General features: G+C 66.7%; 182 protein-coding genes, 1 tRNA gene, 1 other RNA gene, 2 pseudogenes and 6 riboswitches (2 of these 192 cut by a window edge). Of the genes and pseudogenes, 76 read left to right on the top strand and 110 right to left on the bottom strand.

Features of this window, described 5'->3' with window-relative positions; all coding sequences use genetic code 11:
• The 3 genes from BLJ79_RS10855 to xsc all read right to left on the bottom strand — a co-directional run.
• Positions 1 to 1,371, bottom strand: partial view of a sialidase family protein gene (locus tag BLJ79_RS10855; protein WP_071214746.1) — the 5' portion only. Its footprint begins 228 nt before the window's first position; only the first 1,371 of its 1,599 coding nucleotides appear in the window; the start codon lies at positions 1,369 to 1,371; the stop codon falls past the left edge of the window.
• Between the two features lie 139 nt (positions 1,372 to 1,510).
• Complete coding sequence (locus BLJ79_RS10850; RefSeq protein ID WP_071214745.1) at positions 1,511 to 2,851, bottom strand: NAD(P)/FAD-dependent oxidoreductase; 1,341 nt, start codon at positions 2,849 to 2,851, stop codon at positions 1,511 to 1,513.
• Between the two features lie 170 nt (positions 2,852 to 3,021).
• Positions 3,022 to 4,827 carry a sulfoacetaldehyde acetyltransferase gene (xsc, locus tag BLJ79_RS10845; protein ID WP_071214744.1) on the bottom strand — a complete coding sequence of 602 codons (1,806 nt, stop codon included), beginning with the start codon at positions 4,825 to 4,827 and terminating at the stop codon, positions 3,022 to 3,024.
• A gap of 191 nt (positions 4,828 to 5,018) precedes the next feature.
• Here xsc and BLJ79_RS10840 point away from each other — a divergent pair, with 191 nt between their 5' ends.
• The 4 genes from BLJ79_RS10840 to BLJ79_RS10825 all read left to right on the top strand — a co-directional run bounded on the left by BLJ79_RS10840 (position 5,019) and on the right by BLJ79_RS10825 (position 9,117).
• Entirely contained in the window at positions 5,019 to 5,858 is an 840-nt protein-coding gene (locus tag BLJ79_RS10840; protein WP_071214903.1) for an IclR family transcriptional regulator, read from the top strand.
• A gap of 5 nt (positions 5,859 to 5,863) precedes the next feature.
• The gene (locus BLJ79_RS10835) at positions 5,864 to 6,850 is read left to right on the top strand and encodes an AAA family ATPase (protein ID WP_071214743.1); all 987 of its coding nucleotides are present in this window, start codon (positions 5,864 to 5,866) and stop codon (positions 6,848 to 6,850) included.
• Positions 6,851 to 6,870: 20 nt separating this feature from the next.
• Complete coding sequence (locus BLJ79_RS10830; protein WP_071214742.1) at positions 6,871 to 8,583, top strand: cobaltochelatase CobT-related protein; 1,713 nt, start codon at positions 6,871 to 6,873, stop codon at positions 8,581 to 8,583.
• Between the two features lie 111 nt (positions 8,584 to 8,694).
• Positions 8,695 to 9,117 (top strand): DUF1801 domain-containing protein, encoded by a 423-nt coding sequence (locus BLJ79_RS10825; RefSeq protein ID WP_071214741.1) that lies wholly within the window; start codon positions 8,695 to 8,697, stop codon positions 9,115 to 9,117.
• A 208-nt stretch (positions 9,118 to 9,325) separates the two neighbouring features.
• Here BLJ79_RS10825 and BLJ79_RS10820 read toward each other — a convergent pair whose 3' ends face one another.
• The 10 genes from BLJ79_RS10820 to BLJ79_RS10775 form a co-directional block, all read right to left on the bottom strand.
• The gene (locus BLJ79_RS10820; RefSeq protein WP_071214740.1) at positions 9,326 to 9,607 is read right to left on the bottom strand and encodes a hypothetical protein; all 282 of its coding nucleotides are present in this window, start codon (positions 9,605 to 9,607) and stop codon (positions 9,326 to 9,328) included.
• 15 nt (positions 9,608 to 9,622) lie between these two features.
• Complete coding sequence (locus BLJ79_RS10815) at positions 9,623 to 11,086, bottom strand: protein adenylyltransferase SelO (protein ID WP_071214739.1); 1,464 nt, start codon at positions 11,084 to 11,086, stop codon at positions 9,623 to 9,625.
• Positions 11,087 to 11,263: 177 nt separating this feature from the next.
• Positions 11,264 to 12,340: a YeiH family protein gene (locus BLJ79_RS10810; RefSeq protein ID WP_071214738.1), complete on the bottom strand. Its 1,077-nt coding sequence runs from the start codon at positions 12,338 to 12,340 to the stop codon at positions 11,264 to 11,266.
• Between the two features lie 108 nt (positions 12,341 to 12,448).
• Positions 12,449 to 14,008 (bottom strand): APC family permease, encoded by a 1,560-nt coding sequence (locus BLJ79_RS10805; protein WP_083411204.1) that lies wholly within the window; start codon positions 14,006 to 14,008, stop codon positions 12,449 to 12,451.
• An 84-nt stretch (positions 14,009 to 14,092) separates the two neighbouring features.
• Positions 14,093 to 15,106: a phosphotransacetylase gene (locus BLJ79_RS10800; RefSeq protein WP_083411203.1), complete on the bottom strand. Its 1,014-nt coding sequence runs from the start codon at positions 15,104 to 15,106 to the stop codon at positions 14,093 to 14,095.
• A 26-nt stretch (positions 15,107 to 15,132) separates the two neighbouring features.
• Positions 15,133 to 16,524 (bottom strand): aspartate aminotransferase family protein, encoded by a 1,392-nt coding sequence (locus BLJ79_RS10795; RefSeq protein ID WP_071214736.1) that lies wholly within the window; start codon positions 16,522 to 16,524, stop codon positions 15,133 to 15,135.
• Between the two features lie 157 nt (positions 16,525 to 16,681).
• Positions 16,682 to 17,863, bottom strand: coding sequence for an alanine racemase (gene alr, locus BLJ79_RS10790; RefSeq protein ID WP_083411202.1), 1,182 nt, complete (start codon positions 17,861 to 17,863; stop codon positions 16,682 to 16,684).
• 155 nt (positions 17,864 to 18,018) lie between these two features.
• Positions 18,019 to 19,530 (bottom strand): MocR-like pyridoxine biosynthesis transcription factor PdxR, encoded by a 1,512-nt coding sequence (gene pdxR / locus BLJ79_RS10785; protein WP_083411201.1) that lies wholly within the window; start codon positions 19,528 to 19,530, stop codon positions 18,019 to 18,021.
• Positions 19,531 to 19,549: 19 nt separating this feature from the next.
• On the bottom strand, positions 19,550 to 20,446 hold the full coding sequence (locus tag BLJ79_RS10780) for a universal stress protein (protein WP_071214735.1): 897 nt from the start codon (positions 20,444 to 20,446) through the stop codon (positions 19,550 to 19,552).
• 107 nt (positions 20,447 to 20,553) lie between these two features.
• Positions 20,554 to 22,053, bottom strand: a complete 1,500-nt coding sequence (locus BLJ79_RS10775; protein WP_175475458.1) for a helix-turn-helix transcriptional regulator — start codon at positions 22,051 to 22,053, stop codon at positions 20,554 to 20,556.
• Positions 22,054 to 22,349: 296 nt separating this feature from the next.
• On the opposite strand from BLJ79_RS10775, the gene BLJ79_RS10770 reads away from it, so the two are divergent.
• Entirely contained in the window at positions 22,350 to 23,147 is a 798-nt protein-coding gene (locus BLJ79_RS10770; protein WP_071214733.1) for a GNAT family N-acetyltransferase, read from the top strand.
• Between the two features lie 21 nt (positions 23,148 to 23,168).
• Here BLJ79_RS10770 and BLJ79_RS10765 read toward each other — a convergent pair whose 3' ends face one another.
• The gene (locus BLJ79_RS10765) at positions 23,169 to 24,407 is read right to left on the bottom strand and encodes an acyl-CoA dehydrogenase family protein (RefSeq protein ID WP_071214732.1); all 1,239 of its coding nucleotides are present in this window, start codon (positions 24,405 to 24,407) and stop codon (positions 23,169 to 23,171) included.
• A gap of 155 nt (positions 24,408 to 24,562) precedes the next feature.
• Positions 24,563 to 24,658: riboswitch (SAM riboswitch) on the bottom strand.
• 740 nt (positions 24,659 to 25,398) lie between these two features.
• On the opposite strand from BLJ79_RS10765, the gene BLJ79_RS10760 reads away from it, so the two are divergent.
• Complete coding sequence (locus BLJ79_RS10760) at positions 25,399 to 26,601, top strand: MFS transporter (RefSeq protein ID WP_286135348.1); 1,203 nt, start codon at positions 25,399 to 25,401, stop codon at positions 26,599 to 26,601.
• A 69-nt stretch (positions 26,602 to 26,670) separates the two neighbouring features.
• On the opposite strand, the gene BLJ79_RS10755 is transcribed toward BLJ79_RS10760, so the two are convergent.
• The gene (locus BLJ79_RS10755; RefSeq protein WP_175475457.1) at positions 26,671 to 27,498 is read right to left on the bottom strand and encodes a shikimate 5-dehydrogenase; all 828 of its coding nucleotides are present in this window, start codon (positions 27,496 to 27,498) and stop codon (positions 26,671 to 26,673) included.
• A gap of 414 nt (positions 27,499 to 27,912) precedes the next feature.
• Between BLJ79_RS10755 and BLJ79_RS10750 the strand changes: the two genes are divergently transcribed.
• Positions 27,913 to 29,733, top strand: coding sequence for a calcineurin-like phosphoesterase C-terminal domain-containing protein (locus tag BLJ79_RS10750; RefSeq protein ID WP_071214731.1), 1,821 nt, complete (start codon positions 27,913 to 27,915; stop codon positions 29,731 to 29,733).
• Positions 29,734 to 29,812: 79 nt separating this feature from the next.
• On the opposite strand, the gene BLJ79_RS10745 is transcribed toward BLJ79_RS10750, so the two are convergent.
• Positions 29,813 to 30,493, bottom strand: coding sequence for a FadR/GntR family transcriptional regulator (locus tag BLJ79_RS10745; protein WP_071214730.1), 681 nt, complete (start codon positions 30,491 to 30,493; stop codon positions 29,813 to 29,815).
• Complete coding sequence (locus BLJ79_RS10740; RefSeq protein WP_286135347.1) at positions 30,490 to 31,803, bottom strand: MFS transporter; 1,314 nt, start codon at positions 31,801 to 31,803, stop codon at positions 30,490 to 30,492. Before BLJ79_RS10740 ends, BLJ79_RS10745 begins: the two co-directional genes overlap by 4 nt.
• Positions 31,804 to 32,012: 209 nt before the next feature.
• Here BLJ79_RS10740 and BLJ79_RS10735 point away from each other — a divergent pair, with 209 nt between their 5' ends.
• Positions 32,013 to 33,197, top strand: a complete 1,185-nt coding sequence (locus BLJ79_RS10735) for an MFS transporter (RefSeq protein ID WP_353615475.1) — start codon at positions 32,013 to 32,015, stop codon at positions 33,195 to 33,197.
• Positions 33,198 to 33,518: 321 nt separating this feature from the next.
• Here BLJ79_RS10735 and BLJ79_RS10730 read toward each other — a convergent pair whose 3' ends face one another.
• On the bottom strand, positions 33,519 to 34,595 hold the full coding sequence (locus BLJ79_RS10730) for a M14 family zinc carboxypeptidase (protein WP_071214729.1): 1,077 nt from the start codon (positions 34,593 to 34,595) through the stop codon (positions 33,519 to 33,521).
• 642 nt (positions 34,596 to 35,237) lie between these two features.
• Between BLJ79_RS10730 and BLJ79_RS10725 the strand changes: the two genes are divergently transcribed.
• Both BLJ79_RS10725 and BLJ79_RS10720 read left to right on the top strand, forming a co-directional pair.
• Positions 35,238 to 36,260 carry an LLM class flavin-dependent oxidoreductase gene (locus BLJ79_RS10725; RefSeq protein WP_071214895.1) on the top strand — a complete coding sequence of 341 codons (1,023 nt, stop codon included), beginning with the start codon at positions 35,238 to 35,240 and terminating at the stop codon, positions 36,258 to 36,260.
• Between the two features lie 94 nt (positions 36,261 to 36,354).
• Positions 36,355 to 37,218 (top strand): hypothetical protein, encoded by an 864-nt coding sequence (locus BLJ79_RS10720; RefSeq protein WP_071214728.1) that lies wholly within the window; start codon positions 36,355 to 36,357, stop codon positions 37,216 to 37,218.
• A gap of 54 nt (positions 37,219 to 37,272) precedes the next feature.
• Here the strand turns inward: BLJ79_RS10720 and cycA are convergent, their stop codons facing one another.
• From cycA to BLJ79_RS22895, 5 genes are all read right to left on the bottom strand, one after another.
• Entirely contained in the window at positions 37,273 to 38,757 is a 1,485-nt protein-coding gene (gene cycA / locus BLJ79_RS10715) for a D-serine/D-alanine/glycine transporter (protein WP_083411232.1), read from the bottom strand.
• A gap of 55 nt (positions 38,758 to 38,812) precedes the next feature.
• Positions 38,813 to 39,019: a hypothetical protein gene (locus BLJ79_RS10710; RefSeq protein WP_071214726.1), complete on the bottom strand. Its 207-nt coding sequence runs from the start codon at positions 39,017 to 39,019 to the stop codon at positions 38,813 to 38,815.
• A 157-nt stretch (positions 39,020 to 39,176) separates the two neighbouring features.
• Positions 39,177 to 39,274, bottom strand: a riboswitch (glycine riboswitch).
• Between the two features lie 198 nt (positions 39,275 to 39,472).
• Entirely contained in the window at positions 39,473 to 39,874 is a 402-nt protein-coding gene (locus BLJ79_RS10705; protein WP_071214725.1) for a hypothetical protein, read from the bottom strand.
• Between the two features lie 127 nt (positions 39,875 to 40,001).
• The gene (locus BLJ79_RS10700) at positions 40,002 to 41,126 is read right to left on the bottom strand and encodes a YkvI family membrane protein (protein ID WP_071214724.1); all 1,125 of its coding nucleotides are present in this window, start codon (positions 41,124 to 41,126) and stop codon (positions 40,002 to 40,004) included.
• Positions 41,127 to 41,338: 212 nt separating this feature from the next.
• Positions 41,339 to 41,575 (bottom strand): hypothetical protein, encoded by a 237-nt coding sequence (locus BLJ79_RS22895; protein ID WP_139194826.1) that lies wholly within the window; start codon positions 41,573 to 41,575, stop codon positions 41,339 to 41,341.
• A gap of 93 nt (positions 41,576 to 41,668) precedes the next feature.
• On the opposite strand from BLJ79_RS22895, the gene BLJ79_RS10695 reads away from it, so the two are divergent.
• The 6 genes from BLJ79_RS10695 (at position 41,669) to BLJ79_RS10670 (ending at position 48,838) form a co-directional block, all read left to right on the top strand.
• Positions 41,669 to 42,658 (top strand): ArsR/SmtB family transcription factor, encoded by a 990-nt coding sequence (locus tag BLJ79_RS10695; protein ID WP_071214723.1) that lies wholly within the window; start codon positions 41,669 to 41,671, stop codon positions 42,656 to 42,658.
• Positions 42,651 to 43,079, top strand: a complete 429-nt coding sequence (locus tag BLJ79_RS10690; RefSeq protein WP_353615473.1) for a PH domain-containing protein — start codon at positions 42,651 to 42,653, stop codon at positions 43,077 to 43,079. The genes BLJ79_RS10695 and BLJ79_RS10690 overlap by 8 nt, the downstream gene beginning before the upstream one ends.
• A gap of 234 nt (positions 43,080 to 43,313) precedes the next feature.
• Positions 43,314 to 43,874, top strand: a complete 561-nt coding sequence (locus tag BLJ79_RS10685; protein WP_083411231.1) for a dTMP kinase — start codon at positions 43,314 to 43,316, stop codon at positions 43,872 to 43,874.
• A 385-nt stretch (positions 43,875 to 44,259) separates the two neighbouring features.
• Positions 44,260 to 45,561, top strand: coding sequence for an isocitrate lyase (aceA, locus tag BLJ79_RS10680; RefSeq protein WP_071214722.1), 1,302 nt, complete (start codon positions 44,260 to 44,262; stop codon positions 45,559 to 45,561).
• A 133-nt stretch (positions 45,562 to 45,694) separates the two neighbouring features.
• Positions 45,695 to 47,329 carry a malate synthase A gene (gene aceB, locus BLJ79_RS10675; RefSeq protein WP_071214721.1) on the top strand — a complete coding sequence of 545 codons (1,635 nt, stop codon included), beginning with the start codon at positions 45,695 to 45,697 and terminating at the stop codon, positions 47,327 to 47,329.
• A gap of 297 nt (positions 47,330 to 47,626) precedes the next feature.
• The gene (locus BLJ79_RS10670) at positions 47,627 to 48,838 is read left to right on the top strand and encodes an MFS transporter (protein WP_071214720.1); all 1,212 of its coding nucleotides are present in this window, start codon (positions 47,627 to 47,629) and stop codon (positions 48,836 to 48,838) included.
• Here BLJ79_RS10670 and BLJ79_RS10665 read toward each other — a convergent pair whose 3' ends face one another.
• Positions 48,839 to 49,507: a YoaK family protein gene (locus BLJ79_RS10665; RefSeq protein ID WP_083411199.1), complete on the bottom strand. Its 669-nt coding sequence runs from the start codon at positions 49,505 to 49,507 to the stop codon at positions 48,839 to 48,841.
• Positions 49,508 to 49,847: 340 nt separating this feature from the next.
• Here BLJ79_RS10665 and BLJ79_RS10660 point away from each other — a divergent pair, with 340 nt between their 5' ends.
• Positions 49,848 to 51,212, top strand: coding sequence for an amino acid permease (locus BLJ79_RS10660; protein WP_083411230.1), 1,365 nt, complete (start codon positions 49,848 to 49,850; stop codon positions 51,210 to 51,212).
• Between the two features lie 306 nt (positions 51,213 to 51,518).
• Positions 51,519 to 52,226 carry a DsbA family oxidoreductase gene (locus BLJ79_RS10655; RefSeq protein ID WP_071214892.1) on the top strand — a complete coding sequence of 236 codons (708 nt, stop codon included), beginning with the start codon at positions 51,519 to 51,521 and terminating at the stop codon, positions 52,224 to 52,226.
• Between the two features lie 4 nt (positions 52,227 to 52,230).
• Here the strand turns inward: BLJ79_RS10655 and BLJ79_RS10650 are convergent, their stop codons facing one another.
• Both BLJ79_RS10650 and BLJ79_RS10645 read right to left on the bottom strand, forming a co-directional pair.
• Positions 52,231 to 52,926 carry a LytR C-terminal domain-containing protein gene (locus tag BLJ79_RS10650; protein ID WP_071214718.1) on the bottom strand — a complete coding sequence of 232 codons (696 nt, stop codon included), beginning with the start codon at positions 52,924 to 52,926 and terminating at the stop codon, positions 52,231 to 52,233.
• A gap of 8 nt (positions 52,927 to 52,934) precedes the next feature.
• Positions 52,935 to 53,234 carry a type II toxin-antitoxin system VapB family antitoxin gene (locus tag BLJ79_RS10645; protein ID WP_071214717.1) on the bottom strand — a complete coding sequence of 100 codons (300 nt, stop codon included), beginning with the start codon at positions 53,232 to 53,234 and terminating at the stop codon, positions 52,935 to 52,937.
• 180 nt (positions 53,235 to 53,414) lie between these two features.
• On the opposite strand from BLJ79_RS10645, the gene BLJ79_RS10640 reads away from it, so the two are divergent.
• The 3 genes from BLJ79_RS10640 (at position 53,415) to BLJ79_RS10630 (ending at position 57,039) form a co-directional block, all read left to right on the top strand.
• A complete protein-coding gene (locus tag BLJ79_RS10640) occupies positions 53,415 to 54,440 on the top strand; it encodes an isopenicillin N synthase family dioxygenase (protein ID WP_071214716.1) in 1,026 nt (341 codons plus the stop codon).
• 103 nt (positions 54,441 to 54,543) lie between these two features.
• Complete coding sequence (locus BLJ79_RS10635) at positions 54,544 to 56,310, top strand: sensor histidine kinase (RefSeq protein WP_083411197.1); 1,767 nt, start codon at positions 54,544 to 54,546, stop codon at positions 56,308 to 56,310.
• Between the two features lie 324 nt (positions 56,311 to 56,634).
• Complete coding sequence (locus BLJ79_RS10630; protein WP_071214714.1) at positions 56,635 to 57,039, top strand: Hpt domain-containing protein; 405 nt, start codon at positions 56,635 to 56,637, stop codon at positions 57,037 to 57,039.
• On the opposite strand, the gene BLJ79_RS10625 is transcribed toward BLJ79_RS10630, so the two are convergent.
• Together BLJ79_RS10625 and BLJ79_RS10620 are read right to left on the bottom strand one after the other, a co-directional pair.
• Positions 57,029 to 57,811, bottom strand: coding sequence for a response regulator transcription factor (locus BLJ79_RS10625; protein ID WP_175475456.1), 783 nt, complete (start codon positions 57,809 to 57,811; stop codon positions 57,029 to 57,031). The two genes, BLJ79_RS10630 and BLJ79_RS10625, sit on opposite strands and share 11 nt — an antisense overlap.
• A gap of 150 nt (positions 57,812 to 57,961) precedes the next feature.
• Positions 57,962 to 58,046, bottom strand: a tRNA-Ser gene (locus BLJ79_RS10620).
• A 332-nt stretch (positions 58,047 to 58,378) separates the two neighbouring features.
• On the opposite strand from BLJ79_RS10620, the gene BLJ79_RS10615 reads away from it, so the two are divergent.
• The 5 genes from BLJ79_RS10615 (at position 58,379) to recR (ending at position 65,204) form a co-directional block, all read left to right on the top strand.
• A complete protein-coding gene (locus tag BLJ79_RS10615; RefSeq protein ID WP_175475455.1) occupies positions 58,379 to 59,791 on the top strand; it encodes an HNH endonuclease signature motif containing protein in 1,413 nt (470 codons plus the stop codon).
• Between the two features lie 70 nt (positions 59,792 to 59,861).
• An RNA gene (gene ffs / locus BLJ79_RS10610) (signal recognition particle sRNA small type) lies at positions 59,862 to 59,958 on the top strand.
• A gap of 63 nt (positions 59,959 to 60,021) precedes the next feature.
• A complete protein-coding gene (gene gluQRS / locus BLJ79_RS10605) occupies positions 60,022 to 60,942 on the top strand; it encodes a tRNA glutamyl-Q(34) synthetase GluQRS (RefSeq protein ID WP_071214712.1) in 921 nt (306 codons plus the stop codon).
• Positions 60,939 to 64,442, top strand: a complete 3,504-nt coding sequence (locus BLJ79_RS10600) for a DNA polymerase III subunit gamma and tau (RefSeq protein ID WP_083411229.1) — start codon at positions 60,939 to 60,941, stop codon at positions 64,440 to 64,442. The genes gluQRS and BLJ79_RS10600 overlap by 4 nt, the downstream gene beginning before the upstream one ends.
• 99 nt (positions 64,443 to 64,541) lie before the next feature.
• Positions 64,542 to 65,204: a recombination mediator RecR gene (gene recR / locus BLJ79_RS10595; RefSeq protein ID WP_071214710.1), complete on the top strand. Its 663-nt coding sequence runs from the start codon at positions 64,542 to 64,544 to the stop codon at positions 65,202 to 65,204.
• Positions 65,205 to 65,232: 28 nt separating this feature from the next.
• On the opposite strand, the gene BLJ79_RS10590 is transcribed toward recR, so the two are convergent.
• From BLJ79_RS10590 to BLJ79_RS10570, 5 genes are all read right to left on the bottom strand, one after another.
• Entirely contained in the window at positions 65,233 to 67,725 is a 2,493-nt protein-coding gene (locus BLJ79_RS10590) for a GcvT family protein (protein ID WP_071214709.1), read from the bottom strand.
• A gap of 11 nt (positions 67,726 to 67,736) precedes the next feature.
• A complete protein-coding gene (locus BLJ79_RS10585; protein ID WP_071214708.1) occupies positions 67,737 to 68,081 on the bottom strand; it encodes a Rieske 2Fe-2S domain-containing protein in 345 nt (114 codons plus the stop codon).
• 176 nt (positions 68,082 to 68,257) lie between these two features.
• Complete coding sequence (locus BLJ79_RS10580; RefSeq protein ID WP_286135344.1) at positions 68,258 to 69,067, bottom strand: IclR family transcriptional regulator; 810 nt, start codon at positions 69,065 to 69,067, stop codon at positions 68,258 to 68,260.
• Between the two features lie 96 nt (positions 69,068 to 69,163).
• Entirely contained in the window at positions 69,164 to 70,261 is a 1,098-nt protein-coding gene (locus BLJ79_RS10575; RefSeq protein WP_071214706.1) for an ABC transporter permease, read from the bottom strand.
• Positions 70,258 to 71,238 carry an ABC transporter ATP-binding protein gene (locus tag BLJ79_RS10570; RefSeq protein WP_071214705.1) on the bottom strand — a complete coding sequence of 327 codons (981 nt, stop codon included), beginning with the start codon at positions 71,236 to 71,238 and terminating at the stop codon, positions 70,258 to 70,260. Before BLJ79_RS10570 ends, BLJ79_RS10575 begins: the two co-directional genes overlap by 4 nt.
• 323 nt (positions 71,239 to 71,561) lie before the next feature.
• Here BLJ79_RS10570 and BLJ79_RS10565 point away from each other — a divergent pair, with 323 nt between their 5' ends.
• Entirely contained in the window at positions 71,562 to 72,848 is a 1,287-nt protein-coding gene (locus BLJ79_RS10565) for an aspartate kinase (RefSeq protein ID WP_071214704.1), read from the top strand.
• Positions 72,849 to 72,985: 137 nt separating this feature from the next.
• Here BLJ79_RS10565 and BLJ79_RS10560 read toward each other — a convergent pair whose 3' ends face one another.
• Positions 72,986 to 74,245, bottom strand: coding sequence for an HNH endonuclease (locus tag BLJ79_RS10560; protein WP_175475454.1), 1,260 nt, complete (start codon positions 74,243 to 74,245; stop codon positions 72,986 to 72,988).
• Between the two features lie 317 nt (positions 74,246 to 74,562).
• On the opposite strand from BLJ79_RS10560, the gene BLJ79_RS10555 reads away from it, so the two are divergent.
• Positions 74,563 to 75,468 (top strand): 3-methyladenine DNA glycosylase, encoded by a 906-nt coding sequence (locus BLJ79_RS10555; protein ID WP_071214703.1) that lies wholly within the window; start codon positions 74,563 to 74,565, stop codon positions 75,466 to 75,468.
• Between the two features lie 48 nt (positions 75,469 to 75,516).
• The gene (locus BLJ79_RS10550) at positions 75,517 to 76,008 is read left to right on the top strand and encodes a hypothetical protein (protein ID WP_139194823.1); all 492 of its coding nucleotides are present in this window, start codon (positions 75,517 to 75,519) and stop codon (positions 76,006 to 76,008) included.
• A gap of 28 nt (positions 76,009 to 76,036) precedes the next feature.
• On the opposite strand, the gene BLJ79_RS10545 is transcribed toward BLJ79_RS10550, so the two are convergent.
• The 3 genes and pseudogenes from BLJ79_RS10545 to BLJ79_RS23725 all read right to left on the bottom strand — a co-directional run.
• Positions 76,037 to 76,702 carry a response regulator gene (locus BLJ79_RS10545; protein WP_071214701.1) on the bottom strand — a complete coding sequence of 222 codons (666 nt, stop codon included), beginning with the start codon at positions 76,700 to 76,702 and terminating at the stop codon, positions 76,037 to 76,039.
• Complete coding sequence (locus BLJ79_RS10540) at positions 76,699 to 77,742, bottom strand: sensor histidine kinase (RefSeq protein ID WP_353615474.1); 1,044 nt, start codon at positions 77,740 to 77,742, stop codon at positions 76,699 to 76,701. Before BLJ79_RS10540 ends, BLJ79_RS10545 begins: the two co-directional genes overlap by 4 nt.
• Before the next feature lie 126 nt (positions 77,743 to 77,868).
• A pseudogene (locus BLJ79_RS23725) lies at positions 77,869 to 78,099 on the bottom strand (sensor histidine kinase); the annotation flags it as partial.
• Between the two features lie 200 nt (positions 78,100 to 78,299).
• On the opposite strand from BLJ79_RS23725, the gene BLJ79_RS10535 reads away from it, so the two are divergent.
• From BLJ79_RS10535 to BLJ79_RS10525, 3 genes are all read left to right on the top strand, one after another.
• Positions 78,300 to 79,715 (top strand): CitMHS family transporter, encoded by a 1,416-nt coding sequence (locus BLJ79_RS10535; RefSeq protein WP_071214700.1) that lies wholly within the window; start codon positions 78,300 to 78,302, stop codon positions 79,713 to 79,715.
• Positions 79,716 to 79,866: 151 nt separating this feature from the next.
• Entirely contained in the window at positions 79,867 to 81,438 is a 1,572-nt protein-coding gene (locus BLJ79_RS10530) for a Na+/H+ antiporter (RefSeq protein WP_071214699.1), read from the top strand.
• Positions 81,439 to 81,485: 47 nt separating this feature from the next.
• Positions 81,486 to 82,538 carry a S66 family peptidase gene (locus BLJ79_RS10525; RefSeq protein ID WP_071214698.1) on the top strand — a complete coding sequence of 351 codons (1,053 nt, stop codon included), beginning with the start codon at positions 81,486 to 81,488 and terminating at the stop codon, positions 82,536 to 82,538.
• 12 nt (positions 82,539 to 82,550) lie between these two features.
• Here the strand turns inward: BLJ79_RS10525 and BLJ79_RS10520 are convergent, their stop codons facing one another.
• Complete coding sequence (locus BLJ79_RS10520; protein WP_071214697.1) at positions 82,551 to 83,492, bottom strand: NADP-dependent oxidoreductase; 942 nt, start codon at positions 83,490 to 83,492, stop codon at positions 82,551 to 82,553.
• 219 nt (positions 83,493 to 83,711) lie between these two features.
• On the opposite strand from BLJ79_RS10520, the gene ald reads away from it, so the two are divergent.
• On the top strand, positions 83,712 to 84,830 hold the full coding sequence (gene ald, locus BLJ79_RS10515) for an alanine dehydrogenase (RefSeq protein WP_071214696.1): 1,119 nt from the start codon (positions 83,712 to 83,714) through the stop codon (positions 84,828 to 84,830).
• Between the two features lie 116 nt (positions 84,831 to 84,946).
• Here ald and BLJ79_RS10510 read toward each other — a convergent pair whose 3' ends face one another.
• Positions 84,947 to 85,348 carry a YchJ family protein gene (locus BLJ79_RS10510; RefSeq protein ID WP_071214695.1) on the bottom strand — a complete coding sequence of 134 codons (402 nt, stop codon included), beginning with the start codon at positions 85,346 to 85,348 and terminating at the stop codon, positions 84,947 to 84,949.
• Between the two features lie 201 nt (positions 85,349 to 85,549).
• Here BLJ79_RS10510 and purS point away from each other — a divergent pair, with 201 nt between their 5' ends.
• The 5 genes from purS to BLJ79_RS10485 all read left to right on the top strand — a co-directional run bounded on the left by purS (position 85,550) and on the right by BLJ79_RS10485 (position 92,216).
• Positions 85,550 to 85,801 carry a phosphoribosylformylglycinamidine synthase subunit PurS gene (gene purS / locus BLJ79_RS10505; RefSeq protein ID WP_071214694.1) on the top strand — a complete coding sequence of 84 codons (252 nt, stop codon included), beginning with the start codon at positions 85,550 to 85,552 and terminating at the stop codon, positions 85,799 to 85,801.
• Positions 85,801 to 86,556, top strand: a complete 756-nt coding sequence (gene purQ / locus BLJ79_RS10500; protein WP_071214693.1) for a phosphoribosylformylglycinamidine synthase subunit PurQ — start codon at positions 85,801 to 85,803, stop codon at positions 86,554 to 86,556. Before purS ends, purQ begins: the two co-directional genes overlap by 1 nt.
• Before the next feature lie 38 nt (positions 86,557 to 86,594).
• Positions 86,595 to 88,880 (top strand): phosphoribosylformylglycinamidine synthase subunit PurL, encoded by a 2,286-nt coding sequence (gene purL / locus BLJ79_RS10495; protein WP_071214889.1) that lies wholly within the window; start codon positions 86,595 to 86,597, stop codon positions 88,878 to 88,880.
• A gap of 435 nt (positions 88,881 to 89,315) precedes the next feature.
• Positions 89,316 to 91,220: an FAD-binding monooxygenase gene (locus tag BLJ79_RS10490; protein WP_071214692.1), complete on the top strand. Its 1,905-nt coding sequence runs from the start codon at positions 89,316 to 89,318 to the stop codon at positions 91,218 to 91,220.
• Between the two features lie 213 nt (positions 91,221 to 91,433).
• Positions 91,434 to 92,216, top strand: a complete 783-nt coding sequence (locus BLJ79_RS10485; RefSeq protein ID WP_071214691.1) for an SDR family oxidoreductase — start codon at positions 91,434 to 91,436, stop codon at positions 92,214 to 92,216.
• 92 nt (positions 92,217 to 92,308) lie between these two features.
• Here the strand turns inward: BLJ79_RS10485 and BLJ79_RS10480 are convergent, their stop codons facing one another.
• The 4 genes from BLJ79_RS10480 to BLJ79_RS10465 form a co-directional block, all read right to left on the bottom strand.
• Positions 92,309 to 92,599 (bottom strand): antibiotic biosynthesis monooxygenase family protein, encoded by a 291-nt coding sequence (locus BLJ79_RS10480; protein WP_071214690.1) that lies wholly within the window; start codon positions 92,597 to 92,599, stop codon positions 92,309 to 92,311.
• 101 nt (positions 92,600 to 92,700) lie between these two features.
• Positions 92,701 to 94,326 (bottom strand): HD domain-containing phosphohydrolase, encoded by a 1,626-nt coding sequence (locus BLJ79_RS10475; protein WP_286135343.1) that lies wholly within the window; start codon positions 94,324 to 94,326, stop codon positions 92,701 to 92,703.
• Positions 94,327 to 94,365: 39 nt separating this feature from the next.
• Positions 94,366 to 95,109 carry a hypothetical protein gene (locus tag BLJ79_RS10470; protein WP_071214689.1) on the bottom strand — a complete coding sequence of 248 codons (744 nt, stop codon included), beginning with the start codon at positions 95,107 to 95,109 and terminating at the stop codon, positions 94,366 to 94,368.
• 85 nt (positions 95,110 to 95,194) lie between these two features.
• Positions 95,195 to 95,863, bottom strand: coding sequence for a DNA alkylation repair protein (locus BLJ79_RS10465; RefSeq protein ID WP_071214688.1), 669 nt, complete (start codon positions 95,861 to 95,863; stop codon positions 95,195 to 95,197).
• A gap of 163 nt (positions 95,864 to 96,026) precedes the next feature.
• On the opposite strand from BLJ79_RS10465, the gene BLJ79_RS10460 reads away from it, so the two are divergent.
• Positions 96,027 to 97,787, top strand: a complete 1,761-nt coding sequence (locus tag BLJ79_RS10460; protein WP_071214687.1) for a lipase family protein — start codon at positions 96,027 to 96,029, stop codon at positions 97,785 to 97,787.
• A 10-nt stretch (positions 97,788 to 97,797) separates the two neighbouring features.
• Here BLJ79_RS10460 and BLJ79_RS23920 read toward each other — a convergent pair whose 3' ends face one another.
• The 4 genes from BLJ79_RS23920 to BLJ79_RS10440 all read right to left on the bottom strand — a co-directional run bounded on the left by BLJ79_RS23920 (position 97,798) and on the right by BLJ79_RS10440 (position 110,244).
• Positions 97,798 to 99,201: a DUF1990 family protein gene (locus BLJ79_RS23920; RefSeq protein WP_071214686.1), complete on the bottom strand. Its 1,404-nt coding sequence runs from the start codon at positions 99,199 to 99,201 to the stop codon at positions 97,798 to 97,800.
• Between the two features lie 9 nt (positions 99,202 to 99,210).
• Positions 99,211 to 99,534: a putative quinol monooxygenase gene (locus tag BLJ79_RS10450; protein WP_071214685.1), complete on the bottom strand. Its 324-nt coding sequence runs from the start codon at positions 99,532 to 99,534 to the stop codon at positions 99,211 to 99,213.
• 23 nt (positions 99,535 to 99,557) lie between these two features.
• Positions 99,558 to 99,953 (bottom strand): MmcQ/YjbR family DNA-binding protein, encoded by a 396-nt coding sequence (locus BLJ79_RS10445; protein ID WP_083411227.1) that lies wholly within the window; start codon positions 99,951 to 99,953, stop codon positions 99,558 to 99,560.
• Between the two features lie 139 nt (positions 99,954 to 100,092).
• Positions 100,093 to 110,244, bottom strand: a complete 10,152-nt coding sequence (locus tag BLJ79_RS10440) for a DUF7927 domain-containing protein (protein ID WP_139194821.1) — start codon at positions 110,242 to 110,244, stop codon at positions 100,093 to 100,095.
• Positions 110,245 to 111,049: 805 nt separating this feature from the next.
• Here BLJ79_RS10440 and BLJ79_RS10435 point away from each other — a divergent pair.
• Positions 111,050 to 111,520, top strand: coding sequence for a hypothetical protein (locus BLJ79_RS10435; RefSeq protein ID WP_071214683.1), 471 nt, complete (start codon positions 111,050 to 111,052; stop codon positions 111,518 to 111,520).
• A gap of 273 nt (positions 111,521 to 111,793) precedes the next feature.
• On the opposite strand, the gene BLJ79_RS10430 is transcribed toward BLJ79_RS10435, so the two are convergent.
• The 7 genes from BLJ79_RS10430 to BLJ79_RS10400 form a co-directional block, all read right to left on the bottom strand.
• Positions 111,794 to 112,222: a CoA-binding protein gene (locus tag BLJ79_RS10430; protein WP_071214682.1), complete on the bottom strand. Its 429-nt coding sequence runs from the start codon at positions 112,220 to 112,222 to the stop codon at positions 111,794 to 111,796.
• Positions 112,223 to 112,349: 127 nt separating this feature from the next.
• Positions 112,350 to 113,768: an NtaA/DmoA family FMN-dependent monooxygenase gene (locus BLJ79_RS10425; protein ID WP_071214681.1), complete on the bottom strand. Its 1,419-nt coding sequence runs from the start codon at positions 113,766 to 113,768 to the stop codon at positions 112,350 to 112,352.
• Complete coding sequence (locus tag BLJ79_RS10420; protein ID WP_071214680.1) at positions 113,769 to 115,004, bottom strand: acyl-CoA dehydrogenase family protein; 1,236 nt, start codon at positions 115,002 to 115,004, stop codon at positions 113,769 to 113,771.
• 47 nt (positions 115,005 to 115,051) lie between these two features.
• Positions 115,052 to 116,689: a dipeptide ABC transporter ATP-binding protein gene (locus tag BLJ79_RS10415; RefSeq protein ID WP_071214679.1), complete on the bottom strand. Its 1,638-nt coding sequence runs from the start codon at positions 116,687 to 116,689 to the stop codon at positions 115,052 to 115,054.
• Between the two features lie 13 nt (positions 116,690 to 116,702).
• Complete coding sequence (locus BLJ79_RS10410; RefSeq protein WP_139194820.1) at positions 116,703 to 117,611, bottom strand: ABC transporter permease; 909 nt, start codon at positions 117,609 to 117,611, stop codon at positions 116,703 to 116,705.
• 18 nt (positions 117,612 to 117,629) lie between these two features.
• Positions 117,630 to 118,589, bottom strand: a complete 960-nt coding sequence (locus tag BLJ79_RS10405) for an ABC transporter permease (RefSeq protein WP_071214678.1) — start codon at positions 118,587 to 118,589, stop codon at positions 117,630 to 117,632.
• Positions 118,590 to 118,595: 6 nt separating this feature from the next.
• Entirely contained in the window at positions 118,596 to 120,254 is a 1,659-nt protein-coding gene (locus tag BLJ79_RS10400; protein ID WP_071214677.1) for an ABC transporter substrate-binding protein, read from the bottom strand.
• Positions 120,255 to 120,359: 105 nt separating this feature from the next.
• A riboswitch (SAM riboswitch) is annotated at positions 120,360 to 120,454 on the bottom strand.
• Positions 120,455 to 120,963: 509 nt separating this feature from the next.
• Between BLJ79_RS10400 and BLJ79_RS10395 the strand changes: the two genes are divergently transcribed.
• Positions 120,964 to 121,614 (top strand): DUF1345 domain-containing protein, encoded by a 651-nt coding sequence (locus tag BLJ79_RS10395; RefSeq protein WP_071214676.1) that lies wholly within the window; start codon positions 120,964 to 120,966, stop codon positions 121,612 to 121,614.
• Between the two features lie 71 nt (positions 121,615 to 121,685).
• Here BLJ79_RS10395 and BLJ79_RS10390 read toward each other — a convergent pair whose 3' ends face one another.
• A complete protein-coding gene (locus BLJ79_RS10390; protein WP_071214675.1) occupies positions 121,686 to 123,089 on the bottom strand; it encodes an LLM class flavin-dependent oxidoreductase in 1,404 nt (467 codons plus the stop codon).
• 80 nt (positions 123,090 to 123,169) lie between these two features.
• A complete protein-coding gene (locus BLJ79_RS10385) occupies positions 123,170 to 124,507 on the bottom strand; it encodes an acyl-CoA dehydrogenase family protein (RefSeq protein ID WP_071214674.1) in 1,338 nt (445 codons plus the stop codon).
• A gap of 6 nt (positions 124,508 to 124,513) precedes the next feature.
• Positions 124,514 to 124,610, bottom strand: a riboswitch (SAM riboswitch).
• Between the two features lie 423 nt (positions 124,611 to 125,033).
• Positions 125,034 to 125,123, top strand: a riboswitch (SAM riboswitch).
• A 4-nt stretch (positions 125,124 to 125,127) separates the two neighbouring features.
• Here BLJ79_RS10385 and BLJ79_RS10380 point away from each other — a divergent pair.
• The 5 genes from BLJ79_RS10380 to katG all read left to right on the top strand — a co-directional run bounded on the left by BLJ79_RS10380 (position 125,128) and on the right by katG (position 132,692).
• Positions 125,128 to 125,940 carry an ABC transporter ATP-binding protein gene (locus BLJ79_RS10380; RefSeq protein ID WP_071214673.1) on the top strand — a complete coding sequence of 271 codons (813 nt, stop codon included), beginning with the start codon at positions 125,128 to 125,130 and terminating at the stop codon, positions 125,938 to 125,940.
• A 97-nt stretch (positions 125,941 to 126,037) separates the two neighbouring features.
• Positions 126,038 to 127,066 carry an aliphatic sulfonate ABC transporter substrate-binding protein gene (locus tag BLJ79_RS10375; RefSeq protein WP_071214672.1) on the top strand — a complete coding sequence of 343 codons (1,029 nt, stop codon included), beginning with the start codon at positions 126,038 to 126,040 and terminating at the stop codon, positions 127,064 to 127,066.
• Complete coding sequence (locus BLJ79_RS10370; RefSeq protein WP_139194819.1) at positions 127,066 to 127,887, top strand: ABC transporter permease; 822 nt, start codon at positions 127,066 to 127,068, stop codon at positions 127,885 to 127,887. The genes BLJ79_RS10375 and BLJ79_RS10370 overlap by 1 nt, the downstream gene beginning before the upstream one ends.
• A gap of 108 nt (positions 127,888 to 127,995) precedes the next feature.
• Positions 127,996 to 129,966, top strand: a complete 1,971-nt coding sequence (acs, locus tag BLJ79_RS10365) for an acetate--CoA ligase (protein ID WP_071214671.1) — start codon at positions 127,996 to 127,998, stop codon at positions 129,964 to 129,966.
• A gap of 548 nt (positions 129,967 to 130,514) precedes the next feature.
• Positions 130,515 to 132,692, top strand: coding sequence for a catalase/peroxidase HPI (katG, locus tag BLJ79_RS10360; protein ID WP_071214670.1), 2,178 nt, complete (start codon positions 130,515 to 130,517; stop codon positions 132,690 to 132,692).
• Positions 132,693 to 132,749: 57 nt separating this feature from the next.
• Here the strand turns inward: katG and BLJ79_RS10355 are convergent, their stop codons facing one another.
• Positions 132,750 to 133,397 (bottom strand): class I SAM-dependent methyltransferase, encoded by a 648-nt coding sequence (locus BLJ79_RS10355; RefSeq protein ID WP_071214669.1) that lies wholly within the window; start codon positions 133,395 to 133,397, stop codon positions 132,750 to 132,752.
• A 33-nt stretch (positions 133,398 to 133,430) separates the two neighbouring features.
• Positions 133,431 to 133,982, bottom strand: coding sequence for a histidine phosphatase family protein (locus tag BLJ79_RS10350; RefSeq protein WP_071214668.1), 552 nt, complete (start codon positions 133,980 to 133,982; stop codon positions 133,431 to 133,433).
• A gap of 131 nt (positions 133,983 to 134,113) precedes the next feature.
• Positions 134,114 to 134,209: riboswitch (SAM riboswitch) on the top strand.
• Between the two features lie 154 nt (positions 134,210 to 134,363).
• Here BLJ79_RS10350 and BLJ79_RS10345 point away from each other — a divergent pair.
• Together BLJ79_RS10345 and BLJ79_RS10340 are read left to right on the top strand one after the other, a co-directional pair.
• The gene (locus BLJ79_RS10345) at positions 134,364 to 135,737 is read left to right on the top strand and encodes an O-acetylhomoserine aminocarboxypropyltransferase/cysteine synthase family protein (protein WP_071214667.1); all 1,374 of its coding nucleotides are present in this window, start codon (positions 134,364 to 134,366) and stop codon (positions 135,735 to 135,737) included.
• Complete coding sequence (locus tag BLJ79_RS10340) at positions 135,737 to 136,234, top strand: CoA-binding protein (protein WP_071214666.1); 498 nt, start codon at positions 135,737 to 135,739, stop codon at positions 136,232 to 136,234. The genes BLJ79_RS10345 and BLJ79_RS10340 overlap by 1 nt, the downstream gene beginning before the upstream one ends.
• A gap of 240 nt (positions 136,235 to 136,474) precedes the next feature.
• Here BLJ79_RS10340 and BLJ79_RS10335 read toward each other — a convergent pair whose 3' ends face one another.
• The 3 genes from BLJ79_RS10335 to BLJ79_RS10325 all read right to left on the bottom strand — a co-directional run bounded on the left by BLJ79_RS10335 (position 136,475) and on the right by BLJ79_RS10325 (position 138,346).
• On the bottom strand, positions 136,475 to 136,885 hold the full coding sequence (locus BLJ79_RS10335) for a type II toxin-antitoxin system VapC family toxin (RefSeq protein ID WP_071214665.1): 411 nt from the start codon (positions 136,883 to 136,885) through the stop codon (positions 136,475 to 136,477).
• Complete coding sequence (locus BLJ79_RS10330) at positions 136,882 to 137,106, bottom strand: type II toxin-antitoxin system prevent-host-death family antitoxin (RefSeq protein WP_286135341.1); 225 nt, start codon at positions 137,104 to 137,106, stop codon at positions 136,882 to 136,884. Before BLJ79_RS10330 ends, BLJ79_RS10335 begins: the two co-directional genes overlap by 4 nt.
• A 622-nt stretch (positions 137,107 to 137,728) precedes the next feature.
• Entirely contained in the window at positions 137,729 to 138,346 is a 618-nt protein-coding gene (locus BLJ79_RS10325; protein ID WP_071214663.1) for an ArsR/SmtB family transcription factor, read from the bottom strand.
• A gap of 81 nt (positions 138,347 to 138,427) precedes the next feature.
• Between BLJ79_RS10325 and BLJ79_RS10320 the strand changes: the two genes are divergently transcribed.
• Positions 138,428 to 139,768 (top strand): MFS transporter, encoded by a 1,341-nt coding sequence (locus tag BLJ79_RS10320; RefSeq protein WP_071214662.1) that lies wholly within the window; start codon positions 138,428 to 138,430, stop codon positions 139,766 to 139,768.
• Between the two features lie 10 nt (positions 139,769 to 139,778).
• On the opposite strand, the gene BLJ79_RS10315 is transcribed toward BLJ79_RS10320, so the two are convergent.
• The 4 genes from BLJ79_RS10315 to BLJ79_RS10300 all read right to left on the bottom strand — a co-directional run bounded on the left by BLJ79_RS10315 (position 139,779) and on the right by BLJ79_RS10300 (position 143,215).
• Positions 139,779 to 140,165 (bottom strand): hypothetical protein, encoded by a 387-nt coding sequence (locus BLJ79_RS10315; protein WP_071214661.1) that lies wholly within the window; start codon positions 140,163 to 140,165, stop codon positions 139,779 to 139,781.
• 204 nt (positions 140,166 to 140,369) lie between these two features.
• Positions 140,370 to 141,149 (bottom strand): carbon-nitrogen hydrolase family protein, encoded by a 780-nt coding sequence (locus BLJ79_RS10310; RefSeq protein ID WP_071214660.1) that lies wholly within the window; start codon positions 141,147 to 141,149, stop codon positions 140,370 to 140,372.
• A 277-nt stretch (positions 141,150 to 141,426) separates the two neighbouring features.
• Positions 141,427 to 142,716: an adenylosuccinate synthase gene (locus BLJ79_RS10305; RefSeq protein WP_071214659.1), complete on the bottom strand. Its 1,290-nt coding sequence runs from the start codon at positions 142,714 to 142,716 to the stop codon at positions 141,427 to 141,429.
• A 169-nt stretch (positions 142,717 to 142,885) separates the two neighbouring features.
• Entirely contained in the window at positions 142,886 to 143,215 is a 330-nt protein-coding gene (locus BLJ79_RS10300) for a hypothetical protein (protein ID WP_071214658.1), read from the bottom strand.
• Between the two features lie 185 nt (positions 143,216 to 143,400).
• On the opposite strand from BLJ79_RS10300, the gene BLJ79_RS10295 reads away from it, so the two are divergent.
• A complete protein-coding gene (locus BLJ79_RS10295) occupies positions 143,401 to 143,973 on the top strand; it encodes a TetR family transcriptional regulator (RefSeq protein WP_071214657.1) in 573 nt (190 codons plus the stop codon).
• Here the strand turns inward: BLJ79_RS10295 and BLJ79_RS10290 are convergent.
• Both BLJ79_RS10290 and kynU read right to left on the bottom strand, forming a co-directional pair.
• The gene (locus BLJ79_RS10290; RefSeq protein ID WP_071214656.1) at positions 143,970 to 144,596 is read right to left on the bottom strand and encodes a thymidine kinase; all 627 of its coding nucleotides are present in this window, start codon (positions 144,594 to 144,596) and stop codon (positions 143,970 to 143,972) included. The two genes, BLJ79_RS10295 and BLJ79_RS10290, sit on opposite strands and share 4 nt — an antisense overlap.
• A gap of 176 nt (positions 144,597 to 144,772) precedes the next feature.
• The gene (gene kynU, locus BLJ79_RS10285; RefSeq protein WP_071214655.1) at positions 144,773 to 146,059 is read right to left on the bottom strand and encodes a kynureninase; all 1,287 of its coding nucleotides are present in this window, start codon (positions 146,057 to 146,059) and stop codon (positions 144,773 to 144,775) included.
• Positions 146,060 to 146,204: 145 nt separating this feature from the next.
• On the opposite strand from kynU, the gene BLJ79_RS10280 reads away from it, so the two are divergent.
• Complete coding sequence (locus tag BLJ79_RS10280) at positions 146,205 to 146,705, top strand: Lrp/AsnC family transcriptional regulator (RefSeq protein WP_071214654.1); 501 nt, start codon at positions 146,205 to 146,207, stop codon at positions 146,703 to 146,705.
• Between the two features lie 28 nt (positions 146,706 to 146,733).
• Here BLJ79_RS10280 and BLJ79_RS10275 read toward each other — a convergent pair whose 3' ends face one another.
• The 5 genes from BLJ79_RS10275 to BLJ79_RS10255 all read right to left on the bottom strand — a co-directional run bounded on the left by BLJ79_RS10275 (position 146,734) and on the right by BLJ79_RS10255 (position 156,053).
• On the bottom strand, positions 146,734 to 147,162 hold the full coding sequence (locus BLJ79_RS10275; protein WP_083411192.1) for an SRPBCC family protein: 429 nt from the start codon (positions 147,160 to 147,162) through the stop codon (positions 146,734 to 146,736).
• 38 nt (positions 147,163 to 147,200) lie between these two features.
• Complete coding sequence (locus BLJ79_RS10270) at positions 147,201 to 148,334, bottom strand: LPXTG cell wall anchor domain-containing protein (protein ID WP_071214652.1); 1,134 nt, start codon at positions 148,332 to 148,334, stop codon at positions 147,201 to 147,203.
• A 917-nt stretch (positions 148,335 to 149,251) separates the two neighbouring features.
• Entirely contained in the window at positions 149,252 to 150,181 is a 930-nt protein-coding gene (locus BLJ79_RS10265; protein ID WP_139194818.1) for a hypothetical protein, read from the bottom strand.
• Complete coding sequence (locus tag BLJ79_RS10260) at positions 150,178 to 155,616, bottom strand: DUF6531 domain-containing protein (RefSeq protein WP_071214650.1); 5,439 nt, start codon at positions 155,614 to 155,616, stop codon at positions 150,178 to 150,180. The genes BLJ79_RS10265 and BLJ79_RS10260 overlap by 4 nt, the downstream gene beginning before the upstream one ends.
• A gap of 155 nt (positions 155,617 to 155,771) precedes the next feature.
• Complete coding sequence (locus tag BLJ79_RS10255) at positions 155,772 to 156,053, bottom strand: pyrophosphorylase (protein ID WP_071214649.1); 282 nt, start codon at positions 156,051 to 156,053, stop codon at positions 155,772 to 155,774.
• 260 nt (positions 156,054 to 156,313) lie between these two features.
• On the opposite strand from BLJ79_RS10255, the gene BLJ79_RS10250 reads away from it, so the two are divergent.
• From BLJ79_RS10250 to BLJ79_RS10240, 3 genes are read left to right on the top strand one after another with little or no spacing between them, the layout of a single operon-like run.
• A complete protein-coding gene (locus BLJ79_RS10250) occupies positions 156,314 to 159,379 on the top strand; it encodes a hypothetical protein (RefSeq protein WP_071214648.1) in 3,066 nt (1,021 codons plus the stop codon).
• Entirely contained in the window at positions 159,376 to 160,710 is a 1,335-nt protein-coding gene (locus BLJ79_RS10245; protein WP_071214647.1) for a type 1 periplasmic-binding domain-containing protein, read from the top strand. Before BLJ79_RS10250 ends, BLJ79_RS10245 begins: the two co-directional genes overlap by 4 nt.
• A gap of 34 nt (positions 160,711 to 160,744) precedes the next feature.
• On the top strand, positions 160,745 to 165,052 hold the full coding sequence (locus tag BLJ79_RS10240) for a type VII secretion EssC family protein (protein ID WP_071214646.1): 4,308 nt from the start codon (positions 160,745 to 160,747) through the stop codon (positions 165,050 to 165,052).
• Between the two features lie 18 nt (positions 165,053 to 165,070).
• Here the strand turns inward: BLJ79_RS10240 and BLJ79_RS10235 are convergent, their stop codons facing one another.
• From BLJ79_RS10235 to BLJ79_RS10205, 7 genes are all read right to left on the bottom strand, one after another.
• A complete protein-coding gene (locus BLJ79_RS10235; RefSeq protein WP_071214645.1) occupies positions 165,071 to 167,041 on the bottom strand; it encodes a serine/threonine-protein kinase in 1,971 nt (656 codons plus the stop codon).
• A 103-nt stretch (positions 167,042 to 167,144) separates the two neighbouring features.
• The gene (locus BLJ79_RS10230; RefSeq protein WP_071214644.1) at positions 167,145 to 167,564 is read right to left on the bottom strand and encodes a DUF3151 domain-containing protein; all 420 of its coding nucleotides are present in this window, start codon (positions 167,562 to 167,564) and stop codon (positions 167,145 to 167,147) included.
• A gap of 2 nt (positions 167,565 to 167,566) precedes the next feature.
• Entirely contained in the window at positions 167,567 to 168,589 is a 1,023-nt protein-coding gene (gene fbaA, locus BLJ79_RS10225) for a class II fructose-bisphosphate aldolase (protein WP_071214643.1), read from the bottom strand.
• 156 nt (positions 168,590 to 168,745) lie between these two features.
• Positions 168,746 to 170,539, bottom strand: a complete 1,794-nt coding sequence (locus tag BLJ79_RS10220; RefSeq protein WP_175475452.1) for a peptidoglycan DD-metalloendopeptidase family protein — start codon at positions 170,537 to 170,539, stop codon at positions 168,746 to 168,748.
• Positions 170,540 to 171,058: 519 nt separating this feature from the next.
• Complete coding sequence (locus BLJ79_RS10215; RefSeq protein WP_071214641.1) at positions 171,059 to 171,613, bottom strand: hypothetical protein; 555 nt, start codon at positions 171,611 to 171,613, stop codon at positions 171,059 to 171,061.
• Positions 171,614 to 172,159: 546 nt separating this feature from the next.
• Positions 172,160 to 173,557, bottom strand: coding sequence for a M23 family metallopeptidase (locus BLJ79_RS10210; protein ID WP_071214640.1), 1,398 nt, complete (start codon positions 173,555 to 173,557; stop codon positions 172,160 to 172,162).
• 204 nt (positions 173,558 to 173,761) lie between these two features.
• A complete protein-coding gene (locus BLJ79_RS10205; protein WP_071214639.1) occupies positions 173,762 to 174,436 on the bottom strand; it encodes a TrmH family RNA methyltransferase in 675 nt (224 codons plus the stop codon).
• Positions 174,437 to 174,591: 155 nt separating this feature from the next.
• Here BLJ79_RS10205 and corA point away from each other — a divergent pair, with 155 nt between their 5' ends.
• Both corA and BLJ79_RS10195 read left to right on the top strand, forming a co-directional pair.
• Positions 174,592 to 175,599: a magnesium/cobalt transporter CorA gene (gene corA, locus BLJ79_RS10200; RefSeq protein ID WP_071214638.1), complete on the top strand. Its 1,008-nt coding sequence runs from the start codon at positions 174,592 to 174,594 to the stop codon at positions 175,597 to 175,599.
• Positions 175,600 to 175,733: 134 nt separating this feature from the next.
• Positions 175,734 to 176,528, top strand: coding sequence for an HAD-IIA family hydrolase (locus BLJ79_RS10195; RefSeq protein WP_071214884.1), 795 nt, complete (start codon positions 175,734 to 175,736; stop codon positions 176,526 to 176,528).
• A 71-nt stretch (positions 176,529 to 176,599) separates the two neighbouring features.
• Here BLJ79_RS10195 and BLJ79_RS10190 read toward each other — a convergent pair whose 3' ends face one another.
• From BLJ79_RS10190 to BLJ79_RS10160, 7 genes are all read right to left on the bottom strand, one after another.
• On the bottom strand, positions 176,600 to 177,805 hold the full coding sequence (locus BLJ79_RS10190) for an amidohydrolase family protein (RefSeq protein WP_071214637.1): 1,206 nt from the start codon (positions 177,803 to 177,805) through the stop codon (positions 176,600 to 176,602).
• 80 nt (positions 177,806 to 177,885) lie between these two features.
• Positions 177,886 to 179,148, bottom strand: coding sequence for an MFS transporter (locus tag BLJ79_RS10185; RefSeq protein WP_175475451.1), 1,263 nt, complete (start codon positions 179,146 to 179,148; stop codon positions 177,886 to 177,888).
• A 128-nt stretch (positions 179,149 to 179,276) separates the two neighbouring features.
• On the bottom strand, positions 179,277 to 179,849 hold the full coding sequence (locus BLJ79_RS10180) for a gluconokinase (protein ID WP_286135340.1): 573 nt from the start codon (positions 179,847 to 179,849) through the stop codon (positions 179,277 to 179,279).
• The gene (gene manD, locus BLJ79_RS10175) at positions 179,846 to 181,075 is read right to left on the bottom strand and encodes a D-mannonate dehydratase ManD (RefSeq protein WP_071214636.1); all 1,230 of its coding nucleotides are present in this window, start codon (positions 181,073 to 181,075) and stop codon (positions 179,846 to 179,848) included. Before manD ends, BLJ79_RS10180 begins: the two co-directional genes overlap by 4 nt.
• Positions 181,076 to 181,131: 56 nt before the next feature.
• The gene (locus BLJ79_RS10170) at positions 181,132 to 182,586 is read right to left on the bottom strand and encodes a mannitol dehydrogenase family protein (protein ID WP_286135339.1); all 1,455 of its coding nucleotides are present in this window, start codon (positions 182,584 to 182,586) and stop codon (positions 181,132 to 181,134) included.
• The gene (gene uxaC / locus BLJ79_RS10165; RefSeq protein WP_071214634.1) at positions 182,583 to 183,992 is read right to left on the bottom strand and encodes a glucuronate isomerase; all 1,410 of its coding nucleotides are present in this window, start codon (positions 183,990 to 183,992) and stop codon (positions 182,583 to 182,585) included. The genes BLJ79_RS10170 and uxaC overlap by 4 nt, the downstream gene beginning before the upstream one ends.
• 81 nt (positions 183,993 to 184,073) lie before the next feature.
• Positions 184,074 to 185,090 (bottom strand): LacI family DNA-binding transcriptional regulator, encoded by a 1,017-nt coding sequence (locus BLJ79_RS10160; protein WP_071214633.1) that lies wholly within the window; start codon positions 185,088 to 185,090, stop codon positions 184,074 to 184,076.
• A 192-nt stretch (positions 185,091 to 185,282) separates the two neighbouring features.
• Between BLJ79_RS10160 and BLJ79_RS10155 the strand changes: the two genes are divergently transcribed.
• From BLJ79_RS10155 to BLJ79_RS10140, 4 genes are all read left to right on the top strand, one after another.
• On the top strand, positions 185,283 to 186,293 hold the full coding sequence (locus BLJ79_RS10155; RefSeq protein WP_071214632.1) for a TRAP transporter substrate-binding protein: 1,011 nt from the start codon (positions 185,283 to 185,285) through the stop codon (positions 186,291 to 186,293).
• Positions 186,290 to 186,802, top strand: coding sequence for a TRAP transporter small permease (locus BLJ79_RS10150; protein WP_071214631.1), 513 nt, complete (start codon positions 186,290 to 186,292; stop codon positions 186,800 to 186,802). The genes BLJ79_RS10155 and BLJ79_RS10150 overlap by 4 nt, the downstream gene beginning before the upstream one ends.
• A 2-nt stretch (positions 186,803 to 186,804) precedes the next feature.
• Complete coding sequence (locus BLJ79_RS10145) at positions 186,805 to 188,115, top strand: TRAP transporter large permease (RefSeq protein ID WP_071214630.1); 1,311 nt, start codon at positions 186,805 to 186,807, stop codon at positions 188,113 to 188,115.
• Between the two features lie 238 nt (positions 188,116 to 188,353).
• Positions 188,354 to 190,732: a glycoside hydrolase family 3 protein gene (locus BLJ79_RS10140; protein WP_071214629.1), complete on the top strand. Its 2,379-nt coding sequence runs from the start codon at positions 188,354 to 188,356 to the stop codon at positions 190,730 to 190,732.
• 114 nt (positions 190,733 to 190,846) lie between these two features.
• Here BLJ79_RS10140 and BLJ79_RS10135 read toward each other — a convergent pair whose 3' ends face one another.
• The 6 genes from BLJ79_RS10135 to BLJ79_RS10110 are packed head-to-tail and all read right to left on the bottom strand — an operon-like array spanning position 190,847 to position 195,671.
• Positions 190,847 to 191,917, bottom strand: coding sequence for an LLM class flavin-dependent oxidoreductase (locus tag BLJ79_RS10135; protein ID WP_071214628.1), 1,071 nt, complete (start codon positions 191,915 to 191,917; stop codon positions 190,847 to 190,849).
• An 18-nt stretch (positions 191,918 to 191,935) separates the two neighbouring features.
• Entirely contained in the window at positions 191,936 to 192,142 is a 207-nt protein-coding gene (locus tag BLJ79_RS10130) for a tautomerase family protein (RefSeq protein ID WP_071214627.1), read from the bottom strand.
• A gap of 13 nt (positions 192,143 to 192,155) precedes the next feature.
• Positions 192,156 to 193,640 (bottom strand): aldehyde dehydrogenase, encoded by a 1,485-nt coding sequence (locus BLJ79_RS10125; protein WP_071214626.1) that lies wholly within the window; start codon positions 193,638 to 193,640, stop codon positions 192,156 to 192,158.
• Positions 193,633 to 194,382: an alpha/beta fold hydrolase gene (locus BLJ79_RS10120; protein ID WP_071214625.1), complete on the bottom strand. Its 750-nt coding sequence runs from the start codon at positions 194,380 to 194,382 to the stop codon at positions 193,633 to 193,635. Before BLJ79_RS10120 ends, BLJ79_RS10125 begins: the two co-directional genes overlap by 8 nt.
• A gap of 15 nt (positions 194,383 to 194,397) precedes the next feature.
• Positions 194,398 to 194,949: an amino acid synthesis family protein gene (locus tag BLJ79_RS10115; protein WP_071214624.1), complete on the bottom strand. Its 552-nt coding sequence runs from the start codon at positions 194,947 to 194,949 to the stop codon at positions 194,398 to 194,400.
• Positions 194,946 to 195,671, bottom strand: coding sequence for an amino acid synthesis family protein (locus BLJ79_RS10110; protein WP_286135338.1), 726 nt, complete (start codon positions 195,669 to 195,671; stop codon positions 194,946 to 194,948). Before BLJ79_RS10110 ends, BLJ79_RS10115 begins: the two co-directional genes overlap by 4 nt.
• A 702-nt stretch (positions 195,672 to 196,373) precedes the next feature.
• On the opposite strand from BLJ79_RS10110, the gene BLJ79_RS10105 reads away from it, so the two are divergent.
• Both BLJ79_RS10105 and BLJ79_RS10100 read left to right on the top strand, forming a co-directional pair.
• Positions 196,374 to 197,807, top strand: a complete 1,434-nt coding sequence (locus BLJ79_RS10105; RefSeq protein ID WP_071214623.1) for a purine-cytosine permease family protein — start codon at positions 196,374 to 196,376, stop codon at positions 197,805 to 197,807.
• A gap of 1 nt (position 197,808) precedes the next feature.
• Complete coding sequence (locus BLJ79_RS10100; RefSeq protein WP_071214622.1) at positions 197,809 to 198,405, top strand: cysteine hydrolase family protein; 597 nt, start codon at positions 197,809 to 197,811, stop codon at positions 198,403 to 198,405.
• A gap of 151 nt (positions 198,406 to 198,556) precedes the next feature.
• Here BLJ79_RS10100 and BLJ79_RS10095 read toward each other — a convergent pair whose 3' ends face one another.
• Positions 198,557 to 199,237, bottom strand: a complete 681-nt coding sequence (locus tag BLJ79_RS10095) for a GntR family transcriptional regulator (RefSeq protein ID WP_071214621.1) — start codon at positions 199,235 to 199,237, stop codon at positions 198,557 to 198,559.
• A gap of 165 nt (positions 199,238 to 199,402) precedes the next feature.
• On the opposite strand from BLJ79_RS10095, the gene BLJ79_RS10090 reads away from it, so the two are divergent.
• Both BLJ79_RS10090 and BLJ79_RS10085 read left to right on the top strand, forming a co-directional pair.
• Entirely contained in the window at positions 199,403 to 200,332 is a 930-nt protein-coding gene (locus BLJ79_RS10090) for a flavin reductase (protein ID WP_286135337.1), read from the top strand.
• Positions 200,333 to 200,404: 72 nt separating this feature from the next.
• Positions 200,405 to 202,033, top strand: a complete 1,629-nt coding sequence (locus tag BLJ79_RS10085) for a BCCT family transporter (protein WP_071214619.1) — start codon at positions 200,405 to 200,407, stop codon at positions 202,031 to 202,033.
• 228 nt (positions 202,034 to 202,261) lie between these two features.
• Here BLJ79_RS10085 and BLJ79_RS10080 read toward each other — a convergent pair whose 3' ends face one another.
• Positions 202,262 to 202,615, bottom strand: a complete 354-nt coding sequence (locus tag BLJ79_RS10080; RefSeq protein ID WP_071214618.1) for an ArsR/SmtB family transcription factor — start codon at positions 202,613 to 202,615, stop codon at positions 202,262 to 202,264.
• A 157-nt stretch (positions 202,616 to 202,772) separates the two neighbouring features.
• Between BLJ79_RS10080 and BLJ79_RS10075 the strand changes: the two genes are divergently transcribed.
• Genes BLJ79_RS10075 through BLJ79_RS10060 form a run of 4 tightly spaced genes read left to right on the top strand, consistent with a single transcriptional unit; the run spans position 202,773 to position 207,748 of the window.
• Complete coding sequence (locus BLJ79_RS10075; RefSeq protein WP_139194817.1) at positions 202,773 to 204,401, top strand: ABC transporter substrate-binding protein; 1,629 nt, start codon at positions 202,773 to 202,775, stop codon at positions 204,399 to 204,401.
• The gene (locus BLJ79_RS10070; protein WP_083411186.1) at positions 204,398 to 205,411 is read left to right on the top strand and encodes an ABC transporter permease; all 1,014 of its coding nucleotides are present in this window, start codon (positions 204,398 to 204,400) and stop codon (positions 205,409 to 205,411) included. Before BLJ79_RS10075 ends, BLJ79_RS10070 begins: the two co-directional genes overlap by 4 nt.
• A complete protein-coding gene (locus BLJ79_RS10065) occupies positions 205,404 to 207,047 on the top strand; it encodes an ABC transporter permease subunit (protein ID WP_139194816.1) in 1,644 nt (547 codons plus the stop codon). The genes BLJ79_RS10070 and BLJ79_RS10065 overlap by 8 nt, the downstream gene beginning before the upstream one ends.
• A complete protein-coding gene (locus BLJ79_RS10060) occupies positions 207,044 to 207,748 on the top strand; it encodes an ABC transporter ATP-binding protein (protein ID WP_175475450.1) in 705 nt (234 codons plus the stop codon). The genes BLJ79_RS10065 and BLJ79_RS10060 overlap by 4 nt, the downstream gene beginning before the upstream one ends.
• 45 nt (positions 207,749 to 207,793) lie before the next feature.
• Here the strand turns inward: BLJ79_RS10060 and BLJ79_RS10055 are convergent, their stop codons facing one another.
• The 9 genes and pseudogenes from BLJ79_RS10055 to pyrE all read right to left on the bottom strand — a co-directional run bounded on the left by BLJ79_RS10055 (position 207,794) and on the right by pyrE (position 215,646).
• Positions 207,794 to 208,912 (bottom strand): ECF transporter S component, encoded by a 1,119-nt coding sequence (locus BLJ79_RS10055; RefSeq protein WP_139194815.1) that lies wholly within the window; start codon positions 208,910 to 208,912, stop codon positions 207,794 to 207,796.
• 521 nt (positions 208,913 to 209,433) lie between these two features.
• Positions 209,434 to 210,318: an urease accessory protein UreD gene (locus BLJ79_RS10050; RefSeq protein WP_071214877.1), complete on the bottom strand. Its 885-nt coding sequence runs from the start codon at positions 210,316 to 210,318 to the stop codon at positions 209,434 to 209,436.
• A gap of 17 nt (positions 210,319 to 210,335) precedes the next feature.
• Positions 210,336 to 210,950, bottom strand: coding sequence for an urease accessory protein UreG (gene ureG, locus BLJ79_RS10045; protein WP_071214615.1), 615 nt, complete (start codon positions 210,948 to 210,950; stop codon positions 210,336 to 210,338).
• 46 nt (positions 210,951 to 210,996) lie between these two features.
• Positions 210,997 to 211,698 (bottom strand): urease accessory protein UreF, encoded by a 702-nt coding sequence (locus BLJ79_RS10040; RefSeq protein WP_071214614.1) that lies wholly within the window; start codon positions 211,696 to 211,698, stop codon positions 210,997 to 210,999.
• Positions 211,679 to 212,152: an urease accessory protein UreE gene (gene ureE, locus BLJ79_RS10035; RefSeq protein WP_071214613.1), complete on the bottom strand. Its 474-nt coding sequence runs from the start codon at positions 212,150 to 212,152 to the stop codon at positions 211,679 to 211,681. Before ureE ends, BLJ79_RS10040 begins: the two co-directional genes overlap by 20 nt.
• Before the next feature lie 29 nt (positions 212,153 to 212,181).
• The gene (ureC, locus tag BLJ79_RS10030) at positions 212,182 to 213,894 is read right to left on the bottom strand and encodes an urease subunit alpha (protein WP_071214612.1); all 1,713 of its coding nucleotides are present in this window, start codon (positions 213,892 to 213,894) and stop codon (positions 212,182 to 212,184) included.
• 269 nt (positions 213,895 to 214,163) lie between these two features.
• Positions 214,164 to 214,466: pseudogene (locus tag BLJ79_RS23710) on the bottom strand (urease subunit beta); the annotation flags it as partial.
• 19 nt (positions 214,467 to 214,485) lie between these two features.
• Entirely contained in the window at positions 214,486 to 214,788 is a 303-nt protein-coding gene (locus BLJ79_RS10020; protein WP_071214610.1) for an urease subunit gamma, read from the bottom strand.
• 300 nt (positions 214,789 to 215,088) lie between these two features.
• Positions 215,089 to 215,646, bottom strand: a complete 558-nt coding sequence (gene pyrE, locus BLJ79_RS10015; RefSeq protein ID WP_071214609.1) for an orotate phosphoribosyltransferase — start codon at positions 215,644 to 215,646, stop codon at positions 215,089 to 215,091.
• 151 nt (positions 215,647 to 215,797) lie between these two features.
• On the opposite strand from pyrE, the gene BLJ79_RS10010 reads away from it, so the two are divergent.
• The 3 genes from BLJ79_RS10010 to BLJ79_RS10000 are packed head-to-tail and all read left to right on the top strand — an operon-like array spanning position 215,798 to position 217,858.
• Complete coding sequence (locus tag BLJ79_RS10010) at positions 215,798 to 216,250, top strand: MarR family winged helix-turn-helix transcriptional regulator (protein WP_071214608.1); 453 nt, start codon at positions 215,798 to 215,800, stop codon at positions 216,248 to 216,250.
• A 46-nt stretch (positions 216,251 to 216,296) separates the two neighbouring features.
• Entirely contained in the window at positions 216,297 to 217,121 is an 825-nt protein-coding gene (gene nadE / locus BLJ79_RS10005) for an NAD(+) synthase (protein WP_071214607.1), read from the top strand.
• Between the two features lie 32 nt (positions 217,122 to 217,153).
• Positions 217,154 to 217,858, top strand: coding sequence for a peptidyl-tRNA hydrolase (locus BLJ79_RS10000; protein WP_071214606.1), 705 nt, complete (start codon positions 217,154 to 217,156; stop codon positions 217,856 to 217,858).
• Here BLJ79_RS10000 and BLJ79_RS09995 read toward each other — a convergent pair.
• A complete protein-coding gene (locus BLJ79_RS09995; protein ID WP_286135365.1) occupies positions 217,845 to 218,987 on the bottom strand; it encodes an acyl-CoA dehydrogenase family protein in 1,143 nt (380 codons plus the stop codon). The genes BLJ79_RS10000 and BLJ79_RS09995 overlap by 14 nt on opposite strands.
• 228 nt (positions 218,988 to 219,215) lie before the next feature.
• On the opposite strand from BLJ79_RS09995, the gene BLJ79_RS09990 reads away from it, so the two are divergent.
• Entirely contained in the window at positions 219,216 to 220,931 is a 1,716-nt protein-coding gene (locus BLJ79_RS09990) for an AMP-binding protein (protein ID WP_071214605.1), read from the top strand.
• 52 nt (positions 220,932 to 220,983) lie between these two features.
• A complete protein-coding gene (locus BLJ79_RS09985; RefSeq protein WP_139194814.1) occupies positions 220,984 to 221,508 on the top strand; it encodes a MarR family winged helix-turn-helix transcriptional regulator in 525 nt (174 codons plus the stop codon).
• Positions 221,509 to 221,574: 66 nt separating this feature from the next.
• Here the strand turns inward: BLJ79_RS09985 and BLJ79_RS09980 are convergent, their stop codons facing one another.
• The 6 genes from BLJ79_RS09980 to BLJ79_RS09955 form a co-directional block, all read right to left on the bottom strand.
• Entirely contained in the window at positions 221,575 to 222,303 is a 729-nt protein-coding gene (locus tag BLJ79_RS09980) for an ABC transporter ATP-binding protein (protein ID WP_071214603.1), read from the bottom strand.
• Positions 222,304 to 222,366: 63 nt separating this feature from the next.
• Entirely contained in the window at positions 222,367 to 223,482 is a 1,116-nt protein-coding gene (locus BLJ79_RS09975) for an ABC transporter permease (RefSeq protein WP_071214602.1), read from the bottom strand.
• Between the two features lie 138 nt (positions 223,483 to 223,620).
• On the bottom strand, positions 223,621 to 224,436 hold the full coding sequence (locus BLJ79_RS09970; protein ID WP_071214601.1) for an MBL fold metallo-hydrolase: 816 nt from the start codon (positions 224,434 to 224,436) through the stop codon (positions 223,621 to 223,623).
• Between the two features lie 58 nt (positions 224,437 to 224,494).
• Positions 224,495 to 225,421, bottom strand: coding sequence for a 3-hydroxyisobutyrate dehydrogenase (gene mmsB / locus BLJ79_RS09965; RefSeq protein WP_071214600.1), 927 nt, complete (start codon positions 225,419 to 225,421; stop codon positions 224,495 to 224,497).
• The gene (locus BLJ79_RS09960) at positions 225,418 to 226,506 is read right to left on the bottom strand and encodes an enoyl-CoA hydratase/isomerase family protein (RefSeq protein WP_071214599.1); all 1,089 of its coding nucleotides are present in this window, start codon (positions 226,504 to 226,506) and stop codon (positions 225,418 to 225,420) included. Before BLJ79_RS09960 ends, mmsB begins: the two co-directional genes overlap by 4 nt.
• A gap of 4 nt (positions 226,507 to 226,510) precedes the next feature.
• On the bottom strand, positions 226,511 to 228,010 hold the full coding sequence (locus BLJ79_RS09955; protein WP_071214598.1) for a CoA-acylating methylmalonate-semialdehyde dehydrogenase: 1,500 nt from the start codon (positions 228,008 to 228,010) through the stop codon (positions 226,511 to 226,513).
• A 179-nt stretch (positions 228,011 to 228,189) separates the two neighbouring features.
• On the opposite strand from BLJ79_RS09955, the gene BLJ79_RS09950 reads away from it, so the two are divergent.
• From BLJ79_RS09950 to BLJ79_RS09940, 3 genes are all read left to right on the top strand, one after another.
• On the top strand, positions 228,190 to 228,993 hold the full coding sequence (locus BLJ79_RS09950; RefSeq protein ID WP_071214597.1) for an exodeoxyribonuclease III: 804 nt from the start codon (positions 228,190 to 228,192) through the stop codon (positions 228,991 to 228,993).
• 3 nt (positions 228,994 to 228,996) lie between these two features.
• Positions 228,997 to 229,848 (top strand): DUF8083 family protein, encoded by an 852-nt coding sequence (locus tag BLJ79_RS09945; protein WP_071214596.1) that lies wholly within the window; start codon positions 228,997 to 228,999, stop codon positions 229,846 to 229,848.
• Between the two features lie 152 nt (positions 229,849 to 230,000).
• Positions 230,001 to 230,686, top strand: the 5' portion of a protein-coding gene (locus tag BLJ79_RS09940; protein ID WP_139194813.1) for a YdcF family protein. It continues 316 nt past the right edge of the window; 686 of the gene's 1,002 nt are visible here — the first part of the coding sequence; the start codon lies at positions 230,001 to 230,003; its stop codon lies off the right edge, out of view.

Here is a 230,686-nt window from a genome sequence, read left to right as displayed (position 1 = left end):
CACCGCTTCGACGGTGTGGCCGGACGGGTTACGGAAGCGCCCGGTGAAAGCCAGGATGTCCCCGGCCCGCAACCCAGGTGCGCCGGGCCCGTAGTTCACGTCCTGGGCCTCGCGGGTGCCCAGGACCTGGTCCCCGTCCCCGTAGCCCTGCCCGATCTCCTTCCAGGTGTGCACGCCCCACTGCGCGGGCGCCGCGGAGATGGTGTGGGATTCCCCGACGCTGCGCCAGGAGGCGGGGCGTCCCGGGGTGATCGAGCGCAGCACCAGGCAGAAGTCCCCGCCGTCGTCATCGAGGTACGCCTCGGCTGCCGCGTCCAGGGCGGCAGGAGCCAGGTGCTCCGCGGCCAGCCGGGCAAAGACGATCTCGCTGTACCCGTTGTCCTCGTAGAGAACCCCGAGCGACCCGTCGGGCAGCAGCGCCGCGGTGGAGTAGGCACTGGATCCGCGGCGGATCGCAGCGACCGGGCGCCAGCTGGCGCCCTCGTCCCGGGACATGCTCAGCACGGTGTTGCGGCGCAGGTCTGCGTCCCGGTTGTTGGTGGCCAGCAGCAGCCCCGGGCCCGCTCCCGGTTCCGGAAGCCGCAGGATGCTGCCGTTGTCGCTGGGATCCGGCAGGCTTGGCACTTCCTCCAGCGGCCCGTAGCTGTGCCCGCCGTCGGTGGAGATGGCCTGCATCCGGGCGCCGCGGGCCCGGGAATTCAGCAGCACCCGCTCGCCGGGCAGCTCGACGACCTTGTTCTCGTTGGCCTCGGTGGCGGTGGCCTGCCCGAGAGTCCAGGTCTCGCCGTGGTCATCCGAGTAGGCGGAGGCGGCGCGGATGTTCCCGTGCAGCAGGATGACCATTTGCTGGACCAGGCGCCCGGCCCACGGCCCGTGTTCGAGCTGGATCCCGGCCCCGGCCGCGGCGAAGATCCCGGTGATGCCCTCGCGCTTGAGCGCCCCGGTCAGCCGCCGGTGGCTCCAGGATTCCCCGTCGTCATCCGAGAAGGACACATCCACGTGCTGCACCGCGTCCTCGGGCTCCAGGCCCTCAACGGCCTCAAAGAACCCGGCATGGGTGCCGGCGGCGTGGAAGCAGAAGATCCTCCCGGTGGCCTTGTCCACCAGCAGGCTGGGATCCCCGAAGCCCTGCAGCCCGCTGCCGGTGCGGATTTCGCGCTGGGCCTCCCAGCTCGTCCCGTTGTCGAAGCTGCGGCGCAGCAGCAGGTCGATGGTGTTGGGCAGGTCATCGAGGTTGGGGCGCCCGTCGTAGGCGGCCAGCACCGTTCCGCGCGTGGACACCGCCAGCGCGGGGATCCGGTATTGGCGGTGGCCGCCGGCGCCGCGGGCTGCCAGGACCTGGTGGGAGAACGGGGAATCGTCATGGGGCATCCCCCATCTCTACCGCCGTCCCGCCGTCCGCACCAAGTCGGCGCATGCTGCGTTACGGGGCAGAACATGAGCCGGGGCGTGGCGCGGACCTTTCCGGGTTCCGCACCACGCCCCCGGTGTCGTTGCGCCGGGCGGCGACTCAGCGCAACGGGTTGAAGTGCCGCATGATCGCCGGGGTCGACTCCCCGGTGATCGAGGCGGCGAGCATCTTGCCGGTCAGCGGGCCCAGCGCCACGCCCCACATGCCGTGGCCGCCGGCCACATGCACGCGGTTCGAGCAGGTGGCCCCGATCAGCGGCAGCCCGTCGGTGGTGCAGGGCCGGGAGCCGACCCATTCCTCCTGGCGGTCCTCCCAATTGATGCCGGTGAACAGCGGGGAGGCCGCGGCGACGATGGCCTCGATGCGCTTGGGCTCCAGCGGGTGGTCGGCATCGCGGAACTCCATGGTGCCTGCCACCCGGAACCTGTCGCCCAGCGGGGTGCAGGCCACGCGCTGGGCGGGGAAATAGATCGGGTGGGTCGGCATGACCTCGGGAACCACGGTGAAGGAGTAGCCGCGTCCGGCCTGGACCACGCGCTTGACGCCGAATTTCCGCGCGAGCTTGCCCAGCCAGGCGCCGGTGGCGATGACCACCGCATCGGCTCCCTGGGTGCGTCCGTGGACGTCGACGACCTCCACGCCGTGGGCGTGTTCGCGGATGTCGGCGACCTCGAAGTCGGTGGTGATCCGTCCGCCGCGGGCGATGACCGAGTCGGCAAGGGAGTCCATGAACTTGGGCGGGTTGATGAAACGCTGGTGGTGGATCGCGACACCGGCCTTGACGCCGTCGCCGAGGGTGGGTTCCATGGCACGGATGTCCGCGGCGTCCAGCAGGTCGAATTCGACCTGGCCGCCGGAGGCGCGGATGCCCTCGAACTCGTGCAGCAGCCCGTCGCGGTCCTTGAGGCTCTTGAAGCCGGTCAGGAAGGGTTCGGCCGGCTTGGTGGGTTCGGAAACGCCGGTGCCCAGGGTCGTGGTTCCGCCGCCGCTTCCGGAGGCTCCGCCGCCGACGGCGGCCTGGTCCCGGCCGATCCGGGTGACGGCGTTGGCCTCGGAGATCTCGTCGAAGGCGTCCAGGCCGGTGGCGCCGATCTCGCTGAACACGGCCATGGCCTCGCGCCATTTCCCCGGGGTGCAGTGCCGGGCGAAGCCGAGCAGGAAGCGGATCAGCGAGGGCTTGGCCGAGAGCGGGATGTACAGCGGGGAGGCGGGATCGAACATGGTCTTGAGCCCGTAGGTGAGCACCGAGGGTTCGCTCAGCGGCAGCGTGAGGGCGGGGGTCAGCCAGCCGGCGTTGCCCCATGAGGACCCGGCGGCGACGCCGTCGCGGTCCACCACGGTGACGTTGACACCGCGTTCCTGGAGGTACCAGGCGGTGGCGAGTCCCACCATGCCCGCACCGATGACGACCACGTTTTCCGGCGTCTGCGTATTGCTCATTGTTCGCTCCAATCCTTGTGCACTCTCGCGTCGCTGCGGCACCTCGTGGTGCGGCGGCGGAAGTAGATGTTTGTGGGATGCAATGGGGGGAAGGCCGGGCCAGCGGGCACCGCGGTGCCGCCTGCCTTGCCCTCCCCCCACTCATTGCTGCCCGGGGTTGCGTTCCGGGTTTAGACGTAGTCCTTGTACTTCTCCAGGTGGCGGACCGGGGTGGACAGGGCGTCGCGGCGGAACGGGTCGCCCAGCTCGCGGGTGCACATGACCTCGATGACGGTGGTCTTGCCGTCGACCATCTGGGCGTTCAGTGCTTCCTTGAGGGCGGCACCGACGTTCTCCAGCTTGTCCACAACGATGCCCTCGGCACCCATGGAACGGGCCATCTCGGCGAAGGACTCGCCATTGTCCAGCTCGCCGGCGATGAAGCGGCGGTTGTAGAACTCGACCTGGTTCTTCTTCTCGGCGCCCCATTGGCGGTTGCGGAAGACGACCGCGGTGACCGGCAGGTCGTGGCGGACCGCGGTGAGCACCTCGCCCATGCTCATGGCCCAGGCGCCGTCGCCGGCGTAGGCAATGGCCGGGCGGTGCGGGGCCGCGGCCTTGGCACCGATGATGGTCGGTAGCGCGTAGCCGCAGTTGCCGAAGGACATCGGTGCGAAGAAGCTGCGCGGCTTTTCGAAGCGCAGGTAGCTGTGGGCCACGGAGTTGATGTTGCCGATGTCGGTGGAGATCATGACGTCTTCCGGCATGGCGTTTTCCAGTTCGCGCAGCACCTGGCGCGGGTGCAGCCAGTTGCCCTCCTCACCCTTGGCCTCCTCGATGACGTCGAGGGAGTACTCGTCCTTCTCGTGGGTCCACCCGGAGAGCTCCTGCTCCCAGGCGTCCTTCTCGGCCTTGATGTTCGCGGCGCGCTCGGCCTTGGTGGCGTCCGAGGCGAGCTCGGTGCCCTCGAGTCGCTTGACCAGTTCGATGGCCACGGCCTTGGCGTCGCCGGTGATGCCCACGGAGATCTTCTTGACCAGTCCGAGCTTGGTGTGGTCCGCATCGATCTGGATGATCTTGGCCTCGGTGGGCCAGTAGGCCTGGCCGTACTGCGGCAGGGTCCCGAACGGGCCAAGCCGGGTGCCCAGGGCGATGACGACGTCGGCCTCGGAGATCAGCTTCATGCCGGCCTTGGAGCCCTGGTAGCCCAGCGGGCCGGCCCAGAGCGGGTGGCTGGCGGGGAAGGAGTCGTTGTGCTGGTAGCTGTTGACCACCGGTGCGCCCAGGCGCTCGGCCAGGGCCTTGGCTTCCTCGACGCCGTCTGCCATGACCACGCCGCCACCGGAAACGATGACCGGGTTCTTAGCGGTCTTGAGCAGCTCGATGGCCTCATCGAGGGACTTGGTGCCGCCGGCACCGCGGTCCACGCGGCGCGGGGCCGGGATCTCGGTGATGGATTCGCCGTAGAAGTAGTCGCGCGGGATGTTCAGCTGGGTCGGGCCATTTTCGCTCATCGCGCGGTCGAAGCAGCGGGCGGTGAATTCGGCCATGCGGTTCGGGTGAGTCACGTGTCCCTGGTACTTGGTGAACTCCTGGAACATCGGCAGCTGGTTGGCTTCCTGGAATCCGCCCAGGCCGATGGTGTTGGTTCCGGCTTCCGGGGTGATGATCACGACCGGGCTGTGGGCCCAGTAGGCGGCGGCGATGCCGGTGACGCAGTTGGAGATGCCCGGGCCGTTCTGGCCAATGACCACGCCGTGGCGGCCGGAGGCACGTGCATAGCCGTCGGCCATGTGGGCGGCGCCCTGTTCGTGGACGACCGGAACCAGGCGGATGCCGGCGGGGGCGAAGATGTCCATGGCGTCCATGAAGGCAGAGCCCATGATGCCGAAGATATCGGTGACGTCGTTGGACACCAGCGTCTCAACGAAGGCTTCCGACGACGTCATCTTCTGCGCGCCCTTGACGACCTCGCGGGATGTGGCCTTTTCAGTCATTACAAGTCTCCTTCGTGGATCAAGACGTCGCAATCACGCAAAGTCTCAAAAAATGATTCGAACTGCTCCCATAAACGGGATTACTCACAAAGCTATGCGACCCAGCTCACATCCGTCAAGCCCCTATTCCATTTATTCTTCGTGCTGATACGATTTAATGAAACTTCGCACAACGGATGATTGGATCGATCATGGAAAATCTCACGGAACCGGATCTCGGGCCCGCGGGTGCCGTCCAGGGCGAAACACCGGCCCTGCGCCTCTTCGCACTGCTGGAGCTGATCACCACCCGCGACCAGCTCTTCACCCTGCAATCCCTGGTGGACCAGACGGGGCTCCCCAAGCCGACCCTGCACCGCATGCTGCAACAGCTCGAGGGCGCCAACCTGCTGACCCGCCAGTCCGACGGCCGGCATTACGGCACCGGTTCGCGCATGCGCCGCATGGCCGAGGACGTGCTGCTCAACGACACCCGGCACGGCACCCGGCACGCCATCCTGCGCGGACTGGTCGACGAGATCGGCGAAAGCTGCAACATCACGGCACTGTCCGGCAACGAGGTCATCTACCTGGACCGCGTCGAGACCAACGAACCACTGCGCGTCCACCTCGGCCCCGGTTCCCGGGTGCCGGTGCACTGCTCCGCCAGCGGAAAGCTGATCCTCTCCCAGTTCGGTCCCACGCAGCGCGAACGCGTGCTGGCCACCGGGAAGCTGCAGCGCTTCACCGCGCACACGCTCACCGACAAGGCCCAGATCGAGGCCGAACTGACCCAGATCCGGCGCAACGGCTACGCCGAGGACCGCCAGGAATTCCTGGACGGGCTGGTCTGCCTGGCCGTGCTGGTTCCCAACCCCGCCGGCCGTTCCAACCTCTGCGTCGCGGTGCAGGCACCGATGATGCGCAAGAGCTCCGCGGACCTGCTCACCTTGCTGCCGGCCCTGCGCCAGGCCGCCGAGAGCATCGCCCGCATCGAGGACCACGCGGATCTGGGCTCCCCCGAGTCCGAGCCGATCGCGGCAGGGTGGTGATCCGGATGAACCACCAAACACCCGAGCTCGCGGCCCAGGAGCTGGTTTCGGTCCGTGAGATATTCGGCATCGACAGCGAGCTGCGCGTGCCGCGGTTCCTCGAGGCCACCGAGCACGTCCCGCCCATCGACCCGGCTTACAGGTTCAACGCCGACGTCACCCTGGCGATCCTGGCCGGGTTCACCCACAACAGCCGGGTGATGGTCCAGGGGTTGCACGGCACCGGAAAATCCACCCACATCGAGCAGGTCGCCGCCCGGCTGAACTGGCCGCTGATGCGCGTGAACCTGGATGGCCACATCAGCCGCCTGGATTTGGTCGGCAAGGACACCGTCGTGATCCGGGACGGGGCACCGGCCACGCGGTTCCAGGAGGGAGTGGTGCCCTGGGCGATGGTCCAGCCGATGGCCCTGGTCTTCGACGAATACGATGCCGGGCGCCCCGATGTCATGTTCGTCATCCAGCGGCTGCTGGAGCGCGACGGCGGCTTCACGCTGCCGGACCAAAACCGCGTCATCCGCCCGCACCCGCATTTCCGGCTCTTCGCCACCGCCAACACCGTCGGGCTGGGCAACCTCAACGGGCTGTACCACGGGGTGCAGCGGTTGAACCACGCCCAACTGGACCGCTGGAACATCGTTGCGGCCCTGGACTACCTGCCGGTGGCCGACGAGGTGGACATCGTTGCCGCCCGCGTCCCGGACCTGGCACAGCAGCCCTCCGGAACGGACCTGATCCGCTCCATGGTGCAGGTCGCCAACCTCACCCGCGACGGCTTTGCCGCCGGGGACATCTCCACCCTGATGTCCCCGCGCACCGTGATCACCTGGGCGGAGAACATCTCCATCTTCCGCGATCCCGCGCTGGCCTTCCGGCTCTCCTTCATCAACAAGTGCGACGAGGCCGAGCGCTTCATCATCTCCGAGTACTACCAGCGCGTCATGGCCACCGAGCTCGACGAGTCCTACGCGCTCGTTCCGGCCGGGGCCTAGCGGAGGCCGGCCGCAACGCCATGGACAGCACGGGAATCGCCGAACGCCGCGCCCAGGAAATCCGCCAGCTGTGCGCCGCGTCCCTGCGCGCGCTGGGCGCCGACCGGCATCTGGAGCTGCTTGGCTCCCGGCCCTACCGCGGCACCGCGGTGCTGCCGTTCAACGCGCCGCACCTCTACCCGCCCTCCCCCGGCGCGGCGTTCGAGTCCTTCCGCGGCGCCAGCGACGGGATGGCGCTGCGCACCCTGCATTCGGACACCGCCGCGCATCTGGCCCTGCTGCCCGAGAATCCCAGCGCCCGACTGGTCTTCGAGGTGCTCGAGCAATTCCGCTGCGAATCCCTGGCCACCCTGCCCGGGGTGGTTTCCAACCTGCGGGCCCGGCACGAGGCATGGTCCAAGGAATACCTGGCCTCGGGCCTGGCCGAAACCTCGCTGGGCATGCTGCTGTACACGATCCTACAGGTCACCCGCTCGCGGATCACCGCCGAGCCGGTCGTCGAGGAATCCGAGGACATGATCGAGGCGACCCGCGCGAACCTGTCCCCGGTGCTGGGCCCGTTGCTTCCCGCCCTGCGCCGGAACAAGCTCAGCCAGGCCGATTTCGCCCCGCCGGCGCTGGAGATTGCACGTCTTGTCGCCGACGCCGTCCAGGCCCTGGAATCCCGTGCACCTACCCGCAAGGCGCCGAAGGAGTCCAAGGCGGCGGCGTTTTCGCTGCTCGTGGACGTCGAGCGGGAGGCCGCGCTGATCGGGAGAACCGGCACGGGAACCAGCGGCACGCTGGAGGCCGCGGCAGGCGGCTACACGGCCTTCACCCGTGCCTATGACAAGGAATCGGCGGCCCGGGATCTGGTCCGGGAGGACCTGTTGCGCGGCTACCGCGAACGCATTGCCGCCCGGGTGCACACGGAGGCGGTGAACACGGCACTGCTGGCCAAGAAGCTCCAGGGGCTGCTCTGCGTCCCGGAGCGCTCCGGGCACGATTCCGGCGCGGAGGAAGGCCTGCTCGATGCTTCCCGGCTGGGCCAGTTGATTGCATCCCCCACCGAGTCCAGGCTGTTCAAGACCGAACGCTTCGAGCCGGTGGCCGCCGCAACCATCACCTTCCTGGTTGACTGCTCCGGGTCGATGAAGCAGCACGCCGAGGGGCTTGCCGCGTTCCTGGACGTGCTGGTTCGGGCGCTGGAACGCATCGAGGTGCCCTGCGAGGTCCTGGGCTACACCACCGGCGCGTGGAACGGCGGGCGGGCGTTGAAGGACTGGCGCCGCGCCGGCACCCCGGAAAATCCCGGGCGGCTCAACGAGCTCAGCCACCTGGTCTTCAAGGACGCCGCGACCCCGTGGCGCACCGGGCGCCCGGGCCTGGCGGCGATGCTCAAGTCCACGCTGTATCGCGAGGGCATCGACGGGGAAGCTGTGCGCTGGGCACTGAGCCGGCTCGAAACCCAAGGCCAGGAACGCCGGATCCTGGTGGTCATTTCCGACGGCAGCCCGGCGGACGGCGCCACGGCAAACGCCAACGACGAAAACTACCTGCAGCACGATTTGGCCGCAGTGCTTCGCGGGGCCGAGGCCGCCGGCTCCACGACCATCCTGGGCCTGGGCCTGGGGCTGGACATGAGCGAGTACTTCCGCCGCAGCACCATCCTGGATGCCGGGCGGCTCGGCGGCTCCGAGTCCGTGCGCGACCTGCTGGGCCTGCTCGAGCGCTCGCTGCGTCCCGGGCGCTGATCCGGGCTGCGCTGCAACGTGTGATTGCCTGTCCCTGCCGCACGGTGCCCCGCGGGGGCTTCACCTGACCGGGGGTACGCTGGGTTCCCCAGCACCATCGCAAGGAGAACCATGGCCGCGAAACCGCCCGCAATGTCGCCGTCCGACCTGCCGGTCGCCCAGGTGCTGGACCGGGCCACGGGGCCGCGGCGCGCCGAAGCCGAGGAACTGCTCGCGATGCTCGGCGGGATCAGCGGCGAGACGCCGGTCGTGTGGGCCGGTCGCATCATCGGCTTCGGAGAGTACGAGTACCGCTACGCGAGCGGGCACTCGGGACGCTCCCCCCTGCTCGCCTTCGCGCCGGGACCGACGAAGCACACGATCTACCTCGTCAACGACTTCTCCCAACGCTGGCCGGAGCTGCTGGACAGGCTCGGGCCGCACCGCTCGTCCAAGGCCTGCCTGTACCTCACCCGCTTGAGCGGGGTGGACCGCAGCGCGCTGCGCGAATTGCTGGAGCACTCGCTCGCCGAGACGATGTCGCCGGGGTCCTGAACACCGCGCGTTCTCGAACGGCCGCGATGGTGGCACGATCGAAACAACACGGCGACGGCAGCTTGGCCCGCGACATACGGACGTCGTAAAGGTGAACGCCATGTTGGCCGCGTCGTTCGGTACCGGAACTGTTCACGGGCCGCTGGTGCGTGATCCTGCCATGAGCGTGGACCCATCCTCAACCGCGGGTGCATGCGTCCTCGTTGCCTTAGTTGTTCCCGTCCAAGCCGGTGTGGCCTACCCCGTCCGGCTGGCCGCTGCACATTGCCTTGGTCCGCTTCGACACCCGGGAAACCGCCAGGTTTGCAAGCGCCCGGCTCGACGGTGTGCCGCCGGCGCGATTGGGCTTTGGCGTGCACACAGGCGCGGACGCGCGGTGCGGCCACGGCGCGTCCGCGCCGGTCTCGCTGGTGGAACCGGCGTAGAACAGGATCCGCCGCGGAATGCCTGACGCCACGGCATTGAGTCGTAGCGGGGGCAGGATCTGCATGGCCCGCCTTCGGACTCAGGTTCCGCAGAAGGTCCGGTAGGGGCCGAAGCCTTCCGGGGCCGCGACGGCGAATCGCTCGAGGCCGGGGCGCTCCTGGAAGGGTGCGGTCAGCGCAACCAAGAGCTGCGAGAGCGGCTCCTGGTCGCCGTCGACGGCGGCGGCGAGCGCCTCCTCGACGAGGTGGTTCCGCGGGATGTAGACGGGGTTGGTCCGGTCCATCAGGTCAGCGTCCGGTTCCAGGGCCCGCCAGCGCTCCGTCCAGGCCTCGAACGCGGCCGGATCGAGGAACATGGAGCGCGCGGACTCGGCGTCACCCCGCGCGGCCGTGCCCAAGTTCCGGAAGAAGGACGTGTAGTCCACGCGGGCCTCCTGCAGGAGGGCGAACAATTCCCCGGTGAGTGACGTGGCCGAGTCGTCGTCCAGGCCCTCGGCCAGGCCGAGCTTGGTTTTCATTCCGGCCAGCCACGCGGCGCTGTACCGGGTGTGGAAGGCACCCAGGGATTCCTGGGCCAGGGCAACGGCCCGGTCCTGGTCCTCGTGGAAGAGCGGCAGGAGGGCCTCCGCGAGCCGGGCGAGGTTCCACTGGGCCACGAGGGGCTGGTTGCCGTAGGCATAGCGCCCGGCTTCGTCGATCGAACTGTAGACCGTGGCCGGATCGAAAACGTCCATGAAGGCGCACGGGCCGTAGTCGATGCCCTCCCCCGAAATGGTCATGTTGTCGGTGTTCATGACCCCGTGGATGAAACCCGCCAGCATCCATTGGGCCACCAGCGACGCCTGGGCCGCGACCACCGCTTCGAACAGGGCGAGATAGGGGTTCTTGGCCTCCGCCGCCCCGGGATGGTGGCGTGTCATCGCATGGTCCGCCAGGCGGCGCAGCAGGTCCTCGTCGTCCATGGCCCGGGCATATTGGAAGCTTCCCACCCGCAAGTGGCTGCTTGCCACCCGGGCCAGCACCGCTCCGGGCAGCATGGTCTCGCGGCTCACCGGCCGTCCCGTCGCCACCACGGCCAGGGAGCGCGTGGTGGGAATGCCCAGGGCGTGCATCGCCTCGCTGATGACGTATTCACGGAGCATCGGGCCGAGCGTGGCCAGGCCGTCACCACGGCGGGCAAACGGCGTGCGCCCCGAGCCCTTGAGGTGGAGGTCCCTAAGGCGGCCCTCGGCATCGGCAATCTCGCCGAGCAGGAGCGCCCGGCCATCGCCCAGACGCGACGAGTAGGAGCCGAACTGGTGGCCGGCATAGCCCTGCGCCACGGGAGTGGCACCACTGGGCAGCGCGGTGCCGATCAGCAGCCCGAGGCCCTCGGCATTGCCCAGGGACTCGGGGTCAAGACCCAGCTCGGCGGCCAGCGGCTCGTTGAGCACGACCAGTCGCGGATCCGGAGCCTGTTCCGCCTGCCAAGGAACGGCCAGTTCGGGAAGCTCACGGGCAAATTGGCCGTCCAGGAAGACGGTGGATTGTGCGTCGACACTCATCTTTCAAGCGTACCTTCGATATGGTGCGGTCCGCGGGGAAAGACGGAAGCAGGCAACTGCCACGGCACCGAAGACGCCCCTGGCCTCCGTCGCATCACCACACCGAAAAACAGGGAGGGGCTCGTCCGCCGGTGACCGTGCCGGCAGAGGAGCCCTTCTGTTCTTGCGGCCCCTGCCCTACAGCTGCAGCAGCAGGACCCCCGCGTAGCCCAGGCCGGCGATCAGCGCCCAGGCGCACAGCGCCATGAGGATCGAGGCACCCTTGGAGGCGAAGAGCTGGCGGACCCGCACCGCGGAACCCAGACCGAAGAGCGCCGCGGCCAGCACGATGTCCTGCACGACCGTGGCGGCGTCCAGCAGCTCGGCCGGAACGTCGAAGATCGAGCGCACTGCAACCAGGGCCACGAACCCGATGATGAACCCGGGAATGATCGGGGGCAGCTTCAACCCCTCGTGCGCGGAGCCGGTCCCCTGGGAGCGGCGGCTGATGATGCCCGCGGCGGCAACCATCGGGGCCAGGGTCAGCACGCGGGTGAGCTTGATGACGATGGCGATGGCCAGCGCGGAGGCGCCGGCGGTCTGCGCGGTGGCCACGACCTGGCCGACGTCATGCACCGAGGCACCGACCCACTGCCCGAAGGCCTCCGGGCCCAGCCCCAGCGGAACCATCAGCAGCGGCAGCACGGCAATGGCCAGGGTGCCGCACAGGGTCACCAGCGCCACCGGGATCACGGTGTCCTCGTCCTTGGAGCGGCGCACCGCGCTCATCGCGCCGATGGCCGAGGCACCGCAGATGGAAAAGCCCGTGGCGACCAGCAACGGCTGGTCCCCGGGCAGCTTGAACGCCTTGCCCAGCAGGTAGGTCCCGGCAAACGCCAGCAGCACGATCGCCACGACCACCACGAAGGTCAACCACCCCAGGTCCAGCACATCCACGATGCTCAGTTTCAGGCCCAGCAGCACGATGCCGACGCGCATGAGCTTCTTCCCGGCGAATCCCAGGCCCTTCTGCAGCGGGCCGGCCACCAGGGTGGACAGGCCCGGGATGTTGGCCGACAGCACGCCGAGCACCACCGCGGTGGTCATCACAGGGATGGAGGGGAACAGCAGGTGCACCGCGAAGGACAGCGGAACGGCCACGGCACAGGCGGCCAGTCCGGCCCAGTGCGCCACGACCCAGGAGCGGGTCTTGCCCGAGGGAGGGGACCCCGGGCCCTTGGACTGCACCACCGGTTCGTGTGTTTGGTTGGCCATGAGGGGGAAGCTCCTTGGAAAAGAGTCGCGCTCGTGGTGCGGCCTGCGGCCGCACCACGAACCACGCGCTGGATATGTTTACTATTGTGCCCCGTCTCGCTCCGGGCGTCAGTTTGCCGCCGAGGCACCGCTGGCGGACTGGGCCTTGAGTTTGGTACCCTCCGGCCGCGGGGCGCCGAGGACCAGGATGTCGACCTGTTCGTCGGACAGGGTCTTGTTGTGCTTGCGGCGCATCATGAAGAACGCCACGCCCAGCAGGGTCCAGACGGCCAGTGCGGACATGGACTCCTTGCCCAGCACGCCCGGCGAGCCCGGGACCAGCAGCAGGGCCATGAACACCAGCGCCGTGACCGCGCCCAGCGCGCTGAGCACCTTCTTGGAGGTCGAGCGGGTGCCTTCCAGCTCGCCCGCCCGCTCGACGGAGTTGGTCGGACGGAAGATCTTGAACGCGCACAGGCAGGTGTAGAGGTAGGCGACGGTGACTCCGACCGCGGACATGTCCACCACCCAGGTCAGTGCTGCGCGGCCGAACCAGGGGCTGACCAGGCATACGGCGCCAACAAAGATGACTCCGACGTACGGGGTCTTGTACTTGGGGTGCAGCCGGGCGAACACCTTCGGGACCATCTGGGCCCGGCCCATGCCCAACAGGATGCGGCTGGCCGAGACGTAGAAGCCGTTCAGGCCGGTGCTCACGCCCATGGTGATTCCGATGGTCAGCAGCAGCAGGCCCGAGCCGCCCAGCACCCCGGTCAACGCATCCGCGGTGCCCCACGCCGAATCCCCGGCAACCAGGGCCTCCCAGGGTGCGGCCATCGCCACCGCGGCAATCATGGCCGCGTAGAGCAAGGCGGCTGCCAGCAGGGCCAGCACAATCAACTTCATGGCCTTGGCCGGAGGAAAGTCGAACTCCTCCGCGGCCTGCGGGACGTTGTCGAATCCGATGAAGGCCCAGGGCGCAATCGCAACGATCGCAGCTATCGCGGCGATAGGATTAACATTCTCCGGGAACGCCGGAAGCGCGTTGGAAAAGACGACCTGCGGGCTGGCGATGACGGCCACCAGGATGCAGGCGACCGCGACGAGCATGATCACGCAGGCAATGAACTGGATGCGGCCCGACAGGGCGGTGCCGCGGATGTTCAGGTAGGCGAAGACCGCCAGGGCCACCATCGAGATGATGACTTCCACCAGGTAGACGTCCCAGCCGGCCACGGTGTAGAGGTAGCCCTGCTGCACCACGTCTGGCATGAGCTTGCGGAAGAGCAGGGCCAGCGCCGAGGCGTTCAACGCCACGATGCAGGTGTACCCCAGGGTCAGGAACCAGCCGCAGAAGAAGGCATGGGTGCGGCCGAAGCCGACCAGCGCGAAGGCCAGTTCGCCGCCGGAGACGGGGAACGACTTGATCAGGAACCCGTAGCTGACGGCGATGAGCACCATCAATGCGCCACCGATCAGGAAGCCGGAGACCGCCCCGAGCGGTCCACCCATGGCCAACCAGTCGGTGGGCAGGATGAAGGCTCCCCATCCCACCGCGGAGCCCAGGGCAATGGCCCAGACCCAGTGGGCCTTGAGCGTCTTTTCCATGCGCTCGGGCTGGCCGCCGTCGAAACCTGGCGAAGCCGATGCCATGGGACTAGTCACCGTCTTATCTGTTGTGGCTTTCATTTGAACCTCGTTCTTGCACGGCGACGCTTGCGTCACCATGGATGGGGGTTTGTCGGTTCGCCCTGGCGGGCGGACCTGTCGGGGTCAAGATTTCTGGGATTGCATCATGCTGATCAGTGAAACGTTCACGATGTCCGCCACGGTTGCGCCGCGGGACAAATCGTTGATCGGTGCGGCCAATCCCTGCAGGATCGGCCCGTAGGCCTGGGCGCCGGCGAGGCGTTGGGTGATCTTGTACCCGATGTTTCCGGCGGCCAGGTTGGGGAAGATGAAGACGTTGGCGTGCCCGGCCACCGTGGATCCCGGGGCCTTGGAGACGGCCACCGATTCGAGCAGCGCCGCATCGAATTGCAGTTCCCCGTCGATCTGCAGCGCCGGCTCGGCTTCCCGCGCCAGCGCCGTGGCAGTGCGGACCGTGGAGATGGTCTCGTGCTCGGCGGATCCGGCGGTGGAGAAGGAGAGCATCGCGACCGCCGGTTCCTGCCCGGTGAGCGTGGCGAAGGTGCGCGCGGTGGCGGTGGCGATGTGCGCCAATTGGGTGGAATCCGGGGTGGGGATCACCGCGCAGTCTCCGTAGCCCACGTAGCGTCCGTCGTTCAGCCGCATCAGGAACGAGGAGGAGACGGTGCCGCCGGCCTCGCGGGTTCCCACGACCCGAAGGGCCGCACGCAAGACCTCGGAGGTGGGCCGGGTGGCACCGGCGACGGCTGCCGCCGCCAGACCCGCCGGGACCGCCGCGACGGCCAGGAACAGCGGGTCATCCATCCACCCGGCGGTCTTCTCCGGCCCGAGCCTGGCGACGATGCCGGCGAGGTGGGCCCCGGCGGCGCTGTCCCTCAGCTCGGCGATGTCCATGACGGTGGTGGCATCGGTGAGTGTGACGCCCTCGGCGAGCGCGCGGGCGTTGATGCCCTCGCGCCCGCCGACCAGGATGACCTCCAGGCCGATCTCGTTGAGCACGCCGGCGGCGGTGACGGCCCGCGCGTCGTGCCCGTCGGCCAGGATGATGCGGCCCGCAGGGCCGGCCCAGTGGCCCGCGGTGAAGCGGGCCAGCATGTTTTCGTCGACCCCCTGGGGCCGCACCGGTGCAATGGTCATCTGCCGTGTTTCCTGTTTCCGGGTTCCTAGACCGAGGCCAGGGCGGCGGGGGCCTTGAGGTAGCTGTCCACCGCGCCCATGACGTGGTCGACCTTGTTCAGCAGGTCGTCGAGCACGTCCTGGTCGGCGACCAGCGGCGGGGAGAGCACCAGCATCGTCGCGCCGCGGTTGTCCGGGCGGGTGATGAGGTTGACCTCGCGCATGGCCTGCGGCATGACCCGGGTCAGCAGCGCCTTGGACTGGTCCGCGGTCAGCTCGCGGCCCTCGCTGCGGCTGCCCATCAGCTCGATGGAGTAGAAGAATCCGGTGCCGCGATATTCCTTGATGCCGTCGTGCGCCGAAAGGATCCGGTCCAGCCCGTTCTGGAAGTACGGTTCGAGGCTGCGCACGTTGCCCACGACGTTTTCTTCCTTCAGCGCGGTCAGGTTGGCGACGGCGGTGGCCGTGGCCACCGGGTGCCCGCCCCAGGTGGCGCCGTGGGTAAAGACCCCGGCCAGCGGCGAGGCGAGCATGGAATCGGCCAGCGGCTTGCGGATGATCACCCCGCCCAGCGGTGCGTAGCCGGAGGTCGAGCCCTTGGCGAAGGTGATCATGTCCGGGACGACACCGTACTTGATGCTGCCGAACCACTCGCCGAGGCGGCCGAAGCCGGTGATGACCTCGTCGGCGACCAGCAGGATGCCGTGCTCGTCGCAGATGGAGCGCAGTTCCTGCCAGTAGCCCGCCGGCGGGACCAGGGCGCCGCGGGAGTTCTGCACCGGCTCGGCGAAGAGCGCGGCGATGGTGTGTGCGCCCTCGCGGGCAATGACCTCGCGGATGGCCTGCACGGAGGGCAGGTCAGCGGCGGAGCCGCCTTCCGGGACGACCTCGCCCAGGGTGTTCGGGACGTGGAAGACCCCGGGCATCAGCGTGCCGAAGGCTTCCTTGTAGGCCGGGATGCCGGTGACGGCCAGGGCGCCGAGGGTGGTGCCGTGGTAGGCCATGTCGCGGGCGATGATCTTGGTGCGCTCGGGCTGCCCCTGGCTGCGGTGGTACTGGCGGGCGAACTTGATGGCCGACTCGACGGCCTCGGAGCCGGAGTTCACGAAGAACACGACGTCCAGGTCGCCCGGGGCCAGGTCGGCGATGGCGGTGGCGGCGTCGACGGCGGCCGGGTGGGCCGAGCCCCAGTTGGTCCAGTAGGCCAGCTTGGACATCTGCTCGTACGCGGCCTTCGGGATGTCCTGGCGTCCGTGGCCGATGTTGGCGCAGAAGAGTCCGGCCAATCCGTCCAGGAACTTGTTGCCGTCTTCGTCGAAGAGGTAGCTTCCCTCGCCCCGGGTGATGATCGGCAGGTTCGGGTCGTTCCACACCTGGCCGGTGGTGAAGTGCGGGTAGAGATGCCGCTGTGCACGATTGCGGATATCTGAGTTGGTCACGAGACCCCTCCATTCAAAGTTTTCCTGACAGGACCCGAAGCAACCTCGCTGCGGTCCTCGCCACCCATGACTTGCTGTGGTGTGTATCACTCTGCCCGCATGCTGGGCCCTTTCCCAGACCCAAATTGGCGTCCCTTTTTAGGTACCAGTTACCTACCTACAGGTAGATCCGCGGCACCCTGGACCCGATGCGGGTCAGCACCTCGTAGGGAATGGTCCCGGCGGCCGCTGCCCACGCCTCCACGTGCGGTTCCCCGGAGTCCCCGTGGCCAAAAAGCAGCGCCGCATCCCCGGCCGCAACATCGTCGTCGCCCACGTCGACCACGAACTGGTCCATGCAGACCCGGCCCAGCACCCGGTAGGTCCGGTTCCCGATCAGCACCGGGCCCGCGGAGCTGGCGGCGCGGAAGACCCCGTCGGCATAGCCCAGCGGCACCACCGCCAGCGTGGTCTGCCGTGCGGTGGACTCGGTGTGCCCGTAGGAAACCCCGGCGCCGGCCGGTGCGCGCTTGGTTTGCACGACCGCCGCGCCCAGGCTCATGGCCGGGCGCAACTCCGGACCGTTCACGCGGTCCGCCTCGGCCAGCGGGTTCACCCCGTAGACGGCCAGGCCGGGGCGGACCATGTCGAAGTGCGCCTCGGGGCTTGCGAGGGTCGCGGCGGAGTTGGCGATGTGGCAGAGCTCCGGTTCCAGCCCCAGGGCGCGGGCCGTGGCGATCGCCTGCCTGAAGACCTCCAGCTGCACGGGGAGCGATGGGTGCCCCGGCTCGTCCGCGCAGGCCAGGTGGGACCAGATGCCCAGCACCCGGATCCTGCCTTCGGCCTCGAGCTCCCGGGCCGCGGCACAGAGCCCGGGCCAGTCCTTGGGCGTGGCCCCGCCGCGCCACATCCCGGTGTCGATCTTCAGGTGGATCCGCGGCACGGCGCCGACCCGGTCCCCGGCGTCCGCGATTTCGCGCAGCTGCCCGAGCGAGTAGGCTGCCAGTTCGATGTCCTCGGTGATGGCCCGGCCGTAGGGTGCACCGGGTGCCGACAGCCAGGAGAAGAGCGGGGCGGTGATCCCGGCGGCGCGCACCGCAAAGGCCTCCTCAAGCACCGCGGTGCCCAGGTAGTCGGCGCCGCCTTCCAACGCGGCCCGGGCCGCGGGCACGATGCCGTGCCCGTAGCCGTCGGCCTTGAGCACGGCCAGGACCTTGGCGCCGTTGGCGACCTCGCGCAGGGCCCGCACGTTGGCGGTGATTGCGGCGGTCTCGATGTAGGCCGCGCGTTGCGGGACGAACCCGTCGGCGTTCCGGTAGGTGGATGCGGCGGCGTTTTCGAGCGTGCTGAGGTGTTCCATCGGAGGCTCCCTTGTCTCTGAGGCGAATTGCCATGGCTGCTGGTTCCGGGCGTTGGAAAGCTCGCCCGGCGCTACTGACTACTGTTGACCACCTGCGGCGCCCGGCCCAGATCCAGATCGGGGGCGCTTCCTTGGGTCCACCGCGGTGCGGCGTGCTACCGCCCGTCCTGGGCGGCGATGACCCGGCCCAGTTCCTTGATGCCGGGGCGGATGGCCTCGAGGGAAATCGCGGCGAAGCCCAGGCGGAAGTGGTTGCGGTTGGCTTCCGGGTCGTCGAAGAACACGTCCCCGCGCTCGATCACGATCCCGGCCTCCAGGGCCGCGGCCGCCAGCGCGACGCAGTCCAGGCCTTCGGGTCCGCGGATCCAGATGCTCACCCCGCCCGGGGGCGCGGTGATCTTCCACGGCACGAACTCCTCCAGTGCCTCGACGAGCACCTGCCACTTGCGCGCCAGCTGAGTTCGGCGCCGGGAAATCGTGCGGTGGTACTGCCCGGATTCGATCAGCAGGGCCATGGCCCGCTGCGGGTGGCCCGGAATGTGGCGGATCTTGTAGCGGCGCTGGTTGCGCAGCTCGGTGACCAGCTCGGCCTCGGCCACCAGGTAGCCCATACGCAGCCCCGGGGCCAGGAACTTGGTGAAGGAGCCCAGGTAGATGACGTGTTCGGAGTCCGGCAGCGCCTTGAGTGCCGGGGTGGGCTTGCCGCGGTAGCGGAACTCGGAGTCGTAGTCGTCCTCGATGACCAGCGCCCCGGTTTCCCGGGTGCCGTCGAGGATCTGCCGGCGCCGGGATCCCGAGAGCGTGACGTTGGTGGGGCTGTGGTGGCTGGGGGTCAGGTAGAGCAAATCCAGCTCGCCCAGGGATGCGGGCGGGAGAAGCCCGTGCTCGTCCACCTCCAGCGGGCGCAGCGTCGCCCCGGTGCGGGCAAAGGTGTGCCGCGCATCGACGTACCCGGGGTTTTCGACGCCCACCAGGGTGTTGGTGCCCATCATGGTTTGGGCCAGCAGGTCCAGGCCCTGCTGGGAGCCGGCGGTGATGAGGATGTTCTCGGGCCGGGCCAGGATGCCGCGGGCCGGAAGCACGTGCTTGCACAAAACCTCGACCAGGAACGGGTCGTCCTCGTCGACCGAGTCGCGCAGCGAGTAGAACAGGTGCGGCGGGTCCAAGGCGTCACGCAGTGCCCGGGACCAGCCCAGCCGCGGGAAGTCCCGCTCGTCGACCTGGCCGGCCACGAACGGGTAGGGGTAGCTGGACCAGTCGCGGACCTTGGTGATCTCCGGCATCCCGGCGTCCTGGCGGGGACGGATGTGCCGGGACCAGTCCACCGTCGAGCCCGCGGCGGGGGCCAGGGCGGACTCCGGGGCCACCTTGCGCAGCATCTGGGTGTTGATGAAGTAGCCGCGCCGCGAGTGGGACTCGATGATGCCCGAGGCGAGCATTTCCTGGTAGGCGGCATTCACGGTGTTGCGCGAGAGTCCCAGTTCCCGGGCCAGTTCCCGGGAGGAGGGCAGCGGCAGATTGGGCACCAGCGAGCCGGAGAGGATCTGGTGCTCCAGGGCCTGGCGCAGCTGCCGATAGAGCGGCTCCCCGGAATCCGAGCTGACCGCGATCGGGGCGCGAACCAGCCCGTGGCGCGGCGGGGGCAGGTGCGGGTTCGGTGGCGTCATGGGTGGTGCGGGCGCGGCCCTAGATGCGTCCCGGCCGGCCGGCCGCCGGGACCGGGACGTGGAAGCGCGGAACCACGACCATGGGCACCGGCAGCGCGCGCAGCATCTTGTTGGCGGTGGATCCCAGGAAGATCCGGCTGCGTTCGGCCAGGCGGGAGGAACCGATCATCACGATTTCCGACTCGTCCCAGTCCAGGGAGTCGATGGCCGCCTCCGTGGACTTCCCCTGCGCTACGTCGGCGGTGACGATGGTGCGGGCCTGCACCCCTTCGATGGCGCGTTCCAGCGTCGCGGCGGCATGCGCGCGGGCCCACTGCCCGGCGTCGGCGTGGCTTGAATCCCCGTCCAGTGCCACCAGGGAGATCAGCCGCAGCGGCACGTGGCGGATCGCGGCGGAATCCACGGCGACCTCCAGCACCGAGTCGGCGCCCGTGCGGGTGCCCAGGGCGCAGGTGATCCGGGTGATTTCCCGCGGCGGCAGGTACCCGGAGGGTGCCAGGGCCACGGGCACCGGGGAGGAATGCAGCAGGGCGTTGGCCACGGATCCGACGGTGAAGCGCCGGAACGGCCCGTGGCTGGCGGCGCCCACCACCACCAGGTCCGCTTTGAACGCGGCCACGGCCTCGAGCAGGCCCTCGGCCATCGAGTCGGCAAAACGGATGTGGGTGCGCGCGGCCATGCTCGAGGGGACCAGGGCCAGCGCGCGGTCCATCCACTTCTGCGCGGACTGCTGCAGGAACTGCTGGTAGACGCGTTCGCTGTGCGATCCCGCGTCCTCGGGCGCGGCCCCGCGGATGATGTGGACCAGCTCGAGTTCGGCATGCGTCGGCGCGGCCAGCGATTTGGACAGGGCCAGGGCCAGCGAGATCGCCTCGCGGCCGCGCTTGTCCGCAAGGCATCCGACGACATACTTCATTTCAGTGGCCCCTTCGGTGGGAGTTCGGCAGGCGGTGCTGCGTGCCCCCTATACCTACCAGCAATGCCCGGCGGGCGGAAAGCATGACGATTGTGTGACGCGGGGCACTACTTGTCGCCGGAGTGCTGGGCCAGGAAGGAATACACCTCGGTCTCGTCCACGCCGGGGAAGGCCCCCTGCGGCATGGCCGCCAGCAGGTGGGTCTGGGCGCGGGCGCTGGGCCAGGCCTGGCCGGCCCATTGCTTCTGGAGTTCCAGCGGCGGGCGCCGGCAGCACGATTCGTCCGGGCAGGTGGAGATGGAGCGCTCGGTGGTGTCGCGCCCGCGGAACCACTTCACGTGCACGTACGGCACCCCGATGCTCAGCGAGAACTTCCCGGTGGTTGAGCGCTCGGTCCGCGCGGTGCACCAGAACGTGCCGGCGACCGTGTCGGTGTATTGGTTGTAGGCGCTGAACTGGTCGGCCACGTCGAAGACCTCGCGGCTGGTCCAGTGACGGCAGACCGACTGGCCTTCGATCGCGCCGATGTGGTCCATCGGGAAGTTCACCCCGTCGTTCTCGTAGGCCTTGTGGATGATGCCGGACTCGTGCACCTTCTGGAAGTGCACCGTGATGCCCAGGTGCTCGGTGGCCAAGTTGGTGAAGCGGTGGGCCGCGGTCTCGTAGGACACCGCGAAGGCGTCCCGGATGTCCTCGACCGCGAGCTCGCGGGCGCTCTTGGCGCGCTGCAGGAATTCCACGGTGGCCTTTTCCGGCATCATCAAGGAGGCGGCGAAGTAGTTGGTGGCCACGCGCTGGCGCAGGAACTCGGCGTAGTCCCCCGGAGTGGCGTGGCCCAGCACGTGGTGGCCGAAGGCCTGCAGCAGCACCGAGCGGGTCGAATGCTCGGAACGCTGGGACTGGGTGAGGTAGACCCGCATGTTCTTCAGGTCGGTGACCGAGCGGGTGGAGTGCGGCAGGTCCGAGACGTTGTGCAGCGAGAAGCCCAGGTGCGAGGCGATGTCCGCGACCTCGTGGTGCGAGAGCGGTCCGGTGGCGTGGCCGATGGCCTTGAGCACCTTGGCCGCTTCCTTCTCGATCTCCGGGTAGTAGTTGTTGCGCTCGCGCATTTCCCCGCGCAGCTCGGCATTGGCGCGCCGGGCTTCCTCGGGCGTTGCGGATTGCTCGTTGAGCCGGCGTTCCAGCTCGCCCTGCAACCCGACCAGGGATTCGAGCACGTCCATGGGCAGCCGCGAGGAAATGCGCACCTTGGGCAACCCCAGTGCCTGGTAGAGCGGGCCGCGCTGGGCACGCTCGAGTTCGATCTCCAGGGCCGCCCGCTTGGTGGGCGGCTCGGCCCCGAGCAGTTCCTCGAGCCCCACGCCGAAGACCGAAGCCAGCGACTTGAGCATGCTCAGCTTGGGTTCGCGCTTCCCGTTTTCCATCAGCGAGAGCTGGCTGGGCGCCGTCCCCACGGCCGCCGAGAGATCGTCGAGGGTCATCGCCTTGGCCTTGCGCAGGTGGCGAATTCGCCGTCCCAGGGAAATGAGGTCCAGCTCTTCGGCGTCTTCCGGGGACAGGATGCTCTTTTCCGGCGCTGCGGGCCGGTTCCATGTGGGGGTGCTCACATTTTCAGGGTACGCGAAGAAACGGGGATCTTCCCAGCATTTTTCCCGATCGGGAGGTGAAGTAAACGCCAAAAGGCAGGTTTCGGGCAATTCTTGTCGCGGGCCACCTGCCGGAACGGCGTTCCGCGAGCCACCCCCAATGCGTCCGGGTCCCGCGCGGTGGACGGGCGGTTCCGCGCTGCCGGCGGCCGCGGATTTTTGCCTCGCGGTTCCTCCGGCCGATGCCACTCCGCTGGGATGTCGGGCCACCGTACGGACCCCGGAGGGGGTTGCGGCGGCCCTTCCGCACTGACAGCATGAAACCGGTGAGCGCACTTGCGAAATACCTCGAAGCCTACGACGACCAGCTCCGTACGGACGCCGAGACACCCAGCGCGATCCGGGTCGACCTGCTGGGCCCCCTGCGACTGGTGACTTTCGCCGGCGGGCGTGGTTTCATCACCTACCGCGACCTGGGGGACCTGGACGGGCGCCGCATCGCGGCACTCGTTGGCCAGGCGCTGGACCACTTCCGCGCCGATCCCGATATCACCCGCGTCGAGTGGAAGAGCCGCGGCCACGACCGCGCCCCGGGGTTGCACGAGGCGTTGCTGGTGCACGGCTTCCTGCCCGACGAGCCCGAGTCGATCATGATCGGGGCCCTCGCGGGCCTGTGCACCGACGTCCCCATGCCCGCAGGGGTGGCGTTGCGGCGGATCAGCAGCGATGCCGATGTCCGCGCCATGAGCGCGATGGCCCAGGAAGCCTTCGGCGACCCCGCCAAGACCCGGCTTGCCGAAGCACTCATCTCGCGCCTGGCGCGCAACGACGGCATGGAGCTGTGGGTCGCCGAAACCGACGGGCGCATGGTTGGCGCCGGCCGGCTCGAGCCCGTGCCGAACACCGACTTCGCGGGCTTCTGGGGCGGTGCCACCCTCGCGGCTTACCGCGGGCGCGGCATCTACCGTGCGCTGACGGCAGCCCGGGCCCGCTCGGCACTGGCGGCGGGCAAGACGCTGGCCCACAGCGATTCGACGGAGTATTCCAGGCCCATCCTGGAACGCTCCGGCATGCTCAAGGTCTCGACAACCACGCCCTACAACTGGTCGCGCTAAGCCCGAAGACCCGCCGCCCGACTACGCCTTTTTCGACGCCCCGATGGCCCAGACCCGCGGCAGCACCGAACCGTTGACCGCGTGGTCCCCGACCAGCCTGGCCTTGTAGACCCAGGGGTTGTGGTTGCCGGCCGTGCGGGCGTTGCGCCAGTGCCGGTCCAGGTTCTTGGCGGTGCTGGTGGCCGATGCCGCCAGCGCGTCAAAGGCGTGGGTCACCGCGTTGAGCACCAGCGGGGTGAGTGCCACTTGGGCCTGCGCCGAGGCAAGTTCCGCGGCATCGTTGGCTGCCTCATCCTCCTGCTCGGTGACATCCCCGGAGTGGAGCGCGACGGCGGTTTCGTAGGCACGCTGCAGGGAAGCGGCCACGCGTTCCACCGCTCCGGAAGCGACGAAGGCCGCGGCAGACACCTCTCCGACGATTTGCAGCAACTGCGGATCCTGCCCCGCCACCTCGGCGGCCGCGTGGCTGAAGGTGCGCTTGCGCGCGGCAAGCTCCGCGGCGAACTCGCGTTCCACGGCGCGCGCCGTTCCGGCCAGCACCGCGAGCAGCACCTGCTGGTAGAACGCCGTCTGGTACTTGAACCGGGTGTCGAATTCGATGAGGTTCTCGGCGGAAACGACGGCATCGGTGAACGTGGAGGTTCCGGTGCCGGTGGTGCGCTGGCCGAATCCGTCCCAGTCGTCCGCGAGCTGCACGCCGGGCTGGTGGGCGTTGATCGCCGCGATGACCCTGGTTCCGGTGTCCGTGCGCTGGGCGTAGGTGTCGATCCAGTCGGCGTAGATCGACCCGGTCGAGTAGTACTTGGTCCCGTTGACCACGAACCCGCCGTTGCCATCCGGGGTGACCTTGGTGTTCACCTCGCCCACGGTGACGGTCCCGATCTCGGTCCAGGAGTTGCCGACCAGCTCGCCGGCGGCGAAGCGCGCCAGCCAGATGTCGCGTTCCGCGCCGGGTGCGGCAACGAGCCGGTCCTCCACGAAGGCGAAGTGCGCGCGCAGCGCCTGGGTGATGTTGGGGTCCGCCGCCGCAAGTTCGGTCAGCAGCTCGAAGAGCTCGGGCAGTGTGGCCCCTGCCCCGCCGTGGGATTCGGGCACGCGCACCGCGCCGAACCCGGCAGCGGCCAACCCCGCTACCTGTTCGCGGGGAAGAGAGTGGCTGCTGTCGCGCTCCGAGGCACCGGCGGCAATCTGTTCGAAGAGCGGTGCGAAGCGTGCCGAGAGCTCTTCTAGCCGGCTGCGGTTCAGATACGTTGTGGTCATGGCTTGGCTCCTGGTCGTGTCGGCAAATCGATCGAAGTGGTTGGGATTCCGGTGTGAGGCGCGAACCTACAGGCACCTTCGGCGTTGGGGATGGAATTCGACATGAACGCCTCCCAGCGGGCACTGCACTGCCGGCCGAAGGGGAAGTTGCGCGATCTCCATCGATCCTGGCGGAAGCACTATCCACTCATTGCTGAGTGGATTTGCTGCGGCGTCGACAAGCCAGGTCTCTCGGCCGCTCTGGATGGGTACCCCTTGATTCAAGCAGCCGACATGATCCGGCGGAACCCGTCCGTCACATGCGGACCAAACACGGACATCTGGGGTCACATGGGGCATTTCCCGCGTCCCGGGTCCTGCCCCGGCGGACATTCGCCAGGGGCAACGCGTCATCAACCGCAAGAAACCTTGATCTTTCGACACCAGCGTGGAACGGCGCCAGTCATGTGCATCGGATGCGGGTCCCCAGGGAACGTGCACTTCGACAGCCAAAAGATGTTGTCGGATTTCCTGCCCCGGGCCGGGGAAGAAAACTAGAATTGAGGTACCGACAAAGGACCCGGTGATGACGATGAAAAAGATATTCTCCCGCCCGGAAAGCGTCCAGGGCAGGACTCCACGGATGGGACCGGCATCCCTGCATGGTTCGGCGTCAAGCCCCGGCCTTCCGAATCTCGCCGGTGCCCAGATCCCCGGCCCTGGCACCAAGCATCTGCTTTACGGCGAGGACGGACGGCTGTCCGACGAGGCCGCGGGCCCTTGGGAGCTCGAGGGACATTTGGGCTCCCGCGGCGGGGTTCGCCGTTTTCTGGGCCGGTTGTTCGGACGCTGAGAGCGCGGCCAGGAATCCGGTCTACAGAATCCCTGTCGTATTCGATCAACCCAAGCGCAGGAATCCACCTTCATGGTTTCCTGCGCTTGGTGTTTTCCTCGACTCGTCACGAAGTCATCCCCTGCTTCACCCGTCTGGTTACATATAGCAAGGGAACGAGTGGGGAAGGTGGCGAGCGCCTACGTGGCCAAGGAATCCGCTGTCGAGGCCGGGACGATACCCGACCCGGTGCTCAGGTCCATCGGCTTCCTGGCATTTTTTGACCGCTTCGCCACCCCGCCGATGCTCGTCGCCCTGGCCACGGTCACCGAACTCACCCTGGCCCAGGCAGTCCAGCTGGTTGCCGCCTATTCGCTGTTCTACGCGCTTGGACAACCGCTCTGGGGCTTGCTCAGCGACCGATTCGGCCGGTTGGCGGTGCTGCGGCTGGCGCTGGCCGGGGCCGCGGTCGGAGCCGTCACGAGCACCTTGTTCATGGCATACCTGCCGTTGCTCGTGGTCCGTTCAATCACCGGTTTCATGTTCGGCGCGCTCTATCCGACCCTGCTGACGCTGCTGGGCGACACCCGGAAGGGGACGGACCGCGCACGGGGACTCTCGGACCTGCAGATCTATTCCTCACTCGGGGCAACCTTGGCCACCTTGGGTGCCGGAGCCGTTGCAACCTTTGTGGATTGGCGGTTGGTCTTCGGGCTTCCCGCCCTCGGGGCCGCGGCAATACTGGTGGCGCTGGCAAGGGTGGAAGCTCCTCCGGCGGTGCGAGGCCGGTTCCGGCTGCGGCGAGCCTTCACTCCCGCCGCGGTTGGCCTCTATGCCATTGCCCTGCTGGAAGGCACAGTGTTGCTCGGCGCCCTGACCTACATCGTGCCGGCGCTGCAGCACGCCGGCGTGGGCATCGGGTTGGCCGGGCTGTTGGCCACCGGCTATGCAGTCGGCGTCATTCTCGGGGCACGCGCGATGAAGGTCCTGGTGCATCGCTTCTCCCGGACCCGGCTGATCCTTGCCGGCGGCGCGGTGTTGGCGCTGGCCTGCGGGATCTCCATGCTCTGGCCGGTCCCGGCGGTGGTCACCGTGACGGCGACCCTGATAGGCGTGGCCAACGCGGTCATGCACTCGTCCATGCAGGGCTGGGCCACGGACGTGGCACCGCAGGCCCGCGCGACGACGGTATCGCTGTTCGCCGCATCGCTGTTCCTGGGCGGCTCGCTAGGAAACTTTGCCACGGCAACACTGGCCGAGGCAGGTTCCTATGCCGCTATCTTCGGATTCGGCCTGCTGGCCAGCGTGGTGCTGACAATCGCCGCGACGATCGGCCATGCCGCATGGACCCGCCGACACGCGAATCGCACAACCCCGGGATAACCACCGCGGGGATTTCCGGGGTTTCGCCCAGTGCCCGTTACCGAGGTTCCCTGCCCGCAAGCTCCGGCGTCAGGCGCGAGGTGTCGGCGCCAGCATGAATTCGCGTGCCGCTCGGATCTGTTCCGCGGTGGGCCGGATGCCCGTGTAGAGCACGAATTGCTCCACGGCCTGCAATGTTGAAACATCGACGCCTGTCACGACCGGCTTTCCCGCAGTGCGTGCCGCGCAAATCAACTGCGTTTCCGTCGGGACGGCAACCACGTCAAACACCGCCTGCGCGGTGGCCACTTGCTCCGGCGAGAACGGCATCTGGTCCGCCTCCGCGCCGCCCGCCATCCCGATAGGGGTGACATTGACCAACAATTCCGCGCTTTCGGCGGCTTCGGGCGCCCACGTGAAGCCGTAGGTCTCGGCCAGGTCCCGTCCTGCCGCCTCGTTGCGGGCCACCACCACGACGTCGCCAAACCCGGAGTGCGCCAGCGCCGCCACCACTGCCTTGGCCATCCCGCCGGAGCCCCGCACCACGGTCCGCAGTGCAGGGGAAACGTTGTGGATACTCAGCAGTTCAACGACCGCCGAGTAGTCGGTGTTGTGGGCGGTGAGGATCCCGTTGTCGTTGACGATGGTGTTCACCGACTTGATGGCCGCCGCCGACGGGGCCAAGTGGTCTACGAGCGGGATCACCGCTTCCTTGTAGGGCATGGATACTGCGGCACCGCGGAGGCCCAGCCCACGGACGCCGGAGATGGCCTGGGCCAGGTCGGTCGGGGCGAAAGCCTTGTAGATCCAGTTAAGTCCCAACTGGTCATAGAGGTGGTTGTGGAACAGCGTCCCGTTGTTGCTGGGCCGCGCCGCCAGCGAGATGCAAAGCGTCATGTCCTTGTTCAGTATCGGCATGCCCCGAGTCTATTCCGGCAGCCACGGCCCCAATTTTCTGGACGTCCAGAAAAACGGTCCGAGGCAACAGTCGGCCCTGAACGGGAACCTGGAGCAGCAAACTGCGAGCGCTGACAACGAACAAGACCAACTCATGTTAAGCACGAATAGCTGTCGGCCGCGCTCGATGCCGTCGTCAGGGACTTCCGGTCCGCCGCGCACCCCCTTGCCCGCCACTGGTCATTTCCCGAAGGAAAAGACCACACCTACCGCACCTGAACTTTGCGTTTTGCCTTGTTGGTCAGCCGTTGGGCAAGTCTTCACGGGCTTGACCTCATGCCGAACCCCAATGGCGGCTTTCCATTCATCGGCGTTTGGAAAGTTGGTGACGGTCGGCAATATAGCCGGCTGGTTTCCCCAAACCGGAGGTACGTCATGCCCACGTCCACCCAACCGCCCAAAAAACTCCCCACCCGGCCGCTCGGCATCATTGTAGGAACCGCTGCCGTTCTCGTTGCAGGCACACTGCTACCCTCGTCCGCCGGAGCCGCGCCAGCCCAGAGCGACTGGGACGCAAATGCCTACCGCGGCTCCGTGGACGTTGTTGAATCCAACGGCACCAGCAACCAGGAATCACTCAAAGGCGTCGTTTTCGACGATTCGAACAAGAACTCCGTTCTTGACGGCAACGAACGGGGTCTCAATGGCGTGGCCGTATCCAACGGTCGCGATATCGCCACGACGGACTCGAACGGCCGCTACGAGCTGCCCGCCTTTGAGAACATGACGGTTTTCGTCACCCAGCCGCGCGGCTACCAGGTCCCGGTCGATGAGCACAATGTCGCCCAGTTCTTCTACAACCACCTGCCCGCGGGCTCCCCGAAGCTGAAGTTCGGCGGGATCGCACCCACCGGTGCCCTGCCGGAGGCGGTGAACTTCCCGCTGGCCCAAAGCAAGCTCACCCAGTCTCCCGAGCAGCACTGTGCCATCGGCGCCGATATCCAGACGTACAACCAGAAGGAGGTCGAATTCGCCCGCAACGGCGTGTTCGCGGACCTCGCCGAACGCCAGGACTACGCGGGCTGCGGTGCGCTCTTCATCGGGGACGTGGTCGGCGACGACCTCTCGGTCTTCACCCAGACCCGCGAACTGACCTCCATGCTCAATGGCCCGGCGCGGTTCCTGCCCGGCAACCATGACCTGGACTTCGATGCGCTCGACGGCGAGCACGAATTCGACTCCTACCGCGCCCAGTTCGGGCCGGAGTACTACTCCTACGACGCCGGCAAGGCCCATGTGGTGGCCCTGAGCAACATCGAATACCCGACGAAGGTGCCCGCGAAGAAGGGCGACTACACCTACGGGCTCGGCGAGCGCCAGCTCGAATGGTTGCGCGCCGACATCGCGAAGGTCCCGAAGAACAAGGTGATCCTGCTGGCCGGCCACAGCCCGCTGCTCGAGTTCTACTACAGCAACTCCCACACCACGAAGCAGCTGCAGGAGATCTACGAGATCCTTGAGGGCCGCGAGGTCGTCTCGCTGGGCGGGCACACGCACATGGCGGAAAACCTGCGCAAGGGCGACCTGATGGCCGGATGGCGCGACGAAGTGGGCGAGGCGGGCCTGCCGTTCACGCACCTGACCGTGCCCGCGGTGTCGGGCCATTGGTACGGCGGCCGGGTCCTCGATGGGGGTTACCCGACATCCGTCCAGCGCGACGGCACCCCGCCCGGCGTGCTGACCCTCGACATCAAGAACACGGAGGTCACCGAACGGTTCACTGTCCGCGGCGGCGACGGATCCGAGCAGATGTCAGTGGGCCTGAACACCCCGAAGTACCGGGCCTGGTACGCGGACAACCTCTCCGTGCCGCGCGGGTCGGCTCCGGAACTGGAAAGCCCGATGGCGGTATCCCGGGCCGATCTGGCGGGCCAGGCCTGGCTGACGACCGACTTCTGGATGGGTTCGACCGGTTCCACGGTCGAGGTCGAAATCGACGGCGGCGAGCCGCTGGTTGCATCGCGGACCCAGCAACTACGTGGCGAAACCCCGCTGGTCGGCTCCGAGTACTCCGATCCCGTTGCCATTGCGGAGCAGTTCGTCCACGGCGGCGGCTTGGCAGACAGGTCGATGCACCTGTGGCGCCTGGCGCTGCCCCCGGGCCTCGCCGTCGGAGAACACACCGCCGAAGTCACAGCGACCGACGTGCACGGCCGCGAATTCAGCGAGACGCTGACCTTCGAGGTCACCGAGTAACTCCTCGGTTCACGCGTCCAAACACGATGGCGGTGCGTCACGGCTTTGCGGCCGCGGCGCACCGCCGTCGCTTGTGCAACTATCGTCCGGGCATCCAGCCCATGCAATAGTCGAGGTTCGCGATGACTGTGCGCACGGCGGCATCTCCGTCCCCTGCCTCGATCGCCTCGAGCAACTCCTCGTGCCCGGCGGCCAGGCAACCGTCAAAGCCGGCTTCGAGCCGCTGCACCATCTTCGTCCCGTGGAAGACGTCCCCGAAGCTTTCGTAGAGTTCGTGCAACAGCGTGTTTCCGGAGGCTTCGGCGATGCGCAGGTGGAATTCCCAGTCCGCGGACGACCATGCCTCGTAGTCCCCGGCATCCCAGCTTTCGCGCCGTTGCAACAGCAGCGCACGCAGGACCTCGACCACCGCGGCGTCGGCCGCGCCTGCGGCAAGCCGGGCGGCCTGCGTGTCCAGGGCGAAACGCACCTGCAGCACGTCCTCGTCCGCGTGCTCGCGATAGACCCGCTGGGCGGTGCCGCTGATTTCGCTGGTGGCCCGCACGTAGGTCCCGTCCCCGCGCAGCACCTCGAACAAGCCGGCGTGGGCCAGCGCCTTGACCGCCTCGCGCAGGGTTCCGCGGGAGACACCGAATTCGGCGATGAGTTCGGGTTCGGAAGGGATTTTCGCTCCCACGGCCCAGCGGCCCGACGCGACGGCCTCGCGCAGCCGGGCAACCACCTCGTCGGCCAGTGGAAGCCTCACGCCGGGGGTGCTCATGCCCGCACCTCCACCGGGGTGCCTTGCTTCCGTCCGATTCCGCCGAGCCGGTATCCCAGGAAGAACTGCACCAGGGTGACCCCGACGAGGATGACCAGCGGAACCGTCCAGGAACCCAGGACCCCCTGCAACAAGCCGAGCCCGAACGGGCCGGCGGCGGCGACCAGGTACCCGACGGACTGGGCCAAGGTCGACAGCGCGGTGGTTTCGGCCGCACTCTCGCCGCTGCGGCTGATCATCAGCATCAACAGCGGGAAGATGCCCAGCCCCAGCCCGGTGAGCACCGCGGGCACCACCGAGAATTCGACCGGGAGCAGCAGCAGGGCGGTGAACCCGGCAGTGGCGGACCCGCAGGTCAGGACGAAGGCGGGGCGCAAGAGCCGTGGTTTCGAGGCCATCCACAGCAAGAGCAGGACCGTCGGAATGCTGACGGCCTGGACCAGGCCCAGCATGAAGCCGGCGGTGGCGGGGTCGGAGCCGCGCGAGATGAGGATGTGCGGCAACCAGCTCAGCAGGGTGTAGACCAGCAATGCCTGCACGGCGAAGACCGAGGTGAACAGCATGCCCTTGCGCGTGGCAAGCATGGGCCACGGGGAAACGTGCGGCCCCGCCGGTCCGTCTGCGCGGCTCCCCCGGATGGCCAGCGGCAGGAACACCAGCAGCGCCAGGGCGGCGGGGACCGCCCAGGCGGCCAGCCCGAGGGTCGGGGATTCCAGCCGCGCGGCAATCGGCACGCTGAAGGCCGCGGCGCTGGTCGCGCCCACCGACATGGTGACGGTGTAGGTCGCGGTCATCGAAGCGGTCCGGTGCGCGTGGTGCTCGCGGATGAAGGAGGGCATGGCCACGTTGCAGATGGCCAGCCCTGACATGCCGAGCACGGTTCCTGCCAGCAGCAGCCAGGTGGATTCGAAGGCGCGCACGGCCAGGCCCAGGGTGAGCAGCAGCAGGGCCACGCCGATGGCCCGTTCGAGTCCGGTGCGCTTGACCAGCCAGGCGGTCCCCGCGCCGGCGAAGGCGAAACACAACACCGGGATGGTCGGCAGCAGCGAGGCCACCAGCGTGCCGTAACCCAGCAGTTCCTCAAGGTCGTGGAAGAGCGGCGCCGCGGAGGCGATCCCGGCGCGCAGATTCAGACCCACCAGCACCACGGCCGCCACGGCCAAGGCCCCGGAAAACCAGCGATTCCGCCTTGCGGGGGCCATTGGCGGCACCGGGGCACCCACCGCGGCCTCCGCCGCCACCATTTCGGCGGCGACATCCTCCATGGCCTGCGGCGGGGCGGAGGGTTGGCGGGTGCTCTCTGAATTCATGTTTAAACATTAGACGTCTGATGTTTGTTACGACGAATTTCGTGCCCTTTCCAACAATCCGGCATGACCGGCACCGGGCTCCGATAGGCTGGCGGCAGCACCCCGCGCACCACTTTGCGCTCCACCTCCGCGATTCAGAGGAGCCCGCCACGCATCCCCGTCCTTCACCGCGCACGACCCTGCCATGGGTCATCGCCGGCATCGTGGTCGTGGCCTTGAGCCTGCGGGCTCCGATCATCGCCCCCACCGCGGTGATCCCCGGCATCACCGCCGACACCGGGCTCAGTGCGGTCGGGGCCGGGCTGCTGACCGGGTTGCCGGTGCTGCTGTTTGCGCTCGCCACACCGCTGGCCACCCGAAGCATCCGCCGCTTCGGGCCCGAGGCCACCATCATCCTGTGCCTGGCCGGGGTGCTGGCCGGAACCGTCATCCGCTCGATCGGACCGGCACCGGTGGTGCTGGCCGGAACCGTGTTGATCGGTGCGGCCATGACCCTGGGGAACATCGCCGTCCCCGTGCTGATCCGCCGGGATGTCCCGTTCAACCGGATCTCCGCCGCCACCGGCGCCTATTCGGCCACCATGAACATCGGCTCCATGGCCACGTTGCTGGGCACCGCGCCGCTGGCGGCCCTTGTTGGCTGGCGCTGGGCGATCGCGGCGTGGGGCGTGGTGACCGCCGCAGGACTGGCCTATTGGCTGCTGCGGCAACGGCGCGGGCGTTTTGCACCCACGCCCCGCGAGGCCGCGGCATCGCCGGCGCCCGCGGCCCCCGCGTTGTCCGACGGGCCCGGCGCACTGGCCGCCACCGCACGCGGATCGGCCGACCGGACCCGCTTCCGGCGCGTCGTCGGGCTGCTGGTCCTGGCCTTCTGCGGCCAGTCCGCCGCCTACTACGCCACGACCGCCTGGCTGCCCCTGCTGCTGGCCGACACCCGCGGACTGGCTCCGGCCTCCTCCGGCGCAACGGCTTCCCTCTTCCAGATTGCGGCCGTCGTCGGGGCGTTCGGCGTTCCGTTGCTGGCCTCCCGCACAAAACTCTGGATCGCCACGGCCGTCATCGCCCTGTGCTGGGCCGCGCTGCCGATCGGACTCCTTGCCGCCCCCGAGCACTTCGTGCTCTGGGCCCTCATCGGCGGGGTGGCCCAGGGCGGCGGGTTCACGGCGATCTTCTCGATCATCCCCCGGGTCGCCCACAACAATGCCGACGTGGCAACCGCGTCGGCCCGCATCCAGGGCAGTGGATACCTCGCGGCGACCTGCGCCCCGCCGCTGGCCGGGTGGCTGAACGGCGCCACCGGATCCTGGACCATGCCGCTGTTCCTGGTGCTCGCCGCAACCCTCGCCTTCAGCATCGGTTCGCTGTTGGCCGTGCGGCTCTCCGAACGGCAATAGCAAGAAGCCACGACAGGGCAGCATGTTCTCTCCTGGAACCGGCTTTCGGTGCAGCCGACGGGCAACCAAGACCAAGGCAGCAATTATTCAACAACAGGCGCTTGACGAGCCCCCAGCTCTTTGCCGCAGGACTATGCTGATAGGCCAGTGACCCTCAATTTGGCGGACATTCTTGAAATAAGTGCATTTGGCATCCGCCCACCCCGTATCGTTTCCAGACTTCAGGGTGCAAGCGCATAACTGCGGCCCACCATCCGATTTCCTAGAACAAGGCAAAGGGCGGTGAACCGGACAACCGTTCACCGCCCTTGCCGGATGTGCTTATTCGTCCGATTCTTCGCCCGGCAAGTACTGCTGTTCGGGCAGGACATCCCAGAAAGACGTGTCAGCTGTTTCAACCGACCCGTCCGCGACGGCCTTGATAACGCTTTCCAGGGTCACGATGGTCTGCTGACGCAGGTATCCATTGGATTTCTGTCCCAGAACGGAGCCCGGATTGTAGTGGTCGCTCATGCCGCGCATCTCGAAGAGCAACGTGGAGATGCCATACTCCGCAGCGATTCCATTGCGGGCAATCGTATTTGCCGTCCCACCCACGTACTTGCCCAGATGTCCCCATCCGGTCGGGTCGACGTTCTGGTAAACGATGGAGCCCAAGCGCTTCGAGCCCTCGCGCACCTGCTCGTCCACATCTGGCGTGGTCGGGTACAGGATGGATCCAGATACCAGGTTGCCGTCCACTGCCGATCGGGTGCCCTGGTGATGCAGGTCGATCATGTAGTCAACGTCGTAGGCTGCAAGCACGTTGTTGTGCAGTGCCTGGATCTCCGGCTGCGTCTTGGCCACGTGGTCGCGGTTGATGTCGACGTTGTTGGCGTTGTAGCGGGTCAAGTGCCGTTCGCCGGAAGCGATGTAGTCACTCAGGTCAAAGTCCACGTCTCCCATGGCACCATCTGGGTTCAGCATCGGTACGAACAAAACGTTGATGTCCTTCAGCGTGCCCTTCATGCGTCCGGTGCCCAGGTGCTTGATGACCTCAAGGGCCCCTTCGGTGGTCAGCTGCTCATTACCGTGCTGCTGCGTCAGGAACAAGATGGTTGGATTGGCCGGATCCGACTCATATTTGGCAAGGAAGAGGTCGCGCCCCTTCACGGATTGGCCGATGACTTCAAGTTCCAATGCCGATTGCTTTGCATCCTGCTTTTGCAGTTCCTCGACCATTGAGTCGTAGGTGTGCAGGATCGAGGTATTGATGGTCTCATTACCCTGGTAATTGGGTCCGTTTCCCACAGCTTGCGCGGGAGCGAGGCCCAACCCGAGACACAGGGCGGAAGCTGCGGCTGTGCAGGCAAGCTTCTTGAAGGCTGAAGGTGACAGGTAGCTATTACGGCTGGACATCGGGATGCTGTTCTCCTTGTGGCTGGTTCGGATCCCCAAATCCTGCTGTGACATACACCACCAAACCATATGGGGATCGGCAAAACAAGGACCGACTTGGCCATACCTATTCGGCGACCGAGCTCTAGCGGGAGTTCGCTAACTATTTCGTATTCGTTCGGTCGTGCGTTAAGAGAACCGTGTGAATCGAGGCCAAACGAAGCATCGGCGTTGCAGGAAGTTGTAGGACCTAAATGTGTCGCAGAGGCAAAAATTCACCTAGCTCATGGGGGCGATGCCTGAAAAGGTCATCAGGGTTCCATTTCGGACGGTACAACAGTGCCGAACACCCCCAGTCTCCACGACCGTGGTTCCGCCGATCGGAAATTCGCCTCGGGGACGCCAGAAAACGACTTAGGCCATACAAAAGCCAACACGAAAACCGATATCTGACCTGTGGCAATACAACTCTCATCGCCGTTTACCAGGACACTCCCGTAGGGCCGCAGGAAATCCTGCGCATCCAGCGCCGTGGCCTGGCCTCCCCTGGAGATGCCCGGCATGCCGCCCGTCGCCGGACCGGGGACTTCTTGCTGCTATCGTCAAGCACCACGGTCAAATACCACGGGAATACGAACCTGTGCCGGCGCGTTGGCCACCGTTGTGAAGAACATCGGATTTTTGTCATTCGGCCACTGGACCGACCACCCGTCCTCGGCCACGCGCAACGCGTCCGACGCGCTGCTGCAGGCCATCGACCTCGCGGTGGCGGCCGAGGAGCTCGGCGCGGACGGCGCCTACTTCCGCGTCCACCACTTCGCCGCGCAGCACGCTTCCCCGTTTCCCCTGCTCGCCGCGATCGGGGCGCGGACCAGCCGCATCGAAATCGGCACCGGGGTGATCGACATGCGCTACGAGAACCCGCTTTACATGGCGGAGGATGCCGGCGCCGCCGACCTGATCTCGGGCGGACGGCTGCAGCTGGGCATCAGCCGCGGTTCGCCCGAGCAGGTCATCGACGGGTGGCGCCACTTCGGTTTCTCCCCCGCGGCGGGCGAGTCCGACGCGGACATGGGCCGGCGGCACACCGAACGCCTGCTCGAGGTGCTCACGGGCGAGGGCTTCGCGGAACCGAGCCCGAACCCGATGTTCCCCAACCCGCCGGGACTCTTGCGCGTGGAACCGCATTCGGAGGGCCTGCGCGAACGCATCTGGTGGGGTTCGGGCTCCAATGCGACGGCCGTATGGGCCGCGAAGCTGGGCATGAACCTGCAAAGCTCCACGCTCAAGGACGACGAATCCGGCAAGCCCTTCCACGTCCAGCAGGCCGAGCAGATCGAGCTCTACCGCCAAGCGTGGAAGGAAGCCGGCCACCAGCGCGAGCCGCGGGTCTCGGTCAGCCGCAGCATCTTCGCGCTGACGGAAGAGCGGGACTGGCAGTACTTCGGCCGCGACCGCCACAGTTCCGACCAGATCGGCAACATCGATGCGAAGACGCGCGCGGTCTTCGGCAAGTCCTACGCCGGGGAACCCGACGAGCTGGCCAAGAAACTGGCCCAGGACGAGGCGATTGCCGCAGCGGACACCCTGCTGCTCACGGTCCCGAACCAGCTCGGCGTCGAGTACAACGCCCACGTGATCGAAGCGATCCTCACCCAGGTGGCGCCCCAGCTCGGCTGGCGCTGATCCCGCCGCCGGCGCGCGGGACCGAGGCGGAACTGCCCCGCGCCGGCGCGTCCCCGCCCTAGCCAACAGGGTATTTGCTGTTGCACAATCAGGCATGCACACTCCTGTCGACGAGAACCAGGGCCGGGACACGCTGCGCTACCTGCGCCTGATGCTCCTGGTCATTCCGCTGCTGCTCCTGGTGGCCATCGCCCTGTACGCCTGGTGGACCGGGAGCATCGGGGACTCCATCAGCTCCTACTACATCGGCCCGGCCAGGAACCTGTTCGTGGCGATGATGGTGACCACCGGCGTGCTGCTGGTGGTCTACAAGGGACCGCCGCTGGAGGACCAGGCGCTGAACCTCGCCGGCTTCTACGCGATGTTCGTCGCCTTCGTCCCCGCCGGGCTGGGCCAGACCCTTGGCACCCTGGACCCCGCCGCGGCACGGGAGCTCATCCGCTCGATCCAGGTCTCCGTGGTTGCGGTGCTGGTCGTGGCGGTGGCATTCGGGTGGCTGGAGTGGAAGACCCGCAGCTGGTCGTCGCGCTCATTGCTGCAACGCACGGAAACACGGTGGCTGGCCGTGGCAGGCACGCTGCTGCTGGCGGGGTTCCTGGTGCTGTTGCTGTGGCGGACGCTCGAAGGCAAGGACTTCGTCGGCGTCCACCTTGCCGCAGCCCTGCTTCTGCTCGCCAGCATGGGCATCGCGATCGCCAGCCACCTGGGCAGCAGCAGGCTTGGTGACACCGACACCAGCGGCGGGCGGGCTGGCCACTATGCGGGGCTGCTGGTCCTGATGGCGCTGGGCGTGGTGGCATGGGCCGTGTTGGCCGCGCTCGGGGTCAGGCAGGCGGTCTTCTTCGTCGAGTGGTACGAAATCGCACTCTTCCTGTACTTCTGGTACCTCGAGACCCGAAGGACCTGGAACCCCGTCCCCGCCCCGGAAACCGGGACGGGCCGGCACGCGGCCGCATGACGCCGGGGCCGCCCCCCACGGGAAACGGCCCCGGCGCGGACCGGAATGCTACCGCTACTTCGCGGCGGGCTCCTTCACATCCGCCTCCAGCACCGCGCCACCGGCATTGAACGATGCCGCAAGCATGCGTTCCTGGGCGACCTTGGCCTGGTGCAACGCCCGCAATTCGGCGTGCTTGGGCTTGGAGCGCAGGATCGCGTAGCCGATGCCCAGTGCCACGAACCAGATCGGGGTGAAGAGCAGCGCGGCCAGGGTGTCAGCCTGCGTGGTCAGTGCCCAGAGGATGAAGCCGAAGAAGGCCAGCACCACGTAGGGCATGAACGTTCCGCCGGGCATCTTGAACTTGCTGGCCACGTGCAGCTGCGGGCGGCGCTTGCGGTAGACCAGGTAGCTGATGAGGATGATCGACCAGACGAACATGAAGCACAGCGCTGAGATCGTGGTGACCAGGGTGAACGCCTCCGCCACGCCACCCTCGGCGTAAAGCAGCGCCACGCCGGCGAGCAGGAACATGCAGGAGAACAGCAGCGCGTTGCGCGGGACCTTGGTGCGGGAGAGCTTCGCGAAGCCCCTGGGGGCGTCGCCCTCCTCGGCCAGGCCGTGGATCATGCGGGAGGTCGAGTAGATGCCGGAGTTCGCACTGGAGGTCGCGGAGGTGAGCACCACGAAGTTCACGATGCCTGCGGCGCCGGCCAGGCCGGCCAGGGCGAACATGCCCACGAACGGGGACTCCGCGGCACTGAACAGCTTCCACGGCTGGACGGCCATGAGGATGACCAGGGCACCGACGTAGAAGAAGAGGATGCGGATCGGAATGGAGTTGATCGCCTTGGGCAGGGTCTTCTCCGGGTCCTTGGTCTCGGCCGCGGTCGTACCGACAAGCTCGATGCCGACGAACGCGAACACGGCGATCTGGAAGCCAGCAACGAAGCCCATGAAGCCGGTCGGGAACATCCCGCCGTCGTTCCAGAGGTTCGCGAAGGAGGCAGTGGCCCCGTTGTTCTCGAAGCCGGTAATGACCATGACCAGGCCGACGACGATCAGCGCGCCGATGGCGACGATCTTGACCAGGGCGAACCAGAACTCGGTCTCGCCGAAGTTCTTCACGCTGGGCAGGTTGAGGGCCACGAGCAGAAGGATGCAGGCCACGGCGGGGATCCATAGCGGCAGGTCCTTCCACCAGAACGCGACGTAGTGGGAGATGGCCACCACGTCCGCGATGCCGGTGACCACCCAGCAGAACCAGTAGGTCCACCCCGTGAAGAAGGCGGCCCACGGGCCCAGAATGTCCCCGGCGAAGTCGGAGAAGTTCTTGTAGTTGGTGTTGCTCAACAGCAATTCGCCCATCGCGCGCATCACGAAGAAGAGCATGAAGCCGATGATCATGTACACGAAGATGACCGAGGGCCCGGCCACCGCAATGGTCTTGCCGGATCCCATGAACAAGCCGGTGCCGATGGCACCGCCGAGCGCGATCAGTTGGATGTGGCGGTTGGAGAGCCCACGTTCGAGGTGGGGCGCGGAACTGTTCTTGCTCATGCTGTTGCCTTCCAGATTGGTGCCGGTGCTTCGGTGGCGTGCCATGGACGATTCCCTAACGGTTCTCGCCGACGGGCGCGATGCCCTGGAACAAGGACTTCGCGTTGTTCTCCGAGGCAACCATTCCCAGGCCGGTGCGCTTGCAGGAGTGCCCTGCGGTGCGGTGCTCGGCATTCCCGGGGGACCGCAGCGCGGATTCACGGTGCAGGCCGGCGGGCGCACCAAAGGGCGACCGGGCAGTGGCGTGGGTGGTTGGCGTCATTGGAGGAACTCCCGAATCGCGCGCGGACGGGTCCGCGCTGTTCTTGGATCCTCCCCAATCTGTTGACGTACCTGAGAGTTTCCATCCCGTCCGCAAGGGGATCGGGACTTGCTCCTTCGGTGAGCACGGACCAGACCGTGCTTCTTTCCAGATTCGCCTCTTCGTGGCGGTACGGGGGCCTGAGAGTTTCCTGGGGAGGAATTGCTCCTACGGCGCCCGTCCAAGGCGCGGACGGATCTCTCCCGCCACGTGTCAACGGCGATATTTTGTGATTGCAGTCATAACTTACTGCGCAGTGGCCTGTGGTGCAACTCACAAGCCTTTTGTGTCATCGCCCGCGAAACATGTCGCGGCGCCCCCGAAAAAGAGCCCACCCCGCGGCTGCGGCCGTCACATGAGCCAAAAAGCCAAGTCAGCGATGGGTGCAACAGCCACGGTCCGTTGGCCGGTCGTTTAGCTGCTGGAGTTCAGGACCTGCAACGCCGCATGCAGGCCGCTGCGGCACCCCCGCCGGGTCTGGTTCCGCCCGCGCAATGGTTCGGCTTCCCCCAGCGCATCCCAGAAGCCCTCCGTGGGCATGGATGACGGACGAAGAATGAACCAGCAGTCGGCCAGCGGATCCGCCGGACCCGGGATGCCGGCATCGGCCAGCGTGGTCGCGATCTCCCGGGAGTCCCCGACGCGTTCGGCGCCTGCCCCGTCCCCGGCCTCGCGCGGCAACCGGTACACCGCACCCGGCACGCCCAACTCGAGGATTCCGGCAACGGCCAGGAACCCGAAATCGCTGCGCGGCACCTCGACCGCTCCCGGCGGTGGAGCGGCCACGGGAACCGATTTCCAGTCAACGCCGTTCATGTTTCCTCCTCGATCGCCGGACCGGCACTCGCACCGCCCCGCGCGGCCAGCCCAACCGACTCGAGACGAACACGATAGGCCAAGGACGCAGGCCGGCATTGATGCCGGAGCGGACGGCCGCGCCGGGTCACAGCGGCTGGCGCCGCACCAGGCGCGTGCCGGTCTTGACCAGCATCAGGACCAGCAACAGGATCCCGACGTAGCCGTTGACGACATAGACGATGTTGACCATCTGGGAGAACGGCAGGACCAGGCCGATCACTGTGCCAACCACTGCCAGCGCGATGGTCAGGTACTTGAAGCGCGGCGTCTTGTCGGCGAAGAAGCGCGAGGAGACTGTCCACAGCAACGGCACCGCGGTCGTGTAGATGCCCGCGAGGATCATCACGGAAATCCCGGCGGCAAGGACCGGGCTCACGTCCTTGGCCAGCACGAGCATCGGGATCTCGGTCCCGCCGACTCGCACAATGTTCGCCAGCAGGCCCAGGCCAACAATGATGCAGGCCACCGAAAACGCGATCGACCCTGCCAGGGCCCCGGAGGACGCCTCCTTGCGGTTGCGTGCAGTCTTGCCAAGCGCGGTCAGGAAGGCCGCGAGCCAGAGCATACAGAAACCCACGTAGGACAGGCCGGCCATGAACCAGTTCGTGGAAGCCTGGGTCAAATCAAGACCCGAAAGCAGGGCGTTGCCCTCCGCGATCCCGCCCGGGTTGCGGAAGATTCCCAACAGTCCGAGGGCAATGGCGACCACAACGATCACCGGACCGATCTTCCCGATGACATCGACCAGGGACTTCAGGCCAAACCACACGCTGATGCCCACGACCACCGCCAGTCCGATGCCGCCAACGTATCGCGACATCCCGTAGTGCTCCTCGAAGACGGCGCCGGCGCCGGCGACCATCACGGTGAAGCTCAGGAAAACGAACAGGATCGAGAAGTAGTCGAAGAAGGTCCCCAGATGCTTGCCGCAGTAGTAGTGGAAGATCCGCGACGGCCGGTCGAATTTCTTCGCCTGCCCGACCACGAAGAATTCGACGGCCACATAGGTCATCAGCACCAGGACCAGCAGACCGGTGCCGAAGACGCCCCAGTATCCGTAGGAAGTGAAATACTGCAGGATCTCCTGCCCGGTGGCGAACCCGGAGCCTATGAGGAACGCGATGATCGCTCCGGCATAGGTGAGGACGCGAAGGAAGCTCGCCTTTTCGACGGTGTCAAGATGCGCCCTGGTGGGGGATTTTTGTGGCATGTGGCTGTTGTCTCCCGTGGTTCTCGCCGACGCCACCAAAGATGCGCCGCTCCCTGATATATCAATTTCCATAGAACGATATGTCTCAGATGTGACCTAGTCAACAAACGAAAGTAATATGACGGGCCTCACACCGGTTGAGCTTGGCTTTGGGCTGGGAGGCATTGGGTCACTGAGGACACGGTGCAGTTCTTCGGCACCGATGCCGCTGGTCAGAACCGCCCAGCCACCACCGAGTGAAGCTCGAGCCAGGCACGTTCTCGGTTTTCCCGCAGCATTTCCTCCTGGCGTGGCGAGAACACCAATAGCGGGCCGAAGACCAGTCGACGGCGCGGAGCCGCATGGGCTGCCGCGGTCGTCCGAGAGGTACGTTTTCTGGCCCGATGGCGGGCACCTGCACGGTTGTCGAAGGCTGATTGGACATTGAAGGCATCGGTTGAAGTAGCCATGCATCAAGCCTGAAACGACCGGCACCGCCTGACCACCATTCGGCCATTTCCGAATCCTTACCTCGACACCGCCGCAAGCCTAGACTCGGTGTCATGCAGATCAGACTGTCGGCCGAGGACCTGACCCGGGTGCGTTTCACCGTCTCGCCCCTGTGGGAAACCGTCACCAGCATGCGCGCCCTGCAGCTCGGAACCCGGTTGCACCGACCCTGGATCACGGAGGCGACCTCGCGCATCCTGGCGTCGAGGGACCCCGCGAAACAAGACCACCTGAAACTACTCACCACATTGATCCGCTCCACCGGGTTCATTGCCGATTCCCTGACGCCCACCCCGCTGCGGCAGGACACCTTCGAGGCAGGGCTCGCGGCGGTCGCCGCCGTGCCGCCGGAGCTCTGGGTCCGCGACCTCAGCTACCTGATGGCGGTCGAGCGGGACGAATCCAGGCTGGAGACGATCAGCGATTTCTGCGACGATCCGACGGCCGGAGCCACTCGTCTGGTCGACGCCCTGCGCTGGTACTGGGAGACGGCACTTGAGCCGTTCTGGCCCCGGTTGCGCTCCATGCTGCTGGCCGATCTGGACTACCGCCTGGCATTGCTGGCAGAACACGGTATCCACCAGGTCTTCGATACCCTGCACCCCAGCGTACGGGGCACCCGCTACGGGCTGGAGGTCACCGCGAACTGCGACGGTTCGCACCACGCTGCGCCCGGCAACGGGCTGATCCTGGTGCCCAGCGCATTCGTCTGGCCGCGCACCCTGGTCCTGGATGTCGAACCATTTGTCCCCACACTCACCTACGCCCCGCGCGGGGTTGGCCGGCTGTGGGAGAACAGCCGCCAGGTGAAGGACTCACCCGTGGCCAAGCTGCTGGGCCACACGCGTGCGACGATCCTGGCCCAGCTCGACCTCCCGATGACCACCACCCAGTTGGCCTGCGCCCTGGAACTTGCAGCAGGAACTGTGAATGGACATCTGAAGGTGCTGGAGGCTTCGGGGCTCACCGACACCATACGCGCCGGCCGCGAGGTCTTCTATCGGCGCGCAGGCCTGGGCGAGGACCTGCTGGCCCGTGCGTAGCAACGGGTCGCTCCCGGCTTGTCACTCCGGCTGGGTAGGGTCGGGGCATGATCGATTTCAACAACGCCTCCGTATTCAAGCTCAGTCCGTGCGGCCCCGGGGACGTGGCGGGCGAAGTCACCCCCTCTTTGTCCAGGGCGAGGAACAGCTCGCCGCTTTCAAGGGAGCGCGCGACTACGTGGTCTTCACCAACAAGAGGCTCATTGCGGTGAACATCCAGGGGCTCACGGGCAAGAAGCGCGACTACACCTCGTTGCCGTATTCCAAGGTCCAGGCGTTTTCAGTGGAGACCGCCGGGACCTTTGACCTCGATGCCGAGCTGGATTTGTGGTTCAGTTCCCTGGGCAAGGTCCGTCTCGAATTCAAGGGCAAGGTCGACGTGCGTGCGCTCTCACAGCTCGTCGCCTCCCACGTTCTGTAGCGCAACGCGCCCTTGGTGTGGTCCGGTCTTTGCCATTAATCGGAAACTCACAGGCCGAGGCCGGCATCGAATCGGTTGCGTTGTTCGTTGGAATTGAAAGAAAGAACCCACCGAACCAACCAACGGAGCCCCTTGCCCTCTTCCCGCACGGCCACAAGCCTTGTGCTTGCCGACCGACCGGAACCTCGGGACGCAGATACCCTTTCCGGTGATTCGTCGCGCCACCGAACCATCGTGCTGCTGGGGATCGACGGGGCAGGCAAGACCACCACGGCAACAACCCTGGTGGCTTCCCTCCGGAATTCCGGGGCCCGGGCCCAGCTGTTGCGAAACCCGGCCGGGCGCCGTTGGATGACCAGGGTGGCAGCCCGGTTCGGGACGGCGTTGACACCCGCTTGGGCGAATCGACTTGAATCGGTCGTCCGGTGCATCAATGTCCTGCTTGCCCACAGCCGTGCCGCCGGATTCCACGGAACCACCGTCATGGATCGCCACGTGGCGTGCCAACTGGTCCTGCGCTCCGTCCGCGGCCTGCCCCAAGGGGTGGTCTTGCCGTGGATACTGGCCCGGCTTCCGCGCCCGGATGCGATCGTCCTGATCGACGTCCCGGGCGATGTCGCATACTCCCGGATCCTGCGGCGCGGGGAGGACAGCGAGACCATGGCCTATTTGCGCTCGTCGCGCGAGGCCTATCTGGAGATTGCGCTGGCCAGGGGCTGGCACATCGTCGACGGGTCAGGCACGCCCCAGCAGGTGGCGGCCGATGCCATGCGGGCCGTGACTCGCACCGCTTGAGACAGCCGGCACCACGCCGCCTCTTCCGCGAACACCGGCAGGCCATCCGCCTACACCGGTGATTCACCGCTCCAACCACCGCTTGCGCGTGTTGACATGGGTCGCGATGAAACTCCATTTCTCGGGCGTCTAAAAGACCCGGGCTTCTTCCGTGGATTCCCGCAGCTTCCGACCCATTTCCGGCCTTCTGGCCCGGTTCAGTGCCCGGACAGCTGCAATTTTAGATTTCGCGAAGAAACGCAAATCTTTCCATCAAAACCCTCTAGCTAGGTCTGGCAAAGTGCGGAAATGTAGTTCTTACGCAGAAGGAACGCCGGAACAACCTACCGGGATCACCAGCGAAGACGATCCCGAACCGGCACCGGCAACCAGCAAGGAGAAGGCAATGACCGAGCAGAACTCGACCGAAGACCGTATCGCAGCAATCGAACAGGACTGGGCAACCAACCCCCGCTGGAACGGCGTTACTCGTGATTACTCGGCAGCAGACGTTGTGAAGCTGCAGGGCTCGGTGCAGGAAGAGCACACCCTGGCCCGCCGCGGCTCCGAAAAGCTCTGGAAGCAGCTCACCGAGGAAGCCCCGACCGGCGGCTACACCAACGCACTGGGCGCCCTGACCGGCAACCAGGCAGTACAGCAGGTCAAAGCCGGCCTGCGAGCCATCTACCTGTCCGGATGGCAGGTGGCCGCAGACGCGAACCTTTCCGGCCACACCTACCCGGACCAGTCCCTCTACCCGGCCAACTCGGTTCCGCAGGTTGTCCGCCGCATCAACAACGCACTGCTTCGCGCCGACCAGATCGAGCATGCAGAAGGCATCAAGAGCGTTGAGGATTGGCTCGTGCCGATCGTGGCAGACGCCGAGGCCGGCTTCGGCGGCCCGCTGAACGCCTACGAACTGATGAAGTCGATGATCTCCTCCGGCGCCTCGGGCGTTCACTGGGAAGACCAGCTCGCTTCGGAAAAGAAGTGCGGCCACCTCGGCGGCAAGGTCCTCATCCCGACCCAGCAGCACGTTCGCACCCTGAACGCGGCCCGCCTGGCAGCCGACGTCGCCAACACCCCGTCGGTCGTCATCGCCCGCACCGACGCCGAGGCAGCCACCCTGATCACCTCGGACGTCGATGACCGCGACAAGGAATTCGTCACCGGCGAGCGCACCGCGGAGGGCTTCTACAAGGTGACCAACGGCATCGAGCCCTGCATCGCCCGTGCCAAGGCCTACGCACCGTACTCCGACCTCATCTGGATGGAGACCGGCACCCCGGACCTGGAACTTGCCCGCAAGTTCGCCGAGGCGGTCAAGGCAGACTTCCCGGACCAGATGCTCTCCTACAACTGCTCCCCTTCCTTCAACTGGAAGAAGCACCTGGACGATGCAACCATCGCCAAGTTCCAGCGCGAACTCGGCGCCATGGGCTTCACCTTCCAGTTCATCACCCTCGCCGGCTTCCACGCCCTGAACCACTCGATGTTCGACCTTGCCCACGGCTACGCCCGTGAAGGCATGACCGCCTACGTCGACCTGCAGGAGCGCGAGTTCGCTTCCGAGTCACGCGGCTACACCGCAACCAAGCACCAGCGCGAAGTGGGCACCGGCTACTTCGACGACATTGCAACCGTTCTGAACCCGAACGCCTCCACCCTGGCTCTGGTGGGATCCACCGAAGCCGGACAGTTCCACTAAACGAACCTCGGCGGTTGCCGCCGCGGTTCCGGTGGGCCGGCTGGAGACAGCCGGCCCACCGGGCCACACGTTTTTCCCCGATTTCCCCGGCACACCGCCACCCAAAATCTTGATTCAAGAAGGAGTCACAGCCATGAACGATCCAATCACCCTGAACGGTATTACTTTGGTCGCTGCCCCCGTCCGCCGGCAGGAACAGATCCTCACCCCCCAGGCGCTGGACTTCTTGGCCCAGCTCCACAAGGCATTCGACGGACGCCGCGCAGAACTGATGCAGACACGCCAGCTGAACCGTGCGCGGATCGCCAACGGCTCGGACCCGAGGTTCCGTCCCGAGACCAAGCACATCCGTGACGACGCCACCTGGCAGGTTGCCCCCATCGCTCCCGGCCTGGAGGACCGCCGCGTGGAAATCACCGGCCCCACCGACCGCAAGATGACCATCAACGCACTGAACTCCGGAGCCAAGGTCTGGCTGGCCGACCTTGAGGACTCCTCGACCCCCAGCTGGTCCAACGTCATCAACGGACAGCTGAACCTGCGCTCCGTGCTGGACCGCAACATCGATTTCACCTCGCCCGAGGGCAAGGAATACAAGCTGGACGGGGAGAAGCTCACCGACATGCCCACCATCGTGGTTCGCCCGCGTGGCTGGCACCTGCCGGAGAAGAACCTGCTGGTTGGCGGCAAGCCGGTCTCCGGTGCGTTGGTCGACTTCGGCCTGTACTTCTTCCACAACGCCCAGCGCCTGATCTCCCAGGGCCGCGGCCCCTACTTCTACCTGCCGAAGATCGAGAACCACCTCGAGGCACGCCTCTGGAACGACGTCTTCATCCTGGCCCAGGACCTGGTGGGCATCCCGCAGGGCACCATCCGCGCCACGGTCCTCATCGAGACCATCACCGCGGCCTTCGAGATGGAGGAAATCCTCTACGAGCTGCGCGACCACGCAGCAGGCCTGAACGCCGGCCGTTGGGACTACATCTTCTCCATCATCAAGAACTTCCGTTCCCGTGGCCCGCGCTTCGTGCTCCCGGACCGCGGCATGGTCACCATGACCGCCCCGTTCATGCGCTCCTACACCGAGCAGCTGGTCCGTGCCTGCCACCGTCGCGGTGCCATGGCCATCGGCGGCATGGCTGCCTTCATCCCCAACCGCAAGGACGAGGCCATCAACACCGTGGCCTTCGAGAAGGTCCGTGCCGACAAGACCCGCGAAGCCAACGACGGCTTCGACGGTTCCTGGGTGGCACACCCCGACCTGGTCCCGGTGGCCCGCGAGGTCTTCGACTCGGTGCTCGGCGACCAGCCGAACCAGCGCGGGAACACCCGTGAGGACGTCACTCCCGACGACAAGGAACTGCTGAACATCGCCGGCACCGAGGGCAAGATCACCGAGGGCGGCATCCGCAACAACATCGAGGTCGGCATCCGCTACATGGAAGCCTGGCTGCGCGGCAACGGCGCCGTGGCCATCCACAACCTCATGGAGGACGCCGCCACCGCCGAGATCTCGCGTTCGCAGATCTGGCAGTGGATCCAGCAGGCAGCCATCACCGACGAGGGGGAACTGATTTCCCGCCACTGGGTCGAGGCGCTGACCGAAGAGGAATTCGAGAAGCTCTCCCGCTTCGAGGGCGACCGTTTCGACGACGCCCGCGAGATCTTCGAGGCTTGCGCCCTGCGTGAGGATTTCCCGACCTTTCTCACGGTCCAGGCGTACAACCGCTACCTGCGCGAGGCCAAGGCACTCGAACCGGCAGCCTAGATCCGCTGTGGCGGCGGGGGCAGGGGGCAAGCGCAACGACGCGAACACCCCCTGGTCCCCGCCACCAAGCAACAACTGAATACACTTCGATCGTCCCCACCGGCAGAGCTGCCCATGGCGGGGACGATCGTCGCTTAACCCGGTTTTCCGCCAAAAGCGTTGGATCCGTCACGGCCTGTCGGCAATGACACCACCCTCCGCATCCTCAAATGCCCGAACCCGCCGGGCACGGGGCCGATAATGGCAGGAGGCCCCGTTGCGGGACCGAAAGCAGGAAAAACCCAAAGAAGGAGCCCGGTGAGCCAGCCACACGATCCCCCAGCGAAACTCTTCACCCGGGATTTCTTGCTCGCAGGCCTCGCGAACCTCTTCATTTCCATGGTCTTCTACCTTCTGATGACCTCCATGGCGCTCTACGCCGTGGACAGGTTCCAGGCCTCCGACAGCGCAGCCGGCCTGGCCGCCAGCATCTTCGTCATCGGCTCGGTCACCGCCCGGCTCTTCGCGGGAAAGCTGCTTCAGGTCCTGGGACGAAAGCGGCTGACGGTCATCTCCCTGTGCCTCTTCGTCCTGGCCTCGGTGATGTACCTCTTCAGCGGTACGTTGTGGCTCCTACTGGTGGTGCGCTTTGTCCACGGAATGGCGTTCGGCGCGGGAAACACCGCCATTGCCACCGCGGTCCAATCCATCATCCCGTCGGCACGGCGCAGCGAGGGAACCGGGTACTTCGGCCTCTCCACCACACTGTCCACGGCCGTCGGCCCGTTCCTGGCCGTGCTCCTGGCCGCAAACGGCAACTACACCTCGGTCTTCGTGTTCTGCTCGATTTCCTCTGCGGCGGCACTGCTCATCTGCCTGTTGATCCGCATGCCGGAGCCTCGGCCGACCACCGAGAGGCACGTGTCGCATGTGCGTCGCGGAAGCTTCATCCGTTCCATCGTCAGCCCGGCGGCCCTGCCGATCTCCCTGGTGATCCTGGTCTGCGGCGTTGCCTACTCGGGCATCATTTCTTTCCTGGCCCCGTTCCTGATTTCGAGCTCGATGGCCGAGGCCGCGAGTTGGTTCTTCGTCGTTTACGCGATCACCGTGTTGGTTTCCCGGCTCTTTGCCGGGCGCATCCAGGACAGGCGGGGCGACAACGCCATCATGTATCCGCTGCTGGTCATCTTCGCCCTGGGCATGGCGGCGCTGGCCTTCGACCCCAGCAACCTGAGCGTCGTCTCGGCAGCCGCTCTGACCGGCCTCGGCTTCGGCGCGCTGATGCCCTGTGCGCAGGCCATTGCCGTGAACGCGGTGCCTCCGGCCGAGCTGGGCATTGCCACCTCCACGTTCTTCCTCATGCTGGATGTCGGGATCGGCTTCGGTCCGGTGGCACTGGGCCTGGTCATCCCCCACCTGGGATACACCGGCATGTTCGGTGCCTTGACGGTGCTTTCCGTCCTGGGCATCGGCATGTACTTCCAGGTCCACGGCCGCCACGCGCGCGGGTCCCGGGGGAATGCCGTCTAGTCACCGGCGGATGCGGAAAATCCGCCCCGGGCTGTCGCGCACGAACGCGACGACCGTCCACAACACCAGTGCCAGCGCGGCCACCCACAGGATCAGCAGCCCCACCTGCAGGTAGAGGAATGCCCCGACGAAGGAGCCCAGCGTGATCATGGCCCAGAGCGCGCCGTATGGCAGCCACGCCCACTTGGGTCCGCCGACCAGTGCCGCAGCCAGATGCTGCCCCATCTTCACCAGGGCCCCGGTCATGTATGTCAATCCCACGCTGACTTCGCCGCGGCGCGTKTAGGTCGCGTTGATCGCCCCCATGGACATGGCCATCAAGACCGCTGTCCATACGGCATGGAGAGAGCCGAGCGTGGTCAGGGCGGCGGCCACCAGGAAGACCGACGACACCGAGAGCACCGCTCCGCGCCGGTGCACGGAAGGCACCTGACTGGCCAGGGTTGCCGCGGCCACGCCCAGAACGAAGCTGGCCACCAGACCGATGGCCAACGCCCATTCGAAGTAGTTTCCTTCTGCGAGTCCAGCGCTGGAACGCGTCGAGTTCCCGCTCATGAACGAGACAAAGTATCCCCCGAAGTGGATGAATGCCACGCCATCCACGAATCCGGCAATTGCGGTTAGTCCACTGGCATAGGCGATTCCCCGCCATCCCAAAGACCGCGCCACGTGTATTCTCCTCATCCGTGCCCCGGCGCAAAGCAACGCTCCAGGCTGGGACACCCTCAAAATCATGGGTCCGGCGTGCGCGCAAGATCGCTTCCGGCTCCCACCCAGTCTATTGACGAGCCCAAACCGCGCCGCATCGACGCACTCGGGCCGCGTTTCCAGGTTTTTCACCGGTCCACGGGCACGCCGGACTGTCGGGTGATCCACGCCACCGAACCACTACCGATTCGGGTTGCCCACTTATCATTGGATAAGCCCCCTTTCCAACCGAAGGTTTATTTCCGTGCCCCAATTTGCCCAGGCGCTTGCCCGCGGCCTGAATGTCCGCCACGTCCGATTCATGGCCCTTGGCTCGGCCATCGGCACCGGATTGTTCTACGGTTCCGCATCCGCCATCCAGTCCGCCGGACCGGCGGTCCTGCTGGCCTACATGATCGGCGGTGCCGCCGTCTTCATGGTGATGCGGGCATTGGGCGAGATGGCGGTGCGGCACCCGGTCTCCGGGTCCTTCGGCCAATACGCCTCCAAGTACCTGGGCCCGTTCGCGGGGTTCATCACCGGCTGGACCTTTGCCTTCGAGATGGCGATCGTGGCCATCGCGGACGTCACCGCGTTCGGCATCTACATGGGCTTCTGGTTCCCGGATGTGCCGCGCTGGATCTGGATCCTGGCCGTGGTCTTCTTCATAGCCGCGCTGAACATGATGAAGGTCAAGGTCTTTGGCGAGACGGAGTTCTGGCTCTCGCTGATCAAGGTCTCCGCCATCATCGCGATGATCGCCGGAGGCGTGCTGATCGTGCTCTTCGGCTTCGGGTTGCCCGCCGAGGCAAACCCCGGGCTCGGCACCCTGTTGGCCGCCGGAGGGTTCTTCCCCAACGGATTCTGGGGCCTGTTGGCCTCATTCTCGATCGTGATGTTTGCCTTTGGCGGCATCGAGACCATCGGCATCACGGCAGGCGAGGCCGAGAACCCCAAGTCGGTGGTCCCCAAGGCGATCAACACCGTGCCGGTGCGTATCCTGCTGTTCTACGTTTGCACCCTGGGCATCTTGATGATGATCTACCCGTGGAACCAGATCGGTTCCGAGGGCAGCCCGTTCGTGAAGATCTTCGACAACCTAGGCATCCCCGCGGCCGCGCACATCCTCAACGCCGTGGTCATCACCGCCGCGATCTCCGCGATCAACTCCGACATCTTCGGCGCCGGACGGATGATGTTCGGGCTGGCCCAACAGGGCCACGCCCCGGCTTCCTTCGCCAAGATCTCCCGCAACGGGGTGCCGTGGATGACGGTCCTGACCATGGGCATCGTGCTGCTAGCCGGAGTGGTGCTCAACGCGGTGCTGCCCGAGTCGCTGTTCCTGATCATCGCCTCGATCGCCACGTTCGCCACGGTCTTCGTGTGGGTCATGATCCTGCTCTCGCACATCTCCATGAAGCGAACCATTGCGCGGGAGAATCTCCCGGCGTCCGAGTTCCCTTCGCCCTGGTGGCCTGCGGCATCCTATGCGGCTCTTGCCTTCATGGGCTTTGTGATCGTGCTGCTGGGCGTGATCCCTGCAACCCGGGTTGCCATGGTGGTCGGCCTGGTGTGGATCGTGCTCTTGTTTGTTGCCTACAAGGTCTGGGTCCGCGGCAAGGGCCACGAACGCGCCGAGCTGGTCGACGAGACCGGTCGCGAATACGTGTCGGCCGACTCGCACTAACGGACAGGACTTCCCTGTTGCGCTGGCGGGACCCCGGACGCTCAATGAGTGGTCCCGGGGTCCTCTTGCATTTTGGCGATCCATTCCGCCAGGGGAATTCAATTCACGCACCTGCATTTCCAGCCGGGCGGCAGCCCAGCCGCCAATCTCCCGGGCCCGGGATTCCGAAGCCGGCGTCGCTTCAGGTAGGGGCAGCGGCATCCAGCGCCGATCGGTGGTTGGTGACGAATACCCCTCTGTGGCCCGAAGGTTGCAGGGAATACGCGCCCCGGCTCGTCTGTTGCCCCTGATATGACTGAGACCCGCTTGAGCGTTGACATTTATTCCGACATTGCCTGCCCCTGGTGCTTCATTGGCAAGCGCCGATTCGAGAAGGCCGTTGCGGCCCTTCCCTTTGGGAACAAGGTCGACGTGAAATGGCATGCGTTCCAATTGGATCCCTCATTGCCCGACCACTACGAAGGCAGCGAAGTGGACTACCTGGTCAAGGCCAAGGGCATGCCCGCCGAGCAGGTCGCCGGGATGCTTGAGCATGTCACCGCCCAGGCAGCCGGGGAAGGCCTGGACTACGACTTCGAGGCATTGCGTCCGGCCAACTCCTTCACCGCCTTGCGCATGCTGGCCCTGGCCAAGGAACGCAACCTCGGCAACGAGATGAAGGAAGCCCTGCTGTCGGCCCATTTCGAGAAGGGCGTGGACACAGGCAGCAGCGCGGCGCTCCAGGGCATTGCCGATTCCGTGGGCCTCGACCCGGCGGAATCAGCCGAGGTGCTCGCCGGCGACAAGTACGCCGATTCGGTGCGGGCAGATGGTGTGCGTGCCCGCGAGCTGGGTGTCAGCGGAGTGCCGTTCTTCGTCCTGGAGGACAAGTACGGGATTTCCGGTGCCCAGCCGTCGGAGGTCTTCGAACAGGCCCTGAACCAGGTCTGGAAGGAAATCGGAGGCGAGTCCCTGCAGATGCTCGGCACACCCTCACCCGACGGTGAGGCGTGCGGTCCCGAGGGTTGCAACTAATCCCCTATTTGTCCTTCTGCTCCGTCGACGGTTCCGGTTTTTCCGGGGCCGTCGACGTCTTTGCATCGTCCTTCGGCTTCGGCGGGGTGCACCCAAGCTTCCCGGGCTTCTTGTTGACCGACTTTTCCTTGACCAGGTCCTTGTACTTGGTGCCAACAACCACGTCAACGGTCGCCCCCGGGCGCTTGGGATCGTAGACGTAGGTCAGGTCCTTGATGTTTCGCTGCACCGTCATGGCCTGGGCGTAGCCGTCGGGCCCGGAGGTCACGGCGCCCACCACCTCGACGTTGGACAGGCGCGCGTTGCCCACGTCACCGACCTTGAATCCGCGTTTCTTCAGCTTCGTTGCCGTGGCACCGGCCAGGCCGGAAACCTGCGTGGCGTTCATGACGTTGACCTTCATCTTGGCCGGGTCGACATAGTTGAACTTCGTGGTGGGGCAGGCCTCGTTCACCGCAACCGGGGCCTCGGCAACCGGCTTGGGCTCAAGCGCATCGATGATCAGCGACCGGGTGTTGACCATGTAGGCCAGTACCAGGGATGCGATCAGGACCAGCAGGATGAACGTGAGGATGATTCCGTGGCGGATGGTGCGCCGCTTCTTGATCCTGGCATCCGTGGTGAACTCGGGACTCGCCAACTGGTCTTCGGAGATGATTCGGTGGCCGTGCCAATCATTTGGATCGGTGTTGCGCGCCAAGGTCGCCCCTAGTCTTCCAGCACCAGCACGCGGGCGTGCAGGATCGAACGTTGGTGCAGGGCCGTGCGGACGGCGCGGTGCAGTCCGTCTTCCAGGTAGCGGGTGCCTTTCCACTGCACGACATGCGGGAACAGGTCCCCGAAGAACGTGGAGTCCTCGGCCAGCAACGCGGCCAGGTCCAAGGTGCTCTTGGTGGTCACCAACTCGTCAAGGCGCACCTGCATGGGCGCAACGGAAGACCAGTCCTTCGGGGTGACGTAGCCGTGTTCCGGGTATGGGCGCGAATCGCCGACAGATTTGAAGATCACTTGACCAGCTTAGGAAACTTCTAGCGACAATTGGGCCGATCCACGGTTTTTTGTGCGAGTCGCGGATTTTGTAGGCGTTTTCACAGCCGGCGTCAAGGGTCCCGACGCATGGATTCACACTACGGAACGGGACGTAACCTGCGCTGTCACAAACCAGCCGACCGGGTGCATTCTTGATTCATGAGTACAGTTCTCACCACCGTTCCGGTCCTAGACATGTCTACCGCACGTCGCGCCGATGGCAGTTTTGATGAAGGTTTCATTACGGCCCTGCGCGACGCCGCCCACCGCGTGGGCTTTTTCCAGATCACCGGCTTCGGCGCCGGCGAAGGCACGACGCAGAACTTGCTCAAGACCCTGGCTGAGTTCTTCGCCCTGCCCGTCGAGCAGAAGCTGGAACTGGACAACCGCACCTCGGCACAGTTCCGCGGCTACACCCGGCTGGGTGCCGAAATCACCCGCGGCCGTGCCGATTCGCGTGAACAAATCGATTACGGGCCCGAGCGCGAGGTCCTCGCCGAAGTGCCGGCCGATGCGCCCTACCTGAACCTGCAGGGCCCGAACCAGTGGCCTGCCGGGTTCCCGAAGCTTGAAGCCGTCGCCATGGAATGGGCAACGCTGATGAACCGCGTCGGTGCCGAGCTGCTCTCCGCACTGGCCGTCGGATTGGGCCTGCCCCAGGAATACTTCGACGAGCCCTTCGCCGAGACCCCGGCCTGGATGGGCAAGCTGGTGCATTACGTCGGTGGCGGGATCGTCCCCGGTGCCGGAACCCAGGGCGTCGGAGCGCACGCCGACTACGGTTTCATCACCCTGTTGCTGCAGGACGCGGTTGGCGGGCTCCAGGTCCAGCCCTACGGCCAGGACGAGTGGATCGAGGTCGAGCCGATCGAGGGCGCGCTGGTGGTCAACATCGGCGAAATGCTCGAGGTCGCCACCAACGGCTACCTGATGGCCACCATCCACCGGGTCACCGCCCCACCGGCGGGGGTGGACCGCTATTCGGTCCCCTTCTTCTACTCCCCGCGCCTGGACTCGGTCATCAACACCGTGCCGCTGCCTGCAGAGCTTGCCTCCGATGCGCGCGGCGTTTCCGACGACCCGCAGAACCCGATGCTGGCTTCCTACGGCGCCAACGTCCTCAAGGGCTGGCTCCGCGCCCACCCGCAGACCGCCAAGGCGCACTACCCGGACCTGGTGAAGTAGACCTTCCGAATGCGGGCATGCAACGGGTGACTTGGCCGTCCTCATCCTGCGTGGCCTGGCCGCAAGTCCGCGGACAGGCCGGGGCGGAACCTATGCTGTACCTATGAGTGCCACGAATACGGGCCGGCAGCGCCACACGGGAGCCCGGTTGCCGTCGCTGATCTCCCGGCTTGTCACCAAGGGCGTCCCGTTTGCCGACCTTCCCTTGCAACGGAAGGCCGGCTGGTCGCAAACACCCATGCTGCTGGCGGTGGCCATTGCCTGCATCCTGGCGGCAATCACGGCCCCCAGGGAAATCTATGGGGACGGGCATTTCGTGGCCGGGGTGCTGCTGACGTTGCTCAACAGCGTGCTGGCCTGGACCGTCCCCTGGACGCGGCTCGGCCCGCAATCGTATCTCTCGATCCCCGCGCTCGGGTTGGTGGCGGCAACCCTGATGGCGATCGGCGCCTATCCCTGGCTCACCGGGGTCAGCCTGTTCATTGCCTTCCCGGTCTTCTGGTTTGCCTGGTCCGGGGTCATCCCGCGCACGACGCTGCTGCTTTCGTTCGTCGTGCCGCTGGCCGCGACCTGGCTGCAGTTGTGGCACCATCACGTTTCTTTCTCGCTGGAGACCATGGCCAAGCCGATGCTCGTCCCCCTGGCCATCCTGGCCCTGGCCACCACCACTGTCATCGCCGCACACAACGCCACACTGGCCGAACGGCAGCTGCGCGAAACCCTGGCCACCAGCAGACGGCAGACCCACCTGCTGAACGCCGTGCTCAATGCGGCAAACGTCGGCGTCGTAGTGGTGGATCGCGACGGCCACGACGTGTTCATGAACGACGTCCAGCGCTTCCAGCACCGGCATGCCACCCCGGAGGATAATCCCAACCCCAACGAGTCCCAGCTGCTGATACGCGCAGTCTCCCCCGACTACGAGCCGGCCGGAAAGCTGCTGGATCCCCATGACCGGCCGGTCATCCGTGCGATCCGCCAAGAGGAATTCACCGACGAACTATTTGCGATGGGTCCGCTCTCCAACCCCATGTACCTGTCCACCTCGGCCCGCTCGTTCTTTGGGGAAGACGGTGCCTACGACGGGGCGGTGACCATGTTCAAGAACATCACCCCGCTGATCGAGGCTTCAAAGACCCGCGACCGCTTCCTGGCCAACGTGAGCCACGAACTTCGCACCCCGCTGACCTCGATCCTGGGCTATCTCGAACTGCTCCAGGACGATGCCGGCCTGAACCACTCCCAAAAGCACTCCGTGGATGTGATCTCACGGAATTCCGAGCGGATGCTGCAGATGGTCAACGACCTGCTCGCCGCGGCAGCCGGGCACCACCAGGTCAACATTGTCGCCATGGACCTCGGAGCGGTCATCCACGCCCAGATCGAGTCCCTGTACCCGCGTGCCGAAACGGCGGGGATCGCGTTGCTCGAGGGAAACCTTTGCCACGAGGCCGTGCTGGGAGATCCGTTGCGACTGGGACAGGTGGTGGACAACCTCGTGTCCAATGCCATCAAGTACACCGACGCGGGGGGCTCCGTCACGGTTGAGATGAACTGCAACAACAAGGAGATCTCGCTCCGGGTCATCGACACCGGGCACGGGATGTCCGATATGGACCTCCAGGGCCTCTTTACCCGCTTCTTCCGCACCGACAGGGCCAGGCGCTCCGGGCTGCCTGGTGTCGGTCTTGGACTGGCAATAAGCCAGGAGCTGGTTGATGCCCATGGCGGGAAGATCACGGCCGAGAGCAAGCTGGGCGCGGGAACGACCATGACCGTCACCTTGCCGCGCAAGTCCCCGGACTCCGGCACGGGATCCTCGGTCCGCCCGCTGGGCTTTCCGTCCGTGCACCCGGATTCTCGCCGCTGAAACTGTGGCTTAAAAACAAAGTGTGAGTTCGAGGTGCACCTCTAACTCACACTTTGCCAGGTTCGTCGAGTTCCACTCACGCCCCCATGATGCGAGTGAAGAACCTTGAATTGGTATTCGGGAACTCATCACTTTCCCCGTTGCCGGCGGCGCGGGTTCCCCCGATCCTCCAGCAATCAACACTATTCCTTGACAACATCAATTTCTCGTCCAATCGCAGGCAATATTGCCGCACAGTATCCTCAAAAATCTTGGAGACTTCCTTGAGGTGGTCTTGAGCGATTTTGGGGCCCGTTCGTGAGCTTCGCGGAGCATGATGGGACCATGAGGTTCCTGCCCATTTCCCCAGACGACGCGGTGTGTACGCGAACCCTGGGAAAATTGTGCTCGGAACTGGGGCCGCAATCCGTCGACGAGTTCATTGCCCAGTTCAAGACGCTTCTGCCCCTGCGAATCACACGGTTGAACCAGGCTCATTCCTTGCACGACCGAGCAGCGGGACAGGATGCCGCGCTCTCCTTGAAGTCCGCGGCAACCATGGCCGGCGCCCATGGCCTGGCCTGGCTGGCCTTTCTCCTCCATGACGCTTTCAGGGACGACCAGCGGGACACCCAGGGCGAACTCATTGGCCGCATCGAGCGGGCAGGGAGCACGATCCTTGCGGTGTTGGGCGAACCCGGATTTGCCGAGTGCGCGCTCAAGGCATATCTAGGGTCGGCTAACGCCTAGCCACCGCGCGGTAACCAACCCCGCGCACGGTTTCAATCCAGCGCGGTTCCTGGGCGGAGTCTCCCAGCTTGCGCCGCAGATTCCCCACATGCACCTCCACGGACCGCTCATCGGAGGCCGAGACGTAGGTACCGGCATCGGAATCCTCGTTGCGCAACCGCCTCACTAAGTCGGTTTTGGTACGGATGTGGCCCTTCGCACCCAGGAGTGATTCGAGCAGCGTGAACTCCGTCGGCGTGACGACTTTTGCTTCCCCGTCAACATGGACCGAGTAGGTGGCCACGTTCATCACCAATCCGTTGAGGCTTCGTAGGTGGGCCTCGTCGGTGGCCGCCTGGTCCTGGGCCTGGGCCGCAGGTCGGTTTTCACCGGGCGTGGCGTCGTGTGCTGTGCTGTTGAGGCTGGTGCGCCGGCGCATGATTGCGTCGACCCTGGCACGCAGCTCACGAGGGCGGAACGGCTTGGTGACATACTCGTCGGCACCTGATTCCAGCCCCAGGACCGTGTCGATCTCGTCGGACCGTGCGGTGAGCATCAGGATGTGCGCGTCGGAGACGCTGCGGATCCGGCGGGCGGTTTCGAATCCGTCGATATCCGGCAAACCGATATCCAAGGTGACCAGATCGGGATGGTGGGACTCCACCATTTCCATGCCGGTAACCCCCGAGTCCGTGGAATGGACCTCAAACCCGGATTGTTGCAGGACAACCTCGAGCAGTCCACGGATGTCGGCGTCGTCTTCCACGACCACTGCGATTCGGCGTTCGGCCAACTCATTCACCTTTTCAGCTACGTTTGATTGGCGCCATCAACTTTCGCCAATGCACTGGTCGTTAGTCTAACGATTTCCCGATCAAGTGGTGCAGCTTAAACGAAATCGGCCTTGACGAGATTTCTCAAGTCAAGACCGATACCGTATCCGCGGAGGATGGGGGATTTGAACCCCCGAGGGCGTGAACCCAACACGCGTTCCAGGCGTGCGCCATAGGCCGCTAGGCGAATCCTCCAGCTTGCTCCAAAGAGCAGGTTCCAGCATAGCGGACAATTTCGGTGACAACTAATCGACGCTCGAAGCCCGTCCCCAAAAGGTTCTTGTCGCAACCGCAAGCCCTTTCCCGCACACCCCTGGATGGCCCCTGCCGCACTCCACAGCCCGGCCGGGTCCGGGAGCGGGAAAGTCCGTACCGGGTTGAACTTGAACATGGGAAAATTTGCGGCGCACCAGAGCAATCCAGGGCCCGAGGGAGGTGGCGTGCCGCCTGCCGGGTCTCGTTACTATGCCGGAATGGATGGCATCTGGAGCACCCTTGTGGAGACCTTCCTGGCGCGGAACCCCCTCATGCGGGCAGTAGCGAAGCTCACATCAACCCATTCCCCGCGCACGCCGGCACAGGGCCTGAACCAGCTGGGCGAGCTAAGCCGGATCCGCGCCATGGTCGACGGGCTGGAGTCCACGTTGCTGGCAGACACCTCCGAGATGGTGCAGCGCGGCATGCCCACCCCGTTGTCGGAGGAGAACCCCACGCTCTTTGACTACAAGCGGGAGATCGAGGAACACGGCTACCCGCTCTCCCGGCTGGACCAGGACCTGAACCGGTCCTCCTTCGTGGCCGAGGCCGCCCTGGTCACCAGGACCTCGGAGCATTCCACCTTCAACAGGTTGGCCACCGCCGAAGGCCTGCGGACCGTGCACGAGGCCTCCCTCTTCGCCTTGTACAGCGGCTCCATCACCTCACGCACAGCCGCCGCGCTTGTGAAACAGACCCGCGGAATCCCACGCGCAACGGCCCAACAGATCGAGGCGAGCCTGCTTCCCACCGCCACCACAGCCTCCGACGCGGCCATGGCATTGCGCATCAAGCGCACCCGTGAGCGCATGCATCCGGAACCGGCCGCGGACCGCAGGTCGCGGGCGGAGACGGGGCGTTCGCTGGCGTGGTGGCCCGAAGAAGACGGGATGGCGGTGCTGCAGGCCTACCTGCCCGCCGAGGACGTGCTGGCCATTTACAACACCGTCTCCGTTCACGCCAACCTGCTGCTCCCGGGCGAAGCGGACCGGGCGCTGGGCCAGCTGCGTGCCGACGTGTTCAGGGATTCGCTGCTCGAGGGCTGGCCCGGGCAGCCCACGAAGAAGCCTCCGCCCTTTGTGGGGCTGACAATCCCGGCGCTGGAGCTGCTGGCCAACCCGGAACGCGGGACCGCCAACCTTGAGGGGTATGGACCCATACCGATCGGTGTCGCGGTGCGGCTGGCCGCCGCGGCGCCGTCGCTGCGGCCCATTCTCACCGACCCGTGGACCGGTTCCGTCCTGGACCTGGGCCGCAAGCGCTACAAACCCTCCAAGGCGTTGCGTGATTTCCTGCGGGTGCGCGACGAGCATTGCCGGTTTCCCGGGTGCCGGCGGGCCCCGGAGCTCTCCGAGTTCGACCACATCGACGATTGGGCAACCGGTGGCGGAACCTCGGCGCGCAATGCCCAGTTGCTGTGCAAGCGGCACCAGATCTACAAGCATGTGCTGGGCTGGCAGGCGGTATACCTGGGCAACGGGTCACTGCAATGGCGCACCCCGCACGGCCTGACGCAGCTGGAGCTGCCCGACGGGCTGCTGTACCCCCGCCCCCTGGGCCCCGAATCACCGCCGATCCAGCTGATGCTTCCCGGAACCACGATCAATGCGCAGGCCAAGCGGTTGTTGGGCTGGAACGAGTCAGAGAAGATCCCGGGGATCGGCGACGACTCCCCCGAGCCGTGAAAGCAGGAATACGTGAGCCGACCGACGCATGCGGATTTCGGGCCTGGGCCCTGTCTCGGGTAGACTATTTGACGGCCCCTCATGTGGTGTCATCCTGTTGAACTCCCCCAGGACCGGAAGGTAGCAAGGGTAGATGGGCTCTGGCAGGTGCATGAGGGGCCTTTACTATTTTCCCGCATTGAGTGTTGACCCAAGCACCTCGAATCCGGGAGTCGAAAGGGAGTAGGTCCATGGGTTCCGGACGGTTCGCTCCCAGCCCCTCGGGAGAACTGCACCTGGGCAACCTGCGCACCGCGATCCTGGCCTGGCTCTTCGCCCGCTCCACCTCACGCGGATTCCTCATGCGCGTCGAGGACCTCGACCGTGCACGTGCCGGCGCCGAGGAACTCCAGCTTGCCGACCTCGCCGCCATTGGGCTCACCTGGGACGGAGAGATCGTGAGGCAGTCCGAGCGCTCCGACCTCTATGCCGAGGCCCTTGGCTCGTTGCGGGCCCGCGGCCTGCTCTATGAGTGCTTCTGCACCCGGCGCGACATTGCCGAGGCCTCCAGCGCCCCGCACGCCGCACCCGGCACCTATCCCGGGACCTGCCGGGATCTCACCGAGGCCGAACGCGCCGCCAAGCGCGGGCTGCGGCCGGCAGCCTGGCGGCTTAGCACCGAGGCGGAAACCTTCACCGTCACCGACGTGCTGCACGGCCAATACACCGGGGTCGTGGACGACTTCGTGGTGCTGCGCAATGACGGGGTCCCGGCCTACAACTTGGCAGTGGTCGTCGACGACGTGGCCCAAGGCATCGACCAGGTGGTCCGCGGCGACGACTTGCTCTCCTCCGCCCCGCGGCAGGCCTACCTGGCCCGGCTGCTCGGCGCCGAACCTCCGGCCTACGCCCATGTTCCGCTGGCCCTGAATGCGGCCGGCAAGCGCCTGGCCAAGCGCGACGGGTCGGTGACCCTGGGCCGGCTTGCCAGCGTGGGCATCGACGCCGCGGCGGCCCGCGCCATGATCCTCGCCTCGTTGGGGCTGCCCGGCGACTCGCTGTCCGCTGCGTTGGCGGCCTTCGATCCAGCACTGCTGCCCACGCAACCGTGGGTCTTCACAACCGATCCGGGTGCGCATGCATCAGGAAAACCGATAGGGTGGCCCTCGTGAGTACAGCTCTTTACCGTCGCTACCGTCCAGACAATTTTGCGGACGTGATCGGGCAGGAACATGTCACCACGCCGCTGATGACTGCCCTGGAAAAGAACCGGGTCAATCATGCCTATCTCTTCTCGGGTCCGCGCGGCTGTGGCAAGACCACGTCCGCCCGCATCCTGGCCCGCTGCCTAAACTGCGCCCAGGGCCCAACGCCAACCCCGTGCGGCATCTGCCCCAGCTGCATCGAGCTGGCCAGCGGCGGCCCGGGTTCCCTCGACGTGATCGAAATCGACGCGGCCTCCCACGGCGGCGTCGATGACGCCCGCGACCTGCGCGAGCGCGCGACATTCGCCCCGGTGCGCGACAGGTACAAGATCTTCATCATCGACGAGGCCCACATGGTCACCTCGGCGGGCTTCAACGCCCTGCTGAAGATCGTCGAAGAGCCGCCGGAGCACATCAAGTTCATCTTTGCGACGACCGAGCCGGACAAGGTCATCGGCACCATCCGCTCGCGCACCCACCACTACCCGTTCCGGTTGGTCCCGCCAGAGCCGCTGATCAAGTACCTCGAGTACTTGTGCACCGCCGAGGGCGTCTCCGTGGCCCCCGGCGTGCTCTCGCTGGTCATCCGCGCCGGCGGCGGGTCGGTGCGCGACTCGCTGTCCGTGCTTGACCAGCTGATCGCCGGTGCCGGGCCCAACGGCCTGGACTACGAGCTGGCGGTGTCGCTGCTTGGCTACACCCACGCCACTTTGCTCGACGACGTCGTCGACGCACTGGGCGCCGGCGACGCCGCGACCGTTTTTGCCGCCGTGGACCGCGTGGTGCAGACCGGGCACGATCCGCGGCGATTCGTCGAAGACCTGCTCGAACGCTTCCGCGACCTGATCATCGTGCGCGCGGTTCCCGAGAACGCCGCCCAGATCATTCGCGGCCTGCCCGAGGACCAGCTCCACCGCATGCAGGCCCAGGCCGCGGGACTCGGCCAGGCCGAGCTCAGCCGCTGGGCCGACGTCACCAACGCGGGCCTGACCGAGATGACCGGTGCAACGTCGCCGCGCCTGCACCTCGAGCTGCTCTGCGCCCGACTGCTGCTGCCGGCCTCGGACGCCACCGAACGTGGTTTCAATGCGCGCATGGACCGGATTGAACGCCGCCTAGCCTACGCCGGCGACGATCTTCCACCGATGCCGGCCGGCGACTCCGGCCAGCCGGGCCATCCCGGTTCCACCGCCGGCTTCGAGGGCGAATCCTCGGGCCAGGGTGCGGCCGCGGTCCGCGAGGCCCTGCGTGCGGCACGGGCCCAGAAGGAAGGCGGCGCCGCCGAAGCGCCGGCAGTCCCCGCCGCCCCGGCTGCAAGCGAAGCAGCGCCAGCGGAGGTTGTGGTCCAGCCGGTCGACGAGCCCTCCCAAGCGCCGGTTTCGACCGCTCCCGCCGCCGCTGCACCCGCACCGGAAACATCGGCGGCGCCGGCCCCGTCTGCGCCCGTGGAGGAAACCCCCGTTGCGGAAGCTCCGGCCGCCGAGGAACCGGCCGGGCACTCCCCCGATTGGGGCGGAACCTGGGGGCCGGTGCCCGAGGGGCCCGCCAACCCCGTCACCGAGCCGGTTTCACCCTCCCAAGGCACTCCGGTGCACCCACCTGCCAATGTGCCGCCGTTCAGCATCCTGCCCGATCGCGCGCCGGAAACCGAGGGCGAGCCCGCGGCACCGGCACCCGAACCCGCACCGCTGCAGCAAAACCAAGCCATGGCGGATTTCACCAAGAAGGTCAAGGAAGAGCAGGCCGCCAAGGAGCGCGCCGCGGCCGAGCAGGCCATGGCAGAGCGTGCCGCCCAGGAACGGGCTGCCGCCGAACAGCGCGCCGCCGCCGAGCGAGCCGCGCAGGAACGCGAGGCCCAGGAACGTGCCGCGCAGGAACGTGCCGTGGCCGAGCAGCGCGCCGCGCAAAAGCAACAGGCTGCCCCGCGGCCGCAGAATGCGCAGCAATTCGCCGCGCAGCAGCAGAGCCAGCCTCAGCAGCAGGCCCCCGGGCGGCAACCCCAACAGCAGCCGGCCCCAACCCAGCAACAGCAGGGGCAGCCGCAGGGCCAGATTCCTCCGCAGCAGCAACAGCAAAACCAGGCACCACGGCAGCAGCAGCCACCGGCCGCACAGCCGCAGCAGGGCCAAGGCCCGGCAGCGCACTCCGGCGGCGCCGGATCGGTGGAAATGTTCCGCCGTGCCTGGCCGGACATCCTGGAAGAGCTCAAGAGCAACAAGCGGTTTGTCTGGATGATGGTGGCGCCGAATGCCTCGGTCACCGGCTTTGACGGCCGCACGCTGACCGTGAGCTTCGCGCACACCGGCGCCATGACCGCATTCACCGCGCGGGCGGACAACGTTGCGATCCTGGGCCAGAGCATCCAGAAGGTGCTCGGCGTGAACATAGAGTTGGTCATCGCAGAGGGAGGCTCCGCACCCGCGGGTGGTTCTGGCCCAAAAGTTGATCGCCGGCCCGAGCCGGCGGTGACCACTGGTCCAGCTGAATCCGCACCACAGCAGCACACCGCCCCTTCCCCTTCCAGTGCGCCCGCTCCCAGCCAACCCGGCTGGGGCGCCGCACCGGCCCCTGCCGTCCAGGCCGCGCCCGCCGCACCCTCCGTGGTGTCGGCCGCACCGGCGGCACCGCGGCCGGTCGTTCAGCAACCGGCGGCACCGCAACCTGTCGTCCAGGAGCCTGTTGCCGCGCAGCCCGCAGCCGCGCCTGCGGCACCCACCCAGCCCCCGGCGGCCGAGCCCCCGATCCCGGACGCCTCCTCCGAGGACCCGGGCTTCGGACCGGAACCCGCCTGGGATTCCGAACCGTGGGATGACGGCGGCGGCGATTGGGATGCTTCCTCCGTGCCGGTGCCCGACTGGGAAGGGGACCTGGGAACCCCGGTTGCCTCACCCGCCGTCGAGGACGATCCTTCAACAGCGTCCGGGACCTCATTGCCCGCGGCCCCGCCCCCGGCCACGCCCAAGGGCTACGTGGCCCCGGCACCGTCCCTGGGTGCTGCCGACCGCCCGGTCGCCCCTCCCCCCGGCGCATCGGCCGCCACCTGGGGCATGCCGGTTCCGGCTCCCGTCCCGGCGGCGGAGGAACCCGGGGCCCCGGTGCCCGCCAACGGCGGCAAGCTCAGCCGCTACCAGCGCCTGATGAACCGCGCCGCGGGGATCACCGATTCGCACCCGGCTCCCGTGCATGCCCCGATCACCACCGATCCGTCGGCCGGTGCCTGGGGCAACCCGGACGACGCCCCGGATTTCGCCCGCCCGCGGCCAACGCCGGTTGCGGAGCAGCGCCCGGCCCCGGTTGCACCGGTAGAATTGGAAGAGACGGAGTTCGTCCCCAGCGACGACGACATCGAGATCGAGGATTCCTCGTTGATCGGTGTTCCCGCCATCGAGCGCATCCTCAAGGGCATGGTCATCGAGGAACGCGATGCACAGGGCAACGTGCTCGAGCGCCCCAACCGGCCTCGATGACGGCCCGCCGGCCGGGGCCAAGCGTCGGGGCCGGTGTGTAGTGTCTGGTGCACGCAACAAAGTCGCAGCGAACAGCAAGATTAGGCAGTGTGATTCCAAGTGTACGAAGGCGCAGTCCAGGAACTGATCGACGAATTGGGAAGGCTTCCGGGCATCGGCCCCAAGTCTGCCCAGCGCATTGCCTTCCACATCCTCGAGGCGGATGCGGAGGACATGAAGCGCCTGGCGCAGGTCATCTCCGTGGTCAAGGAACGGGTGAAGTTCTGCACCGTGTGCTTCAACGTCTCGGAGTCGGAGACCTGCTCGATCTGCCGCGACGAACGACGCGGGGACGACATCATCTGCGTGGTCGAGGAGTCCAAGGACGTCATCGCCATCGAGCGCTCCCGCGCCTTCACCGGCAGGTACCACGTGCTGGGCGGGGCCATCAACCCGATCAACGGGATCGGCCCGGAGCAGTTGCACATCCGCGAGCTGATCGCGCGGCTGGGGGACGAGCGCATCACCGAGATCATCCTGGCCACCGACCCGAACCTGGAGGGCGAGGCGACGGCCACCTACCTGGTGCGCACGCTGCGCCCGCTGGGCATCAAGATCAGCCGGCTGGCCTCCGGGCTGCCGGTGGGCGGGGACCTGGAGTATGCCGACGAGGTCACCCTGGCCCGCGCCATCGAGGGGCGGCGCAACACCGCGCAGCCGGCCCCCGCCGCCCCGCTGGTGCGCACCGCCCCGCCCTCCCAGGAACCGGTCTCCGCGTCCTGACCTTCCGCACCCGTTTTTCGGGTGCCTCCTACCCGCGCAGTCGCTCCATCTTCGGATCGAAGAGCGGGTCCGCGGCAACCGTCGCGGGAATCCTGCGGCCGAAGTACTCGATCTCCACCTGGTCCCCCTCCATCATGGAGGCCGGCAGCCAGGCGTAGGCCAGCGGCGTGCGCACCGTGTAGCCGTAGGCGGCACTGGTCACGTAGCCGGCCGGGGCACCGTCCACGTACACCGGCTCCTTGCCCAGCACCATCGAGGTCCCGTCGTTGATGGTCAGGCAGCGCAGCGCCCGCGCCGAGGGCTTGTTGCGCAGCACTTCCACGGCCTGCGCCCCCACGAACCCGGTCTTGTCCTTGGCGATGGAGAAGCCCAGGCCCGATTCGAACGGGTGGTGTTCGGGGGTCATATCGGTGCCCCAGAGGCGGTAGCCCTTTTCCAGGCGCAGGGAGTTGAATGCCCCGCGCCCGGCGGCGATGATCCCGTGTTTGGCACCGGCCGCAAAGAGCACGTCCCAGAGCCGCTGCCCGGTCTCGGCGCTGGCATAGAGTTCCCAGCCGAGCTCGCCCACGTAGGACAGCCGCATCGCGGTGACCGGGATGCCCCCGATGACCACCTCCTTGCTGCGGAAGTACCTCAGCGACTCGTTGGAGAAGTCGTCCCCGCTGGCCTTGGCCATGACCTCGCGGGCCAGCGGCCCCCACAGCCCGATGCAGCAGGTGGCACCGGTGATGTCACTGACGTGCGCCCAGGCACCCGGGTCCGCGGCCGCCTGGCGGCGCGCCTGGACGGTGAAGTAGTCCAGGTCGATGTTTGAGTTCACGCCCAGCTGGAAGCGTTCCTCCCCCAGCCGCGCGATGGTTACGTCGCTTCGGATCCCGCCGTCCGTGTTCAGCAGCAGGCAGTAGGTGACCGCTCCCGGCTTCTTGGCGATGTTGCCGGTGCTCAGGCGCTGCAGCAGCGCCAGGGCGCCGGGCCCGGTGACCTCGAGGCGCTTGAGCGGGGTCATGTCGTACATGGCCGCCGCGGTGCGGGTCCGCCAGGCCTCGGCCGCGGAGATCTCCGAGTGGAACCGGCCGGACCAGGAGTCGCGCGCCGGGGAGCGCCACTGATCGGGCAGCACCTGCAGCAGCTGCCGGTTGGCCTCGAACCAATGCGGCCGTTCCCAGCCGGCGGATTCCAGGAAAAACGCGCCAAGCTCTTCCAGGCGGGCCCGGAACGGGGCAGAGCGCAGGTCGCGGGGCGAGGTGCGGGGCTCGAGCGGGTGGCGGATGTCGTAGATCTCCACGAAGTTCTGCTGGGACGTCTCCGAGATGTAGTCCTTGGTGGTTTGCACCGGCTCGAAGCGGGTCACCTCTCCCTCGTGCAGGGAAACCGATGACTGCCCGTCGATGAGCAACTCGGCCACGGCCCGGGCGATGCCGGCCGAATGGGTCACCCAGACGGCCTCGGCCACATAGAAGCCCTCCAGCTGCGGGGCCGCACCCACCAGCGGCCCGCCATCGGGGGTGAAGGAGAAGATGCCGTTGAAGCCGTCCTCGATCGAGACGCCGCCCAGGGCCGGCAGCAGCACCTTCGAGTCCTCCCAGGAGGGCAGGAAGTCCTCTTCGGTGAAATCCAGCCGCGAGGGCATCTCGTGCTCGCTCATGTTCTCGGACGGCACCTTCGCCAGGGAGTCCAGGTCCACCGGCATCGGGTGGTGGGCGTAGGAGCCGATGCCGATCCGGTCCCCGTGCTCGCGGTAGTACAGGTCCTTGTCCTGGTGGCGCAGGATCGGCAGGGAGGCCCCGTTGGACCCCTGGTTGTGCCCGGCGAGCTCGGGCAGCGCGTCGGTGGTGACGTATTGGTGGGCCAGTGGCAGCAGCGGGACACGCATCCCGATCATGTCCCCGATGGCAGGTCCCCAGAACCCGGCGCAGGAGACCACGATGTCGGCCTCGATCACGGTGTCGTCCCCGATCCTCACCCCCGTGACCTTGCCGCCGGCCTGCTCGATCCCGGTGACGGTCGTGTCCCCCAGGAACCGCACCCCGGCCGCGGTGGACTTCTCGATGAGCAGCTGCACCGCCCGCGCCGCGGACGCCAACCCGTCGGAGGGAACCAGGAAGCCGCCGAGCACCACATCCTCGTCCAGCAGGGGGTGGAGCCGCTTGCATTCGGCCGCGTCAACCAGCCGCGATTCGAGTCCCCAGGAGGTGGCGAATCCGTGCCGGCGCGCCAGCTCCTCGAGGCGTGCGGGGGTCGTGGCGATTTCCAGCCCGCCGACCTGGTTGAAGCAGGAAACGCCGTCCTTCGTGAGGGACAGCAGCTTTTCGACGGTGTAGCCGGCGAATTCGGTCATCGACTTGGACGGGTTGGTCTGGAAGACCAGGCCGGGGGCGTGGAAGGTGGATCCGCCGGCCAGGTGCAGGGGACCCTGTTCGACCACGGTGGTGTTCGCCCAGCCGCGGACGGCCAGCTCATCGGCCAGGTTCGCGCCGACGATGCCGGCCCCGATGATCACGACGTTCGGTGCTTGGTTCATGGTGGTGCTCCTTATCCGACGAGGCTGATGCCCGGCGGGAGGTTCGGGGCCGCATCCGATTCGGCGACCGTGATATGGCCGTCGACGACGGTGACCTCGTGGACCCGCACCGGGCGCTTGGCCTGGGGCTGGTCAACCTCCCCGGCGCGGAGGCTGGACTTCGAGGCGTGCAGCTGGCATTCGGCTTCGCGGTTCTCGACCCAGCCTTCGGCCATCGAGGAGTTCCGGTGAGTGCAAGTGTCGTCGATGGCGAAAAGCTCGCCCTCCTCGGTGTGGAACACGGTGATCGGGGGCGAAGTGTCACGCCGCGGTGCGTATCCACGGGCCGGTTGGGTCAGCGTGCAGGCGCCGTGCATCCTGTTTCACTCCTTGCTGGCTCTTCGGCCGGGGCATTTTCGGCGGCTGTCGGTATTTCGCACTGAACAGCAGCATTCGCCCCGTGCGACAACAGTGGCGCAGGCCACGAGCGGAAGTCAAGGGTCGTCCCGGAGCACTGAGCCGAAGCGCCAAACCGAAGAACCCGGCCGGGCTGTCAGCGGTCCGGGTAGCCCAGCGAAGCACTGATCTCCAGCCCGGCCCGCTTGAGACCCTCGAGCAGGCCGGGCTGCTTTTCCGGGTCGAAGCGGAAGGCCGGGCCGGAGATGCTGATGGCCCCCACGACCGCCCCGAGGTGGTTGCGCACCGGCACCGCAACCGAGTTGATGCCCATCTCGAATTCCTCGCGGGCCTGCGCAAAGCCGTTCTTCACGACCTGCAGCAACTCCTTTTCCAAGGCGGTGCGCGTGCGGATGGTTTTGGCCGTGCGCTGGGGAAGCTTGGCGGCCTTCAGGATCCGTCCGCGCTCGTCGGCCCCCAGGGCCGCCAGCAGCACCTTCCCGCTGGAGGTTGCATGCAGCGGGGTGAGGCTGCCGAGCCAGTCGTATGTCGCCAGGGTCGAGGGGCCCATGGCCTGGTCGACATTGACCGCGTATTCCTCGCGCAGGACCGCGAGGTTGACGGTTTCCTTGTACTCCTCGGCCAGCCCCTCGAGGACCGGGCGGGCTTCGCCCACCAGCGAGAGCCGTCCGGGAATGGAGCTGGCAAGCTTCAGGATGCCGAACCCCAGCTCGTATTTCCCGCGGTTGGTGTTCTGCTGCACCATGCCGCGGGCCAGCAGCGAGCTCAGCAGGCGGGAAGCGGTGGACTTGTGGATGTCGAGTTCCTCGGCGACCTCGCCCACTCCGGAGCTTCCGTCCCGGCCCAGGATCTCCAGGATCGCCAGCGCCCGGTCCACCGATTGGACGCCGCCGGGAACGGCATCGTCGCCGTCCGTTTCGGTGCCTTGCGGTTCGTCGACTGCCAATGCTTTTCCGTCCTTCGTGCCGGTTCGTCTCATTGGTCGCTTCGCCCCAGCCTAGCGCTGGCCGGGCCGTCCGGCCCCGAGTCCGGGGCCGGGCGGCTAGGCGATCCGCGTTCCCGCGGCGAGCTTGCCCGCCGGGGTCCTGAGGCGGTTACGCCCGGCGGCCACGATGCCTCCCGCCAACAGGACCTGGATGCCAAGGCCCAGCGGCCACAACGGCGCGGGAGTCGGGGGCAACGCGGTGTTCTTGACCCCGTTCAGGCACGGGATCTGGAATTCCGGGCCCGCCTGTGAGTAGCGCACACCCTCGCTGATGGCCCCCATCGGGCCGGCCTCGGCGAACATCGACGAATCCTCCGGGGCCGGGGACCGCGGTGCTGCATCGGCGACCACCACAAACGGGTTGGCCGCCAGCAGCCAGGTGATGCGTTCGGTGGCAAAGGTTTCCTGCACGTACGTCCATGATTCGCAGGTGTAGTTGTTCTCGTCCCAATCCCCCGAGAAATCGCCGTTCATGTACGTCCCGGGCCAGACCTGGTTGGAGACATTGACGTCGGTCTTCACCAACTGCATGCTCAGCCCGTAGGCAATCAAGGTCCCGAGCCCGAGCAACGCCACCAGCAGGTAGGTGACCATGACGGCGAAGAGCGTGCGGTTGGCCAGCGCAGAAACCCCGACCCCGATCGCGCAAACGATGCCCAGTTCGACCGCCAGCATGCCCAGCAGCACCGGCGCTGCCGGCAGGTACACATCTCCGTAGGTCATCGCCCAGCCGATCAACGGGATCGTGACCACCAGGAACCCCAGCGACGCCACCCACGAGGCCAGCCACTTGCCCCAGAGCAATTGTCCCGGGGTGAGCAGCGTGTTTTGCAGGATCGCCAGGGTTCCGTTGGCCCGGTCCCCGGTGATCGAGTTGGCGCTCAGTGCCGGGGCGATGAGCATGCCGAAGAAGAGGACGAACGCGATGACCAACTCGAACATCACCTGCCCGGCACCGAAACCGTCTTCCCCGACGCTCAGGGCTGCAAGGCCCACGACGGCGGCGACCACCACGAACCAAATGCCCAGCATGATGTACCAGCCGCGGTTGCGGATCCGCTGCCGGATCTCCAGGCCGAAGACGGTGCGGATGCCCGCAAGGTAGCCCAGGGCCGGGGCGGCGCTTCGTGCGCGCGGGGACGTGGAGATACTCATGGCATTTCATCCTCAAGGCTCAGGTAGGTCTCTTCGAGCAGGCCGGAAGTCGGGGCGAATGCCGTGACGGGAACCCCTGCACCGGCCAGCCTGCCCAGAAGCTCCGCGGCCTGGACTTCCCCGGTGAGCTTCAGCTTGGCGCTGCCTCCGCCGTTTTCCAGGTTGCTGCGATACGCCGCCTCGAAGTTGGCTTCCGCCAAGGCGACGCGCAGCATCTCCAGGTCCAGGCTGGCGATGGTGTAGCCGCGGCTCTGCGCCCCGGCTTCGGCAAGACTCTGGCTGCGCACGGTTTTGCCCCGGGACAGGAACACCGCCGCGTCGGCGATTTCATCGAGTTCCACCAACACGTGCGAGCTGATCACCACGGTCTTCCCGCTGTCCGCGAGCTGGCGCACGAGCGAGCGCAGTTGCACGCGTGCTCCTGGGTCCAGCCCGCTGGCGGGCTCGTCAAGGAGCAGCACTGACGGGTCGTTGACCAATGCCCTCGCCAGCGAGAGCCGTTGGGCCTGCCCGCGAGAGAGGACCCGGGCCGGGGTGTCGGCCAGCTCCCCGAGGTTCACGACCTCCAGTAACTCCGCGGCGCGCACCCTGGCCTGCGCCTTGCCGATCCCGTACAGGGCGGCGACGGTGGTGAGGATTTCCCTGCTGGTCAGGGACTCCCAGAAGCCCAGCGTGTCGGGCATCCAGCCCAGGACGGCGCGCACCGCGCGGGGATCTGCCGTCGGGTCGATGCCCTGGATGCGGATGCTTCCGGCATCCGGGCGCAGCAGGGATGCCAGCATCAGCAGCAATGTCGTCTTGCCCGACCCGTTGGGTCCGATCAACGCCGTGACTTTTCCCGGCGCCGCATGGAAATCAATGTTTTCCACCGCCCGCACCGCGCCGAAGGAGCGGGCCAGGCCGGTGGCCGTGATTCCCAAACCTAGATCCTGCCGTTGCCCCGGCGCTTGGCCCGGGCCCGTGACAGCTGTTTCCATGAGATCCCACCCTGCACTTGTTCCGATGGCTCCCCCGGGCCCGATCCTCCCAAGGTACGCAGTCTGACTAGGCAAGTCACGTGTTTATCCATTCCGTTACCAAATAGCGTTCTTCGGGCCCCCAATTCGCCGCACTCCTTCACGCGGGGTGACCTGCGCGATATCCAATCGAGCAAATAGACCAGCCAAACCCCGCTTTATGACCAAGAACGGTCATGCATTGGAGCTCCGGTGCATCACAATGGCTAATATGGAAGCGGTGCCGGCCACGGCTGCGCCGATTGAAGTCCACCTATTTCCCGTCCCATGGAGTGTGCTGACGCATGAGCCTGATTGTCCAAAAATTCGGCGGATCATCCGTGTCGGATGCCGAAGGCATCAAACGCGTTGCCCGTCGGATTATTGACACCAAGTCCGCCGGCCACGAAGTCGTCGTGGTGGTTTCCGCCATGGGCGACACCACCGATGAGCTGCTCGATCTTGCCGGCCAACTGACCGAAGAGGCTCCCGCCCGCGAGATGGACATGCTGCTGTCCGCCGGCGAACGCATCTCCATGGCATTGCTGGCCATGGCCATCGACGGACTGGGTGCCAAGGCCGCGTCCTTCACCGGCTCGCAGGCCGGCATGATGACCGATTCCATCCACGGCAAGGCCCGCGTGATCGAGGTTTCCCCGCAGCGCGTGCGTCGCGCCATCGACCGCGGCTACGTCGCGATCGTTGCCGGGTTCCAGGGCATGAGCAAGGAATCCAACGACATCACCACGATGGGCCGCGGCGGTTCGGACACCACTGCGGTGGCCCTGGCTGCCGCGCTCGGCGCCGACGTGTGCGAGATCTACACCGATGTCGACGGCATCTACACCGCCGACCCGCGCGTGGTTCCGGCGGCCCGCAAGATCGACACCATTTCCAGCGAGGAAATGCTCGAGATGGCCGCCTCGGGCGCCAAGATCCTGCACCTGCGCTGCGTTGAATACGCGCGCCGATTCGGGGTCCCGCTGCATGTGCGCTCCTCTTTCAGCACCAATGAGGGAACCTGGGTCCTGCCCAGCCCCGATGACCAGATCAAGATTCAAGAGGGAGAACCCTTGGAACAGCCCATCATTTCCGGTGTAGCCCACGACCGTTCCGAAGCCAAGGTCACCATTGTCGGCGTTCCCGACATCCCGGGCAAGGCCGCGCAGATCTTCCGCGTCATTGCCGGCGCCCACGCCAACATCGACATGATCGTCCAGAACATCTCCACCTCCGGCTCGGGTCGCACGGACATTTCCTTCACCCTGCCAATGGTCGATGGAAAGCATGTCCAGGAAGCCTTGCGTTCCGCGCAGGAGGAGATCGGCTTCGAAGCCATCTCCTACAACGAGAACGTCGGCAAGCTCTCGCTTATCGGTGCGGGCATGCGCTCGAACCCGGGCGTCTCCTTCACCTTCTTCGAGGCGCTGCACCAGGCCGGCGTGAACGTGGACATGATTTCCACCTCGGAAATCCGCATTTCGATTGTCACCGACGCCAACAAGCTCGACGACGCGGTACGTGCGATCCACGCCGCTTTCGATCTTGATGCCGAGGACGAAGCAACCGTCTACGGCGGTACCGGCCGCTAATTCCCGGTCGCTTTCAAACGCCACGCGGTCCGTGGCGCCGAGGCACGCGTCATCGCGTGCTCCGGCGCCACGGACCGTTTTCGTTGGCGGGCGTGCGGGGGCCCGGCATGGCGCGTGTGTGGTGCGGATCCCCGGCGTCAGCAGGGGGTGCCGGGCAGCGGCGGTGCGGTGGAGGTGTAGGTCGCCCCGACCGGGGTGGTGATCTCGATGGTGTGCCGCCCACCGCTGTCCACGACGCGCTCTTCCCAGCCGGATTGTTCCTTGGTCTGGTTGCAACTTGCACACCTGCCGGCCGAATTGGCCTCGCTGGTCGGGCCGCCGCGGCTGTGTTGGACCACGTGGTCGAAATGCTTGATGGGTGCGTTGCACCAGGGGGTGCGGCAGTACCTGTCGCGGATGCTGATCAGGTCCTTGAGGGCTGTGGGGAACTGGCGGGACCTGGAGTCCATGGCCACCAGCGCCCCAGTGTCCGGGTGGGTGTAGATCCTCTTGAGGGACACCAGCCCCCGGTAGCGTTCCCTGTCCTGGGGGTCCCGCCCGGCGACCACCATCCTGGCCCAGGTGGAAGGGACGGTGCCATAGCCGATCAGGTGGGCGGGTTCGCTGGAGCCCTGAAAGAGGGTACGGTCGTTCATGACCAGGTGGAGGACGACCTTCACGCCCTCGGCCGGCTTCCTCCCGGTGACCCGGTCCACCAGCACGTCCGCCCGGATCTGGGCCAGGGTGCGGGGGTCCCCGGCCGCCTTGATCTCCCGGGCCGCCTCGTCCAGGGCCTGGTGCACGGCCAGTCCGTCGTCGACGGGCAGCAGCCCGGCCAGCTGCATCATGCCGTCGCGGGTCGGGAACGCGGCCGCGTAGCGCCCGGCCCTAGCCTCTTCCAGTCTTCCCAGCGAATCGGAGCTGTCGTATTCGAAGGCGAACTTGCGGACCCTGTCCACCAGCGCGCGCGGGCATAGCCCCTTCAGCCCTTCCGGATTGCGCAGCAAGGCGGCATCGATTTCCTCGCGCTGCGCCGAGGGGAGGTGCTGGGTTTCCCGGTCAATAGCCCGCGCCTGGGATTCGCTGATCTTTCCGCGCAGCAGGGCGATGAGGGTGAAGGGCAGGTCGGCGATCAGGCGGTCCGCGAAACCGAGGAAGGCCCGGCCCTGGTCCGGGGATTCCCGGCGGGCCAACGCGATTTGCGACCCGACCCCGTAGGCCGGGTTGTTTCCCCGCACCCCGGCCTCGGTCCTGAGGGCCACCACGTCGGCCTCCATGAGGGTCGCCGACATGGCCTGTGCGCCGGCCGCGGCGCCCTTGATCTCCTCGACCATGCCGATCTTCTCGTGGTGTTCCCTTGCGGTGCCTCCCGAGTCCAGGGCCGCCAGGCCGTCTCGCACAAACCTCAGGAACGCCATGTCGTCCTCGTGGCTCCGTCCCGGTGCCGGCAGGGCGGAAGGTGCCGGGGGCGTTGGACCCGCCGGCGCACTGATTTCGCCTGGAGGTTCGTCTTCCGAATCCCCTTTGTGGTATTCATCGAACATATCTCCATTCTACGCCGCAAGACCGGCAAAATGAAGACCCGGAATGCGACCATTCGGATACAAGAGTGCATGTCAGCATCGGTTTTTGGTTATCCCCAGAACCGCGCGGAGGGCTTGACAATCGGACCGGGAATGGGCATCCAAGCCGCAGAAATTGCTGCTTCCCGGCCCCGGCGCGAGACAATGGTTGAATGCTTCCCTCCACCCCGACCTGGCTGCCTCAAGAGCAGTGGCTGCCCGCGGCCGCCGCCCACCAGGCGCGCGCCAAACGCTTTGGCGAGCCGTTCACCGAGCGCCGGATGAAGCGGCAGAAGCATCCGGTCGAGGATTTCCTCTTCACCTACTACACGCAGAAGCCCGGGCAGCTCTACCGCTGGCATCCGGGACCCGGTGTGGTCCTGGCCGGGGATAAAGCCCGAGAACGAGCGGATTGGAAGTTCTACCAAGAGGCGATCCACCCGGAATCCGGCGAGCGCGGCTACACGGTGGACCTGGCGGCATTCGCCGACGCCCGTGCCGAGGCGATCCGCTTCGCCGCCATCATCCTGGCCGGCACGGCATCGCGCCCGGGGAACTTCGCCTGCTTCGGGCTGCACGAATGGGCCATGGCCTACAAGTCGGCGGACAACGGCATCCGCCACGAATACCTGCCGCTGCGGCTGGGCTCCGCGGGGACCGACGCGGTGGTGGAGGAACACAAGATCCGCTGCACACACTTCGATGCCTTCAGGTTCTACACCCCCGAGGCCGTGCCGCTCAACGAGCTGCAGCCGACCCGCGAGACCCAGCGGGACCTGGAACAGCCCGGCTGCCTACACGCCAACATGGACCTGTACAAGTGGGCCTACAAGCTCACCCCGGCCGTTCCCACCGACCTGGTCATGGACTGCTTCGAGCTCGCCTGGGACATCCGCACCATGGACATGCAGGCCTCGCCGTACGACCTGGCGGACTGGGGGCAGGAGCCGATCCGCATCGAAACGCCCGCGGGCAAGGCCGAGTACGTGCGCCTGCAAAAGGAGTTCGCCGACCGTGCCCAGGTCCTGCGCGGGCGGCTGCTGGCCGTTGCCCAATCGCTTCCGGTGCCACAGACTTGAGATAGGCCGGGAGCCACCGGTTCCGGCACCAGACGGGAGGGTACGGCCATGCGGTCCAGGTCTTCCCTCTTGGCGACGGTCCTGCTCGCCGGCGCCGCGCTGCTGCTTTCCGGGTGTGCCGGATCCACCGGCGGCGGGACCATGCCGTTCGAATCCGCCACCGGGCCGGCATCTTCCGCTTCGCCCGGCACGGGCCCTCCGACCACCGACCTGCAGGTCTCTATCCGGGCCGACGGCTCCGTGGAGAGCGCGCACTACCGCCTGCTGTGCCGGGGGTCCGGCCCGCTGCCTGAAAGCCAACATCCGGACGCGGCACGGGCCTGCGCCCTGGTGGCCAAGGAACCGAAGCTGCTCACCGGCCCCCGTCGCGGCGCCAACGTTGCGTGCACCATGCAATACGGCGGACCGGCGGTGGCCGTGGTGAACGGGACGATGGACGGGCGCGCGGTGAACCGCCGCTTCGACCTGCGCGACGGCTGCGGGATCGCCGACTGGCACGCGGCCCTGGCTCTGCTGGTCGACCAGCCCGCCCTGCAATGACCCCGGCACCGAACAGGGCTTCGCGGGCTCAGTCCTGCACGAGGTAGCGGTGCTCGGGCCGGCCCCGGCTGCCGTAGGCAAGTTCCAGGCGCAGCGATCCGGCCTGCACCAGGTTGGCCAGGTAGCGCTGCGCGGTGGCCCGGGAAATCCCCACGGCGGTGACCACGTGCATGACGGTGGCCGGCTCCCCCGCCGCGGCAACGGCCGCCAGCACCGCCTGCTCGGTGGGGGTGGCCGCGGCACCGGCCGACTCCTCGCCCGAAAGCAGCGCGCGTTGCGCCCGGTCGATGCCCTGCTGGTCCAGCGCCGCGGCGCCATCCAAGAGCCTGCGGTAGCGGGCGTAGCCGCGCAGCCGGGAGGCGAGCACCTTGGGATCGAAGGGCTTGACCAGGTAGCCCAGCGCTCCGCGCCTGATGGCGGTGCGCACCGCGTCGACCTCGGTGGCCGCCGAGAGCACGAAAGCGTCCACGTCCAGGGTCGCCAGCAGGTCCAGCCCGGAACCCTGCGGCAGGTACACATCCAGCAAGAGCAGGTCCGGCTGCCCCTCGGCCACGGCGCGCGGCACCATCCGGGCGTCGTGCACCGGGGCCAGGGCGCGGAAGCCCGGGACCTCGTCAACGTAGCCGGCGTGCAGGGCGGCGACCCGGAAGTCGTCGTCGACGACCAGGACCTTGTAGTCGGTGTTCTCGCTCATCGGGCGTTCTTCCCTTCGGTTGTTCCGTTCTCGGTGGACAGCACCCCGGGCAGGCGTGCGGCAAAGACGGCCCCGGAGTGCGCATTCTCGGCGTTTCCGGGCCCGCCGGGGTCCGCGATCCAGACCTCGCCGCCGCGGGTGCGGGCCAGCCGGCGGACCAGCGGCAGCCCGACGCCCTGGCCGTGCTCGGGGGCATCGGGCAGCGCGCCGGTGCTGACCCCCTCGGCGAAGACATCGAGCCCTGGCTCGACCCCGTCCCCGGAGTCGGCGACGGCCAGGTGCAGCGTGGTCCCCTCGGAAAGCAGGTCGACCTCGACCCAGCGCGGCGCCGGGCCCTCGACCGCGGCGCGCAGTGCATTGTCGATCAGGTTCCCCAGCACCGCGGTGGCATCCTGCGCGTCGCCCAGCCGGCCGTAGAGCGCGCTGGCATCCCCCACGCGCAGCACCACACCGCGTTCGTACGCCTGGACGCCCTTGGCCCCGAGGAAGGCGCGCAGGTAGGTGTCTTCGATGGCCGCGAGGTTCTGCACCGGCTCGCGCACCGGCCCCGATTCGATGACCTCGCCGAGATACGCCCGGGCTTCGGCCACGTCCCCGTGGTGCAGCAGCCCGGAGATCGTGTGCAGCCGGTTGGCGAATTCGTGCCGCTGGGCGCGCAGGGCCGAGGCCATGGTCTCCACCGCGTCCAGCCGCGAGCCCAGGGTCTCGATGGTGGTCACGTCGCGCAGCAGCACCACCTGGCCCAGGTCCTGTCCGTCGCGGGTCACCGGGTGCACGGTGGCGACCAGTGCGGCGTGCTCGGTTTCCAGGCGCAGCGTGGCCCCGTCGCAGGAGGCGATGGCGGCAACCAGCGGCGCGGGCAGCCGCGCGTCGGTGTAGGGCAGTCCGATGATGTCGGCGGATTCGTGGCGGTGCGGCAGCCCCAGCATGATCCGTGCGGCCTTGTTGCGCACCGAGACCCGGCCGTCGGGGCCGATGCCGATGACCCCGTCGGCCACGCCGTAGAGCACCGCGTCGCGGTCCCGCAGCAGCTGCGCCATTTCGGCAGGTTCCAGCCCGAGGGTCTGGGCCTTGAGCCGGCGCACCAGCCAGCGGGTCGAGGCCGCGGAAAGCGCCAGGGCCCCCAAGCCCAGCCCGAGCACCCAGGCGCCGGCGGTGCGCAGCCGGGCGGCCAGTTCCTGGACCCCGACCCCGACACTGACCTCCCCGACGACGGTGTCGCCCTGCGGGGCGAAAACCGGCACCTTGGCGCGCACCGACTCGCCCAGGGTCCCGTGCTCGCGGGAGACCGACTCGTGCCCGGACAGCGCGGCGGGATCGGTGGAGACCTTCTGGCCCAGCAGCGAGGGGGTCGGGTGCGCCAGCCGGATCCCGCGGTCTTCGGTGACCACGACGAAGAACGCGCCGGTGCGCGGTGGGCTTTATGAGCAAAAAAGGATTTAGGGGAAGAAGCGGGGTTTGTGGGCACAACCACACCGCCGTGATGCGCACCACGTAGCGTTATGTGTCACGGCGCACGGACCGGTGCCAGATTCCCTTCCGCGACGCCGACTCCCATCATTTGCGTTTACACGCACCACCCTCGAAGGAGACCCCCATGCTGGTAGCACTCGGGTTCCTGATGGTCGCCACGTTCATGGCGCTCATCATGACCAAGCGCATGACCCCGTTGCTGGCGCTGATCATCGTCCCGACCGTCTTCGGCCTGTTCGCCGGCGCCGGCCTGGGCCTCGGCGACATGGTCATGGACGCCGTGAAGGCCATGTCCGGAACCGCCGCCCTGCTGATGTTCGCCATCATGTACTTCGGCATCATGATTGACGTGGGGCTCTTCGACAAGCTCGTCGACGGCATCCTGAAGCTGGTCGGCAACGACCCGGCCAAGGTCGTCATGGGCACCGCGCTGCTCACCGGCCTGATTTCCCTGGACGGCGACGGGTCGACCACCTTCATCGTGGTCACCGCGGCGCTGCTGCCGATCTACCAGCGCCTGGGCATGAGCCCGGTCGTGCTGACCTGTGTCGCCGGTTTGACCAACGGCACGCTGAACATCGTCCCCTGGGGCGGGCCGACCGCCCGCGCCGCCGCCGCACTGCACGTCGATGCCTCCGCGGTGTTCGTCCCGATGATCCCGGCGCTGGCCGTCGGCCTGGTCGTCGTCTTCGCTTTCGCCTGGGCCATGGGCGTCACCGAGCGCAACCGGCTGCGGCGCGAAGACCCGCTGCGCTGGGGCCCGGGTTCGGTCATGACCGGCGGAACCGGCGGAACCGGCAACACCAAGACCCCGACCGGCGGCCGCGGCATCGCCCTGCTGGAAAAGGTTGCTGCACGCGGTGACGGCACCGAGGCGCCCACCATGAACGGCACGGTCCTGGACCCGACCCGCGAAACCCTGCGCCCGAAGCTGTTCATCTTCAACCTCTCGATGACCGTGGCCATCTTCGTGCTGTTGATCGCCGACGTGCTGCCGCTGTCCTACCTGTTCATGATCGGCACCGCCGTGGCGCTGCTGGTGAACTTCCCGCGCATCTCCGACCAGGCCAAGATGATCGCCTCGCACTCCTCCGAGGTCATCGCGGTGGTCTCCATGGTGCTTGCCGCCGCGGTGCTCACCGGCGTGCTCTCGGGCACCGGCATGGTCGATGCCATGAGCGCCTGGCTGGTCGATGTCATCCCGACCTCGATGGGCCCGTACCTGGCGATCCTCACCGGCATCATCTCGATCCCCGCCACGTTCTTCATGAGCAACGACGCGTTCTACTTCGGCATCCTGCCGGTGCTCACCGAGGCCGGCGCCCACTACGGCATCCCCGCCGTGGACATGGCCCGCGCCTCGATCACCGGCCAGCCGGTGCACATGCAGTCCCCGCTGGTACCCGCGATCCTGCTGTTGGTCTCGATGTCCCGCGTGGACCTAGGCGACCACCACAAGAAGGTCCTCTGGCGCGCACTGGTCGTGTCGTTGGTCATGCTCGCCACGGGCGTGCTCATCGGCGCCATCGGCATCGGCTAGGAAGCACCGCACCCACGCAACACTCCCTGCAGGGGCGGGGAACCGGAAACGGTTCCCCGCCCCTTTGCGTGCCGCCGGGCCCGCGCTTAACGTCCCCGAAACGGGCGTGTGGAAAACTGGAAGAACGGATCAAGAGGAAGAGGCACACCCCATGGAATTCCTGCTGCTGTTGGTCGGGCTGCTCTTCGGGACGGTGCTGGTGGCGGGCCTGGGCGAGCGCATCCGCCTGCCCTACCCGATCCTGATGCTGGTCTTCTCGGCCGGGGTGGCATTCCTGCCGTTCATTCCCGAGGTCCACATCAACCCGGAGCTGATCCTGCCGCTCTTCTTGCCGCCGCTGCTCTACGCCGCGGCACAACGCAGTTCCTGGTCGATCTTCCGGCTGCGCTGGCGCTCGCTGGTGCTGCTGGCGGTTCTGCTGGTTCTCGCGACCACCGCGGCCGTGGCGTCAGTCGCCTGGCTCATGGTCCCGGCCATGGCGCTGCCGGTGGCCATCGCCATGGGTGCCATCGTGGCCCCGCCGGACCCGGTGGCCGTCGAGGCCGTTGCCGGCAAGGTGAAGATGCGCCGCCGGCTTCTCACGGTGTTGCAGACCGAGGGCCTGTTCAACGACGCGATGGCCATCGTGATCTTCCAGGCGGCGGTTGCCGCGGCCATGAGCGGGGGCGAGGTCGGCTGGGACGTCGTGCCGAAGTTCCTCGTCGGGGCGGCCGGGGCCATTGTGCTGGGCCTGGGCACTGCCTGGCTGGTCGGGGCGCTGAACCGCTTCGTCCCGGACCTGGTGGCCCGCTCGGCCACCACGCTGGTGGCGCCCTACGCCGTCTACCTGCTGGCCGAGCAGGTCCACTTCTCCGGCGTCGTCGCCGTGGTGGTCACCGCGCTGGAGCTGGGCCGCCGCGCCCGCCCGCAGGACTCCGAGGAACGCCTGACCCGCACCGCGTTCTGGGACGTGGTGGAGCTGCTGACCACCGGCGTCGCCTTCGGGCTGGTCGGCATCGAGATGCGCTACATCATCCAGGACGAGGGGGCGAACCTGCTGACGTTCATCCCCGGCATCGCGGCCATCTGCGCCACGGTGGTGCTGGTGCGCTTCGGCTGGATGATGGCGATGTTCAAGATCGGCGGAACCGAGCGCAAGTCCAAGACCCCGGGCTCGCTGAAGGAAGTGCTGGTGCTCTCTTGGTGCGGCATGCGCGGGCTGGCGACCCTTGCGCTGGCATTGGCGCTGCCGGCCACAATGGCCAACGGGCAGCCTCTGGAAGGCCGGAACTTCGTGATCGCCACCGCTTGCGCCGTGCTGATCACCACCCTGGTGCTGCCGGGCCTGACGCTGCCGGCGCTGATGCGTGCGTTGAAGCTGCCCAACGACCACGCGGTGGAGGAAAGGACCGAGCGCAAGCTGGCCCGCCGGGCCGAGAAGGTCGCGCTCGAGACCATGAAGCGTTCGCCCAGTGCCGCCGCCCTGCCGCAGAAGCGCCGCGAGGCACTGGCCCGGCGCATGTCATCGCTGCACACCATCCTGGCCGCAGACCTGGAAGAGGACCCGGAGAAGATGCTGCGGATCAAGCAGATCCTCACGGTCATGGACGACGTGCAGCGCGAGGCGCTGGATGCCGCGCGCTCCGAGATGCTCAAGGCCCGCAACGAGCCGGGCAACGACCCCGAGCTCGTGGACCGGGTGCTGCGCCGCCTGGATCTGCGCACCGTCACCCTGGACCAGTAGGCGTTTCGGGTCGCCGGGTCCGGCCCGGTCCGTGGTTGGATGGGCCCATGTCCATTCGTCCCGGATTCGCCGCCCTGCCCAAGCTCGTCCCGGGCGACCGGGTGGCGGTGCTCTCGCCGTCCTTCGCCGCCCCGGGCTTCGCACCAGCTGTGCATGAGCAGGCCATGGCCCGGATCCGCACGGAGCTCGGGCTGGTTCCGGTGGAATTCCCGACCACCCGGAAGCTGGGCGCAACTCCGACGGAGCGCGCCGCCGACATCAACGCGGCATTCGCCGATCCCGGCATCCGCGCGATCTTCGCCACCCTCGGGGGAGATGACCAAATCACCGTCACCCCGCATCTTGATACGGATGTGGTGGCCGCGAACCCCAAGCCGTTCTTCGGCTACAGCGACAACACCAACCTGCTGAATCGGCTCTGGAGTCTCGGGGTGCCGGGCTACTACGGAGGATCGACGCAGGTACACCTGGGCGCCGGTCCCGGAATCGACCCGATCCACCTCGCCTCGCTGAAGGCGGCGTTGTTCGACGGCGGGCGGCTACGGATCACCGATCCCGGTTCCGCCGAGGATTTCGGGCCGGACTGGCTCTCCCCCGAGGCGCTGGGCAGTTTTGGGGACCGCGAACCCACCGAGCCGTGGCAGTGGGCCGGGCCCGGACGGACCGTGGAGGGCCGGACCTGGGGCGGCTGCTTCGAAGTCGTCGACCAGCTGGCCGTCGCGGACCGGCTGCCGCCGCTGGAGGCCCTGCGCGGCACCATCCTGCTGCTTGAATCAAGCGAGGAGGTGCCGCCGGCACGGCTCGTCGGTAGGTGGTTGAGGGCACTGGGCGAACGCGGGCTGCTCGCGGCCGTTGCCGGTGCCGTCATCGCCCGTCCGCCGGTGGGCACACATGAATCGGTGCCGCCGCCGAAGGTGCGCGCGGAACTCCGCGCCGCCCAGCGCGAGGCGGTGTTCGAGGAATTCGCCCGCTACAACCACGATGCCGTCGTGTGCGTCGGGGTTCCCTTCGGGCACACCCGCCCGCAGTGGATCCTGCCCTATGGCGGAACGATGCGACTCGATGGCCAGCGGCAAACAATCACCGCCGACTACTCCTGATTCGCCGCAGGTTCAGTCGGTGAACCCGGTCAGCACGATCTTGCCTCCGGCATGCCCGCCCATGCTCTGCGTGAAGGCTGCCGCGGCTTCTTCCATCGGATAGCTGGCGACCACGTGCACGGAGAGCTTGCCTGCCTCGACCAGCGCGTCGWGCCGTGCAAGTTCCCGCCCGTCGGGGCGCACCCAGATGTAGCGCCCGCCGTGTTCGCCCACGGTGCCGTCGGCGATCGAGGCATGCTTCCCCGAATCCGTGAGTACCGCCAGGGTGTCTTCGAGCGCCCCGCCGTGGAAGTCCGCCACGGCGTCGACACCCTCGGGAGCCAGCGCGCGCACCGCTTCGACAAGCCGGGCACCATAGGTCAGCGGCTCGGCGCCTAGGGAGGCGAGCAGTCCGTGGTTCTTCTCCGAGGCGGTGGCCAGCACGCGGGCGCCGGCCGCCTTGGCGATCTGGATGGCTGCCTGGCCCACTCCCCCGGCGCCGTTGTGGATCAGCAAGCTCTGCCCGGGGGCCAGGTCCAGTGCGTCGAGGGCACGCAGCGCGGTCCCGCCGGTCAGCGGCAGCGCCGCCGCCTCCTCGAAGGAGAGCTGCTTCGGCTTGTGCGCCACGGCCCCGGCGGGCAGGGTGATGTACTCGGCGAAGGAGCCGATGCCCACGGTGTCGCGCCGCCCGTAGGCGTGGACCTCGTCGCCGATGGTGAACTCGGGGGTGTCGAAGCCGACGGCGTCCACCACCCCGGACACGTCCCAGCCGGGAACCGCCGGGAAATCCACCTCCATGATGGGGTCGAGGTATCCGGCCATAACCTTCCAGTCCACCGGGTTCACCCCGGCCGCCTTGACCTTGATCCGCACCGTTCCGGGGCCGACCTTCGGCAGCGGAAGCTCGAGCCGCTCCAGCTTCTCCACGCCACCGTAGCTCGCATACGCCATGGCCTTCATCGTGCGATCACCCATTGTGTTTCCTGCTTTCGCTTCTCGGCTGTCCTGCTTCCCCAGGGACAACCCCTGCCGGAACCGAATTATTCGCGGTTGCCGCGACGAGGGGCACTCGTGTGTGCGCAATACCAGCGCCCTGACATATACCAGTTATTCCGGGCCTTTCCGCCACCCGCCGCCTAGACTCAATTCAATCGCCCCGGATGGGGCCGCCACCGACCTCAGGAGCAATTCCCCATGATCATTGCCGTGCCCAAGGAAACCAAGAACAACGAATTGCGTGTGGCCATCACCCCGGCCGGAGTTTCGGAGTTCGTGGCGCACGGTCACCAGGTCGTTGTCCAGGCCGGTGCCGGGATCGGCTCGGGCATCGAGGACGCCCACTACCTCGAGGCCGGGGCGCGGATCGCCGCCGATGCCGAGGCCACGTGGGCGGCAGGGGACATGGTGCTCAAGGTCAAGGAACCCACGGATCCCGAGTACTCCTTGCTGCGTGCCGACCAGGTCCTGTTCACCTACCTGCATCTGGCGGCCTCCCCGGAATGCACCGATGCAATCCTGGCGGCGGGCACCACCGCAATCGCCTACGAGACCGTGCGCCGCGGCGGCGGCCTGCCGCTGCTGGCCCCGATGAGCGAGGTCGCCGGACGCCTGGCCGCACAAATCGGCGCCTTTACCCTGCAGGAGCCCTCGGGCGGATCCGGGATCCTGATGGGCGGCGTCCCCGGGACCCGTCCGGCAAAGGTTGTGGTGATCGGCGGCGGCGTCGCCGGCGAAAACGCGGCGGCTGCCTCCGCGGGGCTCGGCGCGGATGTCACGATCGTCGACGTGAACCTGGCGCGTCTGAAGGAGATAGACACCGATTACCGCGGCCGGATCAAGACGCTGGCGTCCTCGAAGCTTGCGATCGCCCGTGAGGTCGCCGCGGCGGACCTGGTCATCGGCTCGGTGCTGATCCCGGGCGCCGCGGCCCCGAAGCTTGTCACCCTGGAGATGGTCGAGAAGATGCGTCCGGGCTCGGTGCTGGTGGACATCGCCATCGACCAGGGCGGCTGCTTCGAGGGCTCGCACCCCACCACCCACGCGGCCCCGACCTACAAGGTGCACGACGCCCTCTACTACTGCGTGACCAACATGCCCGGCGCCGTCCCGCAAACTTCTACCGCCGCGCTGACTAACGCCACCCTGCCCTACGCCCTGCGCATCGCGAACAAGGGCTGGAAGCAGGCCATGGCCGAGGATGCCGGCCTGGCCAACGGCCTGATGGCGCACGCCGGATCGGTGGTCTTTGGGCCGGTGGCCGAGGCCCTGGGCCGGGAGCACGTGTCAATCGAAACCGTGCTGGCCGGGGCCTGACGAACACCACCAGCTTCAACTTCAACAACTACAACTGCCGCTACTCGCATCATGGTTGGAGTAGATGGTGCGAGTAGCGGTTCGCGTGGGTGATGTATCCGGGCCCCTCGCTCGCCCTAGTCGTCGCCGTCGAGGTAGTACCAGCGGCCGCCCTCGCGCACAAAGTCGCTGACCTCGTGCTGGGAATTGGACTGGTTGAGCAGGCGGTAGTGGGCTTCGAACTCGACGATTCCGTTGCTGTCGAAGGGGCCACCGGCCTCGGTGCGGATGATGTCCAGGTCCTGCCAGACAATGGCTTCATCGAGTTCCAGCTCGGCTGGGCGGGTGTCGGGGTGCCAGGTGGCCAACAGGAATTCCGGCAGGCCCAGTGCGAAGGCGCTGAAGCGCGAGCGCATCAATGCGACAGCGGTTCCGGGCCAGGCAGGGGTGTCGGGATCGTTGAATCCCTGGTGATATCGGCCACAGCAGGATTCGTAGGATTCCCCGGAATTGCAGGGGCATCGCGAGTCTTTTTCCATTGAACCAGCTTAAGGGCAGCAGGAAGCTCGAAATACCGCCTTATCGCCCCGCCAACAAAACGTCGAAAGGCAGACACGAAATCCGTCAAGCTACCCCGTGCCGGTAGACTTAGCAGGCAAGCTCGCGGAGCGCCCCCACCCTTGGCGTGAGACGGCACGTCCGCGGGCGATTAACCAYCCCTCGCGCACAGGAGAACCCGGATGCCCCGGATCGTTGTTGATGTTATGCCCAAGCCCGAAATCCTTGACCCGCAGGGCAAGGCCATCGTTGGCGCACTTCCCCGCCTCGGCTTCACCGCTTTCAGCCAGGTCCGCCAGGGCAAGCGCTTTGAACTGACCGTTGAGGGCGAGGTCACCGAGGAAATCCTGGCCCAGGCCCGCACCGCGGCCGAGACCCTGCTCTCGAACCCGGTCATCGAAGACGTTGTCAACGTCGAGGTTGTCGCAGACTAATGAGCGCAACCGAACTTCCCTTGATCGGCGACTACTCGACGCCTGTCCCCGAGCTGAACGGCGCCCGCATCGGCGTCATCACCTTCCCCGGAACCCTCGATGACCGCGACGCCGCTCGTGCCATCCGGTTGACCGGGGCCGAGGCTGTGTCCCTGTGGCACGCCGACCACGACCTGCAGAACGTCGACGCCGTCGTCATCCCGGGTGGCTTCTCCTACGGGGACTACCTGCGCGCCGGTGCCATCGCCCGCTTCGCACCGATGATGAGCAACATCATCGACGCCGCGAACTCCGATGCCAAGCTGCCCGTTCTGGGCATTTGCAACGGCTTCCAGATCCTGACCGAATCGCACCTGTTGCCGGGCTCCATGGTGAAGAACGACCACCTGAAGTTCCTCTGCCGCGACCAGGTCCTGCGCGTGGAAAACAACTCGACCGCCTGGACCAACCAGTACGGCTTGGGTGAGGAAATCACCATCGTGCTGAAGAACCAGGACGGCCAGTACGTCGCGGACGAGAAGACCCTCGACGCCCTCGAGGCCGAGGGCCGCGTGGCCTTCAGCTATGTCGGATGGAACCCCAACGGGTCCCGCCGCAACATCGCGGGCATCACCAATGCCGCGGGCAACGTGGTCGGCCTCATGCCGCACCCGGAGCACGCAGTGGAGGCCGGATTCGGCCCCGACCACACCGGAACCGACGGACTTGGATTCTTCACCTCCGTCCTGACCCACCTTGTTGGAGGCCAGAAGTGAGCGCCGCAGAGCAGACCGCAGAAGCGAAGAAGTTCAACATGGACACCGTGGCCAACGCCGCGGCCACCCCTGACACCGAACTTCCGTGGGCCGAGCTTGGCCTGAAGCAGAACGAATTCGAAGAGGTCGTCAAGGTCCTGGGCCGCCGCCCGACCGCCGCCGAGCTCGCCATGTACTCGGTCATGTGGTCCGAGCACTGCTCCTACAAGTCCTCCAAGAACCACCTGCGCCAGTTCGGCGACAAGGTCACCGAGGAAATGAAGAAGGACATGCTCGTTGGCATCGGTGAAAACGCCGGCGTGACCAACCTGGGCGACGGCTGGGCCGTGACCTTCAAGATCGAGTCGCACAACTCCCCCACGATGATCGAGCCGTACCAGGGTGCCGCAACCGGCATCGGCGGCATCGTGCGCGACATCATCTCCATGGGCGCCCGCCCGGTCGCCGTGATGGACCCGTTGCGCTTCGGCGCGATCGACCACCCGGACACCGCACGCGTGATCCACGGTGCCGTCGCCGGCATCGGCGGCTACGGCAACTCGCTGGGCCTGCCGAACATCGGCGGCGAGGTCGTCTTCGACTCCGTCTACCAGGGCAACCCACTGGTCAACGCCCTCGCGGTCGGCATCATGCGCCACGAGGACATCCGCCTGGCCAACGCCTCGGGCCTGGGCAACAAGGTCGTGCTCTTCGGTGCACGCACCGGCGGCGACGGCATCGGCGGCGCCTCGATCCTCTCCTCCGAGTCCTTCGACGACACCAAGCCGTCCAAGCGCCCGGCCGTCCAGGTGGGCGACCCGTTCGCCGAGAAGGTGCTCATCGAGTGCTGCCTCGAGCTGTTCAAGGGATCCCTCGTGGAGGGCATCCAGGACCTCGGCGCCGCGGGCATCTCCTGCGCCACCTCGGAACTGGCCTCCAACGGCGACGGCGGCATGGACATCGAGCTAACCAGTGTGCTGCTGCGCGATCCCTCGCTGACCCCGGGAGAAATCCTGATGTCCGAGTCGCAGGAACGCATGATGGCCGTGGTCTCCCCGGAGAACGTGGAAGCCTTCGAGGCAGTCATGGACAAGTGGGCCGTGGAATACTCCTGGCTGGGCGAGGTGACCGACACCAACCGCCTGGTCATCAAGTGGGACGGCGAGGTCATCGTCGATGTCGACCCGCGCACCGTGGCGCACGACGGACCGCTCTACGACCGCCCGTACGCCCGCCCCCAATGGCAGGACAAGCTGCAGGCCGACACCTTCAAGGCCTCCGAGGCCGGGAAGAACCTGCCGGCCACCGGCGAGGAACTCAAGGCCGCGTTGGTTGAGCTGATGTCCAGCCCGAACATGTGCTCCAAGTCCTGGGTCACCAACCAGTACGACCGCTATGTTGGCGGCAACACCGCGCTGGCCTCCCCGGACGACGCCGGCGTGATCCGCGTTGACGAGGAAACCGGCATGGGCGTGGCCCTGGCCACCGACGCCAACGGCCGCTACACCTTCCTGGATCCGTACCACGGCGCGCAGCTGGCCCTGGCGGAGTCCTACCGCAACGTCGCCACCTCCGGCGCCGTGCCGCTGGCGGTCTCCGACTGCCTGAACTTCGGCTCCCCCGAAGACCCGGATGTCATGTGGCAGCTGGCCGAGGCCATCCGCGGCCTCTCGGATGCCTGCATGGAGCTCGGCGTCCCGGTCACCGGCGGCAACGTGTCCCTGTACAACCAGACCGGCGCAACGCCGATCCACCCGACCCCGGTCGTGGCGATGCTGGGCAAGTTCGACGACGTCGCACGCCGCACCCCTTCGGGCTGGCGCGCGGATGCCGACGGACAGGCCATCTACCTGCTGGGCACCACCTTCGACGAGCTGGACGGCTCGGAATTCGCGAACATCCGCGGGCACCTCGGCGGCCTGCCGCCGAAGGTCGACCTGGCAGCGGAGAAGACCCTGGGTGCGATCCTGATCAACGCCTCGCGCGATGGCATGATCGACTCGGCACACGACCTCTCCGAGGGCGGCCTCGGTGCCGCACTGGGCGAGATGGCCCTGCGCTACGGCGTCGGAGCCCGCGTGGCGCTGGATGACCTGTGCGAGCGTGACGGCGTGGACGCCTTCACCGCACTGTTCTCCGAGTCGCAGGCCCGCGCCGTCGTCGCGGTTCCGCGTTCCGAAGAGGTCCGCTTCAACGACATGGCCACGGCACGCCGGTTCCCGGTGGTTCGCCTCGGCGTGGTTGACGCCGCGAGCACCTCGCTGGAGGTCCAGGGCCAGTTCGACCTGGACCTGAACGAGCTGAGCGAGGCCCACGAGGCCACGCTGCCGAAGTACTTCGGCTAGGCACGAGCGCTCTGCGGCAGCGGGGGCGTCGGGGATTTTTCCCCGACGCCCCCGCTGCCCGTTTAAGTCCTGCCCTGCGCACGGGACCCGCTCAATCGGTGGCAAGCCGCCGGAGCCCACCATGACGGATCTTCCGTCGCCTGCCGCCCCTCCATTTTCGGAAGCATGCGGATCGGGCAGGCGACATTTGGTCCCAGTCTCAAATTTGCCCCAAACCCAAATTTTGGTTTGGAGCAAATTTGGAGTTCCCGGCGACCCGCGCACCCAATGGTGCGCGGGTTCGTTGCTTCGATCGCCACCTGCACACTTGTGAGCCACGTCGCCTTGCCGTAGAGTTCTACATCACGAGCATGTGTTCGACTATAGAACCCATCGTTCTAATATAGAACAAATGCCAAGACCAACAGACATAGACCTGCAAAGTGAGGAAAGCCCGTGCAGTTCCACCACCACGGTTACGTATCCGGTGACCCGCGTATCAAGCCCGCAGCCGGAGTCGGCATCAACCGCCCGGAGGAACTCCCCGAGGAAGTCGACGTGCTCATCGTCGGCTCCGGCCCCGCGGGCATGCTCACCGCGGCCCAGCTCGCCCAGTTCCCGGACATCACCACCCGTCTCGTCGAACGCCGCGGCGGACGCCTTGAGATCGGCCAGGCCGACGGCATCCAGGCCCGCAGCGTCGAGACCTTCCAGGCCTTCGGCTTCGCCGAGGCCATCACCGCCGAGGCCTACCGGATCACAGAGATGGCGTTCTGGCGCCCGGACACCGAAAACCCCAAGAACATCGTGCGCGGCGGCCGCGCCCTGGACGACACCGTGGGCATCAGCGAGTTCCCGCACCTGATCGTCAACCAGGCCCGAGTGCTCGACTACTTCGCCGAGGTCGCCCAGAACTCCCCCACCCGCCTGGTGCCCGACTACGGCTGGGACTTCCAGACGCTCGAGGTCGCCGAGACCGGCGAGTACCCGGTCAAGGTCACGCTCGTGCGCAGCGCCGGACCCGACGAAGGCACCACGCGCATCGTGCACGCCAAGTACGTCGTCGGCGCCGATGGCGCCCGCTCCAAGGTCCGCTCCTCGATCGGCTGCACCCTGGCCGGCGACCAGGCCAACCACGCCTGGGGAGTCATGGACGTCGTGGCCTCCACCGACTTCCCCGACATCCGTCTCAAGTGCGCCATCCAGTCCCACGACGGCGGCTCGATCCTGCACATCCCGCGCGAGGGCGGGCACCTCTTCCGCATGTACGTCGACTTGGGCGTTGTCCCCGAGGACGACAAGGGCGCGGTGCGCAAGACCACCATCGAGCAGATCATCGCCAAGGCCAACCAGATCCTGCACCCCTACACGGTCGACGTGCGCAACGTCGCCTGGAGCAGCGTCTACGAGGTCGGCCACCGCCTCACCGACCGCTTCGACGACGTGCTGCCCGAGCAGCTTGGCACCCGCAACCCGCGCGTGTTCATCACCGGGGACGCCTGCCACACGCACAGCGCCAAGGCCGGCCAGGGCATGAATGTCTCGATGCAGGACGGCTTCAACATCGGCTGGAAGCTCGCCCACGTGCTCGAGGGCCGCAGCCCCGAGTCCCTGCTGTCCACGTATTCGGCCGAACGCCAGGTCGTCGCGAAGAACCTCATTGACKTCGACAAGGAATGGTCGACGATGATGGCCAAGAAGCCCGAGGACTTCGAGAACCCCTCGGACCTCGAGGACTTCTACGTGCGCACCGCCGAGTTCCCGGCCGGGTTCATGACCGAATACGCTCCCTCCATGCTCACCGGTGCACCGACGCACCAGGAGCTGGCGGCCGGGTTCCCGCTGGGCAAGCGCTTCAAGTCGGCCATGGCCTCGCGCGTCTGCGACACCAACCCGATGCAGCTGGGCCACCACGCCACGGCCGACGGACGCTGGCGCATCTACGTCTTCGCCGATCCCGCCGCCCCCGGGGCCGATTCCCCGGTGGCATCGCTGGCCCGGTGGCTCTCCACCGCGCCGGACTCGCCGCTGGCCGCAACGCCCGCCGGACTCGACGAAGACGCCTGGTTCGATGTGAAGGTCATCTACCAGCAGAAGCACGAGGACATCGACATCAACGCAGTCCCCGCGGTCTTCAAGCCCGAGGTTGGCCCTTTCAAGCTCACCGACTACGAGAAGGTCTACGGCACGGTCCCCGGCGCGGACATCTTCGATGAGCGCGGGCTCTCGCGCGACGGCGTCATGGTGGTGGTCCGCCCGGACCAGTACGTCGCCAACGTGCTCCCGCTGGATGCCACCGACGAGCTTGCCGCATTCTTCTCGCAGATCCACGCCGGGGCGTCCAAGGTCGCGAAGGCCTGACCCGCCCCGGAACCTCCGATCCGACCGGGCCGATGGCCGGGTGCAGCTCCCGTGGCGAACACGCGGGAACTGCACCCGGCACCCGGCTGCCTCGCACCTTGAATTCCCGAATCACTCATTGCAGCAGGCCGCAAGGGAATAATCCCCCAAATGCATGTGTTTGCATGTATACAGGCGGTTATCCCCGCTTCATCCAGGGAAAGGAATTCCACAGTGCAGAGGTTCGAAGGAAAGTCAGTCATCATCACCGGCGCCGGCTCCGGCCTGGGCCGGGCGGCCGCCATCCAGGTCGCCAAGGAAAAGGGCAAGTTGGCCTTGGTCGACCTGAACGCCGCAGGGCTGCAGGAAACCGAAAAAGAGATCCGCGCCGTTGCCCCGGACACGGAGATCCTCTCCCTGACGGCAAACGTCGCCAACGAGTCCGAGGTCCAGAACTATGTCTCCGAAACGCTCAAGCGTTTCGGCTCGATCGACGGTTTCTTCAACAATGCCGGCATCGAAGGCAAGCAGAATCCCACCGAGGACTTCGGCTCGGAGGAGTTCGGCAAGGTCGTCGGCATCAACCTCACCGGCGTCTTCTACGGGCTCAAGCACGTCCTGAAGGCCATGCGCGAGCAGGGCTCCGGTGCAGTGGTGAACACCGCATCGGTGGGCGGCATCCGCGGCGTGGGCAACCAGTCCGGCTATGCCGCGGCGAAGCACGGCGTGGTGGGCCTGACCCGCAACTCCGCCATCGAATACGGCCAGTACGGCATCCAGATCAACGCCATCGCCCCGGGGGCCATCATGACCCCCATGGTCGAGGGGTCGCTCAAGCAGATCGACCCCGAAAACTGGGAGCAGGTCGGCAAGGCGTTCGTCGAGCCCAACCCGATGAAGCGCTTCGGCAAGCCCGAGGAGGTCGGCCAGCTGGTCGCCTTCCTGCTTTCCGGCGATGCCGGCTTCATCAACGCCGCGGTCATCCCGATCGACGGCGGCCAGTCCTACAAGTACTGAGTCACCGATAGCCCGGACGGGCGCCGGCATGATTCGGCCCCCCCAGCGAAACCGCTGCGGGGGCCGGCTTGCGTCCGGGTTCGACGACGGCACTAGCCGAGGTCGACGACCTCGAACTCGAGCAGCTCCGCACCGCTTGACACCGGCGCCTGGGCGGAGTGGTCGTGGCCGGCACGGTTGTCTCGCCAATTCTCGAAGTCCCCGCGGGTGGCCCACTGAGTGTAAACGAAGTAGCGGTCCTCCCCGGCGACCGGGCGCAGCAGCTTGAATCCCTCGAATCCCGGGGAGCCGTCCACTGCGTGCTTGCGGGCCGCGAAGCGCGCCTCGAGCTCGGGCCCGGCCTCGCCGGGAACCTTCAGGGCGTTGATGACAACGATGGACATTTTGCTCCTTCCGGGCCCGGCATCCGCGCCGGGCCGCTTGTCCTTCCAAGCTACCGCACGCCGCCGCGTCCGGCCGGGCCAGGTGGCGCCCGGCGTCCCGGTCACCTGGCCTCGCGGTCCCACAACCCGTTCTCCAGGGCGAAGAGCGTGGCGGAGACGCGGTTGGCCGCACCGGTCTTGAGGTAGATGTGCTCGATGTGGTTCCGGACGGTTTTCGGGGAGATGACCAGGGCCGCGGCAATCCTCTGGTGGTCCATCCCCCGGCACAGCAGCCGCAGCACCTCGATCTCGCGGGCCGTCAGGCCGCCGGGTCCTGCCCCGGGCAACCGTCCCCCGGCGCCCGCGGCCGCGACGAGCACCGCCTCGACCGAGCGGGCCTCAAGCCTGCCGGAGTCGGCCTCGACGCGCAGGCGCATGGCCGCCGCCCGTGCATCCAGCGCCGCCCGGTGCGGGCGCGGCTCCAGATACGTTTGGTAGGCATCGACGGCCGCAATCAGGCGTTGGCTCGGATCCAGCCCGGAGGCGGTGCGCCCCAGCGGGTAGCCCGAGCCGTCCAGCCGCTCGCGGTGCGCCCCCGCCACCTGCCCCACGCGCCGCATGCCCGGCACCCGGGCGAGGATCCGTTCGCTGAGCAGCGGGTACATGTCCAGGTGCTCGCGCTGGATCCCCGAGAGCTCCCCCGGGGCATCCCACAGGGCGTTGGACACCCCCATCCGGCCCAGGTCGTGCACCCAGCCGGCTTGGAGCAGCACCCGGGTTTCGGCGGCACCCAGCCCGTAGCTGGCCGCCGCGCCGGCGGCCAGGGCCGCCACGGCCCGGGAGTGCCCGATGGTCCACGGGGATTTCAGGTCGGCAAAATCTCCCATGGCCTCCAGCACCGCATCCAGCTCCGCCCCGGTGAGCGCGGCGTCGCGGGGCGCTGATTCCAGCACGGCGGGCCAGGGGTCCTCCTCCAGCAGCCCGTGGGCCAGTTCCGGGGCCCGGGCGCAGAACAGGTCGGCGAGGGCCGGGTCGAATTGGGTGCCGCGGCGCGCCGTGGCCATGGCCACGGCCGCGTCCAGGCCCGCGGTGCGCAGGTGGACCTCGACGGTGTCGGCCAGCTGCGCGATCCGCATTTCCAGCGGAATCTGCACCCCGGATTTCCCGGCCGGCAGTCCCCGGCCGTCCCAGCGCTCAAAGGTGTGCTCCAGGATGCCCGGAAGCTGCTCGTCCAGGCCCACGCGTGCGGCCAGCCGACCGGCCGAGGTGCAGTGCGAGGAAATCAAATCCCGCACGGACGAGCGTGCGGTGGCGATGAAACGCGCCCGGGCCCGGGCCCGTTGCCCGCCCGGCAGATCCGCGGCCGTGTGGCGCACCATCATGGAGAGCATGGGCAGCCCGGTGGCATCGATGAGGTAGTAGTCGAAGCGGAACCCGATGTCGTCACCGAAGAGCGCGGACAGTTCGTAGGAATCGGCATGGCATCCGATCCAGGCCAGGAGGTTCGCGTAGTAGATCCGCTCGCGCACCTGGTGGTCGACGTCCAGGGCCTCGGCGATGCGCAGCCCCAGCAGGGTCGCGCGCATCATGTGTTCCATGGGCTGGCCGAGCCCCAGGTCGATGGCCAGCGAGAGCGCGGCCAGCAGTTCGCTGCGGCGCGGCGCGGGTCCGGGAACCGGCGACTGCGCAACGGATTCCGCCCCGGGCCCCGCGGGCCCTGAAAACGCGTCCGATCCCTGCCTGGCCACGACTCCAGTTTACGTCGCGGGCCCCATCCTGCACCCGGTTCAGGGCATTCGGCCGCCGCCCACGGCAGCGGCCGGAACCGCGGGGGCCGTGGAGGGGAACTCGAGGTCCAGGTCGGCCACGAACAGCCCGCGCTGCGGCAGCCAGAAATCCGCCAGGTGTTCCTGCGCCGCCAACGGCCGCGGCGCCCCGGCGTCCTGGCCGTCGATGACCGCCTCGGCGGCGGCCGCCGTCCACACCCGCAGCGGGCGGGCCCGGAACCGCTGGCCGTTGGGCACCAGTCCGGCCATGCCCAGCCGTCCGGCACGCAGCGCCGGTCCCATCGCCCGGCCCATGGCGCCGAGCAGCCGGTCGTTGCGCCACACGGCGGCCGGCATCATCCCGGCCATCGCACTCAGTGCGCCCGCGGCGCGGGTGCGCTCCAGCCGGATCCGCCATTCCAGCACGCCGGGCACCGCAACCTCGAGCGTGAACGGGTCGGTGAAGCGACCGCTGACGGGGCACTGGATCGCGTGGCTGAAGGCGGCACCGAAGTACCTGTTGCAGCTGAGTTCGGGCGGGGCGTCGGCATAGACGCTCCAGCGTCCATCTCCCCGGCGCAGCCACACCGCATGGTAGGCCGGACCGATGGAACTGGCGGTGAAGCGCCGGTAGGCCAGGTACCGGCCGTCGCCGAAGGGCATGCCCATCAGCGCGTACCCGGAAAAGCGTTCGGCGCTCCCCTGCGGCAGCCGCGGCCCGGCCTCCGCTTCATCGGCGCATTGGCGCGGTGTTGGTGCTTTCATGGCGAACTCCTTGTGCTCGATACCCCGAGCCTAGGAGTCCCCCGCAAACGGCGCATGGGGCGCCTGCCCCATCTGTTGCCCCGCGTCAGGCTTCCTTCCGGCGCACCATCTCGTTGATCCAGTCCGGGGCGAACGGCGAGGTGCAATTCGGCGGCGTCGGGTAGTCCTTGAGCACCTCCAGGCGTTCCCCGATCCCCAGAGCCCTGGCGCGCAGCGCGGGATGCTCGATCCCGATCGTGGCCAGCGTCTGGTTCATGGCCCACTGCAGGCGTGCGGGGGCCTCCTTCATCTGCGCCTCGATGACATCCAGCAATCCGGGCAAATCCAGGCCCTCGGGCTTCTTGGCAACCCGTTCACTGGTCAGCGCCCAGCCGGCGCTGGCGACCACCGGATCCGCGTCCGCCATCCAGGCCACGCGCAGTTCCTCGGCGTGCCTGGATTTCTTCACCACGTAGTTCACCAGCCAGTCGTGCACCTTCGGGGCTCGGGCCTCGCGCAGCATCGCATCCAGCTGCCCGGACCCGAATTCCCTGGGCTTGCAGACCAGCAGCGCCAGCAGCCGGGCCGCGGTGTCGTTTGTGGCCCACAGTTCGAGGGCCAGGTCCTGCTGGGTCTTCAGCCGCTTGGCCACCGCCCGCAATTGGGTCAGGTTCACCCCGTGGTCGTCCCCGCGCCTCTCGTTGGCCTCGCGCACCTTCGGGTTTTCGAGCCCTGCCAGCTCCGCCATGACCCCTGCAACAGTCGTTTCCGACATCCGAACCTCCCGGTGTTTGTTCCCGGCCCCAGTCTACTGACCGGCTGCCACGGGTGGTACGGGCTTGCGCCGCGGGCCCCGGATGCCCGGTGCGGCAAAGCCGTACGGCAGAATGTTTGCATGGACAGGCGCTTGGCCTGGCGTTTTCAGGGGGGAACCACCGATGGCAGGACTGTTGCGCAGGACCCGTGGCTGGGTGCGCCCGCTGCTGGGCTTGGCCCTGCTGGGGCTCGGGACCGTCCTGGCCCTGCATTCCTCCGCGTCCATCAAGGTCTTCGTCGTCCTGGTGGCCGCGGGATTGGTTGCCGTCGGGGTGCTGCGCATCCTCGAGGCCATCGACACCGACGCGGACCAGGCCAACTCCTGCCCCTGGATCACCGGTGGCAGCGGCGTCCTGCTGGCCGGCGCGGGGATCGCGGCGCTGCTTTGGCGCGGAGCCACGCTGCCGATGCTCGCGCTGTCCGTCTCCATCCTCCTGCTGGTTTCCGGGGCCGGGTCCCTGGCCTCGGCCCTGCGCAGGGGCTCCCCGGACCGCGCGTCGGCGCTGCTGGGCGGGCTGGCCGCGGTGCTTGCCGGGCTGCTGGTGCTGCTGTGGCCACGGCTCACGGTGTGGGCCTTTGGCGTGTTCTTCGGCGGCTGGCTTGTCTTCATCGGCCTGCGGCTCATCCTGGGGTACCTGGCCCGCGGCCGGTACTCCCCCGCGCCCGGGAAGCCAGGGCGGCTGCGCGGCTTCGGGCGGGTCGCGGGCTCCGCGCTTGCATTGCTGCTGGCCGTTGGCATGGTGCTGGTGACCTCCTTTGTCCATGCGGGGGATCCGAAGCTGGTCCCGGATGCGTTTTACACCCCGCCCACTCTTGTTCCCGCAGAACCGGGCAAGCTGCTGCGCGCCGAGCCCCTGCTCCGGGGCATCCCGGAAGACGCGGACGCCTGGCGCATCCTGTATACGACCACCGACCCGGACGGGTCCCCCGCCGTGGCCTCGGGTTCCGTCGTGGTCCCGAAGGACCGCGGGGCCACGGCGCTGCCGGTCATCTCCATGGCCCACGGCACCAAGGGCATCATCCCGCGCTGCGCCCCCTCGCTGTCGGCGTCGCCGTATTCGGACGGGCCGGCCGCGGCCCTGCGCGAGCTGGTGTCCCGGGGCTGGGCCGGGGTCATGAGCGACTACGTGGGCCTGGGCACCGCGGGCCCGCACCCCTACCTGGTGGGGCAGGCCGAGGGCCGCAACGTGCTCGACGCCTACCGGGCCGCCGGCCAGCTGCGGGAATTCACGCTGCGCGGGGACACGCTCATCTGGGGGCATTCGCAGGGCGGGCACGGCGCGCTGTTCAGCGCGGCCATCGCCAGGGACTATGCCCCGGAGATCGGGATCCTGGGGGTCGCGGCGCTGGCCCCGGCCAGCAACCTGGCGGCGTTGGCGCTGGGGGTCAAGGACGGGGCCGCGGGCAAGGTGGTCTCCTCCTACATTGCCGCGTCCTGGAACGATCTCTTCCCTGAGCTCGGTCTGGCTTCACTGGTCACCCCCGGGTATGCGAGGTCAGTGCAGCGGATCGGGGAACTCTGCTTCGACGGGCGCGATGCGCTTTCGGCGGTCGTCGGCGGCACCCAGCTCTTCGACGCGGTCATCCCCGAGTCCGCGCTCAAGGGCCCGCTGGGGGCAAGGCTGGAGGAGAACTCGGTGGACATGGCCATCGACTACCCGCTTTTCGTGGCCCAGGGGCTCGATGACCAGCTGGTGCTGCCCGGGATGCAGCGCGCCTGGGTTGCCGGGCGCTGCGCCGCGGGGCAGGAGCTGGAGTACCGCGAGTACGCCGGCCGGGACCACATGCCGCTGGTCGAGGATGATTCGCCGCTGATCGGCGACCTGGTGGCGTGGGCCAACGACAGGCTCGACGGCAAGAAGCCGGCCAACACCTGCCGGTAGGGCGGCGGCGTCAGTGGCCGCCGGCCAGCTCGCGGGCGGCGGCGACATACCGCCGGGTGGCCAGTCGCTGGGCGGCTTCCGCCACCGGGGCGGCCATCGTGTAGAACCGGTTGGAGTGCCTCGAGGCGGCCTTGATTTCCAGGTACACCGATCCGTCCTTCTCCAGCACCGCGGAAAAGGACTCCTCCCCCGTTTCGGGGTGCCCGGCCAGCGTCCCGTAGGCAAAGCCGGACCGGCCGGGCTCGTCAATCAGCCGCACCACGCGGCAGGGCGCCTTGATGCGTGCCGGGCCGACGCCGAAGCCTAGCTCGACGCGGCTGCCGAGCTTCACCCGCGGGGTGTCGGGCCGCGTGCGCAGGCCCGAACGCCCATGCAGGGACCAGTTGAGGATGCCTTCGGCCAGCGCGTCGAAGGCCGCCTGGCCCGAGCCGACCCGTTCGCGCAGCCGCAGGTGGCGGTAGCCCTCGGGCATCGGGTCACGCCCGGTCATCCCCGCCTCCGGGTAGCTCAGGTCGGACAGTAGCCCGAGGCGGAAGAGCCTGCGCCGGGCGGCCAGCTCGGCAGGTCCCCGCTTGGCCAGGGCCAGGCCGGCCACCCCGAGCACCGCCCTGCCGCCGAGGCGGGCCGGGAGCGGCACCGGGCCCAGCGCGGGCCGCTGCAGGCCCAAGAGCTTGCGGTGGTTTTCCGGCAGCGTGTCCACGACGGCGGCAAAGAGCAGCTTGTAGCCGGGCAGCACCGCCGGATCCAGCGGCGGGTTCTTCAGGAAGGAGACGACCTGTTCGACCCGGGGGCCTCCGGCCAGTTCGCCGCGGGATTCGTAGCCGGCGATGGCCGCCTTCAGCTCGGCATCGCTGCGCGGCGGGTTGGCCACGCCCATGAGTTCGCCGGCCTTGGCCCATTCCCGCACGTAGGCGTCGGCTCCCTGCGGGACGGGGCCGGAGAAGATCTCGTGGCTGCGCAAGAACGCGTCGGCGAAGGCGATGTGCACCCATTCGGCGAGCCCGGGGTCGTTGGCCGCGTAGTCGCGTTCCGCCCCGGTGCCGGAAACGTACCTGCCGGTGACCGGCTCGTGGCGGCGGGCCACCCACGCACAGGCGGCGTTCGCGGCCGTCGTGTCGCCGTAGGTCAGGGTGAAGATCCAGCGGATGGTCCCGGCCAGCCGGGCCAACGGGTCGGACTGGTAGTCCGAATGCTCGGCGACCCCGGCCAGTGCGCCGGGATGCAGCGCCTGGGTCAGCAGTGCCCGGATGCCCGCGGCGATCGGGCTCATGCCCCCGTGCACCACCCAGACCGCGGAGTCGTGCGGGAAGTATCCCGCATCGTCGCCGCGGTCCAGCTCGCGTTCCCAGACCGGATCGTAGTGTTCCTGGGCGGAGAACGTCTGCTGCAGCTTGTGCCGCAGTGGCTCGAACATTGCCGGGCGCTAGCCGATCTGCAGTTCGCCCATGTCGCCCCAGGAGTCGCCCTCGACCTTGCGCGAGACGATCTTCGGGGTGGCGGCGAGGGCCGGGCGCATGGATTCCAGGCCTGCGGCGAAGTGCGCGGAGTTCACGTGGGCGCCGGCGGCATCGTCGTCGAGGAAGGCCTCGACGAGCACGAACTCGGCCGGGTCCTGAACGCTGCGGGACCAATCGAACCAGAGGTTGCCGGGTTCGGCGCGGGTGGCTTCGGTGAACGGGGTCACCAGGTCGATGAATTGCTCGGTGTATTCGGGCTTGGTCTGGAACTTTACAACGATGAAGTACATGCCCCCAGCCTACAGAATCCGCCTCAGCCCCGCTCGAGCAGGCCTTTCCAGCCCAGCGCCGCGCGGTCGGCGGCCGGCAGGGAGGCGACCACCAGGTCGTAGGAGTCCTCGACCATCGCCAGCATGGTCTCCGCATCCAGGCCCGGCACCACGGTGTTCCAGTGCTTCTTGTTCATGTGGTATCCCGGGGTGATCTGGGGGTTTGCGGCTCGCAGCTGCTCGGCCAGGGCCGGGTCGCACTTCAGGTTCAGGGTCGTTGTTCCGCCGCGGTGCATCAGCAGCCCGAACATCTTGGCCCGTGCCCCGGCCCTGCCTTTAACCTTGAAGACTGCCGCGTCCTCGCCGAAGGGAAAGTCCTCGAAGGCACCGGGAAGGGAGAGCAACATCGCACGCCAGGATTCGTATTCCACGGTGCCCATCATAAGCCCGCCGGGCATGGAAGTGGCCGGCCCTGCCACCTGGGGGTTGCGGCAAGACCGGCCGGTCTACAGGGGTTCGCGGTCGGCCCGCCCCCGGACTGGGGAGGGGCCGACCGCGAACTTCGGTTTATCCTGTGGGTTAGTTCCCTTCGCCCTTGCGGCGGCGGGAGCTTGCCACGAACGCTGCCCCGAGGAGCAGGATCAGTGCGCCGGAGCCCAGGATCCACAGCGTGGAGTCATCCGCGCCGGTTTTCGCCAGCGCCGATGCCGGCTTGCGCAGCGGAACCACAACCGCCGATGCCGGCTTGCGCGGCGGAACCACGACCACAGGTGCCGGATTCACTGGCGGGACCACGACGACCGGCGGTGCCGGCAGCAGGTGCTGCTCCTCCGGGGTCGGGTGCACGGTCTTCGACGGCGGGACATCCCCGCTGCCGGTGGCCACGTTCACCAGGACCGTATCCCAGGCCTCGTCATCGACCGTGACGGAGTAGTTGAGGGTCTTCTCCTCGCCCACCGCCAGGTCCCCGACGGTCCAGGTCAGCTTGCTGCCCTCGATGGCCGATTCGCCGCCCGAGAGCAACAGGCTTCCCTCGTTGAAGGTGCCCGCGTGCTGCCAGCCGGCCATCTCGTCGGTGATTACCGCCCCGGTGTACACGAACTGCCCGGTGTTGCGCACCGTGAGGGTGTATCCGACGGTGTCCCCGGGCCAGACAACGGTGCCGTTGGCCGGATCCGAGGTCTTCACCAGCGAGTAGCCGCGCGGGTTCTTCACCGGGGTCTCGCAAGCGCGGGACTGTGTGGTTTTGCCGTTGGCACTCAGGGTGGCCTCGTTCAGGAAGCCGCCGTCGCTGTTGGAGTCCTCGGGCTGGCAGGTGCCGGCCTCGGACCCGATGACCCCGTCCGCCAGGACCGCGACGACGTGCACCACGTAGGTGTGCGAGTCGCGTGCCTCGAGGTTGCGGTCGGTGGCCAGCTCCGTGGAGGTGTCGGTGCCGGGGTTCTCCCAGCTGCCGGCCGTATCGGTGCCTTGCAGGGTCCAGGTGGCGCCGGTGGCGGTGATCCCCGCGCCCAAGCGCAGCGTGTCGGTGAGGTTGTAGCGGGTTGCCACGTCCGAGGTGTTGTTCACCACGACCGTGTAGTGCGCATCCCAGCTGCCATCCGCGTTCTCCTCGGCCGTSACGGCCGTCTTGACGACGTTGCTGCCCGGTTCCGGGATTTCCAGGCAGGCGCTGTCCGTATCGGACTCGTTTCCTGCGGTGAGAACACCGGTGTTCAACAGGCCGTGGCCGCCCTCGCCGCATACCCGATCCGCATCGTTGATCGCGGAGGTCAGGGACACGTTGACGATGACCGTGAAGGTGTGGACGGCTCCCGATTCCAGGACCTGGTCCGCCACCACGACGTCGTCGGTGGAGTTGCTGCCGCGCCAGGCCTCGTTGACCTCGACGTCGGTGGAGCTGACGTAACGGTCGTTGACGGTGACGCCCTCGGCGAAGGCCGGGGTGTCGGCGAGCGTGTAGTTCGCGCCCGCACCGCCGGTGGCCGGGTTGGTGACGATGAGCTTGTAGCTCGCGTCCCAGGTGCCGTCCCAGTTTCCGTCGGCGTCCTCATGCTGGACCAGCCCAAGGGCCTGCTTGTCGAGGCTCGGGGCAACCGGTGCGGCACAGGCCTGGGCCTCGCGGTCCTGGCCGTTGGAGGTGATTCTCGCCGTGTTCAGGAACCCGGTGCCGTCCTCCCCCTCGGTGAGCTTGCAATCCCCGTCCGTGCTGCCGGTGCTTCCGGCGGCCACAGTGGCGGTGACGCTGACCTCGTACTCGTCGGTGTCGCCCGCGGCCAGGAACTTGTCGGTGGCAAGCGTGGTGGCGGGATCGGTGTCGGGTGCGCTCCAGGCGCCGTCGGCGCCGTCCGGTCCGCTCCAGGTGGCCGAATCGATGGTGGCACCTGCGCCGAAGGCCAGGGTGTCATCCAGTGAGTAGATGCTCGGCGATGCCGCGTCCCCGGTCACCGTGACCGTGTAGTCCACAACCCAGCTGCCGTCGGGCTGCTGCATGGCGGAGGTGACGGTCTTGGCGATGTCCGGGTTTCCGGTGGCCGGGATCTTCACGCAGTCCTCGTCCGTACCGGTCTGGTTGCCGCTGGTGAGCGTTGCGGTGTTGAAGAAGCCGCTTCCGGCGTCCCCGCATTCCCGCTTCGTTTCCAGGCCCAGCCCGGCCAGGTCCACGGTGAAGGTCACCAGGTAGGCGTGCCGCGTGCCCGCCGCGATCGGTGCGTCATCCGCGATGGCCACCGGGACGGTGGTGCCGTTCAGGTCCATGGCCGGGGTGTCCTCGCCAAGAGAGACGACGTTCCAGCCCTCGACCTGCGTTCCTGCGGCGAATGCCGGGGAATCGAGAAGATCGTAGCGGGAATCGTGTCCGGTGGTGTTGTCCACTTCCAGCTTGTAGGAAACGTTCCATGTTCCGGTTGCCTCATCCAGCACCGGTTCCCCGGTGGCGGTCTTGGCGATCTTCGGTGTGGTCGGCTCCGCGCAGGCCGTCACCTCGGCGCTCTGCCCGTTGGCGGTGATGGTGGCCGAGTTCAGGAACCCCGTGCCGTCCTCGCCCTCGACCAGTTCGCAGTTGCCGGCCTCGGTGCCCGTGACCCCGGCCGCGACGTTGGCGGTGACCGTGACCTGGTAGGCCTCGGTGGCGCCGGCGTCGATCAGCCTGTCGGTGGCCATGACCTCGGTGTAATCCGGGGTCGCCAGGTCCCAGGCGCCCGAGTCGCCGCCCGTCGGGCCGGTCCACGAGGCGTCGGTGACGGTGATGCCGCCGCCGAAGGACAGGGTGTCATCCAGCGAGTAGCGACCCTGGACGTCGTCGTTGTTGGTGACCTCCAGCTTGTAGGTGATGCTCCAGCTGCCATCGGCGTTCTGCCGGGTGCCGGTGACGGTCTTTTCAACCGTCGGGGCCCCTACCTCAACGCAGACCTCGACCGACGTGCTGGCGTCGTCCGTTGCCACCGAGGTGGCGGTGTTGGTGTGGGTGGTGCAGGTGCCGTGAAGGGCATCCGGGTTCGGGTTCGTGAAGATCACCTGGTAGGTGAACTCCGTGGGAACACCGTCGGAGTTCCAGTCCGCGGTGCCCAGGGACACCGGGGCTTCGACGGTTCCGGCCTTGTCGTCAAAGACCTCAAGGCCGGCATTCGTGGAACCCACCTGCTCGTAGAGCACCTCGACCGAGGCCGTGGCGGTGGCGACCCCGCCCTGGGCAGTTGCCCAGGTCGCGGTGACGGTGTGCTCGCCTGCGTAGTCCCCGTTTTCCGGGGTCCCGGTGCAGGTGTAGGGAAGGGTCACGGAGTTGGCCGTGCCGTCGGCGCCGGCCGGCACCAGGACCTGGAATCCGTCGGCGTCCGGGTCGGCGTCGGTGGCATCGATGTCGCAGGTGACTCCCGCAATATCGACCCCTCCGGTGAGCGTGGCGGTGATCTCTCCCCCGGCAAACCGGTTCGGGTTGACCAGTGTGATGGTGCCCGCCACCTGGTGGTTTGAATCCTCATAACCGTCGGGTGTCGCCGCGACCGTGTAGTTGAACGTCGCCGTTGAGTCCAGGCCGATTTCGGCCCCTGTGCGGTCCACCTGCTTGTCCAGCTTCCACAGGTACTCGCGGTCGAAGGTGGCTTCGCCGGGGTCGGAAACTTCCAGTCCCGCCTTGGCACATACTTCCACGTCCGCCGTGGCCGTGTTGTCGACCTCGTCGGTTCCGGTGGTTTCCTGGAGGACTGCGGTGTTGGTGTAGGTGGTGCATTCTCCGGCCACGCCCGCCAGTTCGACCGAGTACTGGAACTCGACCGGCGACTCGGAGACGCTGGCGCTGCCCAGATCGTGTGTGGCGCCGGGTACCGTCTTGTCGTCGATAACGTCGACCGTCTCGTCGATGTCCTTGGTCTGGTCCTGGGTGAACAGGACTTCCGCCGCGAAGTCGGCGGTGCGGTCCTTGCCGTCCGTGCCGGTCCAGGTGACGGTGGCGGTATTGGTGTGCCCCTCGTAGTCGGAGTCGGCCAGCTCGGCATCGATCACGCAATCGTAGGTGATGGTGGTCTTGCCGCTGACAACTTCGCCGTCAACGACGGTGGCCGCGGGGACAACGACGTCCGTGCCGCCGCTGGCGATGGTGCAGGTTGCGCCCGGCACGGAGGTGACGTCGCTGATGTCGGCGGTCAGTGCTTCCTGCTGGTTCGGGTTGAACACGTCGATCGAGCCGGACATCGTCCAGTCCTGGTCCTTGTGCCCGTCCTTGGTGGCGGTGACCGTGTAGTTCGCGGTCGCCTTGCCGTTGCCGTCGACCGTGAACTTGCCCTGGTCGACCTGCTTGTCGATGCTCCAGTCGTAGTCGCGGGTGAATCCGGCCTTGACGGTCTTGACGACCGTCAGGCCCTTCTCGACACAGACCTCGACGGACACCGAATCGGTGTTGTCCTCGTCGCTGCCGGCCTTTTCCTTGAGCACCGCGGTGTTGGTGAAGGTGGTGCACTTGCCCGCCTTGCCTTGGAGCTCAACGCGGTAGGGGCCGAAGACGTTCTCGCCGTCCAGGGTCGCGGTGCCCAGTTTCACGGGCTCCGCATCCGGGTTGGTCAAGTCGTCGTAGACGTTGACCGAGGCGTCGGTGGCCCGATCGAGCGTGAAGTCCACGTCAATCGGATTGCTGGACGCGGTGCGGCCATCGCCCCAGGTGGCGGTCGCCGTGTTCTTGATGAAGCCGCTGTACTTGGCTTCGTCCACGCCGGCGGCAACGTCACAGGTGTAGTTGAGCGTTGCCGTCTCACCGGCAGCGATCTGCACGTCCGCACCGTCGGCGACGGAGCAGGTGATGCCCTCGATGTTCAGGGCATCGGTGACGTCGGCGGTGATCGAGCCGAAGTCGTTCGGGTTGTGCACGGTGATGGTTCCACCGAGTATCCAGCCCGAGTCGGTGTGTTCGTCCTGCGTTGCGGTCACGGTGTAGTTGGCCGCGACCTTGCCCTCGCCGTCGACGTTGAAGTCGGTCTCATCGACCTGCTTCTCGATCTTCCAGTCGTAGTCGCGGTCGAAGGTGGCCGTGGCGTCCTTGGAGACATCCAGGTCCTGCTCGACACAGACCGTGACGGTCTGCTCGTCGGTTGCCAAGAGGTTCGTTTCCCCGGCTGCCACCATCGCCCGCGGCTCCCCGGCCATGGTGGTCAAGGTCGCGGTGTTGGTGTAGTCGGTGCAGGTTCCCGCAACGCCTGGGAAGGACAGGTCGTAGGCGTCAAACGCCGTGGGTCCGTCATTCCAGTGTGCGGTGCCCAGCAGGACCGGTTCCTCAACCGTTCCGGCCTTGTTGTCAAAGACCTGCACGGTTTCGTTGGTCACGGTGGCCTCGTAGGCGAACTTGACTGTGTTCTTGGCCGAAGCGGGTTCCCCGGCGGCGTCGGTCCATGTCACGAGCGCGGTGTTGGTGCCGTTGTAGCTGGCGGGTGTGCCGGCGCAGTGGTACGTCAGCTCCACGGTGCCGTCGGTGGTTCCGTCGGTGCCCGCGGGCACCAGAACCTGGAATCCGGCCTTGTCCGGATCATGATCCGTGGGGCTGGTGATGTCGCAAGTCAATCCGGCGATGCCCACGGTGTCCGTGACGGTTGCGGTGATCGCACCGTCAGCGAACTGGTTGGGGTTCGCCAGCGTGATCTTGCCGTCCAGCGTGAACCCTGTGTCGATCTTTTCCTTGGGTTCGGCCGTGACCATGTAGGCGAACGTGGCCATTCCGTCCGGGGCGATAGTCTGCTTCGACGGCTTCGCGGACTTCTCCACGTCCCAGGTGTACAGGCGGTTGAAGGATGCGGTGGCTTCCTTGGCCACCTGCAGTCCGGCCTTGGCACAGACTTCCACGTCCTGGCTGGCCTTGTTGTTTGCGTCCTTGCCGTCGGTCGCGGTTTCCTCGTTCAGCACCGCGGTGTTGGTGTAGGTGGTGCACTGCCCGGCAGTGCCTTGGAGTTCAACCGGGTACGGGGCGAACGTCTTCGGAGCGTCGGACACGCTCGCGGTGCCAAGTTCATGCTCGGCCCCGGAAACGGTCTTGTCATCGACAACGGTGACGGAATCGTCGATGCTGCCGGTCTGCGTGAAGACGATCGGCGCGCTGTTGGTCACGGTGCGGTCCATCCCGTCGACACCCTTCCAGGTGACGGTGGTGTGGTTCTTCTTGCCCGTGTAGTCGCCTGCCAAGACCTCGTCGGCAAAGGTGCAGTTGTACTGCACCGTGGCGCTTCCGTTGGCGACCACGCCCGCCGACTCGGTGGCGGCAGGAACATTCACGCCGATGCCGTTGGCCACCGCACACACGGCGCCTGGGATCTCCGGGGTGTCGGTGACAACAACGGTGAGGGCTTCCTGCTGGTTCGGGTTGAACACGGTGATCGCACCGGACATCGTCCAGTCCTGGTCCTTGTGCCCGTCCAGGAGCGCCTTGACCGTGTAGTTCGCGGTGACCTTGCCGTTCCCGTCAACGGTGAACTTGCCCTGGTCGACCTGCTTGTCGATGCTCCAGTCGTAGTCGCGGGTGAAGCCTGCCTCGACTTTCTTGACCACGGTCAGGCCGTCCTCGACGCAGACCTCGATGTCGGCGGATGATTCGTTGCCTGCGGGGTTGTCGTCGTCGCCCTCGAGAACGGCCGTGTTGGTGAAGGTGGTGCACCTGCCGGCAACGCCCTGCCAATCAACGTCGTATGCAAAGGTCTTCGGTGACTGGTCGCGGATCACCGTGCCCAGCACGCCGTCATTCTCGGCGTAGTGGTCGTCGGTCACCGTGATCTCGGTGTCCGTTTCCGTAGCCAGTGCGAAGTTCGCGTCGACCGGGCCGCTGGAGGTGCTGCGGTTCTCTCCCCAGGTGGCCGTCGCGGTGTTGGTGATCTTGCCGGTGTAATCGGCTTCGGCCACGCCGGCCGAGACATCGCAGGTGTAGTCGAGCGTTGCCGTCTTGCCGGCAGCGACCACCACGTCCTGGCCTTGAGCGACGGAGCAGGTGATGCCCTCAACATTCAAGGCATCGGTGACATCGGCGGTGATCGAACCGAACTCGTTCGGGTTGTCCACCGTGATGGTGCCCGTGAGCTTCCACTTCGAATCCGTGTAGCCGTCCTGGGTGGCGGTCACCTTGTAACCCGCGGTGACCTTGCCGCTCCCATCGACCTTGAAGGAGGTCTCGTCGGCCTTCTTCTCGACCTTCCAATCGTAGTCGCGGTCGTAGGTGGCCATGGCGTCCTTGGTGACAACCAGGTCCTGTTCGACACAGACTGTGACGGTCTTGCTGTCGGAGTCCAGGGTTGCCTGGTTCCAGCCCTTCTCGGTCACGATCGCGGTGTTCGTGTAACCGGTGCAGGTCCCCGGGGCTCCCTCGAACTTCAGGTCGTAGGCGAAAGCCGTGGCGGTCTTCTCCTGGTTCCAGGTGGCCTCGCCCAGCAGCTCGGGGTAGTCGGTCTCATGGACCTTGTCGTCGAAGACCAGGACGGTCTTGTCGTACTCGGTGTCGAGGAGGTACTCGACCTTGGCCGTTGCCTGGGCCGATTGCGGGGTGCCGGTGGCATCCTTCCAAGACACGTCGACCGTGTTGGTTCCCGTGTACGTGGCAGGCTTGCCGCCACACTCGTAGCTCAGCACCAGCCTGCCGTCTGTGCCGTTGGTGCCGGCTGGCACCACTGTCTGGAAGCCGGGTGCGTTGAGGTCGGCGTCCGTGCCCTTGATCAGGCACGTCACGCCTTCGATGCCCACGGTGTCGGTCACCGTTGCGGTGATGGCTCCGTCGGCGAACTGGTTCGGGTTGGTCAGGGTGATCGTACCGCTCAGGGTCTCTTCGATGTCCTCAAAGCCGTTCGGGACTGCCTTGACGGTGTAGTTGAAGGTTGCCTTTCCTTCCGGGGCGATCGTCTTTTCGGTCTTGTCGACGTCCTTGGTCACGTTCCACTGGTAGACGCGGTCGAAGGATGCCTTGGCGGTTTTGGAGACCTGCAGACCTGCCTGGCCACACACGGTGGCGGTGGCTTCGTCGGAGGGGTTCTCCGAGTCGTCGCCTTCAAGCTCGATCCATGCCTTGTTGGTGAAGGTCCCGCAGGTGCCGGAATCCACCGTATGCTCCAATTCGTACGCGAACGTCTTGGTGCGCGGGGTCTTGTCTTTGACCTCGCTCCACGAGACGGTGCCGACCTCGGTGCCGTTCGCACCGGGGACCGCCTGGTCGTCAAATACCTTGACGGTCTCGTCGGTGATCGTTCCCGGCTTGAATTCGATGGCCTTGGCCGGGCTGGTGGCTTCGCCGCCGGCCCAGGCAATCTTTGCGGTATTGGTTCCGCCGGTGTAGTCGGATTCGGCGACATTGCTTGGATCACAGGTGTAGTTCACGGTCGTGGTTCCGGGAATCCAGTTCCCGTCGACCAGGGTGGCCTGCGGTACGTTGACCTGCACGCCGGTGGCGATTGGGTTCACATCGTGGGTGGCGTCGACGGTGCAGAGCAGGCCTGTCAGCGACGTGGTGTCCGAGACCGTGGTCTCGACGTCTCCGCCGAACTGGTTCGCGTTGGCCACCGTGATGGTTCCGCCCATGGACTTGGTGTCCGTGTAGCCCTCGCCGGTGACGGTGATGCCGTAGCCGACCGTCGCCTTTCCTTCGGGGCCCGCATTGACGGTGCCGTCGGTCATGGCCGTCTTGTCGATGTCCCACGTGTAGGTGCGGTCGTAGCTTGCATCCACGGTCTTCGACACGCTCAAGCCGGCCGGGAGGCAGGCCTGGATGGTCGCGTCGTCGGATGCGAGGACCTCAGTGGCGGAAACCTTGGCGATGTTCGTGAACGGTACGCACTCGCCGGCGTCTGCCGCCGGGACCGTCCAGGTCACCGTGTAGTCCTTGGACTGTGGCTTCGTGCCGTCGGCCCCATCGAGGGTCCATGCGGGGCTGAAGGTGAACTCGTCATCGGTCACCGTCACCTTTTGGTTCAATGGGCTCTGGGTCCACGAACCAGCGGTGACTTCGGCGGTGCCCTCGTCGAACTCGCCCGGGGTTGAGGCCACGGCCTTGCTCCAATCGACCCTGGCGGTGTTGGTGCCCGCGTACCTGGGCTGCGAACCGAATTCACAGCCGTAGTCGAACTCGACGGAGCTGTCCTTCGGGATGATCGTCTGGAATCCGGGCTTGGTCTGATCCAGGTCGGTCCCGGTGCCCGGGCTGGTCTGGCCGGTCACGGCACATACCGCGTCGCCGCCCACGTCCACCGAGTCGGTCAGGGTAGCGGCGACGTCCTGCCACTTGTTCGGGTTCTTCACCGTCATGGTGCCGGTCATGGCCCAGTTGCTGTCCACGTATGGCTGCGGCGTCACCGTCACCCGGTAATCGACGGTGACCTCGCCGTTCGCATTGGTGGTGTACTTCGTGTTGTCCGCGACCGGCTGGCCGTTCAGCAGCGGGGTCTTGTCGATCTTCCAGGAGTAGGCCCGGTTGAAGCTTCCTTGGACGTTCTTGGTGACTTCCAGGTTGGCACCGATGCACACCTTGACCGAAGCCGAATCGCTCCCGGTGCCGCCGTCAGATTCCTTGTAGGTTGAGGTGTTGTCGTAGGTAGTGCATTCGCCGGAGACCCCTGGCCACTTGATGGAGTAGTTGAACGTCTTCGATGATTGCGCCGCGGTGACTTGGTTGCCATCCGGAAGGGTACTCAGGTCAAAGTTGTTGTCCGTGACGGTGACCTTGTCATCGCTGACGGTGGGTTCGACACCTGCGAAGGTGAAGTCCTTGGTGGCGCTGGCTTCGCCATCCGTCCCGAAGTAGGATGCTGCGTCCCAGTTGGCCTTGACGGTGTTGGTTCCTGAGGTTGCAGCCGTGGTTCCGGTCGGCATCTCACAGGTGTAGTTGAAGTTCGTCGTGCCGTTCGGAATCGAGATCGGGCCGGTAACGGCTGTGCCGCCGGCTGTTTCGATGGCACATTCCGCGCCGGGGAGGCTGTCGCTCAGCGTCACGCCGTTGATGGCGGCGGAGTTGCTGTTCTCGACGGTGATGACACCGTCAACGACAAAGTTGCTGTCCTTCGCGGCGCTGGCCTTGACCAACACGCTGTAGTTGACGTTGACGTTTGTCGTCGGCGACTTGACGCTGGCGTCCTGGCCGGCGGCAAGGTTCTTGTCGATGGTCCAGTCGTAGTCGCGGTCGAACCTTGGCTTGGCAGTCTTGGAGACCGCAAGATCCTTGTAGGTTGTCTTGGTGTTGGTGAACGTACAAACGACTTCCACACGGTTCAGCAAGGTAAAGGACACAAGACGCTTCGTTTTGTCGACCGTTGGGGCGACGCCCGAACAGGTCAGGTCTGCGAGGTTCCAGCCGGCAGGAAGGACACCTTCCGAAATCGTGACCTCGCCCGGTGCGACGTTGTACTTTATCTGGTTCGGAAGATTCTCACCGGTGTCGGAATCTGAACTGTCATCCAGTTCGAAGTTGGCTGAAGATTCTGCTTCCTCCGAGGACAAGTTGAAATTGAAATCCGTCCCATCGGCGGGGGTGGCCTTCTTGACAACGGTCACAAAACCGACCTGCATGCCCGCCGTTTTTATTGACAGGTCTGAGGCGCCCTTAACGACGCAGTTCAGTGAGACCTTGGATACGTGGTAGGACGAACCTGAAATCGACGAGGCTCCGGTGGCCGGCCCACGGTCAAGCTCGGAAGCGATATGAGCACTGAAGTAAAGGATCCCGCTGGTCGCAGTGGCATCGAATGTCACATACACGGTATCTTCGCGGGCAGAGCCGGAACCTTCCACAACCCTGGTCCTGATGTTGTTTCCGCCATCCATGGAGAAGCGACTTGCGTAGTCAAACCCCCATCTTTCGCCATCCCTGACTTGGTACCTAAAGGCAAATTCGTTCTCTCCAAGGCTCAAGTCACTCATCATGACTCTGTACTGGACGAATCCACCTTCAAAAAGCCCTTCGGCAAGGTTGCCAGTCATCCAATCGGTCACTTCCGACCTTTGCTCCATCTTGCCAAGACTTCCCGTGCCCGCATTGGGACCACAGGTACCAATAGCCGACGGAGTGACCGGTTCTTCCGCAAGGGGTGCGGCCTTGGGGTCAGCGGTTTTCGCCAAGGGGTCGCTGGTCTTCGTTTCTGTCTTATTGGGAGCTTCGGTGGCAGGGGCCGCCGACTTCTTCGTCTCGACGGGGTTCTTTGTCACGGGAGCTTCGGACGTGGGGGCCGCCGACTCCTGCGGTTCGGCAACTTTCGCGGCCGCGGGCGGTTCGGTGCCCTCAGAAGGTGCTTCAGCGGTTTTCTCGTCCGTGGCAGCGGCCAGGGATTCTTTCTTCGACGCGTCCGATTCGAGCGTCGTTTCGCCGTCCTTCGCCGCGTCGAGCAGTTGCTGCTCCACGGCGGTGTCCGGTTTGTCGGCTGGCGCGGCCACGGCGGGATTAATTCCACCGCCGCCAAACATCATCGTCGCAACGAGCGCCGTCGTCGCACTGGCGCCAACGGTTGAACGGACGACGCCGTTCCTCCAAATCGCAGCCAAAAAAGAGCCCCTGCGCATCGCGCGATGACCCTTTGGAATCCGTGCAGCATTGTCCCCAATTTTGCCGAGCACTTTAGTTACCCCAATTACCCCAAGGGGCGCGACAACCAGGCAATAAGCACCGTTTACGGAACGGCCCCAGCCGATCCGTTAGATAAGTTCAAACCCCAAGTTCGAACTTCCCCCAGTATTTATTGGGTCCCCAGCACCCAATTTTGTGTTGCTTGTGCTGCCGACATTCTAATCACACAATGTGATCCACGTCTACTACAATCAATGGAATATCTATTTCCGGTCGAATTCAGGGGTATGGATACTCGATCTTGGGGCAGGTATTCATCACGACGTCGAGCCCGGCTGCCTTGGCACGCGCGGCTGCCGCTTCATCGACGACACCGAGTTGCAGCCAAAGCGCATCCGCTCCGACGGCGATCGCCTGGTCAACGATGTCGCCGACTTTTTGCGAATTCACGAAGCAGTCAACGACATCGATGTGCCCGGGAATGTCCGCCAACCGCTTGTATCCGGTGTTGCCCAGGACTTCCTCGCCGCTCAGGGAAACCGGGATGATTTCCATGCCCAATTGCTCCTGCAGAAAATACGAGACCCCCGGTGCGACGCGGCGCGGGTTGTTGGTCAATCCGACCACCGCCCAGCGCGCGGGGGTTTGAAGGAGCCGTCGAACCACGGCCGGGTCGTTGACATGGCGTTGGCCAACTTCGTTGCTCATGGCCCCAACGTTACCGCCACATTCTGGGTCTTGGCCCAAAGCCGATGCGTCGCCAAGGCGCCACAGGGGAACCAAAAGGGCAAGTGCCCTTCCGGTTCCCCGCATCCCTGGGACCGCCCGATGCGGTCTAGAGCGAGCGCTCCAGTGCCTGCTCGGTGTTCGCTGCCGAGTGCTCCGTGAAGGCGCCGCGGAATTTCGCCGCCGGGTGGGAATCCTCGAGGCGGGCACCGCGCCCGAAGACCTTCTCGCGCAGGGTTCCCGGGGCGTACTCGGTCTGGGCCAGGCCACGCTTGTGCAGCTCGGGCAGGATGCCGTCGATGAAGTCGGTGTAGGAGCCGGGCAGGATCTGGTTCATGATGTTGAGCCCGTCCATGCCGGCGTCTTGCCAGCGTTCGATCTCGTCCACGATCTGTTCCGGGGTGCCGGAGATCTGCTGGGCCTTGGCACGGTAGCGCGCCAGGTCGCCGATGGTGGGCTTGCCTCCGGGCACCGAGGCGATGGCCGCCTCCAGGACGCCGCGGGCCCCCTCGGTCTGGACATCGCCCAACGGGGTGTCCAGGTCCAGGCCGCCCAGGTCGATCCCGATGCCGCCGCCGATGTGGGCAACGATGGCATCGAGGTCCAGGTACTCGTCGTACTCGGCTTCCTTGCGCTTGGCTTCCTCCTCGGTGCTGCCGACCACGAAGGACAGTCCCGCAAAGACCTTCACGTCTCCCTTGGCTCGGCCGGCAGCGGCCTCGAGCTCGCGGATCTCGCCCACCTGCTTGGCCACGTACTCCGGGTGCGGGGCAAAGAGGAAGGTCGCTTCAGCGTGCTGGGCGGCGAACTGCTTGCCGCGCGCGGAGGAACCCGCCTGGAACAGGAACGGGGTGCGCTGCGGGCTTGGCAGGGCCGTGTGCGGGCCCTCGATGGAGTAGCGCTTGCCCTGGTGGTGGATCTTGTTGACCTTGGCCGGGTCGGCAAAGAGTCCCGATTCCTTGTCGGCAAGAAGCGCGTCGTCTTCCCAAGAGCCCTCCCACAATTTGTAGGTGGCCTCGACGTATTCGTCGGCCCAGTCGTACCGGTCGTCGTGGGCGGCCAGGCCCGCGGCGCCGAAGTTGCGGTGCGAGTTCTCCAGCACGCTGGTCACGATGTTCCACGCGACGCGTCCGTTGGAGATGTGGTCGAGGGTGGAGAGCTGGCGTGCGAACTGGAACGGCGAGGCCTGCACCACCGAGCTGGTCATCGCCAGGCCGATCTCGCTGGTGGTCGCGGCGAGCGCCGAGAGCAGCACCAGCGGGTCGTGCGCGGGAACCTGCATGCCCTTGCGGACCATCGAGGCCCACCCGCCCTCGTGGTTGCCGTACAGCCCCACGACGTCGGCGAAGAACATGTTGTCGAACTTCGCGTCCTCGAGCTGCTTGGCCAGGTCGGCCCACAGCTTCAGCTCGTTGAAGCGGTGCTGCTGGGCCGCCGGGTGGCGCCATTGGCCCCCGAGGATGTGGCTCGGGGTGTTCATCAGGAAGGCGCTCAGCAGCAGCCGTGGACGCGCGTCAAAGGTACCCATTTACTTGTTCTCCGATTTCGAATCCTTGGCGTCCCCGATGGAGTGCAGCCCGGTGGGAATGGTGCCGTTGATGTAGTAGTCGCCCACCGAGCGCGCCTTGAAGGCGACCGGGTTGTGGGTCGCGACGGTGCGGGCGTTGCGCCAGTGCCGGTCCAGGGACTTGCCGCGCGACACCGAGGAAGCACCGGTGACGTCGAACAGTTCGCTGGTTGCATCCAGCACCAGTTTCGGGACGCTCACGTGCGCCTGCTGCACGGCGAGCTCCGCGCGGATGAAGGCTGCGGTCGGGTCCAGGCCCAGCGAGGTGTCGACCGCGGCGTCAAGGTCGCGGGCCGCGGCGAAGACGATCGCGTCGGCCGCGTAGACGGTCGCAGCGATGCGGCCGACCTTTTCCTGGATCAGCGGGTCGTTGCGGAACAGGTCCCCGGAACCGGTGTTGAAGGTTCGGGTGCGGTTGCGCACCAGGTCGGCAGCGTCGGTGAGCGCGGCGCGGCCGATGCCTGCCAGCACGCTGAGCAGTGCGAGCTGGAAGAACGCGGGCTCGAGCGTGGAGGAAACCTTGCGCGCGATGATGTCGTCGAATTCGACCACGACGTCGTCAAAGATCGCGGTGCCGGTTCCCGTCAGGGGCTGGCCGAAGCCATCCCAGTCGTCAATGATCCTGACCTTGGCATCGTCGGCGCGCACGATGGCGTATTGGCGGCCCTCGACGCCTTCGGTGCTGGCCATGACCACGACCCAGTCGGCGAAGATCGACCCGGTCGTGTAGTACTTTTCCCCGTTGAGCAGCCACTGGCCGTTTTCCTCGCGGAGCTTGGTGTTGGTCGTACCCAGGGCGTTGCCGCCCTTTTCGGTGGCCGCATTGCCGAAGATCTCGCCGGCAAGCACCCGCGGGAACCAACGGAGCCGGAATTCCTCGGGCTGCAGGGCAATGGTTTCAACGAAGGAGAAGTGCGAGCGCAACAGGTGCCCGACGTTGGAGTCGGCCGCGGAAAGTTCCACGATCAGCCGGAAGAGGTGCTCGTGGCTGACGGGTTCCCCGCCGTACGCGGCCGGGACCCGAAGCGTGGTGAAGCCCGCTTCCTTGAGCCATTTCACGGGCTCAAAGGGCAACACGTGGTTGTTTTCGCGCTCCACGGCGCCTTCGGCGATGCGCTCAAACACCGGGGCAAAGCGCGCGCTCAGCTCCGCGTAGCGGGCTTCTTCTGTTCGTTCCTTCACGTACGTTGCACTCATTTGTCTTCCTTTGCATCCATGAGTTTCAAGAAATTGTTGTCCAAGGCCTAATTCGTTGCCATCTCGCGCAGCAGCGCCCCGGGGTTCGAATCAAGCAGGAGCCTGGTGTATTCACTGGCGGGATTGTTCAGGACCTGTGCTGCCGCCCCGACCTCGACCAGCCGGCCTTGGCGCATGACTCCCACATCGTGGGAAATGCGTTCGACCACGTGCAGGTCGTGGGAAATAAAGAGGTAGGACAGGCCCTGGTTGACCTGGAGGTCCTCCAGGAGCGCCAGGATCTGCGCCTGGGTCAGGACGTCGAGCGCGGAAAGGGCCTCGTCCAGCACCAGCGTCTTGGCCCCCAGGGCCAGCGCCCGGGCAATGGCCACGCGTTGGCGCTGCCCGCCGGAGAGCTCCTTGGCACCCAATGCGGCCATGCGGCCGGGCAGGTTGACCGCGTCCAGCAGCTCGGCCACCCGGATCTTGCGTTCGGCCTTGCTGCCGACCTTGTAGTTCTCAAGCGGCTCGCTGATGATCCGGGACACCGAGTAGCGCGGGTCCAGGGCCGAATCCGGGTTTTGGTACACCAGCTGCAGGCTGCGCCAGAGTTCGCGCTTGGCGGCCCCGCGCACGTGGGTGACGTCCTGCCCGTGGATCTTCACGGTGCCTGCACTGGGTTCCAACAGCCTCATGATCATCCGCGCGGTCGTGGATTTTCCGGACCCGGATTCACCCACCAGGGAGAAGGTCGTGCCGGGGCGCACCGCGAACGAGACCTCCTCCACGGCCGCGCGTTCGGTTTTCCCGCTGCCGAAGATCTTGCCCAGGCCCGCCACCTCGATGGCCGGGACCTCGATGCCGCGGGCATCGGCGGTGGTTCGTGAATCGTCGCCCGAGGCGGTGGCCTCGGTGAGCAGCATCCGGGTGTACGGGTCTTCGGGCGCCCGCAGGATCTCACGCACCGGGCGGTCCTCGCGGATCCGGCCGTGCTGCATGACCACGATGCGGTCGGCGATGTCCGTGGCCACGGCGAGGTCGTGGGTCACGAAGATGACAGCGGTCCCGAGCTCGCGCGCCAGCTTGGTGAAGACCTCAAGGATCGTCTGCTGGACCGTGACGTCCAGTGCGGAGGTGGGCTCGTCGGCAATCAGCAGTTCGGGCTCCAGCGCGAAGGCGATGGCAATGAGCACCCGCTGCTTCAGCCCGCCCGAAAGCTCGTGCGGGTACTGGCCGATGCGCTGTTCCGGGGTGTCGATCCCAACCAGCTCCAGCAGCCGGATGACTTCGGCGCGCAGCTGCGCCTTGGAGCGCTTGGGGCCCTGCGGGTGCAGGCGGAAGACCTCGGAGATCTGGGATCCCACGGTCTTCACCGGGTCCAGGGAAGCGCCGGGATCCTGCGGGACCATGCCGATGCGCCGGCCGCGGATCGATTCCAGCTCCTTGGCCGCCATGTCGAGGAGGTTTGCGCCGGCCAGGTCGATGTTGCCGTCCAGGATCCTTGCGGATTCGGGAAGCAAGCCGATGATGGCCTTGGACAGGGTGGACTTGCCCGAACCGGATTCGCCGACCAGGGCAACGATTTCCCCGGGCTGGAGTGCGAGGTCGATGTTCTCCGCGGCGATGACTGCTTCGTCGCCGTGGCCGTAGGTGATGCTTAGCCCACGGATATCCAGCAATGCGGGTGCCGAGTCGATGGTGCTCATGCTGTTCTCCTGGCTAGAAACGGAAGATCTTGTGGAGCTGGCGGCCGAGTCCCGCAAGCAGGATGACCACCGCGACGATGACCACGCCCGGAAGGGTCGTGAGCCACCAGGCCGAGGCAAGGTATTGGCGTCCCTCGGCGATGAGCAGGCCCCATTCGGGGGTCGGTGGCGGGGACCCGAACCCCAGGAAGCCGAGCCCGGAGATTGCCAGGATGGCCACCCCGAGGTCCACGGCCAGCAGGGCCAGGACCGGGCCGCAGGAATTGGGCAGGATGTGCTTGAAGACCACCGACCAGTAGGTCCCGCCGTTCATGAACGCGGCCTCCACGTAGTCGAGGCTGCGCACGCGCAGCACCTCCGAGCGGACGACGCGGGCGAAGGACGCGATGGAGGCGATGCCCACGCCGATGCCCAGGGAGATCGGGCCCGGCGCGAAGGCAGTGACGATGATCAGCGAAACCAGGAAGCCCGGAACGGCCAGCAGCACGTCGATCAGGCGCATGGTCACGGCGTCCGCGGCACGTCCCGCGGTGGCGGCCAACAGGCCCAGGCCGGTTCCCACCACGAGCCCGAGGGACACGGCCAGTCCCGCGGTCAGCAGGGTCTGGCTGGTTCCATGGACCACCCGGGCAAACACGTCCCGGCCCAGGTGGTCGGTGCCGAACCAGTGTTCGGCACCGGGTGCCTGGAACTTCTGTGCGGGCACTCCGCTGATGGGGTCGAATCCGCTGAACAGCGCCGGAAACAGCGCCCAGCCCAGGACCATGGCCAGCGGTGCGCAGGTGAGCCAGAAGGCGGGGGAAAGAAGGGCGCCGGCCTTCTTCTTCGGCGCGGCAGCCGCGTCCACCTTGAGGGGTGCAACGGCCGGGACGTTGTCCTGGACCTCGGCCCGGGTCAACGGTTCGTCTAGTTTGATGCTCATGGTGTTCTCCGTTCGTTCCTAGGCCACAAGTGCGCGCGGTGCCCCGTGCGTTCCACTCTTGAGGATCCGCGGATCCAGCAGCGGGTAAAGCAGGTCGACCACCAGGTTCACCACGACGAATGCCGTGGCCGTGAGCAGCACGAGTCCCTGGACCAGGGCAACGTCCTGCGCCGTGACCGACTGCAGCACGACCTGGCCCAGGCCCGAGCGGGCGAACACCGTCTCGGTGATGACGGATCCGGCCAGCAGCGTTCCCACGGTGATCCCGCTGACGGTCATGGCCGGGGCCGCGGCGTTCTTCAGGGTGTGGCGGAAGAAGATCCACGACGGCGAGGCACCCTTGGCGCGCAGCACGTCGATGAACGGCTGGGCGTGCACGTTGTCCACGCTCTTGAGCAGCACCTGGGCGATCGGGGCGGAGACGTGGATGGCCAGCACGAGCACCGGAACGGCGATCGAGGCGAAGGACCCGTCCGGGAACAGCGACATGATTCCCAACTTGATGGACAGCACCTGCAACAGCACCAGGCCCAGCCAGAACACCGGGACCGCAGCGAAGAGCGGCGGCAGGTTGAGCACCACCCGCTTCAGCCACGTGTTGCGTGCCAATGTGGCCGCCGCGACCAGCGCCACCGCGAAGATGACCGCGGTGACGAAGGCGCTGGAGGCCAGCACCAGCGTCGAGCCGACGACGGCGCCGATGCGTTCGCCGACCGGCTGGCCCGAGGCCAGCGAGTATCCGAAGTCCCCGGTGAAGAGGCCGACCAGTTGGCTGAAGTACTGCACGATCAACGGCTGGTCGTAGCCGTACTGCGCCTTCATGGCGGCAATGGTTGCCGGGTCGGCCGCAGCATCGGCTGAAAGGAAAATCGTTACCGGGTCATTGGGCAGCAGCTGCACGGCCAGGAAGACCAAGGTGTAGGCAAGCCAAATGACGAGCAAGGCTTGTCCGATGCGTCGCGCGATGTATGCGGCCATGGTTGGCTACTTTCCGGTCTTCCAGGCGCCCTGGAAGATCGGGGCGGTGCCGGAGGTGAATTCGACGTGTGCGTCGGAGTTGCCGCCGTAGACCTGGACTTCGTCCCACAGGACGAGGGACAGGGCCTTTTCGGTGACCAGCTGGCGCTGTTCCTCGGCGACCAGTTCCTTGTGCTCCGATTCGCTGGTGGCGGCACGTTCCTTGGCGAAGAGTGCGTTGAGCTCGGTGTCGGCGTTCAGCGTCTGGGTGTTGTTGGCCGGCCCGAAGACCGGGCCCAGTCCGCCGTAGGCAAACTGGCGGGTTCCGAAGAACTCGATGTTCTTATCGATCATGGCCGTGGCCAAGAATGTGTTGTCGGCGGCGCGGTTGATGAGCTTGACGCCGATTTCGCGCCACTGCTGCTCGATCAATTCGAAGGCAGGCTTGATGACGACGGAGTTGTTCGAGCTGGTGATGGTGAGTTCCAGCTTCTTGCCGTCCTTCTCGCGGAAACCGTCGGCTCCCACGACCCAGCCTGCCTCGTCGAGCAGGGCCTCGGACTTTTCCGGGTTGTAGGCCAGGTCCGCGGACAGGTCGATGAATCCGGGTGCCGCGTGGTTCAGGACCGAGTCGGCGATGACGTAGCTGTCGGAAAGCACGGTGTCCTTGATGGACTGGCGGTCGATTCCGACCTGGAGCGCTTGGCGCACCTTGGCATCGGCGAGCTTGCCGCTGCTGATGCGCACCGCTGCCATGTTGGTTGTCAGGTCGACGCCCTGGGCCGGAAGGACCTGGTCGCCGCTGCTCTTGAGCGCCTGCTCGTCCACGGGCTGGAGTCCGCGCACCAGGTCGACCTGGCCGGTTTGCACGGCGCCGGCCCGGTGGGCGACCTCGGGCAGGTACTTCACCACGAGCTTGTCCAGGTATGCGGCACCCTGGTTGGGGGCCGTTTCCGGCGCCCACTTGTAGTCGGCGCGCTTGGCGAAGGTGACTTCCTCGTCGGTCTTCTCGGATTCAAAGACGAACGGGCCGGATCCGACGATCTTGGCGATCGCCGACTGTCCGGCGTTGTCCAGCTTCAGCGTTGCCGGGGAAACCAGGCCCGCGGTGACCGAGGAAGTGGCCCGCAGGAAGTTGGCGTCCGCTGCCTTGAGCGTGACCTTGACCTGGTTCTTGCCCACCACTTCGGAGGACTTGTAGGAGGAGAAGTCGACGTTCGGTGCGACCTGCGCGTCCTTGATTCCCAACCCGAGCGCGTCGAGGTTTTCCTTCACGGCCTTGGCATCGAGCGGAGTTCCGTCGGAGAACGTCACGCCGTCCCGGATGGTGAAGGTGATTTCCGTCTGGTCCTTGTTTGCCTCGAAGTCGGAGGCGATCCAGCCCACGAGCTTTCCCGATTCCGTGTCGAAATAGGTCAGGCGGTCCAGCACGCTGTTGAGGACGTTGGACTTCTCGTAGAAGCGTGCGGCCTGGGTCTGCCAGTTGTTGATCGGGGTGACCTCCGCATAGACGAAGGTTCCTCCTTGGACCGGCTTGGTGCTGACCGGGCCGGCCGCGTTGCCCGTTGTCTGGGCTCCGGCCCCGCACGCGCTCAGTGCAAGGGTGGCGACGGAAAGGACCGTAAGGATCTTGACGCTGAGGCTGGCGCGAATACGTCGCTTGGCCGGTGGGTTGGTGTTGCCCATGAGTATTTCCCTCTCGGTTCACCCGAGGAACGCCGCGACATGGCTGGTCCATCGGATACCGCGTGTGGCATGACGGTATTCGGTGGACCGCGCAGAGTTTGGCTATCTCCATCGGTCCTGGCGGTAGCACCGGCTCCCCGTGACGGGAGTGGTTGCTGCGACGTCAACGAGCCAGGTCTCTCAGTCGCTCTGGATGGTGTGTGCCCGCAAGCGGCTGGTTGCCGGCTTCGAACACTTCAAGTGTGTTGCAGGATCTTCGATATGACCAAGGAGATGGACCCCGCGGTGAAACAAACCGACGCAATGGGTCGAGTTTGAGGATAAATCGCTTCACGCAGTGTCACAAGACCGATTGTGAAGCTTCGATTTTCGGCTGCTTGCGTCATCATCGCGTCATATTGATAATGACGCGCTGGACTCGGCGGCACTTCAGCGTCCGGCAAGACGCATTGCCGAGCACAACGGCCGAGTCTGGCAGTCCCCGGCGTCCCCAGGCTTTGCGTCCACGGCCACGGGGAACACCGAAGGATCCGTTCTGGCACCTCAAGGCCGCAAGATGAGCGACCCCGCCTGATCGCAAGGTTTTCCGGCGTTTGCCCAGGACTTTACGCTTAGGCCCCCCGTAATCGTAAAGTCCCATGCTTGGCCACCGCTTACGAGCAGCGGCCCAACGTATGCCAGTGCGCCCCGAACATGGTTGGATCGGTTCATGAAAAGCACGTTGTCGCAGCGCGCCAGGCATCGCAGGTTGCGCGTTCTGGGCATGCTCGCCGGCGGGGTCGCCGCCACGGCACTGACCGGCCTCCTGGGAGCCTGGGTTTATGCTCCGGCTGTTGGCTGGACAGTCGCCGCGCTGATTTATAACGCCTGGGTGTGGATCACCATTGCCCCCATGGACCATGCCCGCACCGCGGCCCACGCACAGGAGGAAGACCCGGGTTTCCAGACCACGGACCTGCTGATCCTCTTCGCGGCCATCGGTTCCCTGGCCGCGGTCGTGATGGTGATGGCCGGCAGCAGGGACCTTGCGGTAGGCGCCAGGTTGCCGTTGGCGCTGTTGGCACTGACCTGCACCGCGATGTCGTGGTTGATGGTCCATACGCTCTACACGCTGCACTACGCCATGATCTATTACGGCGGCACACCCGGCGGCATCGAATTCAACCAGGACGAGCGCCCGCAATACACGGACGTCGCCTACATGGCATTCAGCGTGGGCATGACCTACCAGGTCTCGGACACCAGCATCACCACGCGCGAAATGCGCTCGGCAGTCTTGCGCCACAGCCTGCTGGCTTTCCTTTTTGGCACCGGCATCCTGGCCACCACCATCAACCTGGTGGTCAGCCTGGCGGCTTAAATGACGTGGGGAGGCGACACACCATAGGTGCGCCGCCTCCCCAACCGGCAGGGGCAATCCCTTGCTATTGCCTACTTGACCTCGGCGTTCGAGAACCGGTAGTTTGCCGCGCGGTGCGAGTCCTGCACGCGGTCGCCCTTGCCGAAGAGCTTGTTGCGCAGCGTGCCCTCGACGTATTCGGTCGGGTAGGCGCCTCGGGCCTGCAGCTCGGGAACGATGAACTCCACGATGTCCTCGAAGGTCCCCGGGGTGATGGCGTAGGCCAGGTTGAACCCGTCCACGTCGGTGTCCTCGACCCACTCGATGAGCTTGTCGGCAACCTCGGTCGGCGAGCCGACGGTGATCGGTCCGAAGCCGCCAACGCCCACCCACTCGGCAAGCTGGCGGATCGTCCACGGCTTGCCCGAATCCCCGCTGGCCTGCTGGAACATCGCCACGGAGGACTGGATGGCGTTGGACTTCACGTTGTCGCCGATGACGTCGTCCGGGCCGTAGGTGGACAGGTCGACGCCCATCCACCCGGAGATCAGTGCAAGGGCGCCGTCGATGTCGGCGTAGGACTTGTAGTCCTCGAACTTGGCTTGCGCGGCGGCGGAATCCACGTCCGTGATGATGGTCTGCATGGTGTAGATGCGCACGTCGTGGCGTCCACGGCCGGCCGCCTCGGCGGCGTCGCGGATCTTGGTGACCGTGGCCTTGAGCATGTCCTTGGTGGGGCAGGTGACGAAGACTGCCTCGGCATTTGCCGCGGCGAACTTCATGCCGCGCGAGGAGGTTCCGGCCTGGAAGATCACCGGGGTGCGCTGCGGGCTGGGCTCGGTGATGGCGATGCCCGGAACCTTGAAGTACTTGCCCTCGTGGTTGATGTCGTGGACCTTGGACGGGTCGGTGAAGACGCCGCGCTCGGCGTCGCGAACCACTGCGTCTTCTTCCCAGGAACCCTCGAGCAGCTTGTACACGACCTCGAGGTATTCGTCGGCGTGGTTGTAGCGCTCGTCGTGCTCAAGCTGGTCTGCCTGGCCCATGTTCCGGGCGGCGGAGGGCAGGTAGCCGGTCACCACGTTCCAACCGATGCGGCCCTTGGTCAGGTGGTCCAGGGTCGCCAGGCGGCGGGAGAAAGGATACGGGTGTTCGTAGGAGGTGCTGGCGGTGACGCCGAAGCCGAGGTTCTCGGTCACGGCGGCCATCGCGGAGACAAGCATGAGCGGGTCGTTGACCGGGACCTGGGCGCCGGTGCGCAGCGGCACCTCGTTCGAGCCGCCGAAGACGTCGTAGGTGCCCAGCACATCGGCGATGAAGATGCCGTCGAACTTGCCCTTTTCCAGGGTCTTGGCCAGGTCGGTCCAGTAGGACAGGTCCTTGTAGCTGGCGGACTGGTCCTTGGGGTGCTTCCACAATCCCGGGGACTGGTGTCCGACGCAGTTCATGTCGAAGGCGTTGAAGCGGATCTGGCGGGGGGCGGGCGTCGTGCTCATGTTTGTCCTTCGCGAGGTGTTGGGTGGTGGCGGATCCGGTAGTGCACGGACCAAGTCGTTGGATTGGGGGTGCTGGCGCCTTAGGGGACGCCGGTTGCCTGGGCGGCACCCACGTCGCCAATGGCGTTCAGCTGCTGGGGCGCCGTGCCGTTGACCTCGTAGTCGCCGATGATGCGCGACTTGTAGATCGCCGGGTTGTGGGTGGCCACGGTCCGGGCATTGCGCCAGTGCCGATCGAGGTTGCAGCTCGTGGCGGTTGCCGAGGCTCCCAGACCGTCAAAGAGCTTGGTCGCCGCGGAGAGCGCCAGCGGCTGCACGATGGCCTGGGCACGGTCCGCCGAGAGCTCGCAGACCGCGAACCGCTCGGCCGCGCTCAGCGACGCGTCGGCCAGGGCCACCTCGATCTCCGCGACCGCGGCCAGGACGATGGAGTCCACGGCGAACGCCGTACCGGAAATCTCCCCGACCAGCTGCAGCACCTGCGGTTCCTCGCGCACCGGAACGCCTGTTCCGGTGCTGAAGGATCGGGTGCGGGCCTGGACCGCGGAACGCACGTCGTTGAGTGCCGCGCGCGTGATCCCGGCCTGGACCGCCAGGAGCACCAACTGGAAGATCGCGGATTCAGGATCGTTGATCTGCTGCTCCTCGGGAAGGACCGAGTCCACCGGGACGTTCTCGAACGTGGTCGACCCGGTTCCGGTGAGCTGCTGGCCGAAGCCGTTCCAATCGTCAAAGATCTTGACCCCGGAGTGCTGGGTGGAGACGACGGCGATCTGCCGTCCGGCCCGGGTCGGATGAGCCGCAGCGACGGCGACCCAGTCGGCGTAGATGGTGCCGGTGCAATAGTATTTTTCGCCGTTGAGGATCCAGCGCTCGCCATTCTTGGCAATGGTCGTGTTCAGCGTGCCCAACCGGTTCCCGCCGCGCTCGGTGTAGGCGTTGCCGACGATCTGCCCGGCGGCAATGCGCTCGACCCAGCGGTGCCGCTGGGTGACGTCTTCGAGTTGCAGCACGGATTCCACGAAGCCGATGTGCGAACGCCACAGGTGCGCGACCTGCGAATCGGCCTCGCCCAGTTCGATCAGCAGGCGGAACAAGTCCAGCAGGCTGGCCCCGAAGCCGCCCTCGGCCACCGGGATGCGCAGGGCACCGAAGCGCTCGCGGTTGAGCCAGCCGACAGGCTCGAAGGGAAGGGTCCTGTTCGCGTCGCGCTCGCTGGCCCCGGCAGCGATCTTGGCGAATACCGGGCGGAAGATCGCCGCCAGTTCATCGTAGCGCCCGTCCTTGGGGACTCCGGGGGTGAGCTTGAGCAGGTGCCTGGCAGGGGTGTTACCGGTGAACGCGTCAAGATTGACGGCCCCGAAAATGTCCGGATCCGCTTCGACATTGTGTGCATCGTTGAAAGACTCGACAGCCATGAATTCTCTCCATCGGTTCTGGCGTGAGCACCTACCGCCCAATTAAGGGGAGGGGTTGCTGCGGCGTCATCGAGCCAGATCTCTCGGCCGCTCTGGATGGTTGTTGGTCATATTTCTACACGTCGACGCTGGGCGGTGACAACCCGGATCGTCACACTTGACGGGTGCGTCACACGGCAAAACGCGATTCCCGGGCCGTCGAGGGACGGGAGGAGCACCGGCGCACCGCCATTCCGCCAGCCATTCGTTCGACGGCGGCGGAAACATTGCTGGAGGCGCCGGCACCGAATGCCCCGCATGCCCACTGGCCCGCAAGTGCGCGAGTTCCCGGGGTCTACGCCGATGATCCCGAGTACCGTACCAGTTGCCTGAATCCCCCAAGTCCCACAAGTTGAATGAGTGAAATAGCCGTAATTTTCCGTAGATCATTCGACGTGCGGCCGTTAAATTCCTCCTCGTCGAACATTCCGTCACATTACGTCGGGCTTGCTCCCGTGACGCCACATCGACTTTGATGGAGGTCATACACCCATCCCGAGCGGCCGAGAGATCTGGCTCTATGACGCCGCAGCAACCACCTCTTTGAGACCGGTGCTACCGCCAGGTCCGATGGAGAGATCATGACTTCCACGCTTGACCACCCCACGTTTGTCGCACCGACAAGCGTTTCCAGCACCGCGCTTCGAGTGACATTCCAGGGCGTTGGCCGCAGCTTCGACGGTCGCGAGGTGCTGCGCGACGTCGACCTCGAGGTCACCCCCGGAGAGGTTGTGGCAATCCTCGGCCCCAGCGGCTGCGGCAAGTCCACCTTGCTCCGATCCGTGTCCGGGCTAGACCAGCCATCTGCGGGGCGGGTACTGATCGACGGCACCGCCGTCAACGGACTGGACACCCGCTGTGCGGTGGCCTTCCAGGAGCCGCGCCTGCTGCCATGGCAATCCGTGGCACGGAACATTTCCCTGGGCCTTCCCCAGGGAACCGACCGGGCAAGCGGATCCGCTCGCGTGGCCGAACTCCTCGAACTTGTTGAGCTCGAAGCGCACAGCGATTTGCGCCCGAGGGAAATCTCCGGCGGCATGGCCCAGCGCGCCTCGCTCGCCCGTGCCCTGGCCCGACGCCCCGGCGTCCTCCTCCTGGATGAACCGTTCGGTGCCCTGGATGCATTGACCCGCTTGAAGATGCAGGATCTCCTTCTGGACATCCACGGCGCTTACCCGACCACTGTCTTGCTGGTCACCCACGATGTTGACGAGGCACTCCAGCTGGCCGACCGCATCGTGGTGCTGGGGCGCCCGGACGGTGCAACGGCCGCAACCGTCACCCAGCTCCTCACGGTCCCGGGGGCACGTCCGCGAATCCGCAACGACGAAGCACTTGGCCGAATGCGCAGCTCGCTTCTTGCATCGCTCGGCGTTGACGCACACCGCCACTGATCCGGCACCCAGGCACCGCCACTTCGCTTCACATCACTCGCATCTCTTGAACGACCGTCCTTCTTGGCGTGCGTTCACCCACTCAAGGAATTCACCCATGAACCGAAACTTCTTCTCACGCCGCACCCTCATTGCCACCACCGCCCTGGCGGCTGCAACCGCGTTGCTGACCGGTTGCGCCGGCGAAGGCTCCGGCGCAGCCAGCGCCAAGGAAGCCACGACCCTCAACATCGACTTCGCCACCTACAACCCGTTGTCCCTAGTACTCAAGGACAAGGGATGGTTGGAAGCCGCGCTGAAGGACCAGGGCGTCACCGTCAACTGGGTGCAGTCGGCCGGCTCGAACAAGGCCAACGAAGCGCTTCGCGCGGGGGCAATCGACGTGGGATCCACCGCGGGCTCCGCCGCTCTGCTGGCCCGGTCCAACGGTTCCCCGATCAAGACCATCGACATCTATTCGCAGCCCGAATGGGCCGCCTTGGTCGTTGCCAAGGACTCACCCATCAAGGAAGTAAGCGAGCTCAAGGGCAAGTCGGTCGCCGCCACCAAGGGCACCGATCCTTACTTCTTCTTGCTGCAGGCCCTGGAACAGGCAGGCCTTGGCCCGGACGATGTGACCGTGGAGAACCTCCAGCACGCCGATGGCCGCGCCGCCTTGGAGAACGGTTCCGTGGATGCTTGGAGCGGATTGGACCCGATCATGGCCGGCGCGGAGGAGAACGGCGCCACCTTGATCTACCGCAACCTGGATTTCAACACCTACGGTGCCTTGAACGCGACCGAATCCTTCCTTAAGGATTCGCCGGAAATCGCCCAGGTCGTGGTGGACTCCTACGAAAAGGCCCGCGCATGGGCGGCCGAGAACCAGGAGGAGACCGCGACGATCCTCGCCGACGTGGCGGGGCTGGAAACACCGGTTGCCGAAAAGGTGATCCTCGAGCGCTCCAACCTTGATGTCTCCGCGGTGCCCGGCCAAAAGCTGGTAGACGTCTTGGCTGTCGTTGGACCGATTTTTGTCGAGACCGGCGATGTCGCCAACCAGGCCGCGGTCGACAAGGCCTTGGGTTCGCTCATCGATGATTCCTTCGCCAAGAAGGCCGACGCCTCAAAGGTCAAGGGTTCGTAATGTCGACAGATTTGTCCCTCGACACCAGGGAAGCGACGCCGGCCGACACCTCCAAGCCCCGGATCCCGGGCTCGGCCCTGGGGCGGTTCGGGCTCGGCGCAGTGGTGCCCCTTCTTGTCCTTGCCCTGTGGCAAAGCGCCACCTCCCTCGGCTGGGTCACCTCCGCGCAGCTCCCGTCCCCCGCTTCAGTGTATTCGGCCGCGGTGGACCTGATTGGGCGCGGGGAACTTGGCACACACATCGGCATCTCCACCCAACGCGTCTTGGTGGGCTTCGCCATCGGTGCGGTGCTTGGGCTTGGCTTTGGCGCTTTGGTGGGGCTCTCGCGGCTCGCCGACGCCTTGCTTGGCCCGACCATCGGGGCCTTCCGCGCGGTGCCGTCGTTGGCCTGGGTTCCCCTGCTGATCCTGTGGATGAAGATCGGTGAGGATTCGAAAATCACGCTGATTGCCATCGGAGCCTTCTTCCCGGTGTTCACCACCGTTTACCTGGCGCTGCGCCATGTGGACAAGAACCTGATCGAAGCCGGACGTGCCTTCGGCCTCAAGGGGATCAAGTTGCTGACCACCATCCAGCTTCCGGCCGTGGTTCCTGCAATATTTTCCGGCCTCCGGCTCGCCCTGGCACAAGCATGGCTTTTCCTGGTGGCCGCGGAACTTATCGCATCGTCCATGGGACTTGGCTTCCTGCTCACCGATTCACAGAACAACGGCCGGATCGACAGACTGATCCTGGCGATCATCCTGCTGGCTGTGATCGGCAAGGCCACCGATGCACTGGTGGGCTTGGCCGAACGCTGGGCCGTCAGGCGCTGGGCCTAAAGCCAACCAACCACCCATTTCGAGCGGCCGAGAGTTCTGGCTTGATGACGCCGCAGCAACCACCTCCCACGAGACCGGTGCCACTGCCAGGAGCAATGGAGAAAAACAATGACTGAAACCCTGTACCCCGCTGCCGGCACGACCGACGAAGCAACCTGGACCGAAGACGAACGCCTCGCGTTCTGGGATGCCGCGGCACGGCGCCTGAGCTGGTCCGAGGACTGGCACACCATCCACTCGAGCACCGGTGTCGATGCCGAGGCCCGGCGCGGGCCCGAGCTTCGCTGGTTTGAGGGCGGCAAGCTCAACGCCGCCTACAACTGCGTGGACCGCCACGTGGAAGCCGGGCGCGGCGACAAGGTCGCCCTGCACTTCGAGGGCGAGCCCGGCGACAGGACCACCGTCACCTACCAGGACCTGCAGGACCGGGTGTCCCGGGCCGCGAACGCGCTGCTTTCCCTGGGCGTGGGCAAGGGCGACCGCGTGGTCATCTACCTGCCCGTTCTCGTGGAAACCGTGGTGATCACCCTGGCCTGCGCACGCGTCGGCGCGGTGCACTCGCTGGTCTTCGGCGGCTTTTCCGCCGAGGCGCTGAGATTCCGCGTCGAGGACACCGGCGCGAAGCTGCTGGTCACCACCGATGGGCAGTTCCGCCGCGGCGAGGCCGTGCCGGTCAAGGACAACGCCGATGCCGCGGTTTCCGGGGAGAACAGCATCGAACACGTGCTGGTGCTCCGGCGCACCGGGAACGAGATCGCCTGGGCCGAAGGCCGGGACGTGTGGTGGCACGAGACCGTCGACACGGCGAGCACGGAGCACTCCCCCGAGGCCTTCGACGCCGAGACCCCGTTGTTCATCATGTACACCTCCGGCACCACCGGCCAGCCCAAGGGCCTGGTCCACACCACCGGGGGCTACCTGACGCAGGCCTCCTGGAGCCACGAGTTCCTCTTCTCCCATCCGGACCCCGCGCAGCGGGAAAACGATGTCCACTGGTGCACCGCGGACCTGGCCTGGGTCACCGCGCACACCTACGAGATCTACGGGCCGCTGTCCAACGGCGTCACCCAGGTCATCTACGAGGGCGTGCCCAACGCCCCGCACCCCGGACGCCACTTCGAGATCATCGCCCGCTACGGCGTGACCAGCTACTACACCGCGCCCACGCTGGTGCGCTCGCTGATGGGCTGGTTCCCTGAAGGAATCCCCGCCGACTACGACCTGTCCTCGATCCGGTTGGCTGGAACCGTGGGCGAGGCCGTGAACCCGGAGGCATGGCGCTGGCTGCGCGGCCAGGTGGGGCGCGACACCGAAGCCGGCATTCCGATGGTCGACACCTGGTGGCAGTCCGAAACCGGCTCCACGATCCTTTCCCCGCGGCAGGGGGACACCGCGTTCAAGCCGGGCTGCGGCACCCGGGCGCTGCCCGGCGTAGCCGTTGACATCGTCGACGAACAGGGGGCCGGCGTGGAACCGAATGTGCAGGGCAACATCGTGTTGACCCGGACCGGCCCGGCCATGGCCCGCACCGTCTGGGGAAACCCCGAGCGCTACTACACCTCCTACTGGGAAAAGTACGCACAGCAGGGCTGGTTCCTGGCCGGGGACGGGGCACGCTTCGATGCGGACGGGGACATCTGGATCCTGGGCCGGACCGACGACGTCATCAACATCTCCGGGCACCGGCTTTCGACCATCGAGATCGAATCCGCGCTGGTCACCCACCCGGCGGTCGTCGAGGCGGGGGTCTGCCCGACCAGCGACGCGAAAACCGGCCACGCGGCCACTGCGTTCGTGGTGCCCTTCGACAAGTCGGTGGTGGGAACGGACCTGTCCGGCGAGGCGCTGGCCAGGCAGCAGGCCCTCACCACCGAGCTGCGCAACCACGTGGCAACGCAGATCGGTCCCATCGCCAAGCCGCGAGAGATCGTCTTCGTGCCCGACGTTCCCAAGACCCGCTCGGGCAAGATCATGCGCCGGCTGCTGACCCAGCTCTTCGAGGGCAGCACCCTGGGCGACACCACCAGCCTGCAGAACGAGCCCTGCATCGCTGAGATCAAGGAAATCTGCGAGCGCTAGGACCCCCTTGGCGCACTGCCAAGCGCGCCAAACCGCACGGCTTTCGCCCCCTTCCCGGCATCCTGGGAGGGGGCGATTCACGTGGATGCGGCAGCGACGCCCAACCCCGTAGCGCCGGGCACGCTCGACGGTTAAGCTGGTTGCTGGGCGCTCCAGCCGGTTCCGCCCGCCCGGATTGCATACCGCGATGCGGGATTCCACGAATCATTCCAGTCCGAAACCGCTCCGATCCCGGCCCTGCCGGGTTGGGCGGGAGAAGTTGAGCATGACCAAGCCTGTTGCGCTCGAGCCAGCGCCGCCCGAGGCGTCCCTGCGCATGACACCCCGGCGGACCGCCGCGGCCTGCTCCCATCCGCATGCCAACACCAGCCCCGGCCCTGGTGCCGCGGGCTACAAGCACCCCTCGGTGTCCTGCCCGGCAACAATCCTCCGCCATTCACGGGACAACCATCGACATCGCCGTGTTCGCCTTCAGGAAAGCATCTCGCCTGTGCCTCGCCACGGCATTTCGGCTCCCCCAGCCGACTCATCCCCCTAAGAAGGAAGCCATGTCTGAAACCACGAGCGGCCAGTGCCCCGTATTCGACGCCGGCCGCGCCCACCCCACCTATGCCAACACCAACACCGAGTGGTGGCCGAACAAGCTCAACCTCAAGGTCCTGGCCAAGAACACCCCGGTGTCCAACCCGCTCGCCGCGGATTTCAACTACGCCGAGGCCTTCGAGGCCCTGGACCTGGACGCCGTGAAGGCAGACCTCGCCGAGGCCATGACCAAGTCCTACGACTGGTGGCCGGCCGACTACGGCCACTACGGGCCGCTCTTCGTCCGCATGGCCTGGCATTCCTCCGGCACCTACCGGAGCCACGACGGCCGCGGCGGCGGAGGGTCGGGCCAGCAGCGCTTCGCCCCGTTGAACTCCTGGCCGGACAACGTCAACCTGGACAAGGCCCGCCGCCTGCTCTGGCCGGTGAAGAAGAAGTACGGCCAGTCCATCTCCTGGGCCGACCTGATCATCCTGGCCGGCAACGTGGCCATGGAGACCATGGGATTTGAGACCTTCGGCTTTGCCGGCGGGCGCCCGGACGTCTGGGAAGCCGACGACGACGTGTATTGGGGCCCGGAGAAGGTATGGCTGGACAACGAGCGCTACACCGGGAACCGCGAGCTGGCGGCCCCGCTGGCAGCGGTCCAGATGGGCCTGATCTACGTGAACCCGGAGGGGCCCGACGGCCTGGCCGATCCGCTGGCCGCGGCCATCGACATCCGCGAGACCTTCCGCCGCATGGGCATGAACGACGAGGAGACCGTCGCGCTGATCGCCGGCGGCCACACCTTCGGCAAGACCCACGGCGCCGATGCCGAGTCCCACAAGGGTCCCGCCCCGGAGGCCGCACCGCTCCAGCTGCAGGGCCTGGGCTGGAAGTCCGGCCACGGCACCGGCCACGGGGACGACACCATCGGCTCCGGCCTGGAAGTCACCTGGACCTACCATCCGACCCGCTGGGACAACGAGTACTTCCACATCCTCTTCGGCTACGAGTGGGAAATGTTCTTCTCCCCCGCCGGCGCCCAGCAATGGCGCCCGAAGGACGGTGCGGGCGCCGACCTGGTCCCGATGGCCCACAACCCTTCCCTGCGCCGCGAACCGCGCATGCTCACCACCGACCTGTCCCTGCGCTTCGACCCTGCCTACGGCCCGATCTCGCGGGATTTCAAGGACAACCCGGAGAAGTTTGCCGACGCCTATGCCCGTGCCTGGTTCAAGCTGACCCACCGCGACATGGGCCCGAAGTCCCGCTACCTGGGCAAGGAGGTCCCGGCCGAGGACCTTCCCTGGCAGGACCCGCTGCCGCCCGCCCCGGAAACGACACTGGGGGATACGGAAATCGCGGCGCTGAAGGACATGGTTTCCGCCTCGGGCCTGGGCATCGGGCAGCTGGTCTCCACCGCGTGGAAGGCCGCGGCGACCTTCCGGTCCTCGGACAAGCGCGGAGGAGCCAACGGCGGGCGCATCCGCCTTCAGCCGCAGGTCTCCTGGGCCGTGAACCAGCCCGAGCAGCTCAAACCCGTCATTGCCGTGCTCGAGGGAATCGTTGACCGCTTCAACGCCACCTCGGAGATCAAGACCTCCTTCGCCGACGTGGTGGTGCTGGCGGGCAATGTGGGCATCGAGCAGGCGGCCCGGGCCGCGGGCGCCGAAATCGCCGTCCCGTTCACCCCGGGCCGCGTGGATGCCACCCAGGAACAGACCGATCCGGAACAGTTCGCGTGGCTTGAGCCGGTGGCCGACGCGTTCCGCAACTACGACTCGGGCTTGCTGAAGATGCCCAGCGAGTTCCTGCTGATCGACCGCGCGAACCTGCTGGGCCTCTCGGCCCCGGAGATGGCAGTGCTCCTCGGCGGGTTGCGCGTGCTGGGAAACAACTGGGACGGCTCGGACCTGGGTGTCTTCACCGACACCCCGGGCGTGCTGACCAACGACTTCTTCGTGAACCTCACGGAACTGGGCCTGGAATGGATACCGGACGCCGAGGAGCAGACCTACTCCACCGCCGACGGCCGCTTCAGGGGCAGCCGCGTGGACCTGGTTTTCGGCGCGGACTCCGAGCTGCGCGCCCTGGCCGAGGTGTACGCCTCGGACGACGCGAAGGATAAATTCGTGGGTGACTTCGCCGCCGCATGGGCCAAGCTCATGGACGCCGACCGCTTCGAGTTGCGGAGGTAGCAACCGGCCGAAGCACTGCAGCGGGCCGGTCTTGGGCGGCGTTGTTCGAGCTCGCGGCTAGAGCGAGATCTCCACGTAGCCCATGGCCCCGCGGCGTGTCACGGTGACCTGTCCAACCCCGGCCTCCCGCACCTCGTCGAAGAGCTCGCCGGCTGTGCGCGCCGCCGCGATGTCGCCGTGCGCCTTCAACAGGCCCAGGTAGGCGTTGGACCGCCTCGGGCCCTTGACCAGCGAGGCCAGGAACAGTTTCCCGTGGTCCTCCAGCTGCCGGCCAAGCGCACGGACGGTGGTGGCCACGTCCGGGACCAGGTGCAACAGCCCCAGTCCCAGGATCGTCTCGTAGCGCCGGTCCTGGGGCGGTTCAAGCATGTCCCGGCACTCCAGGGTGATCCGCTCGGGCAGGGTCCCACCGGCCGCCTCGGCGATGGACTGCCGAGCCAGCTCGAGCATCGGCGCGCTCATGTCCACCAGCGTCGTTCTTCGGGCACTGGCCACGTGAAGGGCCCCGGTGGCTTGCGCCGTGCCGACGGCGACCTCCAGCAGCGGGCCGGTTCCCGAGCCGATGGCCCGGGCCGCGAAGGCGGTGTATTGGCGGGGTTCGGCACCCCAGAACACCTGGTTGTACAGCCTGGAGCCGACCATCGCGTCATAGGCACGCGCAAAGCGCGCATAGTATTCGGGGTCCCCGAAAAACGTTTGGTTCATGCACACATGGTGCGCCCGCGGGAGCGGTCTTTTCTAGTGCACGGCCTCGCGGAAATGCTCGCGCAGTTTCTGCACGTCCACGTGCACGGCTTCGCCGTTGCGCATGATGGGGCGCTTGGGGCCCTCGCTGATGGTGTCAAGGGCCAGGCGGATCAGCGTTCCGTGGGCCACCGCGATGATGTTTCGTCCCTCGTGGCGCTGGACCAGTTCGTGCAGCACGGCCAGTCCGCGGGTTGCCACCTTCTCCTCGGGTTCGGCCGACTGCAGCAGCTCATCGATCCTCTCCCGCGGCAGGTCGCGGACGACCTTGCCCTCGGCCTGCCCGTAGCTGCGTTCCTGCAGGCCCTGGAGCTTTTCGGTCAGTGCCAGGCCCAGGTTCTGCCCGATCAGCTCCGCCGTCTCGACGGCACGCCCGAGCGAGGAGGAAACCAGCACGTCCCAGGATCCGGAGCCGAGTTCCCGGCCCGCAACGTGGGCCTGTTCGCGGCCCCGGTCGTTGAGCGGAATATCCGTTTGTCCCTGCAGGCGTCCCTCGGCGTTCCAGGCGGTCTCGCCGTGCCGAACCAAAACCAATGTTGCACTCATGCCTCCAAGCCTACCGGGCGGGGTTTGCCGGCGGGTCCGGGTGCAGGATCTTCGATTTGCCTCCCTGCGTCCGCAACCTAAGCTCACATTCTTTGGCCGGTGGCGGTTTTCTTGCCACAATGGATGGCAGACCACCATCCCGAGCGGCCGAGAGATCTGGTTCAGTGACGCCGCAGCAACCTTCCACACGCCGGTGGACCAGGTGCTACCGCCAGAAACGATGGAGAGCGCGCAAGCAATCTTTGGGAATGTCGGGCCCCGGCCACGGCATCGCCCAGCATTGACCCGGGACACCACGCAAGAAAGCCCCACCCCCCAGGGCACGGCATCCACTGGCAGTGGAAGGCCTTGCCCGCACATGCAAGGAGTCAGCCACCGATCATGGCCGAACATCAATTTGGATTCCGCACGCGCGCACTGCACGCCGGCGGCACCCCGGACGCCGAGCACGGTTCCCGTGCCGTGCCGATCTACCAGACCACCTCGTTTGTCTTCAAGGACTCCGACGACGCCGCGAACCTCTTTGCGCTGCAAAAGTACGGCAACATCTACTCGCGCATCGGCAACCCGACGGTTGCCGCATTCGAGGAACGCATCGCGTCCCTCGAGGGCGGCATCGGCGCGGTGGCCACCGGCTCGGGCATGGCGGCCGAGTTCATCACCTTCGCCGCACTGGCCGGCGCCGGGGACCACATCGTGGCCTCCTCCAAGCTCTACGGCGGCACCATCACCCAGTTGGACGTGACGCTGCGCCGCTTCGGCGTCGAGACGACCTTCATCGACTCCACCGACCCGGCGGAATTCGCCGCGGCGATCCAGGAAAACACCAAGGCGATCTACACCGAGATCGTCGCCAACCCCTCGGGCGACATCGCCGACCTCAAGGGCCTGGCCGAGGTCGCCCACGCCGCGGGCCTGCCGCTGGTGGTCGATTCGACGCTGACCCCGCCGTACCTGCTGCGCCCGATCGAGCACGGCGCCGACATCGTGATCCACTCGGCCACCAAGTTCCTCGGCGGCCACGGCACCACCCTGGGCGGGGTCGTGGTGGAGGCCGGGACCTTCAACTGGGGCAACGGCAAGTTCCCCGCGATGACCGAACCGGTCGCCTCCTACGGAAACGTCTCCTGGTGGGACAACTTCGGCGAGTACGGCTTCCTGACCAAGCTGCGTTCCGAGCAGCTGCGAGACATCGGACCGGCCCTGCCTGCCCAGTCCGCGTTCCAGCTCCTGCAGGGCGTCGAGACCCTGCCCCAGCGCATGGATTCGCACCTTTCCAATGCCAAGGCCGTGGCCGAATGGCTGGACGCCGATGAGCGCATCTCCTACGTGAACTACGCCGGGCTGGAATCCCACCCGCACTTTGAGCGCGCCAAGGAGCTGCTGCCCCTGGGCGTCGGCTCGGTGTTCAGCTTCGGAGTCAAGGGCGGCCGCGCCGCCGGCACCGCCTTTATCGAGGCGTTGCAGCTGGCCAGCCACCTGGCCAACATCGGCGACGTGCGCACCCTGGTGCTGCACCCCGCCTCCACCACCCACCAGCAGCTAAGCACCGAGCAGCTGGCTGCCGCCGGCGTGCCGGAGGACCTGATCCGCTTCTCGGTGGGCCTCGAGGACCTCGAGGACATCCTCTGGGACCTGGACCAGGCGCTGACCGCCTCGCAGCAGGTGGCCCAGGCCCCGGCCGGGGAAACCTACGACGGGGCTGCCTGCTCCATCGACGCCGCCCGCGCGGCCGCCGTGACGGGAGCCAAGTAATGACCGCCACCGACATCCGCACCTGGGACGGCCCGAATGCGGCCGAACGCCTGGAGATCCTGCGCAACACCAAGTCGATCGCGATCGTGGGCGCCTCCAACAAGCCCTCACGCGCCAGCTACTTCGTGGCGACCTACCTGCTGTCCTCTTCCAAGTACAAGGTCTACTTCGTGAACCCGGTGCTCGATGAGATCCTGGGCCAGCCGGTCTACAAGTCACTGGCGGACCTGCCTGAGACCCCGGATTTGGTCGAGGTCTTCCGCAAGCACGACGATTTGCCCGGCGTGCTGGACGAGTCGATCGCCGTCGGGGCCAAGACGCTGTGGCTGCAGCTGGGCTCCTGGCACGAGGAGGTCGCGGCGAAGGCCGAGGCCAATGGCCTGGACGTGGTGATGGACCGCTGCGTGAAGATCGAGCACGCCCGCTTCCACGGCGGGTTGCGCCTGGCAGGGTTCAACACCGGCGTCATCTCCTCAAAGCGACAGCTGCTCGCCTAGCAAAACCGCCCAAGCACCGCATTCGGCGGCACCCGTCCACGGATGGGTGCCGCCGATTGCGGTTTTAAGGACCACACGCAGGGGCACCGACGATTCCCTCTCAGGCAGCTCGCCGGACTTGGTGCCTGGGCGTCCGCCTGGCCAGGCCGCGAGTTTCACCAAGATGCCCGGTGCATGGTGCGCCTCGGCTCGCTGGCCCCCTGGTCCGGTTCAGGATGCGAAAGTCCGCAACCGGTGGGTTCACAGCTCCCACGGGTTGAGGAGGGCTACACCCGTGCGCAGGAAATCCTGGGTATTGCGGGTGACGAGGGTCAGGCCGTGGGCCAGGGCGGTGGCTGCAATGAGGGCGTCCATGTCCGGCATCGGATCGGGCACATGCAGTCTCGCGCATTCCACGGCCACACCGGCGTCAACGGGCAATATCCGGCCGGCGAAGATGGTCAGCACATGACCGTCGAGCCATCGCCAGGATTGTGCTCCAGCGGCAGGGTCCGCTCGTGCCCTGCGCCGGACGCTCACCTCAAGTTCCATGAGGGTGATGGAGCTGATCGCCAGCTCACCGACCGGCCGGGCCGCAACCCATCCGTCAACGGGTGTTGCGGCCCCCCGCCGGGCATCACTGACGATGTGGGTGTCGAGCAGGTATTTCACAGCTCGGGCACGCGCAGGGACGATCCGACGCGTGGCGGCAGAACCAGTTCAACGGCTTCGGGTTCCGGCGACCGCAAGCGGGTTCCTACAAGATCGGCCTGACCGGAAAGGCGCTCGTAGTCGGCTGCAGTCAGCAGCACATGTGACGGCTTGCCATGGTCGGTGATCGTCACGGGCCCCTTCTCCGCCGCGCGTTTGGCGGCCGAAACATCCCGAATCAAGATACCCGGCCCTCCATGTTCATGTGGCCCTGGTGGCCACGTATCGTCGTGGAGCGCCGAACCGGGAGGCCCCCGGCAGGTGCAGGAGGGTCACGAAGCGGGTGGGGTGGTTTTGGTGCGGGACCAACGGCATCCACTGGTGGAAAAAACCCTGTTCATCCATTGGCTCACGGCCCTCCGACAGTTTGGCTTTCAGGGTTGGTGAGGTCGCCGAAAGGGGAGTCTTCCCGGTCGCGCAGGCGGAGCCCCGCCGGCCGCCCTTCGGCAGTACATCCTGGACCAAAAGTTACCGGAATGAGCCACACGGCGACGCACGGCTCCCGGCCCTGAAGGGCCGGGATTCCGCGCTCACCGATCCTCGTTGAATTCTCGGTCGGTGATTGATGTCGTCACCACCACTGCCTCGGACCGCGCCCGCAGTAGGTACATTCCGGTGCTCTGCCCGTTTTCGTTGCACCGGCCGACTCCGGCCGCGGTCCACGCGATGGAGGTCCGCGCCTGGCTGGCGGGTTCATCGCGGTGCATGGAGCCGGTTCCATCCCTTCGGGATGCACCCGCGCTGCACACCATGGCCCGGGGGGAAATTCGCTGCCCCGGGCCTCGGCCGCCACAGGGCACCACGTCAGCGCAGCCCCGGCAGGTCCTCGCGGGCCATGACCATCGAGAAGTTCCACAGCTTGCGCTCGCTGCCGTCTCCGGACCCGGCGATGCTCCGCTCCTTGGTCCGGCGAACCAGTTCCAGCACGCCTTCCTCGAGCTCTTCGGCTTCCCGGGCACTGAGCATCAGGCTGGAGATGTCCAGCATGGCGCGGGCATCGGGCTCGGCGCTGGTGGCGTACTTGGCTCCCCAGTCGACCACGGCCCGCAGTTGCCTGATCTGGTCTTCGGCTTCCTGCCCCAGGTAGGCCTGCAGCGCCATGGCGTCCTCGGTCGCGCTTGGCTGTTTCGGCGAGCCCACGCTCAGCCCCCCGGGCACCGCGCGCCAGACCCGGTCGCGCTTGTCGCGGGCCAGTTCCGGGGCGTCCTCGATGATGCGCGCCTCCGCCAGCACCCGAAGGTGGAAGCTCAGCGAGTTCGCCGGCACGCCCAAGCGCACGGCCAGGTCGGTGGCGCGGGCGGCCTGCACGGCGGAAAGCTCGGCAAGGATGCGGCGGCGCAAGGGGTTGGCCATGGCCTTGAGCATGGGCGTGGTCATCGTGGTGCGCTCAGGCTGCGTGGCCTCCGGTTCCGGGTTGCTCATGAATCCAAGTGTAGCTAACCCACAAAATTAGTTGCACAATTATTATTGCGCAATTAAGTTTGCGGGCTTACCGTGGGTTGCATGGAGAACATCATTCGGCAGCGCGCCCTCCCCCTGTGGCGCGACCGGCAGTACCTGTTGTGGCTCGGTTCCGACACGGGCTCGGCGTTGGGCATGGCCCTGCAATCGTTCACCGTCCCGTTGGTGGCGCTGGTGGCGACCGGATCGCCCGCGCAGGCGGGGCTGATTGCCGCCCTGGGCCAGCTGGCGCGGGTGGTGTGCACGCTGCCCGGCGGCGTGCTGGCCGACCGCCGGGACCGGCGCAAGCTCATGGTGATCGGCGGCGTACTGGGAGCCGCCGGCAGCATCGGGTTGTGCCTGGCCGTCGTCGTCGGCGGCCTGGGCTTCTGGAGCCTGCTGGTGCTGCACCTGTTCATGTCGGTGCGCAACGGCGTCTTTGGCTCGGCCTCGGATGCGGCGCTCAAGGACCTGGTGCCGGAGTCGCGGCTGGCCTCCGCCTTGGCTGCGAACCAGGGCCGCGATGCGGTGATCTCGCTGGCGGGCGGACCCTTGGGCGGCCTGCTGCTATCGGTGTCCCAGACCCTGGCCTTTGGGGCCATGGGCGCCGCGCATGCGGTGGCGGCGCTGAGCGCCCGCTGCATCGACTCCCCCGCAGCCCCGCGGGCCCCCGACGCCCGAACCACGGCAGCCCCGGGGTCGCACGATGGAGACAATGGACCCGGGGCGTTCCGCAGCTACCTCGCCGAGGGAACCGCGGGAATGGCGTGGCTGCTGCGGCGCCGGGATTTGCGCGGCATCCTGCTGATTTCCACCTTGCTGAACCTGGGCATCAATGCATCGATCATCTCCGTCATTTTTGCCTTGCAGCAGCGCGGGGAACCTGCCACCACCATTGGCTGGGTCTCGGCCAGCATGGGCGCCGGGATGTTGCTGGGGAGCCTGCCGGCCGCCGCCCTGCTCAAGCGCCTGCCCACCGGGCTCGCGGTGTGCACCGGGCTGTTGGTGATGGCCTGCGCCATGGCCCTGCTGCCATTCACCCAGTCGCCCATCTTGGTCTCGGTGCTCTTTGGCATCTCGATCTTCGGCGCACCCACCATCAATGCCGGGCTGGGCGGTTACTTCATGTCCGCGGTGCCCACCGAGCTGCTGGGACGGGCCACCAGCGCTTCGGCCTTGCTGGGCATGGCCGCGGTGCCATTGGCGCCGCTGATTGCCGGGTTCGGCTACCCTGCCTGGGGATGGGCGGGCCTGCTGTGCTTTTGCGCGGGGATCTGCGTGTTCGCCACCGTCCTCGCCGTGGCGAACCGGTCCCTGCGCACCCTGCCCGTCCAGGCAGACTGGGCAGGGCACGCGGAAACACACGCGGATCGCGGCACCAACGCCCCGGCCGCGGGGCGCTAGCGTTTGCGGTTTACCAATCGACGTCTTCGTCGTCGTCGGCCTCGGAAATGCCCAGGTCCGGCTGCTGGTTCGAATCGAACTCGGCCCAGGCCTCGGTAAAGCCGAGGATGTCCTCGAGCGCCTCTTCCTCTTCGTCCTCCAGCAGCTCCAGGGCCTCCGGGGTGTCAAGAATGGTGCCGATGGCCGATGCGGGGTGCTCCTCGAAGTAGTCGACAGGAGAGTACTCGGCGTTGAAGGTCATGTCCTTGCTCTGCCCGTACAGGTCGATGAACGCCCGCACTGCCTTGGGGACCCGAGCCAGGTCCAGGCCCGACAAGGAGTCGTTGTATGCCTGCGCCGTCGCCTCGGCCCATTCCTCGATGATCGCTTCATTCATTTGCGAGTTGTTGTTGCCCACTGCCATTTCCTGCCTGTTCGGAGATACTTCGAGCACCAATAGTAATGGGCGGAACCCGGGTGCGTACATGCCGAAAATGTGACGTTCGCCCGGGCCCGGCACACGCCGCGTCCGGGGCGTCGCACCGGACGCCCGCGACGGCAAAAAGGGAGCCGGCGCTGGATGCCCGTCGGGCTTCCGGCGCCGGCTCCCGGCAAGGCCTTGCTACAGTCGGCGGTTGGCCAGCACCGGGAGGAACTCGCGCACCTCGTCGATGCGGCGGCGGGTGACATCGGTGGTCACCAAGCCCTCGGAGTCCTCGCCCAGGTACTCGATCGGGACACCCATCGGGTCCAGGATCGCGGAATGGCCAATGGTGTGGCTGGAACTGGTTCCGGCCGCGGCGACCCACACCGTGTTCTCAATGGCGCGGGCCCGCAACAGGGTTTCCCAGTGCTCGATCTTGTGCTCCCCCTTGAACCAGGCTGCGGGCACAAGCAACAGCTCTGCCCCCTCGGTGACCAGCCGGCGGGCAACCTCCGGGAAGCGCAGGTCGTAACAGGTCAGCACGCCGACCTTCAGGCCGCCGATGTCAAAGATGGGAACCTGTCCCACATCCCCGGCCTTGATGGACTTGGATTCCTGGTAGGAGAAGGCATCGTAAAGGTGGATCTTGCGGTACGTGCCCAGGATTGCGCCGTCTGGACCAAGCACCGCCAGGGTGTTGTAGGGGCGGTCGTCGCCGCTTTGCTCGTACCCGCCGGCCACGATGGCGATGCCGTGTTCGGCCGCCAGGAAGGACAGCTGCTGGACGAACGTGGTCCAGTTCCCTTCAATGGCCTCATTCAGCGGGCCGGCCACCTGGGATACGGCAAGCATGGCTTCCTCGGGGAACAGCACCAATTCGGCGTCCTCGGCCTTCGCCTTGGCGACCAGGTTGCCCATGATCTTCAAGTTCTCGGTGACGGACCCGGTGGGGGCAAACTGACCAACGCTGACCTTCATGGCGATTCCCTTCGTTGCTGAATGCTTCCATCCAGCCTAACGACAATCACCCAGACGGTGGATCCGTCACCGCGGATTTCGCCATAGCCTGAGGAATGTGACGAGAAAACAAGGCAACCAGTGGTTTGCGCCGGCGGTGCCGGCCGGAGCCCTGGCCCTGCCCGGCGCGCAGCTGGTTACCGCAATCGGCCACTGAGCAAACGCCAGGGGCGCGGTCCCCGCACCGGCTGGAGGTCATCCTGCCGGTGCGGGAACCACGCCCCTTGGTGTGTGGAACCTAGTCGTTGATCAGGTCGTGGCGAACGATGGTCTGCTCGCGATCCGGTCCGACGCCGATGGCGGAGAAACGGGTCCCGCTCATGGCCTCGAGGGCCAGCACGTACTTGCGAGCGTTCTCCGGAAGGTCCTCCAGGGTGCGGGCCGTGGTGATGTCCTCGGTCCAGCCGTCGAAGTACTCGAAGATCGGCTTGGCGTGGTGGAAATCGGTCTGCGTCATCGGCATTTCGTCGTGGCGCACCCCGTCCACGTCGTAGGCCACGCACACCGGGATCTTCTCGATGTTGGACAGCACATCGAGCTTGGTCACGAAGTAGTCGGTGAAGCCGTTCACGCGCGAGGCGTGGCGGGCCAGGACCGCGTCGTACCAGCCGCAGCGGCGCGGGCGGCCGGTGTTCACGCCGAATTCGCCGCCGGTCTTCTGCAGGTATTCGCCCATCTCGTCAAAGAGCTCGGTGGGGAACGGTCCTGCACCCACGCGGGTGGTGTAGGCCTTGATGATGCCGATCGAGCGGCTGATGCGGGTCGGGCCGATGCCCGAGCCCACCGAGGCTCCGCCGGCGGTCGGGTTCGAGGAGGTCACAAACGGGTAGGTGCCGTGGTCCACGTCCAGGAACGTGGCCTGGCCGCCCTCCATGAGCACGACCTTCCCGGCGTCCAGGGCGTTGTTCAGCTCGAGGGTCGCATCGATCACCAACGGGCGCAGGCGCTCGGCATAGGAGAGGAAGTACTCGACGATTTCCTCGACCTCGACGCTGCGGCGGTTGTAGACCTTGACCAGCAACTCGTTCTTCTGGCGCAGGGCGCCCTCGACCTTCTGGCGCAGGATGGATTCGTCGAAGACGTCCTGCACGCGGATGCCGAGGCGGCCGATCTTGTCCATGTATGCCGGGCCGATGCCGCGCCCGGTGGTGCCGATGGCGCGCTTGCCCAGGAAGCGTTCGGTGACCTTGTCCATGGTCTGGTGGTACGGGGCGACAAGGTGTGCGTTGGCCGAGACCCGCAGCTTCGAGGTGTCGGCACCGCGGGCTTCGAGCCCGTCGATCTCTTCAAAGAGCGCTTCGAGGTTCACGACGCAGCCGTTGCCGATGATCGGGATGGCATTTGGCGAAAGAATGCCGGCGGGAAGGAGCTTGAGCTCATACTTTTCACCGCCAACGACGACTGTATGGCCGGCGTTGTTGCCGCCGTTTGGCTTCACAACATAGTCGACCTGGCCACCCAAAAGGTCTGTGGCCTTGCCTTTGCCTTCGTCGCCCCACTGGGCTCCGACGATCACGATTGCTGGCATGGGATCCTCCCCCTTGCTCGATTCAGCGCGGCCGGCACATGGTGCCGGGTCCCGGCGGTGCCGGGCGCAGAAATGCCCCTCGCTCTTCGATTGGCCCAAGCAGGATCAGGAAGAACAGTAAGGGGCTCTTACGTCACGAGTTTACCCGATGGAGGATCAATGGGTGGATTTATGCTTCCTTGGGCTCGTCCTCTGCCTCGATCGCCGCGGTTAATGCGGCCCGCACCAATGTTTCCCAGTGAGCCAGCGAACTTTCGGGAACCGACACCCAGTCGCGGAATGGCCGGCCCTGTCCCGAGGGGTCGAACAAGGCCGCCCCGGGGTAGGCCATGGCCGTGCGCATGGCTTCGCTTTCGCGCCCGACCTTGAACCCCATGGTGTCTGCGAGCAGGCAGGCGATCGCCTTGTTCTCGTACTTCAAGGCATCCTTGCCAAACATCTTTCCAGCAACCACTCCCTCGCCGAGCAGGGCACGGGCGAGCCGCTGAAACTCGGCCATTGCCTCTGGTGTAGGAAATTGCATACTCATGCCCCCATCAAACCTCGCCGGTGCCCCTTGCGTCGAGAGATCGGGGAAAAGACTTTTTGCGGCTGCCGCGCCGCGCGGTTCCCGGCGGTCTTGATGACGCGGCGGAGTCGGCACGTATTCAGACTTGTTTGGGCGTGCCGCCTAGACTGGGAGCCATGGCCCTGACACGTGAACAGCTCGTTGATGCCGCCGTGGGCGTGCTCTCGGAGTTTGGCTTGGCCGACCTGTCCATGCGCCGACTGGCCAGGGAACTCGATGTCCAGGTCGGGGCGTTGTACTGGCATGTGAAGTCCAAGCAGGAACTGCTGGTGGACGTTGCCGCCAAGCTGCTGGATTCGGTGCCCCGGCCCAATGCCCCAACCCCGGAATTGGCTCCGATGTCCATCGCCGCGCTGCTGCGCCAGCTGCGCAGCGCATTGATCGCGGTGCCGGATTCGGCCGAGGTCATGCAGCTGGCCCAGTCCATGCGGCCCGAATCGCTGGACCCGATGGGTTGGCTGCTGGAATTCCTGTCGATCGCAGGTGTCCCGGAGGCCGATGCGACCTACGCCCGCCATGTGCTGGTGAACCACTTGCTGGGTTCCATTGCCTCGCACCAGGAAGCAGTGGCGCTTTCGGCCGGGACGGAACCGGGAACGGTGTCAACCGAATGGGAAGAGGCCGCGTTCGACTACGGGGTGCGGGTGATCCTGCAGGGCCTGGCCTTGGAGCACCCTCCGGTCGTTTAGCTGCCCAGGCGTCCGTTCGAGGCCTCGAGGTAGCAGGCTCCGCACAGCGACTCGTACCAAACCTCGTCTCCGTCGATGGCCACCTGGTCGCCGTCGAAGATGATCCGGGTGCCGATACGCCGGGTGTTGAACACGGCTTTCCTGCCGCAGCGGCAAATGGTCTTGAGCTCTTCGAGGCTGTGCGCGATTTCCAGTAGGCGCCGCGACCCGGGAAACGCGTGGGTGCGGAAATCCGAGCGGATCCCGTAGGCAAGCACCGGGACGTCGTCCAGGATGGCGATGCGGAACAGGTCATCGACCTGCTCCGGAGTCAGGAACTGGGCTTCGTCCACCATCAGGCACGCCACTGGCGGGGCATCCACGTGCTGGACCAGCGCGTCGGGGTCGTCCCCTGCCGCCTGCCGGGCGAACAGTTCCCGGATGTCCGCGTCCGGGGGGATCAGGAAATCCACGTCCCGGCTCATGCCCAGACGGGACACGATGCGGGAATCACCCTTGGTGTCGACCCCCGGCTTCGCCAACAGGACCCGCTGCCCGCGCTCCTCGTAATTGAATGCTGCCTGGAGCAATCCCGTGGATTTGCCGGAATTCATTGCCCCATAACGGAAATACAGCTTCGCCACATCGGTCCTTTCGAGTTGGGCATCGTGGAAGATTCTATGCGCTGAACCATTCATCCACGGACCGGCCGAACCGGGCGGTGCACGCGAATGTCCCGGTGCCCGGGGATCTTGCGCTCCCCGGGCACCGGGACATCACGGCCGCGGCGGCCGCCAAAAGGCGGGCGCCGGCAAGGCCCCTACGTCACGGCGTGGCGCGTGCGGTAGGCCGGAACATCCCAGGCACGGGTCTCCAGAACGTCCCGCAGGATCTCCACGGCGTCCCAGATATCGGTGTAGGAAAGGTACAGCGGGGTGAGGCCAAAGCGCAGCACCTCGGGTTCGCGGTAATCTCCGATGACACCGCGGTCGGTCAGCGCCTGGATGATCGCGTAGCCCTCGGGGTGGCGGAAGCTGACGTGGCTGCCGCGCTCGGCATGGATCTCGGGGGTGACCAGCTCGAGTCCAAACTCGCCGCAACGCTCGCGCACCAGGGCAATGAACAGGTCTGCCAGCGCGAGGGACTTGGCACGCACCAGCTCGATGTCGGCTTCCAGGGCCACGTCCAGCCCGCATTCGACCATGGCCATGGAGGTGATGGGCTGGGTGCCGCACAGGAAGCGGCGCACGTCGTTGGCGGCGGTGTAGCTGTCGGCCATTTCGAAGGGTGCGGCGTGGGACCACCAGCCGGTCAGCGGTTGCCAGAATCGGCCCTGGTGGCGCTCGTTGACCCAGATGAAGGCCGGGGAGCCCGGGCCGCCGTTGAGGTACTTGTAGGTGCAGCCCACGGCGTAGTCGGCGTCGGCGCCGTTGAGGTCCACCGGTACGGCTCCTGCGGCATGGGCCAGGTCCCAGATGACCAGGGCACCGGCCGCGTGCGCCGCGGCGGTGACGGCGTCCATGTCCCACATGGCCCCGGTGCGGTAGTTGACGTGGGAGAGGGCCAGCACTGCCACCGAATCGTCCAGGGCCTGCTCCAGGGTCAGGTTCTCGTCGATCAGGCGCACCTCGTAGTGCTCGTTGGTATCGGCGTTGACCGAGTTCAGGAAGTCGCTGATCCCTTCGGCAATGTAGATGTCGGTGGGGAAGTTGTCGCGTTCGGTCAGGATCACGCGTCTTGTCGGGGCGTCCTGCTGCTGGATGCGCACCGCCGAGGCCAGGGCCTTGAACAGGTTCAGGCTGGTGGTGTCGGTGACGACGGTTTCGCCGTCGTTTCCGCCGATGATCCGGGCCAGCTTGTCACCCAGCCTGCTGGGCATCTCGAACCACCCGGCGGTGTTCCAGGAACGGATCAGGCCGTGGGCCCATTCGTTGTTGATGACCTCGGCCGCACGTTCGGCGGCACCGAGCGGCATCGGGCCCAGTGAGTTTCCATCGAGGTAGATCAGCCCCTCGGGGAGGGAGAAGCGATCCTTGAACGAGGCCAACGGGTCAGTTGCATCCGCTGCTTGGAGACTTGCGCGGTCCGTTTGGGTGGGAGTGCTCATGGTGGGGTTCGACGGCCTTTCTGGAATGCGTGCCGGGGTCCCTGCCATCGCTCGGCGAACAACGACGGGGAATGCCCATCATAGAATTATTCATGGTGCACTAGATAGGGCACTGAACAAGTGCCCAAGATCTCAGGAGTTTTCCGTGCTAAATTCTGGTTCCATCAAGAACCACACCAGCTGGCAGAACGCTGTTCGCCTCGATGATGTCGACCTGCGGATCCTTCGCGAGCTCAGCGCGGACGCGCGCATCCCCAACAACCTTCTGGCCTCGCGCGCAGGGGTTGCCCCGTCCACGTGCCTGGGCCGCGTCCGGGCGTTGCAGGATGCCGGGGTGATCCGCGGGTTTCATGCAGATGTCGATCCCGCCAAGCTGGGCCTGCGCATTGCCGCAATGATATCGGTGGTGGTTCGGTCCGAGGCACGCGACGCCATGCTGGATTCGGCACGCACCCTGCGTGGGCTTCCCGAGGTCCAGGACGTGTTTGTGCTTGGCGGGACACCGGACATCCTGGTCCATGTCGTCACCGATTCCATCGAGTCCCTGCGGGATTTCGTGGCTGGGAACCTCGGTGCAAACCCCGCGTTCTCGTCGACGCAAACCAACATCGTCTTCGAGCATCTTTCCGCCGCCAACCCGAACTGACACGTGCTGGGCGAGGCCTGGCACGTCGTTACGGGGCTGCCTCCGCATAGGAACGCAACGACTTCAAGGTACCGGCCTCGGAACCTGCGATGGCGGCCAGCAGGTCCCCGACCTCGTCCCGCAATTCCTCGGCCGCGTCCACGCTGATGGTCAGCCGGACGCGCGTTTGCTCGGATTCCTCGGTGAGCTCGTAGCGGTAGAGCACGCTGATGTCTCCGCCGCCGGAGGACAGGGCAATGACCCGCTCTTCGTGCAGCTCCGTGATGAGCAACTGGCGTTCGTGGGTCCCGGAGCGGTAGTCAAGCACCGCWCCGGGGCTGGTGATTTGTTCCGGTTCCATGGAGTCGACGCCAGGCATCCACTTCGGGGCCGCAACCCAGTCGGTGAGTAGTTCCCACACCCGTGTCACCGAGAGGTGAATCAGCTCCTGAGTATCCAAAGCCTGAAACTGTGTCATAGCCGAATCGTGTCACGCGTCGGTCCAAAATGAAACGCTTAGTGGGCCCGGGGCTTCCTGCGCATTCGCAGCGCGAAGGCACCGAGCAGGAGCATTGCGGCACCCGCCCCGGCGTAGACCAATACATCGCTGGATCCGGTCTCGGCCAACTCGCCGGTCCGGGAACTCACGATCGGTTTGAGGACGGCCTTGACGATCGGCTTCTGGTCCAAGACCGGCTTGGTGACCGTGCCAGCGGGCTTGATCTCTGGCTTGGGGATTTCGGCGGGCTCCGTCGGTTCCGGCCTCGCTGACGGTTCGGGCGACCCCGATTCCTTCGGATCGAGGATCCCGGCATCCACCACGCCGCTCTCGATCAACCCGAAGACGATCTCCTCAAATGCTTCCTGTGCGGCGGCTTCGTTGCCGTCGAACATCCATAGCAAGTGCCCGTAGAGCGCGTCAAGATCCGTTTCACGGCCATGCTCAACGAGTTCTCCAATGATGGAATCGAGGTCCTGGAAAGCAGGCTCGTTCTCGAGCTCTTGGGCGACCTGCATGATGAAGTCCTCCCACTGGGCATCGGTCCAGTTTTCCGCGCCTTCCGGGATCTCGATTCCCTTGAGCCACCACGGCAGATCAACGACGTCACCCTCAACCTCGGTAGCATCGCCTACTTCGCTTTCGGGCCCTCCGGATCCCTCGGACTGCGTGGATGTCGGTCCGGTTGGCGTCGGCTCCACGGCAGGTGCAGTCGCGAGACCCGTAGTGCCGTCCGAATCGGTGTCGGTGACCGGACCGGTGCCCAGGGTTTCGGATACGGCAACGCCGTCGGGGGTCTCAACCGCATCGCCATCCGGCGAAACCGGTGTTTCAGACGGCTCCGAGGCCGAGTCGCTTCCCGGGGAGGCCTGCTGGGCATCGACTTGGGATTCGTCTTGGACGGCTTCGACGCCAACCGCTTCCTGGTTTTCCGCGGCAGCATCGCCAAGGTCCGGCGCGGTCGCCGGATTCGGTTCTTCGTCGGCGGTTTCAGCAACGGACACGGTGGGTTTTTGGATGCTTTCGGTCACCGCACCTTGCGTTGGTTCAGCCTCGCCCTCGAGGATCTGCGCTTGCGCGGGGGCCGAGTTGAGCAGCAACCCGGAGGCCACAGCGGTGGCGAGCAGCGCGGTGCGGAGATTCTTTGTCATTTGTGCGTTCCTGTCCCAGGGCCAATGCGGTGAAAGCAGGAATCAACACCAAGAAACCAGCGGTCAGATCCCTATTGAAGTGTGGCGCGACAACGACGTTGGAGATCAATCTATGGCACCGAACGGGTTTCCACCAGTCACGATTTGGCAACGGCTTCACAGGGACCCGGGCCGAGGGATTCTGGCTCACTAAAGTCGGTTCGTCGCCGACGAATAACCAGAAGGAATTTGCCGCATCAGGCTCGCCCGATGCTTAGTTTTCCGAATCTCTTAAAGTGCCGCCCCGAGCGCAGCGAACTTTTTTTCATTGGGCTTGGCCACGGGATGAAGGCTGTCCAATGTCTCGATCAAGCCAAGGCCCAGCTTCCTGGCCTGGATCCGGCCCACAGCGGCCTTCATGCTGGGCCAGCTCAATTCGTCGCGGAGTATAGAGACTGCCACCGAGGGACCGAGGCAAAACGGTCGTCCGCGATGCCGTCAATCATGCTGCTCGCGAAGTCCCGATCGAGCAACTCGCCGACCATGGCCGCCGATCATATACCTCCGGCGAGGTGAACCATGTCGGGTTCGGATCCGCTTCACCGGTCTCCGCAAAATACCGTGCGGCAGCAACGGCTGCCTCCCGGCGTGAAGTTTCCTCGAAGGTGCACGATCCCTTCAGCTCGCCAATAACAACGTCGGTGCTGCCCGACTCAGCACCCGGTGTTGTCAGGATGCTCCAGGAGTCTTCTTTCCTCGTACCCGGATAGTAGTAGACCACCATGTGGCCTCGGGCATCGCCGCCGCCAGTCCGGCCGCATGTGATGTTCGAAGCGATCATGAATGGGCTTGTCGATCGCACTAGTTGCACCGGATGCACCATTCCGCGGCGTAATCGCCGAAGTCCTCGGCAGCCCAAGCCCGATGGAAACGTCCAATCAGCTCAGTTCGTCTTGGGGGTATAGAGACTGCCACCGATGGTCCGGGGCAAACTGGTCGTCCGCGATGCCGCTGATGATGCTGCTCGCGAAGTCCCGATCGAGCAACTCGCCGATCAGCTTGTGGGCCTCGTTCGGCCCAGGGGCCCAACCCGAAGGGCACCTTTTCAGCACCGTCCATTCCGGAACCGACGCACGAATTGGCGTGAATTCGATTTCCACCATCTGCTCGGAACCAGCGCCCACCCAGCGCGCCCTCACCCGCGGGACAGGAAGTAGCCCGGACCACGAGCTCACGTCGTCCGATTCAGGAACCAGGGCCCACAAGGAAGAGACCTCACTCTCCGCAACCCCAAACCGCCGCGCCATTCGGTCCAGCGCGACCGCATACCTGCGCGGAACCGACAAATTCTGGTCGACCGACACCGAAATGAGCCGCCCCATGGCAGGACCCGCAAGACCCTGGCCAAGAAGCGAATACACATCCAAGACCCTCGACTCGCCCAAAAGACGGCTGAACCACTCGGCCACCCATTGGCACTGCATGAGATCGGCACGCGTCGCATCGTCCGAATCGGGCCATAGGGGTTCGGCATCATCTCCATCCAACCCGCGCCACGGCCCCTGTTCCTCGCGCTTGGCACGCATGGCCCACAAGGGCCAACGCCTGCCAGCCGAGCGATCGGCTGCCTCGACAACCCTTGCCGCATCCTGCGCATCAATCAGGTTCGAGGCACCCAGCTTGCTTCCGGGTTCCCGCTTCACGCTCATGACATCTGCCGGAAACCGCGTCCGCAGACGGAACGCCGGAATGGACGCACCCCGTGGAACGGCCTCCACCTCATACACGGCCGCAGATGAACGATGCATATCCGGGATGAATATCCGGCGGACACGAAACCTTGGACTACTCACAATTAGCTCTTTCATCCCAAGAGCCTGCCCAAATGGACGGGCCGCTGGGTGTCTTGGACATAATTTGGGTAGCCGTTTACGGACTCAAGCTCCATGTTGTAGTACACGCTCGGAGCGGGACCCGACTCCCCGATATCTACGATCGTTTTTCCTTGTCTAATCTGCCCATTTATCCAAACCTTATTGAACGCTAAGTCAACCTTCTCCGTGAACGCTTCACTGGTGTGATCTTTAAAGAAATTATGAACGCGCTGCGGTGTGGCGTTGTAGTAACCATAATCGTGGGCATCCGCATATGGTATTACGCGCCCTTCCATCCAGCGCCCCATAACGATGGTGTCGGCCTGGGGGCGCGTCGTCAGAGGCGCCAGGAGTCGACCCGCTATCTTATGACCGACGCCTGCTCCTGCACCGCCCATGGCCCCACCGCCAAGTAGACCCATTCCGGTGGCGCCCAAGAACCCAGTCGCCGTATGCGGCCCCGGTCCAGTGGCATAGTTGTAAGCGTTTCCGGTCCCACCGGAAGCCGCGCCTGAGGCTATGCCTTCCCCTACGGCAGCCTTGATCCCGGTAACCCCCGCCGACCCAAGACGCCCCGCCATGGCCAGGCCGCCCAATCCTCCGGCCAACCCCATGACGGCGGTTTGGCCCCAGTTGACGTCACCCGTCGTGGCTTTTTGGATAATCACGTCGGCCCCGGCTCCAATGAGCATCATGCCCGCTGGTCCACCCACACCGGTTGCCATGAGGACCCCACCGGCCACCACCATGGCGCCACCTGCGAAATACTCCCAGTTGTCAGCACACCAGTCGCCGGCGGCGGCCAGGGCGCCATTGTTGCCGTCGCGGTACGCCTGCAGCTCCGCCTCGGTCACGGCCTGCAAGCCGAGCGGATCGATCGCATGCAACGGGTCGTTGCCGGCAAACGAATACGGGTTTCCGGCCCAGCCCGAACCCGCCACCGGATCCAGCGGATCAACCGACAGGAACCCACGCGTCAACGGGTCGTAGGTGCGGGCGCCGAACCAGTCCAGCCCGGCCACCTGCAATCCGCCGGAAGCGCCCACGGCCAACCCCGGGGGGATCCCCGGAAGCGCATCCGCTGCCATGCCCCACGGGCTGCCCGCCTGCGTCGGGTGCGCACTGCGCCACCCGGCCGAGAGCACCGTGCCGCCGACGGCTGTCACTCCGCCGGGCAGTGCCACCACGGACTGGTCGCCCACGGACATCAGGCGGGGGGCAACCTCCGCAGAGTCCCACCACACCGCGGAGCCATCAACCTCTGCCAGCTCGCCAAGGGCGTCAACCCACAAATCGCTGCGGGACGTTTCCCCGGCGGAATCCTCCGTGGCCACGGCACCCAGCCAGCCCGCGGGGGACCATTCGAAGGACCGCACCGAACCATCGGGGGCAACGGCCTCGGTCCGGCGGCCCAAGCCGTCGTAGGCATAGGTGCTGGCACCGGCGGCGTCGGTGCGGGAACGCAACTGGCCCGCAGCGTCATAGGCGAGCTCGGCGCCGAGCCCTTGAACGGATTCTGCGACCAGCCGGCCGGAAAGGTCGTAGCGCCACTCGGACACCACGCCATCCCCGCGGACCGAACGTTCCAGTTGGCACGCGGCGTCGTAAAAGAAGCGGGTCTCGGTGCCGTCGGCCAGGATCGCGGCAATGCGTCCGTCGGCGTCGCGGCGAATGAGGGTCTCGGTCACCCCGTCGACGGTGGTCGTCGTATGGCGCACCAATGCACCCTCGGCGTAGTCCCAGTTTTGGACCGCGTCGCTGGCGACAGCGCCGACCATCCGCCCGGCGGCATCCCGCTCGTAGGCAATGCGGCCGAAGACCGGATGCTTGACGACCACCACGCGCCCGGCGGCATCATGGCCGAACTCGGTGCGGGTTCCCAGCGGGTCGACCATCGCGGTGCGGTTGCCGTCCGCGTCGTATTCCCACGACGGACCGGCCCCGTTGCGCAGCCGCTGGATGAGCTGCCCTCGCCGGTTGAAGCGCAGCAACTGCTCGACCGCGGCCCCGTCTTCCCGGGTGCGGTCGGAGATCCGCACGGTCCTGGAGCGTGCATCGCGGCTGACCTGCATCAGCTGCTGCCCGTCGACACCCAGCCAGACCTGGCGGCCGGCTTCGTCGTAGCGCCATTCGGTGCGCCGCCCCTCCGGATCGCACTGCCACAGCTGGCGCCCGGCCGGGTCGAATCCCGCGGTCGTGCTCCGGCCCAGTGGATCGGTCTCGCCAACGACCTGGTCGGCTTCGTTGTAGCCTCGGCGCGTGGTGGCGCCCAGCGGATCGGTGACGGTGACCAGGCGGCCGCGCGCATCGTATTCGTAGCGGGTCACCCCGCCCAGTCCGTTGACGGCCTCGATGAGTTGGCCGGCCGCATCGTAGCGGAACTTGCGCCGACCGAAAGAGGAATCAACGGCCCGGACCATCCTCCCGGCCAGGTCGTACTCGAAACGCGAGGTGCCGCGGCCCGGGGTGTAGCGCGAGGCAACCCTGCCCACGGCGTCGTATCCCAGGCGCTCGGTTTCCCCGCCGGGGAAGACGCGGGCGACGACGCGGGAGTCGGCGTCGTATTCCAGGGTGGTGCGCGCACCGGTCGGGTCGATGCTCGCGGCCGGGCGGCCCGCGGCGTCGTACTCGAAGTCCGTGACGGCCCCGCCCGGGGAACGGTGCTCGATGACCCGGCCGGCGGCGTCGCGGCGCAGCAGGGTCAGCCCGCCCTCGGCGTCCACCAGTTCAACCGGGCGGCCGCATGCGTCGTAGGTGACCAGCTCGGTGCTGCCGTCGGGCCGCTCGGTCGCCACGGGCCGGCCGAACTCGTCGCAGCGCACGCTGTTGCGCTCGAAGGCGTCCTGCACGGTCACGGTTCCGGAGGCCGCGTCCGCCGAGATCTGCTGGCGCACGCCGGTCGGGTCCACCACCGCGGTGAGCTCGCCGTTCTTGTTGTACTCGCGGGACCAGGAGTGCCCGGCCGGGTCGGTGACCTGCGTCAGGCGCGAGAGCGCGTCGTGGGCAAAGCCCCAACGGGCGCCGTCGGGCAGCTCGACGCCCGTGACCAGGCCGAAGTCGTCGAAGCTGCGTGTGACGGCGCGGCCCAGCGGGTCGACGGATTTGGCCAGCTGCCCGTGGGGGCCGTAATGCATTTCGGTGCGGGCACCGAGTGGGTCGGTGACAACCGCCAGGGCGCCGCCGGGCGCGTACTCGAACTTCCACAGCGCCCCGTCCGCGTCCCGGCGGGAGACCAGCCGACCGCTTGCGTCATACCGGTAGGTGGTCCGGGCGCCGCCCGGGGACCCCGCCTCGGTGACCCGGCCGGCGGCATCGCGGTGCAGGGTGGCGGTGTTCCCGAACGCGTTGGTGATGGTGGACAGGTCCCCGTGCGCGTCGTGGCCGAAAGCCAGGGTTACCCCGACCGGGTCGACGACCTTCTCCAGCAGGCCCTCGCGCCAGTGCAGCTGCGTGTGCCCGCCCTCGGGATCGATGATGAGCGAGGGGTTGCGCGAGGAGTCGTCCGCGTATTCGTAGTGCACGGTGGCGCCGGATTCGGTCACCACTGTCACCGGGCGGTCGGCCTCGTCGTAGCCGTAGGTGATGTCGGCCCCGCTCGGAGTGAGCGTGCGGATCTTGCGGCCGCGCCGGTCGTAGGCGTGCACGGTCAGGGAACCGTCGCGCTCGGTGGCGGAGACCAGGTTGCCGTACCTGTCGTAGCTCATGGACTGCCGGTTGTCATCCGCGTCGATGATGCCGACCAGGCGCCCCCTGGCATCGGCGATCCAGGCATTGGAACGGGTCCCGTCCGCATCGGAGACCACGGTGAGGCGGCCGGGCAGGTAGGCGAAGCGGGTGACCCGGCCGAAGGCCGAGACCTGGGTCTGCACCCGTGAGTGCCCGTCGTAGGAGTTGACCACCTCTTCGACGCCGGCGGCGTCGGTGACCGCTTCGATCAGGCCCGCATCGTTCCAGCGGTAGCTGCGCACCCCGCCCGGTCCGGCGGCGGAGAGCAACTGCCCGTTCCCGTCGTACTCGAACTCCATGCGGCGTCCGTCGGAGGCTGCAAGCGCCGCGATCCGGTCCCCCGAGAATTCGGTGCGCACCCAGCGTCCGCGTTCGTGGGCCAGCTCGGAGATGCGTCCCTCGGCGTCCCGGCGCGCCAGCAGCGCGGTCCCGGGGCCGGTGTCCGAGGACAGCCAGGTCCCGGCCGTGGTGAACACCCAGCGGGCACCTGCGTTGTCGCGCACCACGAGGACCTCGGCGGATTCCGCCGCGTATTTGGCGCGTACCCCGTCGTTCAGGATTTCCCGGGCCAGCCAGGAGCTCTCCCCGTCGGCCCGGTCCCAGCCCTCGCCGAGGCGTGGGAACCACAGGTGGCGCCCGTCGGCCAGCACCATCCAGGCACCCTCGTCCTCCAGCTCGAGGCGGGTGTCGAACACCGAGGCCCAGCCGAGGCCGAAGGCCCCGGTCCGCTCGTCAAGGGAGTTGTAGGTCCGCGTGGCCGCCAGCGCCGTCGCGGCTCCCGCGAATCCGAGGTCGACCTCGGTTTCCAGGAAGTTGCCGGTGGAGGTGTTCACCGGGTCCATCGAATAGCCGGTAGTCGGAGGGGCTCCGAGGGCGAATGCCGCGTCGATGGCGATGTCCTGGCGGGTCGCCCCGACCCCTTGCGCCGCCAGCGCCGCCAGCAGTGCCGAGTCGGCAAGCCGCGAGACGTTTCCTTCGCCCCCGGCAGCGGCGAAGGCGTTGGCGATGGTCAGGGCCCAGGCCACGTCCTGGTCGTTGGCCTCGAGCCACTTGTCGAAGCCGTTGACGACTCCGTTGGCGTGCAGGGAGCCGTAGCTGCAGCGGGACGCGAAGTCCGCCAGGTGTCCGCGCAATGCCGCGGGCCGGCCTGCAAGTTCGGTGTTCAGGTTCGCCGAACCGGTGGCGAATGAGCGCAGGTCGCTGGGGCGGGCCGCCGATACGCCGGTGTTGGAACCACTGCCCGGTGCCGGTGTCTGCCGGATCCCGGTCACGGGGGCCGAGGCCTGGATGCTCACTTCCTGGGCCGGGGGCCCGACGGGCGGATCTTCCTCGCCGAAGAACTCATCCCACTTCCTCAGGAGAACGTTTTCTTGGCGTTCGTCGCGGCGCTGTTTCCATTCACGGGCCAGTCGGCGGCGTTCGTTTTCCTTGTGGGCTTCTTCCTTCAACGCCTTGGCGCCGGTGGCTGCCTCGCGCAAGCGTGCCGCGAGCTCTGTCGCGTCCGCGGACGCGATGCGTGCGTTGTCGGCGAAGAGTTGCGAGAAGTGCCCCTTGAACTCGGTTCCGGCCGTCGTCACCATGGAGGAGCGGGATCCGGACTGCTCCTCGATGCTCAACGCGGCGAGGTTGAACGCCGAAATCAGGGCGTCTGCCGTCCCGTTGTCAAACACAACGTCATGGTCAAAGACCCCCAGATCGGCCACGTAAAAACTCCCTCATCAGCCTGCGGACCCGCAGGTCCCCGAACAACGACCCGAGGAACCTCAGCGGCCTCGGTTTACCTACAACGACGGAAAACGCCCCCGCCGCCTGGGGCGGCGCCACCTGGTGGCGGCAATGGGGGCGTTCCAGGGGCTGGCTAGTTTCCGCCGCCCGCGGTGAAGATATTCGTCGAGATCTGGTTCAGTTGGCCTCGAAGCTGCTCAAGCTCGGTGCGTGCCTTGTCCAGCGCGGCCTTCGTCTCGGGCCACGTTGAACCGCGGAACTGGGAAGCCAGGGGGCCGTCCCACACGTTCGGGTCCGACAAGACCCGTCCCTGGGCATCCAACTGGCTGATCTGGTCGGTGAAACCGCCGTTGATGATCGCCTGGATCTGCTGAATGGCCGTCTTGGCCTGCTCCGTTGATAGGACACGCGACATGAAATCCTCCAAGAATCTTGGTGATGTCCCCGCGCCGATGCGCTATTCGGAGACTCGAACGAAATAACACTAACAAGATGACAAGGCTCGGCCAAGTAACGCGGGGCACTCATTTCCAACATCCGCGCGAATGCGGGCAACTTGGCGCAACACGCCGCATTCACTTGTCAATGAACGGATTTGGCTGCGGCGCGGGTTTATCGATTCGGACGATGCACCACCTATTATTCAAGAGGAATTTGAATCATGAAGGGGAGCAAGTGGCAAGCACACGCCCAGCCAAGAAAAACGCAGCACGACGAACATCCGGCCCGAGGCCCGCCCGCGCGGCCGGCGCGATCCTGGCAGTGGCTGCAGTGGCCTTCACCGCAGCGTGCACCAACGCACCCAACGTCGTCGGCACGCCCTCGCGCGTGCTGCAGTCGGTAAACGTGGACCTTGCCTCCAACGGTTCGATCTCGGCGGTCAACGGGACCGCCATCTCGGTGGATGACACCACGGGTGATTCCTCCAGCGCGGACACTTCATATTCCCCGGGCGAGGTCGCCAGCGACTTGCCCGTCCGGGTGAGCGCGCAGTACCGCACCGCGGAGAAGACCGGCACCAATCTCGAGGAGCTGGCCGGCTACACCGGACGGATCGAGATCGGGTTGACCGTGGAAAACCTGACGGTGGCCCCGCGGAACGTGACCTTTGATGTTGCGGGCCAATCCCGCACCGAACCGGCGCTCGTGGGTGCCCCGATGACCATCGCCGCCTCGACCGTGCTTGCGGGGGTCTCCCCCGGTGACATCGTGGGCGATTCCGGTTCCGGTTCGGCCGGCACCAACGGCATCATCAGCTCCTCGCCCGAAGGCGAGGCCGTCATCCAGTGGGCCACCCTCCTTGCACCTCCGGCCACGGGCGCCAGCACCACGCTGCGCCTGGTCGCCGATGTCACCGACTTCGCCACCCCGGGCATCGATCTCGCCGTGCAGCCCGGCATGTCCACTGACCTCTCGGTCGATGGCGTCTTGGCCTCCGCGTTCGACACCAGCCCTACCTCCGAACTTGCCCTGCAGCGTCGCACCATCGACCTCATCGCCGAGGTCAACGACGTACTCAGTCGCGCCGGAGCCACCATCACCGATGTGCGCGGCAACCTCGAGAGCACCTCAAAGACCCTGGGCGTGAGCACCGCGGCGCACCTGAAGGAGAGCAGCGATTCGCTGGCCGGAACCCTTAGCGGGCTCAAAGACCAGCTCGGCTCGCTCAAGACCGACCTCGATTCCACCGTGACCGGTGCAGAGACCACGACCCTTGCGCAGCTCTCCCAGACCGTCAATACCGTCGACGCCATGCTGGGCGACACCTCGGTCGGCGTGCCGAAGGCAACGATCAAGGGCAACGGCTGCGCAGCCATCGTTGCACCCGCAGGCGAAACCGCGACGGTCTACTCCAGCCTCGTGCTGATGTCCGCCCAGCTGGACGGCTATGCCCGCTCGACCGCCGGTTGCCGCGACGAAGTGGCCAACGCCCTGCAGAAGACAGTGGGCCCGGCCCAGCCGAACGCGAAGAACTGCACCGAGGCGTCCCTGACCTGCGCGTTCCATGCTTCGTCGATCACCGTGACCGGCGCCCTGTTGAAGCTGGTGGGCCAGGGAGACGACCTGGTCGCCTCTTTGGATCCGGAGATCATCACTGGCGCACTGGCACGCCACAGAAGCCTTTCCGACGGAATCGATGAGCTTTCCAAGCAGCTCACCGCACTGGACCAGGCCGAATCCAACGGAAAAGCAGACGACGAGAAGGCCTTCGACGACGCCATCAAGGCGCTCCGGGCCACTGCCGATGACGCTGGGACACCGCTGGCCAATCTGAAAGACGACGTCGACTCCTTCGTCTCGGCCGAACAAACCCGAATTGATGACATTCTTGCCGCCAGTCAGGCCGCCGCAAACCTTATCAAGGGCGGCGACCACAAGCTGACCAACCCTTGGATCTACGAGCCGCTCGAAGACAAGAACCCGCTCGACACCATGCTCGAACGGAACAAGGACTTGCTCGGGCAGAATACGGCCATGGACAAGCGAAACGACGCCTTGGCCGAGAAGTTATGCCGCCTGATCGCTGCGGAAGAGAAAAAGACGCCCCGGACCGAACAGAACGAATTCAACGACATTCGAGCGGAACTGACCTCTGTTCCCTGCCCCGGAACCACCAGCGAGCCCAAGCTGTTCGGGGAAGACCCGTTGGACGAGCAATTGGCCGAGCAGAAGGCCCAGCTAGCCGACCAGGCACAGGATTTGACCGACCACGCCACAGAACTGGAGACACAGGCTGACGCTCGCGCCGAGCAAGCCGACGACCAGGCCGCGGCCTGGGAGACCTGGGTAGGCCAGCAGGCCAAGATCTGGGACGACCGCGCCGAGGCGCAGACCCTGGCCCTTGAAAGGGTGACCTCGTTGACTGATGCACCCGTCGACGGTAAACCACTCCAAGACTCCATCAAGGATGTAGAAGTCGGTCTCGAAGCCATCGGCAAGAGCATCGACGAGCTGGAATTCACGGTGAAGAGCGGTTCCAGCATCAAGGGCGACATCGCCAACTTGCGCAAGACATTGGAAGGCGCCCAAGGGAGTCGGGATCGGCTCGGCGAGGGGTTGCTGGTCCTGGACAAGCAACAGGACAAGCTCGAGTCTGGCATCAAAAAGGCCTTCGCGGACACCCAGAACGCCATGACCGAAGAGGTCACAGCGCTGATCGACAGCCAGATCCGCGTCGTCTCCGCACAGGGAGCCGAGGGCAGCGACGCAGTCGTAAAGGCCTTCGACCGCTCGGTTGCCGGCCTGTCCGCCACCGCAAGCGACGTCGAGGCCAACGCCAAGACCACGGTCGACAAGCAGCACGCGGAACTTGCCAAGCAGGACGCCAGCCTCACGGCGGCAGTCAGCAAGCAGACCGCCGCCTCGCTCGAGGGAATCGCGCGGAGCACCGGGGCCTCGACGCGGGACGTCGAGGGCGCCTCCAAGTTGTTGGCCTCCGGCCTTTCCAAGGTCATGCTCGACCTCGGCGACCGCAAGGTCAACGGCTCCGGCCTGCTCGGCTCCATGGCCACCAGCGCGGCGAAGGCCGACACGGCCGACTACCAGCTGGCGCTGGCCACCAAGAACGCCCAGGGCTACGCCAATGTGCGCGCCGAGGACGTCGCGGGGATCCTGCTGCGCCAGGCACAGTTCAAGGCCTCGCTCGAGGCTGTGTCGGAACTGCCGACCTTCCACCTCGAGGTGCCAGCGGGCGCCGCGACCCAGACGCTGTATTCCTTCCGCCTGGGAAGCGCCAAGTGAGCCGTCTCGCAACGCGGCGCAGGCTCATTTCCGCCGGGGTTGTTGTCGTGGCAGTGGCTGCGGTCATCGCCATGTCGGTCTTCTTGTTCCGACCGGCCGACGCCGCAATCGGCGAACCCGTCGAGTCAGGCGTCCCGGTGGCGCTTTCCGCCGCCAACGTCCCGGCCGACACCACGCTCGGCGTCGTGGTGACGCTCGGCTCCGGGACCGGCGCGGCGTGGAAGGACGCGGCCCAGGGCGCGGCGGTAGCCGCGCACCGCTTCTCCCTTTCCGGCACGACCGTCACCCTGTCCACCGCCGATGACCGGGGCACCGCCGAGGGCGCACGCAAGGCCGTGGAAAAGCTGGTTTCCGAGAACGTCGCCGGGATCGTGGTGGCCACCGACGGCCCGCAGGTGCCCGACGCGCTCTCGGCAGCGGCGGACGCCGGGGTCCCTGTGCTGCTTCCCTATGACGCGGGCAAGATCGAATCCGCCGGGCCCGCCTGGCGCACGGGCCCCACGCAGGCGCAGCTCTCCAAGGCCCTGTCCTCGGCCCTGACCGGCGCCCGGCGCCCGCTGCTCATCGACGCCGGCGGCGGGGCCCCGGATTCCGTGGACGTCTCCGCAAGCATTTCCTTCGAGCCGGGAGCCGACGCCGAAACGCTGGCCGCCGATGTGGCCCGCCGCACGGGGGTGGCGGAACCCGCAAAAGCCGACGGCACCCCGGGGCGCGCCCCGGTTTCCAACCCGGCCGACGCCATCCTGCTTTCGGGCAACCCGACGCAGCAGGCAACCGTGGTCCACGCCCTGCAGTCGGCCAACGTCACCGTCCCCGTGGTGCTGACGCCCGGGGCCACCAGCCCCGCGTTCTCCTTCGGCCTCGCCCAGGCCGGCGGCACCGCCTCGGGCAGGCTGTCCACCGTGGGCACCGACTCCGGCGACGCGGCGGCCCTGCGACCCGACGACTCCGGACGGGCCATGTCCGGGTTCCTCGCCGGCCTGCGGGTCCTGGCCCAGGACAAGGAAGCGAAGAACCTCACCGGGGACCTGGGCTTCGCCGAGGTCGCCGGGGCCGCGGACTCGCGCAGCCACGACGCCGTGGTGGCCCTGGTCCGTGCGGTCTCCGCCGCCGGCAGCAACAATCCGACCAACGTCGCCCAGGCCCTCGGCACCCTGGAGCTGGGCCCCGCGGACGGCATCGCCGGCACCCCGCTGGACTTCGCCGGCCCCGATGCCCTGGACGGGGAAGCAACGGTGCTGCAGCTCTCGGACCAGGACCTGGGCCTGCGCCCGCAGGGTTCGTCCGGCCGCGTACCCGCCTCCTGGTTTGCGCGCCCGGCCATAGACTGAGCCCTTAGGTTCCCCCCGACGAAAGGAGCGCCCGGTGCGCGTGCTGATCCAGACCGATGGCCAGCGGCTCGACCGGGAGCTGGGCGGCTTCGCCCCGGCCACGACGCTCGCGCAGCTGCTGGTGTCCGCCGGCGCCGCCGCCCCGGCCCCCGGCTCCACGCTGTACGTGGATGCCGCCGCGGTGCCCGCCGACACCCCGCTGTCGGAATTGCTGCTGCTGGAGGGCAGCACCATCTCCCTGGCCCCGGTCCCCCGCCCGGAGCCGCTGCGCGGCTGGAGCGCCACCGTCTCCGGCGGCCTGGACGCCGGGACCATCGTCCCGCTGCCGGCCCACCGCCCGCTGGTCATCGGCCGCTCCCCGCAGGCGGATCTGGTGCTAGGAACCGAAAGCGCCTCCTGGCACCACGCCAGCGTGCAGCTCGAGGGCGACGGCGTACGCGTGCGGGACGCCGGCTCGACCAACGGCACGCTGCTCGCCGGGCAACCGGTGGACCAGGACGGAGTCCTGCTCACCGCGCCCGCCACCCTGCTCATGGGCGGCACGACGGTGCTGCTGCGCCCGGCCCTCGTCGAAAGCCCGGCCCCGGAACCCGGGTCGCTGCACAACCTCACCCCCGCCGCCACCGCGCCCTTCAACCGGCCCCCGCGTCCCGGCACCCCGCCGGAACCCGACCCGCTGTCCGCGCCGGTGCGCAAGGACGTCCCGCCGGCCTCCAAGTTCAGCTACATCACGGTACTGGCCCCGCTGCTGCTGGCCGGGGCCATGGTCCTGATGCTCGGGGACGCCCGCTTCGCGATGTTCGCCGCGCTGAGCCCGGTCATGGCCGTGGGCATGTTCTTCGAGCAGAAGCACCGCCGGAAAAGGAACCTCAAGGAAGAGGACGAAAGGTTCGCCGCGGCCCTGGCCGACTTCGCCGCCGAGGTCGCCGACGCGGCCGCCGACCAGGGAACCCGCCGGCACACACGGATCCCGGACCCGGCCACGGTGCTGCGCATCGCCGCGATGCCCACCACCGGGCTGTGGCAGCGGCGGTCCGGCTCCGCGGGCTTCCTGGCGCTGAACGCCGGGACCGGGGACGTGCCCTGGGCCCCGAAGCTCGACGACCGCTCGGCCCCGGTGCCCGACAAGCTGGTCCGCGAAGCCCTGGACACCAGCCGGATCCCCGCAGCACCTCTGCTGGTGGACCTCACCGACGCCGGGGTCGTGGGCATCGTCGGGGACCGCGCCGGCGCCCTGGCCCTGGCCCGCTCGCTGCTCATCCAGGCCGCGGTGCACGCCGGGCCCGCAGACCTGTCCGTCGCGGTGCTCTGCGACCGCGGGCGCCACGAGGACTGGGCCTGGGCCTCCTGGCTGCCGCACACCCGCCGGCCCGGCAGCTCCGAACGCTGGCTCTCGGACGACCGCAAGCGCAGCGCCGCCCTGCTGCGCGCACTGCGCGAATCCCTGGACGAACGCCCCGGCGGCACCACGCTGCTGGTGCTCGATTCCGAGGTGCTCACCGAGGGCCGCGATGCCCCTGCGCGCGAGCTTTTGGGCCACGGCCGCTCCATCCCGGGCCTGGGCGGGCGCGGCCCCGGGCAGGGACCGCGGGTCTCGGGCATCGTGATCGCCGCCTCCGAGCAGCAGCTGCCCGCCGCCTGCACCACCGTCATCACCGTCGGGGCCGACGCTGCGGCATCCGTGCACGACCTCGGCGAGCTCACTGTCGTTCCCGACGTGGTGCTCGCCGGCCTCGGCCTCGACGCGGCCGAGCGCTGCGCCATGGACCTGGCCCGCTTCGACGACCCCGAGCTGGTGGTGCCCGGGGCGGCGCTGCCCTCCCTGGTGCGCCTGCCCGAGCTGCCGGGCATGCCCTCCCCCGATGCCGCGTCGATCCGCGCGGCGTGGGCCAAGGCCACGGGCTTCTCCGCCCCCATCGGCACCTCCGAATCCGGGACGATGTCCCTTGACCTGGTCAAGGACGGGCCGCACGGGCTGGTCGGCGGCACCACCGGATCGGGCAAGAGCGAATTCCTGCGCTCCCTGGTCGCCGGGCTCGCGGCCCGCAACGACGCCACCCGGCTGAACTTCATCCTCATCGACTTCAAGGGTGGCGCCGCGTTTGCCGCCTGCGAGGCGCTGCCGCACACCATCGGCACCATCTCCAACCTCGACGAGCAACTGGCCGACCGGGCCCTGCGCTCCCTCGAGGCGGAGATGGCCCGCCGCCAGCGGATCTTTGCCGCGGCCGGGGAGGACATCGACAACCTCGATGCCTATCTGGCCACCAACCCGGACGAGCCCATGCCGCGGCTGCTGCTGGTGGTCGACGAGTTCGCGATGCTCGCCAAGGATTTCCCCGAGGTGCTCTCCTCGCTGGTCTCCGTCGCCGCGGTCGGGCGAACCCTGGGCGTGCACATGGTCCTGGCCACCCAGCGCCCCGCCGGGGTGGTCAACGACGACATCCTGGCCAACACCAACCTGCGGGTGGCGCTGCGCGTCCAGAGCCGCGACGATTCCTCCAACGTCATCGGCGTCCCGGCGGCCGCGGGTATCACTCGCGCGCAGACCGGTCGGGCCTACATCAAGCTGGGGCAGGACGAGATCACCGGGGTGCAGACCGCGCTGGTCACCGGGCGCGCGTCGCGGGCCGATTCCACCGAGCTGGTGCTCAACGACATCGGGCACTTCGGGCATCCGGCCCCCGTGCGGGCCCCGGCCCCGGGCACCGAATCCGGGGCCAGCGACCTGGACGAGCTCATCGCGGCCATCAACCAGGCCCACGAGGACGCGGGATTCGGGGTGCCGCGGCCGGTGTGGCCCGTGGCGCTGGGAGAACGCGTCGACCTGGCCGGCTTCGACCCCGCCGACGCCGAGGCGGAAGCCGCGCCGGGGCGCCTGGCATCCACGATTCCGGTCATCGGCGCGGTGCGCGGGCGCACCATCGAGGTCGCGCTGAAGGACGAGCCGGAGGCCCAGCGCCAGTCTCCGGCCGGCTGGGACCTGGCCCGCGGCAACCTGCTGTTGCTGGGCATCGCCGGATCGGGCACCAGCACCACGCTGGCCTCCCTGGCCCTGGCCGCCGCGGCCGCCACCGACCCCCGCGAGCTGGACCTGCTGGTGCTTGACACCGGGTCCCGTGCCCTGGCCCCGCTGGCCGGCCTGCCGCACACCTCCGCCTACGTGGGCACCGGCCCCGGCTCCCGGGAACAGCAGGCCCGCTTCCTGCGCCACCTGCGCACCGAGTTGCTCCGCCGCCGCGCGGATCCCGGCGCCCGCCGCGAAACCCTGGTGCTCATCGACGGGCTGGCCACGCTGCGCGACGAATTCGCCGACTACGACGGGCAGGGCCTGCTCGACGCGCTGAACCGGGCCTACGCCGACGGCCCGGCGCTGGGCCTGCACTTCGCCGTGTCCACCACCCGCGCCAAGGCGGTGCCCTCGGCCATCGACGAGGTCACCGTCCAGAAGTGGCTCTACCGGCTGGCGGACCCCTACGACTACTCGGCCCTGGGCGTGCGCGGGTCCAACATCCCGGCCGCGGTCCCCGGCCGCTGCGTGGATGCCGGATCGTTGCGCCAGATGCACGTGGCCACCCCCGGCAGCGGACTGGCCGCCGCCGTGGAGCGGGTGGCGGAGCGCTGGGCGGATGCGGAGCCGAAGCCCGCGGCAATCGGCAGGCTGCCCGAGCAGCTCACCGTTGCCGAACTCGGCGCCCCGGCGTCGCTGGACGGGGAGCCGTGGCGCTTCCCGGTCGGGTTGCGCGAGGAGGACCTGGCCCCCGGCGTGCTGGAGGTCTACGAGGGCGAGCATGTGCTCATCGCCGGGCCCGCGCGTTCGGGCAAGTCCACGCTGCTGCTGGCCCTGGCCGAGTCGATCCGCGCCTCGGCCGCCGCCAGCGGGCAGCCGGTTGCGGTCTGGGGCGCCTGCGACAGGCGTTCCCCGCTGGCCACCGCCGACCTGGACAAGGTGGCGGTGGGCGCGGAGGACCTGCCGGCGCTGCTGGCCTCGATCCGGCTCGAGCGCGGGCCGGTGGTGCTGTTGGTCGACGACGCGGAGCGCTTCGAGGACTCCGATGCGGCGCTGGCGAACCTGCTGGCCTCCTCGGCGCGGGTCTGCGTGATCGCCGCGGGCCGCTCCGCGGACCTGCGGGGCCTGTATTCGCACTGGACCAAGACGCTGCGCAAGTCCCGCTGCGGGGTGCTGCTGGTTCCCGACGTCGACTACGACGGCGAGCTGCTCGGGGTGACCCTGCCGCGCCGCGCACCGGTGGCGGTGACCCCGGGCCGCGGCTACCTCTGCGTCGGCGGGGCCCCGGCCTTCATCCAGGCCATGGGCCCGGGCGCCGCTCCCGGCGCCTGAGCCGTTCCGGGGCCCGGATCAGTCGCGGGTGGTGATGGAAAACGGTTCGCTGGCCAGGTCGGTGAAGTTCCCGACCCCGGCCCGCAGGATGCAGCTCGGGGAGACCGTCAGCGCGGTGACCACCAGCCCGTCGGCGGAGACCGCCAGGGAACCGGAGCAGCCGTCGGAGAAGCGCACCCCGTCCTCTCCCCCGGCGACAGCGGCGAGCATCGCCGAGGCCTTGCCCGTGGACGGCGAGGTGTACAGCGGGTTCAGCAGGTCCTCGCCCCCGGGCCACACCGGCACCAGGGTGACCGGCAGTGCCGTTTGGCTCACGGTGCGCGCCGGGGTGCTGACCAGGATGTCCCGCAGGCGCTGCACCGGGTAGGCGGCACCTGCCGCAGCGGGATCCGAGACGGCCGCGGTGGTGGCCGCGGCGGCGTCCTTGAGCCACTGGTCCAGGGCGTCCTCGCCGGATAGTTCCACGGGAATCGTTGCGCGCAGCTGGACACTGCCCTTGGCCGGGACGCCGACCTCGGCCAGGCTCCAGCCGCAGGGTGCGTCGATGCCCGTCAGGCTCGGCTGGTTGCGGGTCGCCCCGGACTTTTCCCAGCGCACCGGCGGGCAGGAAGCTGCGGCGGAGGCACCCGGGAGTACCTCGAGGAAGGGCCCGGACAGCGGCGCCTTCTGTGCCGTGTAGGTGATTTCCAGCGAGACCTCGCGGGCCTGCGCATCGTAGCGGGCGCTGCGGCCGATCGACAGCCCGGACGGCAGCGGGGCATCCTGCAAGCTCGCGGCGGAATCGGCAGCCGGGGCCGCATCCGGGGCCTTCGGGTTGGCCAGCGCCACGGCGCCGACGGTGATCCCGACGGCCGCCACTAGCCCGCCGGCGATCCATATGACGGCCTTGCCGCCCAGCCACCCCGGGCGCCGGCGGCCGGTGCGTACCGGGGCGGGCGCCGCAGCGGCACCGGGCAGTTCCCCGGGCCGGGACAGGGAGCGGACCACGGTGTGCCCGGCGGCCGGTCCCAGCTCCGGCGGCGCGGAGGCGGGCAGGCCGGTGCCGGGTGCAGGTGCGGGTTCGGGCTGGATTCCCGCCCCGCGCAGCACCGTCGCCGGGCGCGCCAGGGGCTCGAACTCCCCTGGCGCCTCGGCCACCGGCAACGGCGACAGGGCGGCGAGGCGGGCGGCGAGCCGGCGCAGCAGCGCGGCGGCCTCGGGCGCGCCGGGCCGTTGGCGCGGGTCCTTGCCCAGCAGCGCCTCGAGCGCCTCCCACAACGGCTCGGGCACCTCAAGGCGCGGCGGCATCGTGGTCACGTGGCGGTAGGCGAGGGTGAAGTCGGTGCCGGTCCCGGCGAACGGGGTCCGCCCGGCCAGTAGCTCGTAGAGCATGATGCCGGTGGCGTAGAGGTCCGCGGCGGGGCCCACCTCGCCGGAGCTGAGCAGTTCGGGCGGCATGTAGGCGGGGGTGCCGACCAGGCCGGTGGTGTGCCTGGCCCGCTCGTGCATGACCGCGGCGATGCCGAAGTCCGAGACGCGCACCGCGTTGGCGAGCCCCGGGGTCCAGGGTTCGGCCAGCAGCACGTTGTCGGGCTTGATGTCCCGGTGCGCGGTGTTTCGGGTGTGCGCGTACGCGAGCGCGTCGAGCACCTCGGCGCAGAGCAGCAGGGCGTCCGCGGCGGGCAGCGTGCGCTGTTCCTGGAGCAGGTCGCGCAGCGAGCCGCCGGGCACCAGATCCATGAGGATGGCCAGCTTGTCGCCCTCGACCACCAGGTCCCTGACCTTGACGATGTTCGGGTGCACCAGCCCCAGCAGCACCGAGCGTTCCTTCACGAAGTGTTCCACCAGGGCAGGGTCGTGCGCGTGTTCCGGGCGCAGCACCTTGGCCGCGAGGTCGGGCCCGCCCGAGGGCGCGCCGACCCGCCACACCTCGCCGACGGCGCCGGAACCGAGGGGCTCGACGAAGCGGTAGGAGGCGCCGAGCGCGTCACCGGGCTGCACGTTTGCCATGTTTCGTTGCTTGCTCCTTGGTTAAGCAGCAATTGTTCGTGCCTGACCACAAAGGTCGGCACGAACAATTGCTGCCCGGGCCCGCACAAGGGGGCCGGCTGGACTACTCGGCTTCGAGCGCGGCCGCGGCCAGCGGATCGGAGTCGTTGAGGAAGCGGCCGATGCGGTCGACTTCCTCGGCCTCGCCAATGGCCGCGGCGGCACGCTGCAGCGCGTAGAGCGCACGCAGGAACCCGCGGTTGGCCTCGTGCGCCCACGGCACCGGGCCCTGGCCACGCCAGCCGGCCTTGCGCAGGGCGTCCAGTCCGCGGTGGTAGCCCACGCGGGCGTATGCGTAGGACTCCACGACGTGGCCCTCGGCATGCGCCTCGTTGGCCAACAGCGCCCAGCCGGTCGAGGATGACGGGAAGGCCGCGGCGATGTCCACGGCTTCGTCTCCGGCTTCCAGCCGCGCGTTGACCTCGGTTTCCTCCGGCAACAGCGTTGCGGGGATGCCCAGCAGGTTTGCTCCAAGATCGGCCATGGTTACTTCAGCGCCTTTCCGGCGGAGCCAAGCTGCTGTGCGGCCTCCACGATGCGGGCGGCCATGGACTCTTCGGCCTTGGCACCCCAGACGCGTGGATCGTAGGCCTTCTTGTTGCCGACCTCGCCGTCGACCTTCAGCACGCCGTCGTAGTTGGAGAACATGTGCCCAGCGACCGGGCGGGTGAAGGCGTACTGGGTGTCGGTGTCGATGTTCATCTTGATGACGCCGTAGGAGACCGCGTCGGAAATCTCCTTGGCCGAGGAGCCGGAACCGCCGTGGAAGACCAGGTCGAACGGGTTCGCCTTGCCGATCTTGGCGCCGACCTTTTCCTGGATGTCCTTGAGCAGCTCGGGGCGCAGCTTGACGTTGCCCGGCTTGTAGATGCCGTGCACGTTGCCAAAGGTCAGCGCGGTGATGTAGCGGCCCTGCTCACCGGAGCCCAGTGCGGCAACGGTGGCCAGGGCGTCTTCGACGGTGGAGTAGAGCTTGTCGTTGATGGCGTTTTCCACGCCGTCTTCCTCGCCGCCGACGGCGCCGATCTCGACCTCGAGGATCTGCTTGGCGGCTGCGGTGCGCGGCAACAGTTCCGCGGCGATGCGCAGGTTCTCTTCAAGGGTCTCGGCGGAGCCGTCCCACATGTGGGAGTTGAAGAACGGGTTGCGTCCGGCGGCGACCTCGGCCTCGGAGGCGGCCAGCAGCGGCAGCACGAAGTCATCGAGCTTGTCGGCCGGGCAGTGGTCGGTGTGCAGGGCGATGTTCACTCCGTAGCCCTTGGCCACTTCGCGGGCAAAGGCGGCGAAGGCCAGCGAGCCGGTGACCATGTTCTTCACCGAGGAACCGGACCAGTAGGCTGCACCGCCGGTGGACACCTGGATGATTCCGTCGGATTCGGCCTCGGCGAAGCCGCGGATGGCGGCGTTCAGGGTCTGCGACGACGTCACGTTGACTGCGGGGAAGGCGTAGCCGCCGGCCTTCGCAGAATCAATCATGGCGTTGTACTGTTCCGGGGTTGCGATGGGCATACTGACTCCTATGTAGATAAGGAATGTGTGGGGAGTAGACCTCGTTGGCTACCTCCATCCTAGCTACTTGTGTGCTGGATCGCTGACGGGATGACGCACCGGCCCCGGAGGGTGACATGCCAAGGGCGCCGGTTCACGGCGCCCTTGGCATGCGATTCACTTGTCGGCGGCCGCTTCACCTCCCGTGTCGGCGGGTGCGTCGGCTGTGCTTTCGGCGGCAGGCTTGGCCACGGGCTTCGGGGCCTTTGGCTTGACGGCTTCGGCCTTTGCCGGGGCCGGTGCGGCAGCCTTCTTCACCGGGGCAACCGGTGCCTTGGGTGCCACGGGCTTCGGCTTGGCCACGGGTGCGGCCTTGATGGCTTCAACCGGGGCCTTCGGCGCGGCGACCGGCTTGGGAGCCGGTGCTGCGGCCTTTTTGACCGGAGCCGGTGCTGCAACCTTCTTGGCCGGAGCTGGAGCTTCGGCCTTCTGGGGCGCCGGAGCGGAGACCGTCTTGGCCTCGGGTTCCTCGGCAGGCTTCACCGGCAGCTGTTCGACGGCGGGTGCCTTCTGAACCGCAGGGGCTACCTGGTCGGATTCCTTCTTGGCCGGTTCGATTTCGGCGGAATCCGGGGTGGTCCCGTCGTCCTTGGGAGTGGACGTCTTCGGCTCGGATTCCAGCTGAGGCGCTGCGTCGTCGGCCTTCGGTGCAGTTGCCCCGTCCGTTGGTCCGGTCGAGGGTTCATCGGTCTCGGTTTCCGGAAGCGGGATCTCCAGCGTCGGAACCTCGTTGACCTCGGGCAACGGGTTGGTCGTTTCCGGTGCCGGCGTTGTCGGTTCCGGCGTCGTTGGAGCCGGTGTCGGTGTCGGCTTCGGCTTCGGCTTCGGCTGAGGTGCCGGAGTTTGGGTGGTCGGCGAAGGCTTGGTTTCGGGCTTCGGCTTCACCTGAGGCGCCGGAGCCTGGGTAGTCGGTGCAGGCTTGGTGTCAGGCCTCGGCTTCACCTGCGGCGCAGGCTTCGGCTTTGCTTCCGGCTTGTGTGTTGCAGGTGGCTCGGCCTTCGGTGCAACGGCCGGTGCCCGGTGCCTGGCTGGCGCCGGGCTTGGGTTGTGCGCGTGAGGTGCCGAGGCCCAACGTGTCGGGAAGTCCGCCGCACCGCCCTCCGATGAGCGGGGAGCCCCGGTGTTGCGGATCGGTTCGGCCGCGATGGTGGTGCGGCGCGAATCGATCATGGGATTGGGCTGGCCCGAGATCGGAGGCAGGAAGTTCCGTGGATCGTTCCAGCGCCCGTTGATGATGACCTCGAAGTGCACATGGCAACCCGTGGAGTTCCCCGTGGTGCCGCTCAACGCGATGAGCTGGCCCTGCTTGACGACGTCGCCCACCTTGGCAACGAGCCGGGAATTGTGGCTATAGCCGGTGCGCACGGAGGACCCGTGGTCGATAGTCACGCGCATGCCGGAATGCCCTGCCCACGCCGACTGGATCACCACGCCGTCGGCGGATGCATACACCGGCGACCCGCAGGGAACGGCGTAGTCCTGTCCGATGTGGATCTGCGTCCCAGGTCCGGTCGGATTATGCCGAAACCCGAACGGACTGGTGATATGCCGTGACGCCACCGGGTGCATGAGCTGGATGTTACCTGGAAGCGCCCCAAGCACTCCCACGTTCTGGCCAACGAGGATGCCGGCGGCATTGGCCTGCGTTGCAGCCCCCAGGCCGGACCCGGAGTGCGCCTGGAAAGCAGGCATGGCACCGGCCGGCTCCCCGTCGCTTCCAATCCCCGCGGCGGAGCTGGTGATGCCCAGCGCCTGCCACGCGATCGCGTCCACGCCGCTGAGCAATGAGACCCTGACCGGCTGCACGTAGGCCGCGGCTTCGTAGTTCGGTGCTTGTACCGGTTGTGGTGCGATTTGGTTCGCGGACAGGCCCAAGCCGGGCGCCCCCGACATCGCCACGGCCGCGGCCACGGCAAGCCCCAAGGCTGAAATTTGTGGGATCTTGTTCGTTGAACGGCCGGCTCTGCCCGGCACGGGACCCCTATTGACCTGATGTTTTTTCATCGGTAACAACCCCCTGTTGAGTCACCATGAAGTTTTTGCGCAGCCAAATGAGCGAGGTGGTCTGGCCGAGACCAGCGAGTTGTCCGTGTCACCCCAAGTAACTGAACACTTAGGCATCACCGTAACGCACGCGTGGCCAGGAATAAAGGGTTCAGTCCGCAAGATCCCCAATTGATTTCACCGTGCCCGGCTTTCACGTCCTGGCAGGGTTGTGGAAAACGCGCCGACACGGGGCCTTGAGAGGCTCATTCCCATTCACGCGCGTTGCCATAGCTGGCCCACCATTCCCTGCCCAGACCGAAGCTACTGCCCACCGGCCCCCTCCGCGACTTGGCGAGAATGCAAGGTCAATGACGACTTGCGTGCCGGCATTGTCATCGGCGGTGCCTGCGTTTAAGACCCGTGCCTAGTTTTGCTGAAGCCGCCCTAAGTCGACGTCCGGCTCGCACCGGTACTTTCCCATTTTCCGAAGAGCTCCTCGCTGGAGACCATATTGCCCAGCCTGACTCCGTCAAAGGCCGCGTGCCAAGCTTCCAGTCCCAAATGCGCTTTCATCGCCCGTTCAAGAATGATTGGTGCGGATGTTTTCCTCAAGGGAATGTTCTCCGCCTCAAATTCGGAAGCTACGCGGCTCCGTTTACCGTTGAAATCCTCAACTTTAATGTTGTCAAGGTCGCTGGCCCCGGTTTTGTACGCCGGCAGGTATCTCCTGCTGTCAACGTCGCGGTTTTCCAGGATCTGCCAGCGTCCGGGACGGAAGAGAGCGTCGAATGTCAATCCGCCGAAGAGCGGCTTGGCCTGAAGTGCATCTGAAATCCTTGAACCAACTTCATCCTCCGGCGCCACGAAGTCAAAGAGCACGACGTAGCGGGAGGCCAAATAGGAGGATACGACTTGGCCTACCGCAGCAGTTCCGTCACCGAGGGCGATGCTAAAAACGTCCCCGTCTTTGGGAGTGCTGATCTTATTCGCCTTTACCAAGGGTTTCCTCCGGCATTTGCATACCTCGTATCATTCATTTGATGTCCTCTATTTGAAATAAAACCATCTGGATTGCCCTTGTTCGCCGGTCCGCCCAAATCTCTGATCCACTACTCCGCAACTCGGTCCAACTCAATAGCCCGTTCTGCGCGCTGCAGTACGGCAAACCCAAACGCTGCATCCGGGAATTCTCTCGCATGTTCCCGTAACCGCAAAGATTACCGCAAGTCATTCTTCGCCTGCCCGACGCATGCCTCTTCATCACCTATTGGTATACGGGGTGGCTGGCCGTTCTTGGCTGCGGGACCGCCGAGGGCCACTGCCCCGGTATCGCCGACCAAGAGGTGGTCCCGTTGCCTCCCTTCGGGCAAGGGTGGATCGGCCAGGTCCGCAGACGCTCCATGGCCACGTCCTTCCCGCTCCAAGGGAAGTATCGGTCGCCGGCGTCATCATCTTGGGCTGTTGCGTTGCAAACCCACGTGATTTTTGCCCTGGACGAGGCGAAGGATTGGACTTGCCACGGCCTTCACACGCGATGTGGAGCGGCTACGAGGATTCCGCCGTGGTTGCAGACGACGACAGCGTCACAGCTGTTCCGTCGCCGGCACTGCCCGAGCCATTTGAGGATTCCGCGCTCGGAGTCCCGAATCCCGAATCGGACAACGTGCTTGCCGACTCGGTCGGTTCATTGGTCGAAGACGGGGCCGGCATGGCTGACTGGGATCCCGCAGACGCACTGGACGGCGCGCCGGTCGGCTCGCCAGAGGGTGGATCAGTAGGTGTCGCGCTGGTCGGGGATGGATTGGGCGGAGGCGTAGGTTCTTCGCTGGGCTCCGGCGTCGGGGTTGGTGACGGGCTAGCCTCTGGTGTTGGCTTGGCTGAAGGTTCCGGAAATGTTTCCGGCGTCGGCGTTGGCGTTGGCGTGGGGGTCTTTCCGGGTTTGCTTGCTTCGCCTGGTTTGGTCTCCTCGCTTGGCTTTGGCGGCGCAGTTTCCTTCTCGGGGGCCTTGGTCGAGGGTGCGGGCTTGGTAGGCTCCGGCATCGATACGTCGATGTCGTGCCCGTTCTCGCTTTCGCTCCGGGGTTCCCCGGTGTTTCGGATGGGTTCGGCCGCGATGGTGGTCCTGCGGGAATCGACCATCGGGTTGGGCTGGCCGGGAATCGGCGGCAGGAAGTTGCGCGGATCGTTCCAGCGTCCGTTGATGATGACTTCGAAGTGCACATGGCACCCGGTCGAGTTTCCGGTGGTCCCGCTCAGGGCGATCAGTTGGCCTTGCTTGACCACGTCGCCGACCTTGGCCACGAGTGTCGAGTTGTGGCTGTAGCCGGTGCGCACCGAAGATCCGTGGTCGATGGTCACGCGCATGCCCGAGTGTCCAGCCCAGGCCGACTGGATGACGGTTCCGTCCGCGCTGGCATACACCGGCGACCCGCAGGCAATGGCATAGTCCTGGCCGATGTGGATCTGGGTGCCGGCCCCGGTCGGGTTGTTCCGCCAACCGTAGGGGCTGGTGATGTGTCGGGACGAGACCGGGTGGATCAACTGGATCCCCGCGGGAAGCACACCGAGCGGGCTCACGTTTTGACCCACGAGTTGGGCCGACGCCCCGGAGGGGCCCAGCAGGGCCCCAGGGTCGGAGGCGTCTGCGACCTTGACGCCGGCAGCGGCGCTGGTGATGTTTTCCGATTCCCAGCGGATCGCGTCGACTCCGCCGAAGAGCCCGACCTCGACGGGGTGGTTGAAGGATGCAGCCTCCACCTGAAGGGCGGTGGCTGCCACTGGCATGGCGTAGATCTGGCGTCCGTCGAGGGTGGGGGAAACCGAAAGGGCAAGTGTCGCAAGAACCGCGATCCCGAGGGCCGCGGGCTTGGAGGTTTTCGGCTTGGTGCGCAGTTCGCGCCGCACGGGCAGCGGAAGCGGGTGGTTGACTTGGTGCTTTTTCACCAGCGGATGGCTCCGTTCACCTGCTTGAGACCTTGGCCGTTGCCGGCGCTGACCATTGGTCGTTCCCCGGCGACCGGGGCCTGTTGTTGCATTACCCTCGTTGCAGGAGATTGATCGTCCAAGGCCCACGCTAACGCACCCGGGGCGGCGAGTGAAGGGATATTCGCTAAACGTTTGGCTTTCTAGACAAGCGACTACCCGAAGTTATACCGACTGGTCGAAAACGTGCCGGCGGATCCACGCGTGCATGGCGATCCCGGCGGCCGAGGCGGCATTGATGGAGCGGGTGGAGCCGAACTGCTCAATGGAAAGGGTCGCTTCGGCGCTTTGGTGGACTTCCTCGCTCAAGCCCGGCCCTTCCTGGCCGAAGACCAGCACGCAATTGCGCGGCAGCTCGTAGGTTTCCAGCTTCCGTGAATCCGGGAAGATGTCGATCCCGATGATCGCCAGCCCCTCCCCCTTGGCCCAGTCGACGAAGTCCTCGACGGTGGGGTGGTGGCGCACGTGCTGGTAGCGGTCGGTGACCATCGCCCCACGTTTGTTCCAGCGCCGGCGCCCGATGATATGCACTTCCTTGGCCAGGAAGGCGTTGGCGGTGCGCACGACCGTGCCGATGTTCATGTCGTGTTGCCAGTTCTCGATGGCGATGTGGAAGTCGTGGCGGCGCTCGTCCAGGTCCGCGACGATCGCCTCCATGGACCAGTAGCGGTACTTGTCCGCCACGTTGCGCCGGTCCCCGGTTTCCAGCAGCCCGGCATCGAAATGGTCACCGGAAGGCAGCTCGCCCTCCCACGGACCAACGCCCACCTCGGGGCGCTCCTCGTGGACCGGATCGTACTCGGTGGGCTCTGGTGCGGGGGTTTCAAGGGCGGAAGTCACGTCTTAAGGGTAGTCGCCAATCCCCGCACGCCGGATTCCAGGTGCTGGACAGCACACCCGGAGCGCCGCGCCCGCACCCGGCCGGTTGATGGCAAACTGGCCTAAGGCACTTTTGGTCCGCCGGGAATCCCCGGCCCGGCATGCAAGGAGGATCCATGCCCATCATTGACAATGCGATTTACGTTTCGGGCAAGCGCGTGATCCATCCGCCGGATCTCAGCTCCACGTTCGAGTCCATGAAGGAGTGCGGTGGCATGGCCTGGCTCGGGCTCTACCGTCCCGACATGGCCGAAATGCAGGAGGTCGCCGCGGAGCTCGGCCTGCACGAGTTGGCGGTGGAAGACACCCTCTCCGGCCACCAGCGCCCCAAGCTGGAGCACTACGGCGACCACCTCTTCGTGGTCTTGCGCCCGGCCCGTTACATCGACGAGTCCGAAAAGGTCGAGTTCGGGGAATTGCACGTCTATGTCGGGGTCGACTTCGTGGTCACCGTCCGCCATGCAGAATCGCCCAAGCTGGCCCAGGTGCGCCAGCGGCTCGAGGACGAGCCGGGGCTGCTGGGCATCGGCCCGGCAGCGGTCCTCTACGCGGTCCTTGACCAGGTCGTTGACGAATACGAGCCGGTGTTTGCCGGACTGAGCAACGACATCGACGAGATCGAGGACCAGCTTTTCTCCGGGACTTCCCACGTCTCGCGGCGGATCTACGAACTGTCCCGGGAAGTCATCGAATTCCAGCGCGCACTGGCACCGCTGGACGACGTGCTGGCCCGCTTGCGCAGGGACTTCAGGCTCAGCGACATCTCCGAGGAAGACGCCCTGGAACTTGACCGCAAGCTCATCGACGTCCAGGACCACGCGATCCGGCTCACCGAGCGCATCACCTCCTTCCGGGCCCTGCTGACCAACGCCCTGTCGCTGTCCTCGACCCTGGCCTCGCAGCGGGCCACCGAGGCCGGCCTGGCCCAGAACGAACAGATGAAGAAGATTTCCTCATGGGCCGCGATCATTTTCGCCCCGAGCCTGGTCACCGGAATCTACGGCATGAACTTCAAGCACATGCCGGAACTGGAATTCAGCTTTGGCTATCCGGCGGCGATCGGGCTGATGCTGGCACTGGCCGTGAGCCTCTTTGCCATTTTCAAGAAGAACAATTGGTTATAGTCTCCGCAATCCCCGCCCACGGCCGCGGAACCTGAAAGACTGGTTCACAGCAGGTTGTCTCTTGAAAGGAACACCCACTCGTGCCAACGCATGAACCACGCAACGTCCACGACATTGAATGCTGGCTCACGGACATGGACGGGGTGCTGGTCCACGAGAACCAGGCCATCGACGGCGCCGCGGACATGATCGACCATTGGGTCTCCACCGGCAAGCGCTTCCTGGTGCTGACCAACAACTCCATCTACACCCCGCGCGACCTGCGTGCCCGGCTGCTGTCCTCCGGGCTCGATGTCCCCGAGGCCAACATCTGGACCTCGGCCATGGCCACCGCGGAGTTCCTGCGCCGCCAGCGCCCGGGCGGACGCGCCTTCGTGATCGGCGAGGCCGGGCTGACCACCGCATTGCACGAGGCAGGGTTCATCCTCACCGACCAAGAGCCCGAATACGTGGTGCTGGGCGAAACCCGCACCTACTCCTTCGAGGCCATCACCAAGGCCATCCGCCTGATAGCCGCGGGAGCCCGCTTCATCACCACCAACCCGGATGCCACCGGTCCCTCCCCGGAAGGCCTGCTTCCGGCCACCGGGTCCGTGGCGGCACTGATCACCCAGGCCACAGGCCGCGACCCCTACGTGGTCGGCAAGCCGAACCCGATGATGTTCCGCTCGGCACTGAACCGGATCGATGCGCATTCGGAGACCACCGCAATGATCGGGGACCGAATGGACACCGACATCATTGCCGGGATGGAGGCCGGGTTGCTGACCATCCTGGTGCACACCGGTATCACCAAGCCCGGCGATGTGGCGTCCTTCCCGTTCCGCCCGGACCTGGAGCACGATTCGGTGGCGGAGATCCTGTCCGAGCTTCGCGAGGGGCGCGCCGCCCACCACGCGGGTCCGGCCTCGGGACCGCACGAGCACTAGGCGGCTCCTCGACCCAAGGTGGCAGTGCCCCGCAACGGGCACTGCCGCTCGTCATTAGGGATCGGGCCCTTCTAGAGCATTTCCATCTGATCCGCCACGACTCGGCCGTCATGGATGACGGTGCGGTCGACGCCGCGGGCCATGACGGCGCTGGTCACGGTCTCCCCCGCCAGCAGCACCATCTCGGCCCGGTCCCCCACTGCCAGGCCCGGGCGGTCGCCGGCGGAACGCAACCGAGACAGGCTCCGATCCATCATGCCCGCCCCGCCCCAGGTGGCAATTGCCGCCGCATGTTCGATCAATTCGTCCTGCCGCAACCCGTGGGTGAAGGCCAGCTGCCAGGTGCGCGAGAGCATGTCGCAGTCCCCGTACGGGCTCCAGTAGTCGCGCTGCCCGTCCTCGCCGAGGCCCACCCGAATGCCGGCCTCGGTCATGGCCACGAGGTTGAATTGCTTGCCCGAGGTGGCCGGGGCAACCGTGGCCCAGGAGATATCCAGGGCGCCCATCTGCTCGATGACCCGCGCGGTGGTAGCCTCCGAGACGTTGCCCAGCTCGTAGGCGTGCGAGAGCGTCACCCTGCCCTCCATGCCCAGGGCGCGGGTGCGTTCCATGATGAGTTCGGTGCTGAAATGCGCCAGGTGCCCGGGCTCGTGCAGGTGGATGTCGACGTCCACCTGGTATTTCTCTGCCAGCCCGAACACGATGTCCAGGTGCCGCGCCGGGTCCCGGTCCAGCTGGCACGGGTCGATGCCGCCCATGACCGTGGCGCCGAGCTTCAGGGATTCCTCCAGATAGGCAACCGTGCCGGGTTCGCGCAGCAGCCCGGCCTGCGGGAATGCCATGATCTGCACGTCGGCACGGTCCTCGAATTTTTCCTTGGCCGCGAGCACTGCCTCGAATTTCTCCAGCTTGCAGTCGACATCGATCTGCGCGTAGCTACGCACCCGCGTGGTGCCGTGCGCGATCATGCGCTGCAGCGTTTCGGCGACCCGCTCTGGCAGCGGGACCTCGGCCTTGCGCCAATGGTTCCGGTCGTTGAGCATCATGCCCCAGACCCCCGGGGCCCCGGTGTGTTCGCGGAAGGGCAGCCCGATCCGCGTCGAGTCCAGGTGCACATGGACATCGGAGAACGCGGGAAGTGCCAGCCGCCCGCGGCCATCGATGCCGCCGGCCACCGTAAGGCGCGGGTTGTGCGGGGAAACGGAGGCGATCAGTCCGTCGGTGATTTCAAGGTCCACCGCGTCCCGGCCCCATGGCCTCACGTTGCTGATGAGCACTGCGTGTTTCCCCTTTGCTGGTTGCCTGCCGCATTCCTTCGGCCTCACGGTTCCCAACTCTTCCACGCGGGAATCGCCGGTCAAGGCATTTGGGGTGGCTTTGCCTGGTCTTCTTCCCCGTGGCTGTCGGCGGTCGCAATGTGGGTCATCGATTTCCAGACCAGCAGCAGGATGAGGAACGAGCCGAAGAACCCGAACCAGAACGGCGCCCGGTAGCTGAACGCCTGGCCCAGCACGCCGCCGAGCAGGGAACCGGCCGCGATGCCGCCGATGCTGCCGAGCATGTACACCGAGTTGATCCGGCCGCGCAGCCGATCGGGCACCGCCCGCTGGCGCACCGTGGAGGAGACCGAGCCCCAGACCAGGGCATGGATGCCGAAGAGAAACAGGATGGCCATCGCCAACCATGCCTGGCGGGTGAGCACCAGGGCCAGGTGCGTGGCGGTTTCCAGGACCAGTCCGGTGCGTAGCAAGGTCGCGTAGCTGAACCTGCGTTCCAGCCACGGGAAGAGCAGGGAACCCATGATGCCGCCCACGGCGCTGGCGCTCATCAACAGGCCGTAGCCGATGTCGCCGAGCGCCAGCTGGTCCGTCGCATAGAGCACCAGAATCGCGAACGTGGCCCCGAAGGTGACGTTGAAGCAGGTGATCAGGATCGCCAGGGTGCGCACGGCAAAATGCCTGCGCATCCAGCCGAGTCCCTCCCTGACCTCCAGCAGCATTGAGGTGCCCGGCGCCCTCGAGCTTCCTGGTGCCGGCAGCGGGACGGCCACCTTGGAATAGAGCATCACGGCCAGGGCCAGCAGCGCGGCAAATCCCGCGTAGGGCAGCGAGTGGGATACCGCGAAGAGCATGGCTCCCAGCGGTGGTCCGGCCAGTTGGTTGGTCACGGTGATGGTGCCAAAAAGCCGCGAATTGGCCAGTCCAAGCTGCGCGCTGGGCACCAGCGTGGGGATCAGCGAGGTGGAGGCGTTGTCCGCAAAGGCCTCCGCGGTGCCCAGGAGAAACAGGCATCCGTAGAGCACCGGCAGGCCCAGCGCCCCGGAGAAGATGATGGCGGCCAAGCCGAAGATCACCAGCATCCGCAGGAGGTTGACCAGGATCATGAGCCTGCGCCGGTCCACCCGGTCCACCACGGCGCCGGCGAGCAGCCCGAAGAGCACCCAGGGGATCTGCTGGGCGAAGGGTGCCAGGGCCACGGCCAACGGGTCGCGGGTGATGGTGGTGACCAGCAGCGGTCCAGCGGCGAGCAGCATGCCGTCGCCGAGGTTGCTGGTCGCCGCACCGGCCCACAGCCAGCGGAACGGGACCGGCAGCGCGGAAGGTGGTTGCTTGGTGGTCACGGGCTCCAGCGTACGCGGGAGCCTCCGGTCCCGGGCCGCCGGGCTGGCTCCGCTTAAACAGCCAGGGGCACGGCGCCGGGTGATATTCCCCCTGGCGCCGCGCCCCTGGCTCATCGCCGGGCGGAGGCTCAGGCCTGCGCGTCCAGCCAGGCGGCGGCTTCCTGCGCCAACTGTGCGGGCGTCGCGGCGATGTCGAGCACCACACCGGCTTCGTCGCTTTCCAGCGGCTCAAGCGTCGCCAGCTGGGATTCGAGCAGGCCCACCGGCATGAAGTGCCCGGGGCGGGCGCGCATGCGCTCGGTGAGCAGTTCGACGGATCCGTGCAGGTGGATGAACACCGTGCCCGGCGCCTCGGAGCGGATCAGGTCCCGGTACGAGCGCTTCAGCGCCGAACACGCGATGACCTTGGACCCGGGCTCGGCCGAGCCGAGGCGTTGGCCCACCTCACGCAGCCACGGTTCGCGGTCCGCGTCATCCAGCGGATGCCCGGCGGCCATCTTCTCGATGTTCGAGGCCGGGTGCAGGGAGTCCCCGTCGAGGAACCCCGCCCCCAGCTCGGCGCCCAAAAGCTCGCCCACGGTGGACTTGCCGCAGCCGGAGACACCCATGACGATGACCCGGTGCAGCGCGGTTGCCGCGCCGCTGGCGGCGGTGTCGGTGGCGGCGGTGTCGGTGGCGGCTTCCATGGTTTGCGCGCTCACCAGTCGTGGACGGTGCCGTCGATGAGACGGTTGTAGGGCAGGTAGGCCTGCTGGTACGGGTAGGACAGCGCGGCTTCCTCGTTGAACTCGACGCCCAGGCCCGGCTTGTTGCCCGGGTGCAGGTAGCCGTCCTCGAAGGTCATCGACTGCTCGAAGACCGTGTTGGTGGCGTCCGAGTGCTGCATGTACTCCTGGATGCCGTAGTTGTGGATGGCCAGGCCCACGTGCAGCTGGGCGGCGAAGCCCACCGGGGAGATGTCGGTCGGGCCGTGGAAGCCGGACTTGACCTGGTACTGGGCGGCGTAGTCCATGACCTTCTTCAGCGGCGAGATGCCGCCGAAGTGGGTGGAGGCGGCACGCACGTAGTCGATGAGCTGTTCCTTGATCAGCGACTGGAAGTCGTAGATCGTGTTGAAGACCTCGCCGATGGCGATCGGGGTGGTGGTGTGCTGGCGGACCAGGCGCAGCGCCTCCTGGTTTTCGCCCGGGGTGCAGTCCTCGAGCCAGAACAGGTCGTAGGGCTCCAGCGCCTTGCCCAGCTTGGCCGCCTGGATCGGGGTCATGCGGTGGTGGCCGTCGTGCAGCAGCGGGATCTCGGGGCCGAATTCGTTGCGCACCGCCTCGAAGACGGTGGGCAGGTGGCGCAGGTAGGCGCGGGTGTCCCAGTCCTCTTCCACCGGGTAGGCGCCGCGGCCGGCCGGCTCGTAGTCGTAGCGTTCGCCCGAGGACTGGGTCTGGGCGGCCACGCCGTAGACGGCCTTGATGCCCGGGACGGCGGTCTGCACGCGGATGGACTTGTAGCCCAGTTCCAGGTGCTCACGGATCGAGTCGAAGAGCTGCTCGGTGTCGGTGCCCGAGGCATGGCCGTAGGCGCGCAGGCCGTTGCGCGAGGCGCCGCCCAGCAGCTGGTAGACCGGCATGTTCGCGGCCTTGCCCTTGATGTCCCACAGGGCCATGTCCACCGCGGCGATCGCGGCCATGGTGATCGGCCCGCGGCGCCAGTAGGAGGAACGGTAAAGGAACTGCCAGGTGTCCTCGATGCGGTGCGCATCCTTGCCGATGAGCAGCTGCGCGACGTGGTCCTTGAGGTAGGAGGCCACCGCGAGCTCGCGGCCGTTCACGGTCGCGTCGCCGATGCCGACCAGGCCGGATTCGGTGGTGACCTTCAGGGTCACGAAGTTGCGTGACGGGCTGGTCACAAATACTTCTGCCTTGATGATTTTCATGGCAATCCTTTCAGATTCCCGATGCGTCGGTGCACCGGGTGTGGCGGGGAGAAAAGTCAGTTGGTGAAGTGCCCGCGCAGGGCATGGATCGAGGCCACCAGGGAGGGGTCGGTGCCGAGCCCGGCCTCGATGACGCCCAGCAGTGCGGCGGTCTGTTGCGCAGAGCCGGAACGGATGGCCGGATCGGCCAGGATCACTTCCAGCGCAGTTGCGTTCGCATCCTGCACCGGGGTTCCGGCGGCATGTTGCGCCGCCAGCTGGTCACACCAGGCGGCCAACAGGCGCAAGGCAGCGGTGCCGTGGCGCCCGGCAGCCTGCTCGGCGCGGAACACCGGCAAGGCGCGGGCGGCAAGCTTGAGCGATCCGTCTCCGGCGATCTGGGCCAGGAAGTGGGCAATGCGCGGGTTCTCGAAGCGTTCGCGCAACGCCTTGCGGTATTCAGGGACCTCAAGTTCCGGCCCGGTGAGGTGCGCGGCGGCGGCATCCCAGAATTCCTCGACCCAACCGGAAACGGCCGGGTCGGCCAGGGCCTGCGCGACGGTTGCGTGTCCGCGCAGCTGCCCGGCAAAGGACATCAGCGTGTGGGCACCGTTGAGCAGCCACAGCTTGCGGCGTTCAAAGGACTCCAGGTCCGTCACGAACTGGGCGCCGGCTTTTTCCCAGGCTGGGCGGCCGGCCGGGAAATCCCCGGAAAGCACCCATGAGGTGAAAGGCTCGGTGACCACCGGGGAGACATCAACGAAACCGGTTTCGGCGGCCACGGTGTCGCGGTCGGCGTCGGTGGTCCGCGGGGTGATGCGGTCGATGGAGGTGTCCACGAATGAGACGTTCGCATCGATCCAGCGCGCCAGCATCGGGTCCACCGCCTGCGCGAAGCCCAGGATGCCGGCCCGTGCCACCGCGCCGTTGCCCGGCAGGTTGTCGCAGGACACGACGGCCAGCGGCCAGCCGTCGCCGGAACGGCGGGCAGCCAGGCCGACCACCAGGCGTGCCGCGGCGGTGCCCAGGGCCAGGGCCTCGAACTCGGCGGCGGTCTTGGCGAAGACCCCGGCGTCGTAGCATTCCCGCAGGACCCCCAGGTCCGCAAGGACCTGGTCGTCGTCGAGGTTCAACGTCGGTTCCGTGGCCCCGGGGGCCATCTTGTAGCCGGCCTCGGTGATGGTCAGGGTGACGATCGCGGTGGATGGGCTGGCCAGCAGGGTGGACAGCGCCGCCATGTCGTTGCCGTCACGGGCCTCCACGATGGAATCGATGACCTCGAAGCTGTCGCCCTCGGCCTCGCGCCGGATCAGCGTGAACAGCCCGTCCTGCGCGGCGAGCTCCTCGGCGGCGGTGGCGCTGCGTCCGGTGAAGGCGGCGATCCCCCAGCCGTCGTTCGCCTTGGCGGTGTACCAGGCCTGGTGGGCGCGGTGGAAGGCGCCCAGGCCGATGTGCACGATGCGGACCTCGGCCTTGGGCGCCGGGTGGGTCGTGCGGTTCAGTTCGCGGGTGGCCACGGATCCGGCGCTCACAGCTTGAACGCCCGGCGCGGTGCGGCGTCGACGACGTCAACGATGATTTCGTGGGCGCGTTCCTCGGTGATCCGGTGCTCGGCGACCAGCCGGGCCAGGAAGGATGCCTCCACGCGGCGCGAGGCGTCGTGCCGCGCCGGGATGGAACAGAAGGCGCGGGTGTCGTCGATGAAGCCCGAGGAACGGGAGAAGCCAGCGGTCTCGGTGACCGCGGAGCGGAAGCGCATCATCGCATCCGGCGCATCCAGGAACCACCAGGGGGCGCCGATGAACACCGACGGGTAGAACCCGGCCAGCGGCGCGATCTCGCGGGAGAACACGGTCTCGTCGATGGTGAACGGGATGAAGTGGAAGCCCGGCGCGGTGCCGAAGTCGTTGAGCAGCGGCTGCAGGCCGGTGGCGAAGTCCACGGCGAAGGGGATGTCGTGGCCGGTGTCCGGGCCGAAGGCCTTCAGCGTGGCTGCGTGGGTGTTGCGGTGCACGCCCGGGTGCATCGTCATGACCAGTCCGTCTTCCACGGCCATGGCGGCCTGCTGGTACATCATGTGCGCCTCGAAGGCGAAGGCCTCAGCGGTGGAGGCGGTGCCGGCCATGCCCTTGGCAAAGAGCGCGGCGGCTTCGTCGCGGTCCAGCTTCAGCGTGGCGGCCGAGTGCGAACCGTGGTCCGAGGACACCGCTCCGTGCTCGACGAAGTAGGCGCGGCGGTTGGCCATCGCGGCCAGGTAGCCGTCGTAGCCGGTGGCACCCTGGCCGGCGGCCTGGATCAGCGCGTCGGCCTTGGCGGCGAAGTCGGCGCCCCAGAACTTGATGTACGCGTCGGGGCGGAAGGTCGGCAGCACACGGGAGGCGAAGGAGGAATCCGTTGCCAGGGTGCGGTGCGCGGCCAGGTCATCGAGCGGGTCGTCGGTGGTGGCCATGACCTCGATGTTGAAGGAGTCCATCAGCGCGCGCGGGCGGAAGCCCGGCTCGTCGATCTTCGCCTGCAGCGCATTGAACGTCGCCTCGGCGGTCTCCTCGCGGATGTCAAGGTCGTCGATGCCGAAGACGTCGACGAATTCCTGGCGCAGCCAGTACCCCGAGGCGGTCCCGTCGAAGGCCTTCCAGTTGGCGCAGAAGGTGCGCCAGGCATCCAGGGCGCCGACCTCGGAGGTGCCGCCGACGCGCAGCGCCTCGAGCGGAACGCCGTTGGCGTGCAGCAGGCGGGTCACGTAGTGGTCCGGGCTCAGCAGCAGGGCGGTGGGGTCCGGGAACGGGGTGTCGTTGGCGATCATTGCCGCGTCCACGTGGCCGTGGGGCGAAATGATGGGCAGGTTTTCCACGTCCTTGTGGAGCGACCGGGCTATCTCGCGGACACCGGGGTCTGCGGGCAGAAGCCGATCGGGGTGGTTCGCAATCGAGGAAGGCATGTATTGATGGTCGGCTTGGCAGCACCACGACGGCAACAAGTTGCCATGAGTTGCACCACTCGCCCGGGGCCCGCCGGCCTTCTAGCCTCGGGGGCGTGCGGTGGACCCGCGCAGGACCAGCCGCGTCGGCAGCACCACCGCTTGTTCGTGCGCCGAGACGGCGCCGCGCGAGATCGCCAACAGGCTGCGCACCGCGGTGGCGCCCAGGGCATGCAGCGGGGCTGCAACGCTGGAAAGCCCCGGGACGATCAACGAGGCGCCCGAGGAATTGTCAAAACCGATGATGGAGAAATCCTCCGGGATGCCAAAACCGTTGGCCTGCAGCCTGCGCATCAGCCCGAGCGCCAGCTGGTCGTTGTAGGCGAGCACCGCGGAGGCCTTGCCCGTGGCAACCTTGTCGGCCACCTGCGCCCCTCCGTCCATGGTGGGCGCGGTGGATTCGATCTTCGTGATCCGCACGTCGAGTTCCTGGCCCGCCTGTTTCACTGCCCGCCAGCGCATCGAATCCGCCCACGATGCCTCGGGTCCGGCCAGGTAGGAAACCTCCCGGTGCCCCAACTGGGCGAAATGCTCGATGGCCCGGCGCACCCCGCGCACGTTGTCGGTGATCACGCTTGCCACGCCCTTGACCCCGCGGTTCATCACCACCGTGGGCTTCTGCTTGGCCATGGCCCGAATGGCCGCGTCGGACATCCGCGAGCTGCTGAGCACGATCCCGTCCACAATGTCGATGGACCGTTCGATGGCCTCGCGCTCGATGACCCCGGATTCCCGGGTGTGGGCCAGGAGCATGGTGTAGCCGTTCAACGCCGCTTCCTCCTCGGCACCGCGGATCATCTCGAAGTAGACCGGATTGGAAATATCGGCCACCACCAAGGCAATGGTCCCGCGCCTGCTGCGGCCCTGGGCCATGGGGCGGCGCACGCTCACCGACTGGTAGCCGATCTCGTCGGCAACCTTGCGGATGCGTTCGGCGGTGGCAAAACTGACCCTGCCCGGTCGGGCAAAGGCCCGCGAAACAGTGGATGCGGAAACCCCCACGATGCGTGCCACATCGTAGATCGTTGCCGGTCGGGGTTCTTCAGGTTGGGGACTCACCTTTCCATCTTTGCGCGCCGAAGCGATTGTTGGTAGCTCGTGGCAACTAGTGGCAACAATTGGCTCGCGGCGCGCTGTGGCGTACATCATCAATGCAACCGTCAACGTGGCCGGGAGGCACCCTCACAGGTGCCGCATGTAACAGGCGAGCGGCAAAGATGCCGCCCACCGGCCGGAAAGTAGCCTTTAGAGATGAAACTTCGCGTCATTCGCGTCGTTGCCCTTGCCGCAGCCGCCGCACTTGGTCTAAGTGCGTGCACCGCCGGCATCTCGGGCACCGCCGAAGAGGGAAAGACCATGGTTCTTTCCCTCAACCAATCAGAGTCACACCCCTCCTACATTGCCCTGACCGGCTTCGGCGAACGCCTGAAGCAGGCCACGGACGGCCGGTGGGACATCAAGGTCTACCCCAACGAGACCCTCGGCGCGCAGCAGGAAGTCATCCAGCTGGTCTCCGACGGCTCGGTCGACATGGCCATCGCCTCGGGCACCCAGCTGGAAAACCTGAACCCCGGCTTCGCAACACTGAACCTGCCCACCGTGTTCACCAGCATCGAGCACCAGATTTCGGTGCTGCGGAATCCCGCAATCGTCGGCGAACTCTTCTCCTCGCTCGAGGAGTCCAAGAACCTCACGGTGCTTGGCGGTCTCACTCAGGGCGACCGCAACCTCTACACCGCCGAAGGCCCCATCACGAAGCCGGCCGACTTGGCCGGCATGAAGATCCGGGTCCAGGAATCGGACATCCACATTGCGATGGTCAACGCCATGGGCGCCTCCGCAACCCCGATGTCCTATGGCGAGGTCTACACCGCGATGCAGTCGGGCGTGCTTGACGGCGCCGAAAACAACGAGGTTTCCTACGTCACCCAGAAGCACAACGAGGTGGCCAAGCATGTGGCCCGCACCCGCCACCTGGTGGGCCTCGACTACATGCTCATCAACTCCGAGCTCATGGAGAAGATGAACCCGGAGGACCGCAAGATCCTGGAATCCGAATGGCAAAAGACCGTCGACGAGCATGTGGTGCTGTGGCAATCCGACACGCAGGCAGCCATCGACAAGGCCACGGCTTCGGGCTCGAAGTTCAACGACGTCGACGAGGAAGCATTCCGCAAGGCTCTGGCCCCCGTGGTCGAGGGTGCTCTGAAGGGCGAAAAGGCCCACAAGCTCTACGACAACATCAAGGAGGCCGGAAAGTGAACGCCGTCAAAACCGTCCTCGATGTCACGCTGAAGTGGCTGTGCGTGGTCCTTTTCAGCGCCCTGGTGCTGGTGGTCTGCTGGCAGGTCTTCAGCCGCCAGGTCATGCACGCCCCGGCCACGTGGACCACATCCCTGGCCCAGTACCTCTTTGTCTGGCTGGCACTCTTTGGTTCCGCCTACGTCTTCTCGGACCGCGGGCACATTGCCGTGGACTTCCTGGTCCGTGCGCTGAAAATCAACGAGAAGCGCACCACCGAGGTTTTCGTCCAGGTCATCATCCTGCTCTTCGCCGCGTTCGTGCTGGTCTACGGCGGCATCCGCGGCGTCGACCTGACCTGGAGCCAAAAGATTTCCGGGCTTCCGCTGAACATCGGCGCCATGTACCTGGCCCTGCCCATCTCCGGGATCATGACCGCGTTCTACGCGGTCTACCACCTGGTTGAGGCGCTGCACGGACGCGGCCTGCCCAACGACGACGAAGACGAAGAAATCCGGGAGGCGATCTAGGTATGGATGCAGCACTTGTAGCAGGCATAGTCCTGGTCGTTGGCATCGCGGTGCTCTTGCTGGCACGCGTGCCGATCGCCGTGGCCGTGGGCGTCTCCGCCTTCCTGGCCGTGGCGGCAGTCATCGGCGTGGAAAAGGCCTCCTTCGTCTCCGCGCAGCGGATGTTCACCGGCATCAACTCGTTCACCCTGCTGGCCATCCCCTTCTTCATCCTGGCCGGCGTGCTGATGAACAACGGCGGCATCGCCGGACGCCTCATCGACGCAGCCAAGGTCCTGGTCGGCCGCACCCCCGGCTCCCTGGCCCAGACCAACGTGGTGGCCAATGCACTGTTCGGTTCGGTCTCCGGCGCCGCAGTTGCCTCGGCCGCGGCGGTCGGCGGGGTCATCGGCCCGCGCCAGCGCAAGGAAGGCTACGACAGGAACTTCTCGGCAGCCGTCAACATCGCCTCGGCCCCCTCGGGCATGCTGATCCCGCCGTCGAACACCCTGATCGTGTACTCGCTGGTCTCCAGCACCTCGATTGCGACGCTCTTCGTCGCCGGCTACATCCCGGGCATCCTCTGGGCCCTGGCCTGCATGCTGGTTGTCTGGCTCTATGTGCGCAAGCGCCCGGAACTGAAGAACCACGTCAAGGTCTCCCTGCCGACGGCGTTGCTGACCATCTGGCGTGCGGTCCCCTCGATCCTGATGATCGTCATCGTCATCGGCGGCATCCTGGCCGGCGTCTTCACCCCGACCGAGTCCGCGGCGATCGCCGTGGTGTACTGCCTGATCCTGGGCTTCATCTACAAGGCCATCAAGGTCGGCGACCTGCCGCGCATCCTCATCGATGCCACGCTGACCACCGCGATCGTCATGCTGCTGGTCGGCGTGTCCACGATCATGGCCTGGGTCATGGCCTTCTCCGGCATCCCGGGAGCCATCTCCTCCGGGCTGCTCGGCCTGACCGATTCCCCGACCATGATCCTGATCCTGATCATGGTGATCCTGCTGATCGTCGGCACGTTCATGGACCCGACCCCGGCGATCCTGATCTTCGTGCCGATCTTCCTGCCGATCGTGACCACCTTCGGCGTGGATCCGATCCACTTCGGCATCATGGTCACCTTCAACCTGTGCCTGGGCACGATCACCCCGCCGGTGGGCAACGTGCTCTTCGTCGGAGCCAGGGTGGCCGGGCTGCGTGCCGAGCCCGTCATCAGGGCCCTGGTGCCGTTCTTCCTGGCACTGGTCGCGATGCTCTTCGTGGTCACCTTCATCCCGCAGCTGTCCTTGTGGCTGCCGGACCTGCTGGGGCTGCTGGCCCCGTAGCGGCGGGCGCCTAAAACACCTGCTGCCCGATGCGGCACCGGAACCTGTCAGTGGTTCCGGTGCCGCATCTCTGCGTTAAGTTCCCCTTCGGGCTTCGAAAAGCCCCTTGTCGCGAAGGCAATTCATGGCAACCGCGTGCATTGATCGGGTGACCTGCGACACAGTGGGAGATGCATCCGATGGCGGGGCCCGAGCCGCCCACCATCACCCCCGCACCTGACTCAATGGAGAGCACACCATGACCCGAAAGTTTCCGCCATCGCCAAGACGGCGACGCACGGCAGCGGCACTGGCCCTGCCCCTGATACTCACCCTGGGCGCGACGTCGGCGAGCGCCTTGCCGCCGCAGGACAACGCCGGCAAGAACGCCCCCGCAGCCGTGAACAACAATGAAGGCAACCACGGCAAGCCGCCGACGCTCGGTGTCCGCGTCAAGGACACCATCACGGTCAAGGGCCGCACCTTCAAGGACCTCAACGCCAACGGCAAGCTCGACCCCTACGAGGACTGGAGGTTGCCCGCCGGAGAGCGCGCGGAGAACCTGGTGTCGCTGATGACGCTGGAGGAGAAGTCCGGCCTGATGCTGATCGACACCCTCAACGCCGCCTGCGACCCCGACACGAAGAAGCGCGGCGCCCTCGACCCGGCGGCAACCGGCTACATCAACGACCAGAAGATGCACCGCTTCATCTTCCGCAACACCGTCACCAGCGAGGACCAGGCCGTCTGCGGGGCCACCGGCGACGGATTCCAGGCCAGCACGTCCCTGACGCCGCAGGAAGCGGCCACCTACATGAATTCCGTCCAGGAGCTCGGCGAGGCCACCCGCCTGGGCATCCCGATGCTCTACAAGTCCAATGCCCGCAACCACATCGACCCGGACGCACGCGCCGGCATCAACGAATCCGCCGGGGCCTTCACCGCCTTCCCGAAGGAGGCGGGGATCGCCGCCGCGGCCCTGGGCGAGGAAGCCGCGCGCACCGGGCAGGCGCCCACCACCGGCGACATGTCGGTCGTCGAGAACTTCGCCAACGTCATGGGAGATGAATGGGAGTCGATCGGGCTGCGCGGGATGTACGGCTACATGGCTGACCTGTCCACCGAGCCGCGCTGGTACCGCGCCCACGAGACGTTCACCGAGGACGCGGATTTGAACTCCAACATCATGACCACGCTCGTTGAATCCTTGCAGGGCCCGCTCGATGCGGAGGGCTCCTCGCTCAGCCCGGAAACCGCCGTGGCGCTGACCATGAAGCACTTCCCCGGCGGCGGGCCGCAGGAGCTGGGCCTTGATGCCCACTACTCCTTCGGCAAGACCCAGGTCTACCCGGGCGGCGCCTTCGGCGAGCACCTCAAGCCCTTCGAAGCCGCCATCAAGGCCGGTGTCTCCTCGATCATGCCGTACTACGGCGCCCCGGTGGAGGTTACCCACGACGGCGTCACCTATGATTCGACCGGCATGGCCTTCTCCAAGCAGATCGTCAACGACCTTTTGCGCGACAAGCTCGGGTTCGCCGGATACGTAAACTCGGACACCGGCATCATCAACGACCGGGCCTGGGGCCTGGAGGACAAGTCGGTTCCCGAGCGCGTCGCAGCGGCCATCAACGGCGGTACCGACACCCTCTCGGGTTTCCACGACGTCAAGACCATCACCGACCTTGTCGATTCCGGCCTGTTGACGGAGGAGCGCGTCACGCTCGCCGCCGTGCGGCTGACCGAACCGATGTTCAGCATGGGCCTGTTCGAGAACCCGTACGTCGACACGACCGCCGCCGGCAACACTGTCGGCAGCGCCGCGAACCGCGAGGTTGGCCTTGACCTGCAGCGCAAGTCCGCAGTCCTGCTGCAGAACAAGGAAACCGCCGACGGATCCAAGGTCCTGCCGTTGAAGCCCGCCTCCGACGTCTACGTCCTGGGAGACATTTCCGCGGCGAAGGTCGCCGAATACGGCTACAACGTCACCGACGGCAACACCAAGGACGCGGCCGACCGGCCCAGCGCCAAGGACAGCGACGTCGCCCTGCTCAACATTACGGTGAACAACGCCAACACCGGTTCCTACACCAGCAACGACCCGGAATCCGGCATGAACCCCGAGCACACCAACACCTCCGTGCTGGAGGGCGTTGAAGGGCTCGACGGCCAAAGCCCCTACGGCGCGGCGGACGCCTGCGTCACCCAGGGCGCACCGACGTGCACCGATGACGGCCTGCGCTTCGGCGGCTCGCTGCCCTGGGAGTCGAGCATCCTGGACTTCACGTCCATGGCAGAGTCCGAGTCGTGGAAGATCACCCCGTCGCTGGACACCATCAAGCAGGTCATGGCCGAGGTCGAGGACCCCTCCGCGGTGGTCCTGCACGTGTACTTCCGCCAGCCGTTCGTCATGGACGAGGCCAGCGGACTGCGCGACGCCGGCGCGATCGTGGCGGGCTTCGGCATGAGCGACACCGCGCTGCTCGACATCCTCTCGGGCAAGGTCGCACCCCAGGGCAGGATGCCTTTCGCCCTGGCGGGCACCGCCGAGGCGATCGAAGAGCAGTTCAGCGACCTGCCCGGTTACAAGGAGACCGCCGACGGGGAGCTCTACCCGTTCGGCTTCGGCCTGGGTTACTGACAGGCTTGCCGGATCGACGACGGAAGGCACCCTCCCCCATRGGGGCGGGTGCCTTCCGTCGTGTCACCGCGGGGCCTGTGCGGTCCAAGTGGGAGCTCGCTCTCGCGCAGCTCCCTATTGGTTGAGTGCGGGCGCTGCCTGCTCGCTGAAGGCCGGCATGACCTGCTCGATGAACAGTTCCAGCGAGCGTTTCTTTTCCTCATGGCTGAGGGTGTTGTCGGCCCAGAAGCTGTACTCGGTGACTCCCAGTGCTTCGTATTTGCGCAGGCGTTCAACGACCTCGGCGGGGGTGCCAATCATGGCGGTCCGGTGCAGGGACTCCACCGAGAACTCGGGACGGGCTTCGAACTTCTCGACCGGGCTCGGGTCCAGGAAACCATTCTCCGGGATGGCCTTATTGCCGAACCAGGCGTCGAAGGTCCGGTAGAACTTCTGGATTCCCTCGGCGGCCGGGCGCCAGCCCTCGACGTCGTCCTCGGTGTGTACGTGGGTGTGGCGCAGCACCATGATGTCCGGGCGACGTTCGATTTCCGGGTGGTTGGCAATGGCGGTTTCGTACTTCTCGACCAAGGACTCGACTTCCTCGTCGCCCTTCATCAGCGGGGTGACCATGACATGGCAGCCATTGGCCACGGCGAAGTCGTGGGATTCGGGGCTGCGTGCGGCAACCCAGACCGGCAGCTCCTTCTGCACCGGCTTCGGGACGCTTGTTGAAGTCGGGAACTGCCAGACCTTGCCGTCGTGGGCGTAGTCGCCGGCCCACAGGGCCTTCATGGCCGGGACGATCTCACGAAGGTGCTCGCCGCCGTCCGCCGCCGGCATGCCGCCTGACATGCGGTCGAACTCGAACTGGTAGGCTCCTCGCGCCACGCCCACTTCGGCGCGGCCGCCGCTGATGACATCGAGCAGCGCAAGTTCCCCGGCGGCCCGGATCGGGTTCCAGAACGGGGCGATGATGGTGCCTGAGCCGAGTCGGATCTTCGAGGTCTTGGCCGCAAGGTAGGCCAGCTGCGGCAGCGGGTTCGGCGAGACGGTGTACTCCATCGAGTGGTGCTCACCGATCCAGATCGTGCCGAAGCCACCTTCCTCGGCCATGAGGGCCAGTTCGACGAGGTTCGCCCAGTGGTCCTCGTAGGAAATGGAATCGTCGTAGCGCTCCATGTGAACAAATAGCGAAAAACGCATCAGGCGTCCTTTCAGAAATTAGTGGCTTGCAGAATAAGCGTCGCGCTCGGCGATGGTCACGTTTTGGCGTGACCAATGTTCGCGTTCGACTTCCCTGACGATTACGGTGATATTTTCGGGTGCGGCGTCGACGGTGGTGACCGCCGCCTGGTGCAACGCGTCCATGAGGTCCCGCAGCTGTTCCGGGCTGCGGCCCCGGGCGATGGAAACATCGATCAGTGGCATGAAGGTATCCGTCCTATCCGCGCATGACGAAGGGGTCGGAGACCGGGCCCTCGTCGGTGTTGATCCAAATGCTCTTGAGCCGGGTGTACTCGTACATCGACTCGATGCCGTGTTCGATGCCCACCCCGGAGTTCTTGAAGCCCTGCCGCGGAGACATCGGGGACATCGCCCGGTAGGTGTTGACCCACACGGTGCCGGCGTCGAGCTTCCTGGCGACGCGGTGCGCGGTGGCCAGGTTCTGCGTCCACACCCCGGCGGCCAGGCCGTACTCGGTGTCGTTGGCCAGGGCGAGCAGCTCGTCCTCATGCTCGAAGGGCATGATGGCGGCCACCGGGCCGAAGATTTCCTCGCGCACCACTCGCATGTCGTTGTCCACGTCGGTCAGCACGGTCGGCTCGTAGAAGTAGCCTGGCAGCTCGAGGCCAGCCGGCCGGCCGCCGCCGCTGTGCACGGTCGCGCCCTCGGCGGCGCCGATCTTCACGTAGGATTCGACCTTCTCCAGCTGGTCTTTGAAGGCCAGCGGGCCCAGCTCGGTCTCATCCAGCAGCGGGTCGCCGATCCGGATCGAGCGGGCGCGTTCGGTGACGCGTTCCAGCAGTTCGTCGTACACCGACTTGTGCGCGAAGACGCGGCTGCCGGCGATGCAGGTCTGTCCGGCTGCGGCGTAGATGCCCGCGACAACGCCCATCGCGGCATTGGCCACGTTGGCATCTCCGAAGACGATGTTCGGGCTCTTGCCGCCAAGTYCCAGGGTGCATCCGATGAACCGGGCCGCCGCCTGGGCAGCAATGTGCGAGCCGGTGCCGGTGGAGCCGGTGAAGGAGATCTTGGCGATCTTCGGATGGCTCACCAGTGCGGCACCGGCCTCGGCGCCCAGTCCGGTCACCACGTTGATGGCGCCCGCCGGGAAGCCTGCCCGGTCCGCGAGCTCGGCCAGCAACAGCACCGTGCGCGAGGTGTATTCGCTGGGCTTGATGACCACGGTGTTGCCGGCGGCCAGGGCCGGGGCGATCTTCGAGGTGGTCAGCGTCAGCGGCGAGTTCCACGGTGTGATCGCCCCAACCACGCCTAGCGCCTCGCGCTGGGTGTAGTTCAGGATGTCCGGGTTCGTGCTCGGGATCTGCGAGCCCTGGATCTTGTCGGCCAGCCCGGCGTAGTAGTAGAAGTACTCGGGCAGCATGCGCATCTGCCCGCGCATCTCGCGCAGCAGCTTGCCGTTGTCCAGGCTTTCGCACATCGCCAGCTGCTCGGCGTTCTCCCCGACCAGGTCGCCTAGGCGGCGCAGCAGGTGTCCCCGTGCGGTGGCGCCGATCCTCTTCCAGGCGGCGGACTCAAAGGTGCGGCGGGCGGAATTGACGGCCCGGTCCACGTCCTCGGCGTTGCCGCGGGCGGCCTCGTAGAGGACCTCCAGGGTCGCCGGGTTGGTGCTGGTGAAGTAGGTTCCCTCGGACGGGGCCACGTGCTCGCCGCCGATGAAGTGGTTGAGGCGTTCAGTCACGATTCATCCTTTTCGGGTTGTCGATCAATGTGGTCAGTGCGTCGGCCAGTGCCGGTGCGTTCTCGATGGGCAGCATGTGTCGGGCGTGCGGTACGACGACAACACGGCAGTCGGGCATCGCCCGTCCCAGTCGGTGCGACATCTCAGGGGTCGAGCCCGGGTCGTCGCTGCCGGTGATGGCCAGCGCGGGCGCGGTGATGTCGCCCAGTTCGGGTCCGATCTCCTGGTCCCCGTGCGCGAACACCCGGTAGGCATGCAGGTAGGACTGGATGTCGCTGCGGGCCAGGACCTGCCTGACGGCCGCAATCCGCTGCGCCGGCACCGAGGTGGAGGCCTTCGGGAACCAGCGTTCGATGGCCAGGTCCACCCCCGCGGCGAACTCCGTTCCCGCGGTGTCCAACCGGCGGGCCACCGCCTCGGATTCCTCCGCAGTGCGCCGGCACACGGAGTTGACGGAGGTCAGCGTGAGGACCCTGGCCGGCGCAAAGCGTGCAATGTATTGGGCGATGAGTGCCCCCAGCGAGAACCCGACGAGGTGCACTGGACCTTCGGGCAGCCGCGACATCACGTGCTGCGCCAGGGACTCAAGCGTCTGCGGTTCCCGCAGGGGCGGCTGTGCGCCGTGGCCCGGCAGGTCCAGCGCGAGGGTCGGACGGTCGCACACCGCCCGGAAAGTTTCCCACATACTCCGGTCCAGGCCGACCCCGTGCAGGAGCACGATCCGTGGTTCGAGGACACCCATCACGAACAGTCGCTCCTAGAGCTCGGTCGAGAGCGCTGCCAGGCGCTGCTGAGGACGGCCACCGGTGGCCGCCGCCAGGGCGATGATGATCTCCCCCGGGTGCGGGGCATCGGGGATGCTGACCTCGATGCTCTGGTGGTGCGAGCGAATGGTGGCGTCGGTGAAGTGTTTCAGCGGGATGTCGAAGTGCACCCCTGCCGGGCCGCGCTTTTCCACGGCCGGCAACAGGGTGGTCGCCTGAGCCGCATCGCGGAAGTGGTTGCCGAACTTCAGTGTGTGGATCAGCGCGGAACCGTGTTCAATCTCCCCTTCAAGCCCGACAATGGCGGCCTTTCCATAGGCCTCCAGCGGGGCGCCCAGCGCCTCGATGACCTTCGGCGCCAACAGCGCGCCGAGGTCGGAGGCGACGGCGTCGATGCCGGCGTTCAGGTCCTCGACGAAGCCCTGGCCTGCCCACGGGTTGTCGAAGATCGCCGCTACGATGGCGATGCGGGCGACGGGGTCGACGTCGCGGCCGCCCTCACGGGTGGTTTCCTCGACGATGGTCACAAGCTTGCGGTATTTCACAGTGTAATTTCCTTCAGGATCTCGGAGGTGACGGGAATATCGGTGTTGCGGTCCCCGATCCGCGCGTGCGGGCGGGGTCCGGTGGACGCTGCGGCGACGACGGCGATTTCCGCTGCGTTCGGCGCATCTGACAAGAAGATTTCAATGGTCTGATAGTGACTTCGGGTGGCCGGTGCGGTCTTGTGCCACATCGGGATCCGCAGACTTTCACCCGGCTGGCCGAATCCGTCGGCGAAACACAGGATGGAGGTACCCTCCAGCGCCTCGCGCATCAGGTTCCCGAAGTACGGGGTATGGATCAGCGCCCCGGCGTGTTCGATTTCGCCCCCGGCGCCAATGAGGGCCGCTTTGCCGAATGCTTCTACCTTCCCGGCGCCTCCCAGCACGTCCAGCAGACGGTCGGTCAACAGCTTCGACAGCAGCGGGGCGATGCGCTCGGCTTCCGGGGCGAGCTCGAAGTCGGTGCCGGTGCCTTTCCACGGGTTAGCAATCACCGCGGTCGAGGTGGCCCGCAGGATCGAGTCGCCCTCGGCATGCGGAATCTCTTCGCTGAATGTCGATATCTTGCGAAGTCCAATGGCTGCGGCAATGTCGTCATAGCCGCCTAGGGTCGAACGCGTGCTGAGATCGACTACTGTCGTCGCCGCAAGTGGGGTTGTTGTCATGTTTTGGAGCTTTCTGGTCTGTGGCGTCGTTGGGCCCCTTGTGGCCTGGGATGTCAACCATCCCGCCTTCCCCCGTTCCGGGCAGCCTTGCCCTGGCGGGAATCCGCGGCGTGGCTGCCGGCAATCAGGCGTCAGCCGGACCGACGGACGTTGTACAGGGGTTCAGGGTCAAAGACCCCAAATCTCAATCTGTTGCATACAAGAACTGTAGTCTTTTCTGTACGAGTGTGCAAGAAGTCACCTTGAGTGCACTCATAACTCATGAGATACGCGCAAGCTGTTGCGCATCTCACACTAGATGCTACGATCTGATGCATGCAACAAATCAATACTATTTTTCCGCTCTACGGCTCCCGGGCACGGGCGCCTCGGAGCAGGGAGCACGGGCGCTTTGTTGGGCTCTTGACTCTGCTCGCTATTCGCCGACCGTGGCCGCGGACGCTGGGGGCGCCGCCGGTCAGAGGTTCCGCTTCGCTGAGGGTCGACGCTGGATGATCTTCGGAGCAGGTCCAGGAAACGGCAGCACCCGGGGTGCGTCCCCAACCCGGACTCCACCTGGGCACGCCGCTTCCACCAACCGTCGTCCTCGCGCCGGGAGCACTGATCGACCGACGCTGGATCGACATCATGGCCCCGGCCAATATGGGGCTGCCACTGGCTCCATCCCTCCGTTCAAAGCCCCGGAGGGTCGGATCTTCCCMACGTGGGCCGCCCGGCCTGTGGCTATTTCGCATTCACTCACAGACAAAGGACATAACGATGTCACAGTACGATGACTCGCAACCTGCGTACGGCACGTCGCTTACCAAGGCAGAGCCATTCGCAACCGAGGAGATTCCCGACGGCGAGCGCCATGGCCATTCCCGCAACCAATTCACCCTGTGGTTCGCCGCCAACATGGTGCTTGCCGTCATGGTCTCCGGATTCTTCTCCTCGATGTTCGGCCTTTCGGTGTGGCAAGGGTTGAGCGCCGTGGCAGTCGGAACCCTCTTGGGCGTTATCGTCATGGGCGTTCTGGCCGGGATCGGAACGAAGCTTGGGGTTCCGCAACAGGTGCAGGGCCGAGGCCCAATGGGCTTCTACGCCAACTTCGCGCCAATCACGCTGCTGACCATCGTTTCAGCCATCGGTTGGACGGCAGTCAACACCGTTTTCGCCGTGATCGCCCTGCGCATGCTCGTCGATGTGCCCTTCTGGCTCGCAGCGTCGCTCATTTTCGCCGTGCAATCGGTCTTCGCCATCTGGGGCCACAACCTTGTCCACCTCGTCAACAAGATCGCCACGGTGGTGCTGGCCATCCTCTTTGCCGTGATCACCGTGCTGTCAATGCGCGAGGCCGACTTCAGTGCGGCGGTCAACGTCGAGGCTCCGCTATACATGGGAAGTTTTGCCGGATGGGCAACCTTCGCAGGCTTCTTCTTCGCCTATGTGATGACCTGGACCCCGTTCGCTTCCGACTTCTCCCGCTACCTTCCGCGCAAGACCCCGCACTTCAAGGTGATGGGCTATACCGCGGCCGGAAGCTTCGTCGCCATGACCTGGCTGGGCGGCATCGGAGTGCTCGTTTCGAGTTTCGCCGGTGAGCTAGATGCGATCGCAGCGCTGGCCGAACTCACCGGTTCCTGGGCGCCGGTGGCCATGATCACCGTAGTAATTTCGACGCTGCCGGTCAGCGCCATGAACCTCTATGGCGGATCCCTGTCGCTGCTCACGATCCGCGTCCCGGTCAACCGTGTTGTCGGCGTGATCATCATTGCCGCGGTCAGCCTGTGGATCACGTTGCTGATGCAAACCAATCCCTACGGAAACTTCTACGACTTCCTCTCGGTCTTGGCGTACTTGGTCGTTCCGTTCAGCACCATCCTGCTGCTGGACTACTATTTGCGCATGCGCCGCGACCTTTCAAAGGCCGTCACCGAACTGTTCGATCGCCGTCGTTCGATCGAGTGGGGATTCGCGGCATGGCTCATCGGTTGCGTGGTCTCCTCCCTGTTCTGGAACACCAGCCTTTGGACAGGCCCGTTGGCCAACGCGTTCGTGGCTTGGGGAGATCTCGGGTTCGTCACCGGAGCCTTGGCATCGACGGCTGCGTACCTATTGCTGTACCGTCTACCCGTATTGCCCTTCATGCGCACCGCCGGCCGAGACCATGCGGCGAACGACCCCCGAACCGAAAAGGTAGAGGCCAAGTAACATGACCGGGAATTCACCGATGCGCATCGTGCAGGGGAATAGTGCACTCGTGGCCATCGACATGCAGGTGATCTTTCAGGATCCGCACAGCCAGTGGCACGTATCGACGTACGAGCAGGTGGCGTCAAGGGTCGGACGGCTCGTTTCCCGGTTCCCCTCGAACGTCATCTGGACGAGGTTCGTCAGGGACCCCGAGGAACAAGGCAGTTGGGGCGCATACTACGACCGGTGGGGATCCTGCCGGCTGGAACCCCACGCAGTTGACTGGGACCTGACCCTGTCTGTCTCCCAGCGCGACCAAGTCCTGACCCTGCCAACGTTCTCGAAGTGGGGTCCAGAGTTGGCTTCACTGACCGCCGACAACGAACACTTGATTGTATGTGGCGTCGCCACGGACTGCTGCGTGTTGTCAACGGTGATGGGTGCGGTCGACGCAGGAAAGCACGTCACCTTAGTGGCCGACGCCTGCGGCGGGGCGACTCCGGAGGCGCATGACCAGGCCATTGGCCTCATGAAGCTGCTGTCACCCATGGTTCGGGTCGTGGACACCGCGGAACTGCTGGATAGCACCAAGGCTGCGGCCCAGGCATCCGGTTAGTTCAAGAAGCAGCGGCCTAGCCTCACACGAAAGCGGCGGTGCCGGGATGAGCATTATTGGTACTTCCCGGCACCGCCGCTTTCGCGCCACATGGAGGCGGTCGCGGGCATCTGCATCCGACCGCAAGAGCCGGACACCACCACTGCGGGCGCTACGTATCGCGGTTGCCACCCAGCAACTCGCGGGCCGAGGCATACACGTGGTTTCGCATCGCGGCCTCGGCCCCGAAGTGGTCCTTGTCCTGGATCATCTGCAGCACCTGTCGGTGTTCGCCGCTGGAGGCGGAAATCCTCCGTGGATTCTCCACGGTCTTGAGCACCAATCGATGGAAGGCCAACTGGTTCATCAGCAGCCTGTAGTGCTCGACCAGCTTGGTGTTGTCGGAACCGTTGACCAAGGCCCAGTGGAACTCATGCACCAGCTGGGCGTAGCGTTCAGAATCGCGGGCCGCAGCGGCGGCCTCCGACGCTTTGACGTTCTTCTCCAAGAATTCCAGGCTCGGCGTCCTGCCCCGCCGCGCCAGCAGGCCGGCGGCCAGGCCTTCCAGGCCTTCCTTGAGCTGGAAGAGCTCGACGATTTCCCGCTTGGTTGGTTCGCGGACGTATGTGCCGACCTTTGGCCTGATTTCAATCAGACCCTCGCGCTCGAGCTGCTTCAGCGCTTCGCGCACCGGGGTCCTGCTGACATCGAACTGCTGGGCCAGGAAGATTTCCGACAACGGCTCGCCTGGAGCATAAGTTCCCCCGAGCACCAACCCCCGGATCCGGGCAAGCAATGAATCGTCCGATGGGGGAGGCGCCCCGAGGTCAGTGAGTTCCGATGTACCTTGCATACAAGAACACTACGATGCATGCAAGATCAAGTCAATCTGTGCATCAGCTTCCGAAGTAAGTTCCTGATATCGCGGGGAATTTAGGAATTTCTGCAATCCGGTTGACCGGGTATGGTGACCGGCATTACAGTCTCTAGTATGCAACAGACATTTGAAGATACTCTCGTGAACGCATGGACCTCCGCATGGGATCGCGGCGAAGTCGATGCTCTTAAATCCATCTCCAGTGACGGCTACACTCGGCACGGCAAGTCCGGCGGCTCCCCGATGAACCTGGACCAGTACCTGGATGAGATTCGTGCCATTCGCCAGGGTTTTCCGGATCTGAGCACGACCATTGATTCGATCATCGCCGACGGCGAGCGGGCGGCCATCTTCTGGACGACCACCGGCACGCACACCGAAACGTTCCTTGGTGTGCCGGCCACCGGCAAGTCCGTCGTAACCCAGGGCTCCAATCAAGTCGAATTGCGCGACGGGCTGATCCACCGAGAAACGGTCACCTGGGACGGAACCGAATTGCTCAACGCGCTCGGAATCCGTTCGCTGTCCGACGCCATCGCTGCCGAGAAGGAACAGACAGCGGAGGTCGTCGTGGTCGATCTGTCGGGGGAACCCGACCTTGACGCGATGAAGGCATTCAACCGCCAGTTCGTCACCGGTGTGACCGTGGTGACCACCATGGAAGACGGAAAGCCCAAGGGCCTTGCCGTCAACGCCTACTCCTCGATTTCCTTGGAACCGCCACTGGTCATGGTGTGCGTGCAGAAGACGTCTTCAACGTACCCGGCGTTGTTCGCTTCCACCCACCTCGGAATCAACATCCTTTCCCGCGAGCAGAAGGACACCGTTTCCACGTTCGCCTCGAAGTCGACCGACAAGTTCGCCGACATCGAGTGGCACCAGGGCCCGGAAGGCAGCCCGTTGATCGACTCTTCATCGGCCATGATCGAGGCGGAAATCCGCGAACGCTTCCAGGCCAAGACCCACACGATTTTTGTCTGCCGTGTGCGCCATGCAGAGGTTACCGACATCGAACCCATGGTCTACAAGGCAGGGCGCTTCTACGACGGGGCAAACCTCGCCTCGCTTTAGCCCTTGCCAAAGCACCACCAGCTAACGGACCGCGCGTTCCAGCGGACCAGATCAGAGAAGTAGGAGACCACTATGGTCGAGAAGACATTGGTAGAGAAACCCAGTCCGGGTCCGACTCAGCCAACTCCAGCGAGACGGCACTCGGACCTGCCCAAGGTGGGCGCCGTGTTCTGGGCGTCTCTGGTCCTTCTTGCCGGGTTCCTGCTCTGGGCCAGCATCTCCCCGGCGAGCTTGGGATACCTGATGACCAGCAGCATGGAGTGGATCACCCGCTCCGTAGGCTGGAGCTATCTGTTGGTAACGCTGGGGTGCATCGGCCTGATGATTTATCTGGGAGCGAGCCGCTACGGCAGCATCCGGCTCGGCTCGAACGACGACAGGCCGGAATTCTCCACGTGGGCCTGGCTCGCGATGATCCTGTCGGCCGTGATGGGAATCGGCCTGATCAGCTACGGCGTCGCGGAGCCGATCTCCCACTTCATGGCTCCTCCGCATGCTCTGGAAGAGCCCGAGACCATGGCTGCCGCCGTACGCGCGCTGCAATTCAGCTTCTTCGACTGGGGCCCCCACGCTTGGGCGGTTTTCGGCGTCTTCGGCCTGGCCATCGGCTACTCAACGCACCGCAAGGGGCGCCCGGGACTGGTCTCCCCCATGTTGCGCCCTGTGCTGGGGAAATTGGTGGATGGCTGGTTTGGGAAACTCGTCGATGTGTTTGCCATCCTAGCTACGCTATTCGGCACCACAACGTCGCTGGGCCTAGGTGCGGCCCAGATCGAGGAAGGGCTGAACCGGGTATTCGGACTACCAACCGGGCTCAGTGTCCAAGTCATCATCATCGCCATCATCACCGTCTTGTTCACGCTTTCGGCGCTGTCGGGGGTTAACCGCGGCATCAAGTACATAAGTCAGATCACGATGGCCCTTTCGGCTGGTCTGGCCCTATTCGTCCTGCTGATGGGACCGACCAGCTTCATCGGCAATATCTTCTTCCGGTCCATCGGCCAATATGTGAGTGACTTCTTCCAGGTTTCCCTGATCACTCCCTCCACTCCGGACGACCTTCAGTGGATGCAGTGGTGGACCTACTTCATGATGGCTTGGTGGCTCAGTTGGGGAGCCTTCGTGGGCGTTTTTCTGGCGAAAATCTCCAAGGGCCGGACCATCCGCCAGTTCGTAGCGGGCGTCCTCGGTGTCCCCAGCCTGGTGTTCTTCGCGTGGTTCACAATCTTCGGCGGAACCGCCATCAAATTCGAGATGGATGGGGCACCCATCGCAGCGCAAACGGCGGAGAACCTGAATTCGGCATTCTTTGCGATGCTCAACGAGCTGCCGCTAGTGCAGGTCACTTCCGTGATCACCATGATTCTTGTGGCGCTGTTCTTTATCTCGGGTGCCGACGCAAACACCTATGTGTTGAGCATGATGTCCAGCAAGGGACACTTGACGCCGACCCGGCCGGTGCTGACCATTTGGGGCGTACTGACCGGGGTCAGCGCCGTGCTGCTTCTCTTGGTTGGCGGTCTGGCGGCATTGCAACAGGCAGCGATGCTGTCCGCGCTGCCCTTCACCATCATCGTTGCGCTGTTGGGAGTATCGCTGACCATAGAGCTTCGGAGGGATCCGGAGTTTGACGTGTTGCGGAAGTCCAGGTTCGACTTGCGCAAGACCGTCTACGGACATAAGCAAAATCCGGAACAGTAGTCGTCACACGAACCGAACATGGAACCGCCTTGGCGGCAGCGAAAGTTGCCGCCAAGGCGGTTTCAGATGCCGCACACGTCACCCGCAGCGGCGTAGCCTCCGGGGTTCGAGATGATGCCCATCAGGAAGGGACGAACGCTTCGTCGCCGATCAAGCCCTGCCGGAGTTTGCCGGGGTAGCCGCTGAGCGGGCATCCCCTATTCCGGGCAGCACGACGTGCCCGGGGCCTCAGTGATCCGGGTGCTCGGGATGCAATTCCGAATGCGGTGCCTGCATCTGGTGCAGCAGCCGGTGGACCTCGGGGTGGGTCAGCGTCCAGCGGCGGTAGCGGCCGTCGGCACGCACGCTCACCACGCCCGCCTTGTGCAAGGTGGCCAGGGCCTGGGTGACGGTGTTCGCTCCCAGCGCCGTGGCGGCGGCCAGCTGGCTGACCGCGGAGTCCGGGGCGGCATGCATGGCGATGAGGATCTTCATTCGCGTGGCATCCGCAACCAAGGCAAAGACGTCGATCCAGTCGGGCATGTTCGGCTCCGAGGCGGCCACCGCGTCCGCCCCGATCTTGCTGTGTTCCGTTTCCGGCATGTGGTCCCCTCCTTCCCTTCGTTGCGGGCTGGTGCCCAAGCTCACCGGACCCATGCCCCGAACCCTTCATCTGTCCACCTGGACAGATGTACAGTAGGGGCGTTGCCGCATCCCGTTTGCCCGTCGGCGACCCGGATGAAAGGCCCAAACCCAAAACGTGCGAAATCCACAACGCCTGACGACGCTGGCCGTTCTTACCTCCATTCTATTGGTCGGCACCGGTTGCGCACCTGCGGCTCCCGGGACCAGCGGCGCGAAGCCCGCCCAGCCCGCGCTGTCCCTGCTCACCGCGGCCCTTCCCGAGACGCTCAATCCGCTGGCCGGATTCGACAACAACGGCACGGGCAAGATCAACGAATCCCTCTACACCCTCACCGGCTCCCCCGACCGGTTGCCGCGGATCACGCCCCTGCTGGCAGCGGACGAACCAACCGTTTCCGCCGATGCGCGCACGTGGACGGTCCCGCTGCGCGACGACGCCCGGTTCAGCGACGGAACCGCCTTTGATGCCGCGGATGTCGTGGCAAGCTACCAGGCCATCATGGATCCGGCGAGCGCCTCGCCGATCATCGGCACGCTCTCAAACGTCGTGGACGTCAAGGCCCTGGATGCGCACACCGTCGAATTCACGCTGCGCGAATCCCAGGTCTCGTTCAAGACCGCGATGCTCATCGGCATCGCCCCGTCCGAAGCCATCGAGCCCGGACAACGGGTCGAGGAATCGGCCTTGAACCGGACACCGGTGGGCACCGGACCCTWCCTGGTGGATTCGATCGGCCCCTCGCGCCTGGTCCTGGTGGCCAACGCGGAATACCGCGACGGCGAGGCCGCGCTCAAGCGCGTCACCTATGAGGCGGCCCCCGATGACAACGCCCGCGCCCAGCGCATGCTGGCCGGGGAATTCGACGGCACCGTGCTGCCCCCGCGCCTGGCGGCCACCTTCGAGGCCAATACGGCCTTCGAGCAGGTGACGGCCACTTCCGCGGATTGGCGCGGACTCTCCCTGCCGGCGGACAACCCGCTGACGTCCGACCCGAAGGTGCGCCTTGCGCTGAACCTTGCGGTGGACCGGCAGGGCCTGGTCGACGGGGTCCTGGCCGGCGCCGGGCGCCCGGCCCACACCTTTGTTCCCGCCGAGTACGGGGATGCCTTCGACCCCGCGGCCGTCTTTGCCCACGACCCGGCCCGCGCCGCCCAACTGTTGGACGAGGCCGGATGGGTTCTCGAAGCTGACTCCATGCGCTCCAAGGACGGGACCCCTGCCGCGTTCACGCTCATGTACAACCCCGGGGACCAGCTGCGCCGGGACATGTCCCTGGCGTTCTCCGCCCAGATGAAGCAGCTGGGCATCGACGTTCCGGTCGAGGCAGCAACCTTCGAGATGGCCGAGCCGCGGGTGGGCACCGATGCGATCATGCTCGGCGGCGGCGACACCCCCTACGACGTGGACACCCAGCTGTACAAGATGCTGCACTCCTCCTACCCGGCGGCCGGCGCCTACTACGACAACCCGAGCAGGTTCGCCGACCCGGCCATGGACCGGGCCCTGGAAACCGGGCGCACCACCCTGGATGAGACCAAACGCGCCGCCGCCTACCGTGAGGTTCAGCGCCGCTACGTCGAGGACCCATCCATGGTGCTGCTCGCGTTCATCGACCACACCTACATCCAGCGCACCTCCGTCTCCGAGGCCTGGACCGGCACCGGGACGCTGCTCGAACCCCACGACCACGGCACCGCGTGGGGCCCGTGGGTCAAGATCGGCCAATGGGTCCCGAAACCATGAGCACGCGCGTCCCGACGGCGGGCACGAAACGACGCCGCTCGCGTGCCGGCGAGGTCCTGACCCTGCTCGGACGCCGGGCCCTGGTGGGGGTCCCGGCCACGGCCGCAATCACCGCGGCGGTCTTCTGGCTCGCGTCCCTGGCCCCCTTCAACCCGTTGGCCCTGTACATGGGCACCCAATACGAACACGCGACCCCGGAGGCGCGCGCGCAACTGGTCGACCGGCTGGGACTCAACGACGCCTGGTACGCAATCTGGGGGCGCTGGGCTTCCGGTGCCCTGCGCGGGGACTGGGGAATCTCCCGGCTCTTCGGCCAGCCGGTGGCCCAGGTGGTTTCCGAACGCCTCCCCTACACCGCGCTGCTGGTGGGGCTCGGGCTAATGGTCGCCATTGCGCTCTCCGTGCTGCTGGCGGCGGGTGCCGCCCGGCGCCCGGGCTCCCCCGTGGACGTCCTCGGCCTGGGGCTGGTGCACCTTGCCCAGGCGATTCCGCCCTTCGTCCTGGGCCTGGTGGCCATCGCCGTCTTTGCGATCGGGCTGGGTCTGCCGGCCGGCGGCGCCTCCTCGGGAGGGGCCGACCCCACGCCCGCGGGCCTTGCCCTGCATCTGGTCCTGCCCGTGGGAGTGCTGGCGGTGACCCTGTTGCCGTGGCTGGTGCTGAACCTGCGGGCCTCGCTGCTCGAGGCGCTGGAATCCGATGCGGTGCTGGCCGCGCGCGGCCGCGGGCTCGGCGAGTCCACGGTAATGCGCAGCCACGTGCTTCCGGTGGCGTTGCTGCCGTTCATCACGGTGCTGGGTTCCCGGCTCGGCGAGCTGGTCACCGGGGCGCTGCTCATCGAGGCGGTGTTTTCCTGGCCGGGCCTGGCCTCGGCCACGGTGTCCTCGGCGACCGCTGGCGACTTCCCGCTGCTGGCCGCGGTAACCGCGCTGACCTGCGCGGCGGTCTTTGCCGGGTCTGCGCTGGCCGACGCCTGCTACCTGCTGCTTGATCCGCGGGTGGGCGATGTCTAGGCCCCGCCCGCTGCCCGTGGTGCTGCTGGGGCTTGTCCTCGCCTTCGCCGTGCTGGTTCCGTGGCTGCAACCCCTGGACCCGCGCGCGGTGGACCTGTCCGCGGTGCTCCGGGCGCCCTCCCCCGAGCATTTCTTCGGCACCGACCAGTTGGGCCGGGACGTGTGGATCCGTTCGGCCCAGGGCCTGCGCATGTCCCTGCTCCTGGCGCTGGGCGCCTCGGTGTTCTCCACGGTGCTCGGTGTGGGCGTGGGGCTGCTGGCCGCCTGGCGCGGGGGGATCGTCGACCGCCTGGCCATGCGCCTGGTGGACACGACCAACGCCCTGCCGCACCTGTTGCTGGCGGTGGTCATCGTGGCCCTGTGGCGCGGGCAATGGTGGGCGATCGTGCTGTCCATTGCCTTGACCCACTGGACGCAGGTGGCACGGATCGTGCGCTCGCGGTTGCTGGCCGAACGCACCGCGGACTACGTGCAGCTGGCCCGGGCCTCGGGTGCCCCGGCGGCAGCGATCTGGTGCACCCACCTGGTTCCCGCCGTTGCGCCGCAGGCCGCCATCGCCCTGGTGTTGCAGCTGCCCCACGCCATCTGGCATGAGAGCTCGCTCTCCTTCCTGGGCGTGGGGCTTCCACCCGAATCCGCATCGCTGGGCCTGCTGCTGGAGGATGCCCGCGGCGGGCTGCTGGCCGGGGCCTGGTGGCTGCTGGCCTTCCCCGCCGGGCTGCTGGTGCTGGTCAGCTGGTGCGCCGCTTCGCTCATCGACACCGCGGGGACTTCTCGGCGCCGCCGGCTGTCCAGGCTCTTCGGACGAGGCCCCTGCAGCGGCACGGCCGCTTCGCCGGCAGCTGCGGCCACCCGGGGCGACTCGGGAGATGCCACCTCCGCCCCGGCGATCCTGATTTCCGGCCTGGACCTCCGGCTCCCCTCGACCACCGACCCGCGGGCAAGCACGTTGGTGCTGCAGGGAATCGATTACCGGGCCGAGGCCGGGTGCATCAATGTCATCCTGGGCGCCTCGGGGGCGGGCAAGTCCCTGCTGCTGCGGACGCTGGTCGGGCTGCTGCCGGCCGGTGCCCGTTTCACGGGAAACATCGCGATCAACGGGCGGACACTGGATGCGGCAGGGCTGGCCGCCGCACGGGGCACCGGCACCGTGCTGGTGCCGGGCTCGGCCGCCACCGCGCTGAATCCGGTGCGCAAGGTTGCCGCGCAGATGCGGCAGACCCTCCGGGCCTCCGGGCGGCCGGGGTCCCCCGCCGATGTCCTGGCGGCGCTCGAGGCCGCAGCCGTAGACGGCGCGCTGGCCGGGCGCCACCCCCACGAGCTTTCCGGCGGGCAGGCCCAGCGGGTGGCCCTGGCGCTGGGCGTTGCCGTGGAGTCACGGATCCTGCTGGTGGACGAGCCCACCAGCGCATTGGATGCCGACACCGTTGGCCACATCGAAACGCTCCTGCGGTCCCGGGCTGCGGCGGGCACGACCGTCGTCATGGTCACCCACGACCTCGAGCTGGCCCGCCGGCTGGCCGACCACGTGGTGGTGCTTCGCCACGGGCGGGTCGTCGATTCCGGACCCGCCGCCGAGGTGCTGGGCGACAGTGCGCATCCGGAGACCGGCATGTTGCTGGGGGCCCCGGCGTGAGCCTGGAGTTGTGGGAAGTTTCCTTTACGCACCCCGGTGCCGACCCTGCGGCCGGGAGGCTGCTGGACCGGGTGGACCTGGCCGTGGGCGCGGGGAAAGTGGTGGGGCTCCGTGCCCCGTCGGGTGCCGGCAAGTCGACGCTGCTGCGCATTGCCGCCTTGATGGTGCCCGCGGATGCGGGAACCGTGATCATCAACGGGCGGGGCTTTGCCCCCGGCGCCCCGGTGCCGCGGGAGGTGCGCCGATCCGTGGGCGTGGTGCTGCAGTCCCCGCGCGCCGCGGCCGATCCGCGAATGCGCCTCGATGCCCTGATTAGCGCGCCGCTGTCCTTCCGCGAGGGCTGGTTGCAGCCGCGGCCGCGGCGCCACGCCGGACGCCTGGCCGAATTGGCCGAACTGGCGCAGCTGGATCCGGAGCTCCTGCACCGCTACCCGCACCAGGTCTCGGACGGGCAGCTCCAGCGGGCCATGGTGGCCCGCGCCCTGGCGCTGGACCCCGACGTGCTTCTCTGCGACGAACCCACGGCCCAGCTTGATTCCGAAAACACCGCTGCCGTCCTGGGGATGCTGGCGAACCGTGCCGCAGCGGGGGCCGCGGTCCTCATCGCCTCGCACGATACCGCCGCGCTGTCGGGGGTCGCCGACAGGATGTTGGACCTGGTGGGGATCAACCGGGCAGGAGATAGTGCCGGGCAAACCTAAACCCAGCATGCCGCCCGGCGGACAGGTCCGGGACGGGGAGACGGTTTACGGTGAATCGGGGGCCTGTTTCGAGTAGCCCCTCCGGGTCCCGGGCACCGGCCCATTGACCGCCAGGTTGGCGGGCAATGGGCGGGAACCATGCCCGGCGCCGCGGACGGGGTTGCCGATCGCCTTTACGTGGAGCATCACGTCCGCACTCAGGTTGTCGTAGAACGGAACCTCGATCCATCGCCGCACGGCACCCAGCGCGCCAAGGACAATGAAGCCGGTCAGCAGTTTGTCGGCCAACGAATGAACCACATTCGATCCCAGGACGGCCACGGACAGGGGATTGCCCATCTGGGCGAGGTTCCGGGTCGTGTGCTCCGAGGCGTGGCCGGTTCCGCCGTTGAACAGCAGGACCAGCAACGCGGTTGCGACCACCGAACAGCTGAGGGCGACCAGGACATTGAGCAACAGGTATCTGGGGAAGGTCCGGCACAGCCGGAGGCTGCGTGCCCCATACCCCCACACCAGGGCGCCGACGACGTTGACCAGCGCGAAGGCAATCGACGAGGAGTCGGTGATGCCCAGGCCAATGGCGTTCGTTGACAACCCCACGGCCACGCCCGCCCAGGGGCCAATCGCGATTGCGGCTATCGCCGTGCCCACCATGTCGAAGTAGAGCGGCAGCCCCAACCTGGCCACGAGGGTGAACCCCAGGACATTCAAGACGATACATGCCAAAATCAGCATAAACTTTCGGTCATTGGCCGGAGCCGCCTTTTCGACCATCGCGGGCCGAGGGTCCGACTGAGCCGGTTCAGGCAAGACGTACGGTTCAGGCGTCACGGCCGGTGCCGCTGGCGGGTTCCTTCTGGCGAGAAGGCACCGTTCTTCCCATTGTGCGGACTCGATTTCTGAGGCCCCCAGGACGCGGGCGATTTCGCCGACAAGATGGGGGTTGACCCGGGTCCGTCCGGTCCGGAAAGCGTCATAGACGGTGGTGCGGGCCGGACGGGCATTGCCGGCGTCCACGCCGCTGCGTTCCCGGTGGGCGGCAATGCGTCGAACGATCTCGGCGTAGGAAACGTCGCCAGCGGCGAAGCGCAATTGCTGCAGGTCCAGCGCAATTTCGTCATACGCGCCCACAGGGGCATCCACTGCGCGGGGTTGGTCAGTCATTTGGTCCTCTTCGGCCACGGGCGCGCATCCCGCGCCATGCGTCACCTGCAATCTTAGGCATCCGGCCGCCCCACTAGGAACGTTGTGACGACCTGTTCGGTTAATTCGGCCCTGTTCGGGGTTGTTCGAGAATCGGCATTTCGGGCATTTTTGCTTGCCGCGTCAGCTATGTTGATAATTGGGTGGCGGCCAACGGTCGAAAGCCAGACATCTCGATCTTGACATCTGGCCAGCGAGAGCCTCGGCCCCGCGGCATCATGGGATGTCCGGACCATCGGTATATTCCTCAATTGGAATTTAATACCAAGGCTCCACTTGGCACCCCGAAGCAGGAACCGCGGCGGTTTCAGGACGATCGCCCGTGTACTCGGCACGACCAAACTTGGGGGCGTGCCGGGTACAGGGGCCGGTCGGCAAACCCGAACCTTGCGCGCGGCGGGAGAGCACGAATTTGGCTCCCCGCGCAACCTCCCCGCGCTCCGAGTGGCGGGCTGTCGGCCTTGGCCCGTGGGGCGCACGCCCTAGTACTTGCGCAGGTTCAGTGCCTTTTGGCCCCTCAGGTGGAGGCGAAGCTCGTCAACCACGGCCATCAGGACCGCATTGATGGCCTCGGTGGAGTTCGACAGTGCCCGCACCGCGACGCCCGGGCCCGGCACCTGGCTGATGCCCAGGTGCACCGGCGTGCGCTGCGCTTCCCCCATGCGGTAGGCCAGCTCGCGGATGCGTTCGACATCCGACGCCCCGATCTTCGCATCGATGGCCAGCAGCATGCCCACGTGCGTGAAGTCCTGCAGGAAAAGCAGCGAATCCAGCGAGTCCTCCCCGGGCCGCACCAGCAGGTTGTCCAGCACCGCGACCTTGCCTCCCACGGAGACCTCGGTGCGCAGGCGCACCTCGTCGTAGCGGAAGAGCTTCCCGTCCGGGCTCCACCCGGGGGTGAGCACCTCACAGAACAGCAGGCTGGAGTCCTGGTGCATGTCCACCCGCGTGAACTGGCGGTAGCTGGCCCCGCGGTAGGCAATGAGCTGGTCGGGCACGTATTCGAGCACCGCGCCCGGCCCCAGGCGCACCACCATGTCCTGGCGGGCAAAGCTCCCCGGGGTCTTGTAGACCTTGGTCGCCGACTGGGTGGTCAGCAGCAGCGAGGTGCCCTCGTCCACCGAGACCTCGATGCCGTAGTTGTCCCCGCCCAGGTACCCGCCGCCGGGGTTCACGATGGTGTAGCAGACCTGGGCGGTGTCATCGAGGTAGTGCGGGCGCAGGATCCGCAGCGCGCCCTGGTGGTACTGCCGCGTGGCGATGGCCTTGCCGGCGCGCGTGCCCACCTGCAGGCGCAGCTCGCCGACGAGCTTGGTTCCTTCAAAGGGCGAGGGGCCCAGCTCCCGGATCGCCGGCTGTTCGGCCATTTTCGGTGCCATTGGCCCTAGCCCAGATCCAGCATCAGCACCTCGTGCTTGAGCCAGTCGATCACGGTGTCCAGTCCCTCGTCGGTCTTGAGGTTGGTGAAGCAGAACGGCTTGTCCCCGCGGAACTCCTTGGAGTCGCGTTCCATCACCGACAGGTCCGCGCCCACGTACGGGGCCAGGTCGGTCTTGTTGATGATGAACAAATCCGACTTGATCATGCCCTGACCGGCCTTGCGCGGGATCTTCTCGCCCTGGGCCACGTCGATGATGTAGACGGAGAAGTCCACCAGCTCCGGGGAGAACGTGGCCGAGAGGTTGTCTCCCCCGGATTCGACGAAGATGATCTGCAGGTCCGGGTGCTTGGCCTTCAGTTCCTCGATGGCCGCGGAGTTCATCGAGGTGTCCTCGCGGATCGCGGTGTGCGGGCAGCCGCCGGTCTCGATGCCCACGATCCGATCCAGCGGCAGCACGCCGTTGGCCGCCAGGATCTTGGCGTCCTCGATGGTGTAGATGTCGTTGGTGATCGCGGCCATCGACACTTCGTCGTTCAGCCGCCGGGTGATCCGCTCGATGAGCTGGGTCTTGCCCGCTCCCACGGGGCCTCCGATGCCAATGCAAATCGGTTCCATCATGCACTTCCTTACTGTCGTGGGTTTCGCGCCCCGCGTGTCCGTCCGGTCAGGACATGAACATGCGGGCGCGCAAGTGTTCGTGGCGCATCTGCGCTATTTCCAGGCCCGGCGCCGCCGCGCCCAGGTCTTCCTCGTCCAGGGTGAAGATCGTCTCCACGGCCGCCAGCACCGGGGTGTGCATGGCCCGCAGCACCCGCTGCCCGGCGTTCTGCCCGATCGGGATGCCGCGGATCGCGTTCTGCGTCAGCGAGGTGATGGTGGAGAACAGGTAGGCGGCCACGGTGTCGGCGCACGGGGCACCGGCACCTTTCGCGCCCAGGGCGAAGGCGATGCCCGGATGCCCGGAGCACGCCCCGGACTCCACCTGCAGGCGGTACGCTTCCAGTTCGGGCGTGGGGAAGACGCTGGTGGCCACGTGCAGCATGCGCGCACCCATCTTCACCCCGGCCTCGCGGATCTGCCGGGGCACCGCCGCGGCGGTCACCAGCGCATCGAGGCGCGCCAGCGCTTCTCCCCCGGCGGCCTCGTGGGCGAGGCGCACGGTGACTCCGTCGGTGTAGGCCAGCGACTGGGACAGGAACTTCTCCAGCCACAGCGTGAAGCTGGCCTCGTCGTGCACCGCCCGGGTGGACAGGTAGCTTTCCAGGCCCATGGAGTGGCTGAATGCGCCGGTGGGCAGCGCCGAGTCGGTCAGTTGCAGCAGCGTGAGCAGGTGCCCCGCCGCCTGCCTAGTGGGTGTGTTCGGCATGGCGGAACGGCACCGGCATCACGCGTTCCTGGCGCTGGTACGGCGTGTGGTGGTGCTTGAGGAAGTCCTCCACGGTGTGGTCGTACTGGACCACCATCACCGCCGTCCCGTAGTCGGAATCCGCGTCGAAGAACTGGGCCTGCAGGTGCCGGTTGCCCAGCGCGTGCGCGACCTGCCCCATCTCAAAGACGGATCCCGGGGCAATGACCAACACATCGGTGGGCAGCACCGAGATCGTGATGATCTCCTGCTCGTTGCGGAACAGGATGTCCCCGTCGGCCAGGTCGGGTCCCGGGGCCAGGCGGATGCCCAGCTCCCGCCCGTGGTCGGTGGTGACGCGCTGGATGCGCTTGACCAGTGCCGAAGAGGGCAGCACGACTTTTTCCTCGTGCAGCTTCGCCAGCTCGGCCTCGGGAACATCTTTCTTGTTCCCCGATAGCTGCTCGATGATCATGAAACTCCTTGGTTGTTCTCGCCGTCGGTTTAGAAGAGGAAGTAGCGCTGGGCCATGGGCAGCACGCTGGAGGGCTCGCAGGTGGCCAGCACGCCGTCGACGGTGACCTGGTAGGTCTGCGGGTCGACCTGGATGTCCGGGGTTTCCCCGTTGAACTTCATGTCTGCCTTGGTCAGCGAGCGGATTCCCGACACCGGGCGGATGACCTTGCGCAGCCGCAGGCGCTCGGGAACGCCCTCCTCGATCGCGGCCTGGGACAGGAAGGTGATCGAGGAGTGGTGCACCGCTGTGCCCAGCGCACCGAAGTTCTCGCGCAGCGTGCGCGGCTGCGGGGTGGGGATCGAGCCGTTCGCGTCGCCCATCAGCGACTGCACGATCAACCCGCCCTTGATCACCATGTCCGGCTTCACGCCGAAGAACGCGGGATCCCAGAGCACCAGGTCGGCGAACTTGCCTTCCTCGATGCTGCCGATGGAATCGGCGATGCCGTGGGCGATGGCCGGGTTGATGGTGTACTTCGCCACGAAGCGCTTGATCCGGAAGTTGTCCCCGACCTCCGGGTCGCCCTCCAGCTTGCCGCGCTGGCGCTTCATGGCGTCGGCGACCTGCCAGGTGCGCAGCACCGTCTCCCCGACGCGGCCCATGGCCTGGGAATCGGAGGAGGTCATGGAGAACACGCCCAAGTCATGCAGGACGTCCTCCGCGGCGATGGTCTCGGCGCGGATGCGCGAGTCGGCAAAGGCCACGTCCTCGGGGATGTCCGCGTTGAGGTGGTGGGCCACCATGAGCATGTCCAGGTGCTCGTCCACGGTGTTGTTCGTGTACGGCAGGGTGGGGTTGGTGGAGGCCGGCAGCACGTTGGGCAGGCCCGCCATGCGGATGATGTCAGGTGCGTGCCCGCCGCCCGCGCCCTCGGTGTGGAAGGTGTGGATGACGCGTCCGTCGATGGCCGCAATGGTGTCCTCGACGAAGCCGCACTCATTCAGGGTGTCGGCGTGGATGGCGATCTGCACGTCGAATTCGTCGGCGATCTTCAGGGAGTTGTCGATCGAGGAATGGGTTGCTCCCCAGTCCTCGTGGATCTTCAGGCCGATGGCTCCGGCCCTGATCTGCTCGGCCAGCGGTGCTCGCGCGCTGGCATGGCCCTTGCCCAGGAAGCCGATGTTCATCGGCAGGTTTTCCACGGCCTGCAGCATCCGGGCAATGTGCCACGGGCCGGGGGTCACGGTGGTCGCCTTGGAGGCGTCGGAGGGCCCGGCGCCGCCGCCGATCATGGTGGTGACGCCGGAGGCCAGCGCCACCGGGATCTGGTCGGGGCTCACGAAGTGGATGTGGGTGTCGATCGCGCCGGCGGTGAGGATCTTGTGCTCGCCGGCAATGATGTCGGTGGCCGCACCGATGGTGATGTTGACCCCGTTGGTGATGTCCGGGTTGCCGGCCTTGCCGATCTTGAAGATGTGCCCGTCGCGCAGGGCCACGTCGGCCTTGTAGATGCCGGTGTAGTCCAGCACCACCACGTTGGTGATGACGGTGTCCGGGATGTCCTGGTCGCGGGTCAGCTGTCCGTTTTGGCCCATGCCGTCGCGGATGACCTTGCCGCCGCCGAAGACGACCTCGTCGCCGTAGTTGGTGTAATCGTGCTCGATCTCGGCCAGCAGCTCGGTGTCTGCCAGGCGAATGGCGTCCCCGGTGGTCGGACCGTACATTTCCGCATAGTGCTTGCGGCTCATCTCGAAGCTCATGCCTGGTCTTCCTCCTTCGTCTCGTCCTTCGAAGCCGACTCGGCTTCCGCCTTTTCGCTTTCTTCGGTGGCGCGGCGCACCTCGTCGGGGTGCGGCGGCAGGGATTCGTCGACATCGTCGACGCCGAAGTCGGTGTGGAAGCCGACCGATTCGCGGCCCAGGTTCGGCAGGTCGATGTCGTAGTCGGAAATGATTTCCGCTTCGGTCACCGGGTTGATGCCGGCGGAACCGCCAATGGCCTCGGTTTCGACCGCGGGGATGGTTTCGCCCAGCGGCCCGTTCACGCGGTCCTGGAATCCGTAGACGTGGCGGCGGCCGGCGAATTCGACCAGGTGGACGGTCTTGGCGTCCCCGGGCTCGAAACGCACCGCGGTGCCGGCGGGAATGTCCAGGCGGAAGCCTCGAGCGGCGACCCGGTCCAGGTCCAGCTGCGGGTTGACCTCGGCGAAGTGGTAGTGCGATCCGACCTGGATGGGGCGGTCCCCGTGGTTGACCAGGTTCAGGATTCGGGTTTCGAGCTCCGAATTGCAGAGCACGGGCTCGTCACGCAGGATGTATTCTCCCGGTTTCATGGTCTTCTCTCCCTTATGCCTAGCGAATCGGATTGTGGACGGTGACCAGCTTGGTTCCGTCGGGGAAGGTCGCTTCGACCTGCACGTCGGGAATCATGTCGGCGACCCCCTCCATGACCTGCTCGCGGGTCAGGATCGTGGTTCCGTAGCTCATCAGGTCGGCCACCGTGCGCCCGTCCCGGGCACCTTCAATGAGTTCGTAGGTAATGATGGCGACGGACTCGGGGTGGTTGAGCAGCAGTCCGCGGGATTGCCGGCGGCGCGCCAAATCGGCGGCAACAACCACCATGAGTTTTTCGTGCTCACGCGGGGTCAAATGCATCTAGGGCTCCAGTTCTCAACAGCGGTAATAATAAACGCCACCCGTTATCTTCAACCGGCGGGCAGATGCGCCGGGAGGTCCGTGGATATCGCAAGAATAGCAGAAGAAAACCGGCAATCAGCCGCCGATTCGGGCGGCGCGCCAGCACCGTGGTCCACCCGTGGTTCCCCGTTTACGGGCGGCGGCCCCGCCAAGGCACCCAATCCGGTGCTGACCTAGGCTTAAGCCACGCGTCCCGCGGTTTCCACCCTTGGTGAAACCCGCGGGACGCGTGGCTTTGGCCCGGCGGCCCGGACGGCCTTAAAGCCCCAGTTCGTCCTTGCCGAAGGCGAAGAGGTACGGCACCCCGGCCTCGGCCTCGATGCGCTCCTTGGAACCGGTGTCGCGGTCAACGATCACTGCCACGGCAACGACGTTGCCGCCGGCCTTGCGGACGCCCTCGACGGCGGCCAGCGCGGATCCGCCGGTGGTCGAGGTGTCTTCCAGAACGACGACGTTGCGGCCCTCGACCGAGGGCCCCTCGACCTGGCGGCCCATGCCGTAGGACTTCTGTGCCTTGCGCACCACGAACGCGTCGATCGCACGTCCGTTGTGTCCGGCGGCGTGCATCAGTGCGGTGCCCACCGGATCGGCGCCCATGGTCAGGCCTCCGGCGTTCGTGAAGTCGATGCCTGCCGCATCGAGCATGTCGAGCATGACCTGGCCGACCAGCGGCGCGGCCTCGTGGTGCAGGGTGATGCGGCGAAGATCGATGTAGTAGTCGGCCTCCTTGCCGGAGGAAAGGATGACCTTGCCGTGGACCACGGCGAGTTCCTTGATGAGTTCGAGCAGGCGTGCGCGGGCAGCAGTGTTGGTCATGGACCCAATTCTAGTTTGGAGTTCGGCCCTCCGGCGTTCGCCATGCCCGCATGCCCCCTGGCCCGTGAGGTCCGCGCCGCGGCCCGTCCGGACCGGCGGTGCCGCGATCCTGCTACAGACAGGCAGGTGGTCCCGGGGTTAGGGTGGGGACATGACCGATTCTCGCCCTTTGGGTTACTGGCTTAAATTGGTTGACTCGCTCATTTCCGAGCAGTTCGCCAACTCCCTCGAAGAGCACGGCGTCACGCGCCGGCAATGGCAATTACTCAATGTCCTCTCGCTGGGACCGGCCACCGGCGGGGAGCTCACCGCGGCCCTCGCCCCGTTCTTCGGCGAGGCACAGGCCGAGGACGAGCCGACCAGCCCGTCCGAGCATCTGGCCGAGCTGGTTGAGTCGGGCTGGATTGCCGAAGAAGGGCACACCTTCACGCTCACCGAGCGCGGAGCGGTGTCGCTGGACCGGCTGACCGAGATCGTCGACGAGATGCGCGAGGAGTCCAGCTCGGGAATCAGCACCGAGGAGTACGCCACCACCGTCGAATCCCTGAAGAAGATGGCCGTGAACCTCGGCTGGGATCCGGACAAGCCTCCAGCCGATGTCTAGGTAAACACCCCGCGGCCTCGTCGCGGGGACGGGATAGGCTTGGGGCATGCGCGAACTACAGGCCGTCATCATCAAGGAAATGGGTGTCAAGCCCCGGATCGATCCCGCCGCGGAGGTCCGTGCACGCATTGATTTCCTCAAGGAGTACCTCGTTGCCACGCACACCCATGGGTTTGTGCTGGGCATTTCCGGAGGGCTGGACTCCACCCTGGCCGGGCGCCTGGCCCAGCTCGCCGCCGAGGAATTGCGCGCGGCGGGAACCGATGCCAAGTTCGTGGCCGTGCGGCTTCCCTACGGCACCCAGCTCGACGAAGACGATGCCCAAGCCGCCCTGGACTTCGTGGCCGCCGACGTCGAGCGGACCTTCAACGTCAAGGCCGGAGTCGACGGCCTCGAATCCGCCTTCCACAAGGCCGTGGGCACCCCCGTCTCCGATTTCAACAAGGGCAACATCAAGGCGCGCATGCGCATGATCGCCCAGTACACCCTTGCCGGCGAGGACAACCTGCTGGTCATCGGCACCGACCACGGTGCCGAATCGGTTACCGGCTTCTTCACGAAGTTCGGGGACGGCGGAGCGGACCTCCTGCCGCTATTCGGACTGAACAAGCGGCAGAACCGCGAGTTGCTGCGGCACCTGGGCTCGCCTCGGCAATTGTGGGAAAAGGTCCCCACGGCAGACCTGCTCGACGGGCAGCCGCTGCGCACCGACGAGGACGAGCTGGGCATCACCTACGAGAACATCGACGACTACCTTGAAGGTCGCGAGATCCCCCAGGACGCGGCGCAGAACATCGAGTCGAAGTTCCTGCGTTCGCGCCACAAGCGCACCACCCCGGTCACCAGCCTTGACTCGTGGTGGAAGAGCTAGGACGACCCTTGACTTCGCAACGGATTGAGCCAGTGGAAAACACGGCGAACGACCCGGCATCGAGCCCCGACCCCGCCGAGGCCGAAACTCCGACAGAAGAATTTCCGGAGCCAACCGGCGAGCTGGTCCAGCCAATCATCTTGCTGGTGGACCGCGAGGAACCCTGTCCGGAGGACGAGGGCATTGCCGTGGCGGCATTGGCCTCGGTCAGCGCGCTGCTGGCCAATCCCCGACACCCGTATTGGCGACCCTGGGCGCAGGGCGCCTTTGCCAAGAGCGTCCGCCGGGCGGACGCCAAGATGTTTGCCAAGGTTGCCGGTGAGTTCCCTGCCCATGTCATGGCCGAGGTCGGGTCCGCTCGGGCCATGGGGTTTGCCCCGATGCAGGCCGACTCGCTGCCCAAGCGCCTGGCCAAGCTCCAGGTCTCGGGAACCACGCTGCCGCCGGGCGAGCCGATGGATTCCACGACGGTGCGCATTGCGCTGAACGATTCGCTGGGGATGAGCACCGGGAAGGCCGCCGCCCAGGCGGCCCACGCCCTGTTCGCCTGGGTCCTGGAGGGAAACCCGGAGGAGCTGGACGCCTGGCGGGACTCCGGCTGCCCGTTGTCGATCCAGCGGCTGGACGCCAAGGCATTCCGGAAGAACGCCCGCGCGGCAGGCGGTCCGGTGATCCATGATGCCGGCCGGACCGAGATCACCCCGGGGTCGGCTACCGCCTTCGTCAGTGTGGGTTGACGAACGCCGAGTGTCCGGTGACGGCCCGGCCAACGATCAATGAATTGATCTCGTAGGTTCCTTCGTAGGTGTAGAGGATCTCCACGTCCCCGAAGAGCTTGGCCATCTCGTAGTCGCTGGTGACGCCGTTGCCTCCCAGCAGCGCGCGGCCCTTGGCTGCCGATTCGCGGGCCAGGCGGGTGGTGGTCGACTTCGCCATGGCGGCCTGGACCATTTCGAGTTGCCCGGTTCCCTGGATCCTTGCCACGTCCGCCATGAGGGAAAGGCTGGCCATGGCGTTGCCCAGGATTTCCGCCAGCGGCAGCTGCACCAGTTGGAACCCGGCAATGGGCGATCCGAACTGCGTGCGCGCCAGCGCATAGTCGCGCGCGATGTCGAAAATCCCCAGTTGCACGCCGGCCGCCTGCCAGCCGACCCAGGCCCGCGAATGCTTCAGCAGTTCGTTGGCCGCAGCGAAGTTCTTGGCCCCCGGAAGCCTGTTGCCTTCGGGCACCCGCACCGAGTCCAGCGTGATGTCGGCGTTCTGCATGATCCGCAGGCCGATCTTGTTGCTGATCTTGGTGGTGCTGAACCCGGGGCGGTCCGATTCGACGATGAAGGCCTTGATCTCGTTGTCCGTGGTGTCCCTGGCCCAGACCAGGGAAAAGTCCGCCATGGAGGCCGCACCGATCCAGCGCTTGGCGCCGCTGATGACCCATTCATCGCCCTCGCGGGTGGCGGTGGTGGACAGTCCCCCGGCGATGTCCGAACCGTGGTCGGGCTCGGTCAGGGCGAAGGCGCCCAGCGCGCTGAAACGGGCCAGTGCGGGCAGCCAGGTCGTTTTTTGCTCCGGCGACCCCAATGCCTCGATCATGCCGACGATCAATTCGTTGTGGATGCCGATCAGGGCCGAGAGTGAAACATCCGCGCGGGCGGCCTCGACGTACACAAGTCCCTTGAACAGTTCGCTGCTGCCTTCAAGTTCGATTCCCCCAAGGCCGTATTCGGCCATCTCGCGCAGCAGGTGGTGCGGGAATTCCTCGCGGTTCCAGTAGTCGAGGGATTCGGGACGCACCCGTTCCTGCAGGAAGGCGCGGATGCCCCGCAAGCGGGTTCGTTCGCCCGGTTCCAGCAGCTGCCAAATGTGCATCAAGTCCACATCGGGAAACGGCAGCTCCTTGGCGTACGGCTCGTGGCCGGTTTCGGTGAGTGATGTGCAGGTCTCGCTCAGTGGCATGAGAGGGGTTACTCCTGGTCCGGTGAAATGGTTGGCTCGATGTTTGCAAGCCCTTCCAAACGCTTGGATATCAAAGTATATTTGCAAGTGATCCGAATCACTAGGGCTTCCTACTAATTGGGGCCCGACGAAAGGACGGCAATGACCGTAACCGAAGAATTCCGTGCGGCCCGCGATCGGCTCCTGGAGCTGCGCACCGACTACGCCGGCGCCCTGGCGGAGTTCCGCTGGCCGGAGTTCACCGAGTTCAACTTCGGTCTCGACTGGTTCGATGCGGTCGCCAGGGATCCCGCCCGTGTCGACTCCAATGCCCTGGTCATTGTCGAGAAGGACGGCTCCTCGACCCGCCGCACCTGGGCCGAGCTCTCGGCCCGCTCAGGCCAGGTCGCCAACTGGATGCGCTCGATCGGTATGAAGCGCGGCGAAAAGATGATCGTCATGCTGGGGAACCGCGTGGAACTCTGGGAAATCATGCTCGCCGGCATCAAGCTCGGCATGGTCATGATCCCCACCACCACGCAAATGACCCCCGCGGACCTGCAGGACCGGGTCGATCGCGGCGAGGCACGCTGGGCATTGGCCGGAACCGGGGACACCCAAAAATTCGGCAAGCTCACCGGCACCTTCACGGTCATCCACGTCGATGGCAACGCACCGTCCGGCGCCCTCGACTACACCGAAAGCTCCGGTCACCCGACGGAATTCGTTCCCGAGGTTCCCACCCGGGCCGACGAAACCCTGCTGCTGTATTTCACCTCCGGCACCACCTCCAAGGCCAAGCTGGTTGAGCACACCCACACCTCCTATCCGGTCGGCCACCTGAGCACGATGTTCTGGATCGGGCTGGAACCAGGGGACGTGCACCTGAATGTCGCGTCCCCTGGCTGGGCCAAGCACGCCTGGAGCAACTTCTTCGCCCCCTGGATCGCCGAGGCGACCGTCTTCCTCTACAACTACGACCGCTTCGACGCCAAGGCGCTCATGGCCCAGATGGACGCCGAATCCGTCACGAGCTTCTGTGCGCCTCCCACGGTGTGGCGCCTGCTCATCCAAGCCGACCTCACGGCACTGAAGAACCCTCCCGCCAAGCTCGTCTCGGCCGGCGAGCCGCTGAACGCCGAGGTCATCGACCAGGTCAACCGCGCCTGGGGGCAAACGATCCGCGACGGTTTCGGGCAAACCGAAACCACCGTGCAGATCGCCAACCCACCGGGGCTGCCGATCAAGATCGGCGCCATGGGCCGCCCCATGCCCGGCTACGACGTGGTCCTCATCGACCCCGCCACGGGGGAAGCCGGCAGCGAGGGGGAAATCTGCCTGCGGCTGGATCCGCGCCCGCTGGGGCTGATGAAGTCGTACTACGGGGACGCGGAAAAGACCGCGGAGGCCTTCCGCGACGGCGTTTACCACACCGGGGACATGGCCGAGATGGATGAACAGGGCGTCATCACCTATGTGGGGCGCGGGGATGACGTATTCAAGTCCAGCGACTACAGGCTCAGCCCCTTCGAGCTCGAGTCGGTGCTGATCCAGCACCCCGCGGTGGCCGAGGCAGCGGTGGTCCCGTCCCCCGATGCGCTGCGGCTCTCCGTCCCCAAGGCGTTCGTTGTCGCCGCCGAGGGGTACGCGCCCTCGGCGGAACTGGCGGAAAGCATCCTGCGCCATTGCCGGGAAAACCTGGCACCCTACAAGCGGATCCGCCGCCTGGAGTTCGCCGATCTTCCCAAGACCATCTCCGGGAAGATCCGCCGGGTGGAGCTGCGGCGCAACGAAGTGGCACGCCACGAAGACTCCGGCGGCCTTGAGACCCAGGGCCTCGAGTACCGCGACGACGATTTCCCGTCCCTGAAATCCTGATCCCCACGTGGGCTTGGATATGCTGGGGCACGAGTTCTATCCGGAGGGAAAATTGAGCCAGCCACTATCGCGCGACCCGATCTTGGAAGCGCAACGCAATTGGGAACGCCACGGGTGGCAGGACGTCGCCGAGCCCATGGCGGCGATCACCGCCCTGATGCGGACGCAACAGATCCTTTTGCAGCGCGCCGAAACGGTGCTCAAGCCCTTCGGACTCACCTTCGCCCGCTACGAGATGCTCGCCCTGCTCAGCTTCACCCGCGACGGCGCGCTGGCCATGAACAGGGCCAGCGCGCTGCTCCAGGTCCATGCCACTTCCGTGACCAACGCCGTGGACCGTCTGGAGCGCGCCGGGCTGGTGGCCCGCACCAAGCACCCCACCGACAAGCGCACCACGCTCATCGCTCTGTCCCCTCAGGGCCGCGAGCTGGCCGCTGCCGCCACGAGGGAACTGAACGCCACGGTCTTCGCCGACTCGGGTTTTTCGGACCGGGACATCTCCACCTTGATCAGGATCTTCTCCAAGTTCCGCCGGGATGCCGGGGACTTTGCGTCGGAGGCTCCCGGCCCCGAGTAAGCAGGATTGCCCCTTGCTCCTCGTTCGCGTCCCCGCATTGACGGGGGGTCGAAGGCTCTCCCGCGCCTAGACACCGACGAGCTCGGAGGCGCCCAGCACGCCGTCGCGCATGGTGGCCACCGAATCGGTGAGCGAGATGAATTCGGTGTCGTGCGTGACCATGACCGTCGCAACCGAGAATTCGCGGGTCACCTCGGCCAGCAGCCGCACGATCGATTCGCTGCGTGCATGGTCCAGCGCCGCGGTGGGCTCGTCGACCAGCAGCACCTTCGGGGAGCCCATCAGGGCACGGGCAATGTTCACGCGCTGGCGCTGTCCGCCGGAGAGCTGGTGCGGGCGCTTCGTGGCGCTGTCTTCCAGCCCCACGACTTCAAGCAGTTCCAGGGCACGGGCCTTGGCGGGCTTCAGGGGCTTGCCGCGCAGGTGGTCGGAGATCATCAGCTGCTCGAGGGCGGTCAGCGAGGCCAGCAGGTTGGGCTGCTGGAAGATGATGCCCACCTTCTCGCGGCGCAGCGTGGTCATTTCAGTGTCGTTAAGGTCGCTGGCGGTGGTGCCGTCGATAATGACCAGCCCGCTGGTGGGACGGATCAGGGTTGCGGCGACGGCCAGCAGCGAGGACTTGCCGGAGCCCGAGGGGCCGATCAGCGAGAGCATCTGTCCGCCTCCCACACCCAGGTTCACCGAGTCCAGCGCCTTGATGGTGCCCTGGCCATCCGGGTATTGAAGGGTCAGGTCGATCAGTTGCAGGGGCATGGTGGTGGTTGCGGCAGGCCGGGTTGGTTCTGGGGTGGTCATGGGATTCCTTTGCGCGGGAGATTCAGGGGAAACGTTGGTGGGCGGTGCCGGGGCTGCGCGGTGCTAGTTGCCGCCGAGGGCAATGAGCGCGTCGACCTTGGTGACGCGGGAGACGGCGAGCGCGGCCCCGGCCAGGCCGAGCAGCACGACCCCGGCGATGGGCAGCAGCGTGGTAGCGGGGGTCAGCAGGAAGGGTGCGGCCTTGGCGGCGAAGGTGCCGCCGAGGATTCCGATGCCTCCGCCGATCCCGGCGCCGAGCAGCAGCACGATGCTGGCCTGGGTGATGGCGTCCTTCAGCACGTAGCCGCCCGACCCACCCAGGGCCTTGAGCACCGCGATGTCGCGGGTGCGCTGCACGGTCCAGACCGTGAGGAAGGCCAGGATCACCAGGGCCGAGATGCCGTAGAGGAAGCCCTGCATCATCAGCAGCGAGCCGTTCTCGCTCTTGTAGGAGCCCAGCGCCGCGTAGGAGCCGGTGCGGGTGGTGCTGACGGTGGCCGCTGCGGCATTTGCGCCATCCGTGTCCACGGTGGCGCCGTCCTGGTTGGTGACGGCGATGACGGTTCCGACCTGCGTGCCCTGGCCCAGGTGCGCGAGCTTGGCCCACGAATCCAGGTCCGTGTAGAGGACCGAGGTGTGCGAGTACCAGTTGTCGGCGGCGATCCCGCCGACCACCAGGTCCACCCCGGCCATGGAGATGGTGTCGCCGATGCGCAGGGAGAGGTCCTTGGCGACCGAGTCGCCGATGACGACCTTCCCGGCCTCGAGGGGCAGCGGCGCCAACTCGCTGCCGTCCGGGAGGCCGAAGACCGCGACATTGGTGGTGCCGGTGCTGGTCTCGGAGCCGGCCGCGGATCCGGTCAGGCGGGTCTGGGTGATGCCGAGCGCCTGCGCCGAGGCGACGCCGGGGCGGTTGCCCCAGGCGCGCACCTGGTCGGCAGTGACCTGGCTTTCGGTGAAGGAGGCCTTGGGGTCGTTGCCGCTGGCGGCACCGAAGGCGATGGTGTCGACGGGCCGGGATTCGCTGCCGAGGTTTTTCAGCGCGGAGGTGGATTGGTTGCCCAGTCCCGCGGTGAGCCCGGAGAGCATGACCAGCAACAGCGTGATGAGGGCAACCACCGACCCCATGAGGGCGAAGCGGCCCTTGGCGAAGCGGATGTCGCGGATGGCAAGAAACACGGGTGGGGTTCGCTTTCAGTGGATGGAGCGGGGATCTTGCCGGCGGCAACCTCCCCCTTCTTATCTCCAATCCTCCGTTTTCCCGTGCCCGTGCACATCGACCATATGGTTGATCGGCCCGGGTTGGTTGATGGCGTCCTATTCGGGCATTTCCCCGCGCACCCACGCGATGTAGCGACGCAGCGTGCGTTCGACGGTGGTACGGGCGTCGGACTCCAAAACCCCGAAGGCGCTGTACAGCCGCTCGAATTCCAGCGGCATCACGGTGTCCAGGATCCGCTCGATGGTGCTCGCCGGCAGCGGGATGTTGTTGACGTAGCTGCGCATGGCGTTTGCCGATTTCCTGTCCCCGCCCACGGCGATGGTGTCCCCGGTGATCAGCACCCCGGCGCCGGCCTGGCCGGCCGGCCAGTGCACTACCGAACTGCCGGCAAAGTGGCCTCCGCATTGGTGCATCACCAGCCCGGGCAGCAGCTCGATGCTTCGCTCCCAGAGCTTGATGGCCGGATCGGGCCGCCGGATCCATGGTTCGTCGGCCCGCGCCACGTAGACCGGGGCATGGCCGAAGCGGTGGCTGTACTGGATCGAGGAACCGGTCAGGTGCGGGTGGCTCGAGGCGATGGCCGCCACCCCGCCGAGTTCCTCGATGCGCGCCGCTCCGGCCGCGTCGATGAAGCCGGGCGGTTCGAAGAGCAGGTTCCCGCCGGGCGTGTTCACCAACAGCCCGCGCTGCCCGATCCCCAGGCGCGGCGTCGTGGTGACGGCGTGGAGGCCGGGTTCCAGTTCCTTGACCACAAGCCGGTGGCCGGCGGCTTCGAGCTCGTCGCGGGTGGTCCAGGCCTGGCCGGTGGCTGGGACCCACTGGCGTTCGTCCTCGCAGATCGCACAGCGCTCCGGCGGCAGGGCGGTGTCCGGGTGTTCGATGGCGCAGGTCGAACAGGTGAAGATGGTCATCGCAGCTCCCTTCCGTGTCGGCTGCGGGCCGTGGGGCCCCGCCGGCGAACGTGCCCGGCTAGCCTTGCGAGCCGTCCCTGATGTCGGTGATGATGCCGGAGAAGTCGCGTCCGGCCCCGCCCTCGTCGGCGAACCTGCGGTAGATCTGCGCGGCGAGCGGGCCCAGTTGCGCGGCGACCCCCGCATGCTCGAGCGCGTTCAGCGCCAGGCCCAGGTCCTTGGCCATCAACGCCCCGGCAAACCCGGGAACGTAGTCGCGGTTCGCCGGGGAGGCCGGCACCGGGCCGGGGACCGGGCAGTTGGTGGTGACCGACCAGCATTGGCCCGAGGCCGTGGAGATCACGTCGAAGAGCGCCTGGTGGGTCAGCCCGAGCTTCTCGCCAAGGACGAAGGCCTCGGCCGCGCCGATCATGGAGATGCCCAGCAGCATGTTGTTGCAGATCTTCGCGGCCTGGCCGGCCCCGTGCCCGCCGCAATGCACCAGTTTCTTGCCCATAACCTGCAGCAGCGGGGTGATCTGTTCCAGGTCGGGGGCCTCGGCACCGATCATGAAGGTCAGCGTCCCGGCCTCGGCTCCGACCACTCCGCCGGAGACCGGGGCGTCGGCGGAGCGGTGCCCGGCGGACAGCGCGAGCTCCGCGGCCTCGCGGGCCTGGGCCACGTCGATGGTGGAGCAGTCCAGGAACAGGGTGTCGGGCCCGGCGACCTCGAGCAGGCCGGGTTCCCCGACGCCGCGGTAGGCGTCGAGCAGGATGTCGCCGGAGGGGAACATCGTCAACACGATGGCCGCACCGGTGGCGGCCTCGGCGGCGCTGGCGGCGCAGGGCACCCCGGCGGCGGTGGCGGCGTCCACGGCCGCGGGAACCACGTCGAAGCCAGCGACGTCGAATCCGGCCTTGATGAGGTTCACCGCCATGGGTTCGCCCATGTGCCCGAGTCCCAGGAATGCTATCTTGCCCGCGGAGGCGGGTGTTTTCTCGCTCATGTTCTTCCTCCGGTCATCGTCGTGTCGCTCGGCACGCGTGGGTTCAGTTTGAGTTCGCGGCTCCCCAGGGGGGCAAAGCTGGCTTCCACCAGCTCCCGGTCCACCTCGGCCAGGGTGGCGGGGTTCCACGCCGGGGCGTAGTCCTTGTCGATGACCTGGGCGCGGATGCCCTCGGGGAAATCGCGGGAGGCCAGGGCGCGCAGCCCCACCCGGTACTCCTGCTCCAGGGCCTCTTCGAGGGTTGCCAACTCCCCGGCCCGGCGCAGCGAGGCCAGGGTCAGCTTCAGCGCCGTCGGCGATTTCTTCGCCAGCGTCTCCACCGACATCCGGGCTTCCTCGTTGCCCGCGTCTGCCAGGACCGCCAGTGCGGCAACAATGGCTTCGACTTCGTCGTGCCCGTAGGCGACATCGAGCCAGGGGCGCCAGGATTCCAGCTGGGAGGCGGGGGCCGGCAGGATGAAGCCGGGCAGGAGATCAGCGACAGGGGCTTGCTCCAGGGCACTGAAGAGTTCCTCCGCACGGTTGAAGTCGATCAGGTGATCGGCCAGTCCCAGGTAGAGCACCTCGGCGGCGCCCAGGTGCTCCCCGGTCAGGGCTGCGTGGGTGCCGGTCTGCCCCGGGGCGCGGGAGAGCAGGTAGGTGCCCCCGACATCCGGGACGAATCCGATGGTGGTTTCCGGCATGCCGCTGCGTGTCCGGGTGGTGACCAGCCGGTGGCTGCCGTGGGCGGAGATGCCCACGCCGCCGCCCAGGACCAGCCCGTCCATGTAGGCGATGTAGGGCTTGGGATAGGCGTTGATCAGGGAGTTGAGCCGGTATTCGGTCGCCCAGAAGCCCGCGGTCTGCGTGCCGCCGGAGGCGATGTCGCGGTGGATCGCCACGATGTCGCCTCCGGCGCACAGCCCGCGCTCCCCGGCCCCGCGCACCAGCACCTGGTCCACCGCCGGGTCCTGCGCCCAGTCGGTAAGGGTCTCGAGCATGGCCTCGGCCATGAAGGCCGTCAGGGCATTGACCGCCCGCGGCCGGTTCAGCGTGATCACGCCCAGGGTACCGCGCACCTCAAAGAGGACTTCGGGTTCGGCCATGGGACTAGCTGCCCTCCGGCATCACGAAGCTGGCACCCTGGCGGATGCCCGAGGGCCAGCGTGTGGTGACGGTCTTGGTCTTGGTGCAGAAGCGGAAGCCGTCGGACCCGTGCTCGCTCAGGTCCCCGAACCCGGAGGCCTTCCAGCCGCCGAAGGTGTAGTAGGCGATCGGCACCGGGATCGGCACGTTGACCCCGACCATGCCGACCTGCACGCGCGAGGAGAAGTTCCGCGCGGTGTCCCCGTCCCGGGTGAAGATGGACACGCCGTTGCCGTACCGGTGCTCGCTGGGCAGGCGCAGCGCCTCCTCGTAGTCCTTGGCGCGCACCACGCAGAGCACCGGCCCGAAGATCTCCTCCTGGTAGATCCTCATGTCCTCGGTGACGTTGTCAAAGAGCGTGGGACCGACCCAGAAGCCGTCCTCGTGCCCGGCCACGTTCAGCCCGCGGCCGTCGATCAGCAGCGAGGCGCCTTCGTCCACGCCGACCTGGATGTAGTCTTCGATGCGTTCCTTGGCGCTTTGGGCCACGACCGGGCCGAAGTCGGCGCTCTCGTCCATGCCGTCGCCGACCTTCAGCTTCCCGATGCGCTCCTTCAGCTTGGAGACCAGGGCATCGGCCGTGGCCTCGCCGACCGGGATGGCCACGGAGATGGCCATGCAGCGTTCGCCGGCGGACCCGAAGCCCGCGCCCATGAGGGCGTCGGCAACCATTTCCAGGTCCGCGTCCGGCATGATCACCAGGTGGTTCTTGGCCCCGCCGAAGCACTGGGCGCGCTTGCCGTGCGCGGCGGCGGAGGCATAGATGCTCTGGGCGATCGGGGTGGATCCGGTGAACCCGATGGCCTTCACGCGCGGGTCCTCGAGCAGCGTGTCCACCGCCTCCTTGTCGCCGTTGACGACGTTGAACACCCCGTCGGGCAGGCCGGCCTCGGTGAAGAGCTCGGCCAGGCGCAGCGGCACGGAGGGGTCGCGCTCGGAGGGCTTGAGGATGTAGGAGTTGCCCGAGGCCAGTGCCGGTCCGGCCTTCCACAGCGGGATCATGGCCGGGAAGTTGAACGGGGTGATTCCGGCGATCACGCCCAGGGGCTGGCGCATCGAGTGCACGTCGATGCCGGCTCCGGCGCTGTCGGAGAATTCGCCCTTGAGCAGGGACGGGGCCGCGGCGCAGAACTCGATGACCTCGAGCCCGCGCTGGATGTCACCCTTGGAGTCGGGGAAGGTCTTGCCGTGCTCGCTGGTCAGCAGTGCTGCCAGCTCGTCCATGTTCGCGTAGACGAGCTCGACAAACTTGTTCAGGATGCGGGCCCGGCGTTGCGGGTTCACCTGTCCCCATTCGACCTGGGCCGCCTCGGCCACGGCGATCGCGGCGCGTACCTCGTCGGCCGAGGCCAGCGGAAGCTTCGATTGCACGGCCCCGGTGGAGGGGTTGTACACGTCGGAGAAACGCCCGGAGGTTCCGGCGACGTGGGCGCCGCCCACGTAGTGGGTCAGTTCACGAGTCATGTGATTGATGCTCCTTCGGCAAGAACTTGCGAAAAACGCGGCAACGTCCTGTGATGCGCACCACGCCCTGTACCCAAAAATATACTCGGACTTCCTACTAAATTGCTAGGGGCGGGGCGCCCCGCCGATTGCTGGTTCCCAAACCTGACCGAGTGCACCGAAGTTGATAGGTTGGGAGGGTGAAGATTGCTACTTGGAATGTGAACTCCCTCCGTGCCCGTGCCGACCGCGTCGAGGACTGGCTGCGCCGCAGCGACGTCGACGTCCTGGCCATCCAGGAAACCAAGTGCAAGGACGAGAACTTCCCCTGGGAACTGTTCGAGAACAACGACTACGAGGTGGCCCACTTCGGATTCAGCCAGTGGAACGGCGTGGCCATCGCCTCCCGCGTGGGCCTTGAAGACGTCGAACGCACCTTCGTGGAGCAGCCGGCCTTCGGCAAGGGGGGCAAGGACCCCGTGCAGGAGGCCCGCGCCATCGGCGCCACCTGCGGCGGGGTGCGCATCTGGAGCCTGTACGTGCCCAACGGCCGCGCCTTGGACGACGAGCACATGCCCTACAAGCTCTCCTGGCTCGACACGCTGAACAAGCAGGCGGCGGGCTGGCTCGGGCAGGACCCCGAGGCGCAGGTCGCCTTGATGGGCGATTTCAACATCGCCCCGCGCGACGAGGACGTCTGGGACATCGGCTTCTTCCACGAGAACAACCTCACCCATGTCTCGGCCCCGGAGCGTGCCGCCTTCGAGGCTTTCCTGGAGACCGGGTTCGTCGACGTGGTCCGCCCGCGCACCGACACCCCCAAGACCTACACCTACTGGGACTACACGCAGCTGCGCTTCCCGAAGAACGAGGGCATGCGGATCGACTTCACCCTGGCCTCCCCCGCGCTGGCCGCGCGTGTCGTCGACGCGCAGATCGACCGCGAGGAACGCAAGGGCAAGGGCGCCTCGGACCACGTCCCGGTGATCGTGGAGCTGGACTAGGCCATGGCGCAGGCAAGTGGTTCCAGTCGGCGAGCCCTCCCGCCGACCTCCTACCTGCGCGTCTTCGAGCCCCTGCGTGCCTTTTCGGATGCCGACCAGCTGGTGGCCGTGGCCACCGGCCGGGTGAACCGCGAGGCACTGGAGGATGCCAGCGCGGCCGCGGCGCTGGCGCGACTGACCCGCCCGGCCTCCGACCCGTTCCCGCACCACCACACCGAGGTCTTCCGCAGGCTTGTCACCACCTCCTGGGACGGCGCCGTCAACACCCTGTACTGCCCGGACCAGCTGGCCACGCGCACCATCCTGGCCTCGGAACAGCTCGACGGTTCCATGCGCCCGCAGCTGCTGGAATTGCTGGTGCCCAGCGCCGCCCGGGCGGCCAACGCCGCGCGCGTGGACCGGCAGCGCTTCACCGACGACCTGGCCCACCTGCACACCCGCACCGCGACCTGGGGCATCCCCTTCGGCTGGTTGATCCTGGTGCACGAGGACGACGAGGTGGATGTCATCGAGGACGGGGAGGAATTGCTCTCCAGCCGGATCTACACCCCGCTGCACCAGGCCCTGGACCGCGTCCGCTATGCCGCGGCCACCCTGGCGATCCACGCGCCGGAGATGGACTTGCTCGACGAGCTCGCGGCCCTGAGCGAATGGCTGCAGCTCTTCGACAAGGAATCGGTGGTTGAACTCGACTACGGGCGCATTGCCACCTTGGTGTGGCCGGATGATTCCCCGCACGACCTGCGCCTGGGCATCGAGTCGCTGGCCGAATCCGACATGACCGGGGCCGCGGCCTCCTACCGCAGGCTCTCCAACCGCTGGCTGGCGGTCCGCCAGCTCGCCCGGGCCAACTAGCCGGGCCCTCAACGGCTCGCCCCTGCCATGCGTGCGCCATGGCGTTCGCCGAAGGACCCCTGGTCACCGCTAAGCGTCCCCCGGCCCTCGAGTGGGTGCCGGCGCCGGAGCGCGATGGCCCGGTGCTGCTATCCGGTTGATAGTCTCAAGTGGTGACGTTGATCCCGGCCCTTCTGCTCTTTGCCCTGTACTTCTACCTGCGCCGCCGGGATCGCCGGATGCTGCGCAACGGCGTGGTCCTGGTGGCCGCCTGCTATCTGCTGCTGCTCGAGGCGGGCAACCTGGTTTCACGCTGGGTTCCCGGTGCGTCCTATGTTTTCCTGGCCTTGCTGGCCGTGGCCCCGTTGGCAGTGCTGGCGCTGGCCGCCGCCCTGATCCACAACGGCGTGGTGATGTTCCGCTCCGAGGGCAGGCGATTGGGCAACATGGTCTCCCTGCTGCTGGGCCTGCTGCTGATTGCCCTGCCGATCCTGGCGGTGGCCCTGGTGCTCACGCTCAGCCCCCTGGCAATCGGGCTGGCGGCGCTGCTCTTTTTCCTGTGCAGCTACTTCGGCGTGGTGTTCGTCGTGTTCCTGGCGTACGCCATCGCCTACGGGCGCATGCCGTTCCGCGAAACGCCGCAGGGAATCGTGGTGCTGGGCTCCCGGCTGATCGACGGCGAAGTTCCCCCGCTGCTGCGCAGCCGCCTGGACAGGGCCCTGCAGATCTACCGCGACACCTCGCCGAGGCCGCTGCTGATTCCCTCCGGCGGGCAGGGACACGACGAGCCGCGCCCCGAGGGAGTTGCCATGGGCGAGTACCTGGTGGCCGCCGGGGCGGCTCCGGGGGATGTCATGGT

The organism is Arthrobacter sp. UCD-GKA (genome assembly GCF_001863355.1).
GTDB lineage: Bacteria > Actinomycetota > Actinomycetes > Actinomycetales > Micrococcaceae > Paeniglutamicibacter.
This window is presented reverse-complemented; position numbering and strand designations above follow the sequence as displayed.

What these genes read in the sequence shown, in the direction of transcription:
- BLJ79_RS10195 (WP_071214884.1), top strand. Translation starts at nt 175,734, where the DNA reads ATGGACGGGGTGCTGGTCCACGAGAACCAGGCCATCGACGGCGCCGCG.
- BLJ79_RS10295 (WP_071214657.1), top strand. Translation starts at nt 143,401, where the DNA reads ATGGCCCTGACACGTGAACAGCTCGTTGATGCCGCCGTGGGCGTGCTC.
- BLJ79_RS10415 (WP_071214679.1), bottom strand. Translation starts at nt 116,689, where the DNA reads ATGAGCACCATCGACTCGGCACCCGCATTGCTGGATATCCGTGGGCTA.
- BLJ79_RS10355 (WP_071214669.1), bottom strand. Translation starts at nt 133,397, where the DNA reads ATGAACCAAACGTTTTTCGGGGACCCCGAATACTATGCGCGCTTTGCG.
- BLJ79_RS10820 (WP_071214740.1), bottom strand. Translation starts at nt 9,607, where the DNA reads ATGCAGATCCTGCCCCCGCTACGACTCAATGCCGTGGCGTCAGGCATT.
- BLJ79_RS10465 (WP_071214688.1), bottom strand. Translation starts at nt 95,863, where the DNA reads ATGTCGGAAACGACTGTTGCAGGGGTCATGGCGGAGCTGGCAGGGCTC.
- BLJ79_RS10445 (WP_083411227.1), bottom strand. Translation starts at nt 99,953, where the DNA reads ATGGGCACCGTGGAATACGAATCCTGGCGTGCGATGTTGCTCTCCCTT.
- BLJ79_RS10630 (WP_071214714.1), top strand. Translation starts at nt 56,635, where the DNA reads ATGAGGTTCCTGCCCATTTCCCCAGACGACGCGGTGTGTACGCGAACC.
- BLJ79_RS10780 (WP_071214735.1), bottom strand. Translation starts at nt 20,446, where the DNA reads ATGAAGTATGTCGTCGGATGCCTTGCGGACAAGCGCGGCCGCGAGGCG.
- BLJ79_RS09980 (WP_071214603.1), bottom strand. Translation starts at nt 222,303, where the DNA reads ATGACCACCCCAGAACCAACCCGGCCTGCCGCAACCACCACCATGCCC.
- BLJ79_RS10830 (WP_071214742.1), top strand. Translation starts at nt 6,871, where the DNA reads ATGGACAGCACGGGAATCGCCGAACGCCGCGCCCAGGAAATCCGCCAG.
- BLJ79_RS10120 (WP_071214625.1), bottom strand. Translation starts at nt 194,382, where the DNA reads ATGGGTGTCCTCGAACCACGGATCGTGCTCCTGCACGGGGTCGGCCTG.
- ureC (WP_071214612.1), bottom strand. Translation starts at nt 213,894, where the DNA reads ATGAGCTTCGAGATGAGCCGCAAGCACTATGCGGAAATGTACGGTCCG.
- BLJ79_RS10525 (WP_071214698.1), top strand. Translation starts at nt 81,486, where the DNA reads ATGTCCATTCGTCCCGGATTCGCCGCCCTGCCCAAGCTCGTCCCGGGC.
- BLJ79_RS10640 (WP_071214716.1), top strand. Translation starts at nt 53,415, where the DNA reads ATGAGTACAGTTCTCACCACCGTTCCGGTCCTAGACATGTCTACCGCA.
- BLJ79_RS10130 (WP_071214627.1), bottom strand. Translation starts at nt 192,142, where the DNA reads ATGCCACTGATCGATGTTTCCATCGCCCGGGGCCGCAGCCCGGAACAG.
- BLJ79_RS10140 (WP_071214629.1), top strand. Translation starts at nt 188,354, where the DNA reads ATGACCCGAAAGTTTCCGCCATCGCCAAGACGGCGACGCACGGCAGCG.
- BLJ79_RS10555 (WP_071214703.1), top strand. Translation starts at nt 74,563, where the DNA reads ATGCTTCCCTCCACCCCGACCTGGCTGCCTCAAGAGCAGTGGCTGCCC.
- purQ (WP_071214693.1), top strand. Translation starts at nt 85,801, where the DNA reads ATGAGCGCAACCGAACTTCCCTTGATCGGCGACTACTCGACGCCTGTC.
- BLJ79_RS10745 (WP_071214730.1), bottom strand. Translation starts at nt 30,493, where the DNA reads ATGAGCACCCCCGGCGTGAGGCTTCCACTGGCCGACGAGGTGGTTGCC.
- pdxR (WP_083411201.1), bottom strand. Translation starts at nt 19,530, where the DNA reads ATGACGCCACCGAACCCGCACCTGCCCCCGCCGCGCCACGGGCTGGTT.
- BLJ79_RS10385 (WP_071214674.1), bottom strand. Translation starts at nt 124,507, where the DNA reads ATGGCTGTCGAGTCTTTCAACGATGCACACAATGTCGAAGCGGATCCG.
- ureE (WP_071214613.1), bottom strand. Translation starts at nt 212,152, where the DNA reads ATGATCATCGAGCAGCTATCGGGGAACAAGAAAGATGTTCCCGAGGCC.
- BLJ79_RS10020 (WP_071214610.1), bottom strand. Translation starts at nt 214,788, where the DNA reads ATGCATTTGACCCCGCGTGAGCACGAAAAACTCATGGTGGTTGTTGCC.
- BLJ79_RS10615 (WP_175475455.1), top strand. Translation starts at nt 58,379, where the DNA reads ATGCGGGCAGTAGCGAAGCTCACATCAACCCATTCCCCGCGCACGCCG.
- kynU (WP_071214655.1), bottom strand. Translation starts at nt 146,059, where the DNA reads ATGAGCACTCCCACCCAAACGGACCGCGCAAGTCTCCAAGCAGCGGAT.
- BLJ79_RS10825 (WP_071214741.1), top strand. Translation starts at nt 8,695, where the DNA reads ATGGCCGCGAAACCGCCCGCAATGTCGCCGTCCGACCTGCCGGTCGCC.
- BLJ79_RS10530 (WP_071214699.1), top strand. Translation starts at nt 79,867, where the DNA reads ATGGAATTCCTGCTGCTGTTGGTCGGGCTGCTCTTCGGGACGGTGCTG.
- pyrE (WP_071214609.1), bottom strand. Translation starts at nt 215,646, where the DNA reads ATGACCAACACTGCTGCCCGCGCACGCCTGCTCGAACTCATCAAGGAA.
- BLJ79_RS10100 (WP_071214622.1), top strand. Translation starts at nt 197,809, where the DNA reads ATGACCGGGAATTCACCGATGCGCATCGTGCAGGGGAATAGTGCACTC.
- BLJ79_RS10375 (WP_071214672.1), top strand. Translation starts at nt 126,038, where the DNA reads ATGAACCGAAACTTCTTCTCACGCCGCACCCTCATTGCCACCACCGCC.
- BLJ79_RS10575 (WP_071214706.1), bottom strand. Translation starts at nt 70,261, where the DNA reads ATGAGTATCTCCACGTCCCCGCGCGCACGAAGCGCCGCCCCGGCCCTG.
- BLJ79_RS10420 (WP_071214680.1), bottom strand. Translation starts at nt 115,004, where the DNA reads ATGAGTGCAACGTACGTGAAGGAACGAACAGAAGAAGCCCGCTACGCG.
- BLJ79_RS10705 (WP_071214725.1), bottom strand. Translation starts at nt 39,874, where the DNA reads ATGAACGGCGTTGACTGGAAATCGGTTCCCGTGGCCGCTCCACCGCCG.
- BLJ79_RS10720 (WP_071214728.1), top strand. Translation starts at nt 36,355, where the DNA reads ATGCACACTCCTGTCGACGAGAACCAGGGCCGGGACACGCTGCGCTAC.
- BLJ79_RS10840 (WP_071214903.1), top strand. Translation starts at nt 5,019, where the DNA reads ATGGAAAATCTCACGGAACCGGATCTCGGGCCCGCGGGTGCCGTCCAG.
- BLJ79_RS10235 (WP_071214645.1), bottom strand. Translation starts at nt 167,041, where the DNA reads ATGGCAAACGTGCAGCCCGGTGACGCGCTCGGCGCCTCCTACCGCTTC.
- BLJ79_RS10510 (WP_071214695.1), bottom strand. Translation starts at nt 85,348, where the DNA reads ATGGAAAAAGACTCGCGATGCCCCTGCAATTCCGGGGAATCCTACGAA.
- BLJ79_RS10565 (WP_071214704.1), top strand. Translation starts at nt 71,562, where the DNA reads ATGAGCCTGATTGTCCAAAAATTCGGCGGATCATCCGTGTCGGATGCC.
- BLJ79_RS09960 (WP_071214599.1), bottom strand. Translation starts at nt 226,506, where the DNA reads ATGGCCGAACCCGAAGTCCTCTTTGAGGTGCGCGGTACCCTGGGCGTG.
- BLJ79_RS10400 (WP_071214677.1), bottom strand. Translation starts at nt 120,254, where the DNA reads ATGGGCAACACCAACCCACCGGCCAAGCGACGTATTCGCGCCAGCCTC.
- BLJ79_RS10040 (WP_071214614.1), bottom strand. Translation starts at nt 211,698, where the DNA reads ATGCCGAACACACCCACTAGGCAGGCGGCGGGGCACCTGCTCACGCTG.
- BLJ79_RS10345 (WP_071214667.1), top strand. Translation starts at nt 134,364, where the DNA reads ATGGCCGAACATCAATTTGGATTCCGCACGCGCGCACTGCACGCCGGC.
- BLJ79_RS10430 (WP_071214682.1), bottom strand. Translation starts at nt 112,222, where the DNA reads ATGAGCAACGAAGTTGGCCAACGCCATGTCAACGACCCGGCCGTGGTT.
- BLJ79_RS10325 (WP_071214663.1), bottom strand. Translation starts at nt 138,346, where the DNA reads ATGAGCAACCCGGAACCGGAGGCCACGCAGCCTGAGCGCACCACGATG.
- BLJ79_RS10050 (WP_071214877.1), bottom strand. Translation starts at nt 210,318, where the DNA reads ATGGCCGAACAGCCGGCGATCCGGGAGCTGGGCCCCTCGCCCTTTGAA.
- mmsB (WP_071214600.1), bottom strand. Translation starts at nt 225,421, where the DNA reads ATGAGCGAGAAAACACCCGCCTCCGCGGGCAAGATAGCATTCCTGGGA.
- BLJ79_RS10535 (WP_071214700.1), top strand. Translation starts at nt 78,300, where the DNA reads ATGCTGGTAGCACTCGGGTTCCTGATGGTCGCCACGTTCATGGCGCTC.
- BLJ79_RS23920 (WP_071214686.1), bottom strand. Translation starts at nt 99,201, where the DNA reads ATGTTCGAGCCACTGCGGCACAAGCTGCAGCAGACGTTCTCCGCCCAG.
- BLJ79_RS10810 (WP_071214738.1), bottom strand. Translation starts at nt 12,340, where the DNA reads ATGGCCAACCAAACACACGAACCGGTGGTGCAGTCCAAGGGCCCGGGG.
- BLJ79_RS10300 (WP_071214658.1), bottom strand. Translation starts at nt 143,215, where the DNA reads ATGGCCGAGTTTCAGCGGCTCGCCCGTGCCCTGCTCGGCGAGGGAGTG.
- BLJ79_RS09945 (WP_071214596.1), top strand. Translation starts at nt 228,997, where the DNA reads ATGGCGCAGGCAAGTGGTTCCAGTCGGCGAGCCCTCCCGCCGACCTCC.
- aceB (WP_071214721.1), top strand. Translation starts at nt 45,695, where the DNA reads ATGAACGATCCAATCACCCTGAACGGTATTACTTTGGTCGCTGCCCCC.
- BLJ79_RS10755 (WP_175475457.1), bottom strand. Translation starts at nt 27,498, where the DNA reads ATGCCGATACTGAACAAGGACATGACGCTTTGCATCTCGCTGGCGGCG.
- BLJ79_RS10545 (WP_071214701.1), bottom strand. Translation starts at nt 76,702, where the DNA reads ATGAGCGAGAACACCGACTACAAGGTCCTGGTCGTCGACGACGACTTC.
- BLJ79_RS10270 (WP_071214652.1), bottom strand. Translation starts at nt 148,334, where the DNA reads ATGACAAAGAATCTCCGCACCGCGCTGCTCGCCACCGCTGTGGCCTCC.
- katG (WP_071214670.1), top strand. Translation starts at nt 130,515, where the DNA reads ATGTCTGAAACCACGAGCGGCCAGTGCCCCGTATTCGACGCCGGCCGC.
- BLJ79_RS10450 (WP_071214685.1), bottom strand. Translation starts at nt 99,534, where the DNA reads ATGTACTTCATCGTTGTAAAGTTCCAGACCAAGCCCGAATACACCGAG.
- manD (WP_071214636.1), bottom strand. Translation starts at nt 181,075, where the DNA reads ATGAAAATCATCAAGGCAGAAGTATTTGTGACCAGCCCGTCACGCAAC.
- BLJ79_RS10590 (WP_071214709.1), bottom strand. Translation starts at nt 67,725, where the DNA reads ATGAACCAAGCACCGAACGTCGTGATCATCGGGGCCGGCATCGTCGGC.
- BLJ79_RS10085 (WP_071214619.1), top strand. Translation starts at nt 200,405, where the DNA reads ATGGTCGAGAAGACATTGGTAGAGAAACCCAGTCCGGGTCCGACTCAG.
- BLJ79_RS10585 (WP_071214708.1), bottom strand. Translation starts at nt 68,081, where the DNA reads ATGCACGGCGCCTGCACGCTGACCCAACCGGCCCGTGGATACGCACCG.
- BLJ79_RS10560 (WP_175475454.1), bottom strand. Translation starts at nt 74,245, where the DNA reads ATGGCGTTCCTGAGGTTTGTGCGAGACGGCCTGGCGGCCCTGGACTCG.
- BLJ79_RS10700 (WP_071214724.1), bottom strand. Translation starts at nt 41,126, where the DNA reads ATGCCACAAAAATCCCCCACCAGGGCGCATCTTGACACCGTCGAAAAG.
- BLJ79_RS10660 (WP_083411230.1), top strand. Translation starts at nt 49,848, where the DNA reads ATGGCCCTTGGCTCGGCCATCGGCACCGGATTGTTCTACGGTTCCGCA.
- BLJ79_RS10850 (WP_071214745.1), bottom strand. Translation starts at nt 2,851, where the DNA reads ATGAGCAATACGCAGACGCCGGAAAACGTGGTCGTCATCGGTGCGGGC.
- fbaA (WP_071214643.1), bottom strand. Translation starts at nt 168,589, where the DNA reads ATGCCCATCGCAACCCCGGAACAGTACAACGCCATGATTGATTCTGCG.
- BLJ79_RS10255 (WP_071214649.1), bottom strand. Translation starts at nt 156,053, where the DNA reads ATGTCGCGTGTCCTATCAACGGAGCAGGCCAAGACGGCCATTCAGCAG.
- BLJ79_RS10480 (WP_071214690.1), bottom strand. Translation starts at nt 92,599, where the DNA reads ATGTCCATCGTTGTCATCAACGCCCTGAAGGTTCCCGGCGAGGCCGGG.
- BLJ79_RS10080 (WP_071214618.1), bottom strand. Translation starts at nt 202,615, where the DNA reads ATGCCGGAAACGGAACACAGCAAGATCGGGGCGGACGCGGTGGCCGCC.
- BLJ79_RS10390 (WP_071214675.1), bottom strand. Translation starts at nt 123,089, where the DNA reads ATGAGCACGACGCCCGCCCCCCGCCAGATCCGCTTCAACGCCTTCGAC.
- BLJ79_RS09970 (WP_071214601.1), bottom strand. Translation starts at nt 224,436, where the DNA reads ATGACCATCTTCACCTGTTCGACCTGCGCCATCGAACACCCGGACACC.
- BLJ79_RS10770 (WP_071214733.1), top strand. Translation starts at nt 22,350, where the DNA reads ATGAAACCGGTGAGCGCACTTGCGAAATACCTCGAAGCCTACGACGAC.
- ald (WP_071214696.1), top strand. Translation starts at nt 83,712, where the DNA reads ATGATCATTGCCGTGCCCAAGGAAACCAAGAACAACGAATTGCGTGTG.
- BLJ79_RS10405 (WP_071214678.1), bottom strand. Translation starts at nt 118,589, where the DNA reads ATGGCCGCATACATCGCGCGACGCATCGGACAAGCCTTGCTCGTCATT.
- BLJ79_RS09995 (WP_286135365.1), bottom strand. Translation starts at nt 218,987, where the DNA reads ATGCACATTTGGCAGCTGCTGGAACCGGGCGAACGAACCCGCTTGCGG.
- BLJ79_RS10065 (WP_139194816.1), top strand. Translation starts at nt 205,404, where the DNA reads ATGTCTAGGCCCCGCCCGCTGCCCGTGGTGCTGCTGGGGCTTGTCCTC.
- BLJ79_RS10750 (WP_071214731.1), top strand. Translation starts at nt 27,913, where the DNA reads ATGCCCACGTCCACCCAACCGCCCAAAAAACTCCCCACCCGGCCGCTC.
- BLJ79_RS10320 (WP_071214662.1), top strand. Translation starts at nt 138,428, where the DNA reads ATGGAGAACATCATTCGGCAGCGCGCCCTCCCCCTGTGGCGCGACCGG.
- BLJ79_RS10570 (WP_071214705.1), bottom strand. Translation starts at nt 71,238, where the DNA reads ATGGAAACAGCTGTCACGGGCCCGGGCCAAGCGCCGGGGCAACGGCAG.
- BLJ79_RS10395 (WP_071214676.1), top strand. Translation starts at nt 120,964, where the DNA reads ATGAAAAGCACGTTGTCGCAGCGCGCCAGGCATCGCAGGTTGCGCGTT.
- BLJ79_RS10055 (WP_139194815.1), bottom strand. Translation starts at nt 208,912, where the DNA reads ATGACTGACCAACCCCGCGCAGTGGATGCCCCTGTGGGCGCGTATGAC.
- aceA (WP_071214722.1), top strand. Translation starts at nt 44,260, where the DNA reads ATGACCGAGCAGAACTCGACCGAAGACCGTATCGCAGCAATCGAACAG.
- BLJ79_RS10265 (WP_139194818.1), bottom strand. Translation starts at nt 150,181, where the DNA reads ATGAAAGAGCTAATTGTGAGTAGTCCAAGGTTTCGTGTCCGCCGGATA.
- BLJ79_RS10695 (WP_071214723.1), top strand. Translation starts at nt 41,669, where the DNA reads ATGCAGATCAGACTGTCGGCCGAGGACCTGACCCGGGTGCGTTTCACC.
- BLJ79_RS10410 (WP_139194820.1), bottom strand. Translation starts at nt 117,611, where the DNA reads ATGAGCATCAAACTAGACGAACCGTTGACCCGGGCCGAGGTCCAGGAC.
- purS (WP_071214694.1), top strand. Translation starts at nt 85,550, where the DNA reads ATGCCCCGGATCGTTGTTGATGTTATGCCCAAGCCCGAAATCCTTGAC.
- BLJ79_RS09990 (WP_071214605.1), top strand. Translation starts at nt 219,216, where the DNA reads ATGACCGTAACCGAAGAATTCCGTGCGGCCCGCGATCGGCTCCTGGAG.
- BLJ79_RS09955 (WP_071214598.1), bottom strand. Translation starts at nt 228,010, where the DNA reads ATGACTCGTGAACTGACCCACTACGTGGGCGGCGCCCACGTCGCCGGA.
- BLJ79_RS22895 (WP_139194826.1), bottom strand. Translation starts at nt 41,575, where the DNA reads ATGGCTACTTCAACCGATGCCTTCAATGTCCAATCAGCCTTCGACAAC.
- BLJ79_RS10635 (WP_083411197.1), top strand. Translation starts at nt 54,544, where the DNA reads ATGAGTGCCACGAATACGGGCCGGCAGCGCCACACGGGAGCCCGGTTG.
- ureG (WP_071214615.1), bottom strand. Translation starts at nt 210,950, where the DNA reads ATGATGGAACCGATTTGCATTGGCATCGGAGGCCCCGTGGGAGCGGGC.
- BLJ79_RS10835 (WP_071214743.1), top strand. Translation starts at nt 5,864, where the DNA reads ATGAACCACCAAACACCCGAGCTCGCGGCCCAGGAGCTGGTTTCGGTC.
- corA (WP_071214638.1), top strand. Translation starts at nt 174,592, where the DNA reads ATGCCCATCATTGACAATGCGATTTACGTTTCGGGCAAGCGCGTGATC.
- xsc (WP_071214744.1), bottom strand. Translation starts at nt 4,827, where the DNA reads ATGACTGAAAAGGCCACATCCCGCGAGGTCGTCAAGGGCGCGCAGAAG.
- BLJ79_RS10805 (WP_083411204.1), bottom strand. Translation starts at nt 14,008, where the DNA reads ATGAAAGCCACAACAGATAAGACGGTGACTAGTCCCATGGCATCGGCT.
- BLJ79_RS10425 (WP_071214681.1), bottom strand. Translation starts at nt 113,768, where the DNA reads ATGGGTACCTTTGACGCGCGTCCACGGCTGCTGCTGAGCGCCTTCCTG.
- BLJ79_RS10070 (WP_083411186.1), top strand. Translation starts at nt 204,398, where the DNA reads ATGAGCACGCGCGTCCCGACGGCGGGCACGAAACGACGCCGCTCGCGT.
- BLJ79_RS10370 (WP_139194819.1), top strand. Translation starts at nt 127,066, where the DNA reads ATGTCGACAGATTTGTCCCTCGACACCAGGGAAGCGACGCCGGCCGAC.
- BLJ79_RS10460 (WP_071214687.1), top strand. Translation starts at nt 96,027, where the DNA reads ATGGCAGGACTGTTGCGCAGGACCCGTGGCTGGGTGCGCCCGCTGCTG.
- BLJ79_RS10230 (WP_071214644.1), bottom strand. Translation starts at nt 167,564, where the DNA reads ATGGCCGATCTTGGAGCAAACCTGCTGGGCATCCCCGCAACGCTGTTG.
- acs (WP_071214671.1), top strand. Translation starts at nt 127,996, where the DNA reads ATGACTGAAACCCTGTACCCCGCTGCCGGCACGACCGACGAAGCAACC.
- BLJ79_RS10765 (WP_071214732.1), bottom strand. Translation starts at nt 24,407, where the DNA reads ATGACCACAACGTATCTGAACCGCAGCCGGCTAGAAGAGCTCTCGGCA.
- nadE (WP_071214607.1), top strand. Translation starts at nt 216,297, where the DNA reads ATGCGCGAACTACAGGCCGTCATCATCAAGGAAATGGGTGTCAAGCCC.
- BLJ79_RS10740 (WP_286135347.1), bottom strand. Translation starts at nt 31,803, where the DNA reads ATGAATTCAGAGAGCACCCGCCAACCCTCCGCCCCGCCGCAGGCCATG.
- BLJ79_RS10470 (WP_071214689.1), bottom strand. Translation starts at nt 95,109, where the DNA reads ATGAAAGCACCAACACCGCGCCAATGCGCCGATGAAGCGGAGGCCGGG.
- BLJ79_RS10095 (WP_071214621.1), bottom strand. Translation starts at nt 199,237, where the DNA reads ATGCAAGGTACATCGGAACTCACTGACCTCGGGGCGCCTCCCCCATCG.
- BLJ79_RS10815 (WP_071214739.1), bottom strand. Translation starts at nt 11,086, where the DNA reads ATGAGTGTCGACGCACAATCCACCGTCTTCCTGGACGGCCAATTTGCC.
- BLJ79_RS10155 (WP_071214632.1), top strand. Translation starts at nt 185,283, where the DNA reads ATGAAACTTCGCGTCATTCGCGTCGTTGCCCTTGCCGCAGCCGCCGCA.
- BLJ79_RS10550 (WP_139194823.1), top strand. Translation starts at nt 75,517, where the DNA reads ATGCGGTCCAGGTCTTCCCTCTTGGCGACGGTCCTGCTCGCCGGCGCC.
- BLJ79_RS10710 (WP_071214726.1), bottom strand. Translation starts at nt 39,019, where the DNA reads ATGACGCCAACCACCCACGCCACTGCCCGGTCGCCCTTTGGTGCGCCC.
- BLJ79_RS10800 (WP_083411203.1), bottom strand. Translation starts at nt 15,106, where the DNA reads ATGACCATTGCACCGGTGCGGCCCCAGGGGGTCGACGAAAACATGCTG.
- cycA (WP_083411232.1), bottom strand. Translation starts at nt 38,757, where the DNA reads ATGAGCAAGAACAGTTCCGCGCCCCACCTCGAACGTGGGCTCTCCAAC.
- BLJ79_RS10105 (WP_071214623.1), top strand. Translation starts at nt 196,374, where the DNA reads ATGTCACAGTACGATGACTCGCAACCTGCGTACGGCACGTCGCTTACC.
- BLJ79_RS10010 (WP_071214608.1), top strand. Translation starts at nt 215,798, where the DNA reads ATGACCGATTCTCGCCCTTTGGGTTACTGGCTTAAATTGGTTGACTCG.
- BLJ79_RS10135 (WP_071214628.1), bottom strand. Translation starts at nt 191,917, where the DNA reads ATGCGTTTTTCGCTATTTGTTCACATGGAGCGCTACGACGATTCCATT.
- BLJ79_RS10380 (WP_071214673.1), top strand. Translation starts at nt 125,128, where the DNA reads ATGACTTCCACGCTTGACCACCCCACGTTTGTCGCACCGACAAGCGTT.
- BLJ79_RS10340 (WP_071214666.1), top strand. Translation starts at nt 135,737, where the DNA reads ATGACCGCCACCGACATCCGCACCTGGGACGGCCCGAATGCGGCCGAA.
- BLJ79_RS10310 (WP_071214660.1), bottom strand. Translation starts at nt 141,149, where the DNA reads ATGAAGGTCAGCGTTGGTCAGTTTGCCCCCACCGGGTCCGTCACCGAG.
- uxaC (WP_071214634.1), bottom strand. Translation starts at nt 183,992, where the DNA reads ATGCCTTCCTCGATTGCGAACCACCCCGATCGGCTTCTGCCCGCAGAC.
- purL (WP_071214889.1), top strand. Translation starts at nt 86,595, where the DNA reads ATGGACACCGTGGCCAACGCCGCGGCCACCCCTGACACCGAACTTCCG.
- alr (WP_083411202.1), bottom strand. Translation starts at nt 17,863, where the DNA reads ATGGAACACCTCAGCACGCTCGAAAACGCCGCCGCATCCACCTACCGG.
- gluQRS (WP_071214712.1), top strand. Translation starts at nt 60,022, where the DNA reads ATGGGTTCCGGACGGTTCGCTCCCAGCCCCTCGGGAGAACTGCACCTG.
- BLJ79_RS10350 (WP_071214668.1), bottom strand. Translation starts at nt 133,982, where the DNA reads ATGAGTGCAACATTGGTTTTGGTTCGGCACGGCGAGACCGCCTGGAAC.
- BLJ79_RS10730 (WP_071214729.1), bottom strand. Translation starts at nt 34,595, where the DNA reads ATGTCCAGCCGTAATAGCTACCTGTCACCTTCAGCCTTCAAGAAGCTT.
- BLJ79_RS10145 (WP_071214630.1), top strand. Translation starts at nt 186,805, where the DNA reads ATGGATGCAGCACTTGTAGCAGGCATAGTCCTGGTCGTTGGCATCGCG.
- BLJ79_RS10540 (WP_353615474.1), bottom strand. Translation starts at nt 77,742, where the DNA reads ATGGCGCAGCTGCTGCGGGACCGCGACGCGGTGCTCTACGGCGTGGCC.
- BLJ79_RS10305 (WP_071214659.1), bottom strand. Translation starts at nt 142,716, where the DNA reads ATGCCAGCAATCGTGATCGTCGGAGCCCAGTGGGGCGACGAAGGCAAA.